The sequence below is a fragment of the Kluyvera chengduensis genome (assembly GCF_044197065.1).
Taxonomy (GTDB): Bacteria; Pseudomonadota; Gammaproteobacteria; order Enterobacterales; family Enterobacteriaceae; genus Kluyvera; species Kluyvera ascorbata_C.
In genome coordinates, this window is the sequence record NZ_JBIQOI010000009.1 from 1 (window position 1) to 173,848 (window position 173,848).

The 173,848-nt window shown below is 55.0% G+C and carries 159 protein-coding genes, 1 other RNA gene, 1 pseudogene and 1 other annotated feature; of the genes and pseudogenes, 68 read left to right on the top strand and 93 right to left on the bottom strand.

Annotated features, from left to right (window positions below; translation table 11 throughout):
- Positions 1–55: 55 nt before the first annotated feature.
- Positions 56–1,708 (bottom strand): bifunctional UDP-sugar hydrolase/5'-nucleotidase UshA, encoded by a 1,653-nt coding sequence (ushA, locus tag ACH1XZ_RS18745; RefSeq protein ID WP_395596700.1) that lies wholly within the window; start codon positions 1,706–1,708, stop codon positions 56–58.
- Positions 1,709–1,881: 173 nt separating this feature from the next.
- Between ushA and ACH1XZ_RS18750 the strand changes: the two genes are divergently transcribed.
- Positions 1,882–3,102 (top strand): MFS transporter, encoded by a 1,221-nt coding sequence (locus ACH1XZ_RS18750; protein WP_395596701.1) that lies wholly within the window; start codon positions 1,882–1,884, stop codon positions 3,100–3,102.
- 256 nt (positions 3,103–3,358) lie between these two features.
- Positions 3,359–5,035 carry a YbaL family putative K(+) efflux transporter gene (gene ybaL / locus ACH1XZ_RS18755; RefSeq protein ID WP_395596702.1) on the top strand — a complete coding sequence of 559 codons (1,677 nt, stop codon included), beginning with the start codon at positions 3,359–3,361 and terminating at the stop codon, positions 5,033–5,035.
- Between the two features lie 93 nt (positions 5,036–5,128).
- On the opposite strand, the gene ACH1XZ_RS18760 is transcribed toward ybaL, so the two are convergent.
- The 3 genes from ACH1XZ_RS18760 to adk form a co-directional block, all read right to left on the bottom strand.
- Positions 5,129–6,433 (bottom strand): inosine/guanosine kinase, encoded by a 1,305-nt coding sequence (locus tag ACH1XZ_RS18760; RefSeq protein WP_395596703.1) that lies wholly within the window; start codon positions 6,431–6,433, stop codon positions 5,129–5,131.
- Positions 6,434–6,497: 64 nt separating this feature from the next.
- Positions 6,498–7,460: a ferrochelatase gene (gene hemH / locus ACH1XZ_RS18765; RefSeq protein ID WP_395596704.1), complete on the bottom strand. Its 963-nt coding sequence runs from the start codon at positions 7,458–7,460 to the stop codon at positions 6,498–6,500.
- A gap of 185 nt (positions 7,461–7,645) precedes the next feature.
- The gene (gene adk / locus ACH1XZ_RS18770; protein WP_395596705.1) at positions 7,646–8,290 is read right to left on the bottom strand and encodes an adenylate kinase; all 645 of its coding nucleotides are present in this window, start codon (positions 8,288–8,290) and stop codon (positions 7,646–7,648) included.
- A gap of 675 nt (positions 8,291–8,965) precedes the next feature.
- Between adk and ACH1XZ_RS18775 the strand changes: the two genes are divergently transcribed.
- The 4 genes from ACH1XZ_RS18775 to ACH1XZ_RS18790 all read left to right on the top strand — a co-directional run bounded on the left by ACH1XZ_RS18775 (position 8,966) and on the right by ACH1XZ_RS18790 (position 12,448).
- On the top strand, positions 8,966–10,228 hold the full coding sequence (locus tag ACH1XZ_RS18775; protein WP_395596706.1) for a PTS ascorbate transporter subunit IIC: 1,263 nt from the start codon (positions 8,966–8,968) through the stop codon (positions 10,226–10,228).
- 217 nt (positions 10,229–10,445) lie between these two features.
- The gene (locus ACH1XZ_RS18780; RefSeq protein WP_395596707.1) at positions 10,446–10,916 is read left to right on the top strand and encodes a PTS sugar transporter subunit IIA; all 471 of its coding nucleotides are present in this window, start codon (positions 10,446–10,448) and stop codon (positions 10,914–10,916) included.
- A gap of 70 nt (positions 10,917–10,986) precedes the next feature.
- The gene (locus ACH1XZ_RS18785) at positions 10,987–11,298 is read left to right on the top strand and encodes a PTS fructose transporter subunit IIB (protein ID WP_035891836.1); all 312 of its coding nucleotides are present in this window, start codon (positions 10,987–10,989) and stop codon (positions 11,296–11,298) included.
- Positions 11,299–11,341: 43 nt separating this feature from the next.
- Complete coding sequence (locus tag ACH1XZ_RS18790; RefSeq protein ID WP_115074568.1) at positions 11,342–12,448, top strand: PTS fructose transporter subunit IIC; 1,107 nt, start codon at positions 11,342–11,344, stop codon at positions 12,446–12,448.
- A gap of 64 nt (positions 12,449–12,512) precedes the next feature.
- Here the strand turns inward: ACH1XZ_RS18790 and htpG are convergent, their stop codons facing one another.
- The 6 genes from htpG to ACH1XZ_RS18820 all read right to left on the bottom strand — a co-directional run bounded on the left by htpG (position 12,513) and on the right by ACH1XZ_RS18820 (position 18,598).
- Positions 12,513–14,387, bottom strand: coding sequence for a molecular chaperone HtpG (htpG, locus tag ACH1XZ_RS18795; RefSeq protein ID WP_395596708.1), 1,875 nt, complete (start codon positions 14,385–14,387; stop codon positions 12,513–12,515).
- A 107-nt stretch (positions 14,388–14,494) separates the two neighbouring features.
- Positions 14,495–15,100, bottom strand: coding sequence for a recombination mediator RecR (gene recR / locus ACH1XZ_RS18800; protein WP_035891842.1), 606 nt, complete (start codon positions 15,098–15,100; stop codon positions 14,495–14,497).
- Positions 15,100–15,432 carry a YbaB/EbfC family nucleoid-associated protein gene (locus ACH1XZ_RS18805; RefSeq protein WP_052283815.1) on the bottom strand — a complete coding sequence of 111 codons (333 nt, stop codon included), beginning with the start codon at positions 15,430–15,432 and terminating at the stop codon, positions 15,100–15,102. The genes recR and ACH1XZ_RS18805 overlap by 1 nt, the downstream gene beginning before the upstream one ends.
- A 57-nt stretch (positions 15,433–15,489) precedes the next feature.
- Complete coding sequence (dnaX, locus tag ACH1XZ_RS18810; RefSeq protein WP_395596709.1) at positions 15,490–17,427, bottom strand: DNA polymerase III subunit gamma/tau; 1,938 nt, start codon at positions 17,425–17,427, stop codon at positions 15,490–15,492.
- Positions 16,096–16,160, bottom strand: a sequence feature (DnaX frameshifting element). Its footprint overlaps the gene before it by 65 nt.
- A 92-nt stretch (positions 17,428–17,519) precedes the next feature.
- Positions 17,520–18,071 carry an adenine phosphoribosyltransferase gene (gene apt / locus ACH1XZ_RS18815; protein WP_035891847.1) on the bottom strand — a complete coding sequence of 184 codons (552 nt, stop codon included), beginning with the start codon at positions 18,069–18,071 and terminating at the stop codon, positions 17,520–17,522.
- 149 nt (positions 18,072–18,220) lie between these two features.
- On the bottom strand, positions 18,221–18,598 hold the full coding sequence (locus ACH1XZ_RS18820) for a DUF454 family protein (RefSeq protein WP_123650035.1): 378 nt from the start codon (positions 18,596–18,598) through the stop codon (positions 18,221–18,223).
- A gap of 67 nt (positions 18,599–18,665) precedes the next feature.
- Between ACH1XZ_RS18820 and priC the strand changes: the two genes are divergently transcribed.
- From priC to ACH1XZ_RS18835, 3 genes are all read left to right on the top strand, one after another.
- Positions 18,666–19,193, top strand: coding sequence for a primosomal replication protein N'' (gene priC / locus ACH1XZ_RS18825; RefSeq protein ID WP_395596710.1), 528 nt, complete (start codon positions 18,666–18,668; stop codon positions 19,191–19,193).
- A 12-nt stretch (positions 19,194–19,205) separates the two neighbouring features.
- Positions 19,206–19,364, top strand: coding sequence for a pleiotropic regulatory protein RsmS (gene rsmS, locus ACH1XZ_RS18830; RefSeq protein ID WP_395596711.1), 159 nt, complete (start codon positions 19,206–19,208; stop codon positions 19,362–19,364).
- Positions 19,365–19,446: 82 nt separating this feature from the next.
- Complete coding sequence (locus tag ACH1XZ_RS18835; protein ID WP_395596712.1) at positions 19,447–20,382, top strand: Rpn family recombination-promoting nuclease/putative transposase; 936 nt, start codon at positions 19,447–19,449, stop codon at positions 20,380–20,382.
- Between the two features lie 31 nt (positions 20,383–20,413).
- Here ACH1XZ_RS18835 and mscK read toward each other — a convergent pair whose 3' ends face one another.
- Both mscK and acrR read right to left on the bottom strand, forming a co-directional pair.
- Positions 20,414–23,764: a mechanosensitive channel MscK gene (mscK, locus tag ACH1XZ_RS18840; RefSeq protein ID WP_395596713.1), complete on the bottom strand. Its 3,351-nt coding sequence runs from the start codon at positions 23,762–23,764 to the stop codon at positions 20,414–20,416.
- A 102-nt stretch (positions 23,765–23,866) separates the two neighbouring features.
- Positions 23,867–24,535, bottom strand: a complete 669-nt coding sequence (acrR, locus tag ACH1XZ_RS18845; RefSeq protein WP_395596714.1) for a multidrug efflux transporter transcriptional repressor AcrR — start codon at positions 24,533–24,535, stop codon at positions 23,867–23,869.
- Positions 24,536–24,677: 142 nt separating this feature from the next.
- Between acrR and acrA the strand changes: the two genes are divergently transcribed.
- From acrA to ACH1XZ_RS18875, 6 genes and pseudogenes are all read left to right on the top strand, one after another.
- On the top strand, positions 24,678–25,874 hold the full coding sequence (gene acrA, locus ACH1XZ_RS18850) for a multidrug efflux RND transporter periplasmic adaptor subunit AcrA (RefSeq protein ID WP_395596715.1): 1,197 nt from the start codon (positions 24,678–24,680) through the stop codon (positions 25,872–25,874).
- A 22-nt stretch (positions 25,875–25,896) separates the two neighbouring features.
- Complete coding sequence (gene acrB, locus ACH1XZ_RS18855; RefSeq protein ID WP_395596716.1) at positions 25,897–29,043, top strand: multidrug efflux RND transporter permease subunit AcrB; 3,147 nt, start codon at positions 25,897–25,899, stop codon at positions 29,041–29,043.
- 521 nt (positions 29,044–29,564) lie between these two features.
- Positions 29,565–29,939: an Hha toxicity modulator TomB gene (tomB, locus tag ACH1XZ_RS18860; protein WP_202216310.1), complete on the top strand. Its 375-nt coding sequence runs from the start codon at positions 29,565–29,567 to the stop codon at positions 29,937–29,939.
- A gap of 25 nt (positions 29,940–29,964) precedes the next feature.
- Positions 29,965–30,183, top strand: a complete 219-nt coding sequence (locus ACH1XZ_RS18865; protein ID WP_035891858.1) for an HHA domain-containing protein — start codon at positions 29,965–29,967, stop codon at positions 30,181–30,183.
- Positions 30,184–30,320: 137 nt separating this feature from the next.
- Positions 30,321–30,875: pseudogene (maa, locus tag ACH1XZ_RS18870) on the top strand (maltose O-acetyltransferase).
- A 105-nt stretch (positions 30,876–30,980) separates the two neighbouring features.
- On the top strand, positions 30,981–31,451 hold the full coding sequence (locus ACH1XZ_RS18875) for a YlaC family protein (protein WP_395596717.1): 471 nt from the start codon (positions 30,981–30,983) through the stop codon (positions 31,449–31,451).
- Here ACH1XZ_RS18875 and pdxR read toward each other — a convergent pair.
- Entirely contained in the window at positions 31,426–32,877 is a 1,452-nt protein-coding gene (pdxR, locus tag ACH1XZ_RS18880) for a MocR-like pyridoxine biosynthesis transcription factor PdxR (protein ID WP_395596718.1), read from the bottom strand. The two genes, ACH1XZ_RS18875 and pdxR, sit on opposite strands and share 26 nt — an antisense overlap.
- 104 nt (positions 32,878–32,981) lie before the next feature.
- Between pdxR and ACH1XZ_RS18885 the strand changes: the two genes are divergently transcribed.
- Positions 32,982–33,680, top strand: coding sequence for a GNAT family N-acetyltransferase (locus ACH1XZ_RS18885; RefSeq protein ID WP_395596719.1), 699 nt, complete (start codon positions 32,982–32,984; stop codon positions 33,678–33,680).
- Between the two features lie 8 nt (positions 33,681–33,688).
- Here ACH1XZ_RS18885 and ykgO read toward each other — a convergent pair whose 3' ends face one another.
- The 3 genes from ykgO to ACH1XZ_RS18900 all read right to left on the bottom strand — a co-directional run bounded on the left by ykgO (position 33,689) and on the right by ACH1XZ_RS18900 (position 35,286).
- Complete coding sequence (gene ykgO / locus ACH1XZ_RS18890) at positions 33,689–33,829, bottom strand: type B 50S ribosomal protein L36 (protein ID WP_003859006.1); 141 nt, start codon at positions 33,827–33,829, stop codon at positions 33,689–33,691.
- The gene (locus ACH1XZ_RS18895) at positions 33,829–34,092 is read right to left on the bottom strand and encodes a type B 50S ribosomal protein L31 (RefSeq protein WP_035891863.1); all 264 of its coding nucleotides are present in this window, start codon (positions 34,090–34,092) and stop codon (positions 33,829–33,831) included. Before ACH1XZ_RS18895 ends, ykgO begins: the two co-directional genes overlap by 1 nt.
- Positions 34,093–34,212: 120 nt before the next feature.
- The gene (locus ACH1XZ_RS18900; protein ID WP_395596720.1) at positions 34,213–35,286 is read right to left on the bottom strand and encodes a LacI family DNA-binding transcriptional regulator; all 1,074 of its coding nucleotides are present in this window, start codon (positions 35,284–35,286) and stop codon (positions 34,213–34,215) included.
- Positions 35,287–35,555: 269 nt separating this feature from the next.
- On the opposite strand from ACH1XZ_RS18900, the gene ACH1XZ_RS18905 reads away from it, so the two are divergent.
- Complete coding sequence (locus ACH1XZ_RS18905; RefSeq protein ID WP_395596721.1) at positions 35,556–36,821, top strand: maltoporin; 1,266 nt, start codon at positions 35,556–35,558, stop codon at positions 36,819–36,821.
- Positions 36,822–37,111: 290 nt separating this feature from the next.
- On the opposite strand, the gene ACH1XZ_RS18910 is transcribed toward ACH1XZ_RS18905, so the two are convergent.
- The 6 genes from ACH1XZ_RS18910 to ACH1XZ_RS18935 form a co-directional block, all read right to left on the bottom strand.
- Positions 37,112–37,426, bottom strand: a complete 315-nt coding sequence (locus ACH1XZ_RS18910) for a glucose PTS transporter subunit EIIB (RefSeq protein ID WP_395596810.1) — start codon at positions 37,424–37,426, stop codon at positions 37,112–37,114.
- A 72-nt stretch (positions 37,427–37,498) separates the two neighbouring features.
- Positions 37,499–39,556, bottom strand: coding sequence for a beta-galactosidase (locus tag ACH1XZ_RS18915; protein WP_395596722.1), 2,058 nt, complete (start codon positions 39,554–39,556; stop codon positions 37,499–37,501).
- Positions 39,557–39,584: 28 nt separating this feature from the next.
- A complete protein-coding gene (locus ACH1XZ_RS18920; RefSeq protein WP_395596723.1) occupies positions 39,585–40,787 on the bottom strand; it encodes a glycoside hydrolase family 53 protein in 1,203 nt (400 codons plus the stop codon).
- A 4-nt stretch (positions 40,788–40,791) separates the two neighbouring features.
- On the bottom strand, positions 40,792–41,643 hold the full coding sequence (locus tag ACH1XZ_RS18925) for a sugar ABC transporter permease (protein WP_035891868.1): 852 nt from the start codon (positions 41,641–41,643) through the stop codon (positions 40,792–40,794).
- 9 nt (positions 41,644–41,652) lie between these two features.
- A complete protein-coding gene (locus ACH1XZ_RS18930) occupies positions 41,653–42,960 on the bottom strand; it encodes a carbohydrate ABC transporter permease (RefSeq protein ID WP_395596724.1) in 1,308 nt (435 codons plus the stop codon).
- Positions 42,961–43,013: 53 nt separating this feature from the next.
- Entirely contained in the window at positions 43,014–44,246 is a 1,233-nt protein-coding gene (locus ACH1XZ_RS18935; RefSeq protein ID WP_395596725.1) for an extracellular solute-binding protein, read from the bottom strand.
- A 346-nt stretch (positions 44,247–44,592) separates the two neighbouring features.
- On the opposite strand from ACH1XZ_RS18935, the gene ACH1XZ_RS18940 reads away from it, so the two are divergent.
- The gene (locus ACH1XZ_RS18940; protein ID WP_035891871.1) at positions 44,593–45,702 is read left to right on the top strand and encodes an ABC transporter ATP-binding protein; all 1,110 of its coding nucleotides are present in this window, start codon (positions 44,593–44,595) and stop codon (positions 45,700–45,702) included.
- Between the two features lie 80 nt (positions 45,703–45,782).
- Here ACH1XZ_RS18940 and ACH1XZ_RS18945 read toward each other — a convergent pair whose 3' ends face one another.
- Positions 45,783–45,929, bottom strand: a complete 147-nt coding sequence (locus ACH1XZ_RS18945; RefSeq protein WP_395596726.1) for a hypothetical protein — start codon at positions 45,927–45,929, stop codon at positions 45,783–45,785.
- Positions 45,930–45,932: 3 nt separating this feature from the next.
- Here ACH1XZ_RS18945 and ACH1XZ_RS18950 point away from each other — a divergent pair, with 3 nt between their 5' ends.
- From ACH1XZ_RS18950 to ACH1XZ_RS18970, 5 genes are all read left to right on the top strand, one after another.
- The gene (locus ACH1XZ_RS18950) at positions 45,933–46,964 is read left to right on the top strand and encodes an isopenicillin N synthase family dioxygenase (RefSeq protein ID WP_395596727.1); all 1,032 of its coding nucleotides are present in this window, start codon (positions 45,933–45,935) and stop codon (positions 46,962–46,964) included.
- Between the two features lie 25 nt (positions 46,965–46,989).
- Positions 46,990–47,796, top strand: coding sequence for a MetQ/NlpA family ABC transporter substrate-binding protein (locus ACH1XZ_RS18955; RefSeq protein WP_395596728.1), 807 nt, complete (start codon positions 46,990–46,992; stop codon positions 47,794–47,796).
- Positions 47,793–48,584: a methionine ABC transporter ATP-binding protein gene (locus ACH1XZ_RS18960; protein ID WP_395596729.1), complete on the top strand. Its 792-nt coding sequence runs from the start codon at positions 47,793–47,795 to the stop codon at positions 48,582–48,584. Before ACH1XZ_RS18955 ends, ACH1XZ_RS18960 begins: the two co-directional genes overlap by 4 nt.
- Positions 48,581–49,240 (top strand): methionine ABC transporter permease, encoded by a 660-nt coding sequence (locus ACH1XZ_RS18965; protein ID WP_322263241.1) that lies wholly within the window; start codon positions 48,581–48,583, stop codon positions 49,238–49,240. The genes ACH1XZ_RS18960 and ACH1XZ_RS18965 overlap by 4 nt, the downstream gene beginning before the upstream one ends.
- 94 nt (positions 49,241–49,334) lie before the next feature.
- Positions 49,335–50,900 carry an EAL domain-containing protein gene (locus tag ACH1XZ_RS18970; protein WP_395596730.1) on the top strand — a complete coding sequence of 522 codons (1,566 nt, stop codon included), beginning with the start codon at positions 49,335–49,337 and terminating at the stop codon, positions 50,898–50,900.
- Here the strand turns inward: ACH1XZ_RS18970 and ACH1XZ_RS18975 are convergent.
- On the bottom strand, positions 50,893–51,165 hold the full coding sequence (locus tag ACH1XZ_RS18975; protein ID WP_115074562.1) for a metal-sensing transcriptional repressor: 273 nt from the start codon (positions 51,163–51,165) through the stop codon (positions 50,893–50,895). The two genes, ACH1XZ_RS18970 and ACH1XZ_RS18975, sit on opposite strands and share 8 nt — an antisense overlap.
- A gap of 133 nt (positions 51,166–51,298) precedes the next feature.
- On the opposite strand from ACH1XZ_RS18975, the gene ACH1XZ_RS18980 reads away from it, so the two are divergent.
- On the top strand, positions 51,299–52,120 hold the full coding sequence (locus tag ACH1XZ_RS18980; protein ID WP_395596731.1) for a nickel/cobalt efflux protein RcnA: 822 nt from the start codon (positions 51,299–51,301) through the stop codon (positions 52,118–52,120).
- 15 nt (positions 52,121–52,135) lie between these two features.
- Here ACH1XZ_RS18980 and ACH1XZ_RS18985 read toward each other — a convergent pair whose 3' ends face one another.
- From ACH1XZ_RS18985 to yczE, 3 genes are all read right to left on the bottom strand, one after another.
- Positions 52,136–55,222 (bottom strand): beta-galactosidase, encoded by a 3,087-nt coding sequence (locus tag ACH1XZ_RS18985; RefSeq protein ID WP_395596732.1) that lies wholly within the window; start codon positions 55,220–55,222, stop codon positions 52,136–52,138.
- Positions 55,223–55,315: 93 nt separating this feature from the next.
- On the bottom strand, positions 55,316–56,392 hold the full coding sequence (locus ACH1XZ_RS18990; protein WP_395596733.1) for a LacI family DNA-binding transcriptional regulator: 1,077 nt from the start codon (positions 56,390–56,392) through the stop codon (positions 55,316–55,318).
- A 76-nt stretch (positions 56,393–56,468) separates the two neighbouring features.
- Complete coding sequence (gene yczE / locus ACH1XZ_RS18995) at positions 56,469–57,083, bottom strand: membrane protein YczE (protein WP_395596734.1); 615 nt, start codon at positions 57,081–57,083, stop codon at positions 56,469–56,471.
- An 89-nt stretch (positions 57,084–57,172) separates the two neighbouring features.
- Between yczE and yczR the strand changes: the two genes are divergently transcribed.
- Positions 57,173–58,597: a MocR-like transcription factor YczR gene (gene yczR, locus ACH1XZ_RS19000; protein WP_395596735.1), complete on the top strand. Its 1,425-nt coding sequence runs from the start codon at positions 57,173–57,175 to the stop codon at positions 58,595–58,597.
- Positions 58,598–58,685: 88 nt separating this feature from the next.
- Here the strand turns inward: yczR and ACH1XZ_RS19005 are convergent, their stop codons facing one another.
- From ACH1XZ_RS19005 to ffs, 3 genes are all read right to left on the bottom strand, one after another.
- Positions 58,686–58,901, bottom strand: coding sequence for a hypothetical protein (locus tag ACH1XZ_RS19005; protein WP_395596736.1), 216 nt, complete (start codon positions 58,899–58,901; stop codon positions 58,686–58,688).
- Entirely contained in the window at positions 58,898–59,146 is a 249-nt protein-coding gene (locus ACH1XZ_RS19010) for a hypothetical protein (RefSeq protein WP_395596737.1), read from the bottom strand. Before ACH1XZ_RS19010 ends, ACH1XZ_RS19005 begins: the two co-directional genes overlap by 4 nt.
- Positions 59,147–59,483: 337 nt before the next feature.
- Positions 59,484–59,580: signal recognition particle sRNA small type (gene ffs, locus ACH1XZ_RS19015), an RNA gene on the bottom strand.
- Positions 59,581–59,745: 165 nt separating this feature from the next.
- Between ffs and ACH1XZ_RS19020 the strand changes: the two genes are divergently transcribed.
- Complete coding sequence (locus ACH1XZ_RS19020; RefSeq protein WP_395596738.1) at positions 59,746–60,057, top strand: MGMT family protein; 312 nt, start codon at positions 59,746–59,748, stop codon at positions 60,055–60,057.
- A gap of 137 nt (positions 60,058–60,194) precedes the next feature.
- On the opposite strand, the gene ACH1XZ_RS19025 is transcribed toward ACH1XZ_RS19020, so the two are convergent.
- Positions 60,195–60,695 (bottom strand): YbaY family lipoprotein, encoded by a 501-nt coding sequence (locus ACH1XZ_RS19025; RefSeq protein ID WP_395596739.1) that lies wholly within the window; start codon positions 60,693–60,695, stop codon positions 60,195–60,197.
- A 217-nt stretch (positions 60,696–60,912) separates the two neighbouring features.
- On the opposite strand from ACH1XZ_RS19025, the gene tesB reads away from it, so the two are divergent.
- Positions 60,913–61,773, top strand: a complete 861-nt coding sequence (tesB, locus tag ACH1XZ_RS19030; RefSeq protein WP_395596740.1) for an acyl-CoA thioesterase II — start codon at positions 60,913–60,915, stop codon at positions 61,771–61,773.
- Between the two features lie 50 nt (positions 61,774–61,823).
- Here the strand turns inward: tesB and ACH1XZ_RS19035 are convergent, their stop codons facing one another.
- From ACH1XZ_RS19035 to ACH1XZ_RS19060, 6 genes are all read right to left on the bottom strand, one after another.
- Entirely contained in the window at positions 61,824–62,084 is a 261-nt protein-coding gene (locus ACH1XZ_RS19035; RefSeq protein ID WP_395596741.1) for a type II toxin-antitoxin system HicB family antitoxin, read from the bottom strand.
- 349 nt (positions 62,085–62,433) lie between these two features.
- A complete protein-coding gene (gene amtB, locus ACH1XZ_RS19040) occupies positions 62,434–63,720 on the bottom strand; it encodes an ammonium transporter AmtB (protein WP_395596811.1) in 1,287 nt (428 codons plus the stop codon).
- Between the two features lie 33 nt (positions 63,721–63,753).
- Positions 63,754–64,092: a P-II family nitrogen regulator gene (gene glnK / locus ACH1XZ_RS19045; RefSeq protein WP_004858743.1), complete on the bottom strand. Its 339-nt coding sequence runs from the start codon at positions 64,090–64,092 to the stop codon at positions 63,754–63,756.
- Between the two features lie 209 nt (positions 64,093–64,301).
- Positions 64,302–66,080 (bottom strand): SmdB family multidrug efflux ABC transporter permease/ATP-binding protein, encoded by a 1,779-nt coding sequence (locus tag ACH1XZ_RS19050; RefSeq protein ID WP_395596742.1) that lies wholly within the window; start codon positions 66,078–66,080, stop codon positions 64,302–64,304.
- Positions 66,073–67,848, bottom strand: a complete 1,776-nt coding sequence (locus tag ACH1XZ_RS19055) for a SmdA family multidrug ABC transporter permease/ATP-binding protein (RefSeq protein ID WP_395596743.1) — start codon at positions 67,846–67,848, stop codon at positions 66,073–66,075. Before ACH1XZ_RS19055 ends, ACH1XZ_RS19050 begins: the two co-directional genes overlap by 8 nt.
- Positions 67,849–67,935: 87 nt before the next feature.
- Positions 67,936–68,394, bottom strand: a complete 459-nt coding sequence (locus tag ACH1XZ_RS19060; protein WP_035895169.1) for an Lrp/AsnC family transcriptional regulator — start codon at positions 68,392–68,394, stop codon at positions 67,936–67,938.
- A 115-nt stretch (positions 68,395–68,509) separates the two neighbouring features.
- On the opposite strand from ACH1XZ_RS19060, the gene ACH1XZ_RS19065 reads away from it, so the two are divergent.
- Positions 68,510–69,559, top strand: coding sequence for a PLP-dependent cysteine synthase family protein (locus ACH1XZ_RS19065; RefSeq protein ID WP_395596812.1), 1,050 nt, complete (start codon positions 68,510–68,512; stop codon positions 69,557–69,559).
- Between the two features lie 44 nt (positions 69,560–69,603).
- On the opposite strand, the gene cof is transcribed toward ACH1XZ_RS19065, so the two are convergent.
- A complete protein-coding gene (gene cof, locus ACH1XZ_RS19070; RefSeq protein WP_395596744.1) occupies positions 69,604–70,422 on the bottom strand; it encodes an HMP-PP phosphatase in 819 nt (272 codons plus the stop codon).
- A 99-nt stretch (positions 70,423–70,521) separates the two neighbouring features.
- On the opposite strand from cof, the gene ACH1XZ_RS19075 reads away from it, so the two are divergent.
- Both ACH1XZ_RS19075 and queC read left to right on the top strand, forming a co-directional pair.
- Positions 70,522–72,222: an SgrR family transcriptional regulator gene (locus ACH1XZ_RS19075; protein WP_395596745.1), complete on the top strand. Its 1,701-nt coding sequence runs from the start codon at positions 70,522–70,524 to the stop codon at positions 72,220–72,222.
- Positions 72,223–72,289: 67 nt separating this feature from the next.
- Entirely contained in the window at positions 72,290–72,985 is a 696-nt protein-coding gene (gene queC, locus ACH1XZ_RS19080; RefSeq protein WP_035895165.1) for a 7-cyano-7-deazaguanine synthase QueC, read from the top strand.
- An 84-nt stretch (positions 72,986–73,069) separates the two neighbouring features.
- On the opposite strand, the gene ACH1XZ_RS19085 is transcribed toward queC, so the two are convergent.
- From ACH1XZ_RS19085 to bolA, 9 genes are all read right to left on the bottom strand, one after another.
- On the bottom strand, positions 73,070–73,468 hold the full coding sequence (locus tag ACH1XZ_RS19085) for a YbgC/FadM family acyl-CoA thioesterase (RefSeq protein WP_035895164.1): 399 nt from the start codon (positions 73,466–73,468) through the stop codon (positions 73,070–73,072).
- Between the two features lie 110 nt (positions 73,469–73,578).
- Positions 73,579–73,956, bottom strand: coding sequence for a helix-hairpin-helix domain-containing protein (locus ACH1XZ_RS19090; protein WP_395596746.1), 378 nt, complete (start codon positions 73,954–73,956; stop codon positions 73,579–73,581).
- 148 nt (positions 73,957–74,104) lie between these two features.
- On the bottom strand, positions 74,105–75,979 hold the full coding sequence (ppiD, locus tag ACH1XZ_RS19095) for a peptidylprolyl isomerase (RefSeq protein ID WP_395596747.1): 1,875 nt from the start codon (positions 75,977–75,979) through the stop codon (positions 74,105–74,107).
- Positions 75,980–76,177: 198 nt separating this feature from the next.
- On the bottom strand, positions 76,178–76,450 hold the full coding sequence (gene hupB / locus ACH1XZ_RS19100) for a nucleoid-associated protein HU-beta (RefSeq protein WP_035895161.1): 273 nt from the start codon (positions 76,448–76,450) through the stop codon (positions 76,178–76,180).
- Between the two features lie 209 nt (positions 76,451–76,659).
- The gene (gene lon, locus ACH1XZ_RS19105; protein ID WP_395596748.1) at positions 76,660–79,014 is read right to left on the bottom strand and encodes an endopeptidase La; all 2,355 of its coding nucleotides are present in this window, start codon (positions 79,012–79,014) and stop codon (positions 76,660–76,662) included.
- A 183-nt stretch (positions 79,015–79,197) separates the two neighbouring features.
- Entirely contained in the window at positions 79,198–80,472 is a 1,275-nt protein-coding gene (clpX, locus tag ACH1XZ_RS19110; RefSeq protein WP_220439719.1) for an ATP-dependent protease ATP-binding subunit ClpX, read from the bottom strand.
- Between the two features lie 134 nt (positions 80,473–80,606).
- Complete coding sequence (clpP, locus tag ACH1XZ_RS19115; protein ID WP_035894303.1) at positions 80,607–81,230, bottom strand: ATP-dependent Clp endopeptidase proteolytic subunit ClpP; 624 nt, start codon at positions 81,228–81,230, stop codon at positions 80,607–80,609.
- 241 nt (positions 81,231–81,471) lie between these two features.
- Complete coding sequence (gene tig, locus ACH1XZ_RS19120) at positions 81,472–82,770, bottom strand: trigger factor (protein WP_185667148.1); 1,299 nt, start codon at positions 82,768–82,770, stop codon at positions 81,472–81,474.
- Positions 82,771–83,116: 346 nt separating this feature from the next.
- Positions 83,117–83,434 (bottom strand): transcriptional regulator BolA, encoded by a 318-nt coding sequence (bolA, locus tag ACH1XZ_RS19125; RefSeq protein ID WP_035894301.1) that lies wholly within the window; start codon positions 83,432–83,434, stop codon positions 83,117–83,119.
- A gap of 297 nt (positions 83,435–83,731) precedes the next feature.
- On the opposite strand from bolA, the gene ACH1XZ_RS19130 reads away from it, so the two are divergent.
- The 8 genes from ACH1XZ_RS19130 (at position 83,732) to ACH1XZ_RS19165 (ending at position 91,558) form a co-directional block, all read left to right on the top strand.
- On the top strand, positions 83,732–84,310 hold the full coding sequence (locus ACH1XZ_RS19130) for a lipoprotein (protein ID WP_185667149.1): 579 nt from the start codon (positions 83,732–83,734) through the stop codon (positions 84,308–84,310).
- A 45-nt stretch (positions 84,311–84,355) separates the two neighbouring features.
- Positions 84,356–85,831, top strand: coding sequence for a muropeptide MFS transporter AmpG (ampG, locus tag ACH1XZ_RS19135; RefSeq protein ID WP_395596749.1), 1,476 nt, complete (start codon positions 84,356–84,358; stop codon positions 85,829–85,831).
- A gap of 473 nt (positions 85,832–86,304) precedes the next feature.
- Positions 86,305–87,252, top strand: a complete 948-nt coding sequence (gene cyoA, locus ACH1XZ_RS19140) for a cytochrome o ubiquinol oxidase subunit II (RefSeq protein WP_035894297.1) — start codon at positions 86,305–86,307, stop codon at positions 87,250–87,252.
- Between the two features lie 19 nt (positions 87,253–87,271).
- Positions 87,272–89,263: a cytochrome o ubiquinol oxidase subunit I gene (cyoB, locus tag ACH1XZ_RS19145; RefSeq protein ID WP_333499007.1), complete on the top strand. Its 1,992-nt coding sequence runs from the start codon at positions 87,272–87,274 to the stop codon at positions 89,261–89,263.
- Entirely contained in the window at positions 89,253–89,864 is a 612-nt protein-coding gene (locus ACH1XZ_RS19150; RefSeq protein WP_035894295.1) for a cytochrome o ubiquinol oxidase subunit III, read from the top strand. Before cyoB ends, ACH1XZ_RS19150 begins: the two co-directional genes overlap by 11 nt.
- Positions 89,864–90,193, top strand: coding sequence for a cytochrome o ubiquinol oxidase subunit IV (locus tag ACH1XZ_RS19155; RefSeq protein ID WP_035894294.1), 330 nt, complete (start codon positions 89,864–89,866; stop codon positions 90,191–90,193). Before ACH1XZ_RS19150 ends, ACH1XZ_RS19155 begins: the two co-directional genes overlap by 1 nt.
- Positions 90,194–90,204: 11 nt before the next feature.
- Positions 90,205–91,092, top strand: coding sequence for a heme o synthase (cyoE, locus tag ACH1XZ_RS19160; protein WP_035894291.1), 888 nt, complete (start codon positions 90,205–90,207; stop codon positions 91,090–91,092).
- A gap of 310 nt (positions 91,093–91,402) precedes the next feature.
- Positions 91,403–91,558, top strand: a complete 156-nt coding sequence (locus ACH1XZ_RS19165) for a Hok/Gef family protein (RefSeq protein WP_035894290.1) — start codon at positions 91,403–91,405, stop codon at positions 91,556–91,558.
- 75 nt (positions 91,559–91,633) lie between these two features.
- Here ACH1XZ_RS19165 and ACH1XZ_RS19170 read toward each other — a convergent pair whose 3' ends face one another.
- Entirely contained in the window at positions 91,634–92,392 is a 759-nt protein-coding gene (locus ACH1XZ_RS19170; RefSeq protein WP_395596750.1) for an IclR family transcriptional regulator domain-containing protein, read from the bottom strand.
- A 152-nt stretch (positions 92,393–92,544) separates the two neighbouring features.
- On the opposite strand from ACH1XZ_RS19170, the gene ACH1XZ_RS19175 reads away from it, so the two are divergent.
- The 8 genes from ACH1XZ_RS19175 to ACH1XZ_RS19210 all read left to right on the top strand — a co-directional run bounded on the left by ACH1XZ_RS19175 (position 92,545) and on the right by ACH1XZ_RS19210 (position 101,874).
- Complete coding sequence (locus ACH1XZ_RS19175) at positions 92,545–93,366, top strand: shikimate dehydrogenase family protein (protein WP_395596751.1); 822 nt, start codon at positions 92,545–92,547, stop codon at positions 93,364–93,366.
- Entirely contained in the window at positions 93,363–95,057 is a 1,695-nt protein-coding gene (locus ACH1XZ_RS19180) for an FAD-dependent oxidoreductase (protein WP_395596752.1), read from the top strand. The genes ACH1XZ_RS19175 and ACH1XZ_RS19180 overlap by 4 nt, the downstream gene beginning before the upstream one ends.
- Positions 95,054–95,374 (top strand): NIPSNAP family protein, encoded by a 321-nt coding sequence (locus ACH1XZ_RS19185; protein ID WP_395596753.1) that lies wholly within the window; start codon positions 95,054–95,056, stop codon positions 95,372–95,374. The genes ACH1XZ_RS19180 and ACH1XZ_RS19185 overlap by 4 nt, the downstream gene beginning before the upstream one ends.
- Before the next feature lie 10 nt (positions 95,375–95,384).
- A complete protein-coding gene (locus ACH1XZ_RS19190; RefSeq protein ID WP_395596754.1) occupies positions 95,385–97,079 on the top strand; it encodes an FAD-dependent oxidoreductase in 1,695 nt (564 codons plus the stop codon).
- 74 nt (positions 97,080–97,153) lie between these two features.
- Complete coding sequence (locus tag ACH1XZ_RS19195; RefSeq protein ID WP_395596755.1) at positions 97,154–97,957, top strand: sugar phosphate isomerase/epimerase family protein; 804 nt, start codon at positions 97,154–97,156, stop codon at positions 97,955–97,957.
- A gap of 13 nt (positions 97,958–97,970) precedes the next feature.
- Positions 97,971–99,335: an MFS transporter gene (locus ACH1XZ_RS19200; RefSeq protein ID WP_395596756.1), complete on the top strand. Its 1,365-nt coding sequence runs from the start codon at positions 97,971–97,973 to the stop codon at positions 99,333–99,335.
- Entirely contained in the window at positions 99,332–100,351 is a 1,020-nt protein-coding gene (locus ACH1XZ_RS19205) for a Gfo/Idh/MocA family protein (protein ID WP_395596757.1), read from the top strand. The genes ACH1XZ_RS19200 and ACH1XZ_RS19205 overlap by 4 nt, the downstream gene beginning before the upstream one ends.
- Positions 100,352–100,509: 158 nt before the next feature.
- The gene (locus tag ACH1XZ_RS19210; protein WP_395596758.1) at positions 100,510–101,874 is read left to right on the top strand and encodes an MFS transporter; all 1,365 of its coding nucleotides are present in this window, start codon (positions 100,510–100,512) and stop codon (positions 101,872–101,874) included.
- A 42-nt stretch (positions 101,875–101,916) separates the two neighbouring features.
- On the opposite strand, the gene ACH1XZ_RS19215 is transcribed toward ACH1XZ_RS19210, so the two are convergent.
- A complete protein-coding gene (locus ACH1XZ_RS19215) occupies positions 101,917–102,408 on the bottom strand; it encodes a YajQ family cyclic di-GMP-binding protein (RefSeq protein WP_035894278.1) in 492 nt (163 codons plus the stop codon).
- A 159-nt stretch (positions 102,409–102,567) separates the two neighbouring features.
- On the opposite strand from ACH1XZ_RS19215, the gene panE reads away from it, so the two are divergent.
- Both panE and yajL read left to right on the top strand, forming a co-directional pair.
- The gene (panE, locus tag ACH1XZ_RS19220) at positions 102,568–103,479 is read left to right on the top strand and encodes a 2-dehydropantoate 2-reductase (RefSeq protein ID WP_395596759.1); all 912 of its coding nucleotides are present in this window, start codon (positions 102,568–102,570) and stop codon (positions 103,477–103,479) included.
- The gene (gene yajL / locus ACH1XZ_RS19225) at positions 103,442–104,035 is read left to right on the top strand and encodes a protein deglycase YajL (protein WP_395596760.1); all 594 of its coding nucleotides are present in this window, start codon (positions 103,442–103,444) and stop codon (positions 104,033–104,035) included. The genes panE and yajL overlap by 38 nt, the downstream gene beginning before the upstream one ends.
- Before the next feature lie 116 nt (positions 104,036–104,151).
- Here yajL and thiI read toward each other — a convergent pair whose 3' ends face one another.
- A complete protein-coding gene (gene thiI, locus ACH1XZ_RS19230; RefSeq protein ID WP_395596761.1) occupies positions 104,152–105,600 on the bottom strand; it encodes a tRNA uracil 4-sulfurtransferase ThiI in 1,449 nt (482 codons plus the stop codon).
- A gap of 189 nt (positions 105,601–105,789) precedes the next feature.
- Here thiI and xseB point away from each other — a divergent pair, with 189 nt between their 5' ends.
- From xseB to ACH1XZ_RS19250, 4 genes are all read left to right on the top strand, one after another.
- Complete coding sequence (gene xseB / locus ACH1XZ_RS19235; protein WP_035894270.1) at positions 105,790–106,032, top strand: exodeoxyribonuclease VII small subunit; 243 nt, start codon at positions 105,790–105,792, stop codon at positions 106,030–106,032.
- Positions 106,033–106,932 (top strand): (2E,6E)-farnesyl diphosphate synthase, encoded by a 900-nt coding sequence (gene ispA, locus ACH1XZ_RS19240; protein ID WP_395596762.1) that lies wholly within the window; start codon positions 106,033–106,035, stop codon positions 106,930–106,932.
- 18 nt (positions 106,933–106,950) lie between these two features.
- Positions 106,951–108,813, top strand: coding sequence for a 1-deoxy-D-xylulose-5-phosphate synthase (gene dxs, locus ACH1XZ_RS19245; RefSeq protein ID WP_395596763.1), 1,863 nt, complete (start codon positions 106,951–106,953; stop codon positions 108,811–108,813).
- A 63-nt stretch (positions 108,814–108,876) separates the two neighbouring features.
- Positions 108,877–109,851 (top strand): aldo/keto reductase, encoded by a 975-nt coding sequence (locus tag ACH1XZ_RS19250; RefSeq protein ID WP_395596764.1) that lies wholly within the window; start codon positions 108,877–108,879, stop codon positions 109,849–109,851.
- A 112-nt stretch (positions 109,852–109,963) separates the two neighbouring features.
- Here ACH1XZ_RS19250 and pgpA read toward each other — a convergent pair whose 3' ends face one another.
- The 6 genes from pgpA to nrdR form a co-directional block, all read right to left on the bottom strand.
- Complete coding sequence (pgpA, locus tag ACH1XZ_RS19255; RefSeq protein WP_395596765.1) at positions 109,964–110,497, bottom strand: phosphatidylglycerophosphatase A; 534 nt, start codon at positions 110,495–110,497, stop codon at positions 109,964–109,966.
- Positions 110,448–111,419, bottom strand: a complete 972-nt coding sequence (gene thiL / locus ACH1XZ_RS19260) for a thiamine-phosphate kinase (protein ID WP_395596766.1) — start codon at positions 111,417–111,419, stop codon at positions 110,448–110,450. The genes pgpA and thiL overlap by 50 nt, the downstream gene beginning before the upstream one ends.
- A gap of 74 nt (positions 111,420–111,493) precedes the next feature.
- Entirely contained in the window at positions 111,494–111,913 is a 420-nt protein-coding gene (gene nusB / locus ACH1XZ_RS19265) for a transcription antitermination factor NusB (RefSeq protein ID WP_035894262.1), read from the bottom strand.
- 19 nt (positions 111,914–111,932) lie between these two features.
- The gene (gene ribH, locus ACH1XZ_RS19270) at positions 111,933–112,403 is read right to left on the bottom strand and encodes a 6,7-dimethyl-8-ribityllumazine synthase (protein WP_001021161.1); all 471 of its coding nucleotides are present in this window, start codon (positions 112,401–112,403) and stop codon (positions 111,933–111,935) included.
- A gap of 85 nt (positions 112,404–112,488) precedes the next feature.
- Complete coding sequence (gene ribD, locus ACH1XZ_RS19275; RefSeq protein ID WP_395596767.1) at positions 112,489–113,592, bottom strand: bifunctional diaminohydroxyphosphoribosylaminopyrimidine deaminase/5-amino-6-(5-phosphoribosylamino)uracil reductase RibD; 1,104 nt, start codon at positions 113,590–113,592, stop codon at positions 112,489–112,491.
- A 3-nt stretch (positions 113,593–113,595) separates the two neighbouring features.
- Entirely contained in the window at positions 113,596–114,045 is a 450-nt protein-coding gene (gene nrdR, locus ACH1XZ_RS19280; protein ID WP_061282153.1) for a transcriptional regulator NrdR, read from the bottom strand.
- 151 nt (positions 114,046–114,196) lie between these two features.
- Between nrdR and ACH1XZ_RS19285 the strand changes: the two genes are divergently transcribed.
- Positions 114,197–114,739, top strand: coding sequence for a SadB/YajI family lipoprotein (locus ACH1XZ_RS19285; protein ID WP_395596768.1), 543 nt, complete (start codon positions 114,197–114,199; stop codon positions 114,737–114,739).
- A gap of 301 nt (positions 114,740–115,040) precedes the next feature.
- Positions 115,041–115,904 carry a nucleoside-specific channel-forming protein Tsx gene (locus ACH1XZ_RS19290; RefSeq protein ID WP_395596769.1) on the top strand — a complete coding sequence of 288 codons (864 nt, stop codon included), beginning with the start codon at positions 115,041–115,043 and terminating at the stop codon, positions 115,902–115,904.
- Positions 115,905–115,993: 89 nt separating this feature from the next.
- Here the strand turns inward: ACH1XZ_RS19290 and ACH1XZ_RS19295 are convergent, their stop codons facing one another.
- The 7 genes from ACH1XZ_RS19295 to queA form a co-directional block, all read right to left on the bottom strand.
- Positions 115,994–116,101, bottom strand: coding sequence for a type I toxin-antitoxin system toxin Ldr family protein (locus ACH1XZ_RS19295; protein WP_395596770.1), 108 nt, complete (start codon positions 116,099–116,101; stop codon positions 115,994–115,996).
- Positions 116,102–116,389: 288 nt separating this feature from the next.
- Positions 116,390–116,737, bottom strand: coding sequence for an HNH nuclease YajD (gene yajD / locus ACH1XZ_RS19300; RefSeq protein ID WP_035895149.1), 348 nt, complete (start codon positions 116,735–116,737; stop codon positions 116,390–116,392).
- Between the two features lie 116 nt (positions 116,738–116,853).
- Positions 116,854–117,825 (bottom strand): protein translocase subunit SecF, encoded by a 972-nt coding sequence (gene secF / locus ACH1XZ_RS19305; RefSeq protein ID WP_395596771.1) that lies wholly within the window; start codon positions 117,823–117,825, stop codon positions 116,854–116,856.
- Positions 117,826–117,835: 10 nt separating this feature from the next.
- Complete coding sequence (gene secD / locus ACH1XZ_RS19310; RefSeq protein ID WP_395596772.1) at positions 117,836–119,683, bottom strand: protein translocase subunit SecD; 1,848 nt, start codon at positions 119,681–119,683, stop codon at positions 117,836–117,838.
- Positions 119,684–119,710: 27 nt separating this feature from the next.
- Positions 119,711–120,043 (bottom strand): preprotein translocase subunit YajC, encoded by a 333-nt coding sequence (gene yajC, locus ACH1XZ_RS19315; protein WP_035895145.1) that lies wholly within the window; start codon positions 120,041–120,043, stop codon positions 119,711–119,713.
- A 22-nt stretch (positions 120,044–120,065) separates the two neighbouring features.
- A complete protein-coding gene (tgt, locus tag ACH1XZ_RS19320) occupies positions 120,066–121,193 on the bottom strand; it encodes a tRNA guanosine(34) transglycosylase Tgt (RefSeq protein WP_123649993.1) in 1,128 nt (375 codons plus the stop codon).
- 55 nt (positions 121,194–121,248) lie between these two features.
- A complete protein-coding gene (gene queA, locus ACH1XZ_RS19325; RefSeq protein ID WP_395596773.1) occupies positions 121,249–122,319 on the bottom strand; it encodes a tRNA preQ1(34) S-adenosylmethionine ribosyltransferase-isomerase QueA in 1,071 nt (356 codons plus the stop codon).
- A gap of 91 nt (positions 122,320–122,410) precedes the next feature.
- On the opposite strand from queA, the gene acpH reads away from it, so the two are divergent.
- On the top strand, positions 122,411–122,992 hold the full coding sequence (acpH, locus tag ACH1XZ_RS19330; RefSeq protein WP_395596774.1) for an ACP phosphodiesterase: 582 nt from the start codon (positions 122,411–122,413) through the stop codon (positions 122,990–122,992).
- A 169-nt stretch (positions 122,993–123,161) separates the two neighbouring features.
- Positions 123,162–123,764 carry a peroxiredoxin gene (locus tag ACH1XZ_RS19335; RefSeq protein ID WP_064547849.1) on the top strand — a complete coding sequence of 201 codons (603 nt, stop codon included), beginning with the start codon at positions 123,162–123,164 and terminating at the stop codon, positions 123,762–123,764.
- A 125-nt stretch (positions 123,765–123,889) separates the two neighbouring features.
- Here ACH1XZ_RS19335 and ACH1XZ_RS19340 read toward each other — a convergent pair whose 3' ends face one another.
- From ACH1XZ_RS19340 to ACH1XZ_RS19350, 3 genes are read right to left on the bottom strand one after another with little or no spacing between them, the layout of a single operon-like run.
- On the bottom strand, positions 123,890–125,758 hold the full coding sequence (locus tag ACH1XZ_RS19340) for an amidohydrolase (protein WP_395596775.1): 1,869 nt from the start codon (positions 125,756–125,758) through the stop codon (positions 123,890–123,892).
- 20 nt (positions 125,759–125,778) lie between these two features.
- Positions 125,779–126,321, bottom strand: a complete 543-nt coding sequence (locus ACH1XZ_RS19345; RefSeq protein WP_395596776.1) for an antibiotic biosynthesis monooxygenase — start codon at positions 126,319–126,321, stop codon at positions 125,779–125,781.
- A 60-nt stretch (positions 126,322–126,381) separates the two neighbouring features.
- Positions 126,382–127,023: a hydrolase gene (locus ACH1XZ_RS19350; RefSeq protein ID WP_185667181.1), complete on the bottom strand. Its 642-nt coding sequence runs from the start codon at positions 127,021–127,023 to the stop codon at positions 126,382–126,384.
- Positions 127,024–127,273: 250 nt separating this feature from the next.
- Between ACH1XZ_RS19350 and ACH1XZ_RS19355 the strand changes: the two genes are divergently transcribed.
- Positions 127,274–128,176: a LysR family transcriptional regulator gene (locus ACH1XZ_RS19355; protein ID WP_395596777.1), complete on the top strand. Its 903-nt coding sequence runs from the start codon at positions 127,274–127,276 to the stop codon at positions 128,174–128,176.
- On the opposite strand, the gene malZ is transcribed toward ACH1XZ_RS19355, so the two are convergent.
- The 5 genes from malZ to phoB all read right to left on the bottom strand — a co-directional run bounded on the left by malZ (position 128,170) and on the right by phoB (position 135,405).
- Positions 128,170–129,990 carry a maltodextrin glucosidase gene (gene malZ, locus ACH1XZ_RS19360; protein ID WP_395596778.1) on the bottom strand — a complete coding sequence of 607 codons (1,821 nt, stop codon included), beginning with the start codon at positions 129,988–129,990 and terminating at the stop codon, positions 128,170–128,172. The genes ACH1XZ_RS19355 and malZ overlap by 7 nt on opposite strands.
- Positions 129,991–130,189: 199 nt before the next feature.
- Positions 130,190–131,542, bottom strand: coding sequence for a proline-specific permease ProY (proY, locus tag ACH1XZ_RS19365; protein ID WP_395596813.1), 1,353 nt, complete (start codon positions 131,540–131,542; stop codon positions 130,190–130,192).
- 127 nt (positions 131,543–131,669) lie between these two features.
- A complete protein-coding gene (gene brnQ / locus ACH1XZ_RS19370) occupies positions 131,670–132,989 on the bottom strand; it encodes a branched-chain amino acid transporter carrier protein BrnQ (protein ID WP_395596779.1) in 1,320 nt (439 codons plus the stop codon).
- A gap of 409 nt (positions 132,990–133,398) precedes the next feature.
- Positions 133,399–134,694, bottom strand: a complete 1,296-nt coding sequence (gene phoR / locus ACH1XZ_RS19375; RefSeq protein WP_395596780.1) for a phosphate regulon sensor histidine kinase PhoR — start codon at positions 134,692–134,694, stop codon at positions 133,399–133,401.
- 21 nt (positions 134,695–134,715) lie between these two features.
- Positions 134,716–135,405 carry a phosphate response regulator transcription factor PhoB gene (gene phoB, locus ACH1XZ_RS19380; RefSeq protein WP_035895131.1) on the bottom strand — a complete coding sequence of 230 codons (690 nt, stop codon included), beginning with the start codon at positions 135,403–135,405 and terminating at the stop codon, positions 134,716–134,718.
- 191 nt (positions 135,406–135,596) lie between these two features.
- Between phoB and sbcD the strand changes: the two genes are divergently transcribed.
- Together sbcD and sbcC are read left to right on the top strand one after the other, a co-directional pair.
- Positions 135,597–136,793, top strand: coding sequence for an exonuclease subunit SbcD (gene sbcD / locus ACH1XZ_RS19385; RefSeq protein WP_395596781.1), 1,197 nt, complete (start codon positions 135,597–135,599; stop codon positions 136,791–136,793).
- Positions 136,794–136,795: 2 nt separating this feature from the next.
- A complete protein-coding gene (gene sbcC / locus ACH1XZ_RS19390) occupies positions 136,796–139,936 on the top strand; it encodes an exonuclease subunit SbcC (protein WP_395596782.1) in 3,141 nt (1,046 codons plus the stop codon).
- Between the two features lie 104 nt (positions 139,937–140,040).
- Here sbcC and mak read toward each other — a convergent pair whose 3' ends face one another.
- Positions 140,041–140,943, bottom strand: a complete 903-nt coding sequence (gene mak / locus ACH1XZ_RS19395; RefSeq protein ID WP_395596783.1) for a fructokinase — start codon at positions 140,941–140,943, stop codon at positions 140,041–140,043.
- Between the two features lie 87 nt (positions 140,944–141,030).
- Here mak and rdgC point away from each other — a divergent pair, with 87 nt between their 5' ends.
- On the top strand, positions 141,031–141,942 hold the full coding sequence (gene rdgC / locus ACH1XZ_RS19400) for a recombination-associated protein RdgC (RefSeq protein WP_123649988.1): 912 nt from the start codon (positions 141,031–141,033) through the stop codon (positions 141,940–141,942).
- Between the two features lie 40 nt (positions 141,943–141,982).
- On the opposite strand, the gene ppnP is transcribed toward rdgC, so the two are convergent.
- The 4 genes from ppnP to ACH1XZ_RS19420 form a co-directional block, all read right to left on the bottom strand.
- Positions 141,983–142,267 carry a pyrimidine/purine nucleoside phosphorylase gene (gene ppnP, locus ACH1XZ_RS19405; RefSeq protein WP_035895638.1) on the bottom strand — a complete coding sequence of 95 codons (285 nt, stop codon included), beginning with the start codon at positions 142,265–142,267 and terminating at the stop codon, positions 141,983–141,985.
- A 78-nt stretch (positions 142,268–142,345) separates the two neighbouring features.
- Entirely contained in the window at positions 142,346–143,023 is a 678-nt protein-coding gene (locus ACH1XZ_RS19410; protein WP_395596784.1) for an AroM family protein, read from the bottom strand.
- Between the two features lie 291 nt (positions 143,024–143,314).
- A complete protein-coding gene (gene aroL, locus ACH1XZ_RS19415) occupies positions 143,315–143,839 on the bottom strand; it encodes a shikimate kinase AroL (protein ID WP_395596785.1) in 525 nt (174 codons plus the stop codon).
- Positions 143,840–144,112: 273 nt separating this feature from the next.
- Positions 144,113–144,565, bottom strand: coding sequence for a YaiI/YqxD family protein (locus ACH1XZ_RS19420; RefSeq protein ID WP_395596786.1), 453 nt, complete (start codon positions 144,563–144,565; stop codon positions 144,113–144,115).
- Between the two features lie 157 nt (positions 144,566–144,722).
- Here ACH1XZ_RS19420 and proC point away from each other — a divergent pair, with 157 nt between their 5' ends.
- Entirely contained in the window at positions 144,723–145,532 is an 810-nt protein-coding gene (gene proC, locus ACH1XZ_RS19425) for a pyrroline-5-carboxylate reductase (protein ID WP_185667198.1), read from the top strand.
- A 130-nt stretch (positions 145,533–145,662) separates the two neighbouring features.
- Here the strand turns inward: proC and ACH1XZ_RS19430 are convergent, their stop codons facing one another.
- The 4 genes from ACH1XZ_RS19430 to ACH1XZ_RS19445 form a co-directional block, all read right to left on the bottom strand.
- Positions 145,663–145,998: a PsiF family protein gene (locus tag ACH1XZ_RS19430; RefSeq protein WP_395596787.1), complete on the bottom strand. Its 336-nt coding sequence runs from the start codon at positions 145,996–145,998 to the stop codon at positions 145,663–145,665.
- A 100-nt stretch (positions 145,999–146,098) separates the two neighbouring features.
- A complete protein-coding gene (phoA, locus tag ACH1XZ_RS19435; protein ID WP_395596788.1) occupies positions 146,099–147,508 on the bottom strand; it encodes an alkaline phosphatase in 1,410 nt (469 codons plus the stop codon).
- 99 nt (positions 147,509–147,607) lie between these two features.
- Complete coding sequence (locus tag ACH1XZ_RS19440; RefSeq protein WP_395596789.1) at positions 147,608–147,868, bottom strand: sigma-S stabilization anti-adapter protein IraP; 261 nt, start codon at positions 147,866–147,868, stop codon at positions 147,608–147,610.
- Positions 147,869–148,171: 303 nt separating this feature from the next.
- Positions 148,172–149,371 carry a multidrug efflux MFS transporter gene (locus ACH1XZ_RS19445; RefSeq protein ID WP_395596790.1) on the bottom strand — a complete coding sequence of 400 codons (1,200 nt, stop codon included), beginning with the start codon at positions 149,369–149,371 and terminating at the stop codon, positions 148,172–148,174.
- Positions 149,372–149,646: 275 nt separating this feature from the next.
- Between ACH1XZ_RS19445 and ddlA the strand changes: the two genes are divergently transcribed.
- Positions 149,647–150,747: a D-alanine--D-alanine ligase gene (gene ddlA / locus ACH1XZ_RS19450; protein ID WP_395596791.1), complete on the top strand. Its 1,101-nt coding sequence runs from the start codon at positions 149,647–149,649 to the stop codon at positions 150,745–150,747.
- Positions 150,748–150,902: 155 nt separating this feature from the next.
- Here the strand turns inward: ddlA and ACH1XZ_RS19455 are convergent, their stop codons facing one another.
- Positions 150,903–151,097 carry a DUF2754 family protein gene (locus ACH1XZ_RS19455; RefSeq protein WP_035895620.1) on the bottom strand — a complete coding sequence of 65 codons (195 nt, stop codon included), beginning with the start codon at positions 151,095–151,097 and terminating at the stop codon, positions 150,903–150,905.
- 248 nt (positions 151,098–151,345) lie between these two features.
- Between ACH1XZ_RS19455 and ACH1XZ_RS19460 the strand changes: the two genes are divergently transcribed.
- A complete protein-coding gene (locus ACH1XZ_RS19460; RefSeq protein WP_395596792.1) occupies positions 151,346–151,648 on the top strand; it encodes a DUF2755 family protein in 303 nt (100 codons plus the stop codon).
- On the opposite strand, the gene ACH1XZ_RS19465 is transcribed toward ACH1XZ_RS19460, so the two are convergent.
- Positions 151,645–152,751, bottom strand: coding sequence for a DUF1615 domain-containing protein (locus ACH1XZ_RS19465; RefSeq protein ID WP_395596793.1), 1,107 nt, complete (start codon positions 152,749–152,751; stop codon positions 151,645–151,647). The genes ACH1XZ_RS19460 and ACH1XZ_RS19465 overlap by 4 nt on opposite strands.
- Positions 152,752–152,776: 25 nt before the next feature.
- Positions 152,777–154,006 carry a peptide antibiotic transporter SbmA gene (sbmA, locus tag ACH1XZ_RS19470; RefSeq protein WP_395596794.1) on the bottom strand — a complete coding sequence of 410 codons (1,230 nt, stop codon included), beginning with the start codon at positions 154,004–154,006 and terminating at the stop codon, positions 152,777–152,779.
- A gap of 331 nt (positions 154,007–154,337) precedes the next feature.
- On the opposite strand from sbmA, the gene ampH reads away from it, so the two are divergent.
- The gene (gene ampH, locus ACH1XZ_RS19475; protein WP_395596795.1) at positions 154,338–155,495 is read left to right on the top strand and encodes a D-alanyl-D-alanine-carboxypeptidase/endopeptidase AmpH; all 1,158 of its coding nucleotides are present in this window, start codon (positions 154,338–154,340) and stop codon (positions 155,493–155,495) included.
- Here the strand turns inward: ampH and ACH1XZ_RS19480 are convergent.
- Positions 155,492–156,118, bottom strand: coding sequence for a helix-turn-helix domain-containing protein (locus tag ACH1XZ_RS19480; protein WP_395596796.1), 627 nt, complete (start codon positions 156,116–156,118; stop codon positions 155,492–155,494). The genes ampH and ACH1XZ_RS19480 overlap by 4 nt on opposite strands.
- A gap of 92 nt (positions 156,119–156,210) precedes the next feature.
- Positions 156,211–159,135: an autotransporter adhesin EhaB gene (ehaB, locus tag ACH1XZ_RS19485; protein ID WP_395596797.1), complete on the bottom strand. Its 2,925-nt coding sequence runs from the start codon at positions 159,133–159,135 to the stop codon at positions 156,211–156,213.
- A gap of 515 nt (positions 159,136–159,650) precedes the next feature.
- On the opposite strand from ehaB, the gene hemB reads away from it, so the two are divergent.
- Entirely contained in the window at positions 159,651–160,625 is a 975-nt protein-coding gene (hemB, locus tag ACH1XZ_RS19490; RefSeq protein WP_395596798.1) for a porphobilinogen synthase, read from the top strand.
- Between the two features lie 195 nt (positions 160,626–160,820).
- Entirely contained in the window at positions 160,821–162,527 is a 1,707-nt protein-coding gene (olsF, locus tag ACH1XZ_RS19495) for a bifunctional ornithine lipid synthase OlsF (protein WP_395596799.1), read from the top strand.
- A gap of 96 nt (positions 162,528–162,623) precedes the next feature.
- On the opposite strand, the gene tauD is transcribed toward olsF, so the two are convergent.
- The 8 genes from tauD to ACH1XZ_RS19535 form a co-directional block, all read right to left on the bottom strand.
- Positions 162,624–163,475, bottom strand: a complete 852-nt coding sequence (tauD, locus tag ACH1XZ_RS19500) for a taurine dioxygenase (RefSeq protein WP_395596800.1) — start codon at positions 163,473–163,475, stop codon at positions 162,624–162,626.
- Positions 163,472–164,299, bottom strand: coding sequence for a taurine ABC transporter permease TauC (gene tauC, locus ACH1XZ_RS19505; RefSeq protein ID WP_395596801.1), 828 nt, complete (start codon positions 164,297–164,299; stop codon positions 163,472–163,474). The genes tauD and tauC overlap by 4 nt, the downstream gene beginning before the upstream one ends.
- Positions 164,296–165,063, bottom strand: coding sequence for a taurine ABC transporter ATP-binding subunit (gene tauB / locus ACH1XZ_RS19510; RefSeq protein WP_395596802.1), 768 nt, complete (start codon positions 165,061–165,063; stop codon positions 164,296–164,298). The genes tauC and tauB overlap by 4 nt, the downstream gene beginning before the upstream one ends.
- Before the next feature lie 10 nt (positions 165,064–165,073).
- Complete coding sequence (gene tauA, locus ACH1XZ_RS19515; RefSeq protein WP_395596803.1) at positions 165,074–166,039, bottom strand: taurine ABC transporter substrate-binding protein; 966 nt, start codon at positions 166,037–166,039, stop codon at positions 165,074–165,076.
- A 261-nt stretch (positions 166,040–166,300) separates the two neighbouring features.
- On the bottom strand, positions 166,301–167,233 hold the full coding sequence (gene mmuM / locus ACH1XZ_RS19520) for a homocysteine S-methyltransferase (RefSeq protein ID WP_395596804.1): 933 nt from the start codon (positions 167,231–167,233) through the stop codon (positions 166,301–166,303).
- Positions 167,220–168,629, bottom strand: coding sequence for an S-methylmethionine permease (gene mmuP, locus ACH1XZ_RS19525; RefSeq protein WP_395596805.1), 1,410 nt, complete (start codon positions 168,627–168,629; stop codon positions 167,220–167,222). The genes mmuM and mmuP overlap by 14 nt, the downstream gene beginning before the upstream one ends.
- Before the next feature lie 244 nt (positions 168,630–168,873).
- Positions 168,874–169,995, bottom strand: a complete 1,122-nt coding sequence (locus tag ACH1XZ_RS19530; RefSeq protein WP_395596806.1) for a ribosomal protein uL16 3-hydroxylase — start codon at positions 169,993–169,995, stop codon at positions 168,874–168,876.
- A gap of 92 nt (positions 169,996–170,087) precedes the next feature.
- Positions 170,088–171,386 carry a sensor domain-containing diguanylate cyclase gene (locus ACH1XZ_RS19535; RefSeq protein ID WP_395596807.1) on the bottom strand — a complete coding sequence of 433 codons (1,299 nt, stop codon included), beginning with the start codon at positions 171,384–171,386 and terminating at the stop codon, positions 170,088–170,090.
- A 168-nt stretch (positions 171,387–171,554) separates the two neighbouring features.
- On the opposite strand from ACH1XZ_RS19535, the gene ACH1XZ_RS19540 reads away from it, so the two are divergent.
- The gene (locus ACH1XZ_RS19540; RefSeq protein WP_459253857.1) at positions 171,555–171,767 is read left to right on the top strand and encodes an ECs_2282 family putative zinc-binding protein; all 213 of its coding nucleotides are present in this window, start codon (positions 171,555–171,557) and stop codon (positions 171,765–171,767) included.
- Positions 171,768–172,515: 748 nt separating this feature from the next.
- Positions 172,516–173,784 (top strand): MFS transporter, encoded by a 1,269-nt coding sequence (locus tag ACH1XZ_RS19545; protein WP_395596809.1) that lies wholly within the window; start codon positions 172,516–172,518, stop codon positions 173,782–173,784.
- The last annotated feature ends 64 nt before the right edge of the window (positions 173,785–173,848 follow it).

Genomic DNA, 173,848 nt, shown 5'->3' on the forward strand with positions numbered 1-173,848 from the left:
TACATGTTAGTGGTAGCCCGGCCAAGCGAAGCGCCGCCGGGAACGGCTCAAAACCTTACTGCCAACTCACTTCCCCTTTCGGTTCGTAAGCATTCACATCCAACGGTGAATTCTGCTCGATATACTGCTTGAGCACCTCGGCATCGATAAACCCGGTATTCACATATCCCGGTTTGCTATCAATCTTCGGATAGCCATCCCCACCGGTGGCGTTAAAGCTCAGGGTCGCCAGGCGGTAGGTTTTCGCCGGGTCAATCGGCTCACCTTTGATTTTCAGATCCTGAAGCTGCCCGTCTTTCGCGACAAAACTCACGTTAGCAAACTGCGGGTAAGCGCCGGAGTCCGGCTTCATCTGCGCTACTGCGGTCAGGTACTCGGTCACCTCTTTACCGCTCATGTCAGCGTACACCACCACGTTGCCAAACGGCTGCACCTTCAGCACGCTCTTGTAGGTGATATTGCCCGCTTCAATGGAATCACGAATGCCGCCGCCGCTCATCACGCCAAAGTCAGCGCCAGTGCGCGCCATTTGCGCGGCAAGAATCAGGCGTCCCATATTGGTTTGCACAAAGCGAACTTTGCTGCGGTCGCCTTCCAGGTGCCCGTTCACGCTGCCCACTTTCACATCTAACTGCGCTTTACCTTTGCTCTGGAACGGCGTCAACAGCGAGAGCATCTGCGGGTTTTCCGGGATCTGTGGCGTGTAAAGTACGCGCTCACTCTGTCCGTTATCGTAGGTCACCTTTTTCTTCAGGTTCACAGGGATCAGCTGATAGTGCACCAGCTTCAGCTCGCCGTTGCGGAACTCAAAGTCGGCACGGCCAACATATTTGCCCCACTCATGCGCCTGTACAATCCAGATACCGTTTTGTTTGTCCGGCGCACACGGGGTGCCCGGCACGTAGTCGACCTGCTTTTTATTCTCCGACGCCATGCAGACCGGGTCCTGTGAGTGACCACCCACAATCATCGCCAGCGCGCCCGCAGGCAGGCTACGCGCCATTTCGACATCACCCGGCGCGTTGGAACCGTGCTCGCCATTATCGTAATGGCCCATATGGGTCGCCGCCAGGATCAGGTCCGGCTTCTCTTTTTGCTGGAGTTCCTGAATCACCAGTTTGGCTTCTTCCGCTGGTTTGCGGAATTCAATGTCGGTGAAATATTCCGGGTTGCCAATTTTGGCAGTGTCATCGGTGGTTAAACCAATAACGGCAATTTTGAGGTCCTGACGTTTGAAAATAGCCCAGGGTTTAAACAGGCGCTCGCCGGTACTTTTCTGATAAATATTGGCGGAGAGGAACGGAAATTTGGCCCATTTTTCCTGCTGGCGCAGCACGCTCATCGGGTTATCAAATTCGTGGTTTCCCACGGCCATCGCATCATAGCCCACCAGGTTCATGCCGCGGAAATCGGGCTCGGCATCCTGAAGATCGGATTCCGGCACCCCGGTGTTAATGTCGCCGCCGGAAAGCAGCAGCACGCTACCGCCTTCTGCTGCCACCTCTTTACGAATGCCATCCACCAGCGTTTTTTGCGCCGCCAGACCATACTCGCCATATTCACTACGCCAGAAGTGACCGTGATGATCGTTGGTATGCAGAATGGTGATTTTGTAGGTTTTATCCTGCTGATAGGCCTGCGAGGGTAAGCTGACCAAAGACAGTGCGGCCAGCATTGCCAGCGCCACGCCCCGTTTAACAAATTGCATGTTTCTCTCCCTGAGTGAATAACAACCGCGAAATTACAATGCTCTGAAATATTAGTCTAATTTGTTTTCAGAAATGAGACTTCCTTCAAACGTCGTACGCAGGTATCTTAGTCTGATAATTATTATTAAAGCGTTTATCCCCAACATCGCACGACAAATTACAAGTGGAATCTATGGCAATTTCTGAAACCAGCCCTACGCGGCCTGGCCCATCTGCGTCTTCGCAGAAGGGTCGTACTTCATTTGGTATTCTGGGAGCGATCAGCCTCTCTCATCTGCTCAACGATATGATTCAGTCGTTGATCCTGGCGATTTATCCGCTGTTGCAGTCGGAATTTTCGCTAAGCTTCGTGCAGATTGGGATGATTACCCTGACCTTCCAGCTCACCTCGTCGCTGTTCCAGCCGGTCATCGGTTACATTACCGATAAGCGCTCGATGCCGTGGTCACTGCCGGTGGGGATGTGCTTTACCCTCAGCGGCCTGGTTCTGCTGGCGCTCGCTGGCAGCTTTGGCACCGTCCTGCTGGCCGCGGCTCTGGTTGGTACCGGATCTTCGGTATTCCACCCGGAATCTTCCCGCGTGGCTCGTATGGCCTCCGGCGGACGTCATGGTCTGGCGCAGTCCATCTTCCAGGTGGGGGGCAACTTCGGCAGCTCGCTGGGGCCATTGCTGGCGGCGGTCATCATTGCCCCCTACGGCAAAGGTAACGTGGCCTGGTTTGTACTGGCTGCGCTGCTGGCGATTGTCGTGCTGGCGCAGGTTAGCCGCTGGTATGCTGCTCAGCATCGTTTAGCGAAAGGCAAACCGAAAGCGGTTATCGTCAACCCACTGCCGAAAAACAAAGTGGTGCTCGCCGTTTTCATCCTGCTGATGCTGATTTTCTCGAAATACTTCTATATGGCGAGTATTAGCAGCTACTACACCTTTTATCTGATGCAAAAATTCGGATTATCGGTACAAAATGCCCAGATTCACCTCTTTGCCTTCCTGTTTGCGGTTGCCGCGGGGACGGTGATTGGCGGGCCTGTGGGCGATAAGATTGGGCGTAAATATGTTATTTGGGGCTCTATCCTCGGCGTAGCGCCATTCACCCTCCTTTTACCCTACGCAACGCTCTGGTGGACGGGTATTCTGACGGTGATCATTGGATTTATCCTTGCGTCGGCGTTTTCCGCCATTCTGGTGTACGCACAGGAGCTGTTACCGGGGCGTATCGGTATGGTTTCTGGGCTGTTCTTCGGTTTCGCTTTTGGGATGGGCGGCCTTGGTGCTGCGGTTCTCGGGCTGATTGCGGACCATACCAGTATCGACCTGGTTTATAAAATATGCGCTTTCCTGCCACTTATCGGGATGTTGACCATATTCTTACCTGATAACCGCCAGAAACACTGATTTTCGGGCAGCCAAACCTTTGTTTTGGCTGCCGCCTTCTTCCCCGCAAGCACACGTCTTATCTGACTTTCCGCTTTCCATTTTCTCTTTTGTGCCATCTACTCCTAAAAAATCAATTTTTTAGTTAAATTCAAGAATTATTCACAAACAAAATGACCGAAATTGTCATAAACTATTACGAGGTTTTTTGGTTTTCAGGCTGTTCCGGCATTCTGCGCCAAAAATGGGACCACGCATCACGACGAAAGGAGACGGAATGCATCACGCCACACCGCTAATCACCACCATTGTTGGTGGCCTTGTGCTCGCTTTTTTCCTTGGCATGATTGCCAATAAGTTAAGAATCTCTCCACTGGTAGGATATTTGTTAGCGGGCGTACTGGCCGGACCGTTTACTCCAGGATTTGTCGCTGATACCAAACTGGCCCCTGAACTGGCGGAATTAGGCGTTATTCTGCTGATGTTTGGCGTGGGTCTCCATTTCTCGCTCAAGGATCTGATGGCGGTAAAGTCGATAGCCATCCCCGGGGCGATTGCGCAGATAGCCGTCGCCACGCTGCTCGGCATGCTGCTCTCCACCTTCTTAGGCTGGTCAATCATGACCGGTATCGTCTTTGGTCTGTGTCTCTCCACCGCGAGTACCGTGGTGCTTTTGCGCGCACTGGAGGAACGACAGCTTATCGATAGTCAGCGCGGGCAAATCGCCATCGGCTGGCTGATTGTTGAAGATCTGGTGATGGTACTGACGCTGGTTCTGCTGCCTGCGGTCGCCGGAATGATGGAAAAAGAGAATATCGGTTTTGCCACACTGGCTATCGATATGGCGATTACCATCGGCAAAGTGGTGGCGTTTATCGCCATTATGATGCTGGTTGGCCGTCGTCTGGTACCGTGGATCCTCTCCCGTAGCGCCGCAACCGGTTCTCGCGAACTGTTTACCCTGTCGGTGCTGGCGCTGGCGCTGGGGATTGCCTTCGGCGCGGTTGAACTGTTCGATGTCTCCTTCGCACTGGGCGCGTTCTTCGCCGGGATGGTGCTGAACGAGTCAGAGCTGAGCCATCGTGCCGCCCACGATACGCTGCCGCTGCGCGATGCGTTCGCGGTGCTGTTCTTTGTCTCCGTCGGGATGCTGTTCGACCCGCTGATCCTCATTGAGCAGCCGCTGGCGGTGCTGGCAACGCTTGCCATCATTATCTTCGGTAAGTCGCTGGCGGCCTTCGGCCTGGTACGCCTGTTTGGCCATTCGCAGCGCACGGCGCTGACCATTGCCACCAGCCTGGCGCAGATTGGTGAATTCGCCTTTATTCTTGCCGGTCTTGGCATGGCGCTGGACCTGCTGCCGCAGGCCGGGCAAAACCTGGTGCTCGCGGGCGCTATCCTCTCGATTATGCTCAACCCGGTGCTGTTCTCGTTGCTGGAGAAGTACCTCGAGAGAACGGAAACCCTTGAGGAACAGACGCTGGAAGAGGCGCTGGAAGACGAGAAGCAAATTCCGGTGGATATCTGCAACCACGCACTGCTGGTCGGCTACGGTCGCGTTGGCAGCCTGCTGGGCGAGAAGCTGATGGCGCAGGGCATTCCACTGGTGGTGATTGAAACATCGCGTACCCGCGTCGACGAACTGCGCGAGCGCGGTATTCGTGCGGTGCTGGGCAATGCGGCCAATGAAGAGATTATGAACCTCGCGCATCTGGACTGCGCGCGCTGGCTGCTGCTGACCATTCCAAACGGCTACGAAGCCGGTGAGATTGTGGCCAGCGCCCGTGAGAAGTGCCCGGACCTTGAGATTATCGCCCGTGCGCACTATGACGATGAAGTCGCGTATATCAGCGAACGTGGAGCCAATGAAGTGGTGATGGGCGAGCGTGAAATTGCCAAAACGATGCTCGGGTTATTGAGCGACCCGCCGTTGAGTGAGGCGGTTAGCGGGTAATATTCGTCACGCCATCCGGCAATGTGCGCCAATATTGCCTGATGGCGCTACGCTTATCAGGCCTACACGTTTGCGTAGGCCTGAATAACCATCTTACCGTTCCCAGTACGCCTCTTCGAGGCTATCTTCTTTCTCCGGCAAGCCGCGCGTCAGGCGCGGCGAATGCTGGTTCAGCACCTGATAACTTACCCGGTTTGCATACTTGCACACCTGCGCCAGCGACGAGTAGGTCAGCCAGTTATGCTGGTGCTTACTGGAGTTTGGCACATTCGAGCGGTGATAAGCATTTGCGGTAATGTCGTGCAGCAGCGCGGCCAGCGCACCGTCACCCGCACCGTTGGTATTCATGATCTTCTCAGGGCCGCCCATAAACGGCGCGATATGCGAGTAAATACGCAGCGGGTCCTGACAATCTTTAAAGCGCACCGCCCGGCTGAATTCGTACTGGTTGAATTCGGCAATCGCCCCCGGTAGCAGCGGATGCTGTGTTTTACGCTTCGCGTCATTCTCGGTGAAGCCCGCCATGTAAAGCCCGGTTGGCCCGGCGGTACATAGCACCAGATCCACCCAATCCAGCGCTTTATCCGAAGCCTGCAGCGGGTCGCTCAGGCCGGTTAACGCTTCGGCTTCTTCTTCGTTCATCGCCAGAATCGACACGTGTTCTTTGATAAAGCTCTGCCACCACTCCGGGCTCTCGGCAATCACGAATTTCGTCCCCAGCGTCAACACCACCGGCACGTCATATTGCTTCGCATAGGCGATAGCCTGCATCGTCGCCTCAGGCATCGGCTCGCCCGGCTTACAGCGCACCAGATACGATGTCAGCACTAGCGCGGAAGCACCGGCAATCACCGACTCAGGCACGCTTTCCGCACGCAGCTTGTTCATATGGCCCGGGCTAATGGCGAAGGTACGTTCACCGGAATCGCTGATAAGGGTAAAGCAGCGGCCAATTGGGCCATCGACGCCCTGCAGGTAGTTAAGGTCAGTACGGCTTGAGGTGTTGCACAGGTAGCGGTAGGCGTAGCCGCCGATTTCGATGTTGCTGCACATCACGCCCAGCAGCACCGAGCGGTCGTCCGCCAGCACCGAGTAGTTGTGCATGGTATTGCCGATGGTGCCACCGGCAAACTGATGAGTAATCAGGTTTTCGCGTACCAACTCCTGATACAGCGCTTCCGCCACGTCATCTTCAATCACCAGCGAATGCCCGGCGCTCAGGCCATAGCGCTCGATAAACGCATCGTCGACTTTGGCCTCAATATCAACCAACGTCTGGTCAATACCGACAACCCAGGAGGCACTGGTTTCACTTTCAGGTTGAATCTGCTTCAGCAGCGGATCGCGAGCGTCCACCGGAAAATAGTGTTTGGATTTGCGTTTACCGGGAAATTTCATGGTGATTTCTGGAATGGCTGTTAACAGGCGGGGAATAGTAGCACACTCCTCCGCCTGCTTGCGATCAGGTATACGGCGCGGTCAGATTCACCATCATGTCGATATGCGCCTCATCGTCATTCAACGCCGGAATATAGTCATACTGCTGCCCGCCGGCTTCGATGAACACCTCGCGGTTCTGCACCGCAATCTCTTCCAGCGTTTCCAGACAGTCGGCAGAGAACCCCGGACACATCACCTGAATGTGCTTCACGCCCTTCTCGCCGAGCATTTTCAGCGTTTCATCGGTGTAAGGCGTCAGCCACGGTTCACGGCCAAAGCGAGACTGGAAGGTCATCATCACCTTATCCGGTGAAATGCCAAGCGCAGAGACCAGCTCACGGGTGGTATCACGGCAGCGCTGAGGGTAGTCGTCGCCTTCATTGGCGAAACGTTGCGGAATACCATGATAGGAGAGCAGCAGCACATCCGGCTCGCCGTGACGGGCAAACGACGCGCGGGCGCTGGCGGCCAGCGCCTGAATATAGCCATGGTCGGTCGCGTAGTCGCGGATAAACGAGACGCTTGGGATTGCCCGCCTGGTCGCCAGAATACGCGCCAGTTCGTCCCACACCGCCGCCACCGTCGAGCACGAATATTGCGGATACAGCGGCAGCACGATGAGATGGTCAACGCCCTGCGCCAGCAGTTCATCAACCCCGCTTTGCAGCGATGGCGTACCGTAGCTCATCCCCAGTACTACCGGGATATCGGGCAGACGAGCAGCAAGCGCGCGCTGTTGACGGCGGCTATAGACCATCAGCGGTGAGCCCTCTTCCATCCACACGGACTGATAAAGCTTAGCGACCCGCGGCGCGCGAATCGGCAGGATCACGCCGCGCAACAGCGGCCACCACAGCAGACGAGGTGTATCAACGACGCGCGTATCGCTTAAAAACTGGTTCAGATAGCGTTTAATCGCTTCAGGCGTTGGAGCATCGGGGGTGCCGAGGTTTACCAGCAGAATACCAGGTTTACTATGATGCATTACCGCCTCTTATCGATTCAAATTGTTGATAATTGTAGCGGAAAAGTGAGGAAGAAAAACTAATTGCTGCGAGAGGTAAGGTGAGAATTTTGCCTGATGGCGCTACGCTTATCAGGCCTACGGGAAGAGCGGTAGGCCGGATAAGGCGTTTACGCCGCCATCCGGCATCGGATGGCGGCAAAACATTAGCCGAGAATTTTTTCCAGCTCAGCGCGTACGTCAGCAACGGCTTTGGTACCGTCAACTTTGGCGTATTTGGTGTTACCCGCCTGCGCTTCTTTGGAGTAGTAACCGATCAGCGGAGCGGTCATCTGATGGTATTCCACCAGGCGCTTACGTACGGTTTCTTCCTGGTCGTCTTTACGAGTAGTCAGCTCTTCGCCGGTCACGTCATCTTTGCCTTCAACCTTAGGTGGGTTGAATTTGATGTGGTAAACACGGCCAGATGCCGCGTGTACGCGACGACCAATGATACGGTCAACGATCAGCTCGTCAGGAACGTCGAATTCCAGAACGTAATCAACGTTGATGCCCGCTTCTTTCATGGCGTCAGCCTGCGGGATAGTGCGTGGGAAGCCATCCAGCAGGAATCCGTTACGGCAGTCTTCCTGAGAGATACGCTCTTTAACCAGCGCGATAACCAGTTCATCAGTGACCAGTTTACCTGCGTCCATGATGTCTTTAGCCTGTTTGCCCAGCTCGCTGCCGGATTTTACAGCCGCGCGCAGCATATCACCGGTGGAAATTTGCGGAATGCCATATTTCTCCATGATGAACTGTGCCTGAGTTCCTTTACCCGCGCCCGGTGCGCCAAGCAGAATGATACGCATTGCGAAAATCCCCTCAAAGGTTGTCGATATTTTTTAAAAAGCGCTAAAAGATACCACCAGAACGGCACTGGCTCAAGGAAGGTGGGCCGGCTGAAACGGTTAATGGTCAGATATTTTACGCACAGCGCGATTTGATGCCCTCACCCCTGCTCTTCTTGCCCATGGTAGCCCAAACCTCTTCGCAGATTGATTCATCCAGGCTCTTAACAAGGGCAATTCCCTATCTTAAATCCGCCAGATGCACACAACCACATGAAAACAATAAAGTAATGAAGATATTTATGGCTCATATAATCACTTATCAATCGTAGGTATAAACCTGTCACAGGTTAGTTAGCGGTAACTCAATTTTTAACATTTTTATTTGTTAGCGCTAACTCTGCGAGATCGATCACAGTTGTATTTTATTTGGCTGTTTATAGTTCACCCTATTGAAGCCTCAGGAGAACGTATGCATAGAAACAGGTTAACAGCGATGGAATAAATATTATCGATTCAATGAACAACCGGGGATATGCTGCTCTTTTTTGCAGAGTCTTTCTGGCACGGATTATATTAAAGAAATATTCAGCCGCCATAAACAATGTACGGTTAAGTAATTTACTGGGCAAAGATAAACCAAAGAAAACTTAGAAATAAAACCAATCAACTCTTATATGATTAGTGGAGTTTATTATGCTTCAGTTTATTATTTACGATGTGCTAGGAACACCGGCAATTCTGGTTGGGTTATTTTCGCTGGCCGGCCTTTTGTTGCAAAAAAAATCAGTGTCAGACGTTATTTCTGGCACACTCAAAACCATAATGGGTTTTATTATCTTAACGGCTGGCGCTGGCATTGTCGCCTATACTTTAACCATCTTTAGCCAGCTTTTTGAACATTCGTTTCATATTCAGGGCGTCGTTCCGAATACCGATGCTATGGCGGCACTGGCGCAGAAAAATTATGGTACGGCAACCGCCATGATTATGGTTTTCGGGATGCTTATCAATATCGTCCTTGCCCGTTTAACGCCATTAAAATACATTTTCCTGACGGGACATCACACCCTCTACATGGCCGCCATGCTGGCCGTGATTTTATCTGTAGGCGGGTTATCAGGATTCTGGGTTGTGGCTATCGGCGCAGTCATTCTGGGGGCGATGATGGTTATTTCACCAGCCATTTTGCAACCATTTACTCGCAAAATTACGCACACTGACGATCTTGCCCTGGGGCATTTTGGCTCCACCGGATATTTAGTTTCCGCACTGGTTGGCAAAGTGGTCGGTAAGGGAAGCCCCTCCATTGAAGAGGTTAAGGTGCCCCAGTCCCTGAACTTTCTTCGCGACTCCTCGGTATGCATCTCGCTCATCATGATGATGCTTTTCCTGGTGTTAGTGAGCGTGGCGGGTAAACCCTTTGTCGAGACAACGCTGAGCTCAGGCCAGAACTACATCATCTTCGCCATTATTCAGTCTCTCACCTTCGCTGCGGGCGTTTATATCATCCTGGCAGGCGTGCGTATGGTGATTGCCGAGATTGTCCCGGCATTTAAAGGGATTGCGGATAAATTAGTGAAAGACGCAAAACCGGCTCTCGACTGCCCCACCGTCTTCCCGTTTGCGCCTAATGCCGTCATCGTCGGGTTTCTTTCAAGCTTTGTTGCAGGCCTGGTCAGTATGTTCATCTGCCCGCTGTTCGGTTTAAGCGTCATCGTACCGGGGCTAGCGCCACACTTCTTCTGCGGGGCAACGGCTGGGGTTTACGGCAACATTACCGGTGGACGTCGCGGCGCCGTTGTCGGGGCGTTTGCCCATGGTCTACTGATTTCATTCCTCCCCGCCATCCTTTTGCCAATGATGGGTGATATGGGGTTGGATGCCACCACGTTTGGCGACGCGGATTTCGGCGTAGTAGGTATCATTCTGGGCCACATTATGGCCATTTTTAACTAACTATTTTTATCTCGGTGGTGGTTTATGGGTGCTAAATAGAAAAATGCCTCAATATGTGCGAAAAGCACCTTTACCATTACCTGACTGATACGCGTTATTTTAATCTCTAAAATGTAGTTTATTTGATTTTCCAAAATCTAATAACAGAGAAATTACGCCATGCCCGAGGTGTGTATTCTGTTATGCAAATTTCATGCTCTGATAATGAAGGTAATTTATGGACATCTCAACTGTACTTAATGTTAAAAATATCAAATTAAATATGACGGCAAAAACCAAAGAAGAAGCCGTTGAAGAATTAACGGACTTGTTGGTTCAGGATGGTGCCATTACTCATAAGGATGATTTTCTTCGTGACGTCTGGCTTCGCGAAGCACAGGGCTCCACTGGGTTTGAAAACCATATTGCGATCCCGCATGGCAAATCCTCGGGCGTAGCCCACACCGCCCTGGCTATTGGCCGTACTCAACATGGGATCCCTTGGGAAACCATGGATGACAGCGACGTTCGCTGCGTGATTTTATTTGCGGTAACCCTGGTGGATCAAAACGCCACCCATATCCGCTTACTCTCTCAGGTTTCAGGCTCACTGGCGGACGAGGATATCGTCGCGCAATTGCTGAAGGTGAACGACCCTCAAAAAGTTATTGATATTTTCAATGCGGAAGCTGAAGGCATTGACGCTTAATTACCGTTAGTCATTACCATTGCCGCTTTACGGCAAATTTGTCGTTATTTAAACACTATGGAGAAGAGCCATGAATATTGTTGGGGTTACTGCCTGCACCGTCGGTATTGCACATACCTATATTGCTCAGAAGAAAATTGAAATTGCCGCTAAAAAAGCGGGGCATAATGTCAAAATTGAAACGCAGGGTACTATTGGCATCGAAAATGCGTTAACTGATGCTGAGATTGCGCAAGCCGATATTGTTCTGTTAGCGGCCGATGTGAAAGTGTCGGGAGAAGAACGCTTCGCTGGCAAAAGAGTCGTTAAAGTCGCCACAGAAACGGCGGTGAAATCACCAAACAAACTTATCGAAAAGCTCAGTGAAATAGTGAATTCATAATATTTCATCTTTGCTCATCCAATATCAATAAAGGGTGTGATTTATGAATATCAAAGAAATCTGGAAAGCTGCGAACCCGAAAGGTCACCTGCTTACCGCAATCTCGTACCTGATCCCCATTGTCTGTGGTGCCGGCTTTATTATTGCCATCGGTATGGCGCTTGGTGGTACGGTTCAGGATACGTTAGTCCCAGGCCATTTTGATTTATGGCAGGTTCTGGCAACGCTGGGCGCAAAAGCGCTGGGGCTGCTGCCTGTCGTTATTGCTATCGGTATTTCCGGCTCTATCGCCGGCAAACCCGGCATTGCGCCTGGTTTTGTCGTCGGCCTGGCAGCAAATGCGATTAGCGCGGGCTTCATCGGCGGTATGATTGGCGGTTACATTTCGGGGTATATTGCGCTCGCCATCATTAAAAACGTGAAGGTTCCGGCCTGGGCCCGCGGTTTAATGCCGACCTTAATCGTTCCCTTTTTCGCATCTATTATCAGTTGCCTGATCATGGTGTATATCATCGGTACGCCGATTGGTATTTTCACCGATGCATTAACGTCTTTCCTCAGAAGCATGGGCACATCATCTAATTTAATTTTAGGTGCGGTTATTGGTGCATTATGTATCGTGGATTTCGGCGGACCGCTCAATAAAACGTGCTTCGCCTTCGTTTTGACGCTTCAGGCACAGGGAATTAATGAGCCCATTACGGCGCTTCAGTTAGTCAATACCGCAACGCCAATCGGTTTTGGCCTTGCTTATTTCATTGCCAAACTGCTACGTAAAAATATCTATAATGACGAAGAGATCGAAACGTTAAAATCAGCGGTACCGATGGGCGTCGTGAATATTGTAGAAGGTTCCATCCCTATCGTCATGAACGATATTGTTCGCGGTATTGCTGCTGCCGCAATCGGCGGGGCCTGTGGTGGTGCAGTCACCATGGTATATGGCGCTGATGCAACGGTACCTTTCGGTGGGGTATTGATGATTCCAACCATGTCACATCCGATGGCGGGTGTGATGGCATTGCTCGTGAATATCCTGGTAACGGGGACGATTTATGCCGCTATTAAGAAAGATGTCCCTCGCGAGGTTATTGCAAATAACGATTGTGAAGAAGAGGATATCGATTTGGATGATATAAAAATAAGTTAACTCTAGCGGTAATAGCCCCGCCCACAGCCAAGGCTAACCTCAACTGTGGGCGGGAGCACCAAACTTATGACACCAGCAGCTGGTTCATGCGGCGGATAAACTGGTTAGGATCTTCCAGCGTACCACGCTCAGCGAACAGCGCCTGGTCAAGCAGCAGCTCAACCCATTCTTTAAACTGCCCTTCATCCTGGGTATCCGCGGTGCGTTTCACCAGCACGTGATCCGGGTTGAGTTCAAAGATGTATTTCACTTCCGGCGCGGCCTGGCCTGCAGCAGCGAACAGTTTCGCCATCTGGGTGCTCATTTCATCCGCGTCGGTGGTGACGATAGCCGGGGTGTCGGTCAGACGGTGAGTTAGACGCACTTCTTTCACGCGATCGCCCAACAGGGTTTTTACGCGCTCAATGAACGGCGTCAGCGCTTTTTCCGCTTCTTTTGCGCTCTCGTCCACTTCATCCGCCAGCTTGTCGATAGACTCGTCGGCTTTGGCAACGGACTGGAATGGCTTGCCGTCGAACTCGGTCAGGTAGTTCATCATCCACTCATCGATGCGGTCAGAAAGCAGCAGCACTTCGATGCCTTTCTTACGCAGCAGTTCCAGGTGTGGGCTGCTCTTCGCCGCGGCATAGCTGTCGGCGGTGATGTAGTAGATTTTCTCCTGCCCTTCCTTCATGCGGGACACGTAGTCGGCCAGCGACACGGTCTGCTCGGAAGAGTCAGTGTGAGTCGACGCAAAGCGCAGCAGCTTAGCAATCGCTTCCTGGTTGCCGTTATCTTCCGCCGGGCCTTCTTTCAGCACCAGGCCGAACTGTTTCCAGAAGGTCTGGTATTTCTCAGCATCGTCTTTCGCCAGCTTATCCAGCATCTGCAGCACACGCTTGGTCAGGGCATTACGCAGGTTACGGGTGACGGTGCTGTCCTGCAGAATTTCGCGGGAGACGTTCAGCGGCAGATCGTTGGAATCTATCAGACCACGCACGAAGCGCAGGTAGTTCGGCATGAACTGCTCGGCGTCGTCCATGATGAAGACGCGCTGCACGTACAGCTTCAGGCCGTGCTTATGGTCACGGTTCCACATATCCCACGGCGCCTGCGACGGGATGTACAGCAGGCTGGTGTACTCCTGCTTACCTTCTACACGGTTGTGGCTCCAGGTCAGCGGGTCAGTGAAGTCGTGGGCGATATGCTTGTAGAACGCTTTGTATTCGTCGTCGTTCAGCTCGGCTTTGTTACGCGTCCACAGCGCCTGCGCCTTGTTGATCTTCTCCCAGGAAACCACGGTCTCGCCGTCTTTCTCTTCCTGTTTTTCGATCTCTACCGGCAGCGCGATATGGTCGGAGTATTTGCTGATAACGGAACGTACGCGCCAGTCGTCGAGGAACTCGCTTTCGTCTTCACGCAGGTGCAGCGTAATTTCGGTACCGCGGTCTTCTTTGGTGATGTCCGCTACGGTGTATTCACCTTCACCAGCAGATTCCCAGAACACGCCGTTTTCCGGCTTGTCTCCTGCCGCACGGGTGCGCACGGTGACTTTGTCGGCAACGATAAACGCAGAGTAGAAGCCGACGCCGAACTGACCGATAAGCTGGCTGTCTTTCGCCTGGTCAGAGCCCATCGACTCCAGGAACGCTTTGGTGCCGGATTTAGCGATAGTCCCCAGGTGGTCAATCACTTCGTCGCGGTTCATACCCACGCCGTTATCGGCAATGGTCAACGTACGCTTATCTTTATCGAAGGAGACGCGTACGCGCAGTTCGCCGTCACCCTCATACAGATCCGGGTTGGACAGCGCGCGGAAACGCAGCTTGTCGGCGGCATCTGAAGCGTTAGAGATAAGCTCACGCAGGAAGATTTCTTTATTGGAATACAGAGAATGGATCATCAGATGCAGAAGCTGTTTAACTTCTGACTGGAAGCCACGTGTTTCTTGTCCTTTCATTGCAAAATACCTCAATGCTGATTACAAGGTAAAAAAAGCGATGAGAGGAAAATGGGGATGGGTGTAGCGGATTTCAAGCGAGAGCAGAAAATCCTGCTCTCGATTGATTAAAAACGAATCTTATGGCGACCGGCCAGCGAGTGTGACAGCGTAGTGCCGTCGACCATTTCCAGCTCACCGCCTACCGGCACGCCGTGGGCGATACGGCTAGCTTCTACGCCATATTGCGCGCAAAGTTCGGCGATATAGTTGGCCGTGGCTTCCCCTTCCACCGTTGGGTTGGTGGCGAGAATAATTTCCGTCAGCTGCTCCGTTTCCAGACGCTGCTCAAGGCGGTCAAGTCCGATATCGTCCGGGCCGATACCGTCTAACGGCGACAGGTGGCCCATCAGCACGAAGTAGCGGCCGGAGAACTGCCCGGTCTGCTCAATGGCGTAGATGTCCGCAGGACTCTCCACCACGCAGATTTGGCCGTTTTCCTGGCGACGCGGGTTCGAGCAGATGTTGCACACTTCCTGCTCGGTGAAGGTGCGGCAATCGGCACAGTGGCCGATTTCCGACATCGCGCGGGTTAAGGCCTGCGCCAGACGCATCCCGCCGCTGCGGTCACGCTGCAGCAGGGTAAACGCCATGCGCTGCGCCGACTTCGGGCCAACGCCCGGCAGACAGCGCAGCGCTTCCATCAGCTGAGTTAACAGCGGACTGGTTTGCATCAGAACGGCATCTTGAAGCCTGGTGGCAGCTGCATACCGGAGGATACAGAGGCCATTTTCTCTTTCTGAGTTTCATCAATGCGACGTGCCGCATCGTTGAACGCCGCAGCGACCAGATCTTCCAGCATGTCTTTGTCGTCTTCCAGCAGGCTTGGATCGATTTCCACGCGACGGCAGTTGTGCGCGCCGTTGATGGTCACTTTAACCAGACCTGCGCCAGATTCGCCGGTTACTTCCAGCTGGGCGATTTCTTCCTGCATTTTCTGCATTTTGTCTTGCATCTGCTGGGCCTGTTTCATCAGGTTACCCAGACCGCCTTTACCACCAAACATAGGCTTCTCTCTCAGTAGGTCACGTTAAACAATAACGACCGTAAGCAGCGCTTGCGGTCAAATGGGGCGGATGCTCTCTTCATCCAGGTCCGCGTCGAAGAATCGGCGCAGCGTCTGAATGTTATTATCCGCGATAATCGACTCGCGCGCCTGCGCGAGCTTCTCTTCATAGATGGCCTGTCGCCACTCCAGCGGCGTACGCACCGCCGGATTATCATCTTCCACGATGGTCAATTCAACAGGCGCGCCGTATAAAGTGCTCAACGCTTCGGTCAGCTTTTGCTTCGCGCCGGGCGAATTGAGATGCCGCTGCGTTGGGCGCAGATGCAGGCATACGGCGTTACCGTCCTGCTCTTTCCACGCGTTGAGCGCCACCTGCTCGACGAGCTTCGGTAACGCCATCTGGCTCACCTCTGCCGCCCACGGGTCACGTTCTAAAGATTCCGCCGCCAGCTTGGCCGCCAGTTCTGGCGTTTTCTCATGCTCCAGCGCTTTCTTCAGCGCTTTCGGCGTGGCGATTTCTTCTTTTTTGACTTCTTCAGCAGGCGTGGTCGCTTTCCAGCGGTAAGCCTCTTTTTTCGCTGCCGGCTTGGTTAACGCCGACGGTTCCGGACGCGCCTGAACGCGTTCGGTGACCGAGGCCAGTCTTTCCAGCGCAGCACTGTTCACCGGCCGCGCGCGGGAAGCGGCTGCCGGTTCACTCTTTTTTGGGGTGTTTACTCCCGGATTGCTCTGCTGCAATTGACGACGCGCGGCCAGCACCTGATTGGTGGAGTCCGGTAACGGTGCCGCAGGCGGCGGGGTCATTGGTGCCGATGCGGGCATCGGTTGCTGTTGCTGCGGTGGCATCATTGGCGCATTAGCCGGTGCATACGTCTGCTGGGGCCTTTCCGGCTCCGGCAGCGGTGCATTCGGATGGAACGCCAGCGCGCGCAGCAGCGTCATTTCAATGCCCATGCGACGATCCGGCGCATACGGCAGCTCTTTGCGGCCAATCAACATCGTCTGATAGTACAGCTGAACGTCGGTTGGCGGCACGGTACGCGCAAGGTTACGCATCCGCTGTTCAACAGCGGCCATATCGCTGCCAAGCGCCGCAGGCGACAGCTGCACCATCGCAATACGGTGCAGCAGGCTTTGCATCTCAATCAGCAACGCTTCCCAGTCAACGCCGCGCAGCGCAGCATCGTTGACCAGTTCCATCGTCCGCTCGCCGTTGGCCGCCACCAGCGCTTCAATCAGCGACAGCGCCTGATCGTCGTCCAACGTGCCGAGCATCTCGCTGACCGACGCCGTGGTAAGCTGGCCTTCACCGCTGGCAATCGCCTGATCGGTAAGGCTTAATGCGTCACGCAGGCTACCGTCCGCCGCGCGCGCCAGCAGTTGCAGAGCGCGTGGCTCATGGGCGATATGTTCTTCATCAAGGATATGCTCAAGCTGATGGCGAATTTGTTCAACGTCCAGCGCCTTCAGGTGGAACTGCAGGCAACGAGACAAAATGGTGACCGGCAGCTTTTGCGGATCGGTGGTCGCCAGCAGGAATTTGACGTGCGCAGGCGGCTCCTCCAGCGTTTTTAACAAGGCGTTAAAGCTGTGACGGGAGAGCATGTGCACTTCGTCGATAAGATAGACCTTAAAGCGGCCGCGGGCGGGCGCGTACTGGACGTTATCCAGCAGGTCACGGGTATCTTCGACTTTGGTTCGCGAGGCGGCATCGATCTCAATCAGATCGACAAAACGCCCCTGCTCGATTTCACGGCAGTTATCACACACGCCGCACGGCGTAGCGGTAATGCCGGTTTCGCAGTTAAGCCCCTTCGCCAGCAAACGGGCGATAGAGGTTTTCCCCACCCCACGGGTGCCGGAAAAAAGGTATGCGTGATGAATGCGCCCTAACGATAAGCCGTTCGCCAGTGCGGTCAGCACATGTTCCTGGCCGACGACGTCAGCAAAGGTTTGTGGGCGCCATTTTCGGGCTAAGACCTGATAACTCATTGGCAGGCTCTGAAACGCTGGAAGGTGGATTCACGAGGGAGTAATGCTATCACAGCCCCGCCGGGCAGGCGAGGCCATGTATCGGGAAATGCTTAGTGACCCGGGAAATTCACCAGGCTGTAGCTGGTGATACCCTGTTTTTCCAGGCGCTGTTCGCCGCCCAGATCGAACAGGTTGATGATGAAGGCCGCGTCGTGCACTTCGCCACCCAGACGACGAATCAGTTTAACCGTCGCTTCGATAGTCCCGCCGGTTGCCAGCAGATCGTCGACCACCAGCACTTTATCACCAGCCTTGATCGCATCAACGTGGATTTCCAGCTGATCGGTGCCGTACTCCAGCTCGTAGCTTTCGGCGATCGTTTCACGCGGCAGCTTGCGCGGTTTACGCACCGGGACAAAACCTACGCCCATGGCCAGCGCGACCGGCGCGCCAAACAGGAAACCACGCGCTTCGGTACCCACGACTTTGGTGATACCGGCGTCTTTGTACTTCTCGACCAGCAGTTCAATGCTGAGCGCGTAGGCTTTCGGGTCTTCCAGTAAGCTGGTGACATCGCGGAAAAGAATACCAGGTTTTGGATAGTCCTGGATGCTCTGGATGCTGTTCTTCAGATATTCAAGCTGCTGTGCAGTTGCGGTCATAGGTTTGTGCCTAATTGAAACGGTGTTACTCAAGGCGAGCAAAACGGGCTAAAAGTCACAATTGGTTAACTTTTAACCGGGCGCGCCTGTGCTCGAAAACGCCAGAATTTACTGGCTCATTCGTAGAATTGCAACACCATAAATGCGGTTCATCCGTTTTGTTGTTCTGCATCAACCACCGGAATGCGCCAGAGGAAAACCAACAATCCACACAGAATCGCCAGCAGCAGCAGCCGTACCCACAGCATATTGACCAGCCACAGCGAAACGCCAAAGGTCAGTAAAATCACGATAATCGCCCGTGGTTTAGCCCCCGGCGGCATAGCTTTATAGCGCTGCCAGTGGCGTAAATAGCCGCCAAACCAGGAACGATACAGCAGCCAGTGATGAAAGCGTGGCGAAGAGCGCGCAAAACACCAAGCGGCGAGCAGAATAAACGGCGTCGTCGGCAGCAGCGGCAATACCACGCCAATGGTGCCAAGGACTACCGCCAACCAGCCAATAATGATTAAAATAGTACGCTGCATAATGCGAATCGTTATCAAATGGGTCTGCTACTCTAGCATAGCCGATAACCATCAAGGGGAGAATCCGGTGAAAACGGCGCAGCTTTTACAAACGCTGGAACAACAGCTTGCCCGGCTTCAGACGCGCATTGCGCCGCTTGCCGCGCATGCCACGCTGAGCGCGCGCTTTGACCGCCAGCTCTTCCAGACGCGCAGTACGAAAATGCAGGCCTATCTCGATGAAGCACACGTTCATCTTGAAGAACTCAAACACGCCGTTGAGCAACAGCAATTGCCGCAGGTGGCCTGGCTTGCTGAGCGGCTGGCGGCGCAGATTGAAGCGATCAGCCGCGAGAGCGAGGCCTGGTCGCTACGCGTCTGGGATAGCCCTTCGCCCGGACTGCGTCGCTGGCAGCGTAAGCGGCTGGAAACACAGGATTTTGAACGTCGTCTGCTGGAAATGAAGCAGCAGCGTCAACAGCAGTATCTGCAGGCGACGACGCTTGAAGACCAGCAGCGTCTGGCCCGCGAAATCACCGCCTTTGATGGCCGCCTCAGCCGCTGCCGCCAGGCGCTGGAAGATATTGAACGCATACTGGCGCGCATGACGCGCTGACAAGGAGAAGCTATGTCACTGGAAAGCGCCCCGGATGATGTCAAACTGGCGGTGGATCTGATTGAGCTGCTGGAGAGCAATGAAATTGCGCCGGAAATTGTGCTGAGCGCGCTGGAGATGGTGCGCAAAGATTACATCAACAAGTTAAAAAACGTGGAAGATGACGCGTAGAGCGTCAAATCATCGGCAGCATCACCGTCATCGCCTGTGGCACATTCTTCACCTCGCTCAGGAAACCCGATGACGGAACATCATGAATATCTATTCGGCAACGCCACACGACGCCATTTTTAAGCAGTTTTTACGCCATAAAGCGATAGCGAGGGATTTCTTACAGGCTCACCTTCCTGGTGAACTGCTGGCACAGTGCAAACTTGAAACGCTGCAGCTGGCCTCTGGCAGCTTTGTCGAAGAAAATCTGCGCGCCAGCTATTCCGATATCCTCTACTCGCTGCAAACTCGCGATGGACCCGGCTATATCTATGTGCTGATTGAGCATCAAAGCACACCGGATAAACTGATGCCCTTTCGTCTGATGCGCTATACGCTCTCTGCCATACAGCAGCATCTCGACGCAGGCCACAGCACGCTACCGTTAATCATTCCGATGCTGTTTTATCACGGCAGCGTCAGCCCCTGGCCATACCGTATGAACTGGCTTGAATTGTTCGACAACGCCGCGCTGGCGCACCGCCTGTACACAGAGGACTTTCCTCTCGTTGACATCACCGTGATGCCCGATAGCGAGATCATGGCTCACCAGCGCATGGCCATGCTGGAGCTGCTGTTTAAGCATATTCGCCAGCGTGACCTGGCTTCTTTGCAAGAACAACTGGGGGCTTTGCTGATAGAGAATTGGCTCACGCCGTCACAGCCCGAGGCGCTGCTCACCTATATGCTACAAGCGGGTAGTACATCTCATCCGGAAGCGTTACTCTGCACATTGGCGCAATATTCACCACAGCATAAGGAGCAGCTGATGACCATCGCCGAATGGTTGGCCGAAGAGGGACGAAAGAAAGGCATTGTTCAGGGATTAGAACAAGGAATAGAGCAAGGAGAAGCACTGGGGCGTCGCGATGAAGCGCAAAAAATTGCGCTGAATATGCTCAACGCCGGGCTGACTGCCACGTTAGTTCAGCAGCTTACCGGGTTAAGCGAAGACGACCTGGCGGCAAAAACGGAATAAATAAGGGCGGCTTTCGCCGCCCTCTTCAGTCTTAATCCACAACCAGATCCTGGCCATCGGTTTTACCGTCACGCTTCACTTCCGTCACCACATCCCCCTTCTCATTGTGCAGATGCACTTCGAGCTGGTTGAAGGCGATATTGATGTCGTTTTCGCGGCACAGACGATCGATAGTGCGGTTCAGTTCATCCACGGTATAGCTACGGTCACGCAGCTCACGCACGTACAGGCGCAGTTCGTGATCCAGCGTGCTGGCGCCAAACGTGGTGAAGAAGACCGACGGTTCCGGGTCATGCATCACTTTCGGGTGGCTGGTCGCTGCCTGCAGCAGCACTTTTTTCACCTTATCGAGGTCGGAGCCATAGGCCACGCCAAGGCGAATCACAACGCGTGTCGTGGTATCGCTCAGTGACCAGTTGATCAGGCGCTCGGTCACAAACGCTTTGTTCGGGATAATGACCTCTTTACGGTCAAAGTCGGTAATAGTGGTCGCACGGATACGAATCTTGCTGACCGTCCCCGAGAAGGTACCAATGGTCACCGTATCGCCAATACGCACCGGGCGTTCGAACAGAATAATCAGGCCAGAAACGAAGTTCCCGAAGATTTCCTGTAAACCAAAACCCAGACCGACCGACAGCGCGGCGGCGAGCCACTGCAATTTATCCCACGATACCCCGAGCGAACCAAACACGGTCATCGCACCCACGGCGATAATCGCGTAGTTCAGAATCGTGGTAATCGCGTACGAAGCCCCCTGGCGCATATTGAGCCGTGAAAGCACCAGCACTTCCAGCAGACCCGGTAAGTTGCGAATCAGCGCCCAGGCCACCATCGAAGCGATAATGGCAAACAGCAGGCTGCCCATGGTGACATCTTTCACCACGCTGGCGCCCGCTTCGGTGCCGTTGTAGTGCCAGAGCGTAATGCTATCGAGGTAGCTGAACACGGTAATTAAGTCAGACCAGATAGCCCAGAACATCACGCCAAACAGCGCCACCATCACCAGCATGGTAATGCGCAGCGTTTGCTGGTTGATTTGCTCCAGCGCAATCGTCGGTTCTTCCTGCGGTTCGGCCCCTTCAGCCCCCTCTTTCACCAGATTCTGGCGGCGAGCAACCGCGCGACGATAGGCAATACGGCGCGCCGCGACGCTCAGACCGCGCAGCACCGTCTGGTACAGCAGGTTCCAGAAAATAACCAGATAAACGGTTTCAATCCAGCGGCCAGAGAGACGCAGCGTGGTGTAGAAATACCCCGTTGCGGTCAGCACCATCAGGCCGAGCGGCACCAGCGACAACACCGTCACCGTGAGCAGACGCAAGCTGTGTGACTCTTTATCGCGCCAGCTTTCACGGCACATCGGCCACGTCAGCACGGCAATAACCAACAAATTGAGCAGGATAACGAACTGCCCCAGCACATCATCCATCAGGTTAAGCGGAGAGAGTTCAGACACCACAGACCAGAAGTGTAGCGGCAGCAGCGCGAGGCTAATACGCACGATCTGTCGACGCCAATGGCTGGTCAGCTGTTCCGGCATATTAAAGTGGCGCACGGCCACGCCGTTTTTCTCCAGCACTTTCCAGCACAAGCCAAATACCAGCCAGAAGATAGCCAGTTTTTTGCTGAAGGCCCACAGCAGCGCGCTGATGTTAAGCTGCATGGTCAGCAGGATCAGGCCAATCGCCAGAATGACCAGCACCACCGGAAGCGCGCGGATGAGATCGATGAGAATGGCTTTCGGCGTATGCAGCTGACTGTCGTTACGCAGATTGCCGACCTGATCGCCGAGCTTGTCCTGGTAGTTACGCAACCACTGGAGCCGCCAGCGAATCAGCCCGGCAATCAGCAGCAGCGGAAGCCCCGCGAGGAAGGCAATAAACACTGCCGGCCACGCTTTCTCCCAGTTCACGGTGATTTTCATCGACTTGAACTGGTTTTTGAGCGCTTCCGGGAAAGATTTAATCCAATCCCAGTCCATTGGCTTGTTGCTGTTTACCCAGAAAATTTGCTGGGTCAGAATCGATTTCAGGCTTTTGGAGACGCTCATCAACTGCTGCTGGTTAATCTGCAGGTTGATAGCCATCATCAGCTGGTTACCCAGCTGTTTGTTAATCAGATCCAGCATTTCGCGGCGCGCGTCGACGATTTGCAGCAGCGCATCGTGCACTTCGCTGTCGACTTCACTGCTATGCCCCTCTTCCAGCTTGGCGACAAAATCGTCGCTCTGGAACAGGGTATCGCGCTGCTGGTTAATCTCGAACTGCTCAAGGCGCAGGTCGGCGATGCGGGTGGTCATATCCTCCAGTTCATCCGCAGACGGTAGCGTCTGCTGCTGCTGATAAAGAATACGCGACAACAGCAGGCTGCCCTTCAGCACCGCAATCTGCTCTTTGACGTTACGCTCAGACTGCAGCGCGCGGTCAAGCCAGGTTTTCACCCTGATATTCTGTTGCACCAGTTGGTTACCGCTTTCCGTTGCGGTAATCAGTTTCTGGCTCAACTGATGGTTAATTTCGAGCTCCTGCTTCACCAGCGGGTTACCCTGAATGCGGGCAGTCTCTTCCGGGGAAGCGTTCTCGGCGGCGGTTTTTTCCGACAGCATCAGGCGCTTACTGTTGACCGCTTCCTGCAACAGCTGAAGCTGATGCTCAAGCCGGGTGCTGTAGGCCGTCACGTAGTCGCGCTGCTTCTGCAGTGAGTCCTGCAATACGGTGTTGCCGGCCAGGCTCTTACGCTGAAGCTCTATCTCAGCGTCAAGCAGCGTTTTTTGCACCTGCAGCATGGTCTGCTGGGTAGGACGCAGACCGTCGCCGACGGTACTGGCATTCAGGCTGTTACGCACCTGTAGCAATTGCTGAGAGGCAGAGTTCATCGCGTTTTGCACGCGCTCAGGCTGGGTTTGCAGGGAGACGAGCTGGCTGTTATAGGTGGCCAAGTCGTTTTGCGCATTCTGTAAATCGTCCACCGCCTGCGACACGCGGGCTTCAAGCTGGCGCAGCGAAAGCGTGCTCAGCGTTTTACGCGTCTCATCATCGTTATCAACATCGCTGATATCATTCAGGTTGTCGGTGGCCTGGCGCAGCTTAATGGGCGCCTGTTCAATCTGTTTTTGTAGTTGAGTGCTTTCAGCCTTAACGCTGTCGATTTTATCGAGCAGCTGCAGCGTTTCCGTCAGATCCTGCTGAACCAGCTTCTCCTGAGGGGTCAGGTCTTTTTTATTGTTCAGCGCGTTAAGCTGATCCTGAACGTCTGTACGGTCAGGAATATCGGTGCCGTTCAGCGCGCGGGCTTGAACCGCGGCGATAGACAGCACAAAACAGACAGCAATAATGAGGAATGCAGAGATCGTGGCCCGAGGGCGGATGTTATGCAGCATAATCTTAACATGTGTGGTGGCTAAAGCCGGCGGCGTGCCGGAGATAAATACCTGCGCAGAATAGCACTTCTGGCAACAGGCGAATAGCCGGAGCAACCAGGATTATTCCTGGTAATCCTTAGAGGAAGGGAGGTCTTTTTCGCCGCGTAACGTTGGGCAAAATTGGTACATCTCAAGCAGAATAGCCACGTAGGACTCCGCCTCGGCCCGCAGGTCGAAAGAGTTCGGCGCAAACAACCAGTTTTCCATTAGCCCCGAGATATAGCTGCGGGTTAAGATTGCCGCCCGGCGGCTTAACAAATTTGCCGGTAAAACTTTCGCTGTGACACAGTCATTTAACGTCTGTTCAATTCTATCGTAACTTTCTAAACATAAATTACGCTGGGCCTGTTGCACTACAGCCATTTCACCGACAAACTCACATTTGTGAAAAATGATTTCCATCATCAATCGTCGGCGCTCTTCGATAACTGTGGCAACTAGAATGTAAACGAGGATTTCTCTCAAAACTGAGAGTGGATCACCGGGGAATTTTGCCCGATACTCAATTTCAAGATCGCCAATGCTGGACTCTGATAAGGCCCAGATTTCATTAAAGAGATCCGACTTATCCTTAAAATGCCAGTAAATTGCGCCGCGCGTCACCCCCGCCGCTTTTGCAATCTCGGCGAGTGAGGTGGATGATACCCCCTGCTGTGAGAACAACCGTAGGGCGACATCCAGTATGTGCTGACGCGTAGCCAGCGCTTCTTCTTTGGTTTTTCGTGCCATAGGTCGGTGAATTTGCAGGGGTTAGATTTACATACATTTATGAATGTATGTACCATAGTATGACGATAATACAAACGCAGCAATGGGTTTGTGGACGCTTGTTCCATTGATCAATTTGAAATCGGACACTCGAGGTTTACATATGAACAAAAACAGAGGGTTAACGCCTCTGGCGGTCGTTCTGATGCTCTCAGGCAGCTTAGCGCTAACAGGATGTGACGACAAACCAGCTCAGCAAGGAGCACAACACATGCCAGAAGTTGGCGTGGTGACGCTCAAATCTGAACCTCTTGTAATCACGACGGAACTGCCAGGCCGCACCAACGCCTATCGTGTCGCAGAAGTTCGCCCGCAGGTCAGCGGGATTATTCTGAAGCGCAACTTTATCGAAGGTGGCGACATCAAGGCGGGTGAGTCGCTTTATCAGATTGATCCGGCAACCTATCAAGCCTCTTACGAAAGCGCGAAAGGCGACTTAGCGAAAGCGGAAGCGGCTGCCAATATCGCCAAACTGACCGTGAATCGTTACTCCAAACTGCTGGGTACTCAGTACATCAGCCGTCAGGATTACGATACTGCCGTTGCGGATGCACAGCAGGCTAACGCTGCCGTTCTGGCCGCAAAAGCTGCCGTTGAAACCGCGCGAATCAACCTGGCCTACACCAAAGTGACCTCGCCTATCAGCGGGCGCATTGGTAAATCTGCGGTCACCGAAGGGGCGCTGGTCCAAAACGGTCAAGCGACCGCACTGGCTACCGTTCAGCAGCTCGACCCTATCTATGTTGATGTGACCCAGTCCAGCAATGATTTCCTGCGTCTGAAGCAGGAACTGGCTGACGGCAAACTGAAACAGGAAAACGGTAAAGCGAAAGTGGATCTGGTCACCAACGACGGTATCAAGTACCCGCAGAGCGGGACATTAGAATTCTCTGATGTCACCGTTGACCAGACCACCGGTTCTATCACGCTGCGCGCCATCTTCCCTAACCCTGACCATTCTCTGCTGCCGGGCATGTTTGTTCGCGCACGTCTGGAAGAAGGGACCAACCCAACCGCGCTGCTGGTTCCTCAGCAGGGTGTGACCCGTACGCCGCGTGGCGATGCGAGCGCAATGGTTGTGGGTGAAGGCGATAAAGTCGAAGTTCGTCAGATCGTTGCAAGTCAGGCGATTGGTGACAAGTGGCTGGTGACAGATGGTTTGAAAGACGGCGATCGCGTGATTATTAGCGGTCTGCAAAAAGTGAAACCGGGCGTGCAGGTTAAAGCCCAGGAAGTCACTTCTGACGATAAACAGCAAGCTGCCGCTGGCGCCGCTCAGTCAGAACAAACCAAGTCTTAACTTAAACAGGAGCCGTTAAGACATGCCTAATTTCTTTATCGATCGCCCCATATTTGCATGGGTGATCGCCATTATTATCATGCTGGCTGGGGGGCTATCGATCCTCAAATTGCCGGTAGCGCAATATCCGACGATTGCGCCGCCTGCGATTTCGATCACGGCCATGTACCCCGGTGCTGACGCCGAAACGGTGCAGAACACAGTAACTCAGGTTATCGAACAGAACATGAACGGTATCGATCACCTGATGTACATGTCCTCCAACGGCGACTCCACCGGTACCGCAACCATTACCCTGACCTTCGAATCCGGTACCGATCCGGACATCGCTCAGGTACAGGTACAGAACAAGCTCGCGCTGGCGACGCCGCTTCTGCCGCAGGAAGTTCAGCAGCAGGGTATCAGCGTTGAAAAAGCCTCCAGCAGCTTCCTGATGGTTGTTGGTGTAATCAACACCAACGGCACCATGAACCAGGACGATATTTCGGACTACGTGGCGGCCAACATGAAGGACGCCATCAGCCGTACAAGCGGCGTGGGCGACGTTCAGCTGTTCGGTTCCCAGTACGCTATGCGTATCTGGATGGACCCGAACAAACTGAACAACTTCCAGTTGACGCCGGTTGATGTGATCAGCGCCCTGAAAGCACAGAACGCCCAGGTAGCGGCAGGTCAGTTAGGTGGTACGCCGCCTGTACCTGGCCAGCAGCTGAACGCTTCTATCGTGGCACAGACCCGTCTGACGAATACCGAAGAGTTTGGCAACATTCTGCTGAAGGTTAACCAGGACGGTTCGCAGGTTCGCCTGCGCGACGTGGCGAAGATTGAACTCGGCGGCGAAAGCTATGACGTAGTGGCGAAGTTTAACGGTCAGCCGGCTTCCGGTCTGGGTATTAAACTGGCAACCGGCGCAAACGCCCTGGACACCGCGAATGCTATTCGCGCTGAATTGGCGAAAATGGAGCCGTTCTTCCCGTCAGGCCTGAAAATCGTTTACCCATACGACACCACGCCGTTCGTTAAGATCTCGATTCATGAAGTGGTGAAAACGCTGGTCGAAGCGATCATCCTGGTGTTCCTGGTCATGTACCTGTTCCTGCAGAACTTCCGCGCGACGTTGATTCCAACGATCGCGGTGCCGGTGGTACTGCTCGGGACCTTTGCGGTACTTGCCGCGTTTGGCTTCTCGATAAACACCCTAACGATGTTCGGGATGGTGCTCGCCATCGGCCTTCTGGTGGATGACGCCATCGTGGTGGTCGAGAACGTCGAGCGTGTGATGGCCGAAGAGGGGCTACCGCCGAAAGAAGCCACGCGTAAGTCCATGGGCCAGATTCAGGGCGCACTGGTCGGTATCGCGATGGTACTGTCAGCGGTATTTATCCCGATGGCCTTCTTTGGTGGTTCTACCGGGGCAATTTATCGTCAGTTCTCCATCACCATCGTTTCCGCGATGGCGCTATCGGTACTGGTAGCATTGATCCTGACGCCGGCACTATGCGCCACCATGCTGAAGCCAATCGCCAAAGGCAGCCACGGTTCTACCAAAGGCTTCTTCGGCTGGTTCAACAACATGTTCGAGAAGAGCACGCACCATTACACCGATAGCGTAGGCAACATTCTGCGCAGCACCGGTCGTTATCTGCTGCTGTATCTGATCATCGTTGTGGGCATGGCATACCTGTTCGTACGTCTGCCAAGCTCCTTCTTACCGGACGAAGACCAGGGCGTATTCCTGAGCATGGCGCAGCTGCCTGCTGGTGCGACCCAGGAACGTACGCAGAAAGTGCTGGATGAGATGACCAACTACTATCTCACCAAAGAGAAGAACAACGTTGAATCCGTCTTTGCCGTAAACGGCTTCGGCTTCGCGGGTCGCGGCCAGAACACCGGTATCGCCTTCGTGTCGCTGAAAGACTGGAGTGAACGTCCGGGTGCGGAAAACAAAGTTGAAGCGATTACCGGCCGTGCGATGGGCTACTTCTCGACGATTAAAGATGCGATGGTGTTCGCCTTTAACCTGCCAGCTATCGTGGAACTGGGTACCGCTACCGGCTTCGACTTCCAGCTGATCGACCAGGCGGGTCTGGGCCACGAAAAACTGACCCAGGCGCGTAACCAACTGTTCGGGATGATCGCCCAGCACCCTGACGTGCTGACCGGTGTGCGTCCTAACGGTCTGGAAGATACGCCGCAGTTCAAAGTTGATATCGACCAGGAAAAAGCGCAGGCGCTGGGTGTTTCCATCAGCGACATCAACACCACGCTGGGTTCCGCCTGGGGTGGTAGCTACGTCAACGACTTCATCGACCGCGGTCGTGTGAAGAAGGTGTACCTGATGTCCGAAGCGAAATACCGTATGCTGCCGGAAGATATCGGCAAATGGTACGTCCGCGGTAGCGATGGTCAGATGGTACCGTTCTCCGCATTCTCTACCTCACGTTGGGAATACGGTTCACCGCGTCTGGAACGTTACAACGGTTTGCCATCCATGGAAATCCTGGGTCAGGCAGCTGAAGGTAAGAGTACCGGTGAAGCCATGAACCTGATGGAAGAACTGGCGGGCAAACTGCCTGCGGGTATCGGCTACGACTGGACGGGCATGTCCTACCAGGAACGTCTGTCCGGTAACCAGGCCCCTGCCCTGTACGCCATCTCGCTGATTGTCGTCTTCCTGTGTCTGGCAGCGCTGTATGAGAGCTGGTCTATTCCGTTCTCGGTCATGCTGGTGGTGCCACTGGGGGTTGTTGGTGCGCTGCTGGCGGCAACGCTTCGCGGGTTAACGAACGACGTGTACTTCCAGGTGGGCCTGTTGACCACCATTGGCCTGTCGGCGAAGAACGCGATATTAATCGTTGAATTCGCCAAAGACCTGATGGACAAAGAAGGCAAAGGGCTGATTGAAGCGACGCTGGAAGCCGTACGTATGCGTCTGCGTCCAATCCTGATGACCTCACTGGCGTTTATCCTCGGCGTTATGCCGCTGGTTATCAGCTCTGGTGCAGGCTCCGGTGCACAGAACGCCGTTGGTACCGGCGTAATGGGCGGGATGGTGACAGCAACCGTTCTGGCTATCTTCTTTGTACCGGTGTTCTTCGTGGTTGTACGTCGTCGTTTCAGTCGTAAAAACGAAGACCTCGAGCACAGCCATAAGGTAGAGCATCACTAAAGCTATGCTAACGAAAGGGCCGCAGCTGCGGCCCTTTTTTATTCCCGTCATTCATCTTGCATGATGTTTATTTTTTAACCACTCACAAAAACCATTGATACCTTTTATCAAACGAAATTTAAATACCCTTACCTTTCCGATTTAATTGAGATTTATCTTTAAGTAATTTCGAATAATCCCAATAGGAGCTCAGAATGGAAGCAAATTAAGAATATTCCTATGATTATTAAGCGCACGAAAGCGCCGTTTTCGCGGTCTAACTCTTTGAATGCTATCTTTATCAAACTAAAGTATGAGACCGTAAGTCATTAACGCCTTTCTGGGACGGGTGTTGTTTATAAAAAAACTAACCATTTGAGACTTAATTGTAATTTTTCGTAATAGCTCGATGAAATCTTTTGCGGAGTAGATTATAGTTACAGCAGATCAGGAACACGTGCATGTTTCAGGTTAACCAGTAGTACCCATCCCGCACCGGTATTTTTTACTCGTTGTTCGAACTGCGATAAGGGGGATGCGTTATGGACGAATACTCACCAAAAAGACACGATATCGCACAGCTTAAGTTTCTTTGTGAAACCCTGTATCATGACTGTCTTGTCACGCTTGAAGAGAGCAACCATGGCTGGGTGAATGACCCTACCTCAGCGGTTAACCTGCAGCTTAATGAGCTGATTGAACATATTGCAACGTTTGCACTTAATTATAAAATTAAGTATGACGACGATAATAAACTGATTGCACAGATCGACGAATATCTGGATGATACTTTTATGTTGTTCAGTAACTACGGCATTAATAGCAGCGACTTGCAGAAATGGCGTAAGTCAGGGAACAAACTTTTCCGCTGTTTCGTCAACGCTAGCCGAGCTAATCCTGTTAGCCTTTCTTGTTAAAATTATTACAATCAATGGGTGAATTATGTCTGATAAACCATTAACTAAAACTGATTATTTGATGCGTCTGAGACGCTGCCAGTCAATTGATACGCTGGAGCGTGTCATTGAAAAAAATAAATATGAATTATCCGATAACGAATTGGCGGTATTTTACTCAGCGGCCGATCATCGTCTGGCCGAGTTAACCATGAATAAATTGTACGACAAAATTCCTTCGACCGTCTGGAAGTTCATCCGTTAATCTTTATTCATTACAGGCACGTACCCACTTTTTCCGATTTAAACTATATCTGTGATCGTGGTCACAACGGCAAATAGGGAACGTTCCCAAAACATCATTCACCTTCTATGGTGATGGCTTCCAGTACAGGGGGCCTCATGAGTGAAGAAAAACGCAAAATGATTGCCGGTGATATTTATCGCCCGGCTGACGATACGCTTAAAGCAGACCGAATGCGCGCCAGGCAGCTTATTCATCGGTATAACCACACAGGTCCGGATGAGAAAGCCGAACGTCACGCACTGCTGGCAGAACTATTAGGCACCACCCACGATGCCTAAATTGAACCGACATTCCGCTGCGACTACGGCTACAATATTCAACTCGGCGCCAACTTCTACGCTAATTTCGACTGCGTCATGCTTGATGTCTGCCCTATTCACATCGGCGACAACTGCATGCTGGCCCCGGGAGTGCATATCTACACCGCCACTCACCCGCTTGATGCCACAGAACGCAACAGTGGCATAGAGTACGGAAAACCGGTCACCATTGGTCACAACGTATGGATTGGCGGACGCGCGGTCATTAACCCTGGCGTCACCATTGGTGATAACGTGGTCATTGCTTCCGGCGCCGTTGTGGTAAAAGATGTTCCAGCAAATGCCGTTGTTGGCGGCAACCCTGCAAGAATCATCAAAATGCTATCCTGATAACAGACGCTGACTGTTATGCTTTTTTGCAACCAATCTGTTACTTTTCGTATTGGTTGGCGCAACATACAATAGGCTATTCCGCCCCTCGTTGCCGAGCAAAAGATGTCAGAGATCCAGCGATTACTCACGCAAACCATTGATGAACTGAACGCCACTGAAAAGCGCGATAATCGTCCGCGCTTTAGCATCAGCTTTATCCGTAACCATCCCGGCCTGTTTATCGCCATGTACGCCGCATTCTTCGCTACGCTGGTGGTCATGATGCGTTCTGAGACCCTGGCTGATACAGTCTGGCTACTCTGGCTACTGTTTGCGCTGCTGAACGGCTTCTTCTTTTTCGATGTTTATCCACGCTACCGTTATGAAGATATCGATGTGCTCGATTTTCGCGTCTGTTACAACGGCGAGTGGTACAACACGCGCTTTGTGCCAAAACAGCTTATCGAGCGGATCCTGAACTCTACCCGCGTGGATGGTCAGGCCAAGGCCCAACTGCAAAAAATGGTGTCAACCAAGGGCGAACTTTCGTTCTACGATGTCTTCACCCTTACCCGCGTCGAAGCGGCGCAATAAGACGCTGTAGCGTCCGTACCGCCGTCGTAAACTGTGATGCGGACGTATTACCATAACCCAGCACCAGTCCTGATTTCGCCTGCTGGCGGTCAAGATAGAAGGTACTAAGCGCGCTGGGTGCCATCTGGTGTAAACGCGCCTGACGCACCACCTCCACGTCATCAATTCCTTCAATCACCACCGTCATATGCAGCCCCCCTTCTCCTGCCATCAACTGATGGGGAACGGTCAGTTCCTGCTCCAGCGCCTCTTGCAACTGCGCCTGCCGTTTACGATAAAGCCGCCGCATTGCCGCCAGGTGGCGAGCATAGTGCCCCTCTTCAATAAAGCAGGCCAGCGCCCGCTGCTCGGCGCGGTGACCACCGCGTAATAGCGCCCGAATGGCTGGCTGAGCGGCCTCAACCAGCATCGACGGCAGCACCATAAACCCAATGCGTAGCGACGGAAACAGCGTCTTGCTGAAAGTACCCAGATAGACCACGGGGGCGTTATCCACCATACCTCGCATCGCCGGGATCGGTTCGCCGCTAAAGCGAAACTCACTGTCATAATCATCTTCGACTATCCAGGCCCCCTGTTGGCGAGCATAGTCCAGCAGCGCCAGACGTCTCGTGGCGCTGAGTACGCTGCCGGTAGGATACTGATGCGAAGGAGAGGTAAAAATCATCGTTGGCGGCGTTAGGTTCGGCGCAATTTGCATCCCTTCGCCGTCGACCGCAACGGCTTCTACCCGTAGCCCTGCGGCCAGAAAGGCGCTTTTAGCGCCAAAGTAACCCGGATCTTCGACCCAAGCAGTCTGACCAGGCTCACTCAGCAAATGCGTACACAGATTTACCCCTTCCAGCGCCCCTTCGGTGATGACAATTTGCCGTGCGTCACAGTCAATCCCGCGCGATAGCGCAAGGTGTCGAGCTATCGCTACCCGCAGCGGCCACTCGCCTGCCGCATCACCATAACCCAACAGCGAACTCCCCTCTTCACGCAGGACGCGGTCGAGCAACCGTCTCCAGAGCGGCAATGGAAAGTAGTTAATGGCCGGGGTGCCCGGCGTGAACAGCAGCGGCGGCGTATCGCGCGGTGAAATTTGCGGTAGACGCTGTAGCCGTGAGGGCAGTGTTACCCGCTCCGGCACGGGACCATCAATGCTCGCCGATTGCGGTAACGATGCCACTCGGGAACCCTGGCGATCCCGGCGAAGATACCCTTCCATCGCCAGTTGCTCCAAAGCGGCGTTCACCGTATTGCGAGAAATTTGCAGCCGTTCCGCGATAACTCGCGAGCCAGGAAGCCAGCTCTGCGCCTGTAGCTGTCCTTGCATAATGGCCTCTCGCAATGCGGCATAAAGGCTGCGTTGAAGCGTCTCTTTGCCGCGCATCTGAAGCGAGCGGGATAACAGGGTAAAAAAGGGATCGTCGGGAATATTCATCGCAGCTCCTGGTGGTACCATTAAAATATAACCAGGTGGCACTTTTTATGGAACCAGTAAACCCCTACGCTCAGCGTATTGTTTATTTTCCCTAAGGAGAGGTTATGAGTCAGCTTAATCAATTTGGTCAGTTAATCGGCGATGCCCTGCCGGATTGGCAGCCACGTCCACACCCTGAACGCGTAGTTCTGAAAGGACAGTACTGCCGCCTTGAGCCACTGAGTCTTCAGCACGCCGATGCCCTGTTTGCCGCCTACCGACAGGCCAGCGATACCCGTAACTGGACGTGGCTGCTGCGAGAGCCAGAAAGTTCGGTGGAAGAGTATCGTCAGTGGGTGGCAAGCGTCGAAGCGCTACAGGATCCTCTCCATTTTGCGGTGATTGACCTTCGAACGAATCAACCGGTGGGCTCGCTTGCGCTGATGCGCATCGACCCGAATCACGGGGTGATGGAAGTCGGCCATGTCCACTTCTCGCCGCTGTTAAGCCGAACCCCCGCCTCCACAGAAGCACAGTGGTTGCTTATGCGCTACGCCTTCGAAACGCTAGGCTATCGCCGCTACGAATGGAAGTGCAACAGCCTCAATGAACCCTCCCGCAAGGCCGCGCTACGTTTAGGATTTCAATTTGAAGGTCATTTTCGACAGGCGCTGGTGATTAAAGGGCATAACCGTGATACCGACTGGTTTTCCATTATCGATAGCGAGTGGCCTGGCTTGAACGGGGCATTTCAGAAATGGCTTGCCGCCGACAATTTTACCGCCGACGGCAAGCAGCGCAGTTCCCTGGAGTCGATGCGCTAAATCATGGCTTAGCGACGCTTTTTGCGTCCCTGAACCGCCTTAAAGCGGGGGTTAGATTTGCAGATAACGTACAGTCGCCCTTTACGTTTCACGATCTGGCAATCCGGGTGGCGCTGTTTGGCGCTGCGTAATGAGTTTAGTACCTGCATTATGAACCTCGTTTCACATCAATAAAGCGACCAAAACGCTGGCTGAAGCGCGCCACGCTGCCCTCGGTGGAGGCCGTTCTCTGCTTCCCGGTGTAATACGGGTGCGATTTGGACGACACATCAATCGTGACATACGGATATGTCACACCTTCCAGCTCAATTTCCCGGTCGGTTTTAATGGTCGAACCCACTTTGAAGTACTCGTTGGCACTGGTGTCATGAAACACTACGGTGCGGTAATGGGGATGGATATTAGCTTTCATCTGGCCCTCGATATTATATGTTATAACATAACAATTACGATACGCCGTCAAAAAGCGCTTTGCAACCTTAGATTTTAAAGGGGGATAGCCGAAGTGCAGGCCGCACTCCGGCAAGAGAGGTTAGCGGCTAAGCTGATGCGCAATGGCGCGCAGCTGCTCGGCAATCGCCTGCATATCTTTGCCCTGCTCCACTTTCGCACCGGTAGAGTGGCGCACGACCAAACGCGCCGGGAGGATGGATGAGGTCCGCGACGAAGCGTTATCGTCGCTTTCAAGAATGCGGCGTACCGCCTCTTTGCCCTGCAGATCGAGGTCAAGCGACACGGTGGTCAGCGCCGGGTAGAAAAACGAGCTTTCATAGGTGTCATCGTAACCAATCACCGACTTTTCGCCGGGGATCGCCACCTGATGCTGATGAAATGCGCTCAGCACCCCTAACGCCATCTGATCGTTCCCCACCAGCACCGCCGAGAACTCCGGGGTCTCGCGCAGCATCTGCAGCGCGCAGGCGTAGCCGCTTTGCGCATCCCAGTTGCCGTGCAGCACGGTCACCGGCTTCAGACCATAGCTACTGAGCGTATCCAGCCAGCTTCTCAAACGTAAGTTGGCAGAGACCGAACTCACCGGCCCGGCCAGTATCGCCATCTCTCGATGACCTGCCTCATACAGATATTTCACGCTGGCACGCGTGCCATCTGCCGGGTTAAACGAAACGTTATACACCGAACTATAAGGATCAACATCGAGGAAAAGACAGACGATATCATCGTTATCATCTGCGATTTTCTGCGCCGTTTCAGTCTCTAACGGCACGTTGATTATCACTTTGCTCACCAGCTGTGATTTCAGTTCGTTGATTGAATCCTGAATACTATGATTGACGCTCTCATCAATCATCGAAATCAGTACCTGATACCCTTCCACATTTGCGTAGCGTTTTACCGCTGCCGCAACCTGAGAAGGCGCATGCAGCGCCAGGGATGTGGTCACCAGCCCAAGGGTATGACTGGTCTTGCCAACCAACTGCTGGGCCAGTCGGTTTGGGACATAGCGGAGTATCTCGATGGATTTCTCCACCTTGTGGCGTGTGGCTTCGGATACATTGGCAGATTTATTGAGTACCCTGGACACAGTCTGGTAGGAGACACCCGCATGGCGAGCAACGTCTTCCAAAGTTGCGCTTTTAGACTTCATCGTCCGGTTCCTTATGTTGTTATCGCTAGATTGTAACAGGGGTCATCCTAAAAAACGTCTCCCGACCTGATCTATGGCATACGATAACATAAAAAAGACATACGCTCACATAGCCATACAATCAGAACCCTCCTACACAATCAGCCAGAAATGGCTAATTTATTTGCAGTTAATCACACATCAGCGATCAAATGTTTGCCAGTTTTTACATTTAGGCATTTTATTACACACGTTATGTGAACGTACTACAAAACAAAACGAGGATAATAATGAAAACAACCCTACGCACGCTTTCAATTGCGTTGGCTACTGCGCTGACTTCATCTTCTCTGCTGGCGGCAACGTCAGTTCCTATTGATTTCCATGGCTACCTCCGCTCTGGCGTAGGGGTTTCTGGCGATGGCGGAATGCAAGAATGGCAAAAGAACAAACTCGGCCGTTTGGGAAACGAAGCCGACACCTACGGTGAGCTTGAATTGGGCTCTGAGGTGTATAAGAAAAACGATGTCAGTTTCTATCTGGACTCAATGGTCAGCATGGTCTCCGACGGTTCAAACGATAACGAAACCACCCTCGGCGACGATGCGCAGTTTGGTCTGCGTCAGTTAAACCTGCAGATTAAAGGGCTTATCCCGGGCGATCCAAATGCGGTTATCTGGGGCGGTAAACGCTATTACCAACGCCACGACCTGCACATCATTGATACCAAATACTGGAATATTTCCGGTTCCGGCGCCGGGATCGAAAACTACACCGTCGGCCCAGGCGCGGTGTCATTAGCGTGGATCCGCGGCGACGCCAACGACGTCGACTATCGCGTTGACGGCGATAACGACGTCAACATCAACTACATTGACCTTCGCTATGCGGGCTGGAAACCATGGACCGGCGCCTGGACCGAATTCGGTATCGACTACGCCATGCCGAATCCAACCGACAAACAGAAAGATTACGGCGGCCTGTATGATGCCGATAACGGTGTGATGCTGACCGGCGAAATCAGCCAGGATATGTTTGGCGGCTATAACAAGCTGGTGCTGCAGTATGCCAACAAAGGCCTGGCGCAGAACATGGTTTCCCAGGGCGGCGGTTGGTACGACATGTGGAACTACGTCAACGATGCCACCGGCTATCGTGTTATCAACACCGGTCTGATCCCGATTACCGACAAGTTCTCTCTCAACCACGTGCTGACCTACGGTTCAGCGGATAACACCACCGAGTACACCGATAAATCACGTCTGGTCTCGCTGGTTGGCCGCGCGCAGTATCAGTTCACTGAATATGTACGTTTGATCGGTGAGGTGGGTGGTTTCTATCAGAAAGACTCCTACACCAACGGCAGCAACTATAAGCAGAGCGGCGAGAAATACACCATCGCATTAGGCCTGGCAGATGGCCCTGACTTTATGTCTCGTCCGGAACTGCGCGTCTTTGCCTCTTACCTGAATGATTCCGAGCAGGGCAATGCCTTCAACGACGGCACCGCCAGCGATACCTGGAACTTCGGCGTGCAGGTAGAAGCCTGGTGGTAATGCGTTAACCTGATTGAATCATTGTTTTGCCCTAATTCTATCTTTTGTTATTTGCGCCAATTTTATATTTGCCACTCCAACATTGTTTCTATCATCTGGCCTTGGGGATAACGCTATTTTTGGGTTATCCCTTTTTTTATAATATAGATAATAAAAAGCCTGATTTAAAATCTAAAATAAATTGTAGGCCGGATAAGCGAAGCGCCATCCGGCAGAATCGTGCAAATTGCCGGATGGCGGCGTAAACGCCTTATCCGGCCTACCGTTTTTATTCACCTGATGAAAACGCTTTATTTATCCCCAGCAAAATGCTCATCCAATAGCTGGCGTAATGCATCAGACTGCTTGCCAAATATAGCGTGAACCTGCTGCCCCAGAATAATAACCCCCAGCGCGCCTTCATTCTGCAACGCCTGAGAATCCACAACAGACAGGTCCTTAACCGTGACGCGCAGCCGCGTAATACAGGCATCCACATTTTCAATATTATTCTTACCGCCAAATGCGCTAATCAGGCGCTGAATTTGCTGTTGCTCGCTGGCGCTTAACGGCACCGACGGTTTAGGCTGGGAGAAGTAATGCAGGAAGGATTTAAGACTGACCATCATCGACGCTCCTTGATTATCTACAGAGGTAAAAAAGCCTGCTCGGATGAGCAGGCTTGGGATTGCAGCGAATTACGCTTTACGGCGAACGATACGACAGTCCCAGGGTTGCAGCACCTGCTGACCGCTGGCATCAGCGCCTGTCGCGGCATGTTCATAGCCATCCGGCAAGGTAACTGTCTGCGTCTGCGCGGTAAAGTTCTGCACAAAGACAAAGGCGCTTTCGCCATCGGTACGCGCGGTAGCCACCACCCCAGGTGGGAAGCTGCTGGCAACCGCTCGCGGCAGCGCTAGCTCATCCATTAACGAGGTGAAGAAATCGCGCTGGAACGCCAGATCGTTGCGCGAGGCAATATGCCACGCCTTGCCCTTACCGACGCTATTGACGGTCACGGCCGGACGGCCCACGTAGAAATCATCACGATACGCCGCCAGCGTCTGCGCGGTTTCAGGATGAATCAATTCACACAGGTGGCGCACCTGGTAAGGCCCCTGCAGCCCAACCATGTTTCCCGCCAGCCCCTGAATCTGATTACGCTCGCCGTCGTCCAGGCAATCTATCTCTTCCGCCCAGATACCTAACAGCTTGCGCAGCGGGCCAGGGAAACCGCCAAGGTGGCAAAGGTCGCTTTCATTGACGATCCCCGTCCAGTAGGTGGTAACCAGGTGACCGCCGTTAGCGACAAAAGCTTCGGCGCGCTCGGCAAACCCTTCGCGCACCATATACAGCATTGGCGCAATCACCAGTTGATAGGCGCTGAGATCGCCGTCGGCGTCAATCACGTCTACCGCGACCCCTTGCTCCCAGAACGGACGGTAGTGTTCATTCACCGTCTGTTCATACTCCATACCTTTGTTGCGCGGCCCCTGCGCGTCGTCCATGGCCCAACGGCTCTGCTGGTCAAAGATGATGGCGACCTTCGCATCGGTGCGGCAGCCGACAACGCCCGGTAGCTGGCTTAAGATATTGCCAAGCTGAGTGACCTCACGGCCAACGCGGGTCTCGAGATGCCCAACGTGGTCGATGATCGCCCCGTGGAATTTCTCCACCGACCCCCGGCTCTTGCGCCACTGGAAGTACTGTACGGAATCCGCACCGTGGGCGACTGCCTGCAGCGAAGAGAGGATGTGCATACCCGGTTTCTTCAGTTTGCTGGTCGGCTGCCAGTTGGTCACGCTCGGCGTGGACTCCATCAGCACGAACGGCTTGCCGCCCTTCAGCGTACGCATCATGTCGTGATACATCGCGGTATAGCAGGCGAGCGTGGTCTCGTCTTTATCGCGATGCCACATCGGATAGCTATCCCAGGAGATGAAGTCCAGCGGCTCGGCGAGCTGCGAGTAATCGTAATCGTAGAAATACTCCATAAAGTTGGTGGTCACCGGCAGGTCCGGGTTCGCCGCCTTTAATGGCGCAATTTCATGACGACAAAATTCCGTCACCTGCGCGGTGTTAAAGCGTCGCCAGTCGAGATTCAAACCATGAATAGACACCTCGCCCTGTGGTGACGGCGATTCAATCTGCTCCCAGTCGGTATAGGTGTGGCTCCAGAAGGTGCTCCACCAAGCGTGGTTCAGATTATCAAGCGTCTCATAACGCGCTTTCAGCCAGTCGCGAAACTTCACCTGACAACGCGGGCAGTGACACTCACCGCCGTATTCATTGGAAATATGCCAGCCCAGTACCGCCGGGTGCTGTGAATAGCGTTCCGCCAGCAGCGTATTGATTTTCAGCGTCTTCTCGCGGTAGACCGGCGAGGTCATACAGTGGTTATGGCGACCACCATGTAGCGCTGGCACGCGGTCACGCCCCACACGTAGCACTTCTGGATAGGCTTTTGACATCCACGCCGGTCGCGCGCCGCTTGGCGTGGCTAAAAAGACGTGTATCCCGGCGGCATACAGTTTATCAATAACATTATCCAGCCAGGCAAAATTAAATACGCCCTCTTGCGGTTCAAGTTTGGCCCAGCTAAATATCCCCACCGACATGACATTACAGTTTGCCTGCTGCATCATCGTAATATCCTGGTCGATAATACCGGGATAATTCTCCCACTGCTCCGGGTTATAATCTGCGCCATGCAATAGCGCATTAACCTTCGGGCTCAAAGGCGGAAATTTTTGCATAATAAAATCCTGAAAAAGAGTGTTCGAATTAATTAAATACTTTTACCGACGGCAAGACTTTCCCTTTGCAGTCAAATAGCGCCTGGTTTTCGCGTGCATTACCTTCTTTCCATTCGTCATGGATATATTTCATGCCCGCTTTCGTGGCCCAGGTATTTCCCGGAACGGCAATCCAGGTTGGTTCCCAATAAAAAATGCCTTTGCCGCGATGATTGGGAACATCAATAACGGCCTGCATTAAGTCATGAATATAGTTATATTGCCCTTGAACCGTGCCCGGATAGCCGCCGTCTTTCTCTTCTTTCGCCTGGAAGCTATTTTCCGCGTTATCGCAGTTCTCCAGGGTATAACCGTAGGCCGCTTCGACCACAATGACATCTTTGTTGTAGCGTTTGCTGATGTCATCCATGTTGGCCTTCAGCGCGCTGATAGGGCCGTTCCAGTAGGTGTACATCGACAGGCCAATCACGTCATACGGCACGTTGCGTTTACTGATTTCATCAAACCACCAGCGGAAGGTGTCGTTTTTAGTACCCTCAGCTAAGTGGAGCATAATTTTGACCTGCTCACCGCCCTTCAGATTTTCTTTCAGCCCGGAAATCGCCGCGTTCAGCAGGCCAGCTAAACGGTCAAACTCGCCGCCACCCTGCCCCCAGCTTTTGCCTTCCGGCCAGAGAATACCGCCGTTAATTTCGTTGCCAATCTGCACCATGTCAGGCAGCACGCCCTCTTGCTTGAAGCGGGCGATGGTGTCACGGGTATAGTCGTGAATCTCGGTTTTCAGCTGCGGGTAGTCCATCTTTTCCCAGGCTTTTGGCTTGTACTGCTTGCCCGGGTCGGTCCAGAAATCGCTGTAGTGGAAGTCCAGCAGCAGCTTCATGCCCTGCGCTTTGGCTCGCTTCGCCAGCGCCAGCGTACTGGCGAGATCGTTATCGCCGCCGCCGTACGTGTTGCCGTCGGCATCTTTCGGGTCAACCCACAGGCGCAGACGAACGTAGTTCACACCGTTGGCCTTGAGAATCGCCAGCGCGTCCTGCGGCTGATTTTGTTCGTTGTAGAAACGGGCGCCGTGCTTCTCGGCATCCAGCAGGGTCGAAATATCCGCGCCTTTAATAAAGTCCGCCGGCATGGCGTTAAACGGCTTCGTTTGCAGCGTCTCGGCCGCCAGCGAAGAGGCGGAAAAACTACAGGAGAGACAAACAGCAAGCAGAGCGGGTGCAAATCTTTTCATGTGGTTATCCTTTGGTGCTGCCGGAGGTCAGGCCGGACACGAAGTATTTCTGTAATGCCAGATAGAGAATCGCCACCGGTACGGCAATCAATACGGCCCCTGCCGCATAGGTGGTGTAACTGGCGCCCATTTTTTGCGCCACCAGGTTGTACAACCCGATAGGCAGCGTGTATTTATCCGGCGTACGCAGGATGGTGCTGGAGAGGATGAAATCCCCCAGCGGGCCGGTGAAGGAAAACAGCGCCACCACCGCCACAATCGGCTTCGACAGCGGCATGATTATCTCGATGAAGATTCGGAAGTTACTCGCTCCATCCATGCGCGCGGACTCATCAAGATCTTTGGGGATCGCGTCAAGATAGCCCTTCATCAGATAGGTATTCATCGGGATCATCCCTGCCACGTAGATCAGCACCAGCGCGAAGTGGCTGTTAATCAGCCCCAGCAGCTGAGAGAGCACGAAAATGGCAATCAGCGCGGAAAACTGCGGGATCATCTGCAGCAGTAAAAACAGCATCAGCCCGTTTTGCCGCCCTTTAAAGCGAAAGCGCGAGAACGCATAGGCGGTGAAGCTCACGCTAATCAGCGTCAGTACCATAGTCAGGAAGCTGATTTTCATCGAGTTCCAGTACCAGGTCATGTAGTTCACCTGGCCGTTAAACAGGTCGGCATAATGCTGGAACGACAGGTTCTCCGGAATAATCGACGTACTCAGCAGGCTGTTCCCGGCGTTGAGCGACGCGCCAATAGTCCAGATCAGCGGGTAAATAATGATGGTGGAAACCAGCACGATAACCAGCCAGGAGAGCGACAGTCGCACCCATTTTTCACGTTTAATACTTTGTGATTTAGCCATGTGATTCCCTTACGCCATATCGTCGTTTTTGAAGGATTTCGTGGCGCGGAACTGCCACAACGCCAGCCCGACGACAAAAATCGACAGCAGGATGGTAATGGTTGCCGCAATGGCGTACTGGGAAGAGGACATGGTCAGCTTATAGATCCACGACACCAGAATATCCGTACCGCCCGCGTTCGACCCGGCCACCGCCGGCCCACCGTTGTTAAACAGGTAGATGATGTTGAAGTTGTTAAAGTTGAAGGTGTATTGCGTGATGATGATGGGCGCAATCGAGTAGAGCACCAACGGCAGCGTAATCGTGCGCAGTTTGGTGGTGGTGCTGGCACCGTCCATCGTCGCCGCCTCGTAGAGATCGTCAGGAATCGCCTGCAATACCCCAGTGGTCATCGCGAACACAAACGGGAAACCAAGCCAGGTCTGCATCATAATCAGCGCGGTCTTGGTCCAGAACGGGTCGGTCATCCACGCTTTCGGGCTGATACCGAAGAACGACAGAATCGCGTTGTTAATCACGCCGAAAGAGTCGTTAAACATCCCGGCAAATACCAGAATGGTGACAAAGCCCGGCACCGCCCACGGCAGAATAAAGATGGTACGGATAAGCGGCTTAAAGCGCAGATCCTTCTGGTTCACCAGAATCGCCAGCAGCACGCCGACGGTGCATTGCAGCGTGGTGGCCAGCAGCGTCCAGACCACCGTCCACTGCAGCACGTCGAAGAAGGTCGAGCGCCAGATGGACAGCGTGAAAATATTGACGAAGTTCTTAAGCCCTACCCAGTCCACCAACTTCGCTGGCGGCGTGTGGTAAAGGTTGTAGTTGGTAAACGCGATGGCAAAACCAAACAGGATCGGGAAAATCACCACGAACACCAGCAGGATAAAGCCTGGGGTGATCATCAAATAGGGGAAGCCATCGCTCAGCAGCATCTGGTACTGCTTGCGCACGCTGTTTAGCTGCTGACCTTCATCACGTTTCTTGCCGTTGACCCACGCATCGCGCGCAGAGAGGTAATAGACGGTCACGCCAAAGGCGACAATCAGCACGCTGATAATCCCTTCCGCTAACAGGAAAATAGAGTTATCGCGCGGGACCTCTTCTCCCAGCGTGTATAACCCCCACAGCCCTTCGCGCAGGAAGTCGTAAAACACGCCCATAAAGCTGCTGAGCAGCACCAGGAAGATAAGTCCCTTCAGCCACTGGCGGTGATAGAACTGGCCAAAGCCAGGCACAATGGCCAACAGCAGGCCGCACCACGCATGGCGGCCGGGCCCCTGTGCACTGTTTAAATTTTCGCTGGGATTGATAATCACACACGGCTCCTTCTGAAAACGGGAGGTCCCCCTCCCGTCCGTGACGTCAGTGCTTACTGGTTACTCGCCTGCATGGCTTCGATCTGCATCTTGACCTGCTTTTCGGCGTTATCGAGCGCCGCTTTCGGCTCTTGCTTACCGGTGAGGCTCAGTTCGAGCGCCGCGTTAGCCGGCCCCCACACTTCGCCCATTTCTGGAATCCCCGGCATGGCCGTAGCGCGCGCCGCCTGCACCGCCACGGCGCTGGCTTTCTCATCGTTTTTGATAATCGGATCGTCAATCATCGCCTTCTGCGGCGGGATCTCACGGGTTGCGATATAGCGTGTTTTCACGTACTGCGGCTGGTTGATAAACGAGATGAACTTCTGCGCCATCTCCTTATCTTTGCTCCAGGTCGACACCACGTAGCCCTTCACGCCAAGGAAGGAGCTCATCGGTTTACCATCCGGCAGGTTTGGCAGCGGTGCCACGCCGTAGTTGATGCCCGCAGCTTCATACGGTTGGAAAGCCCACGGTCCGTTGATAACTGCCGCCGCTTTCTTCTCGGTGAACAGCGAATCGATGGCGTTCAGACCGTTGTCGCCAATAATCCCCGCAGGGAACACGCCGTCGGCATAGAATTTTTTCAGGTAAGTGACGGCTTCAACGGCACCAGGCTTGTTCAGACCGACATCCTGCGGGTTGTAGCCGCCTTTGCCGTTATCGCCAAAGATATAGCCGCCCATTGGGCCAATCGCGCCCCAGCTGTAGTAAATCTGGTCGAACTTGGCGAGCAGGCCATATTTGTTCTGCGCACGCTGGGTTTTCGAGTAGTCATACCATTCCGGGAGGCTGGCCAGCGGCTTATCGATTAAATCTTTGTTGTAAATCAGCACCAGCGTTTCGACCGCTTTCGGCACGCCATACAGAGCGTTATCCATACGAAAAGCGTTAATCGACGCGGGAGTAAACTCATCAATCTGCTTCTGGTCGAGCTTCAGCGGTGACAGCAGCCCCTGAACCACCGCGCCACCGAGCTGATCGTTTGGAATGACCAGCACATCAGGGCCAATTCCTGCCGGGCCATCAAGACGCAGTTTTTCCAACTGCTGCGCGTAGGGCATCTCCTGCACGTTGACCTTAACGTCATACTGTTTTTCGAAATCAGCGATGGCATCCTTAATTCCGGCAGATTTCTTTATGTCTTCCCAGACGTTAAGCTGCGTAGCCGCGTGAGCCTGCAGGCTAATCAACTGCCCCGCGGCCAGAGTGGTAAGGATAAGTGCGGCAATGGTGTTCTTTTTCATTATCAACCTCATGTGAAGGTGTAACAATTTATCGTTTTTAACTACAGGGTACAGCACACTGTGACGCTTATAATGCTTGTTTAGCACCGAGTTACTCGAATGCCTTTGATTTGTTATACGCTACGCTTTGAGTGATGATAAAACTACTGATAACTGCGAGTTGTGTGATCGTGATTGCAGAAATGAAACATCGATATAGGGCGCGTAAATAGCGGAAGTTATAGTCGTGCCATGATTTTCACGCTGTTGAGCATCGTTTAGCTAAATTGTCATACGTAGTACACAAATGACATTCAGCGGCCCTCATCCAACGGCAGGCAAAGGTTAATAACTTCGGGGAACGTCGATGTCTAATATCCGACTGAGGAATGTCACGAAACGCTTTGGCAGCACCGTCACGCTGCATAATGTCAATCTCGATATTGAAGACGGCGAATTTGCCGTGTTTGTCGGCCCGTCCGGCTGCGGCAAATCAACGCTGCTGCGCATGATTGCCGGGCTGGAAGAGGTCAGCGACGGCGAAGTACTGATTGGCGACGAAGTCATGAACGATGTCGCGCCGTCGCACCGCGGTGTGGCGATGGTGTTCCAGTCTTATGCGCTTTACCCACACATGACCGTCGCCGAGAACATGGGCTACGGCCTGAAGGTGAACAAAGTACCGAAAGACGATATTCGTCGTCAGGTTGAAATGGTCGCCAAAACGCTGCAGCTTTCGCACCTGCTGGACCGCAAACCAAAGCAGCTTTCCGGCGGCCAACGCCAGCGTGTGGCTATCGGACGTGCCATCGTGCGCAACCCGCGCGTCTTTATGTTCGATGAACCTCTGTCAAACCTCGACGCCGAACTGCGCGTGGACATGCGTCTGCATATTGCGCGCCTGCACCAGGAGCTGAAAACCACCATGGTGTATGTCACCCACGATCAGGTCGAAGCGATGACGCTTGCTGATAAAATCGTGGTGATGAACTACGGTAAAGTCGAGCAGATGGGCTCGCCGATGGACCTTTACTACAACCCTATTAATAAGTTCGTCGCCGGGTTTATTGGCTCACCGAAGATGAACTTCCTGCCTGCCACCGTCGCCGACTGGCAGCCAGGCTCGCTGACCGTCAACCTCGCCCAGCAGCATACGCTGACGCTGGCAATCGAGACCGCCCCGCTTACCCCGGGCGCCACCGTCACGCTGGGTATTCGCCCGGAACACCTTTCAACCGATACCAGCCGTGGAACGGTGCTGGCCTTTAACTGTGAAGTGGTCGAACGTCTTGGCAACAACACCTATCTGTTCGGTCAGTGCTATGGCCACGACAACGTGAAAATCCTGCTGCCAGGAGACGTCCATTTCCGTCCGTGGCAGCAAATTGACCTCGCCTTCGATAACCAGCACTGCATGGTCTTCGACGAAGATGGCCTGCGCATCAGCGCCGATATTGCCGCACCTAATCAGCATTAACGCCCATCTTCCGCGCACGGCCTGCTGCCGTGCGCTTTAGCAAATTTTCGCAAAAGCTCAGACCCCCGCTCAGTCATAAATTAGAAAATAACGTTATTGGTCGCTCCCTCCGCCATCAGGCAGTCTGTCGTTATCAACCCGACGGAGATATCCCATGCAGCGCTGTTGTTGTCATCCCGCATTTGCACCACCTGAACATTACGGCATTCATCTGCAAAACGGAGCATTCAATGAGTCTGACCACCCTGCCCATCCTCAGCCTGGCGCACTACCACCAGCCGTCTGAGCGCGCTGAGTTTTTGCTGCAACTTCGCCACGCCGCCCGCGACGTCGGCTTTTTCTATCTCACCGATCACGGTATCAACGATGCCTTGCAGCAGTCGCTGCAGTCGGAATCACGCCGCTTTTTCGCCCTGTCCGACGAACAAAAACAGCAGGTGGCGATGATTCATTCTCCGCATTTTCGCGGCTACAACCGCAGCGCTGCGGAGTTAACGCGCGGCCAGCCTGACTGGCGGGAACAATTTGATATCGGTGCCGAACGTCAGGCCGTCTCACTGCGTGAGCACGACCCGCGCTGGCTTCAGCTACAGGGCCCCAACCTATGGCCTGAGTCGCTTCCTACCCTGCGCCCGGTGCTGTTGCAGTGGCAACGAGCGATGACCGAGATGGCGATGACGCTGCTGCGCGCCTTTGCTGAGGCGCTCGAGTTGCCCCCCGAGGCGTTTGACACCTTGTACGGCGAGAAGCCCAACGAACATATCAAGCTGATCCGTTATCCCGGCCAGCAGGAGACGCAAAGCAGCACCCAGGGCGTAGGCGCGCATAAAGATTCCGGCTTCCTGAGTTTCCTGCTGCAAGACGAGCAGAAAGGGCTACAGGTGGAAGTCAGCGACGGCCACTGGATAGACGCTAAACCGCTGCCAGGTAGCTTTGTGGTGAACATCGGTGAACTGCTGGAGCTGGCAACCAACGGCTATCTGCGCGCCACCGTTCATCGCGTGATCTCACCGCCCGCGAACCAGCAGCGCCTCTCCATCGCCTTCTTCTTAGGCGCACAGCTGGACGCCGTGGTGCCGGTTTACTCCCTGCCGGAACCGCTGGCGCGAGAAGCTAACGGTCCACAAAGCGACCCACACAATCCGCTGCTGCGCGATGTGGGCTGGAACTACCTGAAAGGCCGACTGCGCTCCCATCCGGACGTGGCAGAGCGCTATTACCGTGACGTACTGCGCGCGCGCAGTGAACAGCTGATTGCCTGATAACCATTAAAACAAGGAACACACCATGAAACATGCCGCATTCAAACTGGCAGGGGTAACACTGTCTCTTTCTCTGGCCTGGAGCGCCTCCGCCGCGCCGTTGCGTATCGCCGCTGACCCGGTGCCGCACGCGGAGATCCTCAACTTTATTAAAAAGCAGGACCCGAAACTGGATCTGAAAATTGTCGAGCTGACCAGCGGCGTGAACGCCAACGAACTGCTGGCCAACGGCGATGTCGATGCCAACTACTTCCAGCATGTGCCGTACCTGAAAGACCAGGAAAAAGCGCTGGGCAAAACCTTTGCCGTTGCCGCCACGGTGCACATCGAACCGCTGGGGATCTATTCGCACAAACATAAAGATCTGCAATCGCTGCCGGAAGGCGCAACCGTCGCGGTACCGAATAACACCACCAACCTGAGCCGTGCGCTGTTCCTGTTGCAAAGCAAAGGGCTGATTAAGCTCGATGCGAAATTTACCGACCCGGCGACCACCCTGGCGACGCCGAAGGACATTGCGGAAAACCCGCATAAGCTGAAGATCCTCGAGGTTGAATCCCCGCAGATCCCGCGCTCGCTGGACGATGTCGACCTGGCGGTAATCAACGGTAACTACGCGCTGGAGGCGGGGCTGAACCCGGCCAAAGACTCGCTGGGGCTGGAGAGCGCCACGCATAACCCGTACGCCAATATTCTGGTCACCACTCCGCAACTGGCAAACGATCCGCGCATCAAACAGCTCGCCAAAGACCTGACTTCACCGCAGGTGGCCGAGTTTATTCGCCAGCACTACAACGGCTCGGTGATCCCGGTTAGCGCGCCGCAGTCATGATAGTCATTGAAGGGCTGAGCAAGCAGTATGCCGGAAGCGGCCACCCGGCACTTAACGACGTTTCGTTTACCGTTCCCAAAGGGGCCATTTACGGCATCCTTGGGCGGAGCGGCGCGGGTAAAAGCACTCTGATTCGCTGTCTGAACTTACTGGAACGCCCCAGCGCGGGCCGCATTCTGTTCAACGGGGAAAACATCGTGCAGTACGATAAAGCGCAGCTTCGCGCCCATCGTCTGCGCACCGGCATGATTTTTCAGCACTTCAATCTGCTGCACGCCCGAAGCGTTGCCGACAACGTTGCCGTACCGCTGGAAATAGCCGGTGTGCCGAAGGCGCAGCGCCAGCAGCGCGTGACGGAACTGCTTGCGCTGGTCGGGCTTGGCGATAAAGCCGATGCCTTCCCTTCGCAGCTTTCTGGCGGACAAAAGCAGCGCGTGGGCATCGCCCGCGCGCTGGCGGCAGAGCCCGACGTCCTATTGTGCGATGAAGCCACCAGCGCGCTGGACGCCGAAACCACCGCCAGCGTACTCGCGCTGCTGGAGACCATAAATCGCCAGTTGGGGCTGACTATCGTGCTGATCACCCATCAGCTTGAAGTGGTCAAGAACCTGTGCGATCACGCGGCGCTGCTGGAAGGCGGTGAATTGCAGGAGAGCGGGAAAATCGCCGACCTGCTGGCCTCCCCGTGGTCACGTCTACGGGAGATTTTGCTGGGCGACGGCGATGAAGAACGCCGCTTCCTCGCCCGCCACGGCCTTGATGGGAGACACCTATGCATAGTCGCATGAGCTGGGAAGATTTATGGCCGCTGCTGGTCGACGGGACGCTGGACACCCTCTATATGGTGGGGTTCGCCACGCTGTTTACCGTCTTAATCGGGCTGCCGCTGGGCGTCCTGCTGTTTCTCTCGCGGCGTCAGGGCATTGTCCCCATGCCGCGCCTGAACGCGGTGCTGGGTGCCATCATTAATACTGGTCGCTCGCTGCCGTTCATCGTGCTACTGATTGCCCTGATCCCATTTACCCGTTTGCTGGTCGGTACCACGCTTGGCAGCACGGCGGCGATTGTCCCCATTACCATCGGGGCCTTTCCCTTCTTCGCGCGGCTGACCGAAAGCGCGCTGGATGAAGTGGATTACGGACGTATTGAAGCGGTGCTGTCGATGGGCGGCAATGCCTGGCACGTGGTGAGCAAAGCGCTGTTGCCTGAAGCGCTTCCAGCGTTGCTGGCAGGCACGACGCTGACTATCGTCATGCTGATTGGCTTCTCGTCTATGGCGGGCGTCATCGGCGGCGGCGGGCTGGGCGATTTGGCAATTCGCTATGGCTATCAGCGCTTTAACGATCAAATCATGGTGGGTACCGTGCTTATTCTGGTGCTGATGGTTCAGGGAGTGCAGATGGGGGGCGACAGATTGGTTCGCGCGCTGGCGCACCGTCGTTAATTTGAGATAATTCTTGTAGCCATGAGATTTCACGTAATAAGCGTAGAAAATGTCGGGTATACTTACTCGACTTGACCCCGGAAAAGGACCGGTAGTGACAACTCGACACCTGATCGGTCTGATAACCGCCGTGCTGATTATGGCGATACTTCTGCCCATCCTGCTGAGCATCTGGCTCGCCCAGCGGGAGGCGCATCGACAGTTTGTTGATGAGCAGGAGACCTATGCTTCGCGCGTGCTTATTCGTACCGAGCAGGTGATGGACCAGGCCAAAGGGGCGTTGCGGCAGATGGATGGGCTGAAAGCCCCCGGCTGTAGTCCCGAACATTTGCAGGAGATGCGCCGCCTCTCCTACTCCTGGCGCTATATTCAGGAAGTGCTGTACCTCGACGGACGAACCGCCAGATGCTCTTCGCTTGAGAGCGGCGGCGCACCGTTCACCTTCCCACAACCCGACCGTATCACGCCTGCGGGCTATCGCGCCTGGTACACCGAACGAAACGATCTCGGCATTCACCGCTATATGGCAGCCTTTGCCTCCGAACGCCACATGGTGATTATCGACCCCGTCTCTTTTATCGATGTGATTCCGTTTAGCAATTCCAAAACCCAGGTGGCGCTGATTAGTACCCACAACAACCGGGTGCTCGCTAGCAGCGCGCCGCTGGACCAGCAGGCCTGGCAAAAAATCCAGCTACAGCACCTGGAAACGCTCACCGAAAACAATGTCGTTTATACGGTGCGTGAGTTTCCTGACCTGCAGGTATCGATCATGACCTGGTCTTCCACCCTGCCGTTATCAGCGCGCCTGCACCACCAGCTAATACTATGGTTGCCGGTGGGGATACTGATAAGCCTGCTGGCAAGCTGGTTGATTTTCCAGGTATTGCGCCGCCTGCAATCGCCGCGTCAGCGCATGCTCGACGCGCTGAACAGTGCCGCCATCACCGTCTATTACCAACCGATTGTGTCGCTAAAAGATGGCAAAGTGGTGGGATGTGAAGCACTGGCGCGCTGGAAACAGCCGGACGGCACCTATCTGTCACCGGAAATTTTTATTCCGCTTGCTGAAGAAACCGGGATCATCACCAATCTGACGGAAAACGTCGCGAAATCGGTATTCCACGACCTCGGCAAATGGCTGAGCCTGCACCCCGGCCAGCACGTCTCTATCAACCTCTCCGTCGCCGATTTCCACTCGGTGGTGTTGCAAACGCTGCTGCACCAGCAGATGCGACTCTGGAACGTTCAACCGCAACAAATTGCCCTTGAGCTCACCGAACGCGGCTTTGCCGACCCCAAAACCACCCTCCCAGCGATAACCGCTTATCGCAAGGCCGGGCACGCCATTTATATCGACGACTTCGGCACTGGCTATTCTAGCCTGCGCTACCTGCAGGACCTTGAAGTCGATACCTTAAAACTTGATAAATCCTTCGTTGAGGCGCTGGAATACGCCCAGGTCACGCCGTACATCATTGAGATGGCGAAAACCTTACAGCTTAACGTGGTGGCGGAAGGGATTGAAAACACCTGCCAGGAGAAGTGGCTACGCGAGCACGGCGTGCAGTATGGGCAGGGCTGGCTTTATAGCAAAGCCCTACCGAAAGAGGAATTTATTATCTGGGCGGAAAGCAACCTGCGGACGCACGCTACTTAAGATAGGATTTGATCACCTGCATCACCACCTCAAGATCAGCTTCACGCTGTACCTCTTCAGGCTCTTTGACCACATGATCGGTCAGATGCCCCTGAATCACCTGCAGCATCATGCCGTTTACCGCGCCGCGAATCGCCGCCAGCTGCTGTAACACCTCCGCGCACTCGTGCTCACGGTTGAGCATTTTCTCAAGCGCAACGCTCTGCCCCTGAATTTTCTTCAGACGCGTCAATAACATCTTCTTGTGACGAACGGTATGTGACATGGCCGGGATCCTGTTCTTAACTCCTGCGCAGCATACCACGCACGGACCTGACTGCGTATTTTTATACTAGGGGGTAGTATTATAATACTGGGTGGGAGTATATTCATTTCACTTTTCACAAGGATCTTCCGCGATGAACGACTTCACCACACTCTTACAACAGGGCAATGCCTGGTTTTTTATCCCCGGTGCCATTCTGCTTGGGGCGCTGCACGGCCTGGAGCCTGGCCATTCCAAAACCATGATGGCAGCGTTTATCGTGGCTGTCCGCGGCACGCTAAAACAGGCGGTACTGCTGGGGCTGGCGGCCACGCTGTCGCATACCGTGGTGGTCTGGGTGATTGCGATGGCCGGGATGTGGTTTGGCCGCGGCTGGGACGCCCAAACCGCAGAGCCGTGGTTCCAGTTGCTTTCCGGGATAATCATTATTGTTATCGCGCTATGGATGCTGTGGCGTACCTGGCGTGAGTCTCGTGGGACGCACGATCATCACCACCATGAGCATGCGCACCACCACCACACCCATGATCACGATCATCATCATGACCACGATCATCACGATCTGGTTGATGCCGACTGGCAGGATACCCACCAGCGCGCACATGCCGAAGAGATCAACCGCCGCTTCAAAGGGCAGGACGTCACCACCGGGCAGATTGTGCTGTTTGGTCTGACCGGCGGGCTCATTCCTTGCCCGGCATCCATAACCATTCTACTTATCTGCCTGCAGCTAAAACACGTGGCGCTGGGCGCTACGCTAGTACTGAGTTTTAGCGTCGGGCTAGCGCTCACGCTGGTGGCCTCCGGCGCCATTGCCGCCATCGGTCTGAAGCATATGAGTCAGCGCTGGAGCGGATTCGGGGAACTGTCGCGAAAAGCGCCGTGGTTCTCCGGCGCGCTGATTATTATGGTGGGGCTTTACATGATGGGTCACGGCATCAGCGCACTGGTCTGATGCCGTGTCGGAGACTTAGCTGAGCTGCCAGCTAAACTGGTAGCGCACCCGACGAGTGGGCAGTAAAAACTCGGGCCCCACGCTCGGGCTCCAGGAGTCATCGCCGCCTACGCCCATATGGAATGCATCGAGGTTCAACCAACAGCCCAGCTCTTCGCGCAGCAGATGATGATGCGTCACTTCATGCAATTGCTGCTGGCTATAGCGGCTCAGGCCAAAGTGGAAATCGCCCTGCCAGCAGTGCGCGCCGTATTCAAGCCGACGGGTGTCGCAGCGCAGGCCGTTTTCCGTTGGGAAGATATACGGCGTATGCATCGCCGACAGCGGCAAGGTCCACAAACCCTGACGCGCCGCCAGACGACGATCCGGATAGTTTTCATGCGGCCCTAACCCCAGCCAGCTCGCCTGTGCTTCTACGGCGGCAAGCTGGCAGTGCAAACCGATACGCGCCGGATGCGGAATGTCTTCCGCCACCTGCACCGTCACATCGCCATGCAGTACACCATGATCGTCAACACGCCAGCGCTTGTGGCTGATAAACAGCACTTTCCCCTGATACTCCCAGCTCTGCTGTGTTTCCACCTCAACCTGCTGCGCCAGCGAATCGGCACGGCACATCAGCAGCCGGGATTCCATGGCGTACATCCCTGCCGCTTTCCAACGCTCTACCCACGCGTTCGGATCAATGCGGGTGACTTCACTGACCCCGATATCGTTATCCAACGGGGCACGGGTGAAGTTATCACGCAGCGGTGACAACAGTTCAGGCTTATCATCGCGCCACCACTGCGTTAAATCGCCACTCTCGCGGCTGAACTGCCAGCGTTGGTTGCCGTGAGCGATCACAAATGTCTGCGACTCTTCACGTAACTGCGGTGCGCTCCCCGCCACCTGCGGCACCGGCAATGAAAGCGCCGTCGGCAGCGACCATTGTTTCCAGGCGCACAGATGATTCGCGGGCGACCAGGCCGTCGCCTGCGGCTGGTAAATCTCAACGTTAAGCCAGCACGCGCCGCTGAGCGCTGCGCTATCGATAAACGGCAGCACGACACGCTGCTGTCCCTGTGGCGCAATATTCAGCGCTTCTTCGCCTTCCGCCAGCGTTTTGCCGCCCACAATGACCGACCAGCGAAGCCGTTCGTTATCCGTCGCGCGGAACAAATACTCGCTGGTGATTTCAACCTCCAGCGGCGTAGTATTCACCAGGCTGAACTGGAAAAACTGCTGCGCCCTTTGGGCTTCATACAACGCCGGGTGCGGGGTTCTATCCGGAAAAACCAGTCCGTTCATACAGAACTGACGGTCGTTTGGCGTATCACCAAAATCACCGCCATAGGCCCAGAAGCGTTTGCCCTGTTCGTCGCTTTTGCTCAATGCCTGATCGACCCAGTCCCAGACAAACCCGCCCTGAAGACGCGGATTATCGCGGAAAGCCTGCCAGTATTTAGCAAAACCGCCAAAGCTGTTGCCCATGGCGTGGGCATATTCACAAAGGATCAGCGGGCGCGACTCTTCCGGCAGGCCTATCCACTTTTTAATACTCCACTTCGGCACCGTCGGGTGCAGCTGATCGGCATCGACGCGGGCATACATTGGGCAGACAATATCCGTCGCCGCCGTATTCGCGCCACCGCCTTCGTACTGAACCGGACGTGAGAGATCGGCGCTCTTTATCCAGCGGTAAAGCGCATCGTGGTTAGCGCCGTGCCCGGACTCATTGCCGAGGGACCAGATAATAATGGAGGGGTGGTTACGGTCGCGCGCCACCATGCGGGTCACGCGCTCGCTCATCGCCGGTAGCCAGCGCGGGTCGTCCGCCAGGCGGCTCATGGGCACCATGCCGTGCGTTTCGATATTGGCTTCATCGACCACATAAAGCCCATAGCGGTCGCACAGGCGATACCACAGCGGATGGTTAGGGTAGTGAGAACAACGCACGGCGTTAAAGTTGTGCTGCTTCATCAGCTCAATATCGCGGCGCATGGTGGCTTCATCGACGGCCTGCCCGGTCTCTGGATGATGTTCATGACGGTTAACGCCGCGAATCAGCAGCGGCTTACCGTTAAGCTTCAGCAGGCCACCTTCAATCGTTACCTGGCGGAAGCCGACATCGCACGCTTCCGACTCCAGCGCCTGGCCATGAGCGTCCCACAGCGTGATAACCAGCCGGTAGAGGTGCGGCGCTTCGGCGCTCCATAGCGCGGGCTGCTCGACGGCCAGCGTCAGGTTCGTGCGCTCAGCCCAGCCGCCCCGCTCATCGACAAAGGGAATACCGACGGCCTGGCGAAGGCTGGCCACCGGTTTATCACCCCACCACAGCACGGCCTCCACCTCCGTAGCGGTGGCGCATACCCCTTCCACGACGACCTGAATATCCAGCTCGCCAAAGGTAAATCGATCCGCCAGCCGAGGGGTTATCTGATAATCAGCGATACGGGTCGCCGGTTTATGCAGTAACGTCACGTCGCGGAAGATACCGCTCATTCGCCACATATCCTGATCTTCAAGATAGCTGCCGTCGCACCAACGCAGCACCATGACCGCCAGACGGTTCTCTCCGGCCTGCAGCACCGCGCTCAAATCAAACTCGGCGGGCAGGCGGCTATCCTGAGAGTAGCCCACCCACTGCCCATTGCACCACAGATGGAAGGCCGAGTTCACGCCATCAAAAATAATCCGGGTCTGCCCCTGGGCCAGCCAGTCGGCGTTGACGGTAAAGGTTCGTGAGTAGCAGCCCGTTGGGTTTTCTGCCGGAACCTGCGGCGGCGTAACCGGGATCGGATAGGTCACGTTAGTATAGATTGGCGTATCAACCCCCTGCATCTGCCAGTTAGACGGTACCGGCATAGTGACCGCATCGCGGAGATCCTGCTCAATCCACGTCTCCGGCACCGCTTCAGGTGCGGCAAAGAAGCTAAAGCGCCAGCTGCCATTCAGCGACTGTCGGGAAGCCGAGGCGTTATCCTGCCGCGCCGCCTGAGCTTCGCGCCAGCTGTTAAACGGCGCGTGGGCCGCCAGGCGGTGCCACTGGGTAAGTTGCGGGTTTTCCCAATCACGTCGGGAGAGTAATGCAGACAGCGTCAGAGAAGCAGGATGCGGCATGGAAACCTCGTTGCGAAGCGCTCACAATTTTTCATGAGAGTGCACGGATCTTTGCTAGAGGTAAAGGTTCGGATCGAGAGTAAGCGAGTCAGATCACAAATCATTCGATCGCCGGGCCACCCTGGCCGCAAGCGCCTGTAGGCATTGCGCGAGATCGTCATCCTGCAACTCTTCCGGCTGACGCACTGCGGTAGAACCGCGGGCTATCAGCTCTACCTGCAGGCAGGTTTGCGCGACGGGCTCGTGGCCCTCCTGCGCAATCAACCAGTCGACGCTCATCCGTCCGGCGTCTTTGAACTGCTGGCGAATCGTCGTGAGCGGCGGCGTGAACCAGGCGCTGTCGGTGGTATCGTCATACCCAACCACTGAAAGCTGGCCCGGCACGCGGATCCCTTTTTCCGCGCAAGCGCGCAGCACGCCTAGCGCCATCTGATCGTTGGCGACCAATAGGGCATCCGGATGGGTTTTTTCACTCAATAGCAGATGGGCTTTTTCATAGCCAGAGGCCGCACTCCAGTCGCCATAGGCTACGGAGGCAGGCTGCACCGAGGCCAGGCTCAGCGCCTGCTGCCAGCCCGCCAGACGCGCCCGCGCCGAGACGGAACGTTGTGGCCCGGCGAGCAGCGCAATATGTTGATGCCCCAGCGCCAGCAGGTGCTCCACGCCAAGACGCGCGCCCTGTTGCGCATCGAACACCAGGCTATTCACCTGCGCATCGTGGCCAACATCAAGAAACAGCATTGGTACCGACGAGGCCGCCGCCAGGGCCTGCGCATCCTCGCGCTCCAACGGCACGTTAACCAGTAACCCTTCAACGCGCTGGGCCTGAAGCTCCTGCAAGGCGGTAAAACAGGCCTCGCGGTCGTGGCTTTCCACCATTGAAATCAGCACGGAAAACCCGACTTCCCCGGCGCGACGCTTCACCGCAGAGGCAATCTGCGAGGGAGCGTGCAGCGCAAGGTCGGTAGTGAGTAAGCCCAGCGTACGCGTGGCCTTCCCAGCCAGCTGCTGAGCGCCGCGATTGGGGACGTAGTGCAGCGCCTGCATCGCCGCCTGCACTTTTTCTCGGGTACGCGGCGACACGTGCGCGGCCTGGTTTATCACCCGCGACACGGTCTGGTAGGAGACGCCGGCCATGCTGGCCACATCATACAACGTAATGGTTTTCATACTTCTCGGCTTACCTGGCATAGTGAAACCAGTGTAACCGGAAAATAAACATTCCGCTGTGAGCGCTTCGTAATAATCAGGAAGGTTGTTCCACTTTTACCGTCCTGTGCTGGCTCACGCGAGGGATCTGGAACCACGGCAGGAAAATCTGAATCAGCGGGCCAATCGCCAGTGCATACAGCACGGTCCCGACGCCAAACGTCCCGCCCAGCAGCATGCCGATGACCAGCACGGAGAGTTCAATCGTCGTGCGAATACGGCGAATAGGCCAACCGGTGCGGGCGTGAATCCCGGTCATTAAGCCATCTCGCGGCCCCGCGCCAAAGCCTGCGCCAATATACATGCCGGTCGCCATACCGTTTAGCACCACCGCCAGCAGCAGCAGCACGCCGCGAACCCAGAGTGATTCCAGCGGCGGCATCAGAGACAGCGTGGCGTCTGCCGCCAGCCCCAACACAATCACGTTGCTGATGGTGCCAAGCCCCGGTCGCTGGCGCAGCGGTATCCATAGCAGCAGCACGGCGGCGCCGGTCAGAATCATCACCATGCCAATATCAAGAGACGTCAGCCCGGAAACGCCGAGGTGGAAAACGTTCCACGGATCGGCGCCGAGATTGGCGCGGACATAAACGGCGGTCGATACTCCGTAGAGTATTAACCCAATGTAAAGCTGAATCAGGCGGCGTAGCATGGGCACCTCGGCCTATCGAAAGAGGCTTCCATCATCGGTAAAAATGGCATTATGATTAATGACCAGTTTTTAAAAAGTGGACTGCTCCGATGCTTCGACGTTCTGCCACCCAATCTTTAGTTCGCCTGCTGGGCCACTGGCAGGACGGCCCTTCCCCGACGCCGCTATGGCGACAGCTTACCGACGCGCTGCGGCTGTTGATTCTGGATGGCCGGTTGCCACTGGGCACCCGTCTTCCGGGCGAACGGGAATTTGCCAGCGCGCTGGGCGTCAGCCGCACCACCATTGCCAGTGCGCTCGCGCAGCTGCGCGACGAAGGCTACGTGCAGAGTAAACAGGGCAGCGGTTCAACGGTGATGCTCAGCGCCGAAGGCTATCAGCGCGCGCCACGTATGCCGACAACGCCGACGCTGGATATGTCCACCGCCGCGCTGGCTGCGGGCGCGGAAATTCATCAGGCCTACAGCCATGCGCTGGCGGCCCTACCCGGCTATCTCAACAATACCGGCTATGACCAGCATGGATTGCCCGCCCTGCGTGAAGCCATTGCCCAGCGCTACTGCGCGCGCGGGTTGCCGACGCATGCCGATGAGATCATGTTAGTTAACGGTGCGGTCAGCGGGCTGGCACTGATTCTGCGTTACCTTACGGGGCCTGGCGATCGAGTGGTGGTAGAAACCCCCACCTATCCGCTGGCTATTTCCGCCATTGAAGGGGCGTCCTGCCGCCCGGTGGCCTTACCGATGCCTGATAAAGGCTGGGACACCGACGGTCTGGCGGCCATTATCGCCCAGACCGCGCCGCGGCTGGCGTATCTGATGCCCGATTTTCAAAATCCTACCGGGCAGTGCATGGACAGCGCAACGCGGCAAGTCATCGCTGACCTCTCGGCCCGTACCTGCACCACGCTCGTGGTCGACGAAACGATGGTGGATTTATGGTACAACGCCCCGCCACCACCGCCGCTGGCAGCGTTTAATCGCGATGCGCCGATCGTCACCGTGGGCTCAACCGGAAAAAGCTTCTGGGGTGGGCTGCGTCTGGGCTGGATCCGTGCGTCATCGCGCACCATCGCGGCGCTCATTCAGACCCGCGATACGCTCGATTTAGGCTCGCCGCTGCTGGAGCAGTTGGCAACCTGCTGGCTGCTGGAGAATGAACATCATCTGCTCCCTGAACGGCGGCGTTTGCTGACGGCACGGCGCGACATGTGCGCGGCGCTGATGCGAGAATATTTTCCGCAGTGGAAATTTGTTCTGCCGGAAGGCGGGCTGTCATTCTGGGTTGAGCTGCCGGAAATGATGGCCACTCGGTTTGCCGCACGGGCGGAGGCCAGCGCAATTCATCTTGGGGTAGGAACGCGATTTGGTCTGGCAGGAAGTGGTGAGCGTAACTTACGCATTCCCTTTACGCTGGACGACGAAATCCTGCGCCGCGCTTTTTCGACATTACAGCCGATATGGGCAACGTTAGCAGGCCAGCATGGCGCAAATAAAATGCGGAAAATAATTTAACCGCGCGCAGGGGAAGAACATTCCCAATCACATAACCGGCCCGAAAATTTATATTCTTTAAAGTAATAGAGTGCTGCTAAAGAATATATTAGTGCTGCGGAGGGGTCGGAAAGCCTTTCAGGGAAATAACGAAAGATTCTCCCTCTTTTTTAATCTTAGCACCGGTATCGCACCAGTCTGAGGCAATACGAAAGAATTCATCGCTGCCAACATTCCAGTTGAGAAGAACATGCTTCACGTAGCCTGAACGTAACAGATCGCAGGCTTCACTATAGTTACACGCTATCGACGTTTGCTGTTTCATTTTCTCTTCTTCAGGATTTTACGTAACGCTTTGATTTCTTTAGGCGATAATGGAGCTACATCTTCTTCCGTATGCTGGCTATCGATGTCATCTTCACAAACGCCCGCCTCTTCTTCCGCTGCAAACCCGAGCAGCAGCAGTTTTTCTGCCGCAGCGCCTAAAGTCAGGCCATGGACCTCGGCAAAGTGGCGAAGTCTCTCTTTTACTGTTTCATCAATTTTTACGTTGAGCACTGCGACTGTCATGTGAACTCCTTCCGGTAAAGACGCATCGTCCATACACGGTTTGTGTTAACAAATTCCGCGAAACGACGCTGTCCAAAATGGTTTTTGTATTATTTCTGTAATAACTAATACATGAAACCAACAGCACATTCCAGAAATATATTTATAACACAATGAGTAATATAAATACCCAATGTTAATTTAAAACCAATTTATGACAAATAAATGACAGTATTATTACAGACAGATGAATATTAATTGAATGCGGAAAAGGAAAATCGGTGAATAACCACAATAAATTCAGGGATGAGTTTAGTCTGAACGGAGATTTTTTTGCGGAAGCAGAATTGGGTGGGGGCCCTGCCAGCTACATCCCGGCACACGCGTCATCTGCCCTGGCTGCTTCCTTCCGGACCTGACCTGGTGAACAGAGTAGCGTTGCGGGAGAACCAACAGGGCCCCCATTGAGAGCGTTGTTATCCAACGCGCTGGCGCATTATCACTGCTGAGGCAGTCAAATGCAAGCCATCCGCTACTGCCTGCTGGATTCTTGCGCAATCCGCCCTTCACAGGGGCCATCGAGCTGATTATGCTGAAGGTTCTGTCTTCAGGAACTCACTATGGACGATTTTGGCACTTTCCCTCAACGCGTATGGCAAATCGTAGCTTCCATTCCGGAAGGCTACGTCACGACTTACGGCGAGATCGCTCGACTGGCAGGCTCGCCACGGGCTGCGCGCCAGGTGGGCGGCGTCCTGAAACGACTGCCGGAGGGTTCCACGCTGCCGTGGCATCGTGTGGTGAACCGGCACGGCGTCATTTCACTGACCGGCCCGGATTTACAGCGCCAGCGCCAGGCGCTGCTCTCTGAAGGGGTGCAGGTTTCGGGAAGCGGACAGATTGATATGCAGAAGTATCGCTGGAACTACTAGCCGCTGTAGGCCGGATAAGGCAACGCCGCCATCCGGCAATATGCGCCGTAATTGCCTGATGGCGCTTCGCTTATCAGGCCTACAAAACTACGCGGGATCGCCGCAAAAAAATGCCCTCACAAGGAGGGCATTTGCATTTATGGAACCTGTACTGGAGAGGTGTCCTGAACCGGAACCGGCGTTTGCTGTACCGGCACCAACGTCAGGTCGGATTTGGTGCCGCCATGGTTGATAACCTCTTGCACGGTATCGGTAATAAAGACCAGCTTATCGTTGATGGTCACCGCCGCACTCAACAGGATACGGGCATTTGGCTGGATATCTGCCGGGTTATACGGCAGCACAAAGCTAAACGGCGCCTGTTTACCTTCGGTACGCGTCACTTTTTGTGACAGGACTTTCGATGGTGCATCGGCCAGCGAGGCATCGGACAGGGTGACGGTCAGCACGGCATCCGGTGGCAGCGCCACTTTCTGGCGGATCCACACGTTACCGGAAACGTTCGGCCCCTGTATGGCCTGAGTAGCCGCAGCTGCTTCTGGCGCTGGTGTCTGATTCTGACTTTGCTGGTGCGTATTCGCACAGCCCGCCAGGGCCAGTGCAATCGCCAAACCGCTTAAGATCGGCACGAGTTTCATTAGCATTCTCCTTATTGCTCACCCATATTGAGCAAAATTTCTCAATTGAGTGACAACGCTTTAACAAACGTAACCGCTTTAGTGTGGCACATCTTTCACATGATTGCCTACAAACGCCCCATTATTCAGACAATTGAACCCATCGGACCACTGGCGAAACTACGTTATAATGAGAATATTCACCTGCAGCTGTGACCGTAAAATATAGAGGGTATCAATGAGCCAAGCGCTTTCTAATCTGCTGACGTTGTTAAATCTGGAAAGAATTGAAGAAGGGCTGTTCCGCGGCCAGAGTGAGGACCTGGGTCTGCGTCAGGTCTTTGGCGGCCAGGTCGTCGGCCAGGCGCTGTATGCAGCAAAAGAGACCGTCCCTGCCGATCGACTGGTGCACTCCTTCCACAGCTACTTCCTGCGTCCTGGCGACAGCCAGAAGCCTATCGTTTATGACGTTGAGGTGCTGCGCGATGGCAATAGCTTCAGCGCGCGCCGCGTGGCGGCTATCCAGAACGGTAAGCCGATTTTCTATATGACCGCCTCCTTCCAGGCACCGGAATCCGGTTACGAGCATCAGAAAACCATGCCAGTCGCCCCATCTCCGGATGGCCTGCCCTCGGAAACCGACATCGCCCGCTCGCTGGCACATCTGCTACCACCGCAGGCCAAAGAGAAGTTTCTCTGCGATAAACCGCTGGAAATTCGCCCGGTAGAGTTCCATAACCCGCTAAAAGGCCATATTGCAGAACCGCGCCGCCAGGTGTGGATGCGCGCCAACGGTACCGTATCGGATTCACTGCATATTCATCAGTATCTGCTGGGCTATGCTTCAGACTTCAACTTCCTGCCGGTTGCCCTTCAGCCGCACGGTGTAGGCTTCCTTGAGCCGGGTATGCAGGTTGCGACCATTGACCACTCAATGTGGTTCCATCGTCCGTTTAATATGAACGAATGGCTGCTCTATAGCGTTGAAAGTACCTCCGCCTCCAGCGCGCGCGGCTTTGTGCGCGGCGAGTTCTACACGCAGGATGGTGTTCTGGTGGCTTCGACGGTGCAGGAAGGGGTGATGCGTAACCGCAACTAACAGGCCACGCCCGTGCAAAGGCGCGGGCGTAACGTTAAGTAAGCGTTTGATTAATGGATGATACGGCTCAGCAGCGTGCTAATGCGCGGCAGGCGTTTTTTCTTGTCGAACGGCTTAACGCCAGTTGCACGGCAGTGGCTGCAGTAGCAGTCGAATGCATCGCGGGCGGCAATCGTCAGCTCTTTCGCATCTCCGGCGATAAACGTCGCTCGGCGGTCGGTGTTCAGAAACTCGCCGCGAAACATTTCAATAATGGGGTCGTATTTAACGCGGGCTTTGTGACCATCGATAAATAATGTGCTGGTATGCATTCAAAACGTTCCTTGAATTGTTGTGCCATCCTGGCGCGGGTAACGCTGAGTTTGCCCGCAAATCTCCGCCGATGAAATCGACGGGGTGGAAGAATACTCTGCGGCGAAAAAGATAAACAGTTGTTTTAAGTAAAATGCTTTTACTGAGACGTATGTAATTACTTACGGTTCGTAATGTTTTACAGACACCACGCCATCCTATAGCGTGATGGATATCACAAAAAACATTGGCAATGCCGCATAAATAACAAACCCGCACGCAGGCGGGTTAAATAACAGTCAGAGTAATTTTTTCAACTTCTGATGCCTTCCCGGGGTCGGCGTGACCGCCTCGCCCGGGCTACCTGGATTAGGCGTTGTAGGCGTTCTCGCCGTGGCTGTTCACGTCCAGACCTTCGCGTTCCTGGTCTTCCGGTACGCGCAGACCGACGGTCAAATCTGCCACTTTGTAGCCGATGAAGGCCACGACGCCGGACCAGACGATGGTGATAGCGATACTTTCAAGCTGTACCAGAACCTGGTGGCTCATGGTTACGCCCTCCGCATAGCCGACACCGCCAAGCGTGGTAGAAGCAAAGATACCGGTCAGGATACAGCCGATAATGCCGCACACGCCGTGAACACCGAACACGTCACATGGGTCATCCACACGCAGCCAGCGTTTCAGGGAGGTGACACCCCACAGACCCGCCAGACCTACGACGATACCCAGAATCAACGCGCCGCCGACACCGATGTAACCGCACGCTGGGGTGATACCGACCAGGCCTGCAATCGCACCGGAACAGGCGCCCAGCAGAGAAGGCTTGCCGCGCAGCGCCCACTCACCGAATACCCAGCCAAGAATAGCCGCAGCGGTGGCGACGACGGTGTTGACGAAGGCCAGACCGGCAATTTCGTTGGCCGCACTCGCGGAACCGGCGTTGAAGCCAAACCAGCCAAAGTAGAGGATCGCAGTACCGATAAACACCATCGGCAGGTTGTGCGGCTTGAACGCTTCTTTGCCGAAGCCCACGCGTTTGCCAATCAGGTAAGCACCGACCAGACCTGCCACCGCAGCGTTAATATGCACTACCGTACCGCCCGCAAAGTCGAGCGCACCATGGCTTGCCAGCAGACCGCCGCCCCAGACCATGTGCGCAATCGGCACATAGGAGAGGGTCAGCCAAATCACCACGAAAATGAGCACTGCTGAGAAGCGAATACGCTCCGCCAGCGCGCCGACAATCAACCCCACGGTGATACAGGCGAAGGAGCCCTGGAACGCCACGTGGATATACTGATAGAACGAGCCCATCAGATCCGTAATCTTAATATTTTTCAGCATCACCCAGTCGAAGCTGCCGAAGAAGCTGCCGCCGGTACCGAAAGCCAGCGAGTAGCCGTAAACGACCCACAGCACACAGACAACGGCGAAGGTCACCGCCACCTGCGTCAGCATAGAGAGCACGTTCTTGCCGCGGATCAGTCCGCCGTAGAACAGCGCAATCCCCGGGATGGTCATAAACAGCACCAGCGCGGTACACAGCATCATAAAGGCGTTATCGGCTTTATCCACCACCGCCGGTGCCGCCATTGCCAGACCCGGCAACAGCGCCAGCGCGCTCAACCCCGTTTTTACCATTGTTTTTTTCATCATCTCGATCCCTATCACTGTGCTGGCTGGGAATTACAGCGCCGCTTCGTCGGCTTCGCCGGTACGAATACGGATTACGCGCTGCAGTTCGGCGACAAAAATCTTACCGTCGCCAATTTTTCCGGTGTAAGCGGCTTTGCTAATCACATCGACGACTTCATCAAGCTGATCATCGGCGATAGCCACATCAATCTTTACTTTCGGCAGGAAGTTGACGCTGTATTCCGCACCACGATAAAGCTCTGCATGACCCTTCTGACGACCGAAGCCTTTCACTTCTGTCACCGTTAAGCCCTGAATGCCAATGGAAGACAGCGCTTCGCGAACGTCTTCAAGTTTGAATGGTTTGATTACCACGGTAACCAGCTTCATAGATCCCCTCCAGTCAGAATTCGGTAATGGCTGCGAACACGTAATAGATAAAGCAAGGGTCATGCCAGAAATGAAAACAGCGCGGGTTATTGGAGAACATCAGGGTTTATGGCGGCGAAATCGGGGGAGTAAAAAGAAAAACGCACCATGCGGGTGCATGATGCGTGTCACAACGGCAATCTGTTAGAAAAATGCCTGACGGTGGTGCATTACGCGGTCAGTGCATCATCCTGGGCGCTGGCAGCCAGCTCTTCACCGGCCAACTGTAGCTGATACATCTGCCAGTATCGTCCTTTGGCTTCAAGCAGTTGCTGGTGATTACCCTGCTCCACAGCCTGTCCACGGTGAAGCACCATAATGGTATCTGCCTCTACAATGGTCGACAGACGGTGGGCAATAACCACCAGCGTGGTGTGCTGGCGTACCGCAGCCAGCGCGTGCTGTATGGCGCGTTCGGTGCCGGAGTCAATATTGGCGGTCGCCTCATCCAGAATCAGCACCTGCGGGGTCTCCACCAGTACGCGGGCCAGCGCCAGCAGCTGCTTCTGCCCGACGGACAGGTTGTTACCCTGCTCGCCCAGATGCGTATAGATACCGTCACTCATGCCTCGCGCCAGCTCCGCCAGCTGCACCGTTTCCAGTACCTGCCAGACCTGCGCCTCGCTGATATCACGCCCCAGCGTGACGTTCGCGAAGAAAGAGTCGGCCAGCACGACGGGATCTTGTTGCACCACGGCGATGCCCTGTCGCAGCACCTGATGACTCAGACTCTGAAGCGGGCGGCCGCCAAGGCGGATTTCGCCTGAGTCAGGGGGATAGTAGCCCATCAACAGGCTGGCGAGCGTACTCTTGCCGCTGCCGGTGTGCCCGACCAGCGCCACAAAGCTCCGCGCCGGAATAGATAGCGAAATGTTTTGCAGCACCAGTTTGTTGTCACGATAAGCAAAGGAGACATCATCGATATCGATATCCCCACGCTCCAGCGGCGCAAGATCGTGCCCGTACTGCTGACGCGGGCGATCCATCAGTTCAAAGACGCGCTCGCCGGCGACGACCGCCTGTTGCAGCATCGACTGCTGGGTCGTCAGTTCGATCAGCGGCTCGTTAAGGCGACCCAGATAGCTAATAAAGGCGTACAGCACCCCGACTTCAATCGTCCCCTGCGAGCTAAAGCCAAACAGCATCAGCAGGCCGCACAGCACCAGCGTGGAGAACAAGCTCAGTAGCGGGCGCAGCAAGAAACCGTCCAGACGCAGCGTCTGCATACGCGCCAGATAGTGCGAGCGGCTCACTTCACCAATACGTTCACCAAAGCGTACCTGCTGACGGAACTGCTGAATCACGCTCATGCCGTTGATAACTTCGTTGAAGCCATCGTTGATATCCGCCAGATAAGCACGAACGCGCCGCACGATTGGCGTGCTGTAGCGCTGATAAATCACCATCACGATCATCACCGCCGGGAAGATAGCCATCGCCACCAGCGCCATGCGCCAGTTAAGGCTGAACATCGCCACCAGCATCGCCCCGATAAGCGCGGCGCTGCGCAGCACCGTCGCCACCACCGTGACGTACAGGTCGCGGATCACTTCGGTGTCGTTGGTCACGCGAGAGATAAGCTGCCCAACCGGCTGAGTATCAAACTCGCTCAGCGGCTGGCGCAGCGCAGCATCCATCACATCGCTTCGTAGCTGTTGCACCACGCCGACCGCCGCGCGGTTAAACAGCAGCGACTGGCTGTAGTGCAGCGAGGCGGCCAGCAGTTGCAGGCCAACATAAGCCGCGGCCAGCCCGGCAACCGTACCCAGCGGCAGGCTGTTTTTCGCCACCATGTTGTCAATAAAGTAGCTAATCAGCAGCGGCCCGCTCACCTCCGCGGCGGCGGCGACCCACAGCATCACCACCGCAATCGACAGCGGTTTACGCCACGGCGAGCCGTAGGCCAGCAGTCGCTTCAGGGTAGGCCACAGTTGCCCGAAACTACGCATCTGTCACCTCCGATTTGTCTTCTTCCGGTACGTCGTTCAACGCGGCCTCAAGCTGTTGATAACGGTGCATATCGCGATACCAGCCCTGTTCTGCTGCCAGCTGTTCATGCCGACCGCGCTGGGCGATATGCCCATGTTGCATAACAATAATTTCACTGGCATCCGAGAGTGCCGAAAGGCGATGAGCGCTAATGATGACCGTGCGCCCCTCTCCCCACTGACGCAGGTTATGCAGGATCTGGTGCTCCGTGCGGCCATCGACCGCCGACAATGCATCGTCGAGGATCAATATTTCTGCCTCCAGCAGCAGCGCGCGCGCAATAGAGATACGCTGTTTCTGCCCGCCAGAGAGCATCACACCGCGCTCACCCACTTCAGTGTCGTAACCCTGCGGCAAACGCAGAATATCTTCATGCACGCAGGCAAGACGCGCCGCATGCTCAATCTCTTCCTGCGTGGCGCTCGGGTTGCCCAGCGCGATATTGCTGGCCACCGTGTCGGAAAAGAGGAACGGCGTCTGGCTCACCACCGCCAGGCGGCTACGCCAGGCATCGAGTTGCAATTGGCGCAAAGGAATATCATGGAAGCGGATTTCACCTTCATCCACGTCAAAATGGCGCTGTATGAGCGACAGAATGGTCGATTTCCCCGAGCCCGTTGGCCCGCAGATACCGAGCATATGGCCCGGTTTAAGAGTCACGTTGACATCACACAGCGTCGGCTTATCGGTTTGCGGATAGCTAAAGCGCTCAATCGCCAGCGCCAGCGTTCCGCGGCCTTCAGGCACCGTCTGAGTGCCGTCATCCACCACCGGCGCTTCCGCCAGCAGCGTGCGAATACGGCTATAGGCGGCACTGCCGCGTTCCACGATATTGAACATCCAGGCCAGCGCGAGCATGGGCCAGATCATCAGGCCGAGGTACATCATAAAGCTGGTCAGTTCGCCGAGCGTGAGTTCGCCCTGCATCACCATCCAACTGCCGCCAGCAATCGCCAGCAGGTTTGCCATCCCGATGGCGATATAGATGGTGGGGTCAAAGCGCGCGTCAATGCGCGCTACGCGCATATTCTTCACCCCGGTGTCTGCCGCATCGGCGGCAAACTGCGCGGACTGCCTATCTTCCAGACCAAACGCTTTGATCATGCGGATGCTGGTCAGGCTCTCCTGAGTACGATCGTTAAGGCTGGAGAACGCCGCCTGCGCCACCTTGAAACGTTCGTGCAGCAGGTTACCGTAGCGATGGATAACCAGCGCCATAATCGGCATTGGCACCAGCGCCAGCAGGGTCAACTGCCAGCTTAGCTGCGTGGACATCACAATCAGCACCGCACAGCCCATGACGAGCGAGTCCACCAGCGTCAACACTCCTTCCCCGGCGGCAAACACCACCCGGTCGACGTCATTGGTGGCGCGCGCCATCAGGTCGCCGGTACGGTGACGCAGGTAAAACTCCGGATGCTGACGGCTAAGCTGGTGATAGAAATCTTCACGCAGTTCAACGGCAAGCTGGTAGGAAGCGCCAAACAGCAGCACGCGCCAGACGTAGCGCAGCAGGTAGACCACCACGGCAATCAGTACCATGGTGCCAATCCACATCATCACTTTCCCAGCGCTGAAGTGGTGTTGTGACACGCCATCCACCACAATCCCCACCACCTTGGGCGGGATAAGCTGCAGTATGGCGATGATAATCAGCAGGGAAACAGCGCCGAGATAGCGCCGCCATTCCCGGCGGAAGTACCAACTTAATTGAGCAAATAATCGCACGCGATAAAATCCTGAACGTCGATTCTCTTCGTCCTGTGCTGCCGCCCTGGCAACCTGAAGGGCAAAGAGAAAATCCCAGAGAAAGTGTTATTCGATGGGGAGAGCTGTGGTGTATTTAATCTGTTCCATCGCAAAGCTTGAGGTGACATCCGACAGTCCGGGGACGCGGTTCACCAGGCTTTTATAAAAATCATCGTAGCGTTTCATGTCCGCCACCTGGACGCGCATCAGGTAGTCATACTCCCCGGCCATGCGCCAGAAGCCCAGTACTTCGGGCATTTGCGTCACTTCGCTCACAAAAAGGCTGTACCAATCGCTGCTGTGGTGCTGGGTCTTTATCAGCACAAATGCCGTTAACCCAAGCCCAAGCTTTTCGGCATCCAGTAGCGCGACGCGTCCAAGCAGAACACCGTCGTCTTCCAGACGTTTTAGCCGTTTCCAGCACGGTGTGGTGGTCAGATTAACGGCATCCGCGAGTGCCTGCAAAGAGAGCGTGCAGTCATTTTGTAGTAGGGCCAGGAGCTTTCGGTCAATTTTATCTAACATTTCGGTCTCGGAGAGAAAATTTTTCTATCTTAATTCTATTTTAAAGGTCAGATGGCAACAAATTTTTCTGCACTTTTCGCTAAGCTAGGCACAAAATGACAAACGGAAAATAATGATGAATAGCACCTGGGTCAAACACGCCATCAGCGAAATTAACGCCGACTACCAACGCAGTGCCGACACGCATTTAATCCGCCTGGCGCTGCCCGCCTTTCCCGGTATTCAGCTCTATCTGAAAGATGAAAGCACGCACCCGACCGGCAGCCTCAAGCATCGTCTGGCGCGCTCGCTGTTCCTTTACGGCCTGTGCAACGGCTGGATCAAAGAAGGCACCACCATTATTGAGTCATCATCTGGCTCAACGGCGGTTTCCGAAGCCTACTTCGCTCGCCTGCTCGGCCTGCCGTTTATTGCGGTAATGCCGTCCTGCACGGCAAAACGCAAGATAGAACAGATTGAGTTTTACGGCGGCCGCTGCCACTTCGTTGAGAGCGCGTGTGAAATTTACGCCGCTTCCGAAACGCTGGCCCGCGAGCTGAACGGCCATTATATGGATCAGTTCACCTACGCTGAGCGGGCCACCGATTGGCGCGGCAACAACAATATTGCCGACAGCATTTTCCGCCAGATGTCTCACGAGCCCAACCCGGTACCGGCGTGGGTGGTGATGAGCGCGGGCACTGGCGGCACGTCTGCCACCATTGGCCGCTATATTCGCTGTCAGGGCTATGAAACGCAGCTGATGGTCGTGGACCCGGAAAACTCGGTGTTTATGGACTACTGGCAGCACCGCGATGTGAATCTTCGCGGGAGCGTCGGCAGCAAAATTGAAGGCATTGGTCGCCCGCGCGTCGAGCCGTCATTTATCCCTGACGTGGTAGATAACATGCTGCGCGTACCGGATGCCGCAAGCGTCGCCACCGCTCAGTGGCTGGAAACGCAGCTTGGCCGTAAGGTTGGCGCCTCTACCGGGACGAATATGTGGGGCGCGTTGCAGTTAGCCGCTCAGATGCGCGATGAAGGAAAAACCGGCTCCATCGTGACGCTGCTGTGCGACAGCGGCGAGCGCTACCTGGATACCTACTACAACCCTGAATGGGTGGCGAAGAATATCGGCGACACCGCGCCGTGGCAGCAGGCTATCAATACCCTGCTCGGGAAATAAAAAAAGCCAGGCATCAACTGAGCCTGGCTTGCTGGAAGGTCTCTCTATTCGGGGGAATAAGGAAGATTAGGTGTGTCCAGCCAATGAGTTAAATAGTGGGAAACCGCCTGATTTTTGCAGTTTCCGATAATCGGCAGATGGGGAAGCGCCGCTTTAAGCTGCCCCATCGCATTACCCATGATCACGCCACGCCCGACAAGCCCCAGCATTTCACGGTCATTCATCGCATCGCCAAAAGCCATGCACTCGTCCATGCCCACGCCCAGATGACGGCTCAGCACCGACAGCGCCGCGCCTTTATTACTGCCAAGCGGCAGGACTTCCAGACAGTCGACGGCGGAGAAGCAGATATCGGCTCGCTTATCGAACGCTTCGACTAGCTGAATTCGCAGGCGGCAGAGATCGTCGTGATCCCCGCAGAAGCAGATCTTTGTCACCTGATGCGCTGGCATCATGCGCAGGTTACGAAGCTGATAGCGGAAACCGCTATAGACGTGCGCCTTGAGCATTTCCGGAATTTCACGACCGGTAAACCAGCCGCTATCGTTAAAGACATGCATGCTGGCCTGCGTATCCCAGTGGGTATGCAGCACCTCTTCCGCCACTTCCGGTGCGAGATCGCTACGGTGCAGCACTTCACCCTGCTGGGTATGAATACGCGTACCGTTGCCGGTTATCAGGAAGGCATTCAGCGACAGCTTCTCCACCAGCGGACGCATTTCCAGCACGTGGCGGCCGGTGGCAAAGGTCAGCGTGATGTTCCGCTCGCGCAGGCGCTTCAGCACCGCCACGGTTCTCTCGCCTAAACGATGGTCTGGCATCAAAAGGGTGCCATCCATATCAAATGCTGCCAGTCTTGCCATCTTTTATCCCGCCTGTGATCGCGCTCTCTTGCCACGTAGTATCTGCTGGGATATACGGAAGTAATACTGAATAGTTGATATTTATTGTTCCGGGTTTCTATGCGCCAGTTAAATCGTTTAAATCAGTTCCAGCGACTGTGGCTACCGTCGCAGGGGGAAGATCAGCAAGTCACTATCGCCGAACTGGCTGCCCGCTGTTTTTGCAGCGAGCGCCACGTGCGCACCCTGCTGCGTCAGGCACAAGCGGCAGGCTGGCTGAGCTGGCAGGCGCAGTCCGGACGCGGCAAGCGCGGACGGTTGCAGTTCCATACCGCGCCGGAAACGCTGCGTAATGAAATGATGGAAACAGCGCTGAACCGCGGCGAACAGCACAACGCGCTGGAGCTGGCGCAGATTGCCCCGGTTGAGCTACGGGCGCTGCTGCATCCGTTTCTCGGCGGCCAGTGGCAAAACAATACACCAACGCTGCGTATTCCCTACTACCGGCCGCTTGAGCCGCTACACCCCGGTTTTCTGGCCGGACGCGCGGAGCAGCACCTTGCCGGGCAGATATACTCCGGCCTGACCCGCTTCAACCACGAGGCTTCACAGCCGCAGGGCGACCTGGCACACCACTGGTCCGTGTCCGACGATGGGCTGTGCTGGCAGTTCTATATCCGCTCGACCCTGCACTGGCACAACGGCGATGCCGTTGAAACCGAGCAGCTTCGCCGACGATTATTGATGCTGCTGGAATTGCCCGAACTGGCGAAGCTCTTTTCCAGCGTAAAAGTGATTACCCAAACGCATCCACAGTGCCTGACCTTTACGCTCCATCACCCGGACTATTGGCTACCGCACCGGCTGGCGAGCTACTGTAGCGTGCTGGCGCACCCGGACAAACCGTCACAGGGAACCGGTCCGTTTATGCTGAAAATTTTTGAGCCGGAACTGGTGCGTATTGAAAGTCACCATCAATACCATCATAGCCATCCATTGCTGCAAGCCATTGAATACTGGATCACACCGCAGCTTTTTGAGCAGGGGCTCGGCACCAGTTGCCAGCATCCGGTGCAAATCGCTATCGGCAAACCCGAGGAGCTTGGCGAGCTTCGCCTGGTGAGCCACAGTATCAGCCTGGGATTCTGCTATCTGGCGCTGCGTCAGAGCCCACGCCTGAGCGCTGCCCAGGCGCAGCGGGTCATTGCGCTGATTCACCGCTCTGGTCTGTTGCAAAGCCTGCCGCTGGGAGAAAACCTCATTACTCCAAGTCAAGAGATGCTGCCCGGCTGGGACATCCCACTGCCAAAAGAACCGCCCGACGTTGCCCTGCCGTCCCATCTGACGCTTCTCTATCATCTACCGGTGGAACTGCACACCATGGCCGAAGAGCTCAAAACCGCGCTGGCTCGTCTTGGCTGCGAGCTGACGGTGATTTTTTATGATGCAAAAAGCTGGACCGGTTGCCCGGACCTGCCGCAGGCAGATCTGTTTATGGGCGACCGCCTGATTGGCGAGATGCCGGAATACGCGCTGGAGCAGTGGCTTCGCTGTGATGCGCTATGGCCCGCGCTGTTTACCGAGCAACAGTCCCATCGCGTTCGCCTGGCGCTGGATGAAGCGCAATCGCTGCCGGATGATACTCAGCGCGTCGCCGCCCTGAAGACTATTTTTACCCGCCTGATGAGTGAAGCCATGCTGACACCGTTGTTTAACTATCAATACCAGGTCAGCGCGCCACCGGGGGTTAACGGCATTCGTCTGAACGCGCGCGGCTGGTTTGATTTTTCCGCCGCCTGGTTGCCTCCGACCACGCGGTGAAGAAGCTGGTCGCCACGCGCCGCAGGCGTTACCATAGCGGCTTTTAGAATCACAGACAGGAAAAGCCATGAAACGTGCCGTTGTCGTCTTTAGCGGTGGACAAGATTCCACAACATGCCTGGTGCAGGCGCTGCATCAATATGATGAAGTTCACTGCGTCACGTTTGATTATGGCCAACGCCATCGCGCTGAAATTGACGTTGCCCGTGAACTGGCGCTGACCTTGGGCGCTCGCGCGCATAAAGTGCTGGACGTCACCCTGCTCAATGAACTGGCGGTCAGCAGCCTGACTCGCGACAGCATCCCCGTACCGGACTACGAACCGGATGCCGACGGCATTCCAAATACCTTCGTACCGGGGCGCAATATTCTGTTCCTGACGCTGGCGGCTATTTATGCCTATCAGGTAAAAGCGGAAGCCGTCATTACCGGCGTCTGTGAAACCGACTTCTCCGGTTATCCGGACTGTCGCGATGAGTTCGTGAAGGCGCTGAACCATGCGGTCAGCCTGGGCATGGCAAAAGACATTCGCTTTGAAACGCCGCTGATGTGGCTCGACAAAGCCCAGACCTGGGCACTGGCTGACTACTGGGACAAACTAGAACTGGTACGCACCGAGACGCTCACCTGCTACAACGGTATCAAAGGTAATGGCTGCGGCCACTGCGCGGCCTGTAATCTACGCGCCAACGGGCTCAATCATTATCTGGCGGATAAGCCAGGGGTGATGGCAGCAATGAAGCAGAAGACCGGTCTGAAATAGGTCTGGCGTTATTCCCGGGGTCGCTTGCGCTCACCCGGGCTACCGTCCCGGGCCTGACGTTTACGCCGCCCCGGGACAAGCATATTACTCAACCATCGCTTCCAGATGCTCCCGCAACTCTCCTTCCAGCGCCAGCGCCTTCTGCGTTTTCAGGTCGATACAGACAAAGGTAATCAGCGCGTCGGCAACCACCTGTCCTTCAGGCTCCAGCGTTACCACCTGACTTAACACACCGCTTTTCCCATTCAGTTGTTGTACCTTGCTGGTCACCGTTAGCAGGTCGCCCAGCACCGCCGGGCGACGGTAGTTAATATTGATGTTCACCACCACAAAGGCAATGTGGTGCGCGCTCATCCACTGGAACCCCGCGCTGCTCTCCAGCCCATCCCAGCGGGCCTCTTCGAGAAACTCCAGATAACGGGCGTTGTTAACGTGCTGATACACGTCCAGGTGATAACCGCGAACTTTGATTTGTGTCTGCATAGCGCCATAGCCTTATTATTTTGTTTTATACATAGAGTCAGAGGTCACACCACTGGTATGACCTCTTTAGTCTGGCAAATTTTCAGACGAGTGCAAACACCTTGTGCAATTTAAAGCGTGAGGTGGGCCAGATTACGCTCAACGAGTGAACTACCCATGCCCGGAACCTGTTTGAGATCGTCCACCGTTTTGAACGGGCCGTACTCTTCGCGATAGCTGACAATAGCCTGTGCTTTTTTCAAACCCACGCCGTTCATTGCCTGCGCCAGCGCTTCGGCCGAAGCGGTATTGATGCTGACCCTGGTGCCTTCATCTTCCGCCGTTTTACCCGCAGGCACGGCTTTCGTCTGCTCTGCGACATCTGCGCTGGCTTTTACCTGCGTTGCCTGCGTTTTCGCAGACGCTGGCTGTGCCGCCTGAACGCTAAAGCTCATTCCCACACACGCCAATACTGCCGCCATAACAGACATTTTGATTCCACGTTTCATATTGATTTCTCCTTGTTGATTGATAGCGAAAGCACCATAACGGTTAGCGCGCCACGGTTCAAAAGGCAGATTTCAAATGTGGAAAAGGCCGCGAAAGCGGCCTTTGATTTGTTCATCGCATTACAAAAATATGCGAAGCGAATTCCGATTATTGCTGCTGGTCGATGATATCGCCGAGCTTAATCTTCGCGGATTTACGCAGGTTGTTCATCATCGCTTCGAAGGCGATTTGCGCGTTATTCTGGGTAATGCCCTGAACCATCGCTTTCTTCTGCGCTTCCGGCATTTCGCCCGCTTTCACTTCGTCCAGCGCCAGCAGAACCACGTTGCCCTGCATATCGTTGCCGATACCGTAGCTTGGTTTGTCTTTCTGCGGCAGCGGCAGCGCGAAGGCAGCCTGACTCAGCGGATCCTGACCGGCACGGCTCAGAGTTTTGCTGGCGCTAAAGGTCAGACCCGCCGCTTTCATCGCGTCGTCGCCCTTACCGTCTTTCAGCGCGACAAGCAGTTTTTCAGCATCCAGTTTGGCCTGCTGTTCTGCTTTGCTGTGCTTAACGATGTCGGTCACCTGTGCTTTCACGTCGGCCAGTGGTTTCACCGCTTCAGCTTTGTGCTCGCTCACGCGAATAACGAAGGCACGGTCACCGTCAACGGTGATAATGTCAGAGTTGCTGCCCGGCATGCCGTTCTCACCAACCAGACCGCCGTTAAAGATAGCGTCGGATACCGGCTTGAAGTTCAGCTCTGCTGGCAGGCTGTTACGGTCAAACCAACCGGTCTCAACTGCTTTCACGCCAGCCGCCTGCTCTGCGCCTGCCAGAGAGTCGTTGTCGTTGCTCGCCGCATCGCTCACCTTCTGCTGCAGTGCATAGTAAGCGTCGAGAGATTTTTCCTGCTTCACTTTGTCTGCGATGTCGCTACGTACGTCTGCCAGCGGTTTCACTACGGCAGCCTGAACGTCATCCAGGCGCGCGACCAGGAAGCCCACGGAAGATTTGATAACGCCTGACAGCTGGCCTTTCTCTTTCAGACCGGCATTTTTCAGTTCATCAGGCGTAGTAGACGCTTCCAGCCAACCCATGTCACCGCCGTTACGCGCAGAGATGATGTCGGCAGATTTCTCTTTCGCCAGCGTGGCAAAATCAGCGCCCTTGTTCAGCGCATCCAGAACCGCTTTCGCATCGGCTTCGGTTTTGGTCTGAATCACGCTGAAGCGCTCGCGCTGCGGCTGAGTGAACTGATCCTGATGCTGATCGTAGTAGGACTGGATTTCGTCGTCAGTGACAGGCTCGCTCATGGAGGTCGCGTCCAGCTTGATATAGCTCACGCGGAACTGTTCCGGTGCGACAAACTGGCTCTTGTTCTGCTCATAGTAGCTCGCCACTTCCTGGTCAGAAACCTGCTGTTTCGCCGCCAGTGCATTCACGTCGATAGTGGCTTCGCGAACCAGACGCTGCTGAGCAACCAGTTCAGCCAGTTGATCGGTTTCACCTGGCAGCATGAAGTCAGTACCCGCCACGGCGTTAATCAGCTGCTGAGTAGTTAGCTGGTTACGCAGCGCCTGCGCGTATTGATCGGCCGTCATGCCCATCTGACCCACCAGCGCGTTGTAGCGGGTGTTATCAAATTTGCCGTCGGTCTGGAACGCCGGGGTAGCGAAAATCGCTTTGCGCACCTGCTCATCGCTGATGCCAAGGCCTAATGTCTTCGAATACTGGTCAAGCAGCGATTCGTCAATCAGGCGATTCAGCACCTGCTGGCGCATAGATTTGATGTAGTTTTCGTTGGCTGCCAGCTCTGAGTACTGGTCGCCAAGCTGCTGCTGCATGCGGTTACGCTCGCTAGCAACGGCATTTTCAAACTGGGCGCGGCCAATTTCCTGGCCATTCACTTTCGCGGCAAAATTATTGTTACCGCCGATCAGGTAACCACTCACGCCGGTCAAAATGAACGACACGATAATGAGACCGAAAATGACTTTGATCACGACGCTGTTGGCTGCCGTGCGTAAATTGTCCATCATGGTGTAACAACACTCCGCTGTAGGTGACAAATACCTCGTGCAGCATAGCACGTGTGGCCGCTATTTTGACAAGAAACCGGGGCGCTTGTCAGCATGACACCGAATATAAACGCTTAAAAGTACACAATAAGCCATAAAAAAAGGCACATCAGATGATGCGCCCTTGTACTGTGCCACATTCCCTACGAGGGAAAGCGATCAGTTTACCGCGTCTTTCAGTGCTTTACCTGCACGGAACGCTGGTACTTTAGCAGCGGCGATAGTGATCTCTTTACCAGTTTGAGGGTTACGGCCAGTACGGGCAGCACGCTCTTTAACAGCAAAGGTACCAAAACCTACCAGTGCAACATCATCCCCGGCTTGCAGAGATTCAGTAACAGAAGCAATTAAAGCATCTAACGCACGTCCAGCTGCAGCTTTGGAGATATCCGCGCCAGCAGCAATCTTGTCAATCAGTTGAGATTTATTCACTGTTCTCTTCCTCTCTTTATTATTTATATCGCACCGGAGTCCTTCGCGGTGCAATCGCGGAGCAGTTATATCAGGACTCCCATGCCCTTACAACACCCGTCGTCTTAGACACACCTGCCAGCCGTCTAAATTAGCGAGACAAAAAAAGGCTGGCAAGTCAGTTTACGCTTGCCAGCCTTATATTTATTAACGCTCTTTGCGCGAGGTCACTATTTTGCGCTTACAACCTGCATGCCAGACGGCTCATTTTGCAGCGCCAGCGCCAGAACTTCCTCAATGCGCTTAACCGGATGAATCTCCAGATCGGCCAGAACGTTGTCTGGAATCTCTTCCAGATCGCGTTTGTTCTCATCAGGAATCAGAACAGTCTTAATACCACCACGGTGCGCCGCGAGCAGTTTTTCCTTCAGACCGCCGATTGGCAGCACCAGGCCACGCAGGGTAATTTCCCCTGTCATCGCCACGTCTGCACGCACCGGGTTACCGGTCAAACAGGAAACCAGCGCGGTACACATCGCGATACCCGCACTTGGACCGTCTTTCGGCGTCGCCCCTTCCGGTACGTGAACGTGAATGTCGCGTTTTTCGTAGAAATCTGGGTTGATACCCAGTTTTTCTGCGCGCGCACGTACCACGGTCAGCGCTGCCTGAATGGACTCCTGCATGACTTCACCCAGAGAACCGGTATAAGTCAGCTTGCCTTTACCCGGTACACAGGCGGTTTCAATGGTCAGCAGGTCGCCGCCCACCTCTGTCCACGCCAGACCGGTAACCTGACCCACGCGGTTTTCTTCATCGGCGCGACCGTAGTCGAAGCGCTGAATGCCGAGGAAATCATGCAGGTTGTCGCCGTTAATCTCGATGTGCTTCAGATCTTTATCCAGCAGCAGCTGTTTAACCGCTTTACGGCACAGCTTCGAGATTTCACGTTCCAGGCTACGGACGCCCGCTTCACGGGTGTAGTAACGAATGATGCCAACAATCGCACTGTCATCAACCGTCAGCTCGCCTTTTTTCAGCGCATTACGTTCAATCTGCTTCGGCAGCAGGTGACGTTTCGCGATGTTCAGCTTCTCGTCTTCGGTATAACCGGACAGACGGATCACTTCCATACGGTCCAGCAGCGGCGCTGGAATGTTCATGGAGTTCGAGGTCGCCACGAACATCACGTCGCTGAGATCGTAATCCACTTCCAGGTAGTGATCGCTGAACGCCACGTTCTGTTCTGGATCAAGTACTTCCAGCAGAGCAGAGGCCGGGTCACCGCGCATGTCCGAAGACATTTTGTCGATTTCATCGAGCAGGAACAGCGGGTTTTTAACGCCCACTTTCGCCATTTTCTGGATCAGTTTACCCGGCATAGAGCCGATGTAAGTACGACGGTGACCGCGGATTTCCGCTTCGTCACGCACGCCGCCCAGCGCCATACGAACGTATTTACGCCCGGTCGCTTGAGCAATGGACTGACCCAGAGAGGTTTTACCCACACCAGGAGGCCCTACCAGGCACAGGATTGGCCCTTTCAGCTTGTTCACACGGCTTTGAACCGCGAGGTACTCAAGAATACGGTCTTTGACGCGCTCGAGGCCATAATGGTCGGTATCGAGGATTTCCTGCGCCTGGCGAAGGTCTTTTTTGACCTTGCTGCGCGTATTCCACGGCACCTGCACCATCCAGTCGATATAACCGCGAACCACGGTGGCTTCAGCTGACATCGGCGACATCATTTTCAGCTTCTGCAGTTCGGCTTCGGTTTTCTCTTTGGCCTCTTTCGGCATTTTCGCTGCGTCGATCTTACGCTTCAACGCTTCGTTTTCGTCAGGAACTTCGTCCATCTCGCCGAGTTCTTTCTGAATAGCTTTCATTTGCTCGTTCAGATAGTACTCACGCTGGGATTTCTCCATCTGCTTTTTCACGCGGTTGCGAATGCGCTTCTCAACCTGCAACAGATCGATTTCTGACTCCATCATCGCCATCAGATATTCCAGGCGCTCGTTGATGTCAGACATCTCCAGAACAGACTGTTTATCTGCCAGCTTCAACGGCATGTGGGCCGCGATGGTATCAGCCAGGCGTGCAGGATCGTCGATGCTGTTCAGCGACGTCAGCACTTCTGGTGGGATTTTCTTGTTCAGTTTGATATAGCCTTCAAACTGACCAATCGCTGTGCGTACCAGTACTTCCTGCTCACGCTCTTCAATGGCCGGCGACTCAAGGTACTCAGCTTTCGCGGAGAAGTGTTCGCCGTTATCAGAGAGCGTAGAAATACGCGCACGCTGCAACCCTTCGACCAGTACTTTAACCGTACCGTCAGGCAGCTTCAGCATTTGTAAAATAGAGGCCACGGTCCCGACGGTGAAAAGATCGTTTACACCCGGCTCATCCGTTGAAGCATCTTTCTGCGCGACCAGCATGATTTTTTTATCATGATCCATGGCCGCTTCCAGACAACGGATAGATTTTTCCCGCCCTACAAATAAGGGGATGACCATGTGCGGATAAACCACCACATCGCGCAATGGCAATACGGGGATTTCAATGCGTTCAGAACGCTCAGGATTCATAGAGCTCTCTCTTAGTTTAGTGTCCGCCAGGTAAGCTGGTCATGCGACTGTGCTTCACACAACCATTAACATGTAACCAGTATATGGGGATGTATTCCACACATTCAACGCCATGAATACGGAAAAATAAAAGGGGAGATAAAATCCCCCCTTTTTGATTAACTGATTGTATGAACTGGTGAATTATTCGCCAGATGCCTGCTGCGCTTCCGGCTTGCCGTAAATCAGCAGCGGTTCGCTTTGACCGGCAATCACCGACTCGTCGATAACCACTTTCTCAACGTCTTCCATAGAAGGCAGATCGTACATGGTTTCGAGCAGCGCGGCTTCTACGATGGAACGCAGACCACGAGCACCGGTTTTACGCGCCATCGCTTTCTTGGCGATAGCGTCCAGCGCTTCGTCACGGAATTCCAGATCCACGCCTTCGAGGTTAAACAGCGCCTGATACTGCTTGGTCAGGGCGTTTTTCGGCTCTTTGAGGATCTGAATCAGCGCTTCTTCGCTCAGTTCGGTCAGCGTTGCAACTACCGGCAGACGGCCGATGAACTCAGGGATCAGACCAAATTTGATCAGATCTTCTGGCTCAACCTGGGTCAGCAGTTCGCCTTCGCTGGCTTTATCCGTTTTCGATTTCACCGTCGCGCCAAAACCAATACCCGACCCCGTTTCCACGCGGTTGCCGATCACTTTATCCAGACCGGCAAACGCGCCGCCGCAGATAAAGAGGATCTTAGAGGTATCAACCTGCAGGAACTCCTGCTGCGGATGCTTACGGCCACCCTGCGGCGGAACGGCCGCCACGGTGCCTTCAATCAGCTTCAGCAGCGCCTGCTGTACGCCTTCACCGGATACGTCGCGGGTGATTGACGGGTTGTCAGACTTACGAGAAATCTTGTCGATTTCATCGATGTAAACAATACCGCGCTGTGCTTTCTGTACGTCGTAGTCGCACTTCTGCAGCAGCTTCTGAATAATGTTTTCAACGTCTTCACCCACATAACCAGCTTCGGTCAGGGTGGTGGCATCGGCCATGGTGAACGGTACGTCCAGCAAGCGCGCCAGCGTTTCAGCCAGCAGCGTTTTACCGGAACCGGTTGGGCCAATCAGCAGAATGTTACTTTTGCCGAGCTCAACACCGTTGTTGGTATCACCGTTACGCAGACGTTTGTAGTGGTTGTAGACCGCAACGGCCAGCACCTTTTTCGCCTGTTCCTGACCGATAACGTAGTCATCTAAGTGGTGGCGAATTTCGTGTGGCGTCGGCAGAGCACTGCGTTCACGATGCGGCGCCACTTCTTTAATCTCTTCGCGAATGATGTCGTTACATAAGTCGACGCATTCGTCGCAGATATACACGGATGGGCCGGCGATGAGCTTACGCACTTCGTGCTGGCTTTTGCCGCAAAAAGAGCAGTACAACAGTTTGCCCGAGCCATCTTTGCGTTTATCTGTCATGAGTCAAAACCTCTTTTTAAGTTCTTTGTGCCGCATATGACGACGCAAATGCCATTCTTAAGCGCAAGCTGCTACGCAAGCGTTGTGCCGCCCTTAGTAGTATATACCGTGCAGCGGCACGTGCCGTCATGACATTAGTTACGCTGACTCAAAATTGAGTCAACCAGACCATACTCGACAGCTTCAGAAGCAGACAGGAAACGGTCACGTTCAGTGTCGCTCTCAATCTGCTCCAGCGATTTGCCGGTATGGTGCGCCATAAGCTCATTCATGCGTCCTTTCACCTTCAGGATCTCACGGGCGTGGATTTCGATATCCGTTGCCTGGCCCTGATAACCGCCCAGCGGCTGGTGAATCATTACGCGGGAGTTTGGCAAGCAGAAGCGCTTACCTTTTGCGCCTGCGGTCAGCAGGAACGCGCCCATAGATGCCGCTTGCCCCATACAAATGGTGCTGACATCCGGCTTGATAAACTGCATGGTGTCATAAATAGACATCCCTGCGGTAATCACGCCACCTGGGGAGTTGATGTATAAATAAATGTCTTTTTCCGGGTTTTCCGCTTCCAGAAACAGCATTTGCGCCACAATCAGGTTTGCCATGTGGTCTTCGACCTGACCGGTCAGAAAGATTACGCGCTCTTTAAGCAGACGGGAGTAGATATCAAAAGAACGTTCGCCACGTGAGGTCTGTTCAATGACCATCGGCACCAGGGCCATGTGGGGTGCAAAATTATCTCGTTCGCCACTGTATGACATTTCCGTCTCCTGGATAATAAATAAAATAGCCACAGCCTGCTAATTATAGAGATGCGGCGAGTGATTCGTTCCCTCAGTTATGGGTACGATCCTACCCTATTTCAAGCATAACAATATTTTGTTGATACGCTAACACCGAAAAGCCGTTTTATCACGCAAGCTTTGGTTATTGCTGCAATAAAAAAACCCGTCACCAAAAGGCAACGGGTTTTTTCTCAAAACCGTAAACCGGTAAGCGAAATTACGCCTGCTGGTTCATCAGTTCATTGAAGGAAGTTGCTTTTTCAGTCACTTTCGCTTTTTCCAGAACCGCTTCAACAGCCTGTTCTTCCAGAGCGACACTGCGCATGTTTTCCATCAGCTCTTTGTTTTTGCTGTAGAATTCAATAACTTCTTTCGGATCTTCGTAGGCAGAAGCCATTTCTTCGATCAGGGTAGCAACGCGTGCTTCGTCAGCTTTCAGCTCGTGGGTACGAATCACTTCGCCCAGCAGCAGGCCAACAACTACGCGGCGTTTCGCCTGCTCTTCGAACAGTTCGCGAGGCAGTTCCATCGCTTGCTGCTGGTTGCCACCGAAGCGCTGTGCAGCCTGGCGACGCAGAACGTCGATTTCGCTGTCGATCAGGGCAGCAGGAACGTCGATTTCGTTCGCTTTAACCAGACCTTCGATTGCCTGAGATTTAACGCGGTTACGTACCGCGCCTTTCAGTTCGCGTTCCATGTTTTTACGCACTTCAGCGCGCAGGCCTTCAACGGAACCATCTTCAACGCCGAAACGTTTGATGAATTCAGCAGTCAGTTCTGGCAGCTCACGCTCTTCAACTTTCTTCAGGGTAATCGCGAATTTAGCCGCTTTACCTTTCAGGTTTTCTGCGTGGTATTCTTCTGGGAAGGTGACGTCGATAACGAACTCTTCGCCTGCTTTGTGACCTTTGATACCGTCTTCAAAGCCTGGGATCATACGACCCTGACCCATTGCCAGTACGAAATCAGTCGCTTTGCCGCCTTCGAATTCTTCGCCGTCTACGGAGCCGGAGAAGTCAACGGTAACGCGGTCTTCAGCGTCAACAACGCCGTCTTTGTCTTTCCAGGTTGCCTGCTGCTTACGCAGAGTATCCAGCATGCCGTCAACGTCAGCTTCGGTCACTTCAACAACTGGTTTTTCAACTTCGATAGCGTCCAGACCCTGCAGTTCAACTTCTGGGTACACTTCGAATTCTACTGCGTAGGTGAAATCTTCACCCAGCTTGTATTCACCTGGAACGTAGTTAGGCGCGCCAGCTGGATTGATTTTCTCTTTGATGATCGCGTCAACGAAGTTACGGCTCATCAGGTCACCCAGCACGTCCTGACGCACGGAAGCGCCATAACGCTGAGCAACAACATTCATCGGTACTTTACCTTTACGGAAACCGTCAATGCGTACTTTTTTCGCTACGTTGACCAGCTCGCTTTTTACAGCGGTCTCGATGCTGTCAGCAGCGATAGTAATCGTTACACGGCGGCCAAGGCCCTGAGTGGTTTCAACTGAAACTTGCATCTTGTTACCTCAAAAAAATCACAGTGCTCGGTCAACTCTACTCCGCAAGCTCGAAAAGCTGGCGTTGCGGACCTGGGATGCTCTCGTAATCAATCACATTCCCTGTCGTCAGAATCATCCCGAAGACATTCCGAAAAATAAGACGCAGCATTATAGCGGCATCACTTTTATGAGTCGAGAACGGTTATCACGCGTTGCTGCGGCATTTTTCACAATTCCCGGCTAATTTTTGTCTGAACGCTGTCGAATGTGCTCAAAATTCAGACAAAACAAAACGGCCCGCAGGCCGTTTTCTCATAATCTGTACGCAACATACTGGAAAAGTTCCGTGTTGCAAATGCCTTTTCTACGCGATAGTGCCCGCTCCGCGGCATGGCGGTGAGGTTATGACGGTATCTTGCAAACCTTCCCACTCTTTTCGCGTGTAAGTATGCAATGCCAGCGCATGGACGGTGGACGCAAACTCCTCTGTTAACGTTCCGTAGATCATCCGATGACGATTCAGAAAGCGTTCCCCGGTAAACTTATCGCTCACCAGCACAACTTTAAAGTGGCTCTCAGAGCCGGCCGGTACGTTGTGGCGGTAGCTTTCGTCTACGACTTCCAGGAAAACAGGTTCAAACGCTGCCCTCAGTTTTTCTTCGATTTGTTCACGCATCATCATGATATTACTCCTCCGACAACGTTAAGATGCCGCCTATCCCTTTAAATGTTAGCCGCTTTTACTGATTCCATTACACGAAGGCAACAAAAAATTAGCGTTCGCGCCCTTTTATTTGTCAAGTAGATGAAGTTAACGTCTTTTACAATCGCTTCTCATCTGAAATCCTGCCACAGATTGTTCACGCGTGCAGAAAAACACCAACACGATGAAATTACATGCGTTGCCTACTTCCCCTGACCGATGGCGATGTTATGATGGCGGGAATTTTCAGTAAACAATGCGTTTGAGACCCCTAACATGTTAAAAAAAATCCTCTTCCCACTGGTAGCACTGTTTATGCTGGCAGGATGCGCAACGCCTCCAACCACGGTTGAAGTGTCGCCAAAAATCACTCTGCCTCAGCAAGATCCAAGCCTGATGGGCGTCACCGTTAGCATCACCGGTGCCGACCAGCGTCAGGATCAGGCGCTGGCCAAAGTCACTCGTAACAACCAGCTGGTCACGCTGACCGCTTCCCGTGACCTACGTTTCCTGATGCAGGAAGTACTGGAAAAACAGATGACCGCACGCGGTTATATGATTGGCCCGAACGGAGCGGTTAACCTGCAGATTATCGTTAATCAGCTGTACGCCGACGTTTCCCAAGGTAACGTGCGTTACAACATCTCTACCAAAGCCGACATCGCCATCATCGCGACCGCCGCTAACGGTAATAAGATGACTAAAAACTACCGTTCTAACTACTCCGTTGAAGGCGCATTCCAGGCTTCCAACAAGAACATTTCCGATACCGTTGATAGCGTGCTGGGCGATACCATCGCCGATATGGCACAGGACACCTCTATCCACGATTTCATCAAACAGAACGCACGCTAATCCCGTCACAGACCCGGCTTCGGCCGGGTCTGCACGAATAAAACTATGTCTGGTCACTATCTCCGTATTTTTCAGCAACCGAAATCAGCCATTCTGCTGATTCTTGGCTTTGCTTCCGGCTTACCGCTCGCCCTGACCTCAGGGACGCTGCAGGCATGGATGACGGTCGAAAATATCGATCTGAAAACCATTGGTTTCTTCTCGCTAGTCGGCCAGGCATACGTCTTTAAGTTTCTGTGGTCCCCGGTCATGGACCGCTATACGCCGCCGTTTTTAGGGCGCCGTCGCGGCTGGCTATTAACGACCCAATGTTTACTGCTTATCGCCATCGCCGCGATGGGTTTTCTTGAGCCCTCCACACAACTGCGTTGGATGGCGGCGCTGGCGGTGATTATCGCCTTCTGCTCCGCGTCGCAGGATATCGTCTTCGATGCCTGGAAAACCGACGTGCTTCCGGCAGAAGAACGCGGTGCTGGGGCGGCGATCAGCGTGCTGGGCTACCGCCTCGGGATGCTGGTTTCCGGCGGATTAGCGCTGTGGCTGGCTGATAAATGGCTTGGTTGGCAGGGCATGTACTGGCTGATGGCCGCGCTGCTGGTGCCTTGTATCATTGCCACGCTGCTGGCGCCTGAACCCAGCGACGTGATTCCGGTACCGAAAAGCCTTGAGCAGGCGGTTGTTGCTCCATTAAAGGACTTCTTCGGCCGAAATAATGCCTGGCTTATCCTGCTGCTTATCGTGATGTACAAACTGGGCGATGCCTTCGCCATGAGCCTGACGACTACCTTCCTCATTCGCGGCGTCGGATTTGACGCAGGACAGGTGGGGATGGTCAACAAAACCCTCGGCCTGTTTGCGACGATCGTCGGCGCGCTCTATGGTGGCGTGTTGATGCAGCGCCTGACGTTGTTCCGCGCGCTGCTGATATTCGGCATTTTACAGGGCGTGTCTAACGCCGGTTATTGGGCGCTCTCGGTCACCGATAAACATATTTATTCCATGGCAGCCGCGGTCTTCTTTGAAAACCTGTGCGGTGGTATGGGGACGGCCGCATTCGTCGCGCTGTTGATGACGCTGTGTAATAAGTCGTTTTCAGCGACCCAGTTTGCGCTCTTGTCGGCACTCTCCGCCGTGGGGCGTGTCTACGTTGGCCCAATTGCCGGCTGGTTTGTCGAAGCGCACGGCTGGCCCACGTTCTATCTTTTCTCTGTTATTGCCGCCGTACCGGGCATTTTACTGCTGCTTATCTGCCGACAGACCCTGGAATACACTCAGAAAACCGAGCTGTTTATGCCACGTGATAGCTACGCTGGTGCCTACCGCTTTGCGCTGCGACTGCTGCTTTTAGGTACCGCGCTGTTGGGTATCTGGTTGGTAATGCTAATTACGAATGCCCTGAACCTCACCGCACTTGAATGGTCCGGAATCGTACTCGAAGTCGGGGTGCTGATTGCCTTTGTTGGCATCGTGTTTGGTTGTCTGCTGGACTATCTTGCTCTGCGTAAAACACAGTTCCGATAAAATAAGATGAAAATGTGAAAACTACGTTGTAATCACTATCCGTAATAATAACCCGTGCATCGTATGTAAAAAAAAATATTTGTGCTTTTGTGCGCTTTAGAATTCTGGAAATTATTGGAACGTGTAAAATGCGCTTTATTTCTTTAACCGATTCAGCACCAGAGTAATTAATTTTTCGTTTTTTAATTGTCTTTTTTTTGATGATTAATTGTTAATTATTTGTATATTTTTGACAATGGTTATACCAATTGCCACCTCACACCCTTCCTCATACCCCCTTTCGTTATAACGCCCGTCAGATGGGCTTTCCGCTCGAAAAACCGACACATTTGGCAACATCTGTGACAGGTGCGGCAGAACCCGGTAACACATAACTGACAGAGTCCTAATGATGTTTACAGTAATGTAACCTTCCCGTAAAATGACCCCACACTTTAAACGCCACCAACACCCCGTGGAATTGAGGTCGTTACATGAGACTCAGGAAATACAATAAAAACTTGGGATGGTTGTCATTAATCGCCGGCACTGTATTACTCAGTGGCTGTGATTCTGCACTTCTTGACCCCAAAGGACAGATTGGACTGGAGCAGCGTTCGCTGATTCTGACGGCTTTCGGCCTGATGATGATCGTCGTAATCCCGGCCGTCTTAATGGCCGTTGGTTTCGCCTGGAAGTATCGTGCGAGCAATAAAGATGCGAAGTATAGCCCGAACTGGTCACACTCCAATAAAGTGGAAGCTGTGGTCTGGACCGTGCCAATTCTTATCATCATCTTCCTCGCCGTACTGACCTGGAAAACCACTCACGCTTTAGAACCGAGCAAACCGCTAGCCCATGATGAGAAACCAATCACTATCGAAGTGGTTTCTATGGACTGGAAATGGTTCTTCATCTACCCGGAGCAGGGCATTGCTACCGTTAACGAAATCGCCTTCCCGGCGAACGTTCCGGTGCAGTTCAAAGTGACCTCTAACTCCGTGATGAACTCCTTCTTTATCCCGCGTCTGGGCAGCCAGATTTACGCAATGGCCGGTATGCAGACCAACCTGCATCTGATCGCTAACGAAGCAGGTATCTACGACGGTATCTCTGCTAGCTACAGCGGCCAGGGCTTCTCTGGAATGAAGTTCAAAGCCATTGCAACGCCGGATCGTGCCGCATTCGATCAGTGGGTCGCGAAAGCGAAACAATCTCCGAACACCATGGATGACATGGCCACCTTCGAGAAATTGGCTGCACCGAGCGAATACAACAAGGTGGAGTACTTCTCCAGCGTGAAACCAGATTTGTTTAAAGCAGTAACCAGCAAATTCATGGATCACGGCAAGAGCATGGACATGACCAAACCAGAAGGCGAACACGCATCGCACGAAGGAATGGAAGGCATGGACATGAGCCACGCGGAATCCGCTCACTAAGGGGCCGAGGAAGAATACGATGTTCGGAAAACTGACACTGGATGCAGTGCCCTACCACGAACCCATTATCGTGGTTACGGTGGCTGCCATTATCGTCGGGGGACTTGCTCTCCTGGCGGCCATCACTTACTTCGGTAAGTGGTCCTATCTATGGAACGAGTGGCTGACCTCCGTCGACCACAAACGTCTTGGCATCATGTATGTCATCGTTGCTATCGTCATGCTGCTGCGTGGCTTTGCCGATGCCGTGATGATGCGTAGCCAGCAGGTTCTGGCCTCGGCCGGGGAAGCTGGGTTCCTACCACCGCATCACTACGACCAGATCTTTACCGCCCACGGCGTTATCATGATCTTCTTCGTCGCGATGCCGTTCGTTATCGGTCTGATGAACCTGGTGGTTCCACTGCAGATCGGCGCGCGTGACGTAGCGTTCCCGTTCCTGAACAACCTGAGCTTCTGGTTCACCGTTGTCGGTGTGGTTCTGGTTAACCTGTCCCTGGGCGTTGGTGAATTTGCTCAGACCGGCTGGCTGGCCTATCCGCCACTCTCGGGAATTGAGTACAGTCCGGGCGTAGGTGTCGATTACTGGATTTGGGCGCTTCAGCTCTCCGGTATTGGTACCACACTGACCGGTATTAACTTCTTCGTGACCATCATCAAGATGCGTGCACCAGGAATGACGATGTTCAAGATGCCGGTATTTACCTGGGCATCTCTGTGCGCCAACATCCTGATTATCGCCTCCTTCCCAATTCTGACGGTTACCGTCGCGCTGCTGACCCTGGATCGCTATCTGGGCACCCATTTCTTTACCAACGATATGGGCGGCAACATGATGATGTACATCAACCTGATTTGGGCCTGGGGTCACCCGGAAGTGTACATTCTGGTACTGCCTGTCTTCGGTGTGTTCTCTGAAGTTGCAGCGACCTTCTCCCGTAAACGCCTGTTCGGTTACACCTCGCTTGTGTGGGCAACCGTGTGTATTACCATCCTGTCGTTCATCGTTTGGCTGCACCACTTCTTCACCATGGGTGCGGGCGCGAACGTAAACGCCTTCTTCGGTATTACCACGATGATTATCGCCATCCCTACCGGGGTGAAGATCTTCAACTGGCTGTTCACCATGTACCAGGGCCGTATCGTCTTCAACTCAGCGATGATGTGGACCATCGGCTTTATCGTGACCTTCTCGGTCGGCGGTATGACCGGCGTTCTGCTGGCGGTACCGGGTGCGGACTTCGTGCTGCACAACAGCCTGTTCCTGATTGCGCACTTCCATAACGTTATCATCGGCGGTGTGGTATTTGGTTGCTTCGCGGGCCTGACCTACTGGTGGCCGAAAGCCTTTGGCTTCACGCTGAACGAAACCTGGGGCATCCGTGCTTTCTGGTTCTGGATCATCGGCTTCTTCGTTGCGTTTATGCCGCTGTACGTGCTGGGCTTCATGGGTATGACCCGTCGCCTGAGCCAACAGATTGACCCGCAGTTCCACCCAATGCTGGTTGTTGCAGCATGCGGTGCTGCGCTGATTGCCTGCGGTATCCTGTGCCAGCTGATTCAGTTCTACGTTTCTATTCGCGACCGCGAGCAGAACCGTGACCTGACCGGTGACCCATGGGGCGGCCGTACGCTGGAGTGGGCAACCTCTTCCCCTCCTCCGTTCTATAACTTTGCCATTGTGCCGCAGATTCACGAACGCGATGCATTCTGGGAAATGAAAGAGAAAGGCGAAGCGTACAAGCAGCCGGCGCATTATGAAGAAATTCATATGCCGAAAAACAGCGGTGCGGGCATTGTGATTGCCGCCTTCGCGACAATCTTTGGTTTCGCCATGATCTGGCATATCTGGTGGTTGGCGATTGCTAGCTTCGCAGGCATCGTGATCACCTGGATTATCAAAAGCTTTGACGAGGACGTGGATTACTACGTGCCGGTGGCAGAAGTCGAAAAACTGGAAAATCAGCATTTCGATGAGATTTCTAAGGCAGGGCTGAAAAATGGCAACTGATACTCTGGCGCATAACGCCCACGCGCACGAACACGGGCATCACGATACAGGACCGATGAAGATCTTCGGTTTCTGGATCTACCTGATGAGCGACTGCATCATCTTCGCCACCCTGTTCGCTACCTATGCCGTTCTGGTGAACGGCACGGCTGGCGGCCCGGCGGGTAAAGATATCTTCGAGCTGCCGTTCGTTCTGGTTGAAACTGCACTGCTGTTATTCAGCTCCATCACCTACGGCATGGCGGCTATCGCCATGTACAAAAACAACAAGAGCCAGGTCGTTTCCTGGCTTGCCCTGACCTTCCTCTTTGGTGCAGGGTTCATCGCGATGGAAATCTATGAATTCCATCACCTGATTGTTGAAGGTATGGGCCCGGATCGCAGCGGCTTCCTGTCAGCGTTCTTCGCGCTGGTTGGTACTCACGGTCTGCACGTCACCTCCGGTCTTATCTGGATGGCAGTGCTGATGGTGCAGATTTCTCGCCGCGGCCTGACCAGTACTAACCGTACTCGTATCCTGTGCCTGAGCCTGTTCTGGCACTTCCTGGACGTCGTGTGGATCTGTGTGTTCTCGGTTGTTTATCTGATGGGGGCAATGTAATGAGTCATTCTAACGATCATAGCGGCGCATCCCACGGTAGCGTGAAGTCGTACATGACAGGTTTCATCCTGTCTATCATCCTGACGGTGATCCCGTTCTGGATGGTGATGACCGGCACCGCGTCGCATGCGGCGATTCTGGGTACCATTCTGGTAACCGCTGTTGTGCAGATTGTCGTACACCTGGTGTACTTCCTGCACATGAACAGCAAGTCTGACGAAGGCTGGAACCTGACCGCGTTTGTCTTTACCGTGATAATCATTGCCATCGTGGTTGTAGGCTCCATCTGGATTATGTGGAACCTGAACTACAACATGATGGTTCACTAAGAGCGGCGAGTATGTTTAAGCGATACCTGCAAGTAACGAAGCCTGGCATCATTTTTGGCAACCTGATCTCCGTGATCGGCGGTTTCCTGCTGGCCTCCAAAGGTCACATCGACTATCCGCTGTTCGCCTGGACTCTGATCGGTGTGTCTCTGGTGGTCGCCTCGGGTTGTGTTTTCAACAACTACATCGATCGTGACATCGACCGTAAGATGGAGCGAACGAAGAACCGAGTGCTGGTTAAGGGACTGATTGCGCCAAAAACGTCGCTGGTCTACGCCACTTTGCTGGGTCTCGCTGGCTTCATGCTGCTGTGGTTCGGCGCCAACCCCCTCGCCTGCTGGCTGGGGGTGATGGGGTTCGTGGTTTATGTCGGCGTTTACAGCCTGTACATGAAGCGCCACTCCGTTTACGGCACGCTGATTGGTTCTCTCTCCGGCGCTGCGCCGCCGGTGATTGGCTACTGCGCTGTGACCGGCAATTTCGACAGCGGCGCCCTGATTCTGCTGGCGATTTTCAGCCTGTGGCAGATGCCTCACTCCTACGCTATCGCGATTTTCCGCTTCAAGGATTATCAGGCAGCGAACATTCCGGTTCTGCCGGTGGTGAAAGGCATTGCGGTGGCGAAAAACCACATCACGCTGTACATCGTGGCGTTTGCTCTGGCCACACTGATGCTCTCTTTGGGCGGCTACGCGGGGTATAAATACCTGATCGTTGCGGCAGCGGTGAGCGTCTGGTGGCTTGGCATGGCGCTGCGCGGTTACAAAGTGGAAGATGATAAGGTCTGGGCGCGCAAGCTGTTCGGCTTCTCCATCATCGCCATTACCGCGCTATCCGTGATGATGTCCGTCGACTTTATGGTGCCGAATTCTCAGAACCTGCTGACTTACGTCTGGTAAAGAGACATCGTTTGAAAAAAACCTCGCTTCGGCGGGGTTTTTTATTGCCTGAAGAAAAGCACCCAATATTGATGTTTTCCTAAAAAATGACGAGGCCAGCGTTTTGGCAGCTCATTCGAAGGGAAGAGGTATAGAATCGCGGCGGGTGCTTGAGACTGTTTGTCTTGAGCATGATGTGAAAGGCAGATAGACAAAAGCCCCAGATAACATTCTGCGTCCTGCAAGACGCTTAACATTAATCTGAGGCCCCTAATACCAAACAGAATTAGGTTAGCCTCTTACCGACCTTCGGGTCAAGGAGAAGTAGCCTATGAAACGGAACAAGGTAGTGATTGTTGCCCTGATCGTCCTCTGTATTACCGTCGTGATGTCGGTACTGGTCACACGCAAAGATCTTTGCGCGGTCCGTATCCGCAGCGGACATACAGAGGTCGCCGTCTTCACAGCCTACGAATCTGTTAAGTAAGAGACCCGGCGGGGAGCCATCCCCGCCACTCTTGATGTTGCCAGGTATTCTCAACGCACCCAATTTTTCACCTGACTAGCCCACCAGCATCGCCTGCGCGCTATACAGCAGATCCAGATGATCCCGGCACATCGCCTCCAGCGTGGTACGCGACTGGTGGCTGGTCAGACTCAACGCCCCCCAGTACAGCCCTTCCCTATCGGCAAGCGGTACGGCTATCACCAGCATGCCTATCTCAAACTCCTGTTCAATAGAGGCGTATCCCTGACGACGAACCTGAGCGATACGCTCCATCAATGTCGGTACATCCGTCACTGTGTAAGGCGTCCGATGTTCGCGGATCACTCGCTGTAACACGGCCTCGCATTCAGCTTCAGGCAACGAGGCTAACCACAAGCGACCGCCCGCGGTGCAGTGAATCGGTACTCGTTCACCCAGCCGCACAGAGGTTGAGTTAAACGGCGTATGTTTGCTGCGAGCAATATAGACCAACTCGTTGTCATCAATCACCCCAACCGACGCGTGCTCCTCTGTACGACTGGCAACATATTCAACAATAGGCCGCACCATGCGCGGGAACTGCGCGGAATCGACATAGGCCTGTCCCAGACGTAGCGTTTTCGCCATCAGCCAGTAGTAGCGCCCGTCGGTATCCAGATAGCCATCGTGGACCAGCGTCAGGAAAAATCGGCGAGCCGCGCTCTGCGTCAACCCGCTCATTTTCGCCGCCTGCGGTACCGTCAGCCGTGGGTTCGCCTTCGAAAAAAGCTGGATCAGCGCCAGCCCTTTTTGCAGCCCCACGATCAAATCGCGCTGATGAATCTCGTTTTGCATAGCTGTTCACACTTTTGCAACAGAGGAAGTCAATTACTGCGATTATCGCACTGTCGGTGCGATTAACAACCAACCTGTCCGAATTCTGCGTTGTCGCTCACCGCTTCCACTGAAATACTCAAGCAACAGTTTGTTAACAAATGAGGTGAACAATGGTCAGCGGATTTACTCAGGTCGTCGCCGTTATCGGGCATCCCATTACCCAGGTGAAATCACCGGAAAACTTTAATCACTACTTTGCCAGCCAGAGCATGGATAAGGTAATGATCCCGGTCGATATCGCGCCGGAAGCCGTTGCCGACTACCTGAATGCCCTGCGCGGCTGGCAGAACATGAGCGGCATTCTGGTTACCGTGCCGCATAAACAGCGCGTGGCCGAACTGCTTGATACCCTCACGTCTCGCGCCCGCCATCTCAACGCGGTTAACGTCGTACGCAAACTGGCAGATGGTCGTTTAGAGGGTGACATGCTGGACGGCGTCGGTTTCCAGCGCGCAGCTGAAGCTCACGGCTTCAAGCCCGCTGGCAAACGCGCCTTGTTATCAGGCTGCGGCGGCGTTGGCAGCGCGATCGCCTGGGGGCTATGCGAAGCGGGCATCAGTCATCTCGCGCTTTACGACCGCGATGACGCCAGCCGTCAACGTCTGGAAAATCGTTTAGCGACCCATTTCCCTACCGTTCATATCACTCCCCTTCCCGACTCGCTCTCGGAGATTGATCTGCTGGTCAACGGTTCTCCCGCTGGCATGACGGGCTTCGACGCGCTGCCGTTAAGCCAGACGCTACTGGAGACATTAACGGCGGCCACTCACGTCGCCGACGTCGTCACCGCACCGGTTATCACCCCGCTACTGGCCTTTGCCACTGCCCGCGGTTGCCGTACGCAAACAGGCCCGGAAATGGCGCTGGCACAGATGCAACTTATGGGGCAGTTCATCGGGGCCATTACGCCACCAGACGAGGTCGCACCATGAAAAGCTGGGATGTGATCGTGATTGGCAGCGGCGCCGCGGGCTTTGCCGCCGCCGTTACCGCCTGTTGCAAAGGCCTCTCGGTGCTGATGCTTGAGAAAGCCCCGCACTTTGGCGGGACGTCAGCGATTTCCGGCGGTGCGGTGTGGATTAACGACACCGACCAGGCTCGTCGTCTGGGTAAAAGCGGCTCGCCAGAGGCAATGAAAACCTACCTGCGCACCATTATTGGCGAAGAAAACTATCGCCCTGACATGGTTGATGCCTTTGTCCATGCCGGGCGAGAAGCGTTGGCCTTTCTCGAGCAGGAAGGTGCGGTGAAATACAGCCTGCGCCCGCTGTCACCGGACTACTATCCGGATGAACCCGGCGGTGTGGACGTTGGCCGCGCGCTGGAAGTGGTGGAATATGATGGCCGAGAGCTGGGCCAACATTTTACTGCCCTGCGCTCACCGCCGCCGGGGATGCTGCTGTTTGGCGGCATGATGGTTAACCGCGTTGATATCCAGCACTTCCTCGATATGCGCCGCTCGTGGCGCTCGTTCCGGCACTGCACAACGCTGCTGCTCCGCTACGGGCGTGACCGTCTGCGTCATCACCGCGGAACCCGTCTGGCAATGGGCAACGCGCTGATTGCACGCATGGCGACGTTAGCGCTGCGTAAAGGGCTGGAGCTGGAACTTAACGTGACGGTGAAATCATTGGTCGAACAAAACGGTCACGTGACCGGCGTTAAAATCGAACGCGATGGCCAAGCGCTCACCTTACACGCCCGTCGAGGCGTTGTACTTGCCGCTGGAGGCTTTGCCGCCGGGCGCATCGCACCACAGTTTCGCCCGGCGACGCAGCAGCACTACACCATGTCTCCCGCCACCAACGACGGTGCGGCATTCCAGCTGGGGCTTAGCGTTGATGCCCGACAAGGCGCAGATCTACCGTCAAACTTTTTCTGGGCACCGGTCTCCGTACTGCGCCGTCCGGACGGCAGCGAAGAACGCTTCCCACATCTGGTGACCGACCGCGCCAAACCGGGGGTCATTGCAGTTAATCAACGCGGCGTACGTTTCGTCAACGAATCAAACTCCTACCACCATTTCGCCAGCGCCATGCAGCAGCAACCGGAAAACGCCCCGTGCTACCTGCTCTGTGATGCGCAGGCAATGAAGCGCTATGGTCTGGGGCTCGCTCGCCCGGCACCGGTGAACAACGATGCGCTAGTGAGTGCTGGCTATCTGCATCAGGCCGATAGCCTGAACGAACTGGCTCAGCAGTTAGGTCTGGACCCACAGCAGCTTGAGCAAACCGTTTCCCGCTACAACCAGCACGCGGCAAATGGCAGCGACCCGGAGTTTCATAAAGGCGGCAACAGCTATAACCGCGCGATGGGCGATGCCGCCCACGGCCCGAACGCCTGCAACGCGCCGCTGTTAAGCGCACCGTTCTACGCCATCAAGCTCTTTACCGGCGACTTAGGCACCTCACGTGGGTTGGTGACCACCGCCGACGCGCAGGTCATCAACCAGCAAGGTCAGCCTATTGGCGGCCTGTATGCGGTCGGCAACGATATGGATTCAATGATGGCGGGTACCTACCCCGGCCCAGGCATCACCCTCGGCCCGGCGCTCACCTTCGGCTATCTGGCCGCAATGCATATGACAAAAACATCCCCACTCACTTCAGGAGAAGCCGCATGATCTACGAAAAACGCACCTACACCATCAATCCACTGAAAATGGCCGACTGGCTGGCGCTGTACAAAAGCGACGCCTATGCGGTACAAACCGAACACCTCGGCAAGCTGATTGGCTTTTTCTTTACCGAAATCGGCGTGGTCAATCAGGTGGTGCATATCTGGGCTTATGAGAGTCTGGATGACCGTCTGGTGCGCCGCGCGCGTATGTCTCAGGACGAACGCTGGCTAACCTTCTCGCGGAAAAACCGCGAACTGGCAGCGGTTGAACGTCTGGAATCGGTGTTGATGCGTCCCACCGACTTCTCGCCGCTGCAATAAGGAGCACCCCATGAGCAGGCATGTAGAGGTAGATATGCTGGTGATTGGCTCCGGTGCCGCCGGGCTTTCTGCCGCCGTCACCGCCGCGTTGCACGGCGCGCGGGTGCTCGTCGCCGAAAAGGAATCGACGATCGGCGGCACCAGCGCATGGTCAGGCGGCTGGCTGTGGATCCCGCAAAACCCGCTGGCCCGCGAGGAAGGCATAATAGAAGACGATGCCGCCCCGCTGAGCTATCTGCAGTCTGAAATGGAGGGCCGTCCCGCCGATGCACGCCTGCGCACCTTTTTACGTTATGGGCCGGAAATGGTGGATTTTTTCCGTCAAAACACCGCCGTACAGTTTCTGTCCGGCAGCAAAATGCCGGATTTTCATAACAGCGCAGGCTTTGCCGCCGGTGGCCGCTCCGTCACCGCACAACCGTACGACGCTCGCGGGTTAGGCGACTGGCTTCACCGTCTGCGCCCGCCGCTGGAGACCATCAGTCTTGCCGGCATGGGCATTGCGGGCGGCGCTGATATGGCGCATTTCTTTAACGCCACGCGCTCACCGCGATCGGCACTGTATGCCGCCCATCGCCTGGCACGCCACGGCTGGCAGCGTCTGCGCTATGGTCGTGGTCGTCATCTGGTCAACGGTAACGCGCTGGTCGCGCGTCTTCTTCGCTCCGCGCTGGACGCTAACGTGAGCTTCCAGCTCAACGCGCCGGTCACGCGTTTACTACAGGATACCCACGGTGTGATCGGCGCCATTCTCAATGGCGATGACGGCGAAATTCAGGTTAACGCCCGTGCGGTCGTGCTGGCGTGCGGCGGTTTTCCTCACGATAAACAGCGGCTAGCCGAACAGGTGCCGCACGCGGCGCAGGGCTACGGCCATTTCTCCGCCGCGCCGCCGGGAAACCAGGGTGACGGCATTCGCCTTGGCGAAACCGCAGGCGGTCAGTTTGACGGTTCACTTAAGCACCCGATGGCATGGGCGCCGGTCTCTCGCGTCTCGCTCGCCAGTGGGCTACAGCTGGCGTTTCCCCACCTTGTTGAACGCGCCAAACCGGGATTTCTCGCCGTGCGCAGTAACGGCAAGCGCTTCGTCAACGAGGCCGATTCCTACCACGATTTTATTGCCGCGCTGCTGGACGCCACGCCGGAAGGCGAAAAGCCGGTGGCCTGGCTGATTGCCGACAGCCGCGCGCTGCACCGCTACGGCCTGGGTCACGCACGCCCCACGCCGTTCCCGGTGAAAGCCTGGCTGCGAACCGGCTATCTGCAAAGCGCCGATACGCTGGAGGCATTGGCACAACAATGTGGTATCGACGGTTCCGCGCTCAGCGATACCGTCAAACGCTTTAATGGCTTCGCCCGACAGGCGCGTGATGATGACTTCCTTCGCGGCGCATCGGCCTATAACTGCGCACAGGGTGATGCCAGCCACCAGCCCAACCCGACGCTGGGCGAGCTGAAACAGGCACCTTACTTCGCGGTGCGCATTCTACCCGGCTCGCTTGGCTCATTCAGCGGCCTGAAGACCGACGAACAGGCGCGCGTTCTGAATGCCGAGCAACACCCTATCCCCGGCCTGTTCGCCGTGGGTAACGATATGTCGAGCGTGATGCAGGGGTTCTACCCCAGCGGCGGCATCACGCTGGGCCCCGCCATGACCTTTGGTTACCTGGTGGGGAAAAATCTGTCCGCCAATATAACTTCATAAAAAAACACGCATTTAGCCAGGGAAAGGCGCCAAACATAACAACAAACCTTACCTGCAACTGTACTGGAGTCTGTATGAATATGCGTTCTCTCTCCCTTGCCGCACTGACCGTGCTGGACGTTTCACCGCCGGAACAGGTGCGTATCGCCGCGCTCACCGGCTACAGCCACGTCGGCATTCGCCTGCTGCCCGCGACGCCTGATGATCCCGATTACGACATGCTTGGCGATACGCGTACGGTACACGAAACGCTGGCGGCGCTTCGCGACACCGGCATTCGCGTCTCCGACGTGGAAATCGTACGCCTGACGCCGGATTTCAGCCTCGATGCGCTGCGTCCGTTCCTGGAAACCGCCGCCCGGTTGGAAGCCCAGCAGGTGCTGGTCGCGGGTAATGACGATAACCTTTCCCGCTGCGCAGAGAACCTGGCGAGGCTGGCACAGGCGGGAGAAGCCTACGGCCTGACCATGAACCTGGAACCGATGCCGTGGACCCATCTGCCCACGCTTGCCAGCGCGCAAAAGCTGATTTCCGCTAGCGGGCAGCGCAACGTCGGCATTCTGGTCGATGCCATTCACTTCTGGCGAGCGGGCGAGTCGTTGGAGGCGCTGAGCGCGCTCGCGCCAGAGCAACTGAACTATATGCAACTCTGCGATGCCCCGGCGCGAATACCCACAAATACCCAAGAGTTGATTTATCAGGCCCGCAGCGCGCGCCGCGTTCCGGGTGAGGGTGAGCTGGATCTCCACGGGTTGCTTGCAGCGCTCCCGCCGACCATTCCCGTTTCGGTAGAGGTGCCGTTAGCCGGTGCTCAGGGTGCACTACCGGCACAACAACGCGCTCAGCTGCTGTTTAACGCTGCACAATCTTTCCTGTGAACAGGAGCTCGCCATGTCACAGACACAACGCCTGGATGTCAGAGAATTAATTAACACCAACCCGCTCAGCCGCTACCAGAAACTGGTCATCTTTCTCGGATTTTGCGTCATTGCGCTGGACGGTTTTGATATCGCCATCATGGGTTTTATCGCCCCAACGTTGAAACAGGAATGGGGCGTCAGCAACCATGAGCTCGGCTTTGTTATCAGTACCGCGCTGATTGGCCTTGCACTGGGCGCGCTCTTCTCCGGCCCGCTTGCCGACTGGCTGGGACGCAAAAAAATCATCATCAACAGCGTATTCTTCTTCGGTTTCTGGACTATCGCGACGGCATTCTCCCAGAATATCGAACAGATGATCTTTTTCCGCTTTATGACCGGCCTCGGACTAGGCGCCGCGATGCCTAACATGAGCACGCTGGTTTCAGAGTACGCACCGGAACGCCAGCGCTCATTTATCATCACCGTTATCTTCTGCGGATTTACCTTTGGCGCGGCCATCGGCGGGTTTACCGCCTCGTGGCTTATTCCACAGTTTGGCTGGCACTCACTAATGGCGCTGGGCGGCGTGCTGCCGCTGTTATTCGCCCCGGTTCTGATATGGAAGCTGCCGGAATCGGCGCGCTTTCTGGTGATTAAGCAGGCCCCCGCCGCGCGAATACATGCCATCCTTCAGCGATTTTTTCCCGGTCAGGTCAGCGAAAATGCCAGCTTTATTCTGCCGCAGCAGCCGATTAAGAGCAGCGCCATGCGCATTGTGCTGTCACGCGAATATCTTTTCGGCTCGCTGATGCTCTGGATGGTCTACTTTATGGGGCTGTTCCTGGTCTATATCCTCGGCAGTTGGCTACCAACGCTGGTGAAAGAGATAGGGCTGACCGTCAGCCAGGCGGCAATAATGACCGCCATTTACCAGGCTGGCGGCACCATTGGCTCATTGTTTGCTGGCTGGTTGATGGATCGAATTGAACCGCACCGGGCGCTGGGGATTATCTTCGCCGTGGGCGGCCTGTTTACCATGGCGATTGGCTACGCGGGGGTGAATTTCCCGTTGCTGTGCCTGCTGGCGTTCGTCAGCGGCGCCTGTCTTAACGGCGCGAATACCGGAATGAACGCCCTTTCCGCCCGCTTCTACCCCACCCAGGCCCGCGCGACCGGTTCAAGCTGGATGCACGGTGTCGGGCGAATCGGCGCCATTCTTAGCGCGTTTGCCGGTGCGGAAATGCTGGCGCTGGGGCTCGATTTTAAATCGGTATTCCTGATCCTCGGTATTCCCGCCGCGCTGACCGTCATCGGTCTGGCCGCCAAAGGCTACTGGGCGGCAAGCCCTGCTAACGAGAAATCCACCGTCCCCACCACTCTGAGGAGCCCATCATGAATCGCATCCGTCTTGCCGTCATAGGCGCGGGCGCTATCGGCCGCAAGCATATTGAGGTCATTCAGCAGATGCCTGAAGCGGAGCTGGTCGCGCTGGCCGATCCGTCACCCGCGGCCCAGGTGCTGGCAACATCGTTGGGTGTCGCGTGGTATGCCGATATCAATGACATGCTGGATCAGACCAAACCGCAGGGTGTCATTAACGCTACACCCAATACCCTGCACGTGCCGTGCGCTATCGCCTGCGTAGAGCGGGGGATTCCAGTGCTGGTAGAAAAACCGGTCGCCGAATCGCCAGAACGCGCGCAAGTACTGGTCGATACCGCAGCACAGCATGGCGTTCCCGTTCTGGTCGGCCACCACCGGCGGCACAATGCGCTGACGGCGGCGGCAAAGTTACTTATCGACAGCGGCGAACTTGGCAATATTGTGGCGGTTTCAGCGCACTGGATCCTGCAAAAGCCCGATGACTACTTCGACGTCGCCTGGCGTCGTGAACCGGGCGCTGGGCCGCTGCTGGTAAATCTGGTCCACGATATCGATCTGCTGCGCTATCTTCTCGGCGAAATTGAGGAAGTGCAGGCAATAACCAGCAACGCTGGGCGCGGTTTCGCCAACGAAGACAGTGCGGTAGTGAATCTACGCTTTGCCAGCGGTGCGCTCGGCAGCGCAGTGCTCAGCGACTGCGGCGTCAGCCCGTGGAGCTGGGAGATGAACTCGGCAGAGAATGCGATTTATGCCCATACTCCGGAAAACTGCTATCTGATTTCCGGCAGCAAAGGGGCGCTGGCGATTCCGCAAATGCGCTGGTGGCGCTACGGTGAACAGCGTGGCTGGCATGCCCCGTTATTACAAGAAACGCTCGCCGTTGAAGCTATCGATCCCTTTATTCTGCAGTTGCGCCATTTCCTGCAGGTGATCGTCGGTGAGGCCGAACCAATCATTGATGCGGCGGATGCTTTGCGCTCACTGAAAGTGATCGACGCCATTCGACAAATATCGCAGAAAGCCGCCTGACCAGGCGTTGACTCCGGCGGCCTTCGTGCCGCCGGGTTATTGTTTATGTCTCTATTCCGCACAAATGATTCAATAATGTAATATTTGTTAATTAACCGTCTGTTTACCCTGCCCTCTCCCCGCACTACACTACTCCCAGCTTTTATATTGAGGTGGGAATGAACGATTACAAAATGACGCCGGGTGAGTTACGCGCCACCTGGGGTTTAGGGACCGTATTTTCTTTGCGTATGCTCGGTATGTTTATGGTCCTTCCGGTTCTGACCACATACGGCATGGCATTGCAGGGCGCAAGCGAGGCGCTGATTGGCCTGGCGATTGGTATTTACGGACTGGCGCAGGCGGTATTTCAGATCCCCTTCGGGTTAATCTCCGACCGCATTGGCCGCAAACCGCTGATTGTCGGCGGCCTGGCTATTTTCGTCCTTGGCAGCGTGATTGCGGCGATGTCGGATTCTATCTGGGGCATTATCCTTGGACGTGCGCTGCAGGGCTCCGGCGCGATCGCCGCTGCGGTCATGGCGCTGCTTTCTGACCTTACTCGCGAACAAAACCGCACCAAGGCGATGGCGTTTATCGGCGTCAGTTTTGGCGTGACCTTTGCGATTGCGATGGTGCTTGGCCCAATTATCACTCACAAACTCGGCCTGCACGCATTGTTCTGGATGATTGCCGGGTTAGCGACGCTGGGTATTCTGCTCACCCTCTGGGTGGTACCCGACAGCAAAAATCACGTGCTCAACCGCGAATCAGGGATGGTCAAAGGCTGCTTTAGCAAAGTGCTGATGGAGCCAAAACTACTGAAGCTGAACTTCGGCATCATGTGTCTGCACATCCTGCTGATGTCGACCTTCGTGGCGCTGCCTGGTCAACTTGAGTCCGCAGGCTTCCCGGCTTCCGAGCATTGGAAAATTTACCTGGTCACCATGGTCGTCTCGTTTGTCGCCGTGGTGCCTTTTATTATCTATGCCGAAGTGAAGCGCCGCATGAAGCGCGTGTTCGTGCTGTGTATCGCCTTGCTGCTGATTGCGGAAATCGTACTGTGGGGCTCCGGTACCTACTTCTGGGAGCTGGTCGCTGGCGTACAAATTTTCTTCCTTGCGTTTAACCTGATGGAGGCGCTACTGCCCTCGCTTATCAGCAAAGAAGCGCCCGCGGGTTATAAAGGCACGGCGATGGGGATTTATTCCACCAGCCAGTTCCTCGGCGTCGCTATCGGTGGTTCGCTGGGCGGCTGGATTGACGGCTTATTCGACTCGCAGACGGTGTTCCTCGCCGGCGCGCTGCTGGCAACCGTCTGGCTACTGGTCTCTATGACGATGCAGGAACCGCCATACGTTAGTAGCCTGCGCGTACAGATCCCGGATGATGTCGATGCCGACGACGCGCTGCGCGAGCGCCTGCTGGCGACGGAGGGCGTGAAAGAGGTATTGGTGGTAGCGCAGGAGCACTCTGCCTACATCAAGATTGACAGCAAAGTGACGAACCGCTTTGAGGTTGAGCAGGCGATAGCCGCCCGGTAAGACGAGACTGCCCGCACCGAAGTGCGGGCAGTACTTTCACGATTAGTCGCGGAAGTTTTTAAACTGGAACGGCTGACCGAGGTCGCCGCCGCGCACCAGCGCCATCACGGCCTGCAGATCGTCGCGGGATTTCCCGGTGATACGAATCTCTTCACCCTGAATCTGCGCTTGCACCTTCAGCTTGCTGTCTTTAATCAGCTTAACAAGCTTCTTCTGAACGCTGCTTTCAATACCCTGCTTGAGCTTCGCTTCCACAAACCAGGTTTTGCCGCTGTGTACGAACTCTTCAGGTACATCAAGTGATGCGCCTTCGATGCCGCGCTTAAGCAGCTTGGCGCGCAGGATATCCAGCAGTTGGTTAACCTGGAAGTCAGACTCGCTCAGCACCTTAATGGTCTTATTCGCTTCGTTCAGCTCAATTTTCGCTTCTACACCGCGAAAATCGAAACGTGACTCAACCTCACGGGCTGCGTTATCCACGCCGTTGCGCGCTTCCTGAAGATCGACTTCAGAGACAATATCGAAAGATGGCATCTTTTCCCCTCCCTTAGTTTCGTTTGCGTTGCATAATACCTGCAACGCGGCATAACTCAACTTGTTATCCCCGGAAGCTTAGTTGATAACGCTATACTGATTCGAGTTATCGCGTGAAGTATGACATACCAGCAGTATCTGGTGTGGTAAGGAGGATGTTTGAAAATTACCGTATTGGGATGTGGCGCGCTAGGCCAGCTATGGATGACGGCGCTCCATAAAAAAGGATTTGAAGTACAGGGATGGTTACGTGTACCTCAGCCCTATTGCAGCGTAAACCTTATGGAGCTGGACGGTAGCGTATTCAACCAATCACTTATCGCCAACGACCCCGATTTCCTGGCGCAAAGCGACCTGCTGCTGGTCACACTCAAAGCCTGGCAGGTTTCTGACGCCGTCAGAAGTCTGGCGGCCACACTTCCGGCGACTACGCCGATTTTACTGATTCATAACGGTATGGGCACGCTGCTGGAACTTAACGGTATCCAGCAACCCATTTTGCTGGGTGCGACCACTCAGGCTGCACGTCGCGACGGCAATATCATTATCCACGTCGCCAACGGTACCACCCATATCGGTCCCGCCAAACGCTACGACCACGATTACAGCCAGCTTGCGGAAACGCTCCAGAACGTGCTCCCGGACGTCGCCTGGCATGACAATATTCATTCCGCCATGTGGCGCAAACTCGCCGTGAACTGCGTGATTAACCCAATGACCGCGCTGATGAATTGCCCGAACGGCGAGCTGCGCCATCATCAGGAACAGGTGGCGCACATTTGCGACGAAGTGGCGATGACCATGACGCGGGAAGGATTTCATACCTCCCCGGAAAGTCTGTTATTTTATGTTAATCAGGTGATTGACCTGACGGCGGAGAACATTTCCTCCATGCTGCAGGACATCCGCGCGCAGCGACATACGGAAATCGACTATATCACCGGTTACCTGCTCAAGCGTGCGCGGGCGCACGGCATTCCTGTGCCGGAAAATACTCGCCTGTATGAACGGGTTAAACGTAAGGAGAGTGAATATGAGCGCGTCGGCACTGATTTGCCTCGCTCCTGGTAGTGAAGAGATGGAAGCCGTCACCACTATCGATCTGTTAGTGCGTGGCGGCATCAGCGTCACTACCGCCAGCGTCGCCAGCGATGGCGACCTGACCATTACCTGCTCCCGCGGCGTTAAGCTGCTGGCCGATGCTCCACTGGTCGAAGTCGCGGACGGTGACTTCGATATCATCATTCTGCCAGGCGGCATTAAAGGTGCGGAGTGCTTCCGCGATAGCCCGCTGCTGGTTGAAACGGTGAGACAATTTCATCATTCCGGGCGTATCGTTGCCGCTATCTGCGCGGCAGCTGCCACCGTGCTGGTTCCCCATGAGCTCTTCCCTATCGGCAATATGACCGGTTTCCCAGCGCTGAAAGACCAGATTCCTGAAGGCCAGTGGCAGGATAAGCGTGTGGTCTGGGACCCGCGCGTCAACCTGCTGACCAGCCAGGGACCGGGTACATCGATTGATTTCGGGCTGAAGATTATCGACCTGCTTGTTGGGCGTGAGAAAGCGTACGAGATTGCGTCGCAGCTGGTGATGGCGGCAGGGATTTATAACTTCTACGAAGAGTAAACTGTAGGCCCGATAAGCGTAGCGCCATCGGGCACAAAGCCGGATGGCGGCGTAAACGCCTTATCCGGCCTACAGGTGACTTAAAATAAAAAAACCGGCCAGGCTGGTTTTTTTATTTATGGGCGGTAAACCTTAACGTTGGTAAAGCCCTGCTCACGCAGATAAAGCGCCTGCAGGCGACTCATCACGCCGCGCTCACACCACAGCAGGTAGGTCTTGCTCTGGTCGAGGTCGCCGAACTGGGTGCTCAGCTTGTAGAACGGCAGAGAGGCGATTTCCACGCCTTCCAGCTTCAGTGGTTTATCGTCCTGCTCGTCAATGGAGCGAATATCCAGAATCACGTCGTTGTCGCTAAAGCCGCTGACGGTTTCAACTTCCACCACCTCTTGCTGCGTCTGCTGCGCGATTTCGCGGATGTCGACGTTGTTGGCTTCGGCAACCACTTTATCCAGAATCGCAAAATCGAAGTTTGCTTCTTCGGCTTCGATTTTCGCCTTCACCGCTTTGATGGTTGGGCTCTTCGAAATCACGCCGCAGTATTCCGGCATGGTGCGGGCAAAGTCTTCGGTACCGATTTCACGCGCCAGGTCGATGATGTGTTCTTTGTCGTGAGAAATCAGCGGACGCAGAATCAAGGTATCGGAGACGTTATCGATAAGACGCAGGTTGGTCAGCGTCTGGCTGGACACCTGGCCCAGCGCTTCACCGGTCACCAGCGCCTGCACACCATAGCGCTCCGCCACTTGCGATGCCGCGCGGACCATCATGCGCTTCAGCACGACGCCCATCTGACCGTCTTCCACTTTCTCCAGAATTTCGCCCACTACCGGCTCGAAGTTGATAGCCACGAAACGCACGCGGTGTGAGCTACCAAAACGGTTCCAAAGGTAGTGCGCCACCTGACGTACGCCGATTTCATGGGCGGCGCCGCCGAGGTTGAAGAAGCAGTAGTGCACGCGACAGCCACGGCGCATCAGCATATAGCTGGAAACACCGGAGTCGAAGCCGCCGGAAATCAGTGACAGCACGTCTTCCTGCGTACCAATCGGGAAGCCGCCAATACCTTCGTAGCGCCCTTTCACCAGCAGTAGACGGTCGTTCTCGATTTCGAGGTTAACGGTCACGTCTGGGTTGGTCAGCTTCACGCGTGCCGTCTCGATGTGCTGATTCAGACCGCCGCCAACGTAACGTTCTACTTCGATAGAAGTAAATTCGTGCTTACCGCGACGCTTAACGCGTACGCAGAAAGATTTACCTTCCAGCGCTTCACGCCACAGCGGTAGCGTCTGCTCAAAAATGTTGTGCAGCGAGGTAAACGGTACGTCTTCGACTTCCAGAATATGGTGGATCCCCGGAATGCGGGTCAGCGCATCGCGAAGCACCAGACGTTTGTCTTCATCTTTAGAACGCACTTCGATGTGGTCCCAGTGGCGGACGACAGCAAGCGTTTCATCGTGGTTTTTAAGAACGTTACGAATATTCCCGGTTAAAATTTTAATAAAGCGCAAACGCACAGTTTGGCTTTTGATGGTGATTTCCGGGAACAATTTAATGATAAACTTCATGGCGGCAATGGTTCGTTGACAAGCCCGACGGGCTTTAGGCAAAAGATGTATCGCAGTGTACCCATGGCATCTGCGTCCAGATGCGCGGAGTATACCATCATCCCGCTTACCATTGCGTGTTATTTGCTTCACACTCAGACTCCGTTACCATAGACGCAGTCGCGACATAACAAGAGCCAAACATTCACTATGCCAAAGAAAAACGAAGCCCCGGCCAGTTTCGAGACCGCTTTAACCGAGCTGGAGCAAATTGTTAACCGTCTGGAAAGCGGCTCCCTTCCGCTGGAAGAGGCGCTGAACGAATTCGAACGTGGCGTGCAGCTGGCACGTCAGGGGCAGACGAAGCTGCAGCAAGCGGAACAGCGCGTGCAGATCCTGTTAGCCGATAACGAAGATTCCCCACTTGAGCCTTTCACGCCGGACGCTGAATAAATGGATTTTTCGCAACAGCTGAATGCCTGCGTTGAGCAGGCAAATGACGCGCTGCGCCGTTTCATCGCCCCGCTGCCGTTTCAGAACACTCCTCTGGTCGATGCCATGCAGTATGGCGCACTATTGGGCGGTAAACGCCTGCGCCCGTTCCTGGTGTATGCCACCGGTCAAATGTTTGGCGTCAGCCTCGCGACGCTGGATGCGCCCGCTGCCGCGGTCGAGTGTATTCACGCTTATTCGCTGATGCATGATGATCTCCCGGCGATGGACGATGATGACCTGCGCCGTGGCCAGCCGACCTGCCATATTAAATTTGGCGAGGCGAGCGCCATTCTGGCCGGTGATGCGTTACAAACGCTGGCGTTTTCTATACTGAGTGATGCGCCGATGAATGAGGTCTCAGACCGCGATCGTCTGGCGATGTTGTCCGAGCTGGCCACCGCCAGCGGCGTGGCCGGTATGTGCGGCGGTCAGGCGCTGGATCTGGAAGCCGAAGGGCAACAGGTTAATCTGGAAATGCTGGAACGCATCCACCGCCATAAGACCGGTGCGCTGATCCGTGCCGCCGTGCGCATGGGCGCATTTAGCGCGGGTGAACAAGGTCGCAAAGCGCTGCCGCTGCTAGATAAGTATGCCGAAAGCATCGGCCTGGCATTCCAGGTTCAGGATGACATTCTGGATGTGGTGGGCGATACTGCGACCCTCGGAAAGCGCCAGGGTGCCGACCAGCAGCTCGGCAAGAGCACCTATCCTGCATTACTGGGCCTTGAGCAAGCCCGGACTAAAGCCAGTGACCTTATTGCCGATGCCCGTCAGTCTCTTAACGAGCTAGCCGCGCAGTCACTGGATACCACAGCACTGGAAGCGCTAGCGAACTACATCATCCTGCGCGACAAATAAACTATAAATGAGTCTCAGATGAGTTTTGATATTGCCAAATACCCGACCCTGGCGTTGGTCGATTCCACTCAGGAATTGCGCCTGCTGCCAAAAGAGAGCCTGCCGAAGCTGTGTGACGAGCTGCGTCGTTACCTGCTCGACAGCGTGAGCCGTTCCAGCGGACACTTCGCCTCCGGGCTTGGCACGGTGGAGCTCACCGTGGCGCTGCACTACGTCTATAACACGCCGTTCGACCAGCTTATCTGGGACGTTGGCCACCAGGCCTACCCGCACAAAATTCTGACCGGTCGTCGCGACAAGATTGATACCATCCGTCAGAAAGGCGGCCTGCACCCGTTCCCTTGGCGCGGCGAGAGCGAGTATGACGTGCTGAGCGTTGGTCACTCCTCCACCTCTATTTCTGCCGGTATTGGTATTGCGGTTGCCGCAGGCAAAGAGAACAAGCAGCGTCGTACCGTCTGCGTGATTGGCGATGGCGCGATTACCGCCGGGATGGCGTTTGAAGCGATGAACCACGCGGGCGATATCAAGCCCGATATGCTGGTGGTGCTGAACGATAACGAGATGTCCATCTCTGAGAACGTCGGCGCGCTGAACAACCATCTGGCGCAACTGCTCTCCGGCAAGCTCTACTCTTCTCTGCGCGAAGGCGGCAAGAAAGTCTTCTCCGGCGTTCCGCCCATTAAAGAGCTGCTCAAACGTACCGAAGAACATATCAAAGGCATGGTGGTTCCGGGCACGCTGTTTGAAGAGCTGGGCTTCAACTATATCGGGCCGGTTGACGGTCACGACGTGCTGGGGCTGGTCAATACGCTCAAGAACATGCGCGACCTCAAAGGCCCGCAGTTCCTGCACATCATGACCAAAAAAGGCCGTGGCTATGAACCGGCCGAGAAAGACCCAATCACCTTCCACGCGGTGCCGAAATTCGATCACACCAGCGGTAAGCTGCCAAAAAGCAGCGGCGGCCTGCCGTCGTACTCGAAAATTTTCGGCGACTGGCTGTGCGAAACCGCGGCAAAAGACAGCAAATTGATGGCGGTCACCCCGGCGATGCGCGAAGGCTCCGGCATGGTAGAGTTTTCGAAAAAATACCCTGACCAGTATTTCGACGTGGCGATTGCCGAGCAGCACGCGGTGACCTTCGCCGCAGGCCTGGCGATTGGTGGCTATAAACCGATTGTGGCTATCTACTCCACCTTCCTGCAGCGCGCCTACGATCAGGTTATCCACGATGTGGCTATCCAGAAGCTGCCGGTGCTGTTTGCGATTGACCGCGCAGGCATCGTTGGCGCCGACGGTCAGACGCACCAGGGCGCATTCGATATTTCTTACCTGCGCTGCATCCCTGACTTTGTCATCATGACGCCAAGCGATGAAAACGAATGCCGTCAGATGCTCTATACCGGCTATCACTACAGCGACGGCCCAAGCGCGGTGCGCTATCCGCGCGGCTGCGGTACCGGCGCGGAGCTTCAACCGCTGGAAAAACTGCCGCTCGGCAAAGGCGTGGTGAAACGCGAAGGCGAGAAACTGGCGATCCTCAACTTCGGCACCCTGCTGGTCGAGGCGGAAATCGTCGCTGAAAAACTTAACGCAACGCTTGTTGATATGCGCTTTGTGAAACCACTGGATGAAAGCCTGATCCTCGAGATGGCCGCGCGACACGACTCGCTGGTGACGCTGGAAGAGAACGCCATCATCGGCGGTGCGGGCAGCGGCGTGAACGAGGTGCTGATGGCGCATCGTAAACCGGTGCCAGTGCTGAACCTCGGCCTGCCTGACTTCTTCGTCCCGCAAGGCACGCAGGAAGAGGCTCGCGCCGACCTTGGTCTCGATGCCGCTGGTATCGAAGCGAAGATCGCGGGCTGGCTAGCATAATCCTCCCCATCGCTCCTGCTATGCTTAAAGGTAAACCGCTTACCCGCTAGCAGGAGCTGATTCATGCAATACGATAAGTTAGGACACACCGGCCTTCGGGTCTCTCGTCTTTGCCTTGGCTGTATGACCTTCGGCGAACCGGATCGGGGTAAACACGCCTGGACGCTTCCGGAAGACAGTAGCCGCCCCATCATTCAGCGCGCCATCGAAGGCGGCATCAACTTTTTCGACACCGCAAACAGCTACTCTGACGGCAGTAGCGAAGAGATCGTCGGCCGCGCGCTACGTGATTTCGCTCGCCGTGATGAAGTGGTGGTGGCCACCAAGGTTTACCATCAGGTGGGCGACCTGGAAGAGGGGCTGTCTCGCGCGCAAATTCTGCGCTCCATCGATGACAGCCTGAAGCGCCTTGGGATGGACTATGTCGATCTGCTGCAAATTCACCGCTGGGACTACCGCACCCCGATTGAAGAGACGCTGGCAGCGCTGGATGAAGTAGTGAAATCCGGTAAGGCCCGCTTTATTGGCGCATCGTCGATGCACGCCCGTCAGTTTGCCCACGCGCTGGCGCTGCAAAAAACCAACGGCTGGGCGTCGTTCGTCACCATGCAGGATCACTACAATCTTATCTACCGGGAAGAGGAGCGCGATATGCTGCCGCTCTGCTCTCAGGAAGGGGTGGCGGTGATTCCGTGGAGCCCGCTGGCGCGCGGTCGCCTGACGCGTCCGTGGGGAGAAACGACGGCAAGGCTGGTCTCCGATGAATTCGGGCAAACGCTGTATAGTTCAACCGAAGAGAACGATGAGCAGATTGCCGGGGAGCTTGAGCGGGTCGCGCAGGAGGTGGGGGCTAGCCGCGCGCAGACGGCGCTGGCATGGTTGCTGAGTAAACGGGGCGTTGCGGCACCGATTATTGGCGCGTCGCGTGAGGATCAGTTGGATGAGTTGCTGAACGCGGTGGATATTACGCTGACGCCGGAGCAGATTGCGTCAATGGAAGCGCCGTATCAGCCGCACCCGGTGGTGGGGTTTAAGTAACGGGCTGATTGCCCCCTCACCCTAACCCTCTCCCCAAAGGGGCGAGGGAACCGTTTGGTGCGGTTTTCTCCCTCTCCCTTCCAGGGAGAGGGTCGGGGTGAGGGTTAACGCATCACAGAATGTAATGCCCTACCACAAACAGTATCGCCGCTGAAATCACCCCTGCGATGATATCGTCGACCATAATCCCCATTCCACCGTGAACGTTACGGTCGAACCAGCGGATCGGCCAGGGCTTCCACATATCAAAAATACGGAACACCACAAATCCCGCCAATACCCATTGCCAACTGATGACCGGAATCGCCATCAGCGTAATCCACATACCGATAAACTCATCCCACACGATACTACCGTGGTCGTGCGTCCCCATATCGCGCGCCGTACGGCGGCAGAGATAAACGCCGATACAGATACCGAACATCACCACCAGTGAATAGAGCTGCAGCGGCAGAAATGTCAGCACATACCAGAAGGGAATGGCGGCAATCGAGCCAGCCGTACCCGGCATTATCGGGCTCAGGCCGCTGCCAAACCCCGTTGCCAACAGGTGCCAGGGATTGCGTAAATTAAGACGACTTTTTGCTTCGTCACGCTTAGCCAAAATGATCGTACCCCTTCCAGTCGAGCTGCACCGCTTTCCCATCCTGGGTGAAATGCAGTCCTTCAACATCGGCGCTGATTTGTCCGATGCAGGTAAACGATGTACCCAGTTGACCCAGCGCCACTTCTAGCGCGCCACGGTTCAGTTCTGGAACGGTAAAGCAGAGTTCATAGTCTTCACCGCCGGAGAGCGCCCAGCGGCATGCCTGCTCCGGCTGCGCGTGGCGGCGCAGCGCATCGGAGTACGGCAGCAGATCGAGGTCAATACGCGCCCCTACGCCGCTGGCGTTAAGGATGTGCCCCAGATCGGAAATCAGGCCGTCGGAGAGATCGATAGCCGAGTTTGCCAGGTCACGCAGCGCCTGCCCCTGTAGAATACGCGGCGTCGGACGAAGATGACGCTGACGCAGATAGGCCGCATCTTCTGGGTTATCAATCGTCAGCTGATTCAGAATTAATGCCAGACCCGCCGCGCTGTCGCCAGGGGTGCCGGTCACGTAAATCCAATCGCCCGGTTTTGCACCCGAGCGTTTCAGCGCACGGCCTACCGGTACATAGCCGTGAATGCCCAGCGTCATCGACAGCGGCCCTTTGGTGGTGTCGCCGCCAATCAGCTGCATATCGTAATAGTTTAACAGTTCAAACAGACTGTCACTGAACGCCGCCAGCCATGCTTCATCAACCGCAGGTAGTGTCAGCGCAAGCGTCAGCCAAGCCGGGTCAGCGCCCATTGCCGCTAAATCGCTAAGGTTTACCGCCAGCGCTTTATGAGCCAGGTCAGCCGGGTCGATATCAGGAAGGAAATGATTGCCCACCACCAGCGTATCGGTGCTGATAGCCAGGGTCTGTTTTTCAGGAATATTGAGTAACGCGCAGTCGTCGCCGATTCCGGTTTCTACATCGAGACGGGCGTTTCGTACTCGGTCAAAATAACGGGCAATCAGGGAGAATTCGCCGCATGCCATACGTTATGCCTCAGCAGAAGGATAAAACAAGGCCGGACATGCCAAATGAAATTCGGCAAAATCCGGCCTGGAGGTTACTTTTTGTGGGGACGAATGACAGGAGCGGCTTTATCCAGCACGCCGTTGACAAACTTGTGGCTGTCTTCAGCGCCAAAGGTTTTTGCCAGTTCGATAGCTTCGTTGATAGCCACTTTATACGGCACATCATCACGCTTCGACAGCTCGAACAGCGCGATGCGCAGTACGGCTTTCTCTACCTGGCCCAGCTCTTCGAGCATACGGGACAGGTACGGCTTCATCAATCCATCGAGGTACGCGCTGTTAGTCGCCACCCCGGACAGCAGCTCACGGAAGTACAGGACGTCGACATCTTTCACGTCTTGTTCCGCCAGGAACTGGTATTCAACATCGGAGATGTCGTTCTGGGACAACTGCCAGGAGTAAAGCGCCTGGACGGCACACTCACGGGCGCGGCGACGAGCAGCAGGTTTCACGGATTTCCCCTTACAAAAATCAGGCCTTGATGGCTTTCAATACATTAATCATTTCAAGCGCGGTCAGTGCAGCTTCTGCACCTTTGTTACCGGCTTTTGTGCCAGCACGTTCGATGGCTTGTTCAATACTTTCGGTGGTCAGAACACCAAAGGCTACCGGGATTTCACTGTCCTGGGCGACGTGCGCCAGGCCATTGCTTGCCCCGCCAGCGACATATTCGAAGTGCGCAGTACCGCCACGGATAACCGTACCCAGCGCGATCACTGCATCGTATTTACCGGTTTTTGCCAGTGCGCCAGCCGCCAGAGGCAGTTCATAAGCACCTGGAACCCAAACAACGGTGATGTTTTCATCTTTAACCTGACCAATGCGCTTCAGGGCGTCGATAGCACCTTCCAGCAGGCTGTCATTGATAAAGTTGTTGAAACGCGCGATGGTGATGGCGACGCGAGCGTCCGGGGTAGCAACGTTAGCTTCAATAATGTTCATACTCTTCCTTTGGGTTCATTTGCCCCGCAGGGGGGCGGATTTTATCATAATATTCTGGGCGCTGCTTCCTCTAAATCAGAAAGCCTCACGCAGCCGTTAAATGCAGGCACACATCGGGGCCCACCTGGCGTATCTCATTGAATTTGAAATGGGGGGCGTCGGCCAGTTTCTCAAGCCCTGGCAACACACATAATCCACGCGCATCACTTCCTAACAGTTTAGGCGCGATATAGACGATAAGCTCGTCGACCAGTCCCGCCTGAAGCAACGCACCGGCAAGCGTTGGCCCCGCCTCCACCCAGATGCTGTTAATCTGCTGTTTGCCCAGCTGCATCATCAGCAGCACCAGGTCGAGATGCCCGTTGTGCTCCGGCACTTTCAGCGTCTGTACGCCTTCCGGCCAGACGCGGGTATCGTCCTCGGTGCGCGCAAACAGCGTTTCACCAGGCTGCTGCACGATACGGTGCTCCGGCGTCACACGGTTGCCGCTATCAATCACAATGCGCAGCGGCTGGCGCAGGTTTTCCTGCGGGTAAAGCGCCTGCGTTTCGGCATTGAGCTCGTCCCAGCGCACGGTCAGCGCCGGGTTATCCGCCAGCACCGTAGCGCTGCTGGTTAAAATCGCGTGACTTTCCGCACGCAGGCGTTGCACATCGCGGCGCGCCTGCGGCGAGGTAATCCATTGGCTTTCACCGCTGGACATAGCCGTGCGGCCATCAAGAGATGCACCAAGCTTCAGTTGGATGTAAGGGAAACCGGTACGCATCCGCTTGAGGAAACCTTTGTTCAGCGCTTCGGCTTCGCTCATCATCAGCCCATGGCTGACCTCAATACCGGCTTGCTGCAGCCGATAAAGACCGCGGCCCGCAACCTGCGGGTTTGGGTCCTGCATGGCGGCGACGACGCGGGAGACACCCGCGGCAATCAGCGCGTCACAGCACGGCGGCGTGCGCCCATGGTGACTGCACGGTTCCAGCGTCACGTAGGCGGTGGCGCCTTTGGCTTTGTCACCCGCCATGCGCAGCGCATGCACTTCCGCATGGGGTTCACCGGCGCGATAGTGGAAGCCTTCGCCGACGATTTCGCCCTGATTTACAATCACACAGCCCACGCGCGGGTTGGGATGGGTGGTAAAGCGACCGCGTTGCGCCAGCTTCAGCGCGCGCGCCATGTACATTTCATCGTGCATAGCTTAGTCCTGTAAGCGGGCGATCTCTTCGCCAAATTCTTTAATGTCTTCGAAGCTGCGGTACACCGAGGCAAAGCGGATATAGGCCACTTTATCGAGCTTTTTCAGCTGTTCCATGACCAGGTTGCCTAGCAGCTTGCTCGGCACTTCTCGCTCGCCGGTCGCGCGCAGGTGTGATTTGATGTGGTTAATCGCCATTTCCACATCATCGGCGCTGACCGGGCGCTTTTCCAGCGCACGCAGCATACCGCTGCGCAGCTTATCTTCATTGAACGGTTCACGCACATCGTTGCTTTTCACCACGCGCGGCATCACCAGTTCTGCGACCTCAAACGTGGTGAAGCGTTCATTGCACACCAGGCATTGCCGACGGCGGCGAACGGAGGAACCTTCTCCCACCAGGCGGGAGTCAATGACTTTAGTATCTACGGCGAAACAGAATGGGCAGTGCATACAACGTCCTGACGATGAGGGTGATGGGAATCTATTTTACCCTGAACTGCGGATACAACAAAGAAACAGCGCTTTTTGAGACAAAGGATCGATGTCAGATACCGCATTGCACGCTACCATTGCGTTATCCGAAGAAAAGGAAACAGACAGCATGACAAGACGTTACCTAAGAATCGCCCTGCTGGGAAGCCTCGTCAGCCTGAGCGCCTGCGCACAGCAGTCTGAGGTGAAGCAGATGCATCAAAACATCAGCGCACTCAGTACCGAGATGACACAGCTCAATAAAGAGACGGTGAAAATCACTCAGCAAAATGCGCTGAATGCGAAATCTACGCGCGGCGTTTACCTGCTTCCTGGCGCGAACACGCCAGCGCGTCTGAACAGCCAGGTTGGTACGCTTCGCATGTCGTTACGCAATATCGCCGCTAACGCGCAGGGCACGGCGGTAACGCTGCGTATTCAGGGCGAGTCAAACGATGCGCTGCCAGCCTTCACCGGCACCGTTGAGTGGGGCCAGATTCAAGGCACGACCGAGCAGTATCAGGAGGTCAACGTGCAGAACCAGCTCTTCTCCGCGCCGGCGAGCGTACTGGCGCCAAGTGATGTCGATATTCCGCTTCAGCTTAACGGCGTGACCCCGGAACAGCTAGGCTTCGTACGCATTCACGACGTTCAGCCCGTTAGCGCACAGTAACCGCCCTTCAGGCGCTGGAATTGTAACTGTCGTCCAGCGCCTCAATTACCCATTCTTCGTTATCCTGAAACACATTTCTCGTATGTAAACATTTGCAATAATTCACCCCATCAGTACAATCGCCGCGTCTAAACTACGCAAACGTGAACGCAATCGATTACGCGTTTGAAAAATGTGTGAACTGTGACTGATTTTCGTGAGCAAGGATTCATATAATAGGCTCGCAGAAACACGAAACATTTAGAAAAACTTCGGTGATAAAAATCACCCTCTTTCGATTTTTTTTATTAGTGGCAGAAATATGAAAAAAACATTATTAGCAGCAGGTGCTGCACTGGCGCTCTCCGCATCTTTCACTGCTAACGCAGCTGGCGATTCTCAACCTCAGTATGTCTCCGACTGGTGGCATCAGAGCGTGAACGTGGTGGGTAGCTATCACACCCGCTTCTCACCGAAGCTGAACAACGACGTTTACCTGGAATATGAAGCGTTTGCCAAAAAAGACTGGCTCGACTTCTACGGCTACATCGATATTCCTAAAACCTTTGACTGGGGTAACGGTAACGATAAAGGCGTATGGTCTGACGGTTCCCCACTGTTCATGGAGATCGAACCACGCTTCTCTATCGACAAGCTGACCGGCGCTGACCTGAGCTTTGGTCCGTTCAAAGAGTGGTACTTCGCGAACAACTACATCTACGATATGGGTGACAACAAAGCCAGCCGCCAGAGCACCTGGTATATGGGTCTGGGTACCGATATCGACACCGGCCTGCCAATGGGTCTGTCCCTGAACGTGTATGCCAAATACCAGTGGCAGAACTATGGTGCCGCGAACGAAAACGAGTGGGATGGCTATCGCTTCAAAGTAAAATACTTTGTACCAATCAGCGATCTGTGGGGCGGTAAGCTGAGCTACATCGGCTTCACCAACTTCGACTGGGGTTCCGATCTCGGCGACGAACCAAACCGTACCAGCAACTCCATCGCGTCCAGCCACATCCTGGCGCTGAACTACGATCACTGGCACTACTCCGTTGTTGCCCGTTACTTCCATAACGGTGGCCAGTGGCAGGGTGGTAATACCCTGAACTGGGGCGAAGGTGATTTCAACTCGAAATCGACCGGTTGGGGCGGTTACTTTGTTGTAGGTTACAACTTCTAAGTTCGACACCGCAAAAAAGGCCAGAGGTTTCCCTCTGGCCTGTTTCGGGCGCATGCTGCCACGCAGGCGGCAGGTTTGCCCACCTCGCTTTATCTCTGACTATGCCACCAGCCTAAAAACAGACCCGTCGCAATACCGACCAGCGTTGGTGCTGCCAGATCGTGCCAGACCATAATGCAAACTTCCGTGAGCGTCATACAGCCGCCTTGGTTGCAATGGCAACGGTTCGCGGCTATCCTCAACTTGTCTAGAGATAGGATTGCCCCCGTTATGTTGCCGGTGAATACCGAACAATGTGCGGGGGTTTTCTCTTTCCAGCGACAAGGCCACCGGGGATCAAGCCCCCGCAACACTGCGCCTCACCGGAATGGTCCGGCTTGCCGCTGATTCTACTCTGCTCAGTAATTTCGACATGGTCTAAAAACGAAAAAATCCCGACCTTGCGATCGGGATTCCAGACACGCTGTACGCGTTACAGCACGCGGCTATTTCTTCTTATTCAGCATCGCTTTCAGGTCAGCGAACGGGTTGTAGGTCGCCTCGCCCACGTCTTTCTGCGCATCTTCCCCGGCTACCACCGTCGAACCGTACTGGTCTGCCTCGGTGTACTTCGAGTGCTCATGATCGTGACAGAACAGGCACAGCAACTCCCAGTTGCTGCCATCTTCAGGATTATTGGTATGGTCGTGATCCATATGGTGAACCGTCAGCTCGCGCAGGTTGGAGTAGACGAACTCGCGCGAACAGCGTCCGCAGACCCACGGAAACAGTTTCAGCGCTTTTTCACGGTAGCCGCTTTCCAGCCGCACGTAGTTTTTTGGGATGATGGCCATAATGACTCGATATGTCGTGTTCAAGGTAAGGGAATACGCACAGTCTAAATGGGCAATAAAAAAGCCGCAACACCCTACGGCGTTGCGGCTTTTATTCGTGCCCTAAGTGCGACAGATTACGGCAGAATTGACGGCTGATCCGCCCCTTCTTTCTCGACTTTCTGCTGCAGCATATGCTCGCGCTTCATACCCAGCTTCAGCGCCAGCGCCGAGGCTACGTAGATAGACGATGCGGTACCGATGGAAACACCGATAAGCATAGTCAGCGAGAAGCCTTCCAGTACCGGACCACCGAAGAGGTACAGCATCAGGATAACCACTAACGTCGTACCGGACGTAATCAACGTACGGTGCAGCGTCTGGGTCAGCGACACGTTAAAGATTTCGTATGGCGTACCGCGACGAATCTTGCGGAAGTTTTCACGAATACGGTCAGATACCACGATACTGTCGTTCAGTGAGTAACCGATAACGGACATCAACGATGCCACGATAGTCAGGTCAATCTCGATATGGAACAACGACAGGATCCCGAGCGTAATGATAACGTCGTGCGCCAGCGCGATAACCACACCTGCCGCCAGTCGCCACTCGAAGCGGAAACCGACGTACACCAGGATAGAGATCAGCGCGACAATCAGCGCCATGGCACCGGTTTGCGCCAGATCGGCACCCACGCTTGGCCCAACGAATTCAATACGCTTCACGGCGGCATTCTGACTGGTGGATTCGTTAATCACACTCAGCACTTTGCTACCCAGCACCTGGCCACCATCCGCACCTTCGGTTGGCGGCATACGTACCATGATGTCATGGCTGCTGCCGAAGTTCTGCAGAAGCGGATCAACAAAGCCCGCTTTCTCCAGCGCGTCGCGCATTAAGTCCATGTCCGCCGGTTTTTCCAGCGTAATTTCAATCACCGTACCACCGGTGAAATCGAGACCCCAGTTAAAGCCGCGCACGCCCATCACCACGATGGCCGCAATCAGCAGGAAACCAGAGATGCCGAAAGCCCAGTAGTCCCAGCGCATAAAGTCATAGACTTTACGGCCGTGGTTCAATTGTTCAACACTATATTCCTGTGCCACATCGCACTCCTCAGATTGACAGCTTTTTGACGCGCTTGCCGCCATACAACAGGTTTACGATGGCACGCGTACCGACAATCGCGGTAAACATCGACGTCGCCACACCGATACCGGTAGTAATCGCGAACCCTTTAATTGCCCCGGTGCCGACTGCATACAGGATCAGGACTTTAATCAGCGTCGTAATGTTCGCATCGAAGATGGAACTGAACGCGCCGGCATAGCCCTCGTTGATTGCCTGTTGTACCGAACGTCCGTTACTCAGCTCTTCTTTGATACGTTCGTTGATCAGTACGTTAGCATCGACGGCAACCGCAAGGGTTAACACAATCCCCGCGATACCCGGCATACTCAACGTCGCGCCCGGCAGCAGTGACATGATACCGACGATCAGTACCAGGTTAGCCAACAGTGCACTCGTCGCAATCAGACCGAACTTCTTGTAGAAGAAGAGCATGAACAGGATAGAAACCACCAGACCGGCCAGACATGCTTCCAGGCCCTGTTTGATGTTCTGCATACCCAGCGTTGGGCCGATGGTACGTTCTTCAACAATCTGAATCGGCGCAATCAGCGCACCGGCACGCAGCAGCAGAGAGAGCTGGCGCGCTTCGTTCGGGTTGCTGATACCGGTAATACGGAAGCTGTTACCCAGGCGAGACTGGATATTGGCGATGTTAATCACCTCTTCCTGTTTCACCAGAATGGCGCGACCGTTAGCATCTTTCTTACCGCTGTCTTTGTACTCCACGAACAGGGTCGCCATCGGTTTACCGATGTTGTCCTTGGTGAAGTTAGACATGATGTTACCACCCGCGCTATCAAGCGAGATGTTAACCTGCGGCTGGTTGTACTCATCCTGGCTTGAAGTGGAGTCGGTGATATGGTCACCGGTCAGGATCACACGCTTGTACAGCACAACCGGCTGGCCTTCACGAGTATCTTTCACTTCAGAGTCGCCCGGCACGCGGCCAGAAGCAGCAGCAGCCTGATCAACGTTGGTGTTTACCAGACGGAATTCCAGGGTTGCAGTCGCACCCAGAATCTCTTTCGCACGCGCGGTGTCCTGGATACCAGGCAGTTCAACCACGATGCGGTCAGCACCCTGGCGCTGAACCACTGGCTCAGCAACGCCCAGTTGGTTTACACGGTTACGCAGAATGTTGATGTTCTGCTGAACGGCGTATTCACGGGCTTCGCTCAGGCGAGCATCGGTCATCACCGCACGCAGCGCGGTGCTGCCCTGAGTTGAGATAACCAGATCCTGATGACGCTTGCTCAGATAAGAGACGGCTTCATCACGCGCATTGCTATCACGGAAAGCGATGCTCAGACCGTAGTTGTCTTCTTTGCGAACGGTAGTATAAGGAATGCCTTTTTCTCGCAGGTCACTGCGCAGGCTATCGATATTTTGTTCCTGCAATTTGCCCAACGCAGTGTCCATATCCACTTCCATCAGGAAGTGCACACCACCACGCAGGTCAAGACCGAGCTTCATTGGCTCTGCGTTAATCGCAGCCAGCCAGCGCGGCGTTGCCGGAGCAAGGTTAAGCGCCACGACGTATTTGTCACCCAGTACGTTTACCAGCGCTTCACGCGCACGCAGCTGGATGTCGGTGGTGTCGAAGCGCGCAAGAATAGCGCCCTCTTCCAGTGCCACAGACTTAGCGGTAATTTTTTCTTCTTGTAACGTTTTCTGGACCTGGATCAGCGTTTGCTCACTGGCGGCGACACCGCGCACGCCAGTGATTTGAACGGCCGGATCCTCACCATACAGGTTGGGAAGCGCATACAGCAGGCCGACGACAATCACGACGACCAGCATGACATACTTCCACAAAGGATAACGGTTTAACACGGCAGTTCCCTTTGGGAAAACGAATTATTACAGCGCCTTCATGGTGCCTTTCGGCAGAACGGCAGCTACGAAGTCACGTTTGATAACCACTTCAGTGGTGTCGTTCAGTGCGATAGCAATGTAGCCAGTTTCTGCTACTTTGGTCACACGACCCACCAGGCCACCGTTAGTCAGCACTTCATCGCCTTTCGCGATGGAGTTCATCAGGTTCTTATGTTCTTTGGTACGTTTTTGCTGTGGACGCAGGATCATGAAATAGAAGATCAGGCCGAAAACCACCAGCATCAGAATCAGAGACATCGGGCTGCCCTGCGACGGAGCCCCGGTTGCTGCTACCGCATCAGAAATAAAAAAGCTCATTCAAATTCCCTCATTATTAAAATTAATCAACGTTCAAAGGTGGAACGGTACGCCCCTGGCGTTGGTAGAAATCGGTCACGAAGCTCTCTAATTTACCCTCTTCGATAGCCTTGCGTAAACCAGCCATTAAGCGCTGATAGTAGCGAAGATTATGAATGGTATTGAGGCGCGCGCCCAATATTTCGTTGCAACGGTCAAGATGATGCAAGTATGCACGCGAATAATTGCGACAGGTGTAGCAATCACACTCGGCATCAAGCGTGCTGGTATCGCTCTTATGTTTGGCATTACGGATTTTCACCACGCCGTCGGTCACAAACAGATGACCGTTACGGGCGTTACGCGTTGGCATAACGCAGTCAAACATATCGATACCGCGACGAACGCCTTCAACCAGGTCCTCTGGTTTGCCGACGCCCATCAGGTAACGCGGTTTGTCAGCAGGGATCTGCGGGCAAACGTGCTCAAGGATACGGTGCATGTCTTCTTTCGGCTCACCTACCGCCAGGCCGCCGACAGCGTAGCCATCAAAGCCAATCTCCACCAGACCTTTGACGGAGATATCACGTAAATCTTCGTAAACGCTGCCCTGAATGATGCCAAACAGCGCATTTTTGTTGCCGAGGCCATCAAAACGGTCGCGGCTGCGTTTAGCCCAGCGCAGAGACATCTCCATGGAGCGCTTAGCGTAGTCCCAATCCGCCGGGTACGGCGTACACTCGTCGAAAATCATCACGATGTCGGAACCGAGATCGTATTGAATTTCCATCGATTTTTCTGGATCGAGGAAGATCGGGTCGCCGTTAATTGGGTTGCGGAAGTGCACGCCCTGCTCGGTGATTTTGCGGATATCGCCCAGGCTGAAGACCTGGAAACCGCCGGAATCGGTCAGGATTGGGCCTTTCCACTGCATGAAATCGTGCAGATCGCCGTGCAGCTTCATGATTTCCTGACCCGGGCGCAGCCACAGGTGGAAGGTGTTGCCGAGAATGATTTGCGCGCCGGTCGCTTCGACTTCTTCCGGGGTCATGCCTTTAACGGTGCCGTAGGTACCTACTGGCATAAAGGCAGGCGTTTCAACTACGCCACGATCAAAAACCAGGCGGCCGCGGCGGGCGCGACCGTCTGTGGTGTCCAGTTCAAATTTCATCTTCACTCCTGCGTCAGAAAAACAGTCCGACGTTTTAAACACTCATGCCGGAAATTTATTCCCCGACACCCTCAGAAATAGCCTGCGGATTGTACGTGATAAACATGGCATCGCCGTAACTAAAAAAGCGATATTTTTGTTCTACAGCAGCCTTATAGGCGTTCATGGTGTGCTGATAACCAGCAAAAGCGGACACCAGCATAATCAGCGTAGATTCCGGCAGGTGGAAGTTGGTGACCAGCGCATCAATAACCTGATATTGGTAGCCTGGGAAAATAAAGATTTGCGTGTCGCCGAAGAACGGCGCAATCAGCCCATCTTTTGCCGCCTGCGCCGCGCTTTCCAGCGAGCGAACGGAAGTGGTCCCAACCGCAATCACGCGGTTGCCGCGTGCTTTCGCCGCCAGCACGGCATCGACCACCTCTTGTGGCACTTCCGCGTATTCGGAGTGCATGATGTGGTCTTCAATGCTGTCAACACGCACCGGCTGGAAGGTACCCGCGCCCACGTGCAGCGTGACAAACGCCATCTCAACGCCTTTCTCGCGAAGCTTCGCCAGCAGCGGTTCGTCGAAATGCAGGCCTGCGGTCGGTGCCGCAACGGCGCCCGGCTTTTCGCTATATACGGTCTGATACAGCTCGCGGTCGGCGTCTTCGTCCGGACGGTCGATGTACGGCGGCAGCGGCATGTGGCCGATAGCGTTCAGAATGTCCAGCACGCTGCGTTCGTCGTCGAATTCGACTTCAAACAGCGCGTCATGGCGAGCGACCATTGTCGCTTTAATGCTTTCATCATCGCCCAGCAGCAGCGCGGCACCCGGTTTCGGCGCTTTAGAGGCGCGAATATGTGCCAGAATACGTTTATCATCCAGCATACGCTCGACCAGTACTTCAATCTTGCCGCCACTGGCTTTACAGCCAAACAGGCGCGCCGGGATCACGCGGGTATTGTTAAAGACCAGCAGATCTCCAGGGTTGAGCTTATCGAGCAAATCGGTGAAAGTACCGTGCGTCAGCGCGCCCGTCGGCCCGTCCAGCGACAGCAAGCGACAGCTGCTACGCGCAGGCGTTGGATAGTGGGCAATCAGGGATTCTGGTAGTTCAAAGGAGAAATCGGCAACGCGCATGACTGTGACTCTGGGCTTAATAATGAGGCGGGTAGTCTAGTGCCGGGGAGACATCCCTGCAACCCTTACCCCTCTGGATAAACATTTATCAATGAATTTTCTCGCTCACCTGCATCTTGCTCACCTCGCCAATAGCTCGCTTTCGGGAAATCTGCTGGCAGATTTTGTTCGCGGCAACCCTGGACAAGATTATCCGGCCGCCATCGTTGACGGCATCCATATGCATCGCCGTATTGACGTGATGACCGACAATTTGCCGCAGGTAAAAGAAGCGCGCGAATGGTTCCGCCCCGAAACGCGGCGCGTTGCTCCCATTACCCTCGATGTGATGTGGGACCATTTTCTGTCCCGCCACTGGGGCCGTATTTCACCGGATATCGCGTTACCGGACTTTACCCGCTATGCCCGTGCTGAAGTCACGACGATTCTTCCGGATGCACCAGCACGCTTTCTCACGCTGAACGAGCACCTGTGGACGGAACGCTGGCTGGAGCGCTACGCCGAGATGGATTTTATCCAGCGAGTACTAAACGGCATGGCCAGCCGTCGGCCGAAGCTTGATGCGCTGCGCGACTCCTGGCATGACCTCGACGCGCACTATGATGCGCTGGAGACCCGTTTCTGGCAGTTCTACCCGCAGATGATGGCGCAGGCGAAAAACAAAGCGCTGTAGGACTTGCATCGAGCCATGGAACGGCTATGCTTATTCCTTTGGTAAAATAATAATTGATAGGTGAATCCTATCTTATTAATCGTCATAGTCTTTTTGTGTTCCCCGCTTACCCTCCCTATACTGGCCCGCGTTGCGTTCCATTAACCTTATAAATTCAAAGGAGAACCCCATGGTTCTGGTTACTCGTCAAGCGCCTGACTTCACCGCAGCAGCGGTACTGGGCAACGGTGAAATCGTTGAGAAATTCAATTTCAAACAGCACACCCAGGGTAAAGCCACCGTTCTGTTCTTCTGGCCGATGGACTTCACCTTCGTCTGCCCGTCCGAGCTGATTGCCTTCGACAAACGTTACGAAGAGTTCCAGAAGCGCGGCGTTGAAGTGGTTGGCGTCTCTTTTGACTCCGAATTCGTTCACAACGCATGGCGTAACACCCCTGTCGACAAAGGCGGCATCGGTGCAGTGAAATACGCAATGGTTGCCGACGTTAAGCGTGAAATTCAGAAAGCTTACGGCATCGAACACCCAGACGAAGGCGTTGCGCTGCGCGGCTCCTTCCTGATCGACGCTAACGGCGTGGTTCGCCACCAGGTAGTTAACGACCTGCCGCTGGGTCGTAACATCGACGAAATGCTGCGTATGGTTGATGCACTGCAGTTCCACGAGCAGCACGGTGAAGTGTGCCCGGCGCAGTGGGAAAAAGGGAAAGAAGGCATGAACGCGTCTCCAGACGGCGTTGCTAAGTACCTGAGCGAGAACGTTTCCAGCCTGTAATCGGCTGACGTTCCGGCAAAAAAAGGCTCGCATTGCGCGAGCCTTTTTTGTTTCCCCGGCGTCGGCGATGCCTCATCCTGGCTACGCCCTGTAGCCCGGCCAAGCGAAGCGCCGGCGGGATCGTCTTAGAACGAGAAGCAAGAACAGCCTAGCGCGCCCCAGAAGGCACGGTCATCCGATACCGGAATCCCCGACTGACGCGCAATATCATGCTGATGCCCGTGTACGCCGCAGCTACCACAGCACTGGTGCATCTGCACCACGGCACCGATATGCTCTGAGCCCGGAGGCGCGGAGCGATAGTGGCCCGGTACTTTCACCACCGGCGACCAGTCCGGCACCACCGGAATCGACGGCGGGGCAATCGGCGTGAAGTGCCCGGCAGCGTAGACCACGCGGCCATCGACAATCGTCATCACCGACTCAATACCTTTGATCTCTTCTTCCGGTACGCTGAAGTAGTCCTTCGACAACGCCACCAGATCCGCCAGTTGCCCGGCAGCAATACGGCCTTTTTTGCCCTGCTCGCTGGAGAACCACGCGCTACCCGCCGTCCACAGTTCCAGCGCCACATCGCGCGGCAGACGGTTTTCATCGTCATACATCGCCATGCCGCCGACGGTACGCCCGGAAACCAGCCAGTAAAGCGCCGTCCACGGGTTGTAGCTCGCCACGCGGGTGGCGTCCGTCCCCAGACCGACAGGCACCTCCAGCTCCAGCATTTTCGCCACCGGTGGCGTGTGTTTCACCGCGTCTTTGCCATAGCGATCGACGAAATATTCGCCCTGGAAGGCCATACGGTGCTGCACCGCAATCCCGCCGCCCAGCGCCTTCACGCGCTCAATGTTACGCTCGGTGATGGTCTCGGCGTGGTCAAAGAACCAGTGCAGGCCGTTGAACGGAATATCGCGGTTAACCTTCTCGAACACATCCAGCATGCGGCTTATCGACTCGTCGTAGGTGGCGTGCAGGCGGAACGGCCAGCGATGCTCAACCAGGTGACGGACGACGCGTTCAAGTTCATCTTCCATGCCCGGCGGCAAATCCGGACGCGGCTGCAAGAAATCTTCAAAGTCAGCCGCCGAGAAAACCAGCATCTCGCCCGCGCCGTTAGCACGGTAGAAATCGGTGCCCTGCCCCGGTTTCAGCATATCGGTCCAGCGTTCGAAATCCTCAACTTCCTGCTTCGGACGTTGGGTAAACAGGTTATAAGCGATGCGGATGGTCATCTGCTTATTGGCATGCAGCTGCTCGATAATTTCGTAATCTTCCGGGTAGTTCTGGAAACCGCCACCCGCATCAATCGCGCTGGTCAGCCCCAGTCGGTTCAGCTCGCGCATAAACTGACGGGTGGAGTTGACCTGCATCTCCAGCGGCAGCTTCGGCCCCTTCGCTAATGTCGCATAGAGGATCATGGCGTTGGGTTTGGCAATCAGCATCCCGGTCGGGTTGCCGTTGTTGTCGCGAACAATCTCGCCACCCGCCGGTGCCGGTGTGTCTTTGGTGTAGCCCACCGCCTTTAGCGCGGCGCGGTTGAGTAACGCGCGGTCGTAGAGGTGCAGCACAAACACCGGCGTATCCGGCGCGGCGTCGTTAAGCTCCTGCAGCGTCGGCATCCGGCGTTCAGCAAACTGGAACTCACTCCAGCCGCCCACCACGCGCACCCACTGCGGCGATGGCGTACGGTCGGCCTGCTCTTTGAGCATGCGCAGCGCATCCGCCAGCGACGGTACGCCTTCCCAGCGCAGCTCCAGGTTGTAGTTCAGCCCGCCGCGAATCAGGTGCAGGTGCGAATCGTTAAGGCCAGGGATCACCGTGTGACCGTGGAGGTCAACAATCTGCGTGCCTTCACCCGCGTAGGACAGCATCTGCGCGTCGCTGCCGACGGCAAGAATTTTGCCATCAGCAATGGCCACCGCTTCAGCGATGGGCTGTTGCGGGTCAAGCGTGTGAATCTGCCCCTGAGTTAAAATCAGGGTAGCGGTTTGTGACATAGCGTTCTCCTCGCGTCGGTTCAGGCTTTTTTCAGCCAACCGGCAAACAGGCGGGTCACGATGGGCATCCAGAACCAGACCACCAGCGCGACCACACAAGCATCATTAATAAAATGCAGCAACAGGGTTCCCTTTAACGACGGCAGCAGCGCGCCGGTAATCGCGGGGACCAGGTTCGTACTGGGAAAAATCACCAGCAGCGTTATCAGAAACTGTTTCCAGCGCTTTGGCTGGCGAACGTTGGCGGCAGGCGGGGTGAACCAGAAGGCGGCTTCAGTACGCACCTCGGTGCGGTCGCCTTCCCCGAGAACCGGGGCGATTTCCTCCACCAGCTTGCGTCGCACGTCAGACTGGGTCCAGGCGTAGAGGTGCTCGATGGTGTCGAAGCGGATGATAATATTCCAGGCCGTCTGTCCATCGACCGGACGAATAACGTTGGCGCCCAGATGACCGGGATAGTTAGCGGCAATAGGCATAATTTCGCCAAGCCAGGCTTCGTACTGCGCAACGTGTTCGGGACGAATAGCGTGGGTAATAACCAGCGTGACATGCTTTTGCGTCATGAAGATGGGTTCCTTGCGCTTGCAAACCGGCGGGGTCGCAGCCCCGCCGGATCGCTAACCTTAAGCTTTGCGTTCTGGCGCGCCGTGCACCATGGTGTAGGCGTAGTCCACGCCCATCCCGTACGCGCCGCTGTGCTCACGCACCAAATCCATTACCGCGTCGTAGGTTTCTTTGCGTGACCAGTCGCGCTGGTACTCCAGCAGTACCTGCTGCCAGGTCACCGGTACCGCACCGGCTTGCACCATGCGGTCGATAGAACGCTCGTGGGCATCAACGGAGGTGCCGCCGGAGGTATCAGTGACGACATAAACTTCATAGCCCGCTTCCAGCGCCATCAGTGCCGGGAAGGTCAGGCAAACTTCAGTCCACAGCGCCGAGATAATCAGTTTTTTACGCCCGGTCGCTTCTACCGCTTTCACAAAAGCAGCGTCTTCCCAGGAGTTCATTGAAGTACGTTCGATAGGCTTAACGTCAGGGTGAACGGCAAGTAATTCTGGCCAGATATAACCGCTAAAACTTTTCGTTTCGACGGAAGTGTAAATGACCGGAACATTAAATATTTTCCCGGCCTTCGCTAACGCTACGGTATTATTTTTCAGCGTCTGGCGATCAATATTCGCCACCCCAAATGACATTTGTGGCTGATGGTCAATAAAAATAAGCGCAGAATTCTTAGGGTCAATCAGTTCCCGGATAGACATAACACACCTTCTTAATCAATAAGTTAAAAGGTAACGGTCTTAAACTGCCGTCAGCAGCAGGATCCTGAATCAGAAAGCTTGTTGAGTATAGCGGGAAATTTCTAACGAGTTATTAAAGAAAACTTACCATCCGGTGACGGTAATAATTCAGCATCAAAAAAATACGACGTTTATATCTAATTTATTCACTGGCTTTGTTTTTCACTATTCGTTACAACGTAGTGGTTTAATTTTCAGGATTTTTTCCATTATGCGACTCAATCTGGACGTACTGCTCATTCTTGATGCCCTTGATAAACACGGCTCTTTCGCCGCCGCCGCTGATTCGCTGTTCAAAACGCCTGCCGCGCTTAGCTATATGATTCAAAAGCTGGAAAGCGACCTGGAAATTACGTTGCTGGACCGCTCCGGGCATCGGGCTAAATTTACCGATACCGGGCGGATGGTGCTGGAAAAGGGTCGATTGCTGCTCAACGCGGCAAAAGATCTGGAAAAACAGGCGGTACAGCTGACCTCAGGCTGGGAGAAAGAGCTGGCGATAGCACTAGACGACTCGTTTCCCTTTGCCGCGCTATTGCCGACGATCGATGCCTTTTACGCCCTGAATAAACAAACGCGCCTCAACTTTACCCACCATACGCTGGCCGGTTCCTGGGAAGAACTCACCCATAACGGCGCGGATATTATCCTCGGCGCGATTAACGAACCGCCGACCTCCGCCGCCTGGTCATACCGTATGCTTGGTACGCTGGATAACGTGTTTGTGGTCGCGCCAAACCACCCGCTGGCCACCGCGTCAGAAGGCTTAACCAACGAGCAGCTCTGTTTACATCGGGCGGTAGTGATAAGCGATAGCGCGCGGGTATGCCACCCTTTGCAGACTAACCTGATGGATGAGCAGCCGCAGATTCGCGTTGACGATTTTCACAGTAAGGTGACGCTACTGCGCGCCGGGATGGGCTGCGGATTCCTCCCCCGTCATATCGCCAGCCCGTGGCTGGCAACGGGAGAGTTAGTGGAGAAAACGGTAGACTCGTTTCGCCAGAAAGATGTCGCCTATATGGCCTGGCGCAACGGCAGCGACGGGCTCGCCCAGCGCTGGTGGCGTGAAACCCTGCTCACCAGCGCTGAGATCCGCCGTCTCTATCAGTGACCGGTCCACACCGACGCGGAGATAGCCGGTAGCGCCAGCGCCTCACCCGCAAGCTCCGCCTCACCTTCGCGACGCTGCAAGCCTGCAACGTTCAGCAGCGGCGAATCCGGCAGCGTCACATTGCAGGCCTCACCTCGGTTAATCGCTACCAGCACACGCTCTGCGCCAAGCACACGTAGGAACACCACCACGTCTCCCGCCGCGTAGAGCACATGGCAAGCGCCAAGGCGCAGCGCAGGCGTCGATTTACGCAACGCGGCTAAACGTTGGTAGAGCGCCAGCAGATTTTTATCCTGCTTGCTTTCATCCCACGGGAACGGCTTGCGGCAGAACGGGTCGTTATCACCGTCTAGCCCCACTTCATCGCCATAGTAGATACAGGGCACGCCGGGCCAGCTAAATAGCCAGACTACCGCCAGCGGCAGACGTGCGACATCGCGGCCCAGCAGCGATTTAAAACGTGCCGTATCGTGGCTATCAAGCTGGTTAAACATGCGTAGCTGCTGCTGATGCGACAGCCCGGCGCGGTAGTCTTCCATCCACGCAATACAGGTTTGTGCGTCAATCTTTTGCGGATCGTAGGAGATATCGGTATTGGCAAGGAATCCCCACAGCGGGAAGGTAAAGCCGCGGTAGTTCATCGCCGCATCTTCCGCGTCCTGCTGTAACCACTGACGCGCATCACCAAAATGTTCGCCGAGCACGTAGGCGTCCGGCCGGGTGGCTTTCGCCGCCTCGGTTATCGCCGCAACGTGCTGCAAGTTGTTTTTCGCACCGCCCGCTTCGCCGAGCATGTGCACCACGTCCAGACGCCAGCCGTCCATATTCCACGGCGCTTTCAACCAGTGGCGAACAATGCTGTCTTCGCCGCCGTAGATTTCGTCAATCAGCGCCTGAGACTGATAATCCAGCTTCGGTAGGCTCGCGTAGCCTAACCAGTCGAGCGCTTTACCCTCTGGTGAGAAGCTGTAGTGGTCGCGCCACGGAGAGTCCGGGTGATGGCAAGCCCCGCTCGACGTGCGGCTATGGCGGTCAAACCAGGCGTGAGTATCCCCGCTGTGGTTAAACACGCCATCGAGGACAAGGCGCATCCCCTCGCGCTGGGTGTTATGACGCAAGCGCAGCAGCGCGTCGTTGCCGCCGAACTGCGGGTCGACCTGACGATAATCTTCGGTGTCGTACTTGTGTACACTGGGCGCGGTAAACACCGGGTTCAGGTACAGCGCAGTCACGCCAAGCGCTTTCAGGTACGGCAGTTTTTCGCTGATCCCGTCGAGGTCGCCACCGTAAAAGGTCGAGCCACCCGCTTCAGCGGTAAGCGGGTCGTCCCAATCGCGCAGAACGATATCGTGCCCGGCGGCATGATGATGGTAGACCTTATCCTGCTGGTCGCTGCGCGACGAGCTGCGGGCGAAACGGTCCGGGAAAATCTGATAGAAAACCTGTTCGGTCACCCACTGTGGGCCAGCGTCCGGGTAATCAAAGGCAAAGAGTTCAAGTTTGGCCGGTGGAAAGGCGCTAAAGCCTTTTGGCGAAAACCACTGCTGGCGGTCATCCCACAGCAGCTTAAAGGCGTAACGGCGGCGCGGCTGGCCTTCATGCAGGCAAATTTCCGCGCGCCATTGAACGAGATCATGACGCGACGCTTTGCCGCTGCGACGCATCGGTAGCGCCATCTCTTCGTTATCAACTTCCGAGCGCATCGTCACTCGCTGCGGCAGGTCATCACCACGCAGCCACAGCGTGATAATGAGTTTGTCCTGTTGCTGTTTAATAAAGGGAGCAACAGGAAGGTGCCAGGCATTCAACATCATCTATCCCCTATCCTCAAAGTGAGCTCACCTTGCCATACGACTATTGCACCCTAATCATCTTTTGAACATTTTTGTAGGGAGGAGGACGGGGGCGGAGGGTAGAGAGGGAAAAGAAAGTAGCTCGGCCGAGCGAAGCGACGCCGGGAAAGACCCGGAGTCGGTGCATACGCACCTCGTCCGGGCTACGTGATAGTGCAGATTATTTGCTGCGACGGGTTCTGAATGCCCAGCCAACTAACAGCAGCAGGATCCACGCGAAGCCCACGTACAGCGAAATACGCGTGTCCGGGTGATAACCAATCAGCGCGATGATAAAGATCAGGAAGACGATACCGACAATCGTCGTCGCCACGCCGCCAGGCACTTTAAACTTCAGCGCTTTGATTTCATCAGCCGACAGACGGCGACGGAAGGCCACCTGCGAGAGCAGGATCATAATCCACACCCACACGGTCGCGAAGGTCGCCAGCGACGCAATCACCAGGAAGACGTTTTCCGGCATGATGTAGTTGAGGTATACCGCAAACAGCAGTGCGATGGTCATCACCATCACCGTTACCCAAGGAATACCGCGACGGGAGGTTTTCGCGAACACCTTCGGCGCGCTGCCCTGCTCCGCCATACCGTGCAGCATACGACCCACGCCGAACACGTCGGAGTTAATCGCCGACAGCGACGCCGTCAGTACCACAAAGTTGAGGATGCTGGCCGCGAAGGTGATCCCCAGATGCTGGAAGGTCATCACAAACGGGCTGCCGTTAGTACCGACCTGGTTCCACGGATAGATGGACATAATGACGAACAGCGTACCCACGTAGAACACCAGAATACGCATCGGCACGGAGTTAATCGCGCGCGGAATAGAGGTCTGTGGGTCTTTCGCTTCACCGGCAGTGATACCGATAATCTCGATACCGCCGTAGGCGAACATCACCATTTGCAGCGACATCACCATACCGAGCCAGCCGTTACTAAAGAAGCCGCCGTTGCTCCAGAGGTTATGAATACCCGTTGGCTCCCCGCCGTTGCCGATACCCCAGATGATGATGCCAAAACCGGCGATAATCATGATGATAATGGTGGCGACTTTGAAGAACGAGAACCAGAACTCGAGCTCGCCGAATACCTTCACGCTCATCAGGTTAATGGCGCAGATAATCAGCACCACGCTCAGCACCCATATCCAGTGCGGCACCGCCGGGAACCACACGCCCATATAGATACCGAAGGCGGTCACGTCAGCAATCGCCACAATCAGGATCTCAAAGCAGTAGGTCCAGCCGGTGATGTAGCCCGCCAGCGGGCCCAGGTTGTCCTGTGCATAGCGTGAGAAGGAGCTTGCAGATGGGTTATGCACGGACATTTCGCCCAGCGCACGCATGATGATATACGCGGCAACGCCGCCAATAATATAGGCCAGCAGAACGCTTGGCCCGGCCATCTTAATCGCATCGGCGGAGCCGTAGAACAGCCCCGTACCAATGGCCGATCCGAGGGCCATAAAGCGAATGTGTCGGGTGCTTAACCCGCGCTTCAGCTTGTTGTTTTCCATCGTTTCCAGTGCCATGTCATACCCATCATCATCGCGCCTGGCGCGAACGACTTAGGTGAAAGTACCCAAAATAAAAAACCACGGAACATCACGTTCCGTGGTTAAAACACCTTGATGTCAACGCCGGTTAGTGGGCGCTTGATGTCACCTGACGACCTGCTGTACGGTCCCAGATAATCGCCAGAACCGCCATCACAACCGTCGGCATCAGCCATGCAAGGCCTTGCTCGGCCAGCGGTAAACGGGTAGTCCACGCTGGCAACACATCTGCAAAGGCAGAAGCTTTGATGCCGTCAAGGATACCAAATACCAGGCTGATAAACATCGGTGGTGCAATAACGCGGCCCGAATTATGCCACCAATTGCGGGTAAAACTCAGTACTACGAGTGCGATACATGGAGGATAAATCGCGGTCAGCACCGGAATAGAGATTTGAATCAGATGGCTCAGTCCCAGATTCGACACTGCCATGGAGAACAGGCCGAGGATAAACACCAGCGTACGGTAAGAGAATGGCAGGTACTGCGCAAAGAACTCAGCACAGGCACAGGTCAGGCCCACCGCAGTGACCAGACAGGCGATGAAGATCAAGGCCGCCAGCATAAAGCTGCCCGCACCGCCGAAGGTGTGCTGTACATAGGCGTGCAGAATAGCGGCGCCGTTGGCGTTCTGATCGACCAGCGTCGCGCTGTCGGAGCCCAGGCGGAACAGCGCCAGGTACAGCAGCGTCAGGCCGATACCGGCCATCAGGCCAGCCCAGATGGTATAGCGGGTCAGCAGACGTGCTTCGGTTACGCCACGGGAACGCGCGGCGTTAACAATAACGATACCAAACACCATCGCGCCCAGCGTATCCATGGTCAGATAGCCGTTCACAAAGCCGTTGGAGAACGCTGCGGTTTCATAGGCTTCCATCGCGTGGCTAATTGGGCCAGCCGGCCACATCACCGCGGCAACGGACAGCACAATCAGCGCCAGAATTTTCAGCGGCGCCAGGAAGTTGCCCACGGTATCCAGCAGTTTGCCCGGATAGAGCGACACCAGAATCACCAGCGCGAAGTAGACGAGGCTGTAGATGAACAGCGGCAGTTCACCGCTGCCGGTCAGCGGCGCGATACCGATTTCAAACGATACGGTTGCCGTACGCGGGGTCGCGAACAGCGGGCCAACCGCCAGATAGCAGACCGTGGCGAGCAGTACGCCTGCCACTTTACCAATTGGCGTGCTCAGGCTATCGACGCCGCCGCCCACTTTCGCCAGCGCGACGACGGTCAGCACCGGAAGGCCAACCGCGGTAATCAGAAAGCCAATAGCCGCAGTCCAGACGTGAGGACCGGCCTGCAAGCCAACCATAGGAGGGAAAATGATGTTGCCTGCGCCAACAAACAACGCGAAGGTCATAAAGCCCAGAGCGATGATGTCACGCGATTTTAATTGATGGGTCATATGTAACTACAGCCTGTGGATGTGGTGTTGTAAAACAAATTTATTGCGTCAGCGCCTGTGGAATGATGCAGAGGAAACTGACAATAAACTCAGCGGGATATGCTCCCTTCGCGGCGTAGAGAAGAATAGTTTTTTGATTTACCGCGAATACACAGTCTGTTTACGACTGCATGGGGGCCAATTTAAACGCTTATAACGTTTTAAAGCAACACGGGATCGCAAAACCAGATGATTATATTGATAGTGAAAAAATAGGCAGACGTATTAACTGGATTTAAGAAAAACATCCGGCTAATCATGCGAACAAAAAATAATCAGACGTTCGTAAATCACGCGGGGTTTACTTGACTGCAAAGCAAACAGACCAACCGAGGCTGGTCTGTGGAAAGTTAAGCTGACAAGCGCCAAATTACTCGCTGTTTCTGGCAATTAAACGTTCCGGCAGCAGGAAACTGAAACACGAACCTTTGCCGAGCTCGCTGGTAATATCCAGTCGGCTATCGTGATGATTAACCGCATGTTTAACAATTGCCAGCCCCAAACCGCTGCCGCCGGTCTGCCGTGAACGCGCCTTATCCACGCGATAAAAACGCTCGGTCAGCCTTGGCAGATGCTCAGGTGAAATGCCCGGCCCATTGTCCTCCACGCTGAACAGTGCGCCGTGCGGCGCATGCTGCCAGCGCACCGTAATCAGCGTGCCTTCCGGCGTATGGTTCACCGCATTGTAGACCAGGTTCGACATCGCGCTACGTAGCTGATCCTCATTGCCCAACACTTTTAACGTCTCATCAATGTCAAAATGGAACTGATGCTTATGCTGGCTGAGCGTTTGCGCCTCGCGTTCTACCACCCGCAGCATCATCGGCACATCAATTTTTTCATTGAGCGCCAGCGTCGGTGAGGCTTCAATTTTAGAGAGCGTCAGTAGCTGTCGAACCAGCCCTTCCATCCGCTGCGTCTGCTCACGCATGGTGTGCAGCGCTTTTTCACGCACGTTTCCTTCCAGCACCTGCTCCTGCATCATCTCCAGGTAGCCCTGCAACACGGTTAACGGCGTACGCAGTTCATGGCTAACATTGGCAAAGAAGTTGCGTCGAGCGCCTTCCAACTGGTGCATCTGCGTAACATCGCGCGCCACCATTAACAGCTGGCGGTCGGTGTAGGGCATGACGCGTATCTCCAGATGGCGACCGCTGTTCAGCACCAGATGCAGTGGCTTTAAGAACTCGCGTTTTTTGAGGTGTTGGGTAAATTCGGGGTAGCGCAGCAGGTTAAGGATGTTTTGCCCGCTATCGTCGGGCCAGCGAAGCCCCAGCAGCTGCTGGGCCAGGCCATTACACCAGAAAATAGCGCCCTCTTCGGTAGTGAGCACCACCGCATCCGGCAGCGACTCCGCGCCGCTGCGAAAACGTTTAATCAGATTACCCAGTTCGCGGCGACGTTTTTTATTACGCAGCTGCATCTGGTTGAGCCCGTACAGCAAGGGCTCCCAGCTGCCGCGTCCCGGCGGAGGGGTCATACTTCTGTCGACCCAAAGCCACCAGGAAAGGCGCAGTAAATTCCAGAAATGCCAGATAAGCAGCCCGGTCACCGCCGCCAGTAAAAACCACGGCAGATAACCAAAAATCAGTCCCAGTATCACGGCCGGGAGACAGCATAACATCAGCTCCAGCACCAGCCTTTTCCATGACAGCCGTTCCAGCACGCGTCACACTCCTGTCAAAATTTAGAAACGGGCGGAAAAACGATAACCCGTGCCGCGAACGGTTTGCACCATGCGGTCATGACCACTGTGTTCCAGCGCTTTACGCAGACGGCGGATATGCACATCGACGGTACGGTCTTCGACATAGACGTTAGTGCCCCAAACGTGGTTCAGCAGCTGTTCGCGGCTGTACACGCGCTCCGGATGCGTCATAAAGAAGTGCAACAGCTTAAATTCGGTTGGGCCCATATCCAGCGGGTTTTCACCGGTCATCACGCGATGAGAGGTCGGGTCAAGGCTCAGCCCCTGCATCTCAATGACCTCTTCCACCGCCATTGGCGAAATGCGGCGCATCACCGCTTTAATGCGGGCAACCAGCTCTTTTGGCGAGAAGGGTTTGGTAATGTAATCGTCAGCGCCGGTTTCCAGGCCACGTACGCGGTCTTCTTCTTCACCGCGAGCGGTGAGCATCACCACCGGAATGTCACGCGTCAGCGCTTCACGTTTGATATGCTTAATAAATTGCAGTCCCGAACCGCCCGGTAACATCCAGTCGAGCAGAATAAGGTCGGGCCAGGGTTCATTCAGTTTACTGACAGCGGTGTCGTAGTCTTCAGCTTCTACCGGCTGGAAACCATTTTGTTCCAGTACGAAGCAGACCATCTCGCGGATTGGCGCTTCATCTTCAACGACCAGAATACGTCTTGCCATTATTTGCCCTGTTTTTAGACATCAGTATTATATACGGCGTCATTATGCGTCAGATTTATGACAGATTTATGAAAAACATGACCGTTAGATGATCGCGGTTTACCGTTTATGACACTGCCGAAACGCGCTCATCGACCTCAACGTAGGCTGATGTTTATAATCAACTTTACGCCACTTCTCACGGAACCGCTATGCGCATCATCCACACATCGGACTGGCACCTCGGCCAGAACTTCTACAGCAAGAGCCGCGCGGCTGAACATGAGGCTTTCCTGCACTGGCTGCTCGCAACCGCCGAAACCGAACGGGTCGATGCCATTATTGTGGCGGGCGATATCTTCGATACCGGCTCGCCGCCGAGCTACGCGCGTGAGCTGTACAACCGATTTGTGGTTAATCTGCAACAAACTGGCTGCCATCTGGTGGTGCTGGCAGGCAACCATGACTCTGTGGCAACCCTGAATGAATCCCGCGATATCCTCTCATTTCTGAATACCACGGTGATCGCCAGCGCGGGCCATGAACCCTTTATCCTGAACCACCGCGACGGCACGCCCGGCGCGGTATTCTGCCCGGTGCCGTTCCTGCGCCCGCGCGACATTATTACCAGCCAGGCGGGGCTTTCCGGCAGCGAAAAAGTCCAGCAGGTACTGGCGAGCATTACCGATTACTACCAGCAGCAGTACCAGCAGGCCTGCGAACTGCGCGGCGACGCCACGCTGCCGATTATTGCCAGCGGCCATCTGACCACCGTCGGCGCCAGCAAAAGTGATGCGGTACGCGACATTTATATTGGCACACTGGATGCTTTCCCGGCACAAAACTTCCCACCGGCGGACTACATCGCGCTGGGCCACATCCACCGGGCGCAGAAAATCGGCGGCAGCGAGCATATCCGTTACAGCGGTTCGCCTATCGCCCTCAGCTTTGATGAAACCGGCAAAGCCAAAAGCGTCAATCTGGTGAGCTTCGCCGACGGCAAGCTTGCCGAGGTCGCGCCGCTGACCGTTCCGGTCACTCAGCCGCTGGCGGTGATCAAAGGCGATTTTGATGAGATCAGCGCCCAACTGGCCGAATGGCGCGAGGCCGCCGCAGAGCCAAGCACCTGGCTGGATATCGAAATCACCAGCGACGAATACCTGCATGATATTCAACGTAAAATCCAGACTATTACCGACGACCTGCCGGTGGACGTGCTGCTGGTGCGCCGCAGCCGCGAGCAGCGCCAGCGCATTCTGGCAAGCCTTGAGCGCGAAACTCTGAGCGAGCTGAGCGTGGAAGAGGTATTCCAGCGTCGTCTGGCGCTGGAAACGCTGGAAGCACCGCAACAGCAACGCCTGCATACGTTGTTTAATGAAACGCTCCACAGTCTTGGCGAGGAGGAATAACCGTGAAAATTCTCAGCCTGCGCCTGAAAAACCTCAACTCACTCAAAGGCGAGTGGAAAATCGATTTCACCCAGGAGCCGTTTGCCAGCAATGGTTTGTTTGCCATCACCGGCCCTACCGGCGCGGGGAAAACCACGCTGCTGGACGCCATCTGCCTGGCCCTGTACCACAAGACACCGCGCTTAAGTAACGTCTCCCAATCGCAAAACGACCTGATGACCCGCGACACCGCCGAGTGCCTGGCAGAAGTGGAGTTTGAAGTTCAGGGCGTGGCCTATCGCGCCTTCTGGAGCCAAAACCGCGCCCGCAACCAGCCGGACGGCAACCTGCAAGCGCCGCGCGTCGAGCTGGCGCGCTGCGATAATGGGCAGATTCTGGCGGACAAAGTGAAAGACAAGCTGGAGATGACAGCCTCGCTGACCGGCCTCGACTACGGTCGCTTTACCCGCTCAATGATGCTCTCACAAGGCCAGTTTGCCGCGTTCCTCAACGCCGAACCGAAAGAGCGCGCCGAATTGCTGGAAGAGCTAACCGGCACCGAAATTTACGGCCAGATCTCGGCGCAGGTATTTGAAAAACATAAACACGCGCGCGGCGAGCTGGAGAAGCTTCAGGCGCAGGCCAGCGGCGTAGTCCTGCTAAGCGAAGAGCAGCAGCAGACCCTATCACAGAGTTTGCAGGCGCTTACTTCTGAAGAACAGCAGTGGCAACAGCAGCAGACCATCGCCGCGCAGCATCAGCAGTGGCTGGTTCGCCAGCAGGAACTTGAACAAGAAGAGCAAACCTATCAGCAGGCGTTGATTACCGCGAAACAGGCGCTGGAAGCCGCACAGCCACAGCTCGCCACGCTCAGCCGGGCACAGCCTGCTGAGGCGTTACGCCCGCGCTGGACTCAGCTGCAAGAGCAGGCTGCCACGGTGGCAAAAACCCATCAGCAGACAGAGCAAGTAAATACTCGCTTACATGACTCTCGCCGCCTTCGCGACCGTATTCGCCTTAGCGCCGAGCAGCAGGCCGCCTCACTCCAGCGTACGCAAAGCCAGATTCAGCAATGGCTTCAGGAGTATGAGCATATCCAGCATTGGCAGGGCGAACTGACCGGCTGGCGAAGCGCCTTTAGCCAACAGGCTCGTGAACGCGCTCAGTTAGAATCTTCAGCGCAACGTTTGAGGGACCTGGAGAAACAGTTCGCTCAACTACCGCCTTCAGCCCTGACGCTGACTCAGGAAGAGCTTGCCGGGCAAATTACGCAGCACGCGGCGGCCCGCCCGCTGCGCCAGCAGCTTAGCGCGCTGCACACCCAGTTCATTCCACTCCAGGCGCGCCGCCAGCAACTTCTGCACGCTCAGCAACAGCGCCAGCAGCAACTGGAGAAACTGACCGCCGGACTTACCCAGCTTCGTCAGACCTATAAAGAGAAAAAGCAGCAGCGCGACGATGTTAATGCCATCTGCGAACTGGAGGCGACCATTGTTCGTCTCGAGGCCGAGCGTGCGCGTTTACAGCCCGGCGCACCCTGCCCGCTGTGCGGCTCCACCAGCCACCCGGCGCTAGCGGAATATCAGGCACTCACCCCGGATGTCAACAAAGCCCGCCGCGATGCGCTGGATAAAGAGGTCGCCCAACTGGCGGAAGAAGGCGCCACGCTGCGCGGACAGCAGGCCGCGCTGGAAAAACAGCAGCAGCAAGAAAACGCGGAGCTAGAGACGCTTTCTGAGCGAGAGCAAGCACTTACATCACAGTGGCAGACGGTGATTCAGGGGCTGGAGATCACGCTACAACCCGCTGACGACATCAACGGTTGGCTCGCCGCCCAGGACGAGGCTGAACAGCAGCGCTATCACTACAGCCAGCGCCTGACGCTCGACGCGCAAATCCGCGATCTTCGCGCCCAGCATACGCAATTACACGATGAACTCGCTCAGCGCACCACGGCGTTGACCCAGACGCTCTCCGCTTTCGGCCTTGCCCCAGCGCAACCTGGCGAAGAGAGTCAGTGGCTAGCCTCCCGCGAGGCGGATACCCAGCGCTGGCAGCAGCAGCAAAAACAGCATCAGGAGATTCAACAACGGCTCGCGCAAATCCAGCCGCTGCTTGAAACGCTGCCTCCGGTACAAGACCCCACTGACGCCGACCCGGTTGCGCTCGACGGCTGGCAGCAGGTACACCATGATTGCGTGTCGCTGGAAAGCCAATGGCACACGCTCCAGCTTCAGGAGGCACAGGAGAAACAGCGCCTGCAGCAGGCCGAGCAGGCCTTCGACCAGGCGCTTGCCGAGTCCCACTTTAGCGATCGCCAGGACTTCCTTAGCGCCCTGCTGGACAACGAGGAACGTCAGCGTCTGGAGCAGCTAAAACAGACGCTGGAGACCCAGCACCAGCAGCGCCAGACCCTGGCTACTCAGGTTCATGAGGCGTTACAGCGTCATCTGACGTTGCGCCCGGAAGCCCTGAACGCCGCGCTTACGCTGACCGATGCTCAGATGCAGCTCCAGCAAATTTCCCGTCAGCTGCGTGAAAACAGCGAGCGGCAGGGCGAACTTCGCCAGCAGCTTAAGCAGGACGAAGAGAATCGGCAGCAGCAGCAGTCGTTGTTCCTGGAAATAGAAAAAGCCAGCGCCGCGCTGGAAGACTGGGCGCATCTGAACGCGCTGATTGGCTCGAAAGAGGGCGATAAGTTCCGCAAATTCGCCCAGGGCCTGACGCTGGATAATCTGGTGTGGCTCGCCAATGAACAGCTCAGCCGCCTGCACGGTCGCTATCTGCTGCAGCGTAAAGTCAGCGACGCGCTGGAGCTGGAAGTGGTCGATACCTGGCAGGCGGACGCGGTGCGCGATACCCGTACCCTTTCCGGCGGCGAAAGCTTCCTCGTCAGCCTTTCGCTGGCGCTGGCGCTGTCTGACCTGGTGAGCCATAAAACGCGCATCGATTCGCTGTTCCTCGATGAAGGCTTCGGCACGCTGGATAGTGAAACGCTGGACACGGCACTGGATGCGCTGGATACGCTGAACGCCAGCGGCAAGATCATCGGTGTGATTAGCCACGTGGAGGCGATGAAAGAGCGGATTCCGGTGCAGATTAAGGTGAAGAAGATTAACGGGTTGGGGTATAGCCGGTTGGATAAAATGTTTGCGGTTGAATAAGCTCTCTACCTAATGTAGGCCCGATAAGCGTAGCGCCATCGGGCATTCCGGTGCACATTGCCGGATGGCGGCTACGCCTTATACGGCCTACAGAAAACACCAAATCACGCTGGCCACAACCACGCCGCCCCACGCACCCCGCTGGAATCGCCATGCAGCGCCTTGCGAATCGGTGTTTCACACTCACCGCCGAACACCCATTCCTTCACCAGTTCCGGCACCGTCTGATACAGACGCTCAACGTTGCTCATCCCGCCACCCAGCACAATCACATCCGGGTCGAGAATATTCACCACATGCGCCAGCGATTTCGCCAACCGCTGCTCGTAGCGGCCGAGCGCCTGCTCCGCCAGCGCATTCCCTTCACTCACCAGCTGCATAATCTCACCGCCTTTGAGTGGATTACCGCTCAGTCGGTGATAATCCGTGGCAAAACCAGTACCGGAAATAAAGGTTTCAATACAGCCCTGTTTACCGCAATAGCACGGTACTTCCGCACGAAAACGCAGTTCATCGTCGTTCATCCACGGTAGCGGATTATGCCCCCACTCACCGGCCGTGCCGTTACCGCCGATATGCGCGCGGCCACCCAGCGCCACGCCAGCACCGCAGCCGGTACCGATAATCACCGCAAACACCGTCTGCGCGCCCGCTGCCGCGCCGTCTACTGCTTCAGATACCGCCAGACAGTTAGCGTCGTTCGCCAGTCGCACCTCGCGATTCAGGCGACGACTAAGGTCTTTATCAAAAGGCTGGCCGTTGAGCCAGGTGGAATTAGCATTTTTCACCACCCCGGTATAGGGCGAAATTGAGCCGGGAATACCCATGCCCACCGTCCCCTTTTGCCCGGTTGCCTCTTCGGCGAGAGCAACGAGATGCGCAATGTTCTCAATGGTTTGCTGATAGTCACGCGGCGTCGGCAAACGGTGGCGATAAAGCTGCTCACCCTGGTCGCTTAGCGCGATGACTTCGGTTTTCGTTCCACCCAGATCGATACCAATTCGCATTCATGACTCCTGTTTAAAACAATGCAAGGGCGAGGACAATTCGTTATCATTGCCCGCTGATTTAACGACAACACCGTGGAAATTATCATGCTGTGGTTCAAAAATTTAATGGTTTATCGTCTCAGCCGCGACATCTCCCTGCGCGCGGAAGAGATGGAAAAACAGCTCGCTGAGATGACCTTCACCCCATGCGGCAGCCAGGATATGGCAAAAACCGGCTGGGTACCGCCGATGGGCTCACACAGCGATGCGCTGACGCACACAGTAAATGGTCAGATCATCATTTGCGCTCGCAAAGAAGAGAAGATCCTGCCCTCTCCGGTGATTAAACAGGCGCTGGAAGCGAAGATCCAAAAGCTCGAAGCCGATCAGGGCCGCAAGCTCAAGAAAACCGAAAAAGATTCGCTGAAGGACGAAGTCCTGCACTCTCTGCTGCCGCGCGCGTTCAGCCGCTTCAGCCAGACGATGATGTGGATAGACACCGTTAACGATTTGATTATGGTCGACTGCGCCAGCGCCAAAAAAGCGGAAGATACGCTGGCGTTGCTGCGTAAAAGCCTCGGCTCGCTGCCGGTGGTGCCGCTGACGCTGGAAAATCCGATCGAACTGACCCTGACGGAATGGGTACGTTCCGGATCGGCGGCGCAAAGTTTCCAGATCCTGGATGAAGCCGAGCTGAAAGCGATCCTCGAAGACGGCGGCGTGATCCGCGCGAAGAAACAGGATCTGGTGTGCGATGAGATTGCCTGTCACATCGAAGCCGGCAAGCTGGTGACCAAGCTGGCGCTCGACTGGCAGCAGCGCATTCAGTTTGTGATGTGCGATGACGGCTCCATCAAGCGTCTGAAGTTCTGCGACGAACTGCGCGATCAGAACGAAGATATCGACCGGGATGATTATGCTCAGCGTTTCGACGCGGACTTTATTCTGATGACCGGTGAGCTGGCTGCCATGATTAAAAGCCTGGTAGAAGGCTTAGGCGGCGAAGCCCAGCGTTAAGCGGGATATTCCCTTCCTGCCGCAGCAGGAAGGGAATAGATTACAGATAGCGGCACAGATAAGAGGTTGGCTCTGCAACCTGCAGGTTAAATTCACTGTGGCCCGGCACGTTGAACACTTCCCCTGCGGAATAGACTTTCCACTCAATTTCACCCGGTAACAGCACGTTCAGCGCACCGCTAATCACGGTCATTTCTTCCGGCTGTGCGGTTCCGAAGGTGTATTCGCCTTCCGCCATCACGCCCACGCTGGCACGACCGGTGCTGCTGCTGGTGAAGCCAATGGATTTCACTTTTCCCTCAAAGTACTCGTTGCTCTGAAGCATAAACAGGCCCTTATTATCTTGTCGTCAAAAGACCAATATAGGGTTGCGAACAGAAGCCTGTCACGCAAAATCATACGCTTAACACAATAATTCTGCCGCCAGTCTGGCCACCAGCACATTCGACAATAGAACCGGCACATCCAGCGCCTTTTGTAGCAGGTCGCGGTGGCGCTGGTGATAGCTCAACGAGTCGAGTACCAGCACATCGGCTCCCTGATCCAGCAGCGAACTGCCCGCCGAGATAAGATGCTGGTCGGTATCGATATTGGGGTTCGCCAGCGCGTAATAGGGCAAATTGGACAGCATCTGCCACTTCTCCTGCTGCGCATCGAGAATCGCTTCAATAGGGACCAATACCCCGACCTGATGTCCCTCGACGATAGAGGCGACCAACGGTGGAATAATACGCTGAGGCTCCAGCAGTATCGCATTGCGCGCCACCATGCTGCGTAATTTAAACGTATTCAGTAAAAGAATGACGTCATAAGATTGATTGTCCAGCACCTCAATAATAGCCTGCAGGCTGTGCTCGACTTTCAGGCGGGAAACTTCGACAAACTGGTTATCATTCAACAGAACCAGTAAACGTGATTCACCGGGTTCTGGTGCATACTCTTCCATGACTTGCGCACGGCTCATTTTGCCTAACAGGCTAATGTGGGTGATTTGATCTTCCCTGATGTGCTCGGTCAATAGCGGCAAGACTTCACTGACGGGCACCACCCCTATCGTAAGTATCGCCATCGTTGCACTCATGTTATCTACCTTCTGCTTCTCATATGCTCGTTTTACACATAGCCACCTGGATGGATGAAAAATACCGCTCAGAAGCGTAGCAGTTCAGCCAACGGGTGGAATGTAAAGATTCCAGATGTTTCCAGTACTCTCCTGATATGGTTTGATTTTAACTTTTCTATAACATTAATGATAAGCCAAAAATGTGACTTACGCACAATATAACCACTAAATAAAAGCGGTTATATCGGCAATCAGAAGGGAAACCTGAGGGGAAAAACGAGATGAAAAACCGGGTAAGAACGAACCCTGTTAGCTGGCGGTTGCCAGATGCAGGGCATCAAGGATCAGCGTAACGACGCGATCTGGCGCGGCAGAGGCATCAACAACGTAGTGAGCCGTTTCGCGGTATAGCGCATCGCGCTGAGCCAGCACCTCCGCCACCTCTTCACTAATCGGTTTACCGGTCAGCGTTGGGCGCTGAGATTCCTCTGGAAATGCCTCCAGGCGACGCGCCAGCACCGGGACGGGGGCATTCAGATAGATAACCACGCCGTTCTGACGCATAAACTCACGGTTAACCGGTGCAAGGATAATCCCACCGCCCGTCGCCACCACGGTGCCGGGTTGTGTCACCGACATCAGCGTCTGGGTCTCTCTGGCGCGGAATCCCGGCCAGCCTTCAAGGGAGACAATCTCCGCCACGCTCATGCCGGACAGCTGCTGCAGCGCCAGGTCAGTATCAACAAAGCGAAAATGGCAGGCATGAGTCAGCGCTTGGCCTATCGTCGTTTTTCCGCAGCCCCGGGCTCCGATAAGAAAAATAGGCTGTGTCATGACCTGGAATTCCCCTTGATAACGCGTAAATGCGGGATCGGTGATTGAAAAGTGAATGATATCATCAAACTAGTACACAAGTAAGTGTAAACTTAATATTACGATTCGATGTATTTTGAGACAAATTATATCGATATATATTGATAACTGCGGCAATCAGGGCGTAAAAAAAACATGCCACGAAGCGTTGCGCTAACAGTACATGAAAGTATCTTGCTTTGACAAGCCGGATATCGCGGCAAAAGGTAGCACATTATTGTGACAGAAATCACGTCAGCCGCGTTTTACCGCCAGCAACCATTTATCCAGCTCGGCGGCAAACTGCTGACGATCGCGCTGAGAGAGCGCTGCCGGCCCGCCGGTCTGAATACCGCTGGAGCGCATGGTATCCATAAAATCGCGCAGCGTCAGACGCTCCTTGATGGTCGCATCGCTGTAGCGTTCACCGCGCGGGTTCAGCGCCGCACCGCCCTTTTCCAGAACCTCTGCCGCCAGCGGAATATCCGCGGTGATCACCAGGTCACCGGGCTGGCAAAGACGGACGATTTCGTTATCCGCCACGTCAAATCCCTTCGGTACGACCATCGCACGAATAAAGCGCGACGGCGGCACGCGTAGATACTGATTGGCGACCAGCACCAGTTCAATCTGCGTGCGGTCTGCGGCGCGAAACAGCACCTCTTTAATCACGTTCGGACAGGCGTCCGCATCAACCCAAATTGTCATCGTCACTCCACGGTGAAAATTATCGCAAAGCGTGATTATACAGAGAGCGGAGGTGCGGGCGTAATAATTGCCGCCGGAATGATAAAAGTACGTTACCCATCGCCGTGAATCGCCTATAACAGTAAACTACGAAAAAAACAGACAGAGGGAGAGAAAGATGGAGAAGAAGATTGGCTTCATTGGCTGCGGTAACATGGGCAAAGCGATTCTTGGCGGCCTGATTGCCAGCGGCCAGGTACTTCCTGGGCAAATTTGGGTCTATACGCCGTCGCCGGATAAAGTGGCCGCGCTGCGCGATGAATTCGGCATTAATGCGGCGCAGAGCCCGCAGGAAGTGGCTCAGGTTGCCGACATTGTCTTCGGTGCCGTTAAGCCGGGCATTATGGTGAAAGTGCTGAGCGACATCGCGTCCAGCCTGAATAAAGATTCGCTGGTTGTCTCCATTGCCGCAGGCGTCACCCTGGAGCAACTGGCTCGCGCATTGGGCCATGACCGTAAAATCGTCCGCGCCATGCCAAATACCCCGTCACTGGTGAACGCTGGCATGACCTCCGTCACCCCAAATGCGTTGGTGACGCCAGAAGATATCGCCGATGTGCTGAATATTTTCCGCTGCTTTGGCGCCGCCGAAGAGATTGCTGAAGCCATGATTCACCCGGTGGTCGGGGTGAGCGGCTCGGCGCCGGCCTACGTATTTATGTTTATCGAAGCGATGGCCGATGCGGCCGTGCTGGGCGGAATGCCTCGTGCTCAAGCCTACAAGTTTGCTGCGCAGGCGGTCATGGGCTCCGCCAAAATGGTGCTGGAAACCGGTAAGCACCCGGGTGAACTGAAAGATATGGTCTGCTCGCCGGGCGGCACCACGATTGAAGCCGTGCGCGTGCTGGAAGAGAAAGGCTTCCGCTCTGCGGTCATCGAAGCGATGGCGAAATGCATGGAAAAATCAGAGAAGATGAGCAAGTCATAAGTTGCAGGCCCGGCATCGCGCCGGGCCTGATTTTCTTGCCATTAAGTCGGCCGGATAAGCGAAGCGCCATCCGGCTGAACCCACGCAGATTGCCGGATGGCGCTTCGCTTATCCGGCCTACAGGGCTATTTTATTTGTTCTTCAGACAGGTACTCATAAAGGTTTTACGTTCGTCGCCCTTCAAGGTTTTGGTTGTCGCCTGTGCGTTACAGTCCTTCATTTTTTGCTGCTGCGGCGTAAGCTTTTTACCATCAGCGGCCGCCCCTTCTCCCTTCAGACAGCTGCTCATAAAGGTTTTGCGCTCATCGCCTTTCAGGGTTTTTGACGCCGCTTCGTGATTACACGTGCTCATACGCTGCTGTTGAGGCGTCAGGGTTTTCTCCGGCGCTGCGGCCGTGGTTGCCGCCGACACGGCACCCGCCGTAAACAGACCACACAGTAGGGTAACCAGTATTGTTGTTTTCATTGCACCATCCTTTTGTGAGTAGAACTCTGTAAGTCTGGTCGCTGGAAGGAAAATTACCAACCCGGTGGCAAAATTTTGCCGCCGGGTGGTGACCGTCGAGTTACAGCCCCAGAGCGGCTTTCATCGTGTAATACAGATCCGTCTGGTCGGTCAGACCGACGACGTTCGCCGCGTGTGGGCCATAGGCCGCAATGCGCAGCTGGGTGCCGGTATGTTCCATCGACTCTTCTTCCGAGTTGCCGTAGCTCATAACCATTACCGAACCATCTTTTGTGTTCAACGCCTGCGTCAGGCCAGGCGCTTTAGTTTCTGGTGGAATAATCTGGCTTGAGTGCGCGTGATCAGCCGTCACGATAACCAGCGTATTGCCGTCCTTTTTCGCAAACTCCAGCGCCTTCTGTACCGCTTCATCCAGATCGACCGTTTCGCCAATCTGTCCGCATGGGTTCGCCGCATGGTCCTGCTTATCAATGGATGCGCCTTCAACCTGTAGGAAGAAGCCTTTTTCGCTGGTGCTCAGCAAAGAGATCGCTTTATCGGTCATCTGCGCCAGGGTCGGCACGCTGGCATCGCGTTTCGGGTTAGGCGCACAGGTCACGGCAGGTTTATCCAGATTGCCGTGGAAGGAGGCTTTTGGCCCTTCCCAGCGCACTGGCATATTGCCGTCAGAGAACAGACCCAGCAGCGGTTTATCTTGATTTGCCTGAGTAATGGCATCCAGCGTCGTCACATTGTCGACGAGCTGATAGCCCCGTGCCTGTGCCTGTTCACGCAGCGTTTTACCCTGCCATTCACCCGCAGTCGCGGTTTCCGCAAAGGTCTTCGCACCGCCGCCAAGCGTCACGTCTGCACGCGCGTTCAGCAGCTGTTCGGTGATGGAGCCTTTACCGCCTTTTTCCAGCGCGTTGGTTGGGCACTTCTCGCTGGTGACGCTCGGACCGTAGCATTTACGCGAGGTGACGTGTGAAATCAGCGCCGCAGGCGTAGCATCCTGCAGTTCAGCGGTCGAAACGTTCCCTGTCGCCAGGCCGGCAGCTTTTGCCAGCTCGAGAATGGTCTGGTGATCTTTTTCGTGAATATCGACGCCCAGCGCGCCGTTATAGGTTTTCACCCCGGTGCTCCACGCCGTTGCCGATGCCGCAGAGTCGGTCACGTAGTCCGGCTTGCCGGTTTTCTTATTCAGCGCATAGTGCGTGTACTGCCCGGTTAACGGTAACGCATCGATACCTTTGAAATAACCGCCTGCCCCTTCGGCATAGTTACGTGCGGCGGTAATTTCAGAGTCGCCCATCCCATCGCCAATCAGCAAAATAACGTTTTTGGCCTGCTTATTATTCAAGGAGGCGCGAATAGCGTCGGTTTGATCGGCAGATAAACGACGAGCACCGCCCGGCTGGGTTATATCCCCTTGCGCAGCACGGTTATCCAGAACGGTAGTTGAAGTATCCGCGTGCGCGGCAGGTAAACCCAGCAGAGGTAATAATGCGACAAAAATAGCACTGTATTTCACGTTAGTTTCTCCATGTACAAATACTTAAATAATGAAACACGGAGACTGTAAGAAAAGAGCGTTACATTTTAATGACACCATAAAAAGTGTCATTACCTACTAATTTTCGGGGTGTAGAAATAACCGTTTAACATGGTTATATAAGAGTTCGCTATTATGATCGCGAACGTGTTCAGCAGCAGCGAGCTTATTCAGCGTGGCGCTCATTTCATCTTCCAGCGATGGGCTGGATTCCTGCTTCAAATGCTGTAAAAGTGTGGTCACCACCACTTCAAGTGCATCGACCTGAATGCGTAACGCGTTTGCTTCATCTTCCTTTTCGGCCAGTTTGACCAGCAGTTCTGCAATGAAATTTTTCATCGCGCGTTTTCCTTGTATGACGGCGTGGGCAGAGTTTAGGCTCTGAAAAATAAATAGACCGATAAAACATACGGTTCTATTTCCCCTTTAGCAACATCGAATAGAATTACAATATATGACACATTCTGCAATAGTTGATGTTAAAAATATAATCCCCATCAATATCATGGCATTGACTGCAAATGCAGTCATCGAAACGTTTTGCTCGCAATAATAATAGGAAAACAGAAAGCGCTATAAAAGTTGATGAGGCAGGAATCAGGGAATAAAAGCCTACGCATTTATTCCCTGTCGTTGGCAATATTACTGGCGTACAGGCTGAGCGCGGCGCAGCATCACAGCTAATTGCCAGAGGTTAATCAGCACGATGACCGCGGTGACAATAAATACCCAGCGGAAGCCCGCCATTGCCGAAATGGATGCGCCGATCAGCGGCCCGGCGACATTACCCAGGTACATAAATGACTGGTTATAACCAAAAATACGCCCGGTGACGCGTTCGCTAATATACTTCAGCAGTAGCGTTTGTACCGCAGGCAGCATGGCGCCATCGGCAAAACCAAGAATAAAACGTAGCCCCCCCAACTGGAATGGCGTGGTGACAAACGACATCGCAAAGAACAGAACCACCGCAAACGTCAGCGTGCCTAACAGGATACGCCCCGTGCCGATACGGTCGCCCAGTTTACCTAACCGCGGTGCCGATATCAGCGCCGACACGCCGGGGACGGCGGCAATCATGCCACTTAAGAAGGCAATATTGGTGCTGTCGGGCGACATCGATTTAATAAACAGCGCCAGAATGGGGCTGATAGAGCCATTACACAGCTGGATAACCATCGTGGTGACAAACAGGCTGATAACCAGCCCCGGATAAGGCAGCGTCGCAAACACCGCTTTGCCGCTGAGCTTTTCGCTTTTATTAAACTGCGGGCGCGGGCCCTCTTTTATCAGGAACAACGTCACCAGGAAGCTCACCAGCAGCAGGAATGCGGTGATGTAAAAGACCATTCTCAGACCCACGTGGTCGGCCAGAAAGCCCCCCAACAGCGGGCCGCCAATCACGCCAGTGATTTGCGCCGTAGAAAGCGTGCTCAATGCCCAACCGCTGCGTTCACGCGGTACCTGAGAGGCCACCAGCGCCATCGCGTTTGGGATATAGCCAGACGTTAAGCCCATCACCGCACGCAGGAAAAAGAGCTGCCAGACGTTGGTCGCGAAAGCCTGAAGCAGGATGGCAATCGCCATCCCCAGTGAAGCACGCAGCAGCATTAACTTACGGCCTTTACGGTCGGCAAGACTGCCCCACATTGGCGACACAATGGCAGAAACCAGGAAGGTGACGCTGAACGTTAACCCGGACCACATGGAGAGAGATTCGTGGGAGGTCACTCCCAACTGTGCCACGTAAAGCGGCAAAAACGGCAAAATCTGGCTGATAGCCAACCCGGTGAAAAAACAACCGAGCCAAACAGAAATAAGGTTAACCTTCCAGGATTCCATAACTACACGTATTGATTCAATTTGCGAGGACGAGGGAACAGGTTAGCAAGATGCGCTTTGCGCCGTATTGTCAGAGATGCTTAATCCATTATTTCAGAATAATATCAGCCACTCCGCGTTTTTGTGTGATAAATATCACGCATCAGAGGCCATTGCGCAGTCACTTATTCTTAAGCCTTGCCGGTGAATCACTCACTTTAGAATGGAAAAGGCAGATGCCTCACCACGCCCGTGGTATGTTATGTGCTTTGCGTTTGGAATGGATGGAATTTGAGATGGCAAAGTTGCGGGTTGGGATTGTTTTTGGCGGCAAATCAGCGGAGCACGAAGTCTCCCTACAGTCTGCTAAAAATATCGTAGAGGCGATTGATAAAACGCGTTTTGAGGTCGTTTTACTGGGGATAGATAAGCAGGGTCAGTGGCACATCAGCGATGCGCAAAACTACCTGCTAAACGCCCACGACCCGGCACACATCGCGCTACGCCCTTCCGAAATCACGCTGGCCCATATCCCAGGCAAAGAACAACAGCAGATGATCAATGCGGCAAGCGGCCAGCCGCTGGACGCCATTGACGTGATTTTCCCAATTGTCCACGGCACGTTGGGCGAAGATGGCTCTCTGCAGGGCATGCTGCGCATGGCTAACCTGCCGTTCGTTGGTTCCGATGTGCTGGGCTCCGCCGCCTGCATGGACAAAGACGTCACCAAGCGTCTGCTCCGCGACGCCGGGCTGTCTATCGCGCCGTTTGTGACCTTAACCCGCCGCACCCGCGACCGCTTCTCGTTTGATGAGATTAAAGCGAAGCTCGGTCTGCCGCTGTTTGTGAAACCCGCCAACCAGGGCTCTTCCGTCGGCGTCAGCAAAGTCAACAGCGCCGAGCAGTACCAGCAGGCCGTCGCGCTGGCCTTCGAGTTTGACCATAAAGTGGTGGTTGAGCAGGGTATTAAAGGCCGTGAAATTGAGTGCGCGGTGCTTGGCAACGATGACCCGCAGGCCAGCACCTGTGGCGAAATCGTCCTGAACAGCGAGTTCTACGCCTACGATACCAAATACATTGACGATAACGGCGCAAAAGTGGTGGTTCCAGCGGCGATTTCCGCCGATGTGAACGACAAAATCCGTCATGTTGCCATTGATGCCTACCAGACCTTAGGCTGTAGCGGGATGGCGCGCGTTGACGTGTTCCTGACCGATAACAACGACGTGGTGATTAACGAAATTAACACCCTGCCGGGCTTCACCAATATCAGCATGTATCCAAAACTGTGGCAGGCCAGCGGTCTGGATTACACCTCGCTGATTACGCGTCTGATTGAGCTGGCGCTGGAGCGTCATCAGGCCGATAAGGCGCTGAAAACGTCGATGAACGGCTAAGGCTTTTCCCCGGACCGTTGCGCTCGGCCGGGCTACCGGCTGGGCCGTTTTGTAGGCCTGATAAGCGTAGCGCCATCAGGCAATTCGTTGCAGATTGCCGGATGGCGGCGTTGCCTTATCCGGCCTACAACGGCGTAATATATTCAAAAAATTAATTATTCTTCTCTGCGACGAATAATAAAACCGGCCAACCAGAAGCTAATCACCCAAGTCACCATCCCCACGGCATAGGTTTGCCACCCCTTGGCTTCGAACCCGAGCAGCCCGACAATCCCATTCAGAATAAAGATCAAGCCGATAGCAAAGGCATAATAGTGCCAGTCACGGCGAATTTTTACAGGCAGGTTCATAGCGGCTCCAGCAAAAAAAAAGATGATGCCATAAAGCCGCGTCAGCGTCTGTGGTGTGAACAACAATTAGCGAATGTTAATTTAATTAACGTCAAGCCGAATACCGGCAATGGATAAATAAGAGTGATATTCCAGGATTATTCTGGCTCAAAATTTACCATAAATCCGATATTGACATTCCCCATCTGCTGCCACACTCACCCCTGTATCGCGAAACAATCTGCATTCACGTTATCCTGGAGGTCTCAATGACAGATTTCACGTTGTCAAAACTCATGTTCAGTGGGAAAAAGAGGGACTCCTCCGCCTCAGGCAATCTGGCCTACGCGCTTTTCGTTCTGCTCTGCTTTTCGGTTGGCGCACAGCTGTTGAGTCTGGTGGTTCACGCACCGGGAGTCTATGAACACCTGATGCAAATGCAGGACAGTGGTCGTCCGCGCGTTGAAATTGGCCTTGGCGTGAGCACGCTGTTTGGCGTAGTGCCGTTCCTGGCAGGCTGCGCTATTCTGGGCGTGGTCTCCCTCGTGCGCCGCCTGCGTCATCACGATTAATTGATGGCCATGCATTTAGCCCGACGTTCATCCACCTTTTTTGCAAACCACGCCGTGGTTAGCTTGCGGGTGATCTTCGGGCTCTCAAGCTGAATGCCTGGCAGCATCTCCCTCGCCAACGGTTTACCCGCCTTCTGTTCCGCAATCTTATAAACGCCTTTGTAGAGCGCCGTGGTCTCAAACGCCTGACTATCGCCTTTTTGTAGCTGACGGTGGATATCACCGTTGCTCAGCGATAGCTGGTTAGCCAGCTTCCTGACCGCCATCTCCGTGCTGCCCGGCTCATCGCTACCGTAAAGAATCACGTCACCGTCGAGCGCCAGTTTCACACCGGTAGCCTTGCTAACAGCGTACTGGAATGCTGCATTGCGGCTAGCGTACCAACCCGCGTTAAAATCGGCGAAGCGATAAATGGGCGCCGTGTAATTAGCTGGATAATTCAGCAGATGATAAGTGCCAAACCATAAACCGCCGCGCAGGGTAAAGACCTCCTGACGCACGGTGCCCTCCATCTTCCACGGATAGCCGTTCTGGTGCTGTTCGGCAAAGGCGATACTCACCTGCATTGGCCCGCCGGTATGCACCGGGTTGAGTGAGCCAAAGAGCTTCTGCCCCATCGGCACCATACCGATAAAATCATCAAAGATAGCGCTTAGCTGCTTTTCCGTTTTCACCGAGTCCAGCCGCTCGCTGTAGCTCTTACCGGTTGGCGAATTGATTTTCAGCGCCGTGTGTACCAGGAAGACTGGGATATGCATCTTCTCGGCACGGCGGTCTATCTCCTGCCAGGCAATTTTGCTTAACCCCGGTACCGCCGGGTCCGCCTGATAGTTAGACTCCTGCTGCGCCACCGCCAGCACCGAACAGATATTCTCTTCGGTTGGCGCGAGCTTCTGGCTTTCGAACGTTTTCGCCAGCGCCTGCGCCCAGGCATCACGGTCCTTCGCGCTGGCGGGCATTTTTTGCCGCACGACGCTTGCCACATCTACCGGTTTTTCTCCCGCTTTCATCTGCGGTGCCTGCTGGCTGGTACAGGCGCTAAGAATCAGTCCGCCGAGCAGGGTAAGAGGTAATGAACGGTAATACGTTGCGGCAGTCGCCATGCGCTTTCCTTGTAAAATTTAAACGTTATGCCTGGCCCTGCGGCTGAGCAAGTTCATCCGTCAGCGGTTTATTATCTAACTCACGCTCAAAGCTGCGCAGACGTTTGTAGATGGACATTAGCTCCACCAGCGTGGTCCAGGAGCTTATCAGATACTGGAAGGAACCGCGCACCTGGCCGAACACGTTGGTTATCTGGGTCATCAGGCCGAGCGTAATCGTACCGGCAACAATCGACGGAAACAGCAGGAACAACCCGAAAACGTTATCCACCTGCAGATACAGAATACGGGCAATGTTGAAGTACATATAGTGGAAATAGAGGCGGAAGTAGTTTTGACGTACCGCGCTAAACAGCTCGCGCACCGTTGGCGGCGTGGCACGGTTAGCGTCATCTTCACCGTATACCAGCTCTTTACGATAGGCCGCTTCAACGCGCTGGTTTTTAAAGTTCAGCCCCGGCAGCTTGATCCCCACCACGGCCAGCATCCCGGTGCCCATCAGCGACCAGACGATAGCGGCAATCACCAAACCATAAGGCACATGGCCAATAATCGGCAGGTCCGGAACGTGCGCTGAGAGCGTCACCAGCACCGGCAGGAAGGCAATCAGCGTCATAATGGCGTTGATAAAGCTGGTCCCCATATCTTCCAGCGTCGAGGCAAAACGCATCGTATCCTCCTGCACACGCTGCGCGGCACCTTCGATATGGCGCAGGTGCTGCCAGTGCGTCATATAGTGTTCGTTCATCGCGGTACGCCAGCGGAAGACATAATGGCTGACAAAGAAGTTATTCAGTACACCAATCACCACGGCGATAAGCGCAATCCCAAGGAAGATACCGATCTCCTGGTAAAACTGGTTAATCGAGACTTTGTTCGGCGTCGCCAGTGCGGTCTGGATAAGGTCGTAGAACGGCGCATACCAGGCGTTTATCGCCACGCCCACTTCCACCATAAACCAGGTGACAAAGATAATAAGCGCAGTGCCCAATATCGACCAATACTGCCAGCGGTGCGGGCTGCGAATAAACCAGTAACCGGCAAACAGGCCAACGCACACCAGATAGTAGGCATAAAAGATCAGGTAGTTCATCGACCAGAAACGCGCAGCGCTGATCGGAACATCGTGACTTGCGCCGGTCAGGCGAAGTAGCCAGCTGCCGCCGCCCACCTGCCAGAAAATGACCGCTATCATTGCCCAAATAAACGCCGAGAGAAAAAAGGGACCCGGCTTAGGGAAAAAAGACTTAAACATAGTGCTCTCCTGCTAACTTCTTATGATTCTGCTTTGTGCTGTGACAACAGAATACCGCTACGGATCATTTTTACCGTAAAGAGGTATTAGGCGATGTAACTGTGCAATCAGACCGGAAAACGGCGATAGAGTTCGCCAGATGGCATCGTATGTATCATACGCGCCGGATCACAAAAGTGCGTATCCGCCTCAATGAATAATCATTGCGTTTACGCTCGGTTACGTTTTTCCCGCTATCATACCGTTTAATGGCGCTGCGCCTGATGCCGATTCGTTGTATTTTTAGTATAAATACGCGTTATGTCCCCATTTCAATTCATGGATGCCTCCGTTGAAACGTAGTCTGCTTTTTTCTGCCGCGCTCTGCGTGGCGTCATTGACCTCGGTGCAGGCTGCCCAGCCTCTTACCACCCCCACGTTTGCGTCCGATATCGTTGACCGTTACGCCAACCATATCTATTACGGCAGTGGTGCTACCGGCATGGCGCTGGTGGTTATCGATGGCAACCAACGGGTGTTCAGAAGCTTTGGCGAAACGCGCCCGGGCAACAACGTACATCCGCAGCTTGATTCCGTTATTCGTATCGCGTCGCTGAGCAAACTAATGACCAGCGAAATGCTGGTTAAACTGCTCGACCAGGGCGTCGTTAAGCTAAACGATCCGCTGAGTAAATATGCACCGCCTGGTTCACACGTTCCGACCTATAACGGCACGCCTATTACGCTGGTGAATCTGGCGACCCACACCAGTTCCCTGCCGCGAGAAATGCCTGGCGGTGCGGCAAATCGTCCCGTATTTGTCTGGCCAACGCAGTCACAGCGCTGGACCTATCTCAACAATGCCAAACTGCACGCCGCACCGGGATCGCAGGCCAGTTATTCAAACCTGGCGTTCGACCTGCTGGCCGATGCGCTGGGTAACGCGGCACATAAGCCCTATCCCCAGCTCTTTGAAGAGCAAATTACGCGTCCGCTGGGCATGAAGGACACCACCTTTACGCCATCACCCGATCAGTGTGGCCGTTTAATGGTGGCTGAGAAAGGCGCGAGCCCGTGTAATAACACGCTCGCGGCGATGGGCAGCGGTGGGGTTTACTCGACGCCTGGCGATATGATGCGCTGGATGCAGCAGTATCTTTCATCCGATTTTTATCATCGCAGCAGCCAGGCAGACCGGATGCAGACGCTGGTCTACAAGCGTAACCAGCTCACTCGCGTAGTGGGCATGGACGTTCCGGGGCATGCTGATGCGTTAGGGCTTGGCTGGGTCTATATGGCACCGAAAAATGGTCGACCAGGCATTATCCAGAAAACCGGCGGCGGCGGCGGGTTTATCACCTATATGGCGATGATTCCCCAGTCTAACGTCGGCGCATTTGTGGTGGTGACTCGCTCTCCGCTGACCCGTTTTGTGAATATGAGCGACGGGATTAATGAGCTGGTGACCGAACTGAGCGGCAACAAAGCCGCCGTCATTCCCGCGTCTTAATAGTGAGTAGGCAAACGCGTGATGCTAACGAGTTTGCCTTTTTTCATCTCGATATAATCCCCTTTGCGTAACGCGGAGAGCACCTCGGCAATAACCGAGCGTGATATTCGCGTGCGCTGCTGGATATAGTTCAGCACACCAATTTTCGCGCGAATATCGTCCTCCCAGTCAATCATCATCAGCAGCGTCGAGCGAATCTGATAGTAATGATTGGTGCCAATAAGCTGCATATCCCGCATTTCCAGCATTCGGGTTTGCCATGTCATCCAGTAAAACGCGTCTCGCCATAGCTGATTGCGCTCCAGGCATTTGAGCGTTTCTTTCGCAGGAAGATAGAAGCCACGGCAGTTGCTTTCTGCCACCAGCGTGTAGTCATTACGAATAGCATTAGCGCCAGCGGCGAGCCCAAAAATCGATGGGCTTTGCAGAATACCGCAAAGGACATGGCCTTCATGGCGATGCAGTGACACCACGCCCTGCTGAACAACAACCGTGACGTCTTTCATGGTGTAATGGGCGGGCAGGATCAACTCCCCAGCAGTAATCTGAAAGCGCGTCCCTATTTGAGACAGTTTTTTATCAAGAGCCAAAAATGCACTGAGCGGCTTGCTTGAAGAAGGCATGTTATGCAATCCCTACAAAAAAGCCCATCATGATGATGGGCGTTGAATAAAGCGTAAAACACCGGGAAGTTTCGTTCCCGGTGAAGTAAGGATTACCAGGTATATTTCACACCGGCGTTAGCTGCCCAATCCTGATCAACATCGCCGCCGCCGAGGTAGTTCACCCCGGTGTAAGCGCTGAAGTTCTTGGTGAAGCTGAACTGGCTACCCACGCCCACGCGAACCGCTGAGCCTTTCACGCCGTTGTCGATGCTGTCGCCGTTAACGGTAGCATCGTTGCTGGAATCGTCATAAACGTAGGCCAGTTTGAAGTACGGGGATAACGCCTGGTCACCGAAGCCGAAGGTATAACCTGCATCGAAGCCAAGTTCATAACGCAGGCTGTCGTAGTCCTGACCCTGAACTTTCATATCATTGCTCAGACGGTAGTGATCGCCAGACTGGAACAGACCAGAAACCGCACCGTACGGAGTTACGTAGCCAGCGTCGTTAATTTTCCAGTCGTAGCCCAGTTTCAGACCAAAGCCCCAGGCATCTGCGGTCGTATCGCCATCAACATAGGTACCATTGCTCATCGTTGCGGTCAGATCGTTGTTGAAGCGGCTATAGCTCAGATTGCCATCAACAAAGACATTGTTCGCAAAGCGTGCGGAAGAGTATAGGTAGGCAGACTGGCTGTCCTGGTCAACCTGACCGGTACGATCGTTCATGTCACCTTTCGCAAAGCCCGCTGCGGCGCCGACGATCCACTGGGCATTGTTGCCGTCGATCTTAGAGTCCACACCCACCATGATGCCGTTAACATCCTGATCGTAGCTGATGTCGTCATTATCGGCATTGAAGTTGCCGCCGAAGTAGCTTACCCATGCACCACCGTTGTCGGTGAAGCCGTGACGAGCCGTGTTCAGACGGGTATTCAGGGTATCCTGCTGCAGGTTCCAGATATTGGTGTTCGCAGAAGGAATACTCAACGCCATGTTGGCGTAGTCGGTCAGACGGGTCTGCTCCATAACGACCGTATTGCCAACCTGCTTAGCCTGGTAGGTGTAAGCACCCAGATCGGCTTTGTTCGCTGCTGAGAAGGTTGCAGTGCTGTTCTGATCGTTAACGTAGATAAGCTCATTGCCTCTGTAATCAGCAATGGAGCCTTTTCCGGTAGCGTCGTCGATACGAACTTTATAGTTACCGCTCGCCGCTGCAACGCTATCGCCAGCGTTATCCACTTCAGACAGGTCGGAAGAAGTATCTGAATCACCGTTACCGTTGATGGTCAGGTGACCGTCAGAGTTCATGGCAATAACACCGTAGCCGTAGTTAGACTTGGTGGTGTCGTTGGTACGGTCGTTGGTCAGGTCGGCATTCAGCACAAAGTTGTTGCTGTGAATATCGAATACGCCAGCCTTCACTTTACCGTTAGCGTTTGTGGTGCTGGTCAAATTCAGAGTATCAGCCTGCAGCGCGTACGCCGTGCTGTTCCCCACATCCAGAACACCGCTATTGGTGACGTTGATGGTGTTGGCATACAGTGCCGCATCGCCTACGCCCCAACCCGCAGCAACATCATCAGCAATAGTGACGGTACTGTTGTTGATGGTCAGTTCATCAGTCGCAACGTGACCATCTTCGTTGATATTAAGCGCAGAGCCACCGGTCAAAGAGAGGGAGTCAGAAATCAGGCTAGAGTCAGCAACGTTAACGACGGAACCGCTGTTAATACTCAGAGTGTCAATCAGAGAGGTTTTAGTGGTATCCCACTGTGAGCCATTGTTCAGCGTTACGTTAAACAGGCCACTCTGATAGACGTTTTTGCCAACCACGTGTCCGTCTTCACCATAAGCGGTATCGCTGTTATCAACACCATAGGTTGACCACGGCCACAGGCTGTTGGCGGCAATATCGATAAGCGTGGCTGTAGCTTCAGTACCTGCCGCATAGCTGTCGTAAACGCCATCACCATCTGTGTCGACCTGATGTGCAGAAATAGCGGCGCCGACCCACTTGCTGCCGTTGTCCAGCGTCACGTCCATGCGGTCCGTACCATCCCAACCGTTAGTATCTACGGTTGAATCGGTATCACGATAGCTGTCAGCACCGTTAGGGAAGAAGTTTTCGTCGAAATTGCTGGAGAAGAAGATATCGCCGTTTAGAGTCGAGTTGCTGAGGTTAACGGTGGTCTGCATCGCGTTATCAGCATTCGGGTTAGCAATAGCAGAAATGGCTACGTCATTAGCACTGAAGCTAGAGCCATCGTAATCACTGGCGTTGTTGTTATTACCAAACCAGCCAGAGGTGCCTTCATCAGTCCATGAACCAGAAGTCACGGTAGAGCCAGTCACGTTGATCGTGTTGGTAAACACTTCGCTGCTATTAACGCCGGTGCTAACGGTATTATCGTCAACATCGCTCCACTCATAACCCTGAGTCAGGCTAATACCCGCAACGTGAGAATTATTCTGGATAACCAGATCGGTTTCCTGGTCCAGAGTGATTGCGGTACCCATGTTATAAACATTAACAACGTGAGTATCTGCAGTGCCATCGGTATACGTGCCATTATAGGTGTAATGTTCGTAGTTATCGTCGATGGTAGAGTTATCAACGGTCAGCGCCAGGCGGTCGTAAACATAACCCGTTGCGTCGCGACCGGTGCAATCGCTGGTCATGCACTCAGAGGTAATCATACCGTGAATGGTGCTGTTTTTAATGGTCAGACTGTTGTCATTAGTGTTGCTAGAAAGACCATCATCCAGATAATAGGTAGAAATCACGCCGTTAACGGTAGCGTTCTTAATTACCGGATAGATATCCCCGTTATAAACGCTATCAGTGGCGTAGTCGTTCCAGCCTGCGTAACCATTAAAGTAAACGCCGTCAGCATAAGTTGAGTCGTTATAGTGATTAAAGGTGGTGTAGGTCGTGCCAGAGATATCGGTAGAAGCATTTGCCTGAGAAGCGATCGCCAAAGTGCAGGCCAATGCTAATTGTGATACTACAAGTTTCTTTTTCCAGGAGTGCATTTGTCATCCCTCCTCAGGGATATATATGTTGGTCCATCAATTAACAATTGCAATGATTATATTAATTCCAAGCGGAAAGGATTATGCGACGGGTATAACAAATGGTTCAATTATAGTTTATGGATAGTTCGGATTTGGACGTATCGAATAAACAAATCAACTAACAAAAAATAAAATAATAAAATAAAATCAATGACTTAATTTAAAATTAAAAAATTAAAACAAATGAATTACACCTGTAAAATTCAACAAATAAATAAACAAAATGCTATAGGAAACCATGCACAATGAAATACCTAATAATTATAGTTATAAGTAAATCAGAACCACACAAATCATATATATTTTAAAAAATAAAAAAAGACAGCTAGTATTTACACTAATTATTATTAAGCAATGCCTGACATTCCCTGGTTATCCCGGCGCCGCCCCCCCATAAGCACCACTTTGGTAAAACATCTTCCCCCTGATTCGGTTACAATAGCCGTCCTTGTTTCACAAACATCAGGCATACCATGACAGACTTACTCCATCGCCCCCGTCGCCTGCGCAAATCTCCTGCGCTGCGCGCTATGTTTGAAGAGACAACACTGAGCTTAAATGACCTGGTGTTGCCGATCTTTGTTGAAGAAGAAATCAACGACTACAAAGCCATTGAGGCGATGCCGGGCGTGATGCGCATTCCAGAGAAGCATCTGGCACGTGAAATTGAACGCATTGCGAACGCCGGTATCCGCTCGGTGATGACCTTTGGTATCTCCCACCATCTCGACAGCACCGGCAGCGATGCCTGGAAAGAAGACGGCCTGGTGGCGCGCATGTCGCGCATCTGCAAACAGACCGTACCGGAGATGATCGTCATGTCCGATACCTGCTTCTGCGAATATACCTCCCACGGCCACTGCGGCGTGCTGTGCGATCACGGCGTCGATAACGATCTGACCCTCGCCAACCTCGGCAAGCAGGCCGTCGTTGCCGCTGCGGCAGGCGCAGACTTTATCGCCCCTTCCGCGGCGATGGACGGCCAGGTGCAGGCCATTCGCCAGGCGCTGGACGCGGCAGGCTTCACCGATACCGCCATCATGTCCTACTCCACCAAATTCGCCTCCTCTTTCTACGGCCCGTTCCGTGAAGCAGCAGGAACAGCGCTGAAGGGCGATCGTAAAACCTATCAGATGAACCCGATGAACCGCCGCGAGGCGATTCGCGAGTCGCTGCTGGATGAAGCTCAGGGCGCTGATTGCCTGATGGTGAAACCGGCGGGCGCATACCTGGATATCCTGCGCGATATCCGTGAGCGCACCGAGCTGCCAATTGGCGCCTATCAGGTGAGCGGTGAATACGCGATGATTAAATTCGCCGCGCAGGCCGGGGCCATTGATGAAGAGAAAGTGGTTCTGGAAAGCCTGGGCGCCATCAAACGCGCGGGCGCGGACCTTATCTTCAGCTATTTCGCGCTCGATTTAGCCGAGAAGAAAATCCTGCGTTAATCACGCACTGGGTTTCCCGGCAATGCGACGCTTATGTAGGTAGCCCGGACGAGGCGTTTACGCCGACTCCGGGTTTTCCCAGCGGCGCTGCGCTTGGCCGGGCTACATTTCAACATCCCTCAAAACGTCACCAAACCGCCATACAACCGACACATCCCCCTTCTACTGTCACAGCAGGACAGAGGAGGAGCCGCTATGTTTAGTCTCGACAATGTCATCGACGACCTATGGCCTCAGGCGAGGCCCGCCCCCTGGCAAAAAAAAGTACTGAAGAAGCTGCTGCATGAGGAAGAATTTCAACAATTTGCCGCACGCCATCGCCACCTGAAAGGGCTGGATACCGTCGAACAGGTACTTGAGCATCTCAATATTGACTGCGCCGTTCCGGTTCGCTGTCTGGAACAAATCCCCGAAAATGGTCCACTGGTAATCATGGCCAACCACCCTACCGGCACGCTGGATGGTCTGGCCCTGCTCTACGCGGTCTCCCGCGTACGACGCGACGTCAAAGTGGTCACCAACCGTATGCTTACCCATCTTGAACCCCTCAGTTCGCTGTTTATTCCGGTTGATAACATCAACGGTCGCACCGCAAAAACGGCGCTCCAGCAGATGGACGCACAGTTGCAAAACGGCGGAGTGCTGATTTTCTTCCCGGCGGGCGAAGTATCACGGCTGACGCGTCGGGGGATCCGCGATAAAAAATGGCACTCCGGCTTTATCAAGCTTGCCGCAAAATACCGCGCACCTCTGCTGCCCGCATGGATAGACGGAAGAAATAGCGCCCTGTTCTACGCGAGCACCATGGTGTCGCAGCATTTGCCGCTGCTGCTCTTAATGCAGCAGATGTTCCGCCGCCGCAACGGCAACCTGCCAGTGACGATTGGCGAGCAAATCGCCTGGTCCGCGTGGTTTAACCCGCAGGCCACACCGCGGGAAATGACGGATAAATGCTATCGCCACGTACAGCTGCTGGGCAAAGGGCTACCTGGCGTTTTCAAAACCGAAAGCGCCATCGCACGACCAGAAGCGCGCGCCTTGCTGAAGCGCGAATTGAGCCAGGCCGAATGCCTGGGGCGTACCGCAGACGGCAAGGTCATCTATCTGTGGCAGCGCAACGGCCAGGAAGATGCGCCGCTGCTGCGCGAATTGGGACGTCTGCGTGAAATCGCCTTTCGGGCGGTGGGTGAAGGAAGCGGCAAACGGCGTGATGTCGACGGCTATGACGATGACTATCTGCATCTGATCCTCTGGGATGAAGAGGATTTAGAAATCGTCGGTGCCTATCGCTTTATGCCTACCGCCATGCAGCTCGAAAAACGTGGGCTGGACGGCATCTACAGCTACAGCCTGTTCCACTACGACGCGCGCATGGACGATATTCTGCAACACGGCATTGAGCTGGGACGCAGCTTTATTCAGCCGCGCTACTGGGGCCGTCGCGGGCTGGATTATTTATGGTCCGGCATCGGCGCCTATCTGGCGCGCTACCCGCACTATCGCTATCTATTCGGCCCAGTATCCATCTCTGGCGGCCTGCCGCCGTCAGCACGGGATCTGCTGGTTGCCTTCTACCGGCTGTGGTTCCCGGCCACGCATCCGCTGGCGGAGTCACGCAGACCGTATCCAGCCTCGTTGCCCGATGTACTGGCACAGTTTGGCGGTGAGGATTACAGCGAAGACCTGACGCGGCTGAAGTCGCTGCTCGGCAACCTTGGCTGCGGTATTCCACCGCTCTACAAGCAGTATTCGGAAGTCTGCGAGCCAGGCGGCGTGCAGTTTATCGACTTTGGCAGCGACCCGGAGTTTAACAACTGCGTGGATGGGCTGGTGTTGGTGGATTTAACCTATCTGAAGGCGAATCGGTATCAACGGTATATTGGGGCGCATTTAGGTTTGTAGGCCGGATAAGGCGTTTACGCCGCCATCCGGCACGGTGCCGCATCGTGCCGGATGGCGCTACGCTTATCCGGCCTACAACCGGCACCACTCGGGATTTCATGGCGCACGATAAAACGGCTTATCCCCCAGAATCGTCGCCCGATGCATAATCCGCCGCTGCGGCAGATAATCGGCATTCGCGTAGTGCTGCGTCACCCGGTTATCCCAAATCGCCACATCATTCGGCTGCCAGCGCCAGCGCACCTGAAACTCCGGCTTGGTGACGTGGGTAAACAGGAAGCTCAGCAGCGCCTCGCTCTCTTTCTCCGTCACGTCGACTATGCGGGTGGTGAAGCCCTCGTTCACAAACAGCGCCTGCTTGCCGGTGACCGGATGAGTGCGCACCACCGGGTGCAGCAGCGGCGGATTTTTGGCGACGGCCTCCTGCCAGCGCTGATGTTCCTCTTCAGTTTTGCGGTACTTGTATTCCTGGAATGATTTACGGAAATCGTGCTCGGCGCGCAGGACGCTCAGCAGCGCCTTAAACGGCTCGGAAAGCGCATCATAGGCCGCAACGCCGCTGGTCCATAGCGTATCACCACCGGTAGACGGCAGCTCTTTCGCCGCCAGAATCGCCCCGGCTGGCGGCGTCTCAATAAAGGTCACGTCGGTATGCCAGTTGTCGTTATCCGGCGGATTATTGTCGTGCGTATCCAGCACGATAATTTCGTCCACGCCCGGCGCATGCGGGTAAACCGGGTGGATATGCAGGTCGCCAAAGCGCAGCGCCAGTTCGCGCTGCTGCTCTGGGGTAATCAGCTGTTCACGCAGGAACACCACCTGGTGGCGGAGCACCGCATGGTACAGCTGTTCAAACTGGTTATCGCTTAGTGGACGGGTCAGGTCCGCGCCGGAAATCTGCGCGCCGATATACGGCCCCAGCGGGGTAATTGCCAGACGTTCACTCATTGTATTTCTCCATGCCAGGGGGTCAGACGGCGCTGAAGCGCACGCAGCCCGAGTTCCAGACCAAAAGCGATAAACGCGATCACCGCGATACCGGCCAGCACAACGTCGGTAGCTAAAAACTCCCCGGCGGACTGCACCATAAAACCTAACCCTCGGGTTGCCGCGATAAGCTCGGCGGCCACCAGCGTTGACCAGCCCACGCCCAAACCAATGCGCAGCCCGGTTAAAATCTCCGGCAGCGCGCCGGGTAAAATCACCAGCCACAGCACCTGAGCACGGCTAGCGCCGAGCGACTGCGCAGCGCGAATACGCACCTGCTGCGCGCTTTTCACGCCCGCCAGGGCCGACATCGCCACCGGGGCGAAAATCGCCAGGTAGATCAGCAGGATCTTCGAGGTTTCGCCGATCCCAAACCAGATAACCATCAGCGGCAGATACGCCAGCGGCGGCACCGGGCGGTAAAGTTCAATTAATGGATCGAGAACACCGCGCACCGTTGGGCTCAGGCCCATGGCGATCCCCACCGGAATACCGATTATTGTCGCCGCCAACAGCGCCACGACGATACGCCCAAGACTCGCCGCCAGATGCTGCCACAGCGTGGCATCCATAAACCCCTGCGGGCCAGCAATGGTCAGCAGCTTATTCAGCACCTGCCCCGGCGCGGGTAAAAACAGCGGGCTAATCCAGTGCGCCGCCGCGACCGCCCACCAGATAACCAGCAGCACCGCCAGCGTGGCGAGGCTCAGCGTCAGGTGGCGCGAGAGCGGCCAGCGCAGCTTCAGCGCGCGCGTCCGCGGTTTATCGTTAATCACCACGCTCATGAGAAGGCCTCCCGTTGCTCAAACACCCGGCTCAGCACGTATTCGCGCTGGGCAATAAACTGCGGGTCAGACTTGATGCTGCGGCACGACTCCCCGGCCACAAACCGACGGGCAAAATCGAGGGATAAACGCTCCAGCACGCGGCCCGGCCCCGGCGACAGCAGAACCAGCTCGGTGGCCATAAATACCGCTTCTTCAATATCGTGTGTAATCAGCAGCACCTTTTTGCCCGTCTCATGCCACAATTTGAGCAGCAGAGTCTGCATCTGCTCGCGGGTAAAGGCGTCGAGCGCGCCAAACGGCTCATCCAGCAGCAGCAACTGCGGGTTGGCCGCCAGCGCGCGGGCAATGCCAACTCGCTGACGCTGGCCGCCGGAAAGCTGCCAGATAAAGCGCTTCTCGGCCCCCTCCAGACCGACCTTTTTCAGCATCAACGCGGCAATTTCGCGGCGTTCGGTTTTATTCACCCCGGCCAGCTGCAGCCCCAGCGCGACGTTATCCTGCACGTTGCGCCACGGCAGCAACCCTTCATTCTGAAAGACCACGCCGCGCTCGGCCCCCGGGCCCTCAACGTGCTTTCCATCAAGGATGATGCTGCCGTGCTGATACGGCACGAATCCGGCAATCAGGTTCAGCAACGTGGTTTTTCCGCAGCCAGACGGCCCCAGCACCACCAGCAGTTCGCCGTTGTCCAGCGTGAGATTGATATCCGCCAGCGCCGGTTTACCGCCGTAGTCAGCAGAAAGGTGCGAGATTTGCAGCATCGTGGCCTCCTTACTTCACGAAACGGTCGGTAACGTACTGGCTGTAGTCGGTCGCCACCGCCGGGACTTTGCCCTGCTCTTTGAGGAACTGCGCGGTGTCGACAATCGCCTTATTCACCGGGCCGTTAAGTTCCTGCGCCTGCTGTTCGGCGGAGAGATAGGTGTTGCCCTTCACCAGCCCCGGAACGTCCGCTTCCGGTACGCCGCTCAGACGCGCCAGCTTGCTGATGTTCTCGGGTTGAGCCAGCCATTTATCCGGGTTATCGATATAGCCGCGCTGGGCGTCAATCGCGCTTTTGGCGAAGGCTTTCACCACCTCAGGATGTTTGTCGGCGAAGTCTTTACGCACCACCCACACGTCGAGCGTCGGTGCGCCCCACTCGCCCACTTTGGACGAGTCGGTCAGCACGGTGCCGTCTTTTTCCAGCTCGTTCACCGCTGGTGCCCAAACGTAAGCGCCGTCAATGTCGCCGCGCTGCCAGGCGGCAATAATCGCCGGCGGTTGAAGATTCAGGATCTGCACCTGGCCCGGCTTAATGCCCCAGTGTTTGAGCGCCGCCAGCAGGCTGTAGTGGGTAGTGGAGATAAACGGTACGGCGATGCGTTTGCCAATCAGGTCTTCAGGTTTGGTAATGGCTTTTTTCACCACCAGCGCTTCGGAGTTACCGAGCTTTGAGGCCAGCAGGAAAACTTCAATCGGCACCTGCTGACTGGCGGCCACTGCCAGCGGGCTGGAACCGAGGTTGCCAATCTGAACGTCGCCAGAGGCCAGCGCGCGGACGATGCTTGCGCCGCTGTCAAATTTGCGCCAGTCCGGTTTTGCTCCGCTCAGCTTTTCGAAGGTGTTGTCCGCCTGCGCCACCTTGGCGGGCTCGGCGGAGGTTTGGTAGGCGATGGTGACGTCCACGGCCTGCGCCTGGAATGCCAACAGTGCCAGCGTAGCGGCGATAAGGGTGAAACGCGATGCGATTGCCATAATGTCCTGCTCCCATGTCTTGTTATGGAGGCAGTATTTCCGGCGCGGGGTATTTGATAAAGGAATTAAAAATGCTTGTTAATTCCAATTCGTTTTTAGAAAAAAAGTGGCAAAAGATAGTTCAGGAGTGGGATTTCCCCGGAAAAATCCCGGGGATATCGTCGGCCTGATAAGCGAAGCGCCATCAGGCCGCTCGGCGTACATTGCCGGATGGCGGCGGTGCCTTATCCGGCCTACATGTGACCCCGGGAATACTCAGGTTCAGCAGTGCGCCTTCAGCGCCGCAATATCCTTCGGCGTGGTCCGACAGCAGCCGCCAATCAGCTTCGCCCCGGCCGCCAGCCACTGCGGCAGATAGCCTTCCAGCGTCGCGCAGGCTTCGCCGTGGTGATGCCAGGTTTTGCTTACCGCATCGTAGTGCTCGCCGGAGTTAGGATAAACCACTAGCGGCAGCGGCGTCAGGCCGTGCAGATACTCCAGCGCCTCAACGGTATTTTCCAGTGCGATACAGTTAATGCCCACCGCCAGAATCTGCGGATAGCCCGCCAGCAGCGCCAGCACATCGCGCAGCGGCGTACCGTCGCTCAGGTGCTGGGCATCGCGCAGGGTAAACGAGAACCACGCCTGCGCTACCGGGTAGGCTTCCAGCAGCTGCGCCAGCGCGCGAATTTCATCAAACGACGGCAACGTTTCGCAGGCCAGCAGGTCAACGCCCGCCTCCAGCAACGCTTCAACGCGCGGGCGATGGAAATCCTGGAACACCTGCGCGCTGCGCTGGTAGTCGCCGCGATACTCCGAACCGTCCGCCAGATAAGCCCCATACGGCCCCACGGAACCGGCTATCAGCAGCCCCTTCGCCGCCGGGTTTTCCGCGTAATACGAGTCGCGGGCCTGTTTCGCCAGCGCCACGCTTTTGGCAATCAGCGACCGGGCCTGCGCTTCATTAAGCCCACGGGCGGCAAAGCCATCCGGCGTCGCCTGATAGCTGGCGGTGATCGCCACCTGCGCCCCGGCACGGAAGTAGTCGAGATGCACGTCATAAATGAGCTGCGGATTTTCCATCAGCACTTTCGCCGACCACAGGCTATCGGCCAGGTCGCAGCCGCGGGCCTCCAGCTCGGTGGCCATCGCCCCATCGAGTACCACAAAGGGATGGTCGTTCAGAATGGAGGTTAAGGGATTATTCTGCGGCATGCTGCGGCTCCTGCTGGCTCTGGCGCGAACGCGTTAAATAGTAGGCACCATAACACAGCGCCACGAACGGAATCCCGCACCACAGCGCAATCCGCTGCGAGGGGTCAAACGCCAGACCAAGACAGGCCACCAGGCAGAGCACAAAACCCAGCACCGGCACCAGCGGATACCACGGCGCGCGGTAGTGCAGTTCGCTCAGCGCTTTCCCCTGCTGCAAATGGCGACGGCGGAACATAAAGTGCGAGGCGCAGATGCTAATCCATACCGCCACCACCGCAAAGCCGGAAATCGCCGACAGCGCCACGAACACGGTATCCGGCGCGACGATGCTAGAAAACAGCGCCAGCAGCCCGCCGAGCATACTCACCGACAGCGCCACCAGCGGCACGCCGTTTTTCGTCACCTGCGAGAAGCAGCGCGGCAGCGTACGTTCGTTGGAAAGCGACCACAACATACGGCCAGAGGCGTACAACCCGGAGTTCGCCGCCGACAGAATCGCCGTCAGGATCACGAAGTTGAAAATATCTGCCGCGTACGGAATCCCGACCTTCTCAAACACCAGCACGAACGGGCTTTTTTCCACCCCTGCCTGCTGCATCGGGATCAGCGCCGCCAGCACAAAGACGGTGCCGATAAAGAAAATAATCAGCCGCGCGATGGTGGTACGAATGGCGACCGGGATCACCTTGTGCGGATTCTCGGTTTCACCGGCAGCAATGCCGATAAGTTCGGTGCCGGAAAACGCAAAGTTCACCGCCACCATGGTCATCAGAATCGGCAGGCCACCGTGCGGGAACCAGCCCTCAGCGGTAATGTTCGATAGCCCCGGCGCGGGCGAACCGTCCTGCATCGGGATGAACCCGAAGATAGCTGCGCCGCCCAGGATAATAAACGCGATGATGGTTATCACCTTCACCAGTGAGAACCAGAACTCCCCCTCGGCAAAGAAGCGGGTCGAAATAACGTTGAGGCCAAAAATCATCACGCAGAACAGCAGACACCAGATCCACACCGGCACCTGTGGGAACCAGTACTGCATACAGAACCCGGCGGCGGTAAAGCTCGAACCGAGTGCCACCGTCCAGGTCAGCCAGTAGAGCCATGCCACGGTGTAGCCGGTCGCCGGGCCAAGATAGCGAGAGGCGTAAAGATGGAACGCGCCGGTTTCCGGCATCGCCACCGACAGCTCACCGAGACACTGCATCACCAGCCAGACAACCAGTGCGCCAATCAGGTAGGCCAGCAGCGTACCTGCCGCGCCGGTAGTGGAAATGATATAGCCGGTATTAAAAAACAGCCCTGTGCCAATAACGCCACCTAGCGACAGCATGATCAGGTGGCGGGTTTTCATGGTGCGCTTTAACTGCCCACCTTGTTGTTGTGTTGTGTTTTGCATTATTACCTTCTAAACGTATGGACATCTAAACATCCAAATAAGATGAAGGTTATACAACGATTGTGAATGAATTGCAAAACGGGGGGATCACCAGAAATGAGAGAGGGTGCGGGGATTTTCCCTCACCCTAGCCCTCTCCCCATAGGGGCGAGGGAACCGAAAGGCATCGTTGGTAAGGATGGTTTTCTCCCTCTCCCTTCCAGGGAGAGGGTCGGGGTGAGGGTACAACGCGCACCCTCACCGCTTACTCGTCAAAGAACCAGTACCCCTGATTAATCAACGCCGTCAGCTCAACAACGAACGCTGGGTTATTTAGCGCCTCGCCAAGCAACGCGCTGTCCACTTCGGTAAAGCGGCTCAGCACATCCATCGCCTGCGGCGCACAGGTTTCCACCCGCTCGCTGTTAATAAAGAAGTAGCCGCCAATGCTCAGCACCCGCAGACCGTTCAGACGACGCAGGGTTTCACCGTTTTCCAGCGCGCCAGCAACCTCTTCCGGCGCATACGGCGGCTCGGCTGGCGCAAGATCCAACTCATGACGCGGCGTGCTGATAAAGCTGCCGAACCATTGCTTAAAATCATCCGGCTGGCGGATCATATCGATCATCATGGTGCGCAGACGCTCAAGCTCATGATCTTCCACTTTACCCGCATGTTCACGGCAGGTGAGATCGGGATCGGTGTAATACTTCTCACCCAGATCGTTTTCCAGCGCGTAATCGGCAAAGCTGCTGATCAGATCGCGACCGTTCGGCCCACGGAAGCCAACGGAGTAGTTCAGCGTCGCTTCAAAGGTATAACCATCGTGCGGGAATCCTGGCGGAATATAGAGAATATCGCCCGGCTCCATTTCCACTTCGATAATTGGCGTAAACGGCTCGACGTGCAGCAGCGCCGGGTGCGGACAGTGCTGTTTTAACGGCAGAGCATCGCCCACGCGCCAGCGACGACGACCCATGCCCTGGATAATAAACACGTCGTACGGGTCGATATGCGGCCCTACGCCGCCGCCCGGCACCGAGAAGGAGATCATCAGATCGTCCAGACGCCAGTCCGGCAGCACGCGGAACGGACGTACCAGCTCAGCAGAAGGTTCATGCCAGTGGTTCACCGCCTGCGCCAGCAGCGACCAGTTTTCCTCGCCCAGATGGTCAAAATCTTCAAACGGGCCGTTGCTGGCCTGCCATTTGCCGTCGGCGTGGCTGACCAGGCGGCTGTCGACTTCCATCTCCATTGCCAGACCGGCCAGTTCGTCCGGGGTAATCGGGTCAACGAAGTTCGGGAACGCGTTCTTCAGAACGACCGGTTGCTTCTGCCAGTATTTTTCTAAAAATTCCGGCCAGTTGAGGTTCAGCTGATAAGCCATGTTTCGATACCATCACAGTAGAGGAGTTGGCTCGATTATAAAGAGGCTCGTGATGAGCCTCTTTGTGGTGAATCAATTGCCGAACGTTCCGCTTACACCGATACAACGCGGTTACGCCCCTGCTGTTTAGCGCGATACAGCGCCGCATCGCTGCTGTGGATAAGCTCTGCGCCAATCTCCGCCGGGCTCTGGATGCTGCAAACCGACAGCGGCGCATCCCAGGTCATCACCCCCAGGCTGATGGTCAGCACGCCGCCAAGCGGGCTGGTTTCATGTTCAATATTCAGACTCATCACCCGTTCACGCAGACGTTCTGCCACCGCTCGCGCGCCCTCAGCATCGGTATCTGGCAGCATGATTAAGAACTCTTCGCCGCCGTAACGGCTGACGCTATCGTCCGGCCGCACGCCGCCCTTCATCGCGTCCGCCACCGCGCGCAGCACGCGGTCGCCCGCCTGATGGCCGTAGGTATCGTTGTAGCGTTTGAAAAAGTCGAGATCGGCCATGCACAGCGAGAGTGACGTCCCCTCGCGCTGGGCGCGGGTGATTTCATAGTTCAGACGATCGTCCATATAGCGACGATTAAAAAGCCCGGTGAGATGATCCCGCTCGGCGTACTGCAACAGCACCTGATTAGCGCTGGCGAGCTGCTGTTCCACCATCTTGCGCTCGGTGATGTCCATCCACGCGGAGGAGATCCCCGCCACGTTTCCGCCCGCGTCGTATACCGGCATTGGCTTGATATAGAAATAGCGTCCGTAGAGGAAAACTTCTTTGCTGGCGATCTCTTCCCCGGCATCAAGCCGGATAAAGTCCTGCTGAAATAAGAGGTTCCACTCCGGCATGATATCCCGCAGACACTGGCCAATCAGCGTATCTTCCGGCTGGCCGAGCAGCTCGCCCATCGCTTTATTCGCTTTTGTAAGCTGCCCGGAACGGTTAATCACACACAGTGCCAGCGGCGTGTTTTGATAGATGGATTCCAATTGCAACACGCGTTCACCGAGCTGAGAAATATCACGGTCGGTACCGCGATACCCAGTCAACTGCCCCATATCATCAAACAGTGGAATACCGCTGGTTTCGAGGATAACAACGCGGCCATCTGCCCGTCGATTACGGTTAATCAGGCCAGAAAAAGGCATCTGAGAGGCCAAGGCAGTGATAAAGACGCCCTGTAGCCGTTCCGCCTCACCAGGGACCATAAAATCAAATGGCGTGCGGCCTAATACTTCTTCGGGGGCGAATCCAAGCAGGTTTTTTACCACGCTGGAAACCCAAACGTATCGCCCCTGAGTATCCACTTCCCACACCCAATCGGTATTATGATTGAGAAGATCCGCGAGCTTATCTGCTTCACTCATGTTTCCTTGCGCGAATTGCTTATCCATTGCTTTCCCGTCCTTTTCCATTAGCGTTCCACTCGCCCCATGATCGGGTCAAAAAACAACCTGTTTATCAACCAATGCCTAATGAATGGCTATTTAATAATCACAAAAACTTTAACAATATGTGCTATTGAATTATTTTAGAGCAAGAATAGAGGAGGCCGGTTTGTGATGTTAATTAAATATTCATGCCCAAAATGCAACCATACAACAGAAATTGCCGATATTGAAAAAATAACGAATTCTGCTGACGAATATCCTTTATGCTGCGCTGGCTGCGGTCAGCATTTTAGCAAAACGACGCTGATAACATTTGCCCGCCAGCGTGCGGAAGAGATGATTAAGCTCGCATTATCACGTTTGGAAAAACAGACGGGAAAATAATACCCAAGTACGTATTATGATTGGTTATTATTACCAATGAATTATTGCGCTGAGAAAATGGCTTTGCGTTAATATAAAAGTGACATAAATAATACTTCAGACCCTTCACCTTTCTGCTATCAATATCAACATTCCCTTTATTTCTCCATCCAACGCATATCCCTACGTCTGATGCAGATAAACCGAGCGATAAGCACAGGCAAGGTAAATCCGGAGTCGGCGCTTACGTACCTCGCCCGGGCTACAAGGAGGGGTTAGGCTAAGGCTTCCGCTTCCCCCAATGCAATGTTCTGAATCTCCACCAGATAGACCCAGATGGCTGCCGATGGTCTGCACCTGACGAATTTCACCTTCCTGGCTTGCCAGCGCACCGCGCGGGTTCTGCCGGATGGCGCTTCGCTTATCCGGCCTACCGCTGGAAAATAATATTTAAAATCTGCCTGTTTATTGATGTAAATCAGGAAGCACCCAGTTCTCTTCACGCCTCATTACGCCATTACTTACCTTGATACACTTAGGTGGTATGCCATCCTGATTATTTTGAATTAGATCACAAAAAAATCTGAAACAGAGGTTTAGTATTCGGAAAAAATGTGACATGGATTCACAAAAATCTCATAAATGGACCGCAGTACCTTGCTTCAGCCTCTTTTTGGCCCGGCAAATTATCTTCTCTCTGTATGACCAAAACTGCGCCTGTACACCTAACACAGGCCGTTTCACATTCTAAGAAGTAAAGGAAAGTTTTATGCGCACCACTGGTCATACGCGCTGGTTTATGGTGGCTCTTGTCACGCTTGGCACAATTCTGTGTTATTTAACCCGCAATACTATTTCGGCCGCAGCGCCGACGCTGCAAAGCGATCTACACATCACGACCCAGCAATATTCCTGGATTGTGGCCACCTTCTCCGCTTGCTACACCATCGCACAGCCTATTGCGGGCTATGTGTTGGATACCCTCGGCACCAAAGTCGGCTACACCCTGTTTGGCGGCATGTGGGCCATCTTCTGTATTGGCGCGGCCTTCACCAGCAGCTGGCAGGGTCTGGCGCTGTTCCGCGGCCTGGGCGGTTTTGCCGAGAGTGCGATGATCCCCGCAGGTTTGAAATCCGTCACCGAATGGTTCCCGGATAACGAGCGATCCGTCGCCGTGGGTTATTTCAACGTTGGTTCTTCTATGGGGGCGATTATTGCGCCGCCGCTGGTCGCATGGGCCATCTTCATTCATAGCTGGCGTCTGGCGTTTATCATCGTCGGTATCGCCAGCATGGTCTGGGCGCTGGGTTGGTATCTGGTTTATAACCGCCCTGGGCAGTGCAAAAGCCTGAGCAAAGAGGAATTCGATTACATCACCAGCGGCCAGCCGGAGCGTAAGGTGGTAGATAAAGTGCATATTGGGCAGTTGCTGCGCCAGCGTAAGTTCTGGGGTATCGCCCTGCCGCGCTTCCTGGCCGAACCGGCATGGGGGACGTTCAACGCGTGGATCCCACTGTTTATGGTGCACACCTACGGCTTTAACCTGAAAGATATCGCCATGTTCGCGTGGATCCCGATGCTGTTTGCCGATATGGGCTGCATCATCGGCGGCTATCTGCCGGGGATCTTCCAGCGCATCTTTGGCGTGAATATCGTGGTCTCCCGCAAGCTGGTCGTCACCATGGGCGCGGCGCTGATGATCCTGCCGGGTATGGTCGGTCTGTTTAGCAGCCCGTTCGTAGCTATCGCCCTGCTGTGCGTCGGCGGCTTTGCCCACCAGTCGCTGTCTGGCGCGCTGATTACGCTCTCTTCCGATATGTTCGATCCGGGCGAAGTGGCTACCGCCAACGGCTTTACCGGCATGGCGGCATGGACGGCGAGTACGCTGTTCGCGCTCGTGGTTGGCGCACTGGCCGACACCTTAGGCTTCAGCCCGCTGTTTGCGGTGCTGGCGGCATTTGACGTGATTGGGGCGATTATTCTGTGGGCGCTGCTGCGTTCACCGGAGCCCGAACTGGAAATGAACCCGGCAAGCTGACCGGACCACCCCGGGGGGGGGGGGGGGGGGGGGGGGGGGGGGGGGGGGGGGGGGGGGGGGGGGG

Excerpts from the sequence above, each read along its gene's own strand:
- ushA (WP_395596700.1), bottom strand. The coding sequence starts at position 1,708 with ATGCAATTTGTTAAACGGGGCGTGGCGCTGGCAATGCTGGCCGCACTG.
- ACH1XZ_RS18750 (WP_395596701.1), top strand. The coding sequence starts at position 1,882 with ATGGCAATTTCTGAAACCAGCCCTACGCGGCCTGGCCCATCTGCGTCT.
- ybaL (WP_395596702.1), top strand. The coding sequence starts at position 3,359 with ATGCATCACGCCACACCGCTAATCACCACCATTGTTGGTGGCCTTGTG.
- ACH1XZ_RS18760 (WP_395596703.1), bottom strand. The coding sequence starts at position 6,433 with ATGAAATTTCCCGGTAAACGCAAATCCAAACACTATTTTCCGGTGGAC.
- hemH (WP_395596704.1), bottom strand. The coding sequence starts at position 7,460 with ATGCATCATAGTAAACCTGGTATTCTGCTGGTAAACCTCGGCACCCCC.
- adk (WP_395596705.1), bottom strand. The coding sequence starts at position 8,290 with ATGCGTATCATTCTGCTTGGCGCACCGGGCGCGGGTAAAGGAACTCAG.
- ACH1XZ_RS18775 (WP_395596706.1), top strand. The coding sequence starts at position 8,966 with ATGCTTCAGTTTATTATTTACGATGTGCTAGGAACACCGGCAATTCTG.
- ACH1XZ_RS18780 (WP_395596707.1), top strand. The coding sequence starts at position 10,446 with ATGGACATCTCAACTGTACTTAATGTTAAAAATATCAAATTAAATATG.
- ACH1XZ_RS18785 (WP_035891836.1), top strand. The coding sequence starts at position 10,987 with ATGAATATTGTTGGGGTTACTGCCTGCACCGTCGGTATTGCACATACC.
- ACH1XZ_RS18790 (WP_115074568.1), top strand. The coding sequence starts at position 11,342 with ATGAATATCAAAGAAATCTGGAAAGCTGCGAACCCGAAAGGTCACCTG.
- htpG (WP_395596708.1), bottom strand. The coding sequence starts at position 14,387 with ATGAAAGGACAAGAAACACGTGGCTTCCAGTCAGAAGTTAAACAGCTT.
- recR (WP_035891842.1), bottom strand. The coding sequence starts at position 15,100 with ATGCAAACCAGTCCGCTGTTAACTCAGCTGATGGAAGCGCTGCGCTGT.
- ACH1XZ_RS18805 (WP_052283815.1), bottom strand. The coding sequence starts at position 15,432 with ATGTTTGGTGGTAAAGGCGGTCTGGGTAACCTGATGAAACAGGCCCAG.
- dnaX (WP_395596709.1), bottom strand. The coding sequence starts at position 17,427 with ATGAGTTATCAGGTCTTAGCCCGAAAATGGCGCCCACAAACCTTTGCT.
- apt (WP_035891847.1), bottom strand. The coding sequence starts at position 18,071 with ATGACCGCAACTGCACAGCAGCTTGAATATCTGAAGAACAGCATCCAG.
- ACH1XZ_RS18820 (WP_123650035.1), bottom strand. The coding sequence starts at position 18,598 with ATGCAGCGTACTATTTTAATCATTATTGGCTGGTTGGCGGTAGTCCTT.
- rsmS (WP_395596711.1), top strand. The coding sequence starts at position 19,206 with ATGTCACTGGAAAGCGCCCCGGATGATGTCAAACTGGCGGTGGATCTG.
- ACH1XZ_RS18835 (WP_395596712.1), top strand. The coding sequence starts at position 19,447 with ATGAATATCTATTCGGCAACGCCACACGACGCCATTTTTAAGCAGTTT.
- mscK (WP_395596713.1), bottom strand. The coding sequence starts at position 23,764 with ATGCTGCATAACATCCGCCCTCGGGCCACGATCTCTGCATTCCTCATT.
- acrR (WP_395596714.1), bottom strand. The coding sequence starts at position 24,535 with ATGGCACGAAAAACCAAAGAAGAAGCGCTGGCTACGCGTCAGCACATA.
- acrA (WP_395596715.1), top strand. The coding sequence starts at position 24,678 with ATGAACAAAAACAGAGGGTTAACGCCTCTGGCGGTCGTTCTGATGCTC.
- acrB (WP_395596716.1), top strand. The coding sequence starts at position 25,897 with ATGCCTAATTTCTTTATCGATCGCCCCATATTTGCATGGGTGATCGCC.
- tomB (WP_202216310.1), top strand. The coding sequence starts at position 29,565 with ATGGACGAATACTCACCAAAAAGACACGATATCGCACAGCTTAAGTTT.
- ACH1XZ_RS18865 (WP_035891858.1), top strand. The coding sequence starts at position 29,965 with ATGTCTGATAAACCATTAACTAAAACTGATTATTTGATGCGTCTGAGA.
- ACH1XZ_RS18875 (WP_395596717.1), top strand. The coding sequence starts at position 30,981 with ATGTCAGAGATCCAGCGATTACTCACGCAAACCATTGATGAACTGAAC.
- pdxR (WP_395596718.1), bottom strand. The coding sequence starts at position 32,877 with ATGAATATTCCCGACGATCCCTTTTTTACCCTGTTATCCCGCTCGCTT.
- ACH1XZ_RS18885 (WP_395596719.1), top strand. The coding sequence starts at position 32,982 with ATGAGTCAGCTTAATCAATTTGGTCAGTTAATCGGCGATGCCCTGCCG.
- ykgO (WP_003859006.1), bottom strand. The coding sequence starts at position 33,829 with ATGCAGGTACTAAACTCATTACGCAGCGCCAAACAGCGCCACCCGGAT.
- ACH1XZ_RS18895 (WP_035891863.1), bottom strand. The coding sequence starts at position 34,092 with ATGAAAGCTAATATCCATCCCCATTACCGCACCGTAGTGTTTCATGAC.
- ACH1XZ_RS18900 (WP_395596720.1), bottom strand. The coding sequence starts at position 35,286 with ATGAAGTCTAAAAGCGCAACTTTGGAAGACGTTGCTCGCCATGCGGGT.
- ACH1XZ_RS18905 (WP_395596721.1), top strand. The coding sequence starts at position 35,556 with ATGAAAACAACCCTACGCACGCTTTCAATTGCGTTGGCTACTGCGCTG.
- ACH1XZ_RS18910 (WP_395596810.1), bottom strand. The coding sequence starts at position 37,426 with ATGGTCAGTCTTAAATCCTTCCTGCATTACTTCTCCCAGCCTAAACCG.
- ACH1XZ_RS18915 (WP_395596722.1), bottom strand. The coding sequence starts at position 39,556 with ATGCAAAAATTTCCGCCTTTGAGCCCGAAGGTTAATGCGCTATTGCAT.
- ACH1XZ_RS18920 (WP_395596723.1), bottom strand. The coding sequence starts at position 40,787 with ATGAAAAGATTTGCACCCGCTCTGCTTGCTGTTTGTCTCTCCTGTAGT.
- ACH1XZ_RS18925 (WP_035891868.1), bottom strand. The coding sequence starts at position 41,643 with ATGGCTAAATCACAAAGTATTAAACGTGAAAAATGGGTGCGACTGTCG.
- ACH1XZ_RS18935 (WP_395596725.1), bottom strand. The coding sequence starts at position 44,246 with ATGAAAAAGAACACCATTGCCGCACTTATCCTTACCACTCTGGCCGCG.
- ACH1XZ_RS18940 (WP_035891871.1), top strand. The coding sequence starts at position 44,593 with ATGTCTAATATCCGACTGAGGAATGTCACGAAACGCTTTGGCAGCACC.
- ACH1XZ_RS18945 (WP_395596726.1), bottom strand. The coding sequence starts at position 45,929 with ATGCTCCGTTTTGCAGATGAATGCCGTAATGTTCAGGTGGTGCAAATG.
- ACH1XZ_RS18950 (WP_395596727.1), top strand. The coding sequence starts at position 45,933 with ATGAGTCTGACCACCCTGCCCATCCTCAGCCTGGCGCACTACCACCAG.
- ACH1XZ_RS18955 (WP_395596728.1), top strand. The coding sequence starts at position 46,990 with ATGAAACATGCCGCATTCAAACTGGCAGGGGTAACACTGTCTCTTTCT.
- ACH1XZ_RS18960 (WP_395596729.1), top strand. The coding sequence starts at position 47,793 with ATGATAGTCATTGAAGGGCTGAGCAAGCAGTATGCCGGAAGCGGCCAC.
- ACH1XZ_RS18965 (WP_322263241.1), top strand. The coding sequence starts at position 48,581 with ATGAGCTGGGAAGATTTATGGCCGCTGCTGGTCGACGGGACGCTGGAC.
- ACH1XZ_RS18975 (WP_115074562.1), bottom strand. The coding sequence starts at position 51,165 with ATGTCACATACCGTTCGTCACAAGAAGATGTTATTGACGCGTCTGAAG.
- ACH1XZ_RS18980 (WP_395596731.1), top strand. The coding sequence starts at position 51,299 with ATGAACGACTTCACCACACTCTTACAACAGGGCAATGCCTGGTTTTTT.
- ACH1XZ_RS18985 (WP_395596732.1), bottom strand. The coding sequence starts at position 55,222 with ATGCCGCATCCTGCTTCTCTGACGCTGTCTGCATTACTCTCCCGACGT.
- ACH1XZ_RS18990 (WP_395596733.1), bottom strand. The coding sequence starts at position 56,392 with ATGAAAACCATTACGTTGTATGATGTGGCCAGCATGGCCGGCGTCTCC.
- yczE (WP_395596734.1), bottom strand. The coding sequence starts at position 57,083 with ATGCTACGCCGCCTGATTCAGCTTTACATTGGGTTAATACTCTACGGA.
- yczR (WP_395596735.1), top strand. The coding sequence starts at position 57,173 with ATGCTTCGACGTTCTGCCACCCAATCTTTAGTTCGCCTGCTGGGCCAC.
- ACH1XZ_RS19005 (WP_395596736.1), bottom strand. The coding sequence starts at position 58,901 with ATGAAACAGCAAACGTCGATAGCGTGTAACTATAGTGAAGCCTGCGAT.
- ACH1XZ_RS19010 (WP_395596737.1), bottom strand. The coding sequence starts at position 59,146 with ATGACAGTCGCAGTGCTCAACGTAAAAATTGATGAAACAGTAAAAGAG.
- ACH1XZ_RS19020 (WP_395596738.1), top strand. The coding sequence starts at position 59,746 with ATGGACGATTTTGGCACTTTCCCTCAACGCGTATGGCAAATCGTAGCT.
- ACH1XZ_RS19025 (WP_395596739.1), bottom strand. The coding sequence starts at position 60,695 with ATGAAACTCGTGCCGATCTTAAGCGGTTTGGCGATTGCACTGGCCCTG.
- tesB (WP_395596740.1), top strand. The coding sequence starts at position 60,913 with ATGAGCCAAGCGCTTTCTAATCTGCTGACGTTGTTAAATCTGGAAAGA.
- ACH1XZ_RS19035 (WP_395596741.1), bottom strand. The coding sequence starts at position 62,084 with ATGCATACCAGCACATTATTTATCGATGGTCACAAAGCCCGCGTTAAA.
- amtB (WP_395596811.1), bottom strand. The coding sequence starts at position 63,720 with ATGAAAAAAACAATGGTAAAAACGGGGTTGAGCGCGCTGGCGCTGTTG.
- glnK (WP_004858743.1), bottom strand. The coding sequence starts at position 64,092 with ATGAAGCTGGTTACCGTGGTAATCAAACCATTCAAACTTGAAGACGTT.
- ACH1XZ_RS19050 (WP_395596742.1), bottom strand. The coding sequence starts at position 66,080 with ATGCGTAGTTTCGGGCAACTGTGGCCTACCCTGAAGCGACTGCTGGCC.
- ACH1XZ_RS19060 (WP_035895169.1), bottom strand. The coding sequence starts at position 68,394 with ATGTTAGATAAAATTGACCGAAAGCTCCTGGCCCTACTACAAAATGAC.
- ACH1XZ_RS19065 (WP_395596812.1), top strand. The coding sequence starts at position 68,510 with ATGAATAGCACCTGGGTCAAACACGCCATCAGCGAAATTAACGCCGAC.
- cof (WP_395596744.1), bottom strand. The coding sequence starts at position 70,422 with ATGGCAAGACTGGCAGCATTTGATATGGATGGCACCCTTTTGATGCCA.
- ACH1XZ_RS19075 (WP_395596745.1), top strand. The coding sequence starts at position 70,522 with ATGCGCCAGTTAAATCGTTTAAATCAGTTCCAGCGACTGTGGCTACCG.
- queC (WP_035895165.1), top strand. The coding sequence starts at position 72,290 with ATGAAACGTGCCGTTGTCGTCTTTAGCGGTGGACAAGATTCCACAACA.
- ACH1XZ_RS19085 (WP_035895164.1), bottom strand. The coding sequence starts at position 73,468 with ATGCAGACACAAATCAAAGTTCGCGGTTATCACCTGGACGTGTATCAG.
- ACH1XZ_RS19090 (WP_395596746.1), bottom strand. The coding sequence starts at position 73,956 with ATGAAACGTGGAATCAAAATGTCTGTTATGGCGGCAGTATTGGCGTGT.
- ppiD (WP_395596747.1), bottom strand. The coding sequence starts at position 75,979 with ATGATGGACAATTTACGCACGGCAGCCAACAGCGTCGTGATCAAAGTC.
- lon (WP_395596748.1), bottom strand. The coding sequence starts at position 79,014 with ATGAATCCTGAGCGTTCTGAACGCATTGAAATCCCCGTATTGCCATTG.
- clpX (WP_220439719.1), bottom strand. The coding sequence starts at position 80,472 with ATGACAGATAAACGCAAAGATGGCTCGGGCAAACTGTTGTACTGCTCT.
- clpP (WP_035894303.1), bottom strand. The coding sequence starts at position 81,230 with ATGTCATACAGTGGCGAACGAGATAATTTTGCACCCCACATGGCCCTG.
- tig (WP_185667148.1), bottom strand. The coding sequence starts at position 82,770 with ATGCAAGTTTCAGTTGAAACCACTCAGGGCCTTGGCCGCCGTGTAACG.
- bolA (WP_035894301.1), bottom strand. The coding sequence starts at position 83,434 with ATGATGATGCGTGAACAAATCGAAGAAAAACTGAGGGCAGCGTTTGAA.
- ACH1XZ_RS19130 (WP_185667149.1), top strand. The coding sequence starts at position 83,732 with ATGTTAAAAAAAATCCTCTTCCCACTGGTAGCACTGTTTATGCTGGCA.
- ampG (WP_395596749.1), top strand. The coding sequence starts at position 84,356 with ATGTCTGGTCACTATCTCCGTATTTTTCAGCAACCGAAATCAGCCATT.
- cyoA (WP_035894297.1), top strand. The coding sequence starts at position 86,305 with ATGAGACTCAGGAAATACAATAAAAACTTGGGATGGTTGTCATTAATC.
- cyoB (WP_333499007.1), top strand. The coding sequence starts at position 87,272 with ATGTTCGGAAAACTGACACTGGATGCAGTGCCCTACCACGAACCCATT.
- ACH1XZ_RS19150 (WP_035894295.1), top strand. The coding sequence starts at position 89,253 with ATGGCAACTGATACTCTGGCGCATAACGCCCACGCGCACGAACACGGG.
- ACH1XZ_RS19155 (WP_035894294.1), top strand. The coding sequence starts at position 89,864 with ATGAGTCATTCTAACGATCATAGCGGCGCATCCCACGGTAGCGTGAAG.
- cyoE (WP_035894291.1), top strand. The coding sequence starts at position 90,205 with ATGTTTAAGCGATACCTGCAAGTAACGAAGCCTGGCATCATTTTTGGC.
- ACH1XZ_RS19165 (WP_035894290.1), top strand. The coding sequence starts at position 91,403 with ATGAAACGGAACAAGGTAGTGATTGTTGCCCTGATCGTCCTCTGTATT.
- ACH1XZ_RS19170 (WP_395596750.1), bottom strand. The coding sequence starts at position 92,392 with ATGCAAAACGAGATTCATCAGCGCGATTTGATCGTGGGGCTGCAAAAA.
- ACH1XZ_RS19175 (WP_395596751.1), top strand. The coding sequence starts at position 92,545 with ATGGTCAGCGGATTTACTCAGGTCGTCGCCGTTATCGGGCATCCCATT.
- ACH1XZ_RS19180 (WP_395596752.1), top strand. The coding sequence starts at position 93,363 with ATGAAAAGCTGGGATGTGATCGTGATTGGCAGCGGCGCCGCGGGCTTT.
- ACH1XZ_RS19185 (WP_395596753.1), top strand. The coding sequence starts at position 95,054 with ATGATCTACGAAAAACGCACCTACACCATCAATCCACTGAAAATGGCC.
- ACH1XZ_RS19190 (WP_395596754.1), top strand. The coding sequence starts at position 95,385 with ATGAGCAGGCATGTAGAGGTAGATATGCTGGTGATTGGCTCCGGTGCC.
- ACH1XZ_RS19195 (WP_395596755.1), top strand. The coding sequence starts at position 97,154 with ATGAATATGCGTTCTCTCTCCCTTGCCGCACTGACCGTGCTGGACGTT.
- ACH1XZ_RS19200 (WP_395596756.1), top strand. The coding sequence starts at position 97,971 with ATGTCACAGACACAACGCCTGGATGTCAGAGAATTAATTAACACCAAC.
- ACH1XZ_RS19205 (WP_395596757.1), top strand. The coding sequence starts at position 99,332 with ATGAATCGCATCCGTCTTGCCGTCATAGGCGCGGGCGCTATCGGCCGC.
- ACH1XZ_RS19210 (WP_395596758.1), top strand. The coding sequence starts at position 100,510 with ATGAACGATTACAAAATGACGCCGGGTGAGTTACGCGCCACCTGGGGT.
- ACH1XZ_RS19215 (WP_035894278.1), bottom strand. The coding sequence starts at position 102,408 with ATGCCATCTTTCGATATTGTCTCTGAAGTCGATCTTCAGGAAGCGCGC.
- yajL (WP_395596760.1), top strand. The coding sequence starts at position 103,442 with ATGAGCGCGTCGGCACTGATTTGCCTCGCTCCTGGTAGTGAAGAGATG.
- thiI (WP_395596761.1), bottom strand. The coding sequence starts at position 105,600 with ATGAAGTTTATCATTAAATTGTTCCCGGAAATCACCATCAAAAGCCAA.
- xseB (WP_035894270.1), top strand. The coding sequence starts at position 105,790 with ATGCCAAAGAAAAACGAAGCCCCGGCCAGTTTCGAGACCGCTTTAACC.
- ispA (WP_395596762.1), top strand. The coding sequence starts at position 106,033 with ATGGATTTTTCGCAACAGCTGAATGCCTGCGTTGAGCAGGCAAATGAC.
- dxs (WP_395596763.1), top strand. The coding sequence starts at position 106,951 with ATGAGTTTTGATATTGCCAAATACCCGACCCTGGCGTTGGTCGATTCC.
- ACH1XZ_RS19250 (WP_395596764.1), top strand. The coding sequence starts at position 108,877 with ATGCAATACGATAAGTTAGGACACACCGGCCTTCGGGTCTCTCGTCTT.
- pgpA (WP_395596765.1), bottom strand. The coding sequence starts at position 110,497 with ATGGGAAAGCGGTGCAGCTCGACTGGAAGGGGTACGATCATTTTGGCT.
- thiL (WP_395596766.1), bottom strand. The coding sequence starts at position 111,419 with ATGGCATGCGGCGAATTCTCCCTGATTGCCCGTTATTTTGACCGAGTA.
- ribH (WP_001021161.1), bottom strand. The coding sequence starts at position 112,403 with ATGAACATTATTGAAGCTAACGTTGCTACCCCGGACGCTCGCGTCGCC.
- ribD (WP_395596767.1), bottom strand. The coding sequence starts at position 113,592 with ATGCACGATGAAATGTACATGGCGCGCGCGCTGAAGCTGGCGCAACGC.
- nrdR (WP_061282153.1), bottom strand. The coding sequence starts at position 114,045 with ATGCACTGCCCATTCTGTTTCGCCGTAGATACTAAAGTCATTGACTCC.
- ACH1XZ_RS19285 (WP_395596768.1), top strand. The coding sequence starts at position 114,197 with ATGACAAGACGTTACCTAAGAATCGCCCTGCTGGGAAGCCTCGTCAGC.
- ACH1XZ_RS19290 (WP_395596769.1), top strand. The coding sequence starts at position 115,041 with ATGAAAAAAACATTATTAGCAGCAGGTGCTGCACTGGCGCTCTCCGCA.
- ACH1XZ_RS19295 (WP_395596770.1), bottom strand. The coding sequence starts at position 116,101 with ATGACGCTCACGGAAGTTTGCATTATGGTCTGGCACGATCTGGCAGCA.
- yajD (WP_035895149.1), bottom strand. The coding sequence starts at position 116,737 with ATGGCCATCATCCCAAAAAACTACGTGCGGCTGGAAAGCGGCTACCGT.
- yajC (WP_035895145.1), bottom strand. The coding sequence starts at position 120,043 with ATGAGCTTTTTTATTTCTGATGCGGTAGCAGCAACCGGGGCTCCGTCG.
- tgt (WP_123649993.1), bottom strand. The coding sequence starts at position 121,193 with ATGAAATTTGAACTGGACACCACAGACGGTCGCGCCCGCCGCGGCCGC.
- queA (WP_395596773.1), bottom strand. The coding sequence starts at position 122,319 with ATGCGCGTTGCCGATTTCTCCTTTGAACTACCAGAATCCCTGATTGCC.
- acpH (WP_395596774.1), top strand. The coding sequence starts at position 122,411 with ATGAATTTTCTCGCTCACCTGCATCTTGCTCACCTCGCCAATAGCTCG.
- ACH1XZ_RS19335 (WP_064547849.1), top strand. The coding sequence starts at position 123,162 with ATGGTTCTGGTTACTCGTCAAGCGCCTGACTTCACCGCAGCAGCGGTA.
- ACH1XZ_RS19340 (WP_395596775.1), bottom strand. The coding sequence starts at position 125,758 with ATGTCACAAACCGCTACCCTGATTTTAACTCAGGGGCAGATTCACACG.
- ACH1XZ_RS19345 (WP_395596776.1), bottom strand. The coding sequence starts at position 126,321 with ATGACGCAAAAGCATGTCACGCTGGTTATTACCCACGCTATTCGTCCC.
- ACH1XZ_RS19350 (WP_185667181.1), bottom strand. The coding sequence starts at position 127,023 with ATGTCTATCCGGGAACTGATTGACCCTAAGAATTCTGCGCTTATTTTT.
- ACH1XZ_RS19355 (WP_395596777.1), top strand. The coding sequence starts at position 127,274 with ATGCGACTCAATCTGGACGTACTGCTCATTCTTGATGCCCTTGATAAA.
- malZ (WP_395596778.1), bottom strand. The coding sequence starts at position 129,990 with ATGATGTTGAATGCCTGGCACCTTCCTGTTGCTCCCTTTATTAAACAG.
- proY (WP_395596813.1), bottom strand. The coding sequence starts at position 131,542 with ATGGAAAACAACAAGCTGAAGCGCGGGTTAAGCACCCGACACATTCGC.
- brnQ (WP_395596779.1), bottom strand. The coding sequence starts at position 132,989 with ATGACCCATCAATTAAAATCGCGTGACATCATCGCTCTGGGCTTTATG.
- phoB (WP_035895131.1), bottom strand. The coding sequence starts at position 135,405 with ATGGCAAGACGTATTCTGGTCGTTGAAGATGAAGCGCCAATCCGCGAG.
- sbcD (WP_395596781.1), top strand. The coding sequence starts at position 135,597 with ATGCGCATCATCCACACATCGGACTGGCACCTCGGCCAGAACTTCTAC.
- mak (WP_395596783.1), bottom strand. The coding sequence starts at position 140,943 with ATGCGAATTGGTATCGATCTGGGTGGAACGAAAACCGAAGTCATCGCG.
- rdgC (WP_123649988.1), top strand. The coding sequence starts at position 141,031 with ATGCTGTGGTTCAAAAATTTAATGGTTTATCGTCTCAGCCGCGACATC.
- ppnP (WP_035895638.1), bottom strand. The coding sequence starts at position 142,267 with ATGCTTCAGAGCAACGAGTACTTTGAGGGAAAAGTGAAATCCATTGGC.
- ACH1XZ_RS19410 (WP_395596784.1), bottom strand. The coding sequence starts at position 143,023 with ATGAGTGCAACGATGGCGATACTTACGATAGGGGTGGTGCCCGTCAGT.
- aroL (WP_395596785.1), bottom strand. The coding sequence starts at position 143,839 with ATGACACAGCCTATTTTTCTTATCGGAGCCCGGGGCTGCGGAAAAACG.
- ACH1XZ_RS19420 (WP_395596786.1), bottom strand. The coding sequence starts at position 144,565 with ATGACAATTTGGGTTGATGCGGACGCCTGTCCGAACGTGATTAAAGAG.
- proC (WP_185667198.1), top strand. The coding sequence starts at position 144,723 with ATGGAGAAGAAGATTGGCTTCATTGGCTGCGGTAACATGGGCAAAGCG.
- ACH1XZ_RS19430 (WP_395596787.1), bottom strand. The coding sequence starts at position 145,998 with ATGAAAACAACAATACTGGTTACCCTACTGTGTGGTCTGTTTACGGCG.
- ACH1XZ_RS19440 (WP_395596789.1), bottom strand. The coding sequence starts at position 147,868 with ATGAAAAATTTCATTGCAGAACTGCTGGTCAAACTGGCCGAAAAGGAA.
- ACH1XZ_RS19445 (WP_395596790.1), bottom strand. The coding sequence starts at position 149,371 with ATGGAATCCTGGAAGGTTAACCTTATTTCTGTTTGGCTCGGTTGTTTT.
- ddlA (WP_395596791.1), top strand. The coding sequence starts at position 149,647 with ATGGCAAAGTTGCGGGTTGGGATTGTTTTTGGCGGCAAATCAGCGGAG.
- ACH1XZ_RS19455 (WP_035895620.1), bottom strand. The coding sequence starts at position 151,097 with ATGAACCTGCCTGTAAAAATTCGCCGTGACTGGCACTATTATGCCTTT.
- ACH1XZ_RS19460 (WP_395596792.1), top strand. The coding sequence starts at position 151,346 with ATGACAGATTTCACGTTGTCAAAACTCATGTTCAGTGGGAAAAAGAGG.
- ACH1XZ_RS19465 (WP_395596793.1), bottom strand. The coding sequence starts at position 152,751 with ATGGCGACTGCCGCAACGTATTACCGTTCATTACCTCTTACCCTGCTC.
- sbmA (WP_395596794.1), bottom strand. The coding sequence starts at position 154,006 with ATGTTTAAGTCTTTTTTCCCTAAGCCGGGTCCCTTTTTTCTCTCGGCG.
- ACH1XZ_RS19480 (WP_395596796.1), bottom strand. The coding sequence starts at position 156,118 with ATGCCTTCTTCAAGCAAGCCGCTCAGTGCATTTTTGGCTCTTGATAAA.
- ehaB (WP_395596797.1), bottom strand. The coding sequence starts at position 159,135 with ATGCACTCCTGGAAAAAGAAACTTGTAGTATCACAATTAGCATTGGCC.
- hemB (WP_395596798.1), top strand. The coding sequence starts at position 159,651 with ATGACAGACTTACTCCATCGCCCCCGTCGCCTGCGCAAATCTCCTGCG.
- olsF (WP_395596799.1), top strand. The coding sequence starts at position 160,821 with ATGTTTAGTCTCGACAATGTCATCGACGACCTATGGCCTCAGGCGAGG.
- tauD (WP_395596800.1), bottom strand. The coding sequence starts at position 163,475 with ATGAGTGAACGTCTGGCAATTACCCCGCTGGGGCCGTATATCGGCGCG.
- tauC (WP_395596801.1), bottom strand. The coding sequence starts at position 164,299 with ATGAGCGTGGTGATTAACGATAAACCGCGGACGCGCGCGCTGAAGCTG.
- tauB (WP_395596802.1), bottom strand. The coding sequence starts at position 165,063 with ATGCTGCAAATCTCGCACCTTTCTGCTGACTACGGCGGTAAACCGGCG.
- tauA (WP_395596803.1), bottom strand. The coding sequence starts at position 166,039 with ATGGCAATCGCATCGCGTTTCACCCTTATCGCCGCTACGCTGGCACTG.
- mmuM (WP_395596804.1), bottom strand. The coding sequence starts at position 167,233 with ATGCCGCAGAATAATCCCTTAACCTCCATTCTGAACGACCATCCCTTT.
- mmuP (WP_395596805.1), bottom strand. The coding sequence starts at position 168,629 with ATGCAAAACACAACACAACAACAAGGTGGGCAGTTAAAGCGCACCATG.
- ACH1XZ_RS19530 (WP_395596806.1), bottom strand. The coding sequence starts at position 169,995 with ATGGCTTATCAGCTGAACCTCAACTGGCCGGAATTTTTAGAAAAATAC.
- ACH1XZ_RS19535 (WP_395596807.1), bottom strand. The coding sequence starts at position 171,386 with ATGGATAAGCAATTCGCGCAAGGAAACATGAGTGAAGCAGATAAGCTC.
- ACH1XZ_RS19540 (WP_459253857.1), top strand. The coding sequence starts at position 171,555 with ATGTTAATTAAATATTCATGCCCAAAATGCAACCATACAACAGAAATT.
- ACH1XZ_RS19545 (WP_395596809.1), top strand. The coding sequence starts at position 172,516 with ATGCGCACCACTGGTCATACGCGCTGGTTTATGGTGGCTCTTGTCACG.